Annotated in this window: 212 protein-coding genes and 4 tRNA genes (2 of these 216 cut by a window edge); 120 read left to right on the top strand and 96 right to left on the bottom strand. The window is 64.1% G+C overall.

Going from position 1 to position 222,508, the window contains the following annotated elements; genetic code table 11:
* A protein-coding gene (locus tag ACEN9P_RS16975) for a cbb3-type cytochrome c oxidase subunit I (protein WP_495622191.1) crosses the window boundary here: on the bottom strand, positions 1-1,442 show its 5' portion. It extends 223 nt beyond the left edge of the window; only the first 1,442 of its 1,665 coding nucleotides appear in the window; the start codon lies at positions 1,440-1,442; its stop codon lies beyond the left edge, outside the window.
* A gap of 325 nt (positions 1,443-1,767) precedes the next feature.
* Between ACEN9P_RS16975 and ACEN9P_RS16980 the strand changes: the two genes are divergently transcribed.
* Complete coding sequence (locus tag ACEN9P_RS16980) at positions 1,768-3,030, top strand: NRAMP family divalent metal transporter (RefSeq protein ID WP_495619899.1); 1,263 nt, start codon at positions 1,768-1,770, stop codon at positions 3,028-3,030.
* A 32-nt stretch (positions 3,031-3,062) separates the two neighbouring features.
* On the opposite strand, the gene ACEN9P_RS16985 is transcribed toward ACEN9P_RS16980, so the two are convergent.
* The 4 genes from ACEN9P_RS16985 to ACEN9P_RS17000 are packed head-to-tail and all read right to left on the bottom strand — an operon-like array spanning position 3,063 to position 8,324.
* On the bottom strand, positions 3,063-3,482 hold the full coding sequence (locus ACEN9P_RS16985; protein ID WP_477663548.1) for an acyl-CoA thioesterase: 420 nt from the start codon (positions 3,480-3,482) through the stop codon (positions 3,063-3,065).
* An 8-nt stretch (positions 3,483-3,490) separates the two neighbouring features.
* Positions 3,491-4,501: a Bug family tripartite tricarboxylate transporter substrate binding protein gene (locus tag ACEN9P_RS16990; protein WP_477700942.1), complete on the bottom strand. Its 1,011-nt coding sequence runs from the start codon at positions 4,499-4,501 to the stop codon at positions 3,491-3,493.
* 35 nt (positions 4,502-4,536) lie between these two features.
* Positions 4,537-6,156: an indolepyruvate oxidoreductase subunit beta family protein gene (locus ACEN9P_RS16995; protein ID WP_495619900.1), complete on the bottom strand. Its 1,620-nt coding sequence runs from the start codon at positions 6,154-6,156 to the stop codon at positions 4,537-4,539.
* 2 nt (positions 6,157-6,158) lie between these two features.
* Positions 6,159-8,324, bottom strand: coding sequence for a thiamine pyrophosphate-dependent enzyme (locus ACEN9P_RS17000; RefSeq protein ID WP_495619901.1), 2,166 nt, complete (start codon positions 8,322-8,324; stop codon positions 6,159-6,161).
* A gap of 98 nt (positions 8,325-8,422) precedes the next feature.
* Here ACEN9P_RS17000 and ACEN9P_RS17005 point away from each other — a divergent pair, with 98 nt between their 5' ends.
* A complete protein-coding gene (locus ACEN9P_RS17005; RefSeq protein ID WP_477663544.1) occupies positions 8,423-9,325 on the top strand; it encodes a LysR family transcriptional regulator in 903 nt (300 codons plus the stop codon).
* Positions 9,326-9,363: 38 nt separating this feature from the next.
* Here ACEN9P_RS17005 and soxR read toward each other — a convergent pair whose 3' ends face one another.
* Entirely contained in the window at positions 9,364-9,837 is a 474-nt protein-coding gene (gene soxR / locus ACEN9P_RS17010; protein ID WP_477663543.1) for a redox-sensitive transcriptional activator SoxR, read from the bottom strand.
* A 101-nt stretch (positions 9,838-9,938) separates the two neighbouring features.
* Here soxR and ACEN9P_RS17015 point away from each other — a divergent pair, with 101 nt between their 5' ends.
* Positions 9,939-10,283, top strand: a complete 345-nt coding sequence (locus ACEN9P_RS17015) for an antibiotic biosynthesis monooxygenase (protein WP_495619902.1) — start codon at positions 9,939-9,941, stop codon at positions 10,281-10,283.
* A 120-nt stretch (positions 10,284-10,403) separates the two neighbouring features.
* On the opposite strand, the gene ACEN9P_RS17020 is transcribed toward ACEN9P_RS17015, so the two are convergent.
* The 3 genes from ACEN9P_RS17020 to xdhA all read right to left on the bottom strand — a co-directional run bounded on the left by ACEN9P_RS17020 (position 10,404) and on the right by xdhA (position 14,768).
* Complete coding sequence (locus ACEN9P_RS17020; RefSeq protein ID WP_495619903.1) at positions 10,404-10,700, bottom strand: hypothetical protein; 297 nt, start codon at positions 10,698-10,700, stop codon at positions 10,404-10,406.
* 172 nt (positions 10,701-10,872) lie between these two features.
* Entirely contained in the window at positions 10,873-13,224 is a 2,352-nt protein-coding gene (gene xdhB, locus ACEN9P_RS17025) for a xanthine dehydrogenase molybdopterin binding subunit (protein ID WP_495622192.1), read from the bottom strand.
* 77 nt (positions 13,225-13,301) lie between these two features.
* On the bottom strand, positions 13,302-14,768 hold the full coding sequence (xdhA, locus tag ACEN9P_RS17030; protein ID WP_495619904.1) for a xanthine dehydrogenase small subunit: 1,467 nt from the start codon (positions 14,766-14,768) through the stop codon (positions 13,302-13,304).
* 69 nt (positions 14,769-14,837) lie between these two features.
* Here xdhA and ACEN9P_RS17035 point away from each other — a divergent pair, with 69 nt between their 5' ends.
* The 6 genes from ACEN9P_RS17035 to ACEN9P_RS17060 all read left to right on the top strand — a co-directional run bounded on the left by ACEN9P_RS17035 (position 14,838) and on the right by ACEN9P_RS17060 (position 21,813).
* Entirely contained in the window at positions 14,838-15,770 is a 933-nt protein-coding gene (locus tag ACEN9P_RS17035) for a LysR family transcriptional regulator (RefSeq protein WP_477664802.1), read from the top strand.
* 83 nt (positions 15,771-15,853) lie between these two features.
* On the top strand, positions 15,854-17,413 hold the full coding sequence (locus ACEN9P_RS17040) for an ABC transporter ATP-binding protein (RefSeq protein ID WP_495619905.1): 1,560 nt from the start codon (positions 15,854-15,856) through the stop codon (positions 17,411-17,413).
* Positions 17,400-18,512, top strand: a complete 1,113-nt coding sequence (locus ACEN9P_RS17045) for an ABC transporter permease (RefSeq protein WP_477664804.1) — start codon at positions 17,400-17,402, stop codon at positions 18,510-18,512. Before ACEN9P_RS17040 ends, ACEN9P_RS17045 begins: the two co-directional genes overlap by 14 nt.
* Positions 18,512-19,432, top strand: a complete 921-nt coding sequence (locus tag ACEN9P_RS17050; protein ID WP_477664805.1) for an ABC transporter permease — start codon at positions 18,512-18,514, stop codon at positions 19,430-19,432. The genes ACEN9P_RS17045 and ACEN9P_RS17050 overlap by 1 nt, the downstream gene beginning before the upstream one ends.
* A 91-nt stretch (positions 19,433-19,523) precedes the next feature.
* Positions 19,524-20,681 carry a BMP family ABC transporter substrate-binding protein gene (locus ACEN9P_RS17055; RefSeq protein WP_477664806.1) on the top strand — a complete coding sequence of 386 codons (1,158 nt, stop codon included), beginning with the start codon at positions 19,524-19,526 and terminating at the stop codon, positions 20,679-20,681.
* An 88-nt stretch (positions 20,682-20,769) separates the two neighbouring features.
* Positions 20,770-21,813, top strand: a complete 1,044-nt coding sequence (locus ACEN9P_RS17060; protein WP_495619906.1) for an adenosine deaminase — start codon at positions 20,770-20,772, stop codon at positions 21,811-21,813.
* Here the strand turns inward: ACEN9P_RS17060 and ACEN9P_RS17065 are convergent.
* Positions 21,771-23,087: an MFS transporter gene (locus ACEN9P_RS17065; protein WP_477664808.1), complete on the bottom strand. Its 1,317-nt coding sequence runs from the start codon at positions 23,085-23,087 to the stop codon at positions 21,771-21,773. The two genes, ACEN9P_RS17060 and ACEN9P_RS17065, sit on opposite strands and share 43 nt — an antisense overlap.
* A gap of 116 nt (positions 23,088-23,203) precedes the next feature.
* Between ACEN9P_RS17065 and ACEN9P_RS17070 the strand changes: the two genes are divergently transcribed.
* Both ACEN9P_RS17070 and ACEN9P_RS17075 read left to right on the top strand, forming a co-directional pair.
* Positions 23,204-24,178 (top strand): LysR substrate-binding domain-containing protein, encoded by a 975-nt coding sequence (locus ACEN9P_RS17070; RefSeq protein ID WP_477700944.1) that lies wholly within the window; start codon positions 23,204-23,206, stop codon positions 24,176-24,178.
* Positions 24,179-24,281: 103 nt separating this feature from the next.
* The gene (locus ACEN9P_RS17075; protein ID WP_495619907.1) at positions 24,282-25,571 is read left to right on the top strand and encodes a YbfB/YjiJ family MFS transporter; all 1,290 of its coding nucleotides are present in this window, start codon (positions 24,282-24,284) and stop codon (positions 25,569-25,571) included.
* A gap of 11 nt (positions 25,572-25,582) precedes the next feature.
* Here the strand turns inward: ACEN9P_RS17075 and ACEN9P_RS17080 are convergent, their stop codons facing one another.
* Positions 25,583-25,987, bottom strand: a complete 405-nt coding sequence (locus tag ACEN9P_RS17080; RefSeq protein WP_495619908.1) for a tautomerase family protein — start codon at positions 25,985-25,987, stop codon at positions 25,583-25,585.
* Positions 25,988-26,117: 130 nt separating this feature from the next.
* Between ACEN9P_RS17080 and ACEN9P_RS17085 the strand changes: the two genes are divergently transcribed.
* The 6 genes from ACEN9P_RS17085 to ACEN9P_RS17110 all read left to right on the top strand — a co-directional run bounded on the left by ACEN9P_RS17085 (position 26,118) and on the right by ACEN9P_RS17110 (position 30,951).
* A complete protein-coding gene (locus ACEN9P_RS17085) occupies positions 26,118-27,002 on the top strand; it encodes a LysR substrate-binding domain-containing protein (protein WP_495619909.1) in 885 nt (294 codons plus the stop codon).
* 269 nt (positions 27,003-27,271) lie between these two features.
* The gene (gene queE / locus ACEN9P_RS17090) at positions 27,272-27,907 is read left to right on the top strand and encodes a 7-carboxy-7-deazaguanine synthase (protein WP_495619910.1); all 636 of its coding nucleotides are present in this window, start codon (positions 27,272-27,274) and stop codon (positions 27,905-27,907) included.
* A gap of 23 nt (positions 27,908-27,930) precedes the next feature.
* A complete protein-coding gene (locus ACEN9P_RS17095) occupies positions 27,931-28,293 on the top strand; it encodes a 6-pyruvoyl trahydropterin synthase family protein (RefSeq protein ID WP_477713129.1) in 363 nt (120 codons plus the stop codon).
* A 57-nt stretch (positions 28,294-28,350) separates the two neighbouring features.
* The gene (gene guaD, locus ACEN9P_RS17100; RefSeq protein ID WP_495619911.1) at positions 28,351-29,634 is read left to right on the top strand and encodes a guanine deaminase; all 1,284 of its coding nucleotides are present in this window, start codon (positions 28,351-28,353) and stop codon (positions 29,632-29,634) included.
* Positions 29,635-29,705: 71 nt separating this feature from the next.
* Positions 29,706-30,278: a dCTP deaminase gene (gene dcd / locus ACEN9P_RS17105; protein WP_007866203.1), complete on the top strand. Its 573-nt coding sequence runs from the start codon at positions 29,706-29,708 to the stop codon at positions 30,276-30,278.
* A gap of 193 nt (positions 30,279-30,471) precedes the next feature.
* Entirely contained in the window at positions 30,472-30,951 is a 480-nt protein-coding gene (locus ACEN9P_RS17110) for a hypothetical protein (RefSeq protein ID WP_495619912.1), read from the top strand.
* Between the two features lie 101 nt (positions 30,952-31,052).
* Here the strand turns inward: ACEN9P_RS17110 and ACEN9P_RS17115 are convergent, their stop codons facing one another.
* Positions 31,053-31,475: a universal stress protein gene (locus ACEN9P_RS17115; RefSeq protein WP_495619913.1), complete on the bottom strand. Its 423-nt coding sequence runs from the start codon at positions 31,473-31,475 to the stop codon at positions 31,053-31,055.
* Positions 31,476-31,829: 354 nt separating this feature from the next.
* Between ACEN9P_RS17115 and ACEN9P_RS17120 the strand changes: the two genes are divergently transcribed.
* Together ACEN9P_RS17120 and ACEN9P_RS17125 are read left to right on the top strand one after the other, a co-directional pair.
* Positions 31,830-32,276, top strand: coding sequence for a hypothetical protein (locus ACEN9P_RS17120; protein WP_477663931.1), 447 nt, complete (start codon positions 31,830-31,832; stop codon positions 32,274-32,276).
* A gap of 4 nt (positions 32,277-32,280) precedes the next feature.
* Positions 32,281-32,814, top strand: a complete 534-nt coding sequence (locus ACEN9P_RS17125; RefSeq protein WP_477663932.1) for a YajG family lipoprotein — start codon at positions 32,281-32,283, stop codon at positions 32,812-32,814.
* Between the two features lie 56 nt (positions 32,815-32,870).
* Here ACEN9P_RS17125 and ACEN9P_RS17130 read toward each other — a convergent pair whose 3' ends face one another.
* Positions 32,871-33,788 carry a delta(1)-pyrroline-2-carboxylate reductase family protein gene (locus tag ACEN9P_RS17130; protein ID WP_495619914.1) on the bottom strand — a complete coding sequence of 306 codons (918 nt, stop codon included), beginning with the start codon at positions 33,786-33,788 and terminating at the stop codon, positions 32,871-32,873.
* A 157-nt stretch (positions 33,789-33,945) separates the two neighbouring features.
* Between ACEN9P_RS17130 and ACEN9P_RS17135 the strand changes: the two genes are divergently transcribed.
* Positions 33,946-34,332: a hypothetical protein gene (locus tag ACEN9P_RS17135; protein ID WP_495619915.1), complete on the top strand. Its 387-nt coding sequence runs from the start codon at positions 33,946-33,948 to the stop codon at positions 34,330-34,332.
* A gap of 60 nt (positions 34,333-34,392) precedes the next feature.
* Entirely contained in the window at positions 34,393-34,656 is a 264-nt protein-coding gene (locus ACEN9P_RS17140) for a hypothetical protein (RefSeq protein ID WP_495619916.1), read from the top strand.
* On the opposite strand, the gene pcp is transcribed toward ACEN9P_RS17140, so the two are convergent.
* Complete coding sequence (pcp, locus tag ACEN9P_RS17145) at positions 34,649-35,332, bottom strand: pyroglutamyl-peptidase I (protein WP_495619917.1); 684 nt, start codon at positions 35,330-35,332, stop codon at positions 34,649-34,651. The genes ACEN9P_RS17140 and pcp overlap by 8 nt on opposite strands.
* A 44-nt stretch (positions 35,333-35,376) precedes the next feature.
* Between pcp and ACEN9P_RS17150 the strand changes: the two genes are divergently transcribed.
* Positions 35,377-36,228, top strand: coding sequence for a 2-keto-4-pentenoate hydratase (locus ACEN9P_RS17150; protein ID WP_495619918.1), 852 nt, complete (start codon positions 35,377-35,379; stop codon positions 36,226-36,228).
* Positions 36,229-36,236: 8 nt separating this feature from the next.
* Here ACEN9P_RS17150 and ACEN9P_RS17155 read toward each other — a convergent pair whose 3' ends face one another.
* On the bottom strand, positions 36,237-36,971 hold the full coding sequence (locus ACEN9P_RS17155; RefSeq protein ID WP_495619919.1) for a DUF4136 domain-containing protein: 735 nt from the start codon (positions 36,969-36,971) through the stop codon (positions 36,237-36,239).
* 161 nt (positions 36,972-37,132) lie between these two features.
* Here ACEN9P_RS17155 and ypfJ point away from each other — a divergent pair, with 161 nt between their 5' ends.
* The 3 genes from ypfJ (at position 37,133) to ACEN9P_RS17170 (ending at position 40,836) form a co-directional block, all read left to right on the top strand.
* On the top strand, positions 37,133-38,014 hold the full coding sequence (gene ypfJ / locus ACEN9P_RS17160) for a KPN_02809 family neutral zinc metallopeptidase (RefSeq protein ID WP_495619920.1): 882 nt from the start codon (positions 37,133-37,135) through the stop codon (positions 38,012-38,014).
* 342 nt (positions 38,015-38,356) lie between these two features.
* Complete coding sequence (locus ACEN9P_RS17165) at positions 38,357-39,808, top strand: DEAD/DEAH box helicase (RefSeq protein WP_495619921.1); 1,452 nt, start codon at positions 38,357-38,359, stop codon at positions 39,806-39,808.
* A gap of 98 nt (positions 39,809-39,906) precedes the next feature.
* Entirely contained in the window at positions 39,907-40,836 is a 930-nt protein-coding gene (locus ACEN9P_RS17170; RefSeq protein ID WP_495619922.1) for a YihY/virulence factor BrkB family protein, read from the top strand.
* Here the strand turns inward: ACEN9P_RS17170 and ACEN9P_RS17175 are convergent.
* A complete protein-coding gene (locus tag ACEN9P_RS17175; RefSeq protein WP_495619923.1) occupies positions 40,828-41,691 on the bottom strand; it encodes a symmetrical bis(5'-nucleosyl)-tetraphosphatase in 864 nt (287 codons plus the stop codon). The genes ACEN9P_RS17170 and ACEN9P_RS17175 overlap by 9 nt on opposite strands.
* A gap of 23 nt (positions 41,692-41,714) precedes the next feature.
* Here ACEN9P_RS17175 and ACEN9P_RS17180 point away from each other — a divergent pair, with 23 nt between their 5' ends.
* Together ACEN9P_RS17180 and ACEN9P_RS17185 are read left to right on the top strand one after the other, a co-directional pair.
* A complete protein-coding gene (locus ACEN9P_RS17180; protein ID WP_477663942.1) occupies positions 41,715-43,073 on the top strand; it encodes a hemolysin family protein in 1,359 nt (452 codons plus the stop codon).
* Positions 43,074-43,246: 173 nt separating this feature from the next.
* A complete protein-coding gene (locus tag ACEN9P_RS17185) occupies positions 43,247-44,131 on the top strand; it encodes a DUF2726 domain-containing protein (protein WP_477663943.1) in 885 nt (294 codons plus the stop codon).
* A gap of 28 nt (positions 44,132-44,159) precedes the next feature.
* Here the strand turns inward: ACEN9P_RS17185 and ACEN9P_RS17190 are convergent, their stop codons facing one another.
* The 8 genes from ACEN9P_RS17190 to ACEN9P_RS17225 form a co-directional block, all read right to left on the bottom strand.
* Positions 44,160-45,050, bottom strand: coding sequence for a transporter substrate-binding domain-containing protein (locus tag ACEN9P_RS17190; protein WP_495619924.1), 891 nt, complete (start codon positions 45,048-45,050; stop codon positions 44,160-44,162).
* A gap of 214 nt (positions 45,051-45,264) precedes the next feature.
* The gene (locus tag ACEN9P_RS17195) at positions 45,265-45,606 is read right to left on the bottom strand and encodes a hypothetical protein (protein WP_495619925.1); all 342 of its coding nucleotides are present in this window, start codon (positions 45,604-45,606) and stop codon (positions 45,265-45,267) included.
* A gap of 52 nt (positions 45,607-45,658) precedes the next feature.
* Positions 45,659-46,120: a FecR family protein gene (locus ACEN9P_RS17200; RefSeq protein WP_495619926.1), complete on the bottom strand. Its 462-nt coding sequence runs from the start codon at positions 46,118-46,120 to the stop codon at positions 45,659-45,661.
* A 10-nt stretch (positions 46,121-46,130) separates the two neighbouring features.
* Positions 46,131-48,443: a two-partner secretion domain-containing protein gene (locus ACEN9P_RS17205; RefSeq protein ID WP_495619927.1), complete on the bottom strand. Its 2,313-nt coding sequence runs from the start codon at positions 48,441-48,443 to the stop codon at positions 46,131-46,133.
* Positions 48,444-48,466: 23 nt separating this feature from the next.
* The gene (locus tag ACEN9P_RS17210; RefSeq protein WP_495619928.1) at positions 48,467-50,131 is read right to left on the bottom strand and encodes a ShlB/FhaC/HecB family hemolysin secretion/activation protein; all 1,665 of its coding nucleotides are present in this window, start codon (positions 50,129-50,131) and stop codon (positions 48,467-48,469) included.
* A 308-nt stretch (positions 50,132-50,439) separates the two neighbouring features.
* Entirely contained in the window at positions 50,440-51,828 is a 1,389-nt protein-coding gene (locus ACEN9P_RS17215) for a hypothetical protein (RefSeq protein ID WP_495619929.1), read from the bottom strand.
* Between the two features lie 2 nt (positions 51,829-51,830).
* Positions 51,831-52,982, bottom strand: a complete 1,152-nt coding sequence (locus ACEN9P_RS17220; protein ID WP_495619930.1) for an ATP-binding domain-containing protein — start codon at positions 52,980-52,982, stop codon at positions 51,831-51,833.
* The gene (locus ACEN9P_RS17225) at positions 52,979-54,397 is read right to left on the bottom strand and encodes a protein kinase domain-containing protein (protein WP_495619931.1); all 1,419 of its coding nucleotides are present in this window, start codon (positions 54,395-54,397) and stop codon (positions 52,979-52,981) included. The genes ACEN9P_RS17220 and ACEN9P_RS17225 overlap by 4 nt, the downstream gene beginning before the upstream one ends.
* 119 nt (positions 54,398-54,516) lie before the next feature.
* Here ACEN9P_RS17225 and ACEN9P_RS17230 point away from each other — a divergent pair.
* The 6 genes from ACEN9P_RS17230 to ACEN9P_RS17255 all read left to right on the top strand — a co-directional run bounded on the left by ACEN9P_RS17230 (position 54,517) and on the right by ACEN9P_RS17255 (position 64,070).
* Positions 54,517-54,592 (top strand) — tRNA-Thr (locus ACEN9P_RS17230).
* Positions 54,593-54,856: 264 nt separating this feature from the next.
* Positions 54,857-58,420: a type I restriction-modification system endonuclease gene (gene hsdR, locus ACEN9P_RS17235; protein ID WP_495619932.1), complete on the top strand. Its 3,564-nt coding sequence runs from the start codon at positions 54,857-54,859 to the stop codon at positions 58,418-58,420.
* 40 nt (positions 58,421-58,460) lie between these two features.
* The gene (locus tag ACEN9P_RS17240; protein WP_495619933.1) at positions 58,461-59,921 is read left to right on the top strand and encodes a class I SAM-dependent DNA methyltransferase; all 1,461 of its coding nucleotides are present in this window, start codon (positions 58,461-58,463) and stop codon (positions 59,919-59,921) included.
* Between the two features lie 425 nt (positions 59,922-60,346).
* A complete protein-coding gene (locus tag ACEN9P_RS17245; RefSeq protein WP_495619934.1) occupies positions 60,347-61,312 on the top strand; it encodes a restriction endonuclease subunit S in 966 nt (321 codons plus the stop codon).
* Positions 61,309-62,982: an AAA family ATPase gene (locus tag ACEN9P_RS17250; protein WP_495619935.1), complete on the top strand. Its 1,674-nt coding sequence runs from the start codon at positions 61,309-61,311 to the stop codon at positions 62,980-62,982. Before ACEN9P_RS17245 ends, ACEN9P_RS17250 begins: the two co-directional genes overlap by 4 nt.
* Positions 62,982-64,070: a hypothetical protein gene (locus ACEN9P_RS17255; RefSeq protein WP_495619936.1), complete on the top strand. Its 1,089-nt coding sequence runs from the start codon at positions 62,982-62,984 to the stop codon at positions 64,068-64,070. The genes ACEN9P_RS17250 and ACEN9P_RS17255 overlap by 1 nt, the downstream gene beginning before the upstream one ends.
* 218 nt (positions 64,071-64,288) lie before the next feature.
* Here ACEN9P_RS17255 and ACEN9P_RS17260 read toward each other — a convergent pair whose 3' ends face one another.
* The gene (locus ACEN9P_RS17260; protein ID WP_495622193.1) at positions 64,289-64,486 is read right to left on the bottom strand and encodes a hypothetical protein; all 198 of its coding nucleotides are present in this window, start codon (positions 64,484-64,486) and stop codon (positions 64,289-64,291) included.
* Between ACEN9P_RS17260 and ACEN9P_RS17265 the strand changes: the two genes are divergently transcribed.
* A complete protein-coding gene (locus tag ACEN9P_RS17265) occupies positions 64,409-64,687 on the top strand; it encodes a hypothetical protein (RefSeq protein WP_495622229.1) in 279 nt (92 codons plus the stop codon). The two genes, ACEN9P_RS17260 and ACEN9P_RS17265, sit on opposite strands and share 78 nt — an antisense overlap.
* A gap of 141 nt (positions 64,688-64,828) precedes the next feature.
* On the opposite strand, the gene ACEN9P_RS17270 is transcribed toward ACEN9P_RS17265, so the two are convergent.
* Positions 64,829-65,140 carry a hypothetical protein gene (locus ACEN9P_RS17270; RefSeq protein ID WP_495619937.1) on the bottom strand — a complete coding sequence of 104 codons (312 nt, stop codon included), beginning with the start codon at positions 65,138-65,140 and terminating at the stop codon, positions 64,829-64,831.
* 118 nt (positions 65,141-65,258) lie between these two features.
* Between ACEN9P_RS17270 and ACEN9P_RS17275 the strand changes: the two genes are divergently transcribed.
* From ACEN9P_RS17275 to ACEN9P_RS17300, 6 genes are all read left to right on the top strand, one after another.
* The gene (locus ACEN9P_RS17275; RefSeq protein WP_495619938.1) at positions 65,259-65,540 is read left to right on the top strand and encodes a YHYH domain-containing protein; all 282 of its coding nucleotides are present in this window, start codon (positions 65,259-65,261) and stop codon (positions 65,538-65,540) included.
* Between the two features lie 24 nt (positions 65,541-65,564).
* Positions 65,565-65,924 carry a DUF6232 family protein gene (locus tag ACEN9P_RS17280; protein ID WP_495619939.1) on the top strand — a complete coding sequence of 120 codons (360 nt, stop codon included), beginning with the start codon at positions 65,565-65,567 and terminating at the stop codon, positions 65,922-65,924.
* 678 nt (positions 65,925-66,602) lie between these two features.
* On the top strand, positions 66,603-66,938 hold the full coding sequence (locus tag ACEN9P_RS17285) for a hypothetical protein (protein ID WP_495619940.1): 336 nt from the start codon (positions 66,603-66,605) through the stop codon (positions 66,936-66,938).
* A gap of 3 nt (positions 66,939-66,941) precedes the next feature.
* Positions 66,942-67,121, top strand: coding sequence for a hypothetical protein (locus ACEN9P_RS17290; protein ID WP_495619941.1), 180 nt, complete (start codon positions 66,942-66,944; stop codon positions 67,119-67,121).
* Between the two features lie 446 nt (positions 67,122-67,567).
* Positions 67,568-68,830 (top strand): hypothetical protein, encoded by a 1,263-nt coding sequence (locus ACEN9P_RS17295; RefSeq protein WP_495619942.1) that lies wholly within the window; start codon positions 67,568-67,570, stop codon positions 68,828-68,830.
* Positions 68,827-69,042, top strand: coding sequence for a hypothetical protein (locus tag ACEN9P_RS17300; RefSeq protein ID WP_495619943.1), 216 nt, complete (start codon positions 68,827-68,829; stop codon positions 69,040-69,042). Before ACEN9P_RS17295 ends, ACEN9P_RS17300 begins: the two co-directional genes overlap by 4 nt.
* Positions 69,043-69,094: 52 nt before the next feature.
* Here ACEN9P_RS17300 and ACEN9P_RS17305 read toward each other — a convergent pair whose 3' ends face one another.
* Positions 69,095-69,307 carry a helix-turn-helix domain-containing protein gene (locus tag ACEN9P_RS17305; RefSeq protein WP_495619944.1) on the bottom strand — a complete coding sequence of 71 codons (213 nt, stop codon included), beginning with the start codon at positions 69,305-69,307 and terminating at the stop codon, positions 69,095-69,097.
* A gap of 102 nt (positions 69,308-69,409) precedes the next feature.
* Here ACEN9P_RS17305 and ACEN9P_RS17310 point away from each other — a divergent pair, with 102 nt between their 5' ends.
* Both ACEN9P_RS17310 and hyoA read left to right on the top strand, forming a co-directional pair.
* A complete protein-coding gene (locus ACEN9P_RS17310; RefSeq protein WP_495619945.1) occupies positions 69,410-70,222 on the top strand; it encodes a lysozyme inhibitor LprI family protein in 813 nt (270 codons plus the stop codon).
* Positions 70,223-70,380: 158 nt separating this feature from the next.
* Positions 70,381-74,838 (top strand): NACHT domain-containing antiphage protein HyoA, encoded by a 4,458-nt coding sequence (hyoA, locus tag ACEN9P_RS17315; RefSeq protein WP_495619946.1) that lies wholly within the window; start codon positions 70,381-70,383, stop codon positions 74,836-74,838.
* 81 nt (positions 74,839-74,919) lie between these two features.
* On the opposite strand, the gene ACEN9P_RS17320 is transcribed toward hyoA, so the two are convergent.
* Positions 74,920-76,554, bottom strand: a complete 1,635-nt coding sequence (locus tag ACEN9P_RS17320; RefSeq protein WP_495619947.1) for a VgrG-related protein — start codon at positions 76,552-76,554, stop codon at positions 74,920-74,922.
* A 300-nt stretch (positions 76,555-76,854) separates the two neighbouring features.
* Between ACEN9P_RS17320 and ACEN9P_RS17325 the strand changes: the two genes are divergently transcribed.
* On the top strand, positions 76,855-77,235 hold the full coding sequence (locus tag ACEN9P_RS17325; RefSeq protein ID WP_495619948.1) for a hypothetical protein: 381 nt from the start codon (positions 76,855-76,857) through the stop codon (positions 77,233-77,235).
* 26 nt (positions 77,236-77,261) lie between these two features.
* Here the strand turns inward: ACEN9P_RS17325 and ACEN9P_RS17330 are convergent, their stop codons facing one another.
* The 17 genes from ACEN9P_RS17330 to ACEN9P_RS17410 all read right to left on the bottom strand — a co-directional run bounded on the left by ACEN9P_RS17330 (position 77,262) and on the right by ACEN9P_RS17410 (position 92,694).
* Positions 77,262-77,756: a hypothetical protein gene (locus ACEN9P_RS17330; RefSeq protein WP_495619949.1), complete on the bottom strand. Its 495-nt coding sequence runs from the start codon at positions 77,754-77,756 to the stop codon at positions 77,262-77,264.
* Positions 77,753-78,715, bottom strand: coding sequence for a hypothetical protein (locus tag ACEN9P_RS17335; RefSeq protein WP_495619950.1), 963 nt, complete (start codon positions 78,713-78,715; stop codon positions 77,753-77,755). Before ACEN9P_RS17335 ends, ACEN9P_RS17330 begins: the two co-directional genes overlap by 4 nt.
* A complete protein-coding gene (locus ACEN9P_RS17340; protein ID WP_495619951.1) occupies positions 78,712-79,083 on the bottom strand; it encodes a hypothetical protein in 372 nt (123 codons plus the stop codon). The genes ACEN9P_RS17335 and ACEN9P_RS17340 overlap by 4 nt, the downstream gene beginning before the upstream one ends.
* Positions 79,080-79,940 (bottom strand): hypothetical protein, encoded by an 861-nt coding sequence (locus tag ACEN9P_RS17345; RefSeq protein WP_495619952.1) that lies wholly within the window; start codon positions 79,938-79,940, stop codon positions 79,080-79,082. Before ACEN9P_RS17345 ends, ACEN9P_RS17340 begins: the two co-directional genes overlap by 4 nt.
* Entirely contained in the window at positions 79,937-80,176 is a 240-nt protein-coding gene (locus ACEN9P_RS17350) for a helix-turn-helix domain-containing protein (protein WP_495619953.1), read from the bottom strand. The genes ACEN9P_RS17345 and ACEN9P_RS17350 overlap by 4 nt, the downstream gene beginning before the upstream one ends.
* Before the next feature lie 157 nt (positions 80,177-80,333).
* A complete protein-coding gene (locus ACEN9P_RS17355; RefSeq protein WP_495619954.1) occupies positions 80,334-81,164 on the bottom strand; it encodes a helix-turn-helix domain-containing protein in 831 nt (276 codons plus the stop codon).
* Positions 81,154-82,122, bottom strand: coding sequence for a hypothetical protein (locus tag ACEN9P_RS17360; protein WP_495619955.1), 969 nt, complete (start codon positions 82,120-82,122; stop codon positions 81,154-81,156). Before ACEN9P_RS17360 ends, ACEN9P_RS17355 begins: the two co-directional genes overlap by 11 nt.
* Positions 82,123-82,275: 153 nt before the next feature.
* Positions 82,276-82,542 carry a hypothetical protein gene (locus ACEN9P_RS17365; protein WP_495619956.1) on the bottom strand — a complete coding sequence of 89 codons (267 nt, stop codon included), beginning with the start codon at positions 82,540-82,542 and terminating at the stop codon, positions 82,276-82,278.
* A gap of 104 nt (positions 82,543-82,646) precedes the next feature.
* Positions 82,647-83,306: a hypothetical protein gene (locus tag ACEN9P_RS17370; protein ID WP_495619957.1), complete on the bottom strand. Its 660-nt coding sequence runs from the start codon at positions 83,304-83,306 to the stop codon at positions 82,647-82,649.
* Positions 83,307-83,313: 7 nt separating this feature from the next.
* Positions 83,314-83,733, bottom strand: a complete 420-nt coding sequence (locus tag ACEN9P_RS17375; protein WP_495619958.1) for a hypothetical protein — start codon at positions 83,731-83,733, stop codon at positions 83,314-83,316.
* Positions 83,734-83,852: 119 nt separating this feature from the next.
* Positions 83,853-84,119 (bottom strand): hypothetical protein, encoded by a 267-nt coding sequence (locus tag ACEN9P_RS17380; RefSeq protein WP_495619959.1) that lies wholly within the window; start codon positions 84,117-84,119, stop codon positions 83,853-83,855.
* Between the two features lie 49 nt (positions 84,120-84,168).
* Positions 84,169-85,488, bottom strand: a complete 1,320-nt coding sequence (locus ACEN9P_RS17385; RefSeq protein WP_495619960.1) for a tyrosine-type recombinase/integrase — start codon at positions 85,486-85,488, stop codon at positions 84,169-84,171.
* A gap of 325 nt (positions 85,489-85,813) precedes the next feature.
* Positions 85,814-86,821 (bottom strand): class 1 fructose-bisphosphatase, encoded by a 1,008-nt coding sequence (locus ACEN9P_RS17390; protein WP_477663950.1) that lies wholly within the window; start codon positions 86,819-86,821, stop codon positions 85,814-85,816.
* Positions 86,822-86,895: 74 nt separating this feature from the next.
* Complete coding sequence (locus ACEN9P_RS17395) at positions 86,896-87,753, bottom strand: tetratricopeptide repeat protein (RefSeq protein WP_495619961.1); 858 nt, start codon at positions 87,751-87,753, stop codon at positions 86,896-86,898.
* Between the two features lie 17 nt (positions 87,754-87,770).
* On the bottom strand, positions 87,771-90,494 hold the full coding sequence (gene pepN / locus ACEN9P_RS17400; protein WP_495619962.1) for an aminopeptidase N: 2,724 nt from the start codon (positions 90,492-90,494) through the stop codon (positions 87,771-87,773).
* A gap of 83 nt (positions 90,495-90,577) precedes the next feature.
* Positions 90,578-91,682 (bottom strand): peptide chain release factor 2 gene (gene prfB / locus ACEN9P_RS17405; RefSeq protein WP_139200916.1). Its coding sequence is split into 2 segments (ribosomal slippage): positions 90,578-91,600 and positions 91,602-91,682, totalling 1,104 coding nucleotides; the frame shifts between segments, so codons are not numbered across the junction.
* A 73-nt stretch (positions 91,683-91,755) separates the two neighbouring features.
* A complete protein-coding gene (locus ACEN9P_RS17410; protein ID WP_495619963.1) occupies positions 91,756-92,694 on the bottom strand; it encodes an alpha/beta fold hydrolase in 939 nt (312 codons plus the stop codon).
* Between the two features lie 8 nt (positions 92,695-92,702).
* Between ACEN9P_RS17410 and ACEN9P_RS17415 the strand changes: the two genes are divergently transcribed.
* Positions 92,703-94,472, top strand: coding sequence for an acetate--CoA ligase (locus ACEN9P_RS17415; RefSeq protein ID WP_495619964.1), 1,770 nt, complete (start codon positions 92,703-92,705; stop codon positions 94,470-94,472).
* Positions 94,473-94,524: 52 nt separating this feature from the next.
* Here ACEN9P_RS17415 and ACEN9P_RS17420 read toward each other — a convergent pair whose 3' ends face one another.
* Positions 94,525-95,190 carry a YiaD family glycine zipper/OmpA-like lipoprotein gene (locus ACEN9P_RS17420; RefSeq protein WP_477663955.1) on the bottom strand — a complete coding sequence of 222 codons (666 nt, stop codon included), beginning with the start codon at positions 95,188-95,190 and terminating at the stop codon, positions 94,525-94,527.
* A gap of 272 nt (positions 95,191-95,462) precedes the next feature.
* On the opposite strand from ACEN9P_RS17420, the gene ACEN9P_RS17425 reads away from it, so the two are divergent.
* The 3 genes from ACEN9P_RS17425 to plsY are packed head-to-tail and all read left to right on the top strand — an operon-like array spanning position 95,463 to position 97,749.
* Positions 95,463-96,524, top strand: coding sequence for an aldo/keto reductase (locus tag ACEN9P_RS17425; protein WP_495619965.1), 1,062 nt, complete (start codon positions 95,463-95,465; stop codon positions 96,522-96,524).
* A gap of 25 nt (positions 96,525-96,549) precedes the next feature.
* On the top strand, positions 96,550-97,068 hold the full coding sequence (locus ACEN9P_RS17430; RefSeq protein WP_495619966.1) for an aminoacyl-tRNA deacylase: 519 nt from the start codon (positions 96,550-96,552) through the stop codon (positions 97,066-97,068).
* Between the two features lie 48 nt (positions 97,069-97,116).
* Entirely contained in the window at positions 97,117-97,749 is a 633-nt protein-coding gene (gene plsY, locus ACEN9P_RS17435; RefSeq protein WP_495619967.1) for a glycerol-3-phosphate 1-O-acyltransferase PlsY, read from the top strand.
* A gap of 18 nt (positions 97,750-97,767) precedes the next feature.
* Here the strand turns inward: plsY and ACEN9P_RS17440 are convergent, their stop codons facing one another.
* Both ACEN9P_RS17440 and ACEN9P_RS17445 read right to left on the bottom strand, forming a co-directional pair.
* The gene (locus ACEN9P_RS17440) at positions 97,768-98,439 is read right to left on the bottom strand and encodes a retropepsin-like aspartic protease family protein (RefSeq protein WP_477663959.1); all 672 of its coding nucleotides are present in this window, start codon (positions 98,437-98,439) and stop codon (positions 97,768-97,770) included.
* A gap of 2 nt (positions 98,440-98,441) precedes the next feature.
* Positions 98,442-98,927 carry a YajQ family cyclic di-GMP-binding protein gene (locus ACEN9P_RS17445; protein WP_007866093.1) on the bottom strand — a complete coding sequence of 162 codons (486 nt, stop codon included), beginning with the start codon at positions 98,925-98,927 and terminating at the stop codon, positions 98,442-98,444.
* Between the two features lie 69 nt (positions 98,928-98,996).
* On the opposite strand from ACEN9P_RS17445, the gene murB reads away from it, so the two are divergent.
* Both murB and ACEN9P_RS17455 read left to right on the top strand, forming a co-directional pair.
* The gene (gene murB, locus ACEN9P_RS17450) at positions 98,997-100,061 is read left to right on the top strand and encodes a UDP-N-acetylmuramate dehydrogenase (protein ID WP_074575705.1); all 1,065 of its coding nucleotides are present in this window, start codon (positions 98,997-98,999) and stop codon (positions 100,059-100,061) included.
* 1 nt (position 100,062) lies between these two features.
* Positions 100,063-100,932 carry a glycine-rich domain-containing protein gene (locus ACEN9P_RS17455; protein WP_495619968.1) on the top strand — a complete coding sequence of 290 codons (870 nt, stop codon included), beginning with the start codon at positions 100,063-100,065 and terminating at the stop codon, positions 100,930-100,932.
* 29 nt (positions 100,933-100,961) lie between these two features.
* Here ACEN9P_RS17455 and ACEN9P_RS17460 read toward each other — a convergent pair whose 3' ends face one another.
* The 5 genes from ACEN9P_RS17460 to ppnP all read right to left on the bottom strand — a co-directional run bounded on the left by ACEN9P_RS17460 (position 100,962) and on the right by ppnP (position 106,310).
* Positions 100,962-102,110, bottom strand: coding sequence for a hypothetical protein (locus ACEN9P_RS17460; RefSeq protein WP_495619969.1), 1,149 nt, complete (start codon positions 102,108-102,110; stop codon positions 100,962-100,964).
* Positions 102,111-102,367: 257 nt separating this feature from the next.
* Positions 102,368-103,537, bottom strand: coding sequence for a DUF58 domain-containing protein (locus ACEN9P_RS17465; RefSeq protein WP_477663963.1), 1,170 nt, complete (start codon positions 103,535-103,537; stop codon positions 102,368-102,370).
* 9 nt (positions 103,538-103,546) lie between these two features.
* Positions 103,547-104,509 carry an AAA family ATPase gene (locus ACEN9P_RS17470; protein ID WP_495619970.1) on the bottom strand — a complete coding sequence of 321 codons (963 nt, stop codon included), beginning with the start codon at positions 104,507-104,509 and terminating at the stop codon, positions 103,547-103,549.
* 108 nt (positions 104,510-104,617) lie between these two features.
* Complete coding sequence (gene argG, locus ACEN9P_RS17475; protein ID WP_495619971.1) at positions 104,618-105,955, bottom strand: argininosuccinate synthase; 1,338 nt, start codon at positions 105,953-105,955, stop codon at positions 104,618-104,620.
* A 28-nt stretch (positions 105,956-105,983) separates the two neighbouring features.
* Positions 105,984-106,310, bottom strand: a complete 327-nt coding sequence (gene ppnP / locus ACEN9P_RS17480) for a pyrimidine/purine nucleoside phosphorylase (RefSeq protein WP_074575699.1) — start codon at positions 106,308-106,310, stop codon at positions 105,984-105,986.
* 173 nt (positions 106,311-106,483) lie between these two features.
* Between ppnP and ACEN9P_RS17485 the strand changes: the two genes are divergently transcribed.
* A complete protein-coding gene (locus ACEN9P_RS17485; protein ID WP_495619972.1) occupies positions 106,484-107,059 on the top strand; it encodes an RNA polymerase sigma factor in 576 nt (191 codons plus the stop codon).
* Positions 107,056-107,829 carry an anti-sigma factor gene (locus ACEN9P_RS17490; RefSeq protein ID WP_495619973.1) on the top strand — a complete coding sequence of 258 codons (774 nt, stop codon included), beginning with the start codon at positions 107,056-107,058 and terminating at the stop codon, positions 107,827-107,829. The genes ACEN9P_RS17485 and ACEN9P_RS17490 overlap by 4 nt, the downstream gene beginning before the upstream one ends.
* 91 nt (positions 107,830-107,920) lie before the next feature.
* Here the strand turns inward: ACEN9P_RS17490 and ACEN9P_RS17495 are convergent, their stop codons facing one another.
* Together ACEN9P_RS17495 and ACEN9P_RS17500 are read right to left on the bottom strand one after the other, a co-directional pair.
* Positions 107,921-108,616, bottom strand: a complete 696-nt coding sequence (locus ACEN9P_RS17495) for a glycine zipper 2TM domain-containing protein (RefSeq protein WP_477712941.1) — start codon at positions 108,614-108,616, stop codon at positions 107,921-107,923.
* 227 nt (positions 108,617-108,843) lie between these two features.
* Entirely contained in the window at positions 108,844-109,188 is a 345-nt protein-coding gene (locus tag ACEN9P_RS17500) for an ArsC family reductase (protein WP_495619974.1), read from the bottom strand.
* 169 nt (positions 109,189-109,357) lie between these two features.
* On the opposite strand from ACEN9P_RS17500, the gene pip reads away from it, so the two are divergent.
* The 23 genes from pip to ACEN9P_RS17615 all read left to right on the top strand — a co-directional run bounded on the left by pip (position 109,358) and on the right by ACEN9P_RS17615 (position 137,004).
* A complete protein-coding gene (pip, locus tag ACEN9P_RS17505) occupies positions 109,358-110,290 on the top strand; it encodes a prolyl aminopeptidase (RefSeq protein ID WP_495622194.1) in 933 nt (310 codons plus the stop codon).
* Between the two features lie 136 nt (positions 110,291-110,426).
* On the top strand, positions 110,427-111,737 hold the full coding sequence (gene folC, locus ACEN9P_RS17510; protein WP_495619975.1) for a bifunctional tetrahydrofolate synthase/dihydrofolate synthase: 1,311 nt from the start codon (positions 110,427-110,429) through the stop codon (positions 111,735-111,737).
* A 69-nt stretch (positions 111,738-111,806) separates the two neighbouring features.
* Entirely contained in the window at positions 111,807-112,613 is an 807-nt protein-coding gene (locus ACEN9P_RS17515) for an SPOR domain-containing protein (protein WP_495619976.1), read from the top strand.
* A gap of 6 nt (positions 112,614-112,619) precedes the next feature.
* Positions 112,620-113,105, top strand: coding sequence for a CvpA family protein (locus ACEN9P_RS17520; RefSeq protein WP_495619977.1), 486 nt, complete (start codon positions 112,620-112,622; stop codon positions 113,103-113,105).
* A 34-nt stretch (positions 113,106-113,139) separates the two neighbouring features.
* Positions 113,140-114,660: an amidophosphoribosyltransferase gene (gene purF, locus ACEN9P_RS17525; protein ID WP_413327776.1), complete on the top strand. Its 1,521-nt coding sequence runs from the start codon at positions 113,140-113,142 to the stop codon at positions 114,658-114,660.
* Positions 114,661-114,662: 2 nt separating this feature from the next.
* Entirely contained in the window at positions 114,663-115,880 is a 1,218-nt protein-coding gene (locus ACEN9P_RS17530) for an O-succinylhomoserine sulfhydrylase (RefSeq protein WP_477660619.1), read from the top strand.
* An 8-nt stretch (positions 115,881-115,888) separates the two neighbouring features.
* The gene (gene gltX / locus ACEN9P_RS17535) at positions 115,889-117,283 is read left to right on the top strand and encodes a glutamate--tRNA ligase (protein WP_477660620.1); all 1,395 of its coding nucleotides are present in this window, start codon (positions 115,889-115,891) and stop codon (positions 117,281-117,283) included.
* A gap of 78 nt (positions 117,284-117,361) precedes the next feature.
* A tRNA-Ala gene (locus tag ACEN9P_RS17540) sits at positions 117,362-117,437 on the top strand.
* A gap of 78 nt (positions 117,438-117,515) precedes the next feature.
* A tRNA-Glu gene (locus ACEN9P_RS17545) sits at positions 117,516-117,591 on the top strand.
* Between the two features lie 103 nt (positions 117,592-117,694).
* Positions 117,695-117,771: transfer RNA gene (locus ACEN9P_RS17550), tRNA-Asp, on the top strand.
* Between the two features lie 239 nt (positions 117,772-118,010).
* Positions 118,011-118,568: a sigma-70 family RNA polymerase sigma factor gene (locus ACEN9P_RS17555; protein WP_495619978.1), complete on the top strand. Its 558-nt coding sequence runs from the start codon at positions 118,011-118,013 to the stop codon at positions 118,566-118,568.
* Positions 118,569-118,649: 81 nt separating this feature from the next.
* Positions 118,650-119,717, top strand: coding sequence for a FecR family protein (locus ACEN9P_RS17560; protein WP_495619979.1), 1,068 nt, complete (start codon positions 118,650-118,652; stop codon positions 119,715-119,717).
* A 123-nt stretch (positions 119,718-119,840) separates the two neighbouring features.
* Positions 119,841-122,237 (top strand): TonB-dependent siderophore receptor, encoded by a 2,397-nt coding sequence (locus ACEN9P_RS17565; protein ID WP_495619980.1) that lies wholly within the window; start codon positions 119,841-119,843, stop codon positions 122,235-122,237.
* Between the two features lie 117 nt (positions 122,238-122,354).
* The gene (locus ACEN9P_RS17570; protein WP_495619981.1) at positions 122,355-123,668 is read left to right on the top strand and encodes a lysine N(6)-hydroxylase/L-ornithine N(5)-oxygenase family protein; all 1,314 of its coding nucleotides are present in this window, start codon (positions 122,355-122,357) and stop codon (positions 123,666-123,668) included.
* A 17-nt stretch (positions 123,669-123,685) separates the two neighbouring features.
* Positions 123,686-124,915, top strand: a complete 1,230-nt coding sequence (locus ACEN9P_RS17575; protein ID WP_495619982.1) for an MFS transporter — start codon at positions 123,686-123,688, stop codon at positions 124,913-124,915.
* Positions 124,905-125,519, top strand: coding sequence for a GNAT family N-acetyltransferase (locus tag ACEN9P_RS17580; RefSeq protein WP_495619983.1), 615 nt, complete (start codon positions 124,905-124,907; stop codon positions 125,517-125,519). The genes ACEN9P_RS17575 and ACEN9P_RS17580 overlap by 11 nt, the downstream gene beginning before the upstream one ends.
* On the top strand, positions 125,516-127,399 hold the full coding sequence (locus ACEN9P_RS17585; RefSeq protein WP_495619984.1) for an IucA/IucC family protein: 1,884 nt from the start codon (positions 125,516-125,518) through the stop codon (positions 127,397-127,399). Before ACEN9P_RS17580 ends, ACEN9P_RS17585 begins: the two co-directional genes overlap by 4 nt.
* Positions 127,396-128,220: a siderophore ferric iron reductase gene (locus tag ACEN9P_RS17590; protein WP_495619985.1), complete on the top strand. Its 825-nt coding sequence runs from the start codon at positions 127,396-127,398 to the stop codon at positions 128,218-128,220. The genes ACEN9P_RS17585 and ACEN9P_RS17590 overlap by 4 nt, the downstream gene beginning before the upstream one ends.
* A 72-nt stretch (positions 128,221-128,292) precedes the next feature.
* Positions 128,293-129,447: an aromatic ring-hydroxylating oxygenase subunit alpha gene (locus ACEN9P_RS17595; protein WP_495619986.1), complete on the top strand. Its 1,155-nt coding sequence runs from the start codon at positions 128,293-128,295 to the stop codon at positions 129,445-129,447.
* A gap of 46 nt (positions 129,448-129,493) precedes the next feature.
* Positions 129,494-130,153 (top strand): DUF1345 domain-containing protein, encoded by a 660-nt coding sequence (locus ACEN9P_RS17600; protein WP_477660630.1) that lies wholly within the window; start codon positions 129,494-129,496, stop codon positions 130,151-130,153.
* 523 nt (positions 130,154-130,676) lie between these two features.
* The gene (locus tag ACEN9P_RS17605) at positions 130,677-134,000 is read left to right on the top strand and encodes a LamG-like jellyroll fold domain-containing protein (RefSeq protein ID WP_495619987.1); all 3,324 of its coding nucleotides are present in this window, start codon (positions 130,677-130,679) and stop codon (positions 133,998-134,000) included.
* Positions 133,997-136,675 carry an Ig-like domain repeat protein gene (locus tag ACEN9P_RS17610; RefSeq protein WP_495619988.1) on the top strand — a complete coding sequence of 893 codons (2,679 nt, stop codon included), beginning with the start codon at positions 133,997-133,999 and terminating at the stop codon, positions 136,673-136,675. The genes ACEN9P_RS17605 and ACEN9P_RS17610 overlap by 4 nt, the downstream gene beginning before the upstream one ends.
* Positions 136,672-137,004 carry a hypothetical protein gene (locus tag ACEN9P_RS17615; protein WP_495619989.1) on the top strand — a complete coding sequence of 111 codons (333 nt, stop codon included), beginning with the start codon at positions 136,672-136,674 and terminating at the stop codon, positions 137,002-137,004. The genes ACEN9P_RS17610 and ACEN9P_RS17615 overlap by 4 nt, the downstream gene beginning before the upstream one ends.
* 111 nt (positions 137,005-137,115) lie before the next feature.
* Here ACEN9P_RS17615 and ACEN9P_RS17620 read toward each other — a convergent pair whose 3' ends face one another.
* The 8 genes from ACEN9P_RS17620 to ACEN9P_RS17655 form a co-directional block, all read right to left on the bottom strand.
* Positions 137,116-137,490 (bottom strand): VOC family protein, encoded by a 375-nt coding sequence (locus tag ACEN9P_RS17620; RefSeq protein WP_495619990.1) that lies wholly within the window; start codon positions 137,488-137,490, stop codon positions 137,116-137,118.
* A gap of 56 nt (positions 137,491-137,546) precedes the next feature.
* Positions 137,547-138,077: a DMP19 family protein gene (locus tag ACEN9P_RS17625; protein WP_495619991.1), complete on the bottom strand. Its 531-nt coding sequence runs from the start codon at positions 138,075-138,077 to the stop codon at positions 137,547-137,549.
* A gap of 15 nt (positions 138,078-138,092) precedes the next feature.
* A complete protein-coding gene (locus ACEN9P_RS17630; RefSeq protein ID WP_477660635.1) occupies positions 138,093-138,500 on the bottom strand; it encodes a hypothetical protein in 408 nt (135 codons plus the stop codon).
* Between the two features lie 49 nt (positions 138,501-138,549).
* Positions 138,550-139,731 carry a serine hydrolase domain-containing protein gene (locus ACEN9P_RS17635; RefSeq protein ID WP_495619992.1) on the bottom strand — a complete coding sequence of 394 codons (1,182 nt, stop codon included), beginning with the start codon at positions 139,729-139,731 and terminating at the stop codon, positions 138,550-138,552.
* A 129-nt stretch (positions 139,732-139,860) separates the two neighbouring features.
* A complete protein-coding gene (locus tag ACEN9P_RS17640) occupies positions 139,861-140,031 on the bottom strand; it encodes a hypothetical protein (RefSeq protein WP_175456055.1) in 171 nt (56 codons plus the stop codon).
* Complete coding sequence (locus ACEN9P_RS17645; RefSeq protein WP_495619993.1) at positions 140,028-140,981, bottom strand: DMT family transporter; 954 nt, start codon at positions 140,979-140,981, stop codon at positions 140,028-140,030. Before ACEN9P_RS17645 ends, ACEN9P_RS17640 begins: the two co-directional genes overlap by 4 nt.
* A complete protein-coding gene (locus ACEN9P_RS17650) occupies positions 140,978-141,499 on the bottom strand; it encodes a methylated-DNA--[protein]-cysteine S-methyltransferase (RefSeq protein WP_495619994.1) in 522 nt (173 codons plus the stop codon). The genes ACEN9P_RS17645 and ACEN9P_RS17650 overlap by 4 nt, the downstream gene beginning before the upstream one ends.
* Before the next feature lie 195 nt (positions 141,500-141,694).
* Positions 141,695-143,203 carry a DNA-3-methyladenine glycosylase 2 family protein gene (locus ACEN9P_RS17655; RefSeq protein WP_495619995.1) on the bottom strand — a complete coding sequence of 503 codons (1,509 nt, stop codon included), beginning with the start codon at positions 143,201-143,203 and terminating at the stop codon, positions 141,695-141,697.
* 237 nt (positions 143,204-143,440) lie between these two features.
* Here ACEN9P_RS17655 and ACEN9P_RS17660 point away from each other — a divergent pair, with 237 nt between their 5' ends.
* The 3 genes from ACEN9P_RS17660 to ACEN9P_RS17670 all read left to right on the top strand — a co-directional run bounded on the left by ACEN9P_RS17660 (position 143,441) and on the right by ACEN9P_RS17670 (position 147,426).
* Positions 143,441-144,826, top strand: coding sequence for a phosphomannomutase/phosphoglucomutase (locus ACEN9P_RS17660; protein WP_495619996.1), 1,386 nt, complete (start codon positions 143,441-143,443; stop codon positions 144,824-144,826).
* A 258-nt stretch (positions 144,827-145,084) separates the two neighbouring features.
* Positions 145,085-146,101 carry a lipopolysaccharide heptosyltransferase I gene (waaC, locus tag ACEN9P_RS17665; protein ID WP_495619997.1) on the top strand — a complete coding sequence of 339 codons (1,017 nt, stop codon included), beginning with the start codon at positions 145,085-145,087 and terminating at the stop codon, positions 146,099-146,101.
* Positions 146,098-147,426, top strand: coding sequence for a 3-deoxy-D-manno-octulosonic acid transferase (locus tag ACEN9P_RS17670; RefSeq protein ID WP_477660642.1), 1,329 nt, complete (start codon positions 146,098-146,100; stop codon positions 147,424-147,426). Before waaC ends, ACEN9P_RS17670 begins: the two co-directional genes overlap by 4 nt.
* A gap of 177 nt (positions 147,427-147,603) precedes the next feature.
* Here ACEN9P_RS17670 and ACEN9P_RS17675 read toward each other — a convergent pair whose 3' ends face one another.
* The 9 genes from ACEN9P_RS17675 to ACEN9P_RS17715 form a co-directional block, all read right to left on the bottom strand.
* Positions 147,604-148,620 (bottom strand): cupin-like domain-containing protein, encoded by a 1,017-nt coding sequence (locus tag ACEN9P_RS17675; protein ID WP_477660643.1) that lies wholly within the window; start codon positions 148,618-148,620, stop codon positions 147,604-147,606.
* Between the two features lie 51 nt (positions 148,621-148,671).
* Positions 148,672-150,030 (bottom strand): TolC family outer membrane protein, encoded by a 1,359-nt coding sequence (locus ACEN9P_RS17680; protein ID WP_477660644.1) that lies wholly within the window; start codon positions 150,028-150,030, stop codon positions 148,672-148,674.
* A 45-nt stretch (positions 150,031-150,075) separates the two neighbouring features.
* Positions 150,076-150,432: a rhodanese-like domain-containing protein gene (locus ACEN9P_RS17685; RefSeq protein WP_007865951.1), complete on the bottom strand. Its 357-nt coding sequence runs from the start codon at positions 150,430-150,432 to the stop codon at positions 150,076-150,078.
* 51 nt (positions 150,433-150,483) lie between these two features.
* Positions 150,484-151,173, bottom strand: coding sequence for a protein-L-isoaspartate O-methyltransferase family protein (locus ACEN9P_RS17690; protein ID WP_495619998.1), 690 nt, complete (start codon positions 151,171-151,173; stop codon positions 150,484-150,486).
* A gap of 74 nt (positions 151,174-151,247) precedes the next feature.
* Positions 151,248-154,496 (bottom strand): efflux RND transporter permease subunit, encoded by a 3,249-nt coding sequence (locus ACEN9P_RS17695; RefSeq protein WP_495619999.1) that lies wholly within the window; start codon positions 154,494-154,496, stop codon positions 151,248-151,250.
* A 12-nt stretch (positions 154,497-154,508) separates the two neighbouring features.
* Complete coding sequence (locus ACEN9P_RS17700) at positions 154,509-155,714, bottom strand: efflux RND transporter periplasmic adaptor subunit (protein ID WP_495620000.1); 1,206 nt, start codon at positions 155,712-155,714, stop codon at positions 154,509-154,511.
* Positions 155,711-156,403: a TetR/AcrR family transcriptional regulator gene (locus ACEN9P_RS17705; protein WP_495620001.1), complete on the bottom strand. Its 693-nt coding sequence runs from the start codon at positions 156,401-156,403 to the stop codon at positions 155,711-155,713. Before ACEN9P_RS17705 ends, ACEN9P_RS17700 begins: the two co-directional genes overlap by 4 nt.
* A gap of 158 nt (positions 156,404-156,561) precedes the next feature.
* Complete coding sequence (locus tag ACEN9P_RS17710; RefSeq protein ID WP_495620002.1) at positions 156,562-157,341, bottom strand: YdcF family protein; 780 nt, start codon at positions 157,339-157,341, stop codon at positions 156,562-156,564.
* 28 nt (positions 157,342-157,369) lie between these two features.
* On the bottom strand, positions 157,370-158,566 hold the full coding sequence (locus tag ACEN9P_RS17715) for an acyl-CoA dehydrogenase (protein ID WP_477712979.1): 1,197 nt from the start codon (positions 158,564-158,566) through the stop codon (positions 157,370-157,372).
* A 147-nt stretch (positions 158,567-158,713) separates the two neighbouring features.
* Between ACEN9P_RS17715 and ACEN9P_RS17720 the strand changes: the two genes are divergently transcribed.
* From ACEN9P_RS17720 to msrA, 3 genes are all read left to right on the top strand, one after another.
* Complete coding sequence (locus ACEN9P_RS17720) at positions 158,714-159,607, top strand: LysR family transcriptional regulator (protein ID WP_495620003.1); 894 nt, start codon at positions 158,714-158,716, stop codon at positions 159,605-159,607.
* A gap of 135 nt (positions 159,608-159,742) precedes the next feature.
* A complete protein-coding gene (locus ACEN9P_RS17725) occupies positions 159,743-159,991 on the top strand; it encodes a hypothetical protein (RefSeq protein WP_495620004.1) in 249 nt (82 codons plus the stop codon).
* A 104-nt stretch (positions 159,992-160,095) separates the two neighbouring features.
* Positions 160,096-160,638, top strand: a complete 543-nt coding sequence (gene msrA / locus ACEN9P_RS17730) for a peptide-methionine (S)-S-oxide reductase MsrA (protein WP_477660651.1) — start codon at positions 160,096-160,098, stop codon at positions 160,636-160,638.
* 41 nt (positions 160,639-160,679) lie between these two features.
* Here the strand turns inward: msrA and ACEN9P_RS17735 are convergent, their stop codons facing one another.
* Positions 160,680-161,651 (bottom strand): M14 family metallopeptidase, encoded by a 972-nt coding sequence (locus ACEN9P_RS17735; RefSeq protein ID WP_495620005.1) that lies wholly within the window; start codon positions 161,649-161,651, stop codon positions 160,680-160,682.
* A gap of 170 nt (positions 161,652-161,821) precedes the next feature.
* Between ACEN9P_RS17735 and ACEN9P_RS17740 the strand changes: the two genes are divergently transcribed.
* The 12 genes from ACEN9P_RS17740 to ACEN9P_RS17795 all read left to right on the top strand — a co-directional run bounded on the left by ACEN9P_RS17740 (position 161,822) and on the right by ACEN9P_RS17795 (position 171,550).
* Positions 161,822-162,205, top strand: coding sequence for a hypothetical protein (locus tag ACEN9P_RS17740; protein WP_495620006.1), 384 nt, complete (start codon positions 161,822-161,824; stop codon positions 162,203-162,205).
* A gap of 104 nt (positions 162,206-162,309) precedes the next feature.
* Positions 162,310-162,813, top strand: a complete 504-nt coding sequence (locus ACEN9P_RS17745) for a Fur family transcriptional regulator (protein WP_495620007.1) — start codon at positions 162,310-162,312, stop codon at positions 162,811-162,813.
* Positions 162,810-163,466: an ABC transporter ATP-binding protein gene (locus ACEN9P_RS17750; RefSeq protein ID WP_495620008.1), complete on the top strand. Its 657-nt coding sequence runs from the start codon at positions 162,810-162,812 to the stop codon at positions 163,464-163,466. The genes ACEN9P_RS17745 and ACEN9P_RS17750 overlap by 4 nt, the downstream gene beginning before the upstream one ends.
* Positions 163,463-164,665: an ABC transporter permease gene (locus ACEN9P_RS17755; protein ID WP_495620009.1), complete on the top strand. Its 1,203-nt coding sequence runs from the start codon at positions 163,463-163,465 to the stop codon at positions 164,663-164,665. The genes ACEN9P_RS17750 and ACEN9P_RS17755 overlap by 4 nt, the downstream gene beginning before the upstream one ends.
* Positions 164,666-164,670: 5 nt before the next feature.
* Complete coding sequence (locus ACEN9P_RS17760) at positions 164,671-164,955, top strand: hypothetical protein (RefSeq protein ID WP_074575648.1); 285 nt, start codon at positions 164,671-164,673, stop codon at positions 164,953-164,955.
* A 52-nt stretch (positions 164,956-165,007) separates the two neighbouring features.
* The gene (locus tag ACEN9P_RS17765; protein WP_495620010.1) at positions 165,008-165,580 is read left to right on the top strand and encodes a DUF3299 domain-containing protein; all 573 of its coding nucleotides are present in this window, start codon (positions 165,008-165,010) and stop codon (positions 165,578-165,580) included.
* A complete protein-coding gene (locus ACEN9P_RS17770; protein WP_495620011.1) occupies positions 165,561-165,989 on the top strand; it encodes a hypothetical protein in 429 nt (142 codons plus the stop codon). Before ACEN9P_RS17765 ends, ACEN9P_RS17770 begins: the two co-directional genes overlap by 20 nt.
* An 87-nt stretch (positions 165,990-166,076) precedes the next feature.
* Positions 166,077-168,173: a TonB-dependent receptor gene (locus ACEN9P_RS17775; RefSeq protein WP_495620012.1), complete on the top strand. Its 2,097-nt coding sequence runs from the start codon at positions 166,077-166,079 to the stop codon at positions 168,171-168,173.
* Positions 168,174-168,233: 60 nt separating this feature from the next.
* The gene (locus ACEN9P_RS17780; RefSeq protein ID WP_495620013.1) at positions 168,234-169,196 is read left to right on the top strand and encodes an AEC family transporter; all 963 of its coding nucleotides are present in this window, start codon (positions 168,234-168,236) and stop codon (positions 169,194-169,196) included.
* A 21-nt stretch (positions 169,197-169,217) separates the two neighbouring features.
* Positions 169,218-169,580, top strand: a complete 363-nt coding sequence (locus ACEN9P_RS17785) for a DMT family protein (RefSeq protein ID WP_477660662.1) — start codon at positions 169,218-169,220, stop codon at positions 169,578-169,580.
* A 155-nt stretch (positions 169,581-169,735) separates the two neighbouring features.
* The gene (locus ACEN9P_RS17790; RefSeq protein ID WP_477660663.1) at positions 169,736-170,383 is read left to right on the top strand and encodes a DUF47 domain-containing protein; all 648 of its coding nucleotides are present in this window, start codon (positions 169,736-169,738) and stop codon (positions 170,381-170,383) included.
* A 129-nt stretch (positions 170,384-170,512) separates the two neighbouring features.
* Positions 170,513-171,550, top strand: coding sequence for an inorganic phosphate transporter (locus ACEN9P_RS17795; RefSeq protein WP_477660664.1), 1,038 nt, complete (start codon positions 170,513-170,515; stop codon positions 171,548-171,550).
* Positions 171,551-171,685: 135 nt separating this feature from the next.
* Here the strand turns inward: ACEN9P_RS17795 and ACEN9P_RS17800 are convergent, their stop codons facing one another.
* Together ACEN9P_RS17800 and ACEN9P_RS17805 are read right to left on the bottom strand one after the other, a co-directional pair.
* Positions 171,686-172,162 (bottom strand): TM2 domain-containing protein, encoded by a 477-nt coding sequence (locus tag ACEN9P_RS17800; protein ID WP_477660665.1) that lies wholly within the window; start codon positions 172,160-172,162, stop codon positions 171,686-171,688.
* A gap of 7 nt (positions 172,163-172,169) precedes the next feature.
* The gene (locus ACEN9P_RS17805; protein WP_495620014.1) at positions 172,170-172,706 is read right to left on the bottom strand and encodes a GNAT family N-acetyltransferase; all 537 of its coding nucleotides are present in this window, start codon (positions 172,704-172,706) and stop codon (positions 172,170-172,172) included.
* Positions 172,707-172,902: 196 nt separating this feature from the next.
* On the opposite strand from ACEN9P_RS17805, the gene rpsP reads away from it, so the two are divergent.
* From rpsP to ACEN9P_RS17835, 6 genes are all read left to right on the top strand, one after another.
* Positions 172,903-173,154 carry a 30S ribosomal protein S16 gene (gene rpsP, locus ACEN9P_RS17810; RefSeq protein ID WP_007865872.1) on the top strand — a complete coding sequence of 84 codons (252 nt, stop codon included), beginning with the start codon at positions 172,903-172,905 and terminating at the stop codon, positions 173,152-173,154.
* A gap of 29 nt (positions 173,155-173,183) precedes the next feature.
* Positions 173,184-173,792 carry a ribosome maturation factor RimM gene (rimM, locus tag ACEN9P_RS17815; protein WP_477660667.1) on the top strand — a complete coding sequence of 203 codons (609 nt, stop codon included), beginning with the start codon at positions 173,184-173,186 and terminating at the stop codon, positions 173,790-173,792.
* A gap of 86 nt (positions 173,793-173,878) precedes the next feature.
* Positions 173,879-174,658, top strand: coding sequence for a tRNA (guanosine(37)-N1)-methyltransferase TrmD (gene trmD / locus ACEN9P_RS17820; protein WP_495620015.1), 780 nt, complete (start codon positions 173,879-173,881; stop codon positions 174,656-174,658).
* A 143-nt stretch (positions 174,659-174,801) separates the two neighbouring features.
* Positions 174,802-175,158, top strand: coding sequence for a 50S ribosomal protein L19 (gene rplS / locus ACEN9P_RS17825; RefSeq protein WP_074575637.1), 357 nt, complete (start codon positions 174,802-174,804; stop codon positions 175,156-175,158).
* A 130-nt stretch (positions 175,159-175,288) separates the two neighbouring features.
* Entirely contained in the window at positions 175,289-175,996 is a 708-nt protein-coding gene (locus ACEN9P_RS17830) for a CoA pyrophosphatase (protein WP_495620016.1), read from the top strand.
* Between the two features lie 151 nt (positions 175,997-176,147).
* On the top strand, positions 176,148-177,176 hold the full coding sequence (locus ACEN9P_RS17835; protein WP_495620017.1) for a CobD/CbiB family protein: 1,029 nt from the start codon (positions 176,148-176,150) through the stop codon (positions 177,174-177,176).
* 31 nt (positions 177,177-177,207) lie between these two features.
* Here ACEN9P_RS17835 and rsgA read toward each other — a convergent pair whose 3' ends face one another.
* Genes rsgA through ACEN9P_RS17850 form a run of 3 tightly spaced genes read right to left on the bottom strand, consistent with a single transcriptional unit; the run spans position 177,208 to position 179,794 of the window.
* Positions 177,208-178,191, bottom strand: coding sequence for a ribosome small subunit-dependent GTPase A (rsgA, locus tag ACEN9P_RS17840; protein ID WP_495620018.1), 984 nt, complete (start codon positions 178,189-178,191; stop codon positions 177,208-177,210).
* The gene (locus ACEN9P_RS17845; RefSeq protein WP_477660672.1) at positions 178,188-178,508 is read right to left on the bottom strand and encodes a 4a-hydroxytetrahydrobiopterin dehydratase; all 321 of its coding nucleotides are present in this window, start codon (positions 178,506-178,508) and stop codon (positions 178,188-178,190) included. The genes rsgA and ACEN9P_RS17845 overlap by 4 nt, the downstream gene beginning before the upstream one ends.
* Positions 178,505-179,794, bottom strand: coding sequence for a M48 family metallopeptidase (locus ACEN9P_RS17850; protein WP_495620019.1), 1,290 nt, complete (start codon positions 179,792-179,794; stop codon positions 178,505-178,507). The genes ACEN9P_RS17845 and ACEN9P_RS17850 overlap by 4 nt, the downstream gene beginning before the upstream one ends.
* Before the next feature lie 35 nt (positions 179,795-179,829).
* Here ACEN9P_RS17850 and orn point away from each other — a divergent pair, with 35 nt between their 5' ends.
* From orn to ACEN9P_RS17865, 3 genes are all read left to right on the top strand, one after another.
* Positions 179,830-180,393 (top strand): oligoribonuclease, encoded by a 564-nt coding sequence (gene orn / locus ACEN9P_RS17855; RefSeq protein ID WP_477660674.1) that lies wholly within the window; start codon positions 179,830-179,832, stop codon positions 180,391-180,393.
* Between the two features lie 357 nt (positions 180,394-180,750).
* A complete protein-coding gene (locus tag ACEN9P_RS17860) occupies positions 180,751-182,640 on the top strand; it encodes a DEAD/DEAH box helicase (RefSeq protein ID WP_495620020.1) in 1,890 nt (629 codons plus the stop codon).
* A 387-nt stretch (positions 182,641-183,027) separates the two neighbouring features.
* Positions 183,028-183,939 (top strand): proline dehydrogenase family protein, encoded by a 912-nt coding sequence (locus tag ACEN9P_RS17865; protein ID WP_495620021.1) that lies wholly within the window; start codon positions 183,028-183,030, stop codon positions 183,937-183,939.
* A 5-nt stretch (positions 183,940-183,944) separates the two neighbouring features.
* Here the strand turns inward: ACEN9P_RS17865 and ACEN9P_RS17870 are convergent, their stop codons facing one another.
* The 4 genes from ACEN9P_RS17870 to ACEN9P_RS17885 all read right to left on the bottom strand — a co-directional run bounded on the left by ACEN9P_RS17870 (position 183,945) and on the right by ACEN9P_RS17885 (position 187,897).
* Positions 183,945-184,841 carry an NAD(P)-dependent oxidoreductase gene (locus ACEN9P_RS17870; RefSeq protein WP_495620022.1) on the bottom strand — a complete coding sequence of 299 codons (897 nt, stop codon included), beginning with the start codon at positions 184,839-184,841 and terminating at the stop codon, positions 183,945-183,947.
* A gap of 92 nt (positions 184,842-184,933) precedes the next feature.
* Entirely contained in the window at positions 184,934-186,292 is a 1,359-nt protein-coding gene (locus tag ACEN9P_RS17875) for an NAD(P)H-dependent oxidoreductase (protein WP_495620023.1), read from the bottom strand.
* Positions 186,293-186,296: 4 nt separating this feature from the next.
* Positions 186,297-187,178: a phytanoyl-CoA dioxygenase family protein gene (locus ACEN9P_RS17880; RefSeq protein WP_495620024.1), complete on the bottom strand. Its 882-nt coding sequence runs from the start codon at positions 187,176-187,178 to the stop codon at positions 186,297-186,299.
* Positions 187,179-187,210: 32 nt separating this feature from the next.
* Positions 187,211-187,897, bottom strand: a complete 687-nt coding sequence (locus ACEN9P_RS17885) for a GntR family transcriptional regulator (protein WP_495620025.1) — start codon at positions 187,895-187,897, stop codon at positions 187,211-187,213.
* Positions 187,898-188,032: 135 nt separating this feature from the next.
* Between ACEN9P_RS17885 and ACEN9P_RS17890 the strand changes: the two genes are divergently transcribed.
* Positions 188,033-188,926: an alpha/beta hydrolase gene (locus tag ACEN9P_RS17890; protein WP_477660681.1), complete on the top strand. Its 894-nt coding sequence runs from the start codon at positions 188,033-188,035 to the stop codon at positions 188,924-188,926.
* An 8-nt stretch (positions 188,927-188,934) separates the two neighbouring features.
* Here the strand turns inward: ACEN9P_RS17890 and ACEN9P_RS17895 are convergent, their stop codons facing one another.
* From ACEN9P_RS17895 to ACEN9P_RS17905, 3 genes are all read right to left on the bottom strand, one after another.
* Positions 188,935-189,912 carry a GMP reductase gene (locus tag ACEN9P_RS17895; protein WP_477660682.1) on the bottom strand — a complete coding sequence of 326 codons (978 nt, stop codon included), beginning with the start codon at positions 189,910-189,912 and terminating at the stop codon, positions 188,935-188,937.
* Between the two features lie 202 nt (positions 189,913-190,114).
* A complete protein-coding gene (locus ACEN9P_RS17900) occupies positions 190,115-193,117 on the bottom strand; it encodes a DUF2135 domain-containing protein (protein ID WP_495620026.1) in 3,003 nt (1,000 codons plus the stop codon).
* Positions 193,118-193,194: 77 nt separating this feature from the next.
* A complete protein-coding gene (locus ACEN9P_RS17905) occupies positions 193,195-193,920 on the bottom strand; it encodes a hypothetical protein (RefSeq protein WP_477660684.1) in 726 nt (241 codons plus the stop codon).
* Between the two features lie 21 nt (positions 193,921-193,941).
* On the opposite strand from ACEN9P_RS17905, the gene ACEN9P_RS17910 reads away from it, so the two are divergent.
* Complete coding sequence (locus tag ACEN9P_RS17910) at positions 193,942-196,371, top strand: UvrD-helicase domain-containing protein (RefSeq protein ID WP_477700960.1); 2,430 nt, start codon at positions 193,942-193,944, stop codon at positions 196,369-196,371.
* 3 nt (positions 196,372-196,374) lie between these two features.
* Here the strand turns inward: ACEN9P_RS17910 and ACEN9P_RS17915 are convergent, their stop codons facing one another.
* The 4 genes from ACEN9P_RS17915 to ACEN9P_RS17930 all read right to left on the bottom strand — a co-directional run bounded on the left by ACEN9P_RS17915 (position 196,375) and on the right by ACEN9P_RS17930 (position 199,459).
* Positions 196,375-197,145 (bottom strand): FecR family protein, encoded by a 771-nt coding sequence (locus ACEN9P_RS17915; RefSeq protein ID WP_495620027.1) that lies wholly within the window; start codon positions 197,143-197,145, stop codon positions 196,375-196,377.
* A 32-nt stretch (positions 197,146-197,177) separates the two neighbouring features.
* Positions 197,178-198,002: a BPSS1780 family membrane protein gene (locus ACEN9P_RS17920; RefSeq protein WP_477660687.1), complete on the bottom strand. Its 825-nt coding sequence runs from the start codon at positions 198,000-198,002 to the stop codon at positions 197,178-197,180.
* A 104-nt stretch (positions 198,003-198,106) separates the two neighbouring features.
* Positions 198,107-199,057: a homoserine kinase gene (locus ACEN9P_RS17925; RefSeq protein ID WP_477660688.1), complete on the bottom strand. Its 951-nt coding sequence runs from the start codon at positions 199,055-199,057 to the stop codon at positions 198,107-198,109.
* A 54-nt stretch (positions 199,058-199,111) separates the two neighbouring features.
* The gene (locus ACEN9P_RS17930) at positions 199,112-199,459 is read right to left on the bottom strand and encodes a hypothetical protein (protein WP_477660689.1); all 348 of its coding nucleotides are present in this window, start codon (positions 199,457-199,459) and stop codon (positions 199,112-199,114) included.
* A 157-nt stretch (positions 199,460-199,616) separates the two neighbouring features.
* On the opposite strand from ACEN9P_RS17930, the gene polA reads away from it, so the two are divergent.
* From polA to ACEN9P_RS17945, 3 genes are all read left to right on the top strand, one after another.
* Complete coding sequence (polA, locus tag ACEN9P_RS17935; RefSeq protein WP_477660690.1) at positions 199,617-202,448, top strand: DNA polymerase I; 2,832 nt, start codon at positions 199,617-199,619, stop codon at positions 202,446-202,448.
* A complete protein-coding gene (locus ACEN9P_RS17940) occupies positions 202,448-203,113 on the top strand; it encodes a hypothetical protein (protein WP_495620028.1) in 666 nt (221 codons plus the stop codon). The genes polA and ACEN9P_RS17940 overlap by 1 nt, the downstream gene beginning before the upstream one ends.
* 211 nt (positions 203,114-203,324) lie before the next feature.
* Complete coding sequence (locus ACEN9P_RS17945) at positions 203,325-204,236, top strand: M28 family peptidase (RefSeq protein WP_495620029.1); 912 nt, start codon at positions 203,325-203,327, stop codon at positions 204,234-204,236.
* Here ACEN9P_RS17945 and ACEN9P_RS17950 read toward each other — a convergent pair.
* The 4 genes from ACEN9P_RS17950 to ACEN9P_RS17965 all read right to left on the bottom strand — a co-directional run bounded on the left by ACEN9P_RS17950 (position 204,199) and on the right by ACEN9P_RS17965 (position 206,727).
* Positions 204,199-205,062 carry a fatty acid desaturase family protein gene (locus ACEN9P_RS17950; RefSeq protein ID WP_495620030.1) on the bottom strand — a complete coding sequence of 288 codons (864 nt, stop codon included), beginning with the start codon at positions 205,060-205,062 and terminating at the stop codon, positions 204,199-204,201. The two genes, ACEN9P_RS17945 and ACEN9P_RS17950, sit on opposite strands and share 38 nt — an antisense overlap.
* A gap of 46 nt (positions 205,063-205,108) precedes the next feature.
* A complete protein-coding gene (locus ACEN9P_RS17955; protein WP_477660694.1) occupies positions 205,109-205,528 on the bottom strand; it encodes a hypothetical protein in 420 nt (139 codons plus the stop codon).
* Positions 205,529-205,564: 36 nt separating this feature from the next.
* The gene (locus ACEN9P_RS17960) at positions 205,565-206,089 is read right to left on the bottom strand and encodes a thiol-disulfide oxidoreductase DCC family protein (RefSeq protein WP_495620031.1); all 525 of its coding nucleotides are present in this window, start codon (positions 206,087-206,089) and stop codon (positions 205,565-205,567) included.
* A 65-nt stretch (positions 206,090-206,154) separates the two neighbouring features.
* Positions 206,155-206,727 carry a GbsR/MarR family transcriptional regulator gene (locus ACEN9P_RS17965; RefSeq protein ID WP_477660696.1) on the bottom strand — a complete coding sequence of 191 codons (573 nt, stop codon included), beginning with the start codon at positions 206,725-206,727 and terminating at the stop codon, positions 206,155-206,157.
* Between the two features lie 97 nt (positions 206,728-206,824).
* Here ACEN9P_RS17965 and ACEN9P_RS17970 point away from each other — a divergent pair, with 97 nt between their 5' ends.
* The 9 genes from ACEN9P_RS17970 to ACEN9P_RS18010 all read left to right on the top strand — a co-directional run bounded on the left by ACEN9P_RS17970 (position 206,825) and on the right by ACEN9P_RS18010 (position 213,757).
* Positions 206,825-207,730, top strand: coding sequence for a helix-turn-helix transcriptional regulator (locus tag ACEN9P_RS17970; protein WP_495620032.1), 906 nt, complete (start codon positions 206,825-206,827; stop codon positions 207,728-207,730).
* Positions 207,731-207,885: 155 nt separating this feature from the next.
* Positions 207,886-208,686, top strand: a complete 801-nt coding sequence (locus ACEN9P_RS17975) for a fumarylacetoacetate hydrolase family protein (protein ID WP_495620033.1) — start codon at positions 207,886-207,888, stop codon at positions 208,684-208,686.
* Positions 208,687-208,818: 132 nt separating this feature from the next.
* The gene (locus tag ACEN9P_RS17980) at positions 208,819-209,730 is read left to right on the top strand and encodes a dienelactone hydrolase family protein (protein WP_477660699.1); all 912 of its coding nucleotides are present in this window, start codon (positions 208,819-208,821) and stop codon (positions 209,728-209,730) included.
* 223 nt (positions 209,731-209,953) lie between these two features.
* Positions 209,954-210,796, top strand: coding sequence for a ZIP family metal transporter (locus tag ACEN9P_RS17985; protein ID WP_477660700.1), 843 nt, complete (start codon positions 209,954-209,956; stop codon positions 210,794-210,796).
* A gap of 139 nt (positions 210,797-210,935) precedes the next feature.
* Positions 210,936-211,160: a hypothetical protein gene (locus ACEN9P_RS17990; protein ID WP_495620034.1), complete on the top strand. Its 225-nt coding sequence runs from the start codon at positions 210,936-210,938 to the stop codon at positions 211,158-211,160.
* Between the two features lie 241 nt (positions 211,161-211,401).
* Positions 211,402-211,623, top strand: coding sequence for a hypothetical protein (locus tag ACEN9P_RS17995; protein ID WP_477660702.1), 222 nt, complete (start codon positions 211,402-211,404; stop codon positions 211,621-211,623).
* 72 nt (positions 211,624-211,695) lie between these two features.
* On the top strand, positions 211,696-212,946 hold the full coding sequence (locus ACEN9P_RS18000) for an FAD-dependent oxidoreductase (protein WP_495620035.1): 1,251 nt from the start codon (positions 211,696-211,698) through the stop codon (positions 212,944-212,946).
* Between the two features lie 172 nt (positions 212,947-213,118).
* Positions 213,119-213,298, top strand: coding sequence for a hypothetical protein (locus tag ACEN9P_RS18005; protein WP_007865760.1), 180 nt, complete (start codon positions 213,119-213,121; stop codon positions 213,296-213,298).
* A gap of 189 nt (positions 213,299-213,487) precedes the next feature.
* Positions 213,488-213,757, top strand: a complete 270-nt coding sequence (locus ACEN9P_RS18010) for a hypothetical protein (protein ID WP_495620036.1) — start codon at positions 213,488-213,490, stop codon at positions 213,755-213,757.
* An 89-nt stretch (positions 213,758-213,846) separates the two neighbouring features.
* Here ACEN9P_RS18010 and ACEN9P_RS18015 read toward each other — a convergent pair whose 3' ends face one another.
* From ACEN9P_RS18015 to ACEN9P_RS18025, 3 genes are all read right to left on the bottom strand, one after another.
* Entirely contained in the window at positions 213,847-214,746 is a 900-nt protein-coding gene (locus ACEN9P_RS18015; protein ID WP_495620037.1) for a sulfurtransferase, read from the bottom strand.
* A gap of 10 nt (positions 214,747-214,756) precedes the next feature.
* The gene (locus tag ACEN9P_RS18020; protein ID WP_495620038.1) at positions 214,757-215,719 is read right to left on the bottom strand and encodes a DMT family transporter; all 963 of its coding nucleotides are present in this window, start codon (positions 215,717-215,719) and stop codon (positions 214,757-214,759) included.
* Between the two features lie 99 nt (positions 215,720-215,818).
* Complete coding sequence (locus tag ACEN9P_RS18025) at positions 215,819-216,937, bottom strand: aromatic ring-hydroxylating oxygenase subunit alpha (RefSeq protein ID WP_477660707.1); 1,119 nt, start codon at positions 216,935-216,937, stop codon at positions 215,819-215,821.
* 282 nt (positions 216,938-217,219) lie between these two features.
* Here ACEN9P_RS18025 and ACEN9P_RS18030 point away from each other — a divergent pair, with 282 nt between their 5' ends.
* The 5 genes from ACEN9P_RS18030 to ACEN9P_RS18050 all read left to right on the top strand — a co-directional run.
* Complete coding sequence (locus ACEN9P_RS18030) at positions 217,220-217,477, top strand: exodeoxyribonuclease VII small subunit (protein ID WP_495620039.1); 258 nt, start codon at positions 217,220-217,222, stop codon at positions 217,475-217,477.
* Between the two features lie 56 nt (positions 217,478-217,533).
* Complete coding sequence (locus ACEN9P_RS18035; protein WP_477660709.1) at positions 217,534-218,454, top strand: polyprenyl synthetase family protein; 921 nt, start codon at positions 217,534-217,536, stop codon at positions 218,452-218,454.
* Between the two features lie 55 nt (positions 218,455-218,509).
* Positions 218,510-220,420 (top strand): 1-deoxy-D-xylulose-5-phosphate synthase, encoded by a 1,911-nt coding sequence (gene dxs, locus ACEN9P_RS18040; protein WP_495620040.1) that lies wholly within the window; start codon positions 218,510-218,512, stop codon positions 220,418-220,420.
* 257 nt (positions 220,421-220,677) lie between these two features.
* The gene (locus tag ACEN9P_RS18045) at positions 220,678-221,757 is read left to right on the top strand and encodes a TRAP transporter substrate-binding protein (protein ID WP_495620041.1); all 1,080 of its coding nucleotides are present in this window, start codon (positions 220,678-220,680) and stop codon (positions 221,755-221,757) included.
* A gap of 265 nt (positions 221,758-222,022) precedes the next feature.
* Positions 222,023-222,508 carry the start of a TRAP transporter substrate-binding protein gene (locus ACEN9P_RS18050; protein ID WP_413327673.1) on the top strand. The gene runs 594 nt beyond the window's last position, so the window shows 486 of its 1,080 coding nt (coding positions 1-486); the start codon lies at positions 222,023-222,025; its stop codon lies beyond the right edge, outside the window.

Below are 222,508 nucleotides of genomic sequence, written 5' to 3' on the forward strand. Positions count from 1 at the left end.
GCCACACCCTGGAGCCAGCCGCCTATGGTGAGCCCGATGAAATAAATCATCGCCCCCACGGCCGCCAGCCAGAAATGCAGGGTGATCAGTTTGGGATAAGGCCACTCCCAGTTCAGCACCCGGGGCATCATGAAATAGATGGCGCCGAACAGCACCATGGTGACGAAGGCATAGGCGCCCAGGTGGGCGTGGGCCACCGTGAAATGGGTGAAGTGGGTAATCTGGTTGACGCTGCGCAGCGCCTCCAGCGAGCCCTGCAGCGAGGACGCCAGGTACATCAGCCCGCCGAACATCATGAAGCGCAGCGTGGGCGAATAGCGCGCCAGGTGCATGCGCCCCCGCAGCGTGGCGCCCATGTTGATGCTGAAGGCGATCACCGGAATCACCATCATGACGCTTTGCACGATGGACAGCGTGATCAGCCAGCCCGGCACCGGCCCGCCTATGAGGTGGTGGCCGCCCACCTGCCCGTAGAAAAACGCCAGCGTCCAGAAGCCGAGCAGCGAGAGGTTGTAGGAGCGTATCGGCCGGCCTATGACCTTGGGCAGGAAGTAATAGATGGCGCCCACGCTGACCGGCGTGAACCACAGGCCCAGCACGTTGTGGCCGTACCACCAGTTGGTGGTGGCCTGCTGCACCCCGGTGTGCACACCGGGCATCTTGCCGACCAGGAAGAGCAGCGCGATCCACAGCAGCGCCGCCGTCATATACCAGACGCTGACGTAGAGGTGTGAAACCTTGCGGTTGACCAGCGTGTACAGCACCGGCAGTATCACCAGGGCAAAGCCGGCGAACATGAAGATCGCGATCTGCCACGGAATTTCCAGGTATTCCATGCCGTCGTTCCAGCCGGTGGCGATGGCGCCTATGCCGCCGGCGATGCCCATGTTGATGAGCGCGCCGCCCAGCATGACCCAGATGGCGCCGTACAGCCGGGTGCGCAGCAGGCGCGGCAGCAGCCACACGATCATCCCCAGCGCGGCATTGGTGATCCAGCCGTAGAGCACGCCGGTCAGGTGCACCGTGCGTATGCGGCCGAAGGTCAGCCAGGCATAGTCGGTGAGCCAGTCGGGTTCGTGCAGCTTGATGGACGAGATCAAACCCGCCGCCGAGCCCACCACCAGCCACATGCAGGCAAAGGTGATGAACATGAACACCGGGAAGGCGGTGGAGCGGTCGGAGCTGATGCGGTCGAGCAGCTCGGCGGCGTCCGCAGCGTGCGCCTGGAGGCCGCCTTCCTTCGCCGCCTGCTGCATGGACGCCTGGGCGGCGCCCTGCAGGGCCGGGTCGTCCACCTGGCCGACTTCGCCGTGCGCGAAGATCACCGAGGCGGCGGTCGGGTTCTCCACCAGCAGCCCCTTGCGCAGCGACCAGATGAATACGAACAGGCCGATGATGGAGAGCAGGAAGGCGCCCAGCAGGCTGAAGACGGCGCTGTCCATCATGCGGCCCCTTCTGTCTGTGCGGCCTGCCCGCTGTTCCGGGGGGAAACTGTCATGAATCATTCCTCCGCTATGTGTGTTGAAGGGAAGCTTGCGCCTGGCGACAGCCTTTTTTGGGCCCTTGGGCCGAGGCCGGCAGTGGCCGCGTGCGGAGCGCCCATCCTACGCCTTTGGCTCCTCGCAGGCCAGCCTGCAAAGCCGGGAATGCGCCGTCTGCTATGAATTTTGTAGCTTTTTTGCGTTCGATGCGGCGGGCATGGGCGCGCGCCTGAGTTTTTTGTACGAATTAAGTTTCGCCTCATGAAGCCGTGTTAGCCTCGCCCGCATGTTGAACCGCATCCCCTCCTTCCTGCGCCATGTCGGGCCCGGCGTTGTCACCGGCGCCGCCGACGACGACCCATCCGGCATCGCCACTTACACGCAGGCGGGGGCGCAGTTCGGCACCGGGCTGCTCTGGACGGTGTTTTTATCGCTGCCCTTCATGATCGCCATCCAGTTGGTGAGCGCTCGCATAGGGCGGGTCACCGGCAAGGGCGTGGCGGCCAACCTGAGGGAGCACACGCCGCGGGCCTTTCTGATGGCCATGGTGTTTTTGCTGGTGGTCGCCAACACCATCAACATCGCGGCCGACATCGCCGCCATGGGCGAGGCGCTGCAACTGGCCGTGGGCGGCGGCGACCACTTCCATGCGGTGGCTTTCGGCGTCATCACGGTGCTGCTGCAGGTTTTTGTGCCCTACCGCAAGCTCGCGCCCATCCTCAAGTGGCTGACGCTGTTCCTGTTCGCCTATGTGATCGCCGTGTTCCTGGTGCAGGTGCAGTGGGCCCAGGTGCTGCACGACCTGGTGATTCCCAAGCTGCAATGGACCTCGGGCTACTGGATGATGATCGTCGCGCTGCTGGGCACCACGATCTCGCCCTACCTGTTTTTCTGGCAGGCCTCGCAGGAAGTCGAAGAGCTGCGGCTGAAGGGCGGCGGCCCTGGATCGGAAAAGGAAGTGCGCCGCGACCTGCGCCGCGTCAAGCGCGACACCTACATCGGCATGTTTTTCTCCAACGCCATCGCCTTCTTCATCATGGTGCTGGGTGGGGCGGTGCTGTATGCGGCGGGCATCCATGACGTGACCTCGGCCGCGCAGGCGGCGCAGGCCTTGCGGCCGCTGGCCGGCGACTTTGCCTTCGCGCTGTTTGCCGGCGGCATCATCGCCACCGGCCTGCTGGCTGTGCCGGTGCTGGCCTCGTCGGCCGCCTACGCGGTGGCCGAAGCCTTCGGCTGGCCCGAAGGCCTGGAGCGCCACTGGTACGAGGCCAAGCGCTTTTACGCCATCATCGTCATCGCCACGGTGGTCGGCACCGGCATGGACTTCACCAGCATAGACCCGATGAAAGCGTTGTACTGGAGCGCCGTGATCAACGGCGTGGTGGCCGTGCCCATCATGGCCGGCCTGATGCTGCTGGCCGGCCGCAAATCGGTGATGGGCAAGTTCACCTCGGGCTTGAAGACCACCTGGTTCGGCTGGGGCGGCGTGGTGGTGATGGGCTTTGCCGTGCTGATGATGTTCCGGGATGTGGTTTTGCAGATGCTTTAGAGCGCAATGCGGACCGGTGCGGGCATCCGTTGTCAGCCGCAGAGGCTCCTGATTTCCGGCGGTATCGGCACAGCCCGTATGCCGGCGGCGCCATCCTCGCGCCGCGCGGCGAAAATCCGCACCTCCTCGCATTCCATGACCAGCTGTTCAGCGCGCATCACGCGGTAACGCTGCACAAAACTTTTGTTCCTCCATTCGGCAATGCTGGTGTGGACGGCCAGCGTGTCGCCGTAGGTGGCGGCGCAGACAAAACGCGAACGCGTGTCCACCAGCGGCGTGCCTATCACGCCCAGCGTTTTTTCGGTTTCCTGCCACGAGGGCACGCCGCATTGCACAAAAAAGTGGCGCGAGGCGGCGTCTATCCAGCGAAAGAAGTTGGGAAACCACACAATGCCGGCGGGATCGCAGTCGCCAAACTCCACGCGCACGGTGTGGGTGATCTGTTTGCTCATGTGTGAATCTAGTCGCCTTTTATATTGCGTGCCCGGATCAAAGCGCCGAAGCGCGTGCCGTCGATGGCGGCCCGGCTGCCGAAATCCGCCGGCGACATGGGCGCCGGCACACCGCCAATCGCCGAGATGCGGTCGCGAACCGCCTGGGTGCCGAGGATTTTGTTGATCTCGCGGTTCAGCCGGTTGACCACCTCGGCCGGCGTGCCGGCCGGTGCGTAGAAGCCGAACCAGGTGTCGGCATCAAAACCCTTGAGGCCGGCCTCCTCGAGCGTGGGCACGTCGGGGAAGAGAGGCGAACGTTTGGCGCTGCCCACGGCCAGCAGCTTGAGCTTGCCGGCTTTCACATGCTGCAGGCCTATGCCCGGATCGAACATGAAATCGAGCTGCCCGCCCAGCAGGTCCTGCATGGCCGGGGCCGCGCCGCGGTAGGGCACGTGCACGGCGTAGAGGTTGGCCTGGGCCTTCATCATTTCGGCCGCGAGATGGGGCGAGCTGCCGTTGCCCGGCGAGCCGAAAGACAGCTTGCCGGGGTTTGCCTTGAGGTAGGCCAGGAACTCCTTGATGTTGTTGGCCGGAAGCGCCGGCTTGACCTCCAGAAACACCAGCACGCGCGCCGCGGCTGCCACGGGCGTGAGGTCCTTGGCCGGGTCGAACGCCATCTTGGGGTAAAGGTGCGGATTGACGGAGACCATGCCGCCCGAACTCATCAGCAGCGTGTAGCCGTCGGCCGGGGCTTTGGCGACCACCTCGCCGCCTATATTGCCGTTGGCGCCCGCGCGGTTTTCGATGACCACCGGCTGGCCCAGGACATCGGCCAGCGGCACGCCGATGGCGCGCGCCAGCTGGTCGGCAGCGCCGCCCGGCGGGAAGTTGACGATGAGGCGGACCGGTTTGGCCGGCCACGCATGCGCGGCCGGCGCTGAGGCGGTTTGCGCCTGGACGGCGGGAAACCATATGCTGCCGGCGGCCAGCGCCAGCATGGGTAATGCGCGCAGGCCGGGTGGGAAGGGAAGTTTCATGGGGTGTCTCCTTTTTTAGTTTGAACGGGGGTGCTTCAAATCGCCTTGGCGGCGCGAGATTTGCGGTGCGGGTTGTCCACCCACCGGATCGGTTGCGCCTTGACGGGGCGGGCCGGCGCGCCATGCTGCGCCAACGCCTGGTCCAGCGCCTTGCCGGCTTCGTCCTCCAGGGCCGCGGCGCGCGCCTGGGCAATGGCGGCGGCACGCAAGTCGTGCGAGGCAAAGGGCGCACCGGCGGCCAGGTGTTCCAGCACATGCATGAGGTTGTCCTTGCCGCGCTCGTTGGTGCTGCCGTAGCCCTTGATCAGGCGGCCGCACAGCGCGATCTCGTGGCCCAGCTGCCAGTGTTGGCGGGTGCCTTCCACGACACCCGCCAGCCATTGCTCTATCAATGCCTGCTCTTCGGCAAAACGGCTGCCGCGCACGCGCAGCCATTTCAGGCCGGCCAGCAGGCGCAGCGACAGCATGCCGAGGACGGAATGCGTGCCCACCTTCAGGGGCATGGCCCAAGGCGCTTTGCCCCTGGCCACGCGCGAGCGGTCCCAGCGGGTCACGCGCGCCGCCAGGCCCCGGGGCAGCAAGGCGGCGAACTCCGCCGCGCCGGGCTTGAAGTGGTCGTAGACCCGCAGCAGGTCGGCCGCGCCCGCCCCGGCCTCGCCGCTGACGCGCCGCCAGCGGCCGGCGCTGCTTTTCAGGTCGGCCACGCGCACGATGTCGTCAAACGCCATCCACAGCGCCAGCCAGCGCGCCATCTCGCGCGTGGTGGCGTAGCTATTCGCGGCGGCGGGGTCGGCCAGCTGTTCGGCCGCCAGCACTTGTTGCAGGCGCCGCACATAGAGGTCGGCGTAGCCGCGGTCCTGGTACTCCAGCATGCGTGCATGGCCCAGGGCCAGCATCTCATGCACCGGCTGCGGAAAGAGGCGGGCCAGGTCGGCTTCCAGCCCATTGCCGGGGAATGCCTGCAGCGGCTGTTCGGGCTGCCGTCCCGGCAGCAGACTGGAGACCAGCGCGGTCTGCGCCTGTTGGGTATTGATTTGCGTGAACGCGCGATCAAAGCCGCGCAGGCTGGCCTCGGCGCCTTTGCCGCCGTGGCGGATCACGGTTTCATAGGCCTCGCGCGCAAAGGGCAGCAGGCCGCTGCCGGCAATCGCGCCCAGCATCACGGCGCTGACCACCGTGCCGCAGTCCTTGGCGATCCGGCCCATGTCCAGCACCTGGCTGGCCCGGCTTTGCGCCGCAATGGCCTGCAGCAGCGGCGCGTCCGCGGTGCGGCCGTCGCCGGGCACCACACGTTCGGCCGTGGTCAGCGTGCGGCTGCTGGAAGTGATGACCAGGGTGCGCTGCGGCGAGCTCATGCCGTTGCCGACCTGGCGCGCGGTTTCCAGCAACTCGGATGACACCAGCCCGTCGAGCGCGCCCGGCACGGGGTTCAGGCTGAACACCGGGCGCCTGCCTTGCAGCTCGGCCAGCGGCACCGGAAACACCTCCAGGTAATAGGTGGTGGCGCCGGTGCGCTGCGCCACGCCGGGGATGGAGGTGCTTTGCGCCGCGTAGCCGCTGGCCTGCGCGATGTCGACCAGCCATTCGGTCAGCACGCCGCCGCCTTCGCCGCCCAGGGCGCAGATCAGCAAGGTGATGGGTTTTTGGTGATTCATGGTCATGCTGTCTGCATTGCGCGCACCAGCACGGCGCGCACACCGTCCAGCAGGCGTTCGTGCCACTTGGGGTTCTGGATGACTTCAGCCCGGTAGAACGAGGGGCACAGGGTGGCGGCATGCGCATTGGCGCCGCACAGGCCGCAGCCGACGCAGCCGTCGATCACCGTGGCCACCGGGTCCACCTTGAGCGGGTCGGGGTTGTCTTTCAGTGTCAGTGTCGGGCAGCCCGAGAGCCGGATGCAGGCGTGGTCGCCGTTGCAGACGTCTTCGTCCACGCCGTACTTCACGCGCACCACACGCTTGCCCTTCTTCAGCAGGCCGGCCAGCCAGGGCTTGATGCGGCGCTGGCGCTCGAGCTGGCATTCGCCCTCGGCGATGATGACTTTCAGGCCGTTGAAGTCGGTGGTGAAGGCCTCGTTGAGCGTCTGGCGCATTTCCTCGACGTGGTAGGTGTGCACCGTGCGCAGCCATTGGACGCCCAGGCCCTGCAGGGTTTTTTCGATGGTGGTGTTGGTGCCGGTCAGGCTTTGCAGCTTGTCGGCCGCGTTGAACTTGGCGTCCATGTCCGGCGTGGAGATGATGTCCTGCGTGCCGGTGGCCGAGGTGTAGCCGTTCTTGAAGATCAGCAGCACCGCGTCGTCGCCGTTGAACAGCGCCGACTGCACGCCGGTCAGCAGGCCGTTGTGCCAGAAGCCGCCGTCCCCCATGATGGACAGCGTGCGCCGCGCCATCATCGGCGACACGCCGGCGCGGCTGGCCAGGCTCATGCCGTAGCCCAGGATGGAGTGGCCGAAAGAAAAGGGCGCAAAAGTGCCGAAAGCATGGCAGCCGATGTCAGCCGCGATGTGCACCGGCCCCACGTCCTGCTGCGCGAGCTTGAGCGCGGAAAACACCGGCCGCTCCGGGCAGCCTATGCAAAAGCCGGGCGGGCGCGCCGGCAGGGGCTGGTTCAGCTGCGCCTCGATCTGCCGGCCCACGGCCTCGCGGCGACCGGCATTGCCTTGCAGCCAGCCGGCGGCCGCTGCGGTGTCCACGTCGGGGGCGTAGCGCGCGACAAACGCCGCCAGGCCGGCGGCCACAACCTCCACCGAATATTCACCGCCCGAGGGCAGCATGTCCTTGCCGTGCAAACGCGTGCTGATGTCGCGCCGGCGCAAAAAGGTGGCAATCTCCTGCTCGATGTACTCGGGCTGGCCTTCCTCGACCACCAGCACCGCATCTTTGCCCAGCGCGAATTCCGCCACCTGCTCGGGCACCAGCGGGTAGGTGACGTTGAGCACCAGGATGGGAATACCGGTTTGGCCGAAGGCATCGCACAGGCCGAACTGCTGCAGCGACCGGACCAGCGTGTTGTAGATGCCGCCCTGCACGATGAGGCCGAGGTTTTTGCGGGGGCCGTCCATCAGTTCGTTGAGCCGCTGCTCCACGATGTAGCGGCGGGCGGCCGGGATGCGCTCCTGGGTTTTGAGTTTTTCATGCCGGAAGGTGACAGGCGGGTGGGCCAGCTTTGCGTAGTCGAAGGCGGCGGGTTCCGCCATCAGCTGCCGGGTCGATATCGCGGGCGGGCGGTTGTCCTTGCAGGCAAAGCTGCCGCGCACGTGGCAGGCGCGTATGCGCAGCTCCAGGATGGCCGGCATGTTCGAGGCTTCCGACAGGCGAAAGCCGTGCTCCACCATCTCCACCATTTTTTCCAGGTCCGGGCGCGGGTCCAGCAGGCACATCGAGGACTTCAGCGCATAGGCATGGCTGCGCTCCTGGATCACGCTGGCGCCTTCGCCGTAGTCTTCACCAACCACGATGAGCGCGCCGCCCAGCACGCCGGGCGAGGAAAGGTTGGACAGCGCGTCGGCGGCGACGTTGGTGCCGACGATGGACTTCCAGGTCACCGCGCCGCGCAGCGGGTAGTGGATGGAGGCGCCCAGCATGGCCGCCGCCGAGGCCTCGTTGGAGCAGGCCTCCACATGCACGCCCAGCTCGTCCATATAAGGTTTGGCCTGCACCATGACGTCCAGCAGGTGCGACACAGGCGCGCCCTGGTAGCCGCCCACATAGGCCACGCCGGACTGCAGCAGCGCCTTGGTGATCGCGAGAATGCCCTCGCCGCGGAAGGTCTCGCCCGCGCCCATGCGCAGCGACTCGATCTCCTTGCTGAATGAAACTTCCACGCGTGTCTCCTTATGCCTTGTTGTCGTGGGAAGCCTGGAGTTTGGGCCCCGGGAAATCATTCATCAATAAAATAAGAAAACTATCTAGTATTCATTTAATGCATATCAAAGACATAGACCTGAACCTGCTGAGGCTGTTCGACGCGGTCTACCGTACCCGTAACGTCAGCCGCGCGGCCGAGCTGCTGGACCTGACGCAGCCCGCCGCCAGCCAGGGCCTGACGCGCCTGCGGCTGCTGATCAAGGACCCGCTGTTCGTGCGCGCCGGCGGCGGCGTGCAGCCCACGCCCAAGGCCGACCGGCTGGCCGACGCGGTGCGCAGCGCGCTGGCCACGCTGGAGCAGGCGCTCAATGAATCGGCGCAGTTTGAGCCCTTGCAGTCACGCAAGGTGTTCCGTATCCACATGAGTGATATCGGCGAGGGCCGCTTCCTGCCGGACCTGATGGTGGCGCTGCGCCGGCAGGCACCCGGCGTGCGCATAGAGACCTCACCCGTGGCCCGCGGCGAGATTGCCGCCTCGCTGGACAGCGGACGCATCGACTTTGCCTTTGGCTTCCTGCCCACGGTCAAGGACACCCAGCGCGTGCAGCTGCTCAAGGACCGTTATGTGGTGCTGCTGCGCGCGGGCCACCCCTTTGCCGGCACGCGGCGCGGCGGCCAGGCGCTGCTGGACGCCCTGCGCCAGCTGGAGTTTGTGGCGGTGCGCACCCACTCCGACACGCTGCGCATCCTGCAGATGCTGCAGCTCGAAGACCGGCTGCGCCTGACGACGGAACACTTCATGGTGCTGCCCTCCATCGTCAAGGCCACCGACCTCGCGGTGGTCATGCCGCGCAACATCGCCAGGATATTCGCGGCAACGGACAACTACGAGATCATCGAGCCGCCGTTCCCCCTGCGCGACTTCACGGTGTCGCTGCACTGGAGCAAACGGTTTGAGTCGGATCCCGGCAACCGGTGGATGCGGCAGACCATCGTGGCGCTGTTCTCCGAAAGCTGAGCCGGCGCGGGGCGGCTCAGTCTGCGGCCTTTAGTTCTTTAGGCCTTTAGCTTCACCCACAAGCGCTGCGGCCCCGCACCCTGTTCGCCCAGCTTGTCATACGGGTTGCGCAGCCGGCATTTGTCAATCGAGAGGCAGCCGCAGCCTATGCAGTCGTCCAGCGTGTCGCGCAGCTTCTTGAGCTGCGCCATGCGTTCATCGAGGTCGGCGCGCCAGGCGGCCGACAGGCGTTCCCAGTCCGCGCGGCTGGGTGCGGCCTTCGCGGGCAGGCTGGACAGGGCCGCCTCGATGTCGGCCAGCGCAATGCCCACCCGCTGCGCCACACGCACAAAAGCCACACGCCGCAGCATCTCGCGCGCATAACGGCGCTGGTTGCCTTCGGTGCGGGTGCTGCTGATCAGCCCCTTGGTTTCATAAAAATGCAGGGTTGACACCGCCACGCCGCTGCGGCGCGCCATGTCGCCGACCGAGAGCGTGGGGAAGATGCCGGCCTGTTCCAGTTCCGTGCCCATGGCTTTCCTTGGAAAAAGTGCTTGACCTCAACTTTACTTGAGGTTTCAGACTCCTGTTTTTGCGGGCCAACCCGGCCCGTTTTTTCAAAGGAGTTGTTTCCATGTCCGGCGATTCATCCAGCCCCGCTTCCTCTTCTGCCTCCGTGTTCCGCGTCGACAAGTTTGTCGTGCCCTCGCAGTCCATCTCCGCTTTTGTCGAGCGCATCCACCAGGTCCAGCGCATGCTGGGGGAGCAGCCCGGCTGCCTGCAAAAACACGTGCTGACCCAGACCGGCGACAGCAGCGAGTTCGATGTGGTGACCGTGGTGGAGTGGGCCAGCGCCGATGCGGTAGCCGCCGCCCAGGCCGTGATGCAAAAGCGGCTCGCGAGCGAGGGCTTTGACATCCAGGCATTCAGGAAAAAGCTGGGTGTTCGCGGCGATTCGGGGATGTATCGGGAGGCTTGATTTTCTCTCTCGGATCAGGCGGTAAAACGCTGCTGCAGCTGTGGCGCCGCAGGCTACCGCTGTGCTTAGCCAGGCCTGGGCGAAGCGCTGGCAACGGCGCGCCGATGAACCCAGGCACGGTCATTTTTTTGAGAAAGGAACAAATGCGTGCGCAGTCGTTGGCGCGGCTCCTTGAGGGACGTAGGAACTGGTCGCACTGATGCGTATGCCTGAGCTTGCGCCTTCCTGGGCCCATCGAAACTCACAGCCTTCGTGGCCCTGGCGCAGCCAGGCTTCCTTGTCTTTTGGGATACGCACGGTAGAGTTGCTCCCGTTCTTGTTGCCGCTTTCGGGTACCAGGTAGAAGGTCGTATCCGGTTGTTGGACGCCGGGGGACGTGATGCCCATAAACCCACGCGCAGCCGGATCGAATTTCACGACTGCTTCGCCTGTGTCGGACAGCGAGGTGCTACGAACCCAGCAGAGGGAGGGAGAGCCTTGCGCCTCTGCGCCTGACATGGTGAACCCCAGAACGCATAACAATAGAGCGGATTGCCACATGCGTTACCCTCTTGCACGACTTGATTTTGATCTGTCCAGGAGCATGAGCTTACGTCGATAATTTTGTCGAGTTGCCATAGCCGATGGCCTTCAGTACATTTTCCGCCGTAGCCGGCGCATCCATCACCACAAGCTGATCCCTTGGCTTCACGGCCCCCACCGCATCCCGCATCGCCTCATACACACTGATCGCCAGCATCAGCGGCGGTTCACCCACGGCCTTGCTGCCAAAGACGTTGTCTTCGCGGTTGGCTTCGGGCCACAAGGCTATCTTGAAGTGTTCGGGCACGTCGCCGGTCGCGGGGATTTTGTAGGTGCTGGGTGCGTGGGTGGTGAGCAGGCCTTTGTCGTTCCACACCAGTTGTTCGGTCGTGAGCCAGCCCATGCCCTGGATAAAACCGCCTTCGATCTGGCCTATGTCTATGGCCGGGTTGATGCTGGTGCCCACGTCGTGCAGGATGTCGACCTTGAGAACCCGGCTTTCGCCGGTCAGCGTGTCGATGGCGACCTCGGTGCAGGCCGCGCCGTAAGCGAAGTAATAGAAAGGCCGGCCGGTCAGCGTGGCCTTGTCGTAGTGGATTTTGGGCGTGCGGTAAAAGCCGTCGCTCCACAGCTGTATGCGGTTGGCATAAGCCAGTTTCACGACTTCGGTGAAGGGCCGCGCGCCTGCCGGCGTGATGACCTCGCCGCCTTCAAACTGCACGGCGCCCGCGCCGCAGCGGTCCAGGCCGGCGACGAATTGCGCGAGGTTGTCGCGCACATTGCGGGCCGCGTATTGCGCGGCGCGCGCATTGAGGTCGGTGCCGGCCGAGGCGGCGGTGGCCGAGGCGTTGGGGACCTTGCTGGTGTCGCTGGCCGTGGCCAGCACCTGGGCCAGGGGCACGCCGAGTTCGTCGGCCACGATTTGCGCGACCTTGGTGTTCAGGCCCTGGCCCATTTCGGTGCCACCGTGATTCACCTGCACGCTGCCGTCGGTATAGACATGCACCAGCGCGCCGGCCTGATTGAAGAGCGTGGCGGTGAAGGAGATGCCGAATTTGACGGGGGTGAGGGCGATGCCGCGCTGGATGACTTCGCTTTTGGCATTCCAGGCAGCGATGGCCTGGCGGCGCTGGCGGTAGTGCGAGGTCTGTTCCAGCTTGGCCAGCAGCGGTTCAAGGATGTTGTCCTCGACCTTCATCTGGTAGTGCGTCACATCACGCTCGCCGATGCCGTAGAGGTTGCGCCTGCGCACGTCCAGCGGGTCCAGGCCCAGGGTGCGCGCGATGTCGCCCATGATGGTTTCGATGACGATCATGCCCTGCGGGCCGCCGAAGCCGCGGAAGGCGGTGTTGCTCTGGGTGTTGGTTTTGCAGCGGTAGGAGGCGATCTCCACGTCTTCGAGGAAATAGGCGTTGTCGGCATGGAAGACCGCGCGGTCGGCCACCGGGCCTGAAAGATCGGCGCTGAAGCCGCAGTTCACGGCCATCATGAGCTTGAGGCCGGTGAGCCGGCCGCTGTCGTCAAAACCGACGTCGTAGTCATAGGCAAAGGGATGGCGCTTGCCGGTGACCATAAAGTCGTCGTCGCGGTCCAGCCGCAGCTTGACGGGGCCGTTTAGCTTGTGGGCGGCAATCGCGGCCCAGACGGCCATCTGGCCCGACTGGGTTTCCTTGCCGCCAAAGCCGCCGCCCATGCGCCGGCACTCCACGCGCACCGCATGGTTGGCAATGCCCAGCGCATGCGAGACCCAGTGCTGGATCTCGCCGGGGTGCTGGGTGCTGGAATACACCAGCCATTGCTGCTGCTCCTGCGGCACGACGTAGGCGACCTGGCCCTCGAGGTAGAAGTGTTCCTGGCCGCCAACTTCGAGTGTGCCCTTTAGCCTGTGCGCGGCTTTTTTGAGGGCGGCGGCCGCATCGCCGCGTTTCACGAATACCGGCGGCAGCACATAACTTTGGGCCTTGAGCGCATCCTGCACTTTGAGCAGTGCCGGCAAGGGTTCTATATGGCACACCACCTTGCGCGCGGCGCGGCGCGCCTGCATCACGGTGTCGGCCACCACCACGCCTATGACCTGGCCTATGTGCTGCACGGTATCTTGCGCGAACACCGGTTCGTCGTGCGAAAAATTGCCCAGTACGGGGTCGCCGGGAATGTCGCGCGCGAGGATCACGTCGCGCACACCGGGCATAGCCAGGGCGATGGTGGTGTCCACACCCAGCAGCTTGCCGTGCGCCACCGTCGACAAGATGGGTGCGGCATGCAGCGTGCCGCGCAGCTCGGGAATGTCGTCGACATAGGTGGCGGCGCCGGCCACCTGCGCGCGCGCGCTTTCATGCGGCGTGGAGCGGCCGGCCGCGCGCGCGCCGGCGGGCTGGCGAGCCAGCGACTGCTTTTGGGGTGGGTCGGCGGGCGGCATGCTGTCGGCACGCGCATTGGCCGCGCGCACCGCGGGGTCGGCTACCACGTCGCGGCTTACGGACATGTCCTTGGCATTCATGCGGCCTCCTCCAGCCGGAAGGAGGCCAGGTTGATCTGCTGCAGGCCCTGGCTTTCGAGCCAGTAGCGCTGCAGCAAATTGCCCAGCACCTCGCTGCGGTAGGCGGCCGAGGCCCGCATGTCGGAGATGGGCGAGAACTCGGCGCGCAAGGCGGCCATGGCCTGGCGCACGGTGGCCTGGCTCCAGGGCTGGCCTTGGAGCGCGGCCTCGGTCTGCACCGCGCGCACGGGCGTGGCGGCGACGCCGCCCGCGCCAATTGAGGCGGCGATGACCTGGCCGTTTTCAATTTGCAAATTGATCGCCAGACAGACGGCGGAGATGTCGTCGTCGTAGCGTTTGGAGATTTTGTAGACCTTCATCGCTTCCCCGGGCTGCGGCCTGGGCACCTTGATCCAGGCCAGCACCTCATCCGGGGCCATCACATGCTTGCGGTAGCCGGTGTAGAGCTTCTCCAGCGGCATCTCGCGGTGGCCGCGCACGCTCATCAGCACGACGTTCGCGTTCAAGGCGATGAGCAAGGGCATGGAGTCGCCGATGGGTGAACCGTTGGCGACATTGCCGCCCAGGGTGCCCGAGTTGCGCACCGGCAGGCCGGCAAAGCGGGCCGCGAAGTTGTGCAGCTGCGGGCGGTCCTTCACCAGCGCCGCATAGGCGTCGGCCAGCGTCACGGCCGCGCCCAGGGCGATGTGATGCGGGTAGTGTTCAACACGCCGCAGCTCTTCCACCTTGGTGACATCGATCACCTGGCCGAATTCCCTATGCATCTTGGTGACCCAGAGGCCGACGTCGGTGCAGCCGGCGACCAGCTGGGCGCCGGGCCGGTCGGCGCGGGCCTGCAGCAGGACGGCCAGGGTGCGCGGGGCCAGGTAGGCTGTTTCGGCCACGCCGGGCTCCGAGCGCAGGGACTGGAGCTTGCGCAGCAGCGCGGTTTCATCAACCTTCACGGGCGGCAGCGTGGCCATGGCCTGGGCGGCATCCAGGATGGGCCGGTAGCCGGTGCAGCGGCAGAGATTGCCCGAGAGTTCTTCCTGGGCGAGCTCGCGGCTGATGGGCTCGCCCTTGCAGATATGGTTCTGGTACATGCCGAACAGGCTCATGACAAAGCCCGGGGTGCAGAAGCCGCATTGAGAGCCATGCTGGTCGATCATGGCTTGTTGGGCCGGATGCAAGGCGCCGTCTTGCGCCAGGTCCTCAACTGTCCACAAGGCCATGCCGTCAATAGAATGCGCCAGCCGAATGCAGCTGTTGATGGCGCGGTACTGGACTTTCCCGCCGGCCGCCTCGCCCAGCACCACGGTGCAGGCGCCGCAGTCGCCTTCGCCGCAGCCTTCCTTGGTGCCGGTGCAGGCCAGGTCCTCGCGCAGCAAGTCCAGCAGGGTGCGGCTGGGTGGTACATTGCTGACGGAAACAACTTCGCCCCGCCTGATGAAGCGGATGGGTCTGGAAGAAAGTGGAACAGCCATGCTTCAGGTTAAACACTCGCGCCGTGCCCGGCATATCAAAGCCCATATCAAGCGCATGGGTGAAAAGGTATGAAAGACCAGGCGCTTTTCGACAAGATAGACCTCCATCTCATCAGGGTCTTGAACACCGTGCTTACTGAACGCAGCGTATCACGCGCCGCCATCCGATTGGGTATGTACCAGCCCGCTGTCAGCGCGGCGCTCAAGCGCCTGCGGGTGTTGGCCGGCGACCCCATCCTGGTGCGCTCGGGCGCGGGCATGGTGCCCACCGATGCCGGCCTGCGCATGATCGAGCCCTCGGCCAGCATTTTGCGCGCGGCCGGCATGCTGTTCAGCGACGCCCGCGGCTTCGACCCGGCCACGGCCGACACCACCTTCCGCCTGGCGGCCAGCGACTACCTGGACCCGCTTTTTTTGCCGCAGCTGGTCGCGCAGATCAAGGCGCAGGCGCCGCGCTGCCGCATCGAGATCCAGCCGCTGTCGGCCGACTCCGACTACCGCGCGCAGCTGGCCCAGGGCCAGGCCGACATCGTGATCGGCAACTGGGCCGCGCCGCCCGACGACCTGCACATGGCGCGCCTGTTCGGCGACGAGGTGGTGTGCCTGGTGGCCAAGGACCACCCCGCGGTGCGCCGCGGCTGGGACACCGCGAGCTGGCTGGAAGCCGAACACATCGCGCCTTCGGCGCTGCACCCGGGCGCCAAGGGCGTGATCGACGAGCACCTGGACACGCTGGGCCTGGCGCGCAACATCACGGTGCGCTGCCCGCACTTCGGCCTGATGCCGTCCATGGTGGCATCAAGCTTGCTGGTGATGACCACGGGCCGCCAGTATTGCGAACGTTTTGCCGGCATCCTGCCGGTCGCCATACTGCCCAGCCCGGTGGAGTTTCCCCGCATGATGTATTACCAGCTCTGGCATGAACGCACGCATGCCTCGAATGCCGCGAAATGGCTGCGCGAGAGGGTCAAGTCCGTGGCCTCCATGCTGCGAAAAGAATGACTTTGCGTGACGGCCGGGCATGTGCCGCCGGCCTGGCTCCCTAGAATACCGACCACCCCAAAAAAACGGACACCACGAGACAAATGAGCACAGCGCAGCCCCCCACCGACAGCCCCTCCGGGCCGCAAGCGCGGCTGCGGCTGGAGGGCATCAGCAAAAGTTATCCCGGCGTGCTGGCCAACAGCGGCATCTCGCTGACCGTGCGGCCCGGCGAGATCCACGCCGTGCTGGGCGAAAACGGGGCCGGCAAATCCACGCTGATGAAAATCATCTACGGCGCCGTCAGGCCCGACGCCGGCACCGTGGCCATGGACGGCCAGCTGGTGACGGTGCGCAACCCGCACGAGGCGCGGGCCCTGGGCATCAGCATGGTGTTCCAGCATTTCAGCCTGTTCGACACGCTCACCGTGGCCGAAAACGTCTGGCTGGGGCTGGACAAACACCTGAGCCTGGCCGAGGTCTCGGCCCGCATCGTGCAGACCACCCAGGCCTACGGCCTGCAGCTGGACCCGACACGGCCGGTGCATACGCTCAGCGTGGGCGAGCGCCAGCGCGTGGAAATCGTGCGCGCGCTGCTCACGAATCCCCGGCTGCTGATCCTCGACGAGCCGACCTCGGTGCTGACGCCGCAGGCCGTCGAAAACCTGTTTGTCACCCTGCGCCAGCTGGCCGCGCAGGGCTGCAGCATTTTGTACATCAGCCACAAGCTGCATGAAATCCGGGCGCTGTGCACCGCCTGCACGGTGCTGCGCGGCGGCAAGGTCTCGGGCGAATGCGACCCACGCCAGGAATCGAATGCCTCGCTGAGCCGCCTCATGATTGGCGCCGAGCCGCCCGCGCTGGAGCACCGCGAGCTGCACGCCGGCGCCGTGGTGCTGGACGTCAAGCGGCTGGACTTGCCCAAGGAAGAACAGTTCGGCGTGGACCTGCACCAGGTGGCGCTGCAGGTGCGCGCCGGCGAGGTGGTCGGCATTGCCGGCGTCTCGGGCAACGGCCAGAAGGAGCTGCTGTACGCGCTCTCGGGCGAAGACACCCGCGCCGCCGGCGGTGCGATTGTGGTCAAGGGCCAGGCGGTGGGCAAGCTGGGACCGCACCGGCGCCGCGCGCTGGGCCTGCATTTTGTGCCCGAGGAACGCCTGGGCCGCGGCGCCGTGCCTTCGCTTTCGCTGGCGCGCAACCTGCTGCTCACGCGCAAGGAGTCCGTCGCCGGCAACGGCTGGCTGAACCGCGGCGCGCTGCAGGCGCAGGCCGAGCGCATCATCGCCGCCTACAAGGTCAAGTCGGGCGGGCCGCAGGCCGTGGCCAAGTCGCTGTCGGGCGGCAACCTGCAGAAATTCATCATGGGCCGCGAGATCGATGCCCAGCCCACGCTGCTCATCGTCTCGCAGCCGACCTGGGGCGTGGACGTGGGCGCGGCCACGCAGATACGCGGCGAGCTGCTCAAGCTGCGCGATGCCGGCTGCGCGGTGCTGGTCGTCAGCGAAGAGCTTGAAGAGCTGTTCGACATCTGCGACCGGCTTTATGTGATGGCCAAGGGCCAGCTTTCGCCTTCGCTGCCGCGCGCCGACGCCACGGTGGAACGCGTGGGGCAGTGGATGAGCGGGCTGTGGTCGCAGACGGAGGTGGCCCATGGCGCAGCTTGAAGTCCGCCCCCAGCCGTCCGCCTTCTGGAGCTACGCCTCGCCGCTGCTGGCCCTGCTGATCACCGTGCTGATAGGCGTGGCGCTGTTCGCGGCCCTGGGCAAGGACCCGGTCAAGGGCCTGCAGGTGTTTTTCTGGGAACCGATCAAGTCGCCGTATGCCATCGGCGAGCTGCTGGTCAAGGCCACGCCGCTGCTCATCATCGCGCTGGGGCTGGCCGTGTGCTTCCGCTCCAATGTCTGGAACATAGGCGCCGAAGGCCAGTTCGTCATGGGCGCCATCGCAGCCGGCGGTATCGCGCTGCTCGCGGAGAAAACCACAGGCCCCTGGATTGTTCCGGCCATCCTGCTGGCCGGCATCGCGGGCGGCATGGCCTGGGCCGGCCTCACGGCCCTGCTGCGCGACCGCTTCAACGCCAACGAGATCCTGGTGAGCCTGATGCTGGTCTATGTGGCCGACATGGTGCTCAACTTCCTGGTCTTCGGCCCCTGGAAGGACCCCAACGGCTACAACTTCCCGCAGACCAAGACCTTTGAGGCCGTGACGCAGATCCCGCGGCTCATGCAGGGCTCGCGCGTGAACATCGGCATCCTGCTCGCGCTGCTGGGTGTGGCCGGGCTGTGGCTGTTTTTGTTCCGCACCTATGCGGGCTTCCGGCATGAGGTCAGCGGCCTGGCGCCCGCGGCCGCGCGCTACGCCGGTTTTTCGTCGCGCCGCGCGCTGTGGCTGGCCTTGCTGACTTCGGGCGCCGCCGCCGGTTTGGCCGGCGCGCTGGAGGTGGCCGGCCCCATAGGCCAGCTCACGCCCTATGTGCCGGCGGGCTACGGTTTTGCCGCCATCATCGTCGCCTTTGTGGGGCGGCTGCACCCGGTGGGCGTGGTGTTCTCGGCCATCCTGATGAGCATGTTTTATATAGGCGGCGAGCTCGCGCAGTCGCGCCTGGGCCTGCCCAAGTCCATCACCGGCGTGTTCCAGGGCCTGCTGTTGTTCAGCCTGCTGGCCTGCGACACCCTGATCGCCTACCGCCTGAGGCTGGCCAAGCCCATCACCATGCCGGTGGCCACGCCGCCGTCTTCCGAAGTCCTGAAAGGAGCCGAGTGATGGATTCCACCGCGCTGCTGATCGCCGCGACGCTGAGCGCCGGCACCGTGCTGGCCATCGCGGCCCTGGGCCTGCTCATCAATGAAAAAGCCGGCATCGTCAACCTGGGTGCCGAGGGCATGATGCTGTGCGCCGCGATCGCCGGTTTTGCCACGGTGGTGCACACCGGCAACAGCTGGCTGGGCTTTGCGGCCGGCATGGCGGCGGGCGCCTTCCTGGCGGCTGTTTTCGGCGTGCTGGTGATCTGGCTCAACACCAACCAGTACGCGACCGGCCTGGCGCTGAGCCTGTTCGGCGCGGGTTTTTCGGCCTTTGCCGGCATCAAGTACGTGCAGGAAAAACTGCCCGAGCAGCCGCATTACCCGATTCCCTTCCTGGCCGACGTCCCGCTGCTGGGCCCGGCGCTGTTCCGCCAGCATCCCATGGTCTATATCGCGATGGCGCTGACGGCCGGGCTGGTCTGGTTTTTGTACCGCACGCGCGCCGGCCTGGTGCTGCGCTCGGTCGGCGAAAGCCCCGAATCGGCGCATGCGCTGGGTTACCCGGTGCGGCGCATACGGCTGGCGGCCGTGGTGGCCGGCGGCGCGCTCTGCGGCCTGGCCGGCGCCTATGTGTCGGTGGCCTACACGCCGCTGTGGGTCGAGGGCATGATCGCCGGCAAGGGCTGGATCGCACTGGCGCTCACCACCTTCGCCACCTGGCGCCCGGCACGGGTGTTGCTTGGGGCTTACCTGTTCGGCGGGGTGACCATGCTGCAATTCCACCTGCAAAGCCTGGGCGTGAATGTGCCCACGCAGTTTTTGAGCATGCTGCCCTACCTGGCCACCATCGTGGTGCTGGTGCTGATCTCGCGCAACCCGCTGTGGATTCGCGTCAACATGCCCAGCTCCATCGGCAAGCCGTTTTACCCCGGGGCCTGAGGACCTGTCCCGGGTTTCCGCCGCATAATTGCATTTTTTCCGTGCACCCTGTTTTACTTTCTTCACCTTCCTTCCACGAAAGCGAGATGACATGACTGACCTGCAAAAACGTTCCCTGCTCAAGCTGGCGGCCCTGTCCGCGGTGGCTGCGGCGGCCCTGGTGGGTTGCGGCAAAAAGGAAGAGGCGGCACCGGCAGCCCCGGCGGCCGCACCTGCTGCTGCGGCGCCCGCCGCCAAGGCCGAGCCCCTGAAGGTGGCGTTTGCCTATGTCGGCCCGGTGGGCGACGGCGGCTGGACCTATGCCCACGACAACGGCCGCAAGGCGGTGCAGCAGGCCTACGGCGACAAGGTCGTCACCAGCTTTGTCGAAAAAGTGCCCGAGTCGGCCGACGCCGAACGTGTGATCCGCGACATGGCGGCCCAGGGCAACAAGCTGATTTTCGGCACAACCTTCGGCTATATGGAGCCCATGCTCAAGGTTGCCGGCGACACCAAGGACGTCAAGTTCGAGCACGCCACCGGCTACAAGCAGGCCGACAACATGCGCACCTATGACAGCCGCACCTACGAAGGCGCTTACATGGCCGGCGTGATCGCCGGCAAGATGAGCAAGTCCGGCACGCTGGGCGTGGTCGGCTCGGTGCCGATTCCCGAAGTGGTGCGCAACATCAACAGCTTCACGCTGGGCGCGCAGTCGGTCAACCCCAAGGTCAAGACCAAGGTGGTGTGGGTCAACGAGTGGTTCAACCCGCCCAAGGAGACCGAAGCCGCCACCGCGCTGATCAACGGCGGCGCCGACGTGCTGTTCCAGAACACCGACTCCTCCGCCGTGCTGCAGACCGCCGAAAAAATGGGCAAACGCGCTTTCGGCTGGGATTCCGACATGACCGCCTACGGCCCCAAGGCCCACCTGGCCTCGGCCGTGATCAACTGGGGCCCTTACTACGTGAAGGCCGTCGGTGAGGCGCTTGAAGGCAAATGGAAGGGCAACACCGCCTCCTGGTGGGGCGTCAAGGAAGGCGCGATCGACATCGTCTCGATTGCCGCCGACGTGCCCGACGACACCAAAAAGCGCATCGACGAAGTCAAGGCCGGCCTGAAGGACGGCAGCTTCTCGATCTGGAAGGGCCCCATCACCGACAACACCGGCAAGGAACTGCTGGCCAAAGACGTGGTGGCCGACGACAAATTCCTGGGCGGCCTGAAGACTTACGTCAAGGGCGTCGAGGGCAAGGTGCCCGGCAACTGATGCGTCTTTCACCCCCTCTCCTCCGGGAGAGGGGATGGATCCGGATTCGGCTGCCTTCAGGCAGCCTTTTGTTTTTCAGGGAGCCGATATGTCTTTTTCCGTCAAACCCGTGGCCGCGGACCGCCTGCCCGAGCTGCTCAGGCGCATGCCCAAGGCCGAGCTGCACATGCACATCGAGGGCTCGCTGGAGCCCGAGCTGATCTTCGCGCTGGCCAGCCGCAACAATGTCTCGATTCCCTACGCCAGCGTCGAAGAGCTGCGCAGTGCCTACGCCTTCACCAACCTGCAGAGCTTTCTCGACATCTATTACGCCGGCGCCAGCGTTCTGATCACCGAGCAGGATTTCTACGACATGGCCCAGGCCTACCTGCGCAAGGCTGCGGTCGACAATGTGCTGCACACCGAGATGTTCTTCGACCCGCAGACGCACACCGCGCGCGGCGTCAGCATGGCCACCGTCGTCAATGGACTGCACCGCGCCTGCTTGGATGCACAGGCTGAATTCGGCGTCAGCGCCTCGCTGATCCTGTGCTTTTTGCGCCACCTGAGCGAGGAAGACGCGTTTGAAACGCTGGAGCAGGCCTTGCCGTTCCGGGACAAATTTATCGGCATAGGCCTGGATTCAGGCGAGGTCGGCAACCCGCCCGAGAAATTCGCACGCGTCTTCGCGCGCTGCCGCGAGCTGGGCTTTCACCTGGTCGCCCATGCGGGCGAGGAGGGCCCGCCCGAATATGTCTGGACGGCACTCGATGTGCTCAAGGTCGAACGCGTGGACCACGGCGTGCGTTCCAGCCGTGATGCCTCGCTGATGCGGCGGTTGGCGCAAGACCGTGTTCCGCTCACGGTGTGCCCGCTGTCCAACCTCAAGCTCTGCGTGTTCCCCGACCTGGCCAGCCACAACCTGCGCGAACTGCTGGACGCCGGCCTGGCGGCCACCGTCAACTCGGACGACCCGGCCTACTTCGGCGGCTATATGAACGAGAACTTCACGCAGACCTTCGCGGCCACCGGCATGGATGCGCGCCATGCCTACACGCTGGCGCGCAACAGCTTCGAGGCGAGTTTTATCGATGCCTCGGCCAAGGCGCGTTATGTGGACCGCCTCAACGAAAGCTTCGAGCGCTTCAACTGAATGCCGGCTGCCCGCGGTGCGGCCGTTGCCAGCAGCGGCAGCGCCAGCCATGCGCACAGGCCGGCCACGCCCCAGACCACGGCCCAGCCCTGCCAGGCCAGCAGGTAGGGAATGCTCAGCGGCGTGACAAAGCAGACCGCGAACACGCTGGTGTTGGCCATGCCCAGCGCCGTGCCTGCACGCCGCGCGCCGGCCAGTGTGGCAAGTTCGGTATAGGCCACGCCGTGCCAGGCCGATACACAAATCCCGCAGGCCGCCAGCAGCGCCGCCAGCGCGATGCCCACGGCGGCCGGCACCGCGGGCTGCAGCCCGGCCCAGGCCGCCAGGGCGGACAGCGCGCAGAACAGGGCAATGCTCAGCAAGGTGCAGGCGCGTAAATAGGCGCGGCGGTTCTGGTGCCTGTCGGTCCAGTGGCCGCTCCAGACGCGCATGCCCATCGCGCCCACCTGCACGCTGACCATGGCGGTGGTGATGGCGGCCACGCCCCAGTGCGCGAAGTCGTGCAGGAAGACCGTGCCGAAGGACAGCACCGCGAATTGCGGTGCGCACAGAATGCCTATGCCCGCCACGATGCGCCAGACGCGCGCGTCGCGCAGCGGGCCGGCGGTGGCGTCTGCGGCAGGCGCCGATGCAGCGGCCGGCGGGGCGACGGCGGCCGTGGAAGGCGGCGGCTCGTGCAGCCACAGCCATGCCAGGGCGGCCGTGGCCGCGCAGAGCAGCGCGAGCAAAGCGTAGATCACCGCGAAGCCCGCGTGCAGCGCCAGTCCCGGCAGCAGCAGCGCGCCCAGGCCGCCGCCCAGCGGCACGGCGGTCTGGCGGATGCTCATGGCCAGGCCGCGCTCGCCGCTGCGGAACCAGGACATGATGGCGCGTCCGCTCGCGCCGTTGACGCTGCCGCCCAGCAGGCCCACCAGCAACAGGCCGGCGGCCAGCAAGGGCAGGCCCGGTATGTGGCCGGGCGTGGGCGCCGCGAACAGCGCCATCGCGGCCAGCGCCGCGGCCGTCGCGCCCAGGCCCAGCAGCAGCACCGGCCGGTCGCCCCAGCGGTCGGCCAGGAGGCCCCAGGGCAGCTCGCTGACCGCGATGCCCAGGCCCATGAGGCCCAGCACCAGGCCCAGCGAGCTGTTGTCGAGCTGGTAGCCCGAACGCATGAAGACCGCCGTCATGGGCAGGCCGCTGAACGCCACGGAAAAACTGGCGTTGGCGGCCACGCCGACGCCCAGCACTTTCCAGCGATGCTGCGGGCCGGGAGCGGGATGGATCAGGGATGGCATAAAGGGCTTTCCAGGGCGGGGGGAAATGAGAGAAGACGGCGCCAGTGTAGAAAGCTAGAATCGTTCTGAAAATCAGAAAATATTGAACAAACAATCCCAATAAACAGGATGATTTCATGGCCCAGCCCCTGTTCGAACCCGACGTGCTGCGCACCTTCGCCACCGGCATCGCGCTGGGCAGCTATGCCAAGGCCGCCGACCGGCTGGGGCGCTCCACTTCCGCCGTGAGCGCGCAGCTCAAGAAGCTGGAGGCGCAGGCCGATACGCCGCTGTTTCGCAAGGCCGGCCGCGGCCTGGCGCTGACCGATGCGGGCGAAACCCTGCTGGCCTACGCGCACCGCCTGCTGGACCTCAATGAAGAAGCCGCCGCCGCTCTGCGCGGCGCCGACCTGCAGGGCTGGGTGCGCCTGGGCCTGCAGGAGGATTTCGGCGAAACCTTGCTGCCCGGCGTGCTGGGCCGTTTTGCGCGCGCCCATCCCAAGGTGCGCATCGAGGCCTGCGTGGCGCGCAGCGCCGAGCTGCGCGAGCGGCTGGCCCTGCGCCAGCTGGACCTGGCCCTGGTCTGGGACGCCGGCGAGCGATCGCCGCTGCCGCACGGCGAGCAACTGCTGGATTTGCCACTGCAGTGGCTGGGCGCCGCGGCGCAGGGTGAGGACCTTCCGGCCTGGGCCCGCGCGCTGCAGGCCGGCGGGCGGGACGGCGCCTGGCGCGGCGAGGCCTTGCCGCTGGTGCTGCTCGACGCGCCCTGCCCGCTGCGCGACATCGCCACGGGCGCGCTCGAGCAGGCCGGCATCCCGTGGCGGCATGCCTTCACCAGCGCCAGCCTGGCGGCGCTCTGGGCCGCGGCTGCCGCCGGCCTGGGGCTCACGCTGCGCACCGCGATCGGCGTGCCCGGCAGTTTGCGGGCGCTGGCGCCGGCGGCGCACGGCCTGCCCAGGCTGCCGCGCATCGCGCTGTCGCTGTACCGCGCGGCGGCCGAGCCTGAAGCGCCGGTGGCGCAGCTCGCCATGCTGCTGCGGCAGGCGGTGCAGCAGCAGCCCGCGGCCTTGCCCGCCGTGCACGCAAGGCGCGCGGCTGGTGTTCGCCGCTGAAGATGGCCGCGCGGTCATGCGCGGGGGTATTCGACCGGCGCCCGCCTTGGGGCGGGGCGCAAACGTATGATTCCCGACTGAACCATCCAGCAAGGACCCGGGCATGCCCCCAACGCCGCAGCAGCAACAAGACTCACCCCCCGCGCCGCACGGCGCCTGGCCCATCGCACTGGCCGGGCTGGTGGCACTGGCCGTGGCCATGGGCATAGGGCGTTTTGCCTTCACGCCGCTCTTGCCCATGATGCTCAGCGACGGCGTGGTTGACCTGCCCACGGCCAGCTGGCTGGCCAGCGCCAACTACTTCGGCTACATGCTGGGCGCGATTCTCTGTACCTTGCAGCCCTGGCTGTGGGCGCGCTTCAAGGGGCTGCCTTCGCTGGCTTACTCCTCGCTGGTGCGTGCCGGGCTGCTCGCCACCGGTGTGCTGACCCTGGCCATGGGCTGGCACTTCCCGGCCGCGTGGCCGCTGCTGCGTTTTGCGGCCGGTGTGACCAGCGCGGTGGTGTTTGTGTTCACTTCGGGCTGGTGCCTCTCTCAACTGGCCAGGCGCGGCGTGCCCGCGATGGGCGGCATTATTTATGTGGGGCCGGGCGCCGGCATTGTGCTCAGCGGCCTGTTCGCCACCGGCATGGTGGCCTGGCACTGGACCGCCGCCACGGGCTGGATGCTGTTCGGCGCACTGTCCTTTGTGCTGGCGGCCCTGGTCTGGCATGTGCTGCGCGGCGGCGACGAGCGCCTTATCCCGCTGGCGCCGCGCGCCGCCGCCTTGCCCGGTGCGGCCCCACACCACGGCCAGGCCGAAATGACTTTGCTGACGCTGGCCTACGGCCTGGCGGGTTTTGGCTACATCATCACCGCCACTTTTTTGCCGGTGATCGCGCGCGCGGCGCTGCCGGGCTCGGCCTGGCTGGACATGTTCTGGCCCATCTTCGGCCTGGGCGTGATGCTGGGCGCGCTGCTGGCCACGCGCCTGCCGCCGGGCAAGGACTTCCGCCTGCTGCTGGCGGGCTGTTATTTCCTGCAGGCCCTGGGCATCGCGGCCAGCCTCTGGAGCCCCAGCCTCGCGGGCTTTGCCATTGGCAGCCTGATGCTGGGCATCCCGTTTACCGCCATCACCTTTTTTGCGATGCAGGAAGTGCGCCGCCTGAAACCCGCGACGGCCGCGAGTTTTATGGGCCTCTTGACCGCCACCTATGGCGTGGGCCAGATCCTGGGCCCGCCGCTGGTGGCGGTGCTGCTGCGCCACACGCCCAATGCGGGCGCGGGCTTTACGCTGTCGCTGGAGATCGCCGCCGCCACCTTGCTGGTGGGCGCCGGCCTCTACCTGTGGATGGCCAGGGCCTACCCGGTGCTGCCGGCGCTGCCGTCCGGCCAGACCGTTGCGGGCAAGTAGGGCGCCTGGCTTCAGCCCGGGCCGGGCTGCTGCACCAGCGCCATGGCGAACTTGCCGCCGCCCACCGACCAGTCCGAGTAGTCGTTCTCGTGCATGAAGATAAACACATCGTCGGGCGCCACGCCGGCGTTGGCTTTTAAGTTGCGCGCAATGGCCGCGTAAAGCGCGCGTTTCATCGCATCGCTGCGGCCGCGCCGCAGCGTGATCTCCACGACCACCGGCCTATCCGAGCGTGCCATGCCGTTGAAGCTCGGGTCGAAGAAAAACTGCCCCGCGCCATAGTCGTTCACCATGTTGAAGAGCTCGTCCTCGGGCATGCCTATGCTGTCGACCAGGGCCTGGTGTATGCCCATGACGATACCTTGCCGGTGTTCGGGGCTGGTGCTCTGGTGGACGTTGGTGCGGATAAAGGGCATGTGATTTTTCCTCAATTGAAGTTGTTGCGGGCGAGCTGCCTGTTTTGCCAGGGTGCTGCGAATTCTGCCGAGCAAGGCTCACCCGGAAAAACGATTTCTTGGCGCATCCTATGTGCAATAAACTCACATCATGAAGCGCCGCCTTCCACCCCTGAATGCCTTGCGCGCCTTTGAGGCTGCCGCCCGGCTGGGCCGCATGACGGCCGCCGCCGAGGAGCTGTCGGTCACGCCGGGCGCCATCAGCCGGCAGGTGCGGCAGCTGGAGCAGTCGCTGGGCGTGGTGCTGTTCGAGGGCGCCAAAAACAAGCCGCAGCTGACGGCCGCCGGTGCCTCGCTGTGGCCGGCGCTGTCCGCCGCGCTGGACCAGATGGAGGCGGCGGTGCGCGAGGTGCGCAACGGCGAAGCCGGGACGCTGGACGTGTGCTGTTTCAGCACCTTCACCGTCAAATGGCTGATTCCGCGCCTGTACGGCTTCAACGCCCTGCAGCCCGACACCGAGGTCCGCCTCAGCGCGGCCGAGCATGCGCCGGACCTGGACCGCGACCGTTACGACCTCGTCATCACGGTCGCCGAGCGTGACAGCCAGCCCTCGGCCACCTTGCTGCCGCTGTTTGTGGAGCGCCTGGGGCCGGTCATGGCGCCCGCGCTGGCGGCCCGGGCGGCCCTGCGCCAGCCCCAGGACCTGGCCGGCCTGCCGCTGCTGCATACGACGACGCGGCCCGACGCCTGGCGCATGTGGTGCGCCTCGCGAGGCCTTGACCTGGCGGTGCAGGCCGGCCCGGCCTTTGAGCACTATTACTTCACGCTGGAGGCCGCGGTGGGCGGGCTGGGCGTCTGCATCGCGCCCTGGCACCTGGTGATGGACGACCTGCGCGCCGGCCGCCTGGTGGCGCCGCTGGGCTTTGAGGAAAGCGCCTACCAGTACGTGGCCAGGCGCCGCGCTGGGCCGCATGCGCGGCTGGACAGCTTTTGCGGCTGGCTGCAGCAGCAGGCGCGCGAAATGCCCGTGCCCTGAGGCTTTGAGGCCGTAATCCGCCCGCAAATCCCCTGAAATCCCGCCGTCCGGCCTGAACCGGTAAAATCAGGGCTTCAGCGTGCTGTCCCGGCGCGCCAGCATCTGTTTATCTCCGGGGCCATGTAGAGGACCACCATGTATAAAAACCTCGCGACCCCCGGTCTTTCGGCTTGTGTGGGCGCATGTTTTATTTCCCCTGTTCAACTTCCTGTTTCGCTGCGGCTGATGCCCGCGGCGGGCTGCGGCCGTGGCCGCGCGAAAGCCGCGCCATGAGCTACCAGGTCAAGGAAATTTTCTACACGCTGCAGGGCGAGGGCGCCAATGCCGGCCGGCCCGCGGTGTTCTGCCGCTTTGCCGGCTGCAACCTCTGGTCCGGCCGCGAGCAGGACCGCGCCACGGCCGTTTGCCAGTTTTGCGACACCGATTTTGTGGGCACCAACGGCACCCTGGGCGGCAAGTTCGCCGATGCCGACGCACTCGCGAAGCAGATCGAAGCGCAGTGGCCGGCCGGTGACAGCGCCCACCGCTTTGTGGTCATGACGGGCGGCGAGCCGCTGCTGCAGGTCGATGCCGAATTGATTGCGGCGCTGCATGCGCGCGGTTTCCAGATCGCGGTCGAGACCAACGGCAGCATCGCGGCGCCCGAGGGCATAGACTGGATTTGCGTGAGCCCCAAGGCCGGCGCCCCCTGGGTGCAGCGCGCGGGCCAGGAGCTCAAGCTGGTCTGGCCCCAGCCAAGCTTTGACCTGGCCGAGCTCGAAGCCGCCGACTTCACGCACCGCTACCTGCAGCCCATGGACAACCCGCAGCGGCAGCAAAACACCGAAACCTGCATACAGCTGTGCATGGAGCGCCCGGCCTGGCGGCTCAGCCTGCAGACCCACAAGATCACGGGCATCCGATGAAACAAGCCTCCCCACGTCCCCCCATGCGCTGCGAGATCAGCCAGACTTTTTACTTTGACGCGGCCCACACGCTCAAGCGCGCCATCGAGGCCGAAGGCAGCAAGCGCGTGCACGGCCATACCTACAACGCCGAGGTGTTTGTGGCCGGCGAACCCGATGCGGCCACCGGCATGGTCATGGACCTGGGCCTGGTGCGGCGCGAAATCGCCGTGCTGCGCGAGGAGCTGGACCACCACCTGCTCGACGACGTGAAAGAGCTGGGCCCGCCCACACTCGAAAACCTCTGCCAGTTCATCTTCCGCAAGCTGGATGCCCGCCTGCCGGGGCTGACCTCCGTGCGCGTCTGGCGCGCCTCGCTGGGCGACGGCTGCCGCGTGAGCCGCTGATACCCTTTATCGGGATTTGCATATCGTGGCGCGCACCTGCTGGGGTAACCTAGCCTCATGAAAGCCTACCGCGCCGCCCTCTTGTATTTCACCGGCCCCGCCCAGCCCGCCTACGAGGCCGACGGCCTGCTGGTGGTCGGCCCCGACGCGCAAGGCCGCCAGCGGGTGCAGGCCGTGGGCAGCTACCAGGCGCTGGCGCCGCGTTTTGCCGAGCTGCCCACCGAACACCTGCCGGGCCGCCTCATCGCGCCGGGTTTTGTGGACATGCACATCCATTACCCGCAGCTCGACGTGATCGGCTCGCCGGCCGAAGGCCTGCTGCCCTGGCTGGAAAACTACACCTTCCCCGAAGAAAGCCGCTTTGCCGCTCCGGCGCACAGCGCGCAGGCCGCCGGCTTTTTTATGGACGAGCTGCTGCGCAACGGCGTGACCACCGCGCTGGCTTTTGCCACCTCGCATCCCGCGTCCGTCAACGCGCTGTTCGGCGAAGCGCAAAAGCGCAGCCTGCGCCTGATGACCGGTAAATGCCTGATGGACCAGAACTCGCCCGAGGGCGTGCGCGACGAGACCGCGCAAAGCCTCATCGATACCGAAACCCTGATCCAGCGCTGGCACGGCGTGGACCGGCTCGGTTATGCCATCACGCCGCGTTTTGTGCCCAGCTGCAGCGAAGCCCAACTGCGCGGCGCCGGCGAGCTGGCCGCGAAATACCCCGACGTCTGGATACAGTCCCACGTCGCCGAGAACAAGGACGAGATCGCCTGGGTGCGGCAGCTCTACCCGAAGGCGCGCAGCTATTTGAGCGTCTATGAGCAGTTCGGCCTGCTGCGCCCGCGCGCCGTCTATGCCCACTGCATACACATAGACGACGAGGACCGCGCGCTGATGCGCGCCACCGGCACGGCCGCGGCCGTCAGCCCGACCAGCAACCTCTTCCTGGGCAGCGGCTTTTTTGACTACGAAGGCGCCGAGCGCATAGGCTTTCCCTACGGCCTGGCCAGCGACGTGGGCGGCGGCACCTCCTTCAGCCCCTTCCACACCATGCTGGCCGCCTATTACGTGGGCCGCGAAGGGCAGACCAAGCCGGGCCTGTCGCTCTCGCCGCAGCAGCTGTGGTGGCAGCACACGGCGGGCGCGGCGCGCGCGCTGGGCCTGGAAGGCGTGGTCGGCAACCTGCAGCCCGGCTGCGAGGCCGATTTTGTGGTCCTCAACCCGCAGGCCACGCCGCTGCTGGCGCGCAAGACCGCGCTGGCCGCCAACCTGGGCGAGCTGCTGTTCGCGCTGATCGTGCTGGGCGACGACCGGGTGATTGAGCGGACCGTGATTTCGCAGGCCTTATAGGCCGTGCCCTCTCCCGGGGAGGGGCGCGTCAACCTTGCCTACAATCGGGGCACAGTGAGGAGTTTCCCCGAATGAGCATCAAGAGCGACAAATGGATACGCCGCATGTCCGAGCAGCACGGCATGATCGAGCCTTTCGAACCCGGCCAGATCCGGCAACGTGACGGCCACAAGATCATCAGCTACGGCACCAGCAGCTACGGCTACGACATCCGCTGCGCGCCCGAGTTCAAGGTCTTCACCAACATCCACAGCACGGTGGTCGATCCCAAGAACTTCGACGAAAAGAGTTTTGTCGACTTCCACGGCGACAGCTGCATCATCCCGCCCAACAGCTTCGCGCTGGCGCGCACCGTCGAATACTTCCGCATCCCGCGCAACGTGCTGACCATCTGCCTGGGCAAAAGCACTTATGCGCGCTGCGGCATCATCGTCAACGTCACGCCCTTTGAGCCCGAATGGGAAGGCTATGTGACGCTGGAGTTCTCCAACACCACGCCGCTGCCCGCCAAGATCTACGCGGGCGAAGGCTGCGCCCAGGTGCTGTTCTTCGAGAGCGACAAGGACGACGTCTGCGAGGTCTCGTACAAGGACCGCGGCGGCAAGTACCAGGGGCAGGTTGGGGTGACGCTGCCGAAGGCTTGATGCCCTTCCTGGTGATGCGCCTGCCCGCATTCGCAGATTGATGCGGATCCGGAGGATTGACCTTGTACGGGCGATTCTTGCTCCGCAACCAGAATCAAAAACGGTGCACCCTTTGTCCGCGGAAAGACAAAGTTGACCGGAACAGGCATCTACCCCACCTACGATTTGCGAACCAAAAAAAGGGAGGTTCCAAATGTCTGTTCGCTTGTATTCCAGTTCCATTGTTTTCGCTTGCGTGGCCTTGACCGGTTGCGCATCCATTACCAACGACACCACCACGCCGGTCCGGGTTGAAACTTTTAATGCCGCAGGCGCGGAGATCAAGGGCGTTGAGTGCACTCTCGAAAACGACTATGGCCAGCAAACCATCAGGACGCCGGTTACGGCCAATGTGCGCCGCTCCTCCAAAGACCTGCAAGTCACCTGCGTCAAGACGGGTGAGGCCGATGGCCGCGGCATCGCGATCTCGCGCGCCAATGCAGGCATGGCCGGCAACATCCTGTTTGGGGGCGGTATAGGCGCCATCATCGACCACAACAAAGGCACGGCCTATACATATCCGCAATGGGTTCAAGTTGTCATGGGGAAGCTGCTGACCTTTGACCGCAGGTCCGACGTCGAGGGGCGACCGAATAAGGGTGCCGAAGTGCCGATGTCTGCCGCCGCCAAGTAAATTGGTGTGTCGGGCCAGCGTTGTGCGCGCGGCTAGGTTTCAGCTCGCTAGGCAGCTGGTTTTGAACAGCATCGGCCTGGCGGGCTTCTTCATGCCTTTGGCTATTTGACCAGCAGCACCGGGATATCACTTTCCGTGACCACGCGCTGGGCCACGCTGCCGATCAGCGCGCGGCTCAGCAAACCCTGGCCGTGCGTGCCCATGACGATGAGGTGGGCCTTCTCGCGTTTGGCGGCGCGCAGGATTTCGGTGGTGGGCGTGCCGACCACGGCAACGGTCCTGAAGGACAGCTTGTGGCGCTTGAGGAAGCGTTCTATGGGCGCCAGCACCTTTTGCGACTCCTCAGCGTGATAGGCCTTGACGTTGGCCGATCCCAGCATGCTTTTGACGCGGCCCGGCACGGGCGCCTGCACATTGAGCACCACCACCTCGCCCTCGGCGCCGGCCAGGTCTTCATGGTTGACCAGGAAGGCCAGGGCTTTTTTGGTGTACTTGCTGCCGTCGGCAGCGAACAGGATCTTCATGGTGTTACCTCCGGTGTGGACGGGCCAGCGTAACACCCGCACCGGCATTCGGGTGTAGGTGGGCACCTGCTTGCATCTCGCTGCCCCGGCAAACCCCCTGATGCCCTTGCGCTGCGGCGCCCACCGCTTCCGTTCCTTTATCTTGATCGGCCCAAAGACGCAAGGGTCATAAAAACACACACATGGCCTCTTTAGTGTAGAAACATCGTGTTACATTCACGGCCACGAGGGATACCCAATAAGCACGAAAAAAGGGAGGCAAAAAATGTCTGTTCATTCATCAGGGACGCTTGCCAGGGCGCGGCCTTTCCAGCGACCCGCGCCCTCAGGTCGCGATTTTCCGGTAGCCCGGGCGTGATGCGCCTGACAGCCGGCTGGGTGCTGGGGCTCAGCTTTGTACTGGGCGGTTGCGCCTCGATTACCAGTGGTACCAGCCAACGCATTGCGGTGACGGCGGTGTGTGAGGGCGACATCGTGCCCGCCGCGTCCTGCACGCTGAGCAACGACAAGGGAAGCTGGCAGCTCACCACACCCGATTCCGCGCTGATCCGGAAATCCTATGGCGAGCTTGCCGTCGCCTGCAGCAAGGCCCAGTCGAAAGGCGTTGCGAAGTTCGTTTCCAAGAACAACAACGGTGCCTGGGGCAATATCCTCGCGGGCGGCCTGATCGGTTACGCGGTCGATTCAGGCAACGGAGCAGGTTTCAATTACCCCGAAGAAGTGGCGGTCGTGCTTGGCAGCCCCTGTCCGCCGCCGTCAGTTTCAACAGCACCAGTTTCAACAACGCCAACGAAGGAGTGAGGATATGAGGTTTCTGAAATTATTGGGCGCGGCCATCGGCGCCGCCGTGGTTCTGCAGCTCACCGGCTGCGCCAGTTCAGCCACGCCGCAGGCCATGACGGTAAAGCCGGGCAGCGTCGCGACGGTCAACCCCAAGCTCAAGGGCTCGGTCAAGCTGGGCGAAGTGACGGGCGGCAAGGCCACCAACCCGATGTGGACCTCGCAGGTGGACGGCGCCAGTTTCAAGAAGGCCTTGGAGGACAGCCTGGCCATCAGCGGTTACCTCGCCACCGATCCGGCGCAGGCCAAGTACGCCGTATCGGCAAACCTGGCGGAACTGGACCAGCCCCTCATGGGATTCACCCTGGATGTGAAGTCCAATATCACCTACAAGGTGGCGGGCCAGGGTGTGGCGCGCGACTATCCCGTCAAGGCCACCGGCAGCGCCACTGTGTCGGACGCCTTTGTGGCCGTGGAGCGGCTGCGCCTGTCCAACGAACGCTCCATTCTTGAGAACATCAAGGAGTTCCTCAACCAGCTGGCGAAATTCAGCGATTGAGAATGAAAGGCCTGTTGGGCGCCGCGAGCTTGTAGTGCCGGCGACCCGGGGGCCGTTCAGGCCAGCGCCGTGCGCGCCGCAGCCAAATCCCAGCCCGCCCAGCCGCAGCTTTTGAAGAGCACCGGCCCGGCGGGTTTTTTCATGTCCTGGCGTACCACCTCGCCCAGGCTGGCGAAGCGGGCCACGTCCAGGCCCGCCTGCAGCAGGTCGCCGGCTTCGTGCACGGCATCAGGGGTGTCGACCAGCACGCTGCCCTGGGCCGCGACGTACTGGCACAGCGCGGCGCTGAGCTCCACCATGGACGGCGTGTAGGCGCCCACGGCGCTGATAAAACCGTCGTCGCGCGGCAGGGCGCTGAGCACCACGCCGCCGGCCGGCGTGCAGGTGGCGGCCAGCGGGCAGTCGGCCAGGGCGGCATCGGCGTCGGGCACCACGCGGCCGTTCAGGCCCAGCGACTGCGCATGCTGCGCCAGGGCCTGGGCGCTGGCGTGGCTGCGCGAAGTGATGCGGAAGTCGCGCACGCCCAGGCCCTGGGCAAAGGCTTCAAGGTGCGCCACACCCTGCACGCCGGCGCCGACGATCAGCATGGGCCCGCGGGTGTTGGGCGCCAGCCGCTGCGCGGCCAGCAGCGAGACGGCGGCGGTGCGCCTGGCGGTGACGGTGGGGCCGTCCAGCATCAGCCGGCGCCGGCCGGTGGCCACGTCGAACACCACCACGTCGCCCTGGATGGCGGGCAGGCCGCTGCCGGCGTTGGCGGGGGTCAGGGTGATGAGCTTGGCGATCGCGGTGCGGGCGTCCAGCGCCGGCATCACAAAGAGGCTACCGCCGCCTGGCAGGGCCTGCACCACCCGCTGCGGGACCTGGACCGACTCGTCCTTGAGCAGGCGTATGAGTTCGGTGACCAGCAGCGGGTAGGGTAGCCGCGCGGCGGTCTGTCCGGCGTCCAGCGAGGTGGGATACGGGTGGAGCGTCATGCCTGCGATGGTAAGCGGGATGGCCCGAGAAGTGGTGGATGGGCCGCCGCGCCGGTGAGTTTCACGAGAGGTTTTTATCCTACAGCGGGACGGGCAAGGCGCCGAATGGACTATTGCAGGCCCGCCCTAGCATGGTGTAACCAACGGGGAGGTTGCCATGTTTTCTGTGCATTTGAGGAAATTCGATGAACTGCCATACAAGACGCTGCTGATGGTCGCGGCGGGCCTGGTGATCCTGTGCCAGCTGGCCGCCCTGGCCGTTGTGGCGGATTCGCAGGTCGCTAAGGCCAGGTTGCGTGACGAGCAGCGGCGCGCCGAGCTGGTGGTGATCGCGCATTGCATGGAAACCAGCGCGGGCGCCGCGCGCCATAGCTGCATCCAGCAGGCGCGCGTCATCCCAGGCGCATCACCGTCGCCCGCGCCCGACGGCACGCCCAAGGCGCCGGCTTTTGCCGAAGCCTCCGGCGCCGCGGGCAGCCTGATGCCGGCCCACCCGGCGCGCTCGCCTCAGGGGTTGATGGCCGCGTCGTTTGCCATTCGTTAAGGCCTGTTAACAAGCCCTGCCTGTCAGGCCCGCGTAGGGCCCGCGCGGTTAGCATGGGTGATGCCACCGTCACGTCCTCTTTCTCGCCTCTATCAGCCGCGCAACCCGCTGTTCTGGCTGATGCTCACGCTCAACGGCCTGTCGCCGCTGCTGGCCTGGGTGGTGCACAACCACCCCTTGACCGCCTGGGCCACGCTGCTGCTCACCGGTTTTGCGCTCGGCAACGCCATCCTCGGCACTTTTTTGCTGTGGCGATTGCTGCGCGACGAACCCGCCGTGCCCGCGCGGGATTCCGGCACGCGGGACGACACCTTGGCTAGCTGACGGCCCCCGCGCCCTTGGCAATGTCGCGCGGCGTGGCCAGCGCGGTCGCCACGGCCAGCCGCAGCCCGCGCACGATCTCGTCCAGCGGCATGCTGGGCGCGCCCTGTTCGGGCAGGTAGGGCACATGGACAAAACCGCCGCGCGTGCGCTTGAAGCCGCGTTTGGTGGCCAGCGCGTGCATGAGCGCATAAAACACGTGGTTGCAGACAAAGGTGCCCGCCGTCTGCGAGACCTCGGCCGCCACACCCGCCGCCTGCAGCGCCTGCAGCATGGCCTTGATGGGCAGGCTGCTGAAATAGGCCGCCGGCCCGCCGGCCACCACCGGTGTGTCCACGGGCTGCGCGCCCAGGTTGTCGGGGATGCGTGCGTCGTTGACGTTGATGGCGATGCGTTCCAGCGAGATCGCGCCGCGCCCGCCGGCCTGGCCCACGCAGGCCACCAGCGCGGGCTTGTGCAACTGGAGCAGCCGGGTGAGTTCGTCCATCGATGCCTGGAACACGGTAGGCAACTGCGCCGCCACCACTGAGTGGCCGCCTATGCGCTTGCCGTGCAGCGCCTTCACCGCCAGCCAGCTGGGGTTCAGGGGCTGGCTGCTGTGGCCGGTATCGCCAAAGGGGTCAAAGCCGGTCAGCAGCACGCGGGGAAGGGAGGCGGTGAGTGTGGAGGAAGAGGGCATGCGGCCATTGTGAGCGAAGGCGGCTTTTTGGCTACCATGGCCCGATGAACAACACCCCCTCGCACCCGGACATTGCCGCGCTGGTCGCCGACCTGGCCCGCGCCCGCCTTGAAGCCCGGCCGCTGCCCTGGCCCGCTGCCGTGCCGGCCGATGTGCCGCTGGCCTACGCCACCGCGCTGGCCGTGCGCGCCGCGCGAAGCGCCCAGGGCGATGCTCCGGTCGGCTACAAGATCGGCTTTACCAACCGCACGATCTGGCCGCGTTATGGGGTCTACGGGCCCATCTGGGGCACGGTGTGGCGCAGCAGCCTGGTGCGGATTGATGCCGCCGCGCCCAATGAGGGCGTGCTCTCGCTCAAGGGCCTGTGCGAGCCGCGCATAGAGCCCGAGGTGGTGTTCGGTTTGCGCGAGGCACCGCCGCCCGACTGCACGGCCGCGCAGCTGGTGGCGGCGATTGCTTGGGTGGCGCATGGCTATGAAATCGTGCACACGCATTTCCCGGGCTGGAAGTTCAGCGCCGCGCAGGCCGTGGCCGACGGCGGCCTGCACGGCCGGCTGCTGGTGGGCCATACGGTGGCTTTGCCCGCCGCGACGGAGCCCGAGGCACTGATCGAAGCGCTGGCCGGCCTGCGGCTCAAGCTCTATGCCGACGGCGTGCTCAAGGACCAGGGCCTGGGCGCCAATGTGCTGGACGGCCCGGTGCAGGCCTTGCTGCATTTTGTGCGCGAGCTGCGCGCCACGCCGGGCGCACCGGCCTTGCGGGCGGGCGATGTCATCACCACCGGCACGCTGACCGATGCCTGGCCGGTGCAAGCGGGGCAGACCTGGCATACCGAGGTGGAAGCGGCCGGGCCGCTGGCCGGCTCGCTCAAGGGGCTGGCGGTTCGATTTGAATAAGCGAACAACTATTTTTTGATCACGGCACCGGTTTCGCTGTCGAACTTCACCACGCGCACCTGGCCGTTCTGGCCCGGGAAGTCGTCGAACACCGCGCGAACCAGGTAGGGCACGACCAGCGGCAGGTCGCCGCTGCCGCCTTCGTAAATGGCGCGTGATTCAAATACCGTGCGCGGCGGCTTGCCGGGCGGCGTGCCCTTGGTGTCGAGCAGGCGCAGGCGCAGGCTGTTGGTGTAAATCGTCACGTTGACCGGCCGGTCGCCCACATAGCGCGGCCCGAAGGGGTCGGGCACCCAGCCGCCGCCGTAAAGGCGCCCCGCGGCGTCGCGGTAGGGCGGCAGGAACACCATGTTGTCCTGGTAAACCGGCTGCAGCCAGGTTTTTTCCTCGCTGCGGCTGCTGGCCGCCACGTCGACCTGCAGGCGGCCGGCCTGGCCTTCGGGCGCGCGCTTGAGGCCGCGTTTTTCGAGTTCGGCCTGCACATAGCCTTCATACGTGGCCTGCTCCAGCTGCCGCGTGGTTTCCATGGGCGTGATGTAGCTGAAGGTGCTGCCCGCCGCGTCGGCGGGCCACTGGTTGAAACTGGTCACGCGGGTGGTGATGGGGCTGGCGCAGGCCGTGAGCAGCATGGCCAGCAGCAGCGCCAGGGCCAGGCGCGGCGAGCGGAACAACAGGAACAACACGGCGCCGGTGCTGCGCTGCGGGCCGGGGCCTGTGGGCGAGGAAAGGGCAAAAGTGTTCATGGGAAATGGATACACCGGGGTTCAATTTTGTTCCGCGGCGGGTGCGCCGCTCAAGTAAAGTCGGCGCATGCGCTGACACGCGCCCGGGGCATTGCGGCGGTGCGTGCCCTGCGGACGCCAACAAGTATTGCACGGTAAGTGCATTGGACAAGGGGAAGATCATGAAATGGGAAGGCAATCGCGAATCCGACAACGTCGAAGACCGCCGAGATGACGGCGGCGGGGGTGGCGGCGGCTTCGGTTTTGGCGGCCGCAGCATAGGCATAGGCACCATCGTGGTGGCCCTGGTTGGCGGCTGGATCTTCGGCATCAACCCGCTGACCATCCTGGGGTTGCTCAGCGGCGGCGGGCCGCCGGCCCAGGTGCAGCAGCAGGGGCCGGCCCACAAGCCGCCGGCCGACGACCGCATGGCGAAGTTTGTCTCCACCGTGCTGGCCGACACCGAGGACGTCTGGACCGACGTGTTTGCCAAGGGCGGCGCCACTTACAAAAAACCCCGGCTGGTGCTGTTCCGCGGCGCCACGCCCACGGCCTGTGGCCAGGGCCAGGCGGCCATGGGGCCGTTTTATTGCCCGGGCGACCAGAAGGTCTACATCGACCTCGGTTTTTACGAAACCCTGCGCAACCGCCTGGGCGCGCCCGGCGACTTCGCCCAGGCCTATGTGATCGCCCACGAGGTGGGCCACCATGTGCAGAACCTGCTGGGCATCAGCGCCAAGATGGACCAGATGCGCGGCCGCGTCAGCAAGACCGAATACAACGCGCTCAGCGTGCGGCTGGAGCTGCAGGCCGACTGTTTTGCCGGGGTCTGGGCGCACAACGCGCAGAACGCCCGCCAGATCCTGGAGCAGGGCGACGTAGAGGAAGCCATGAATGCGGCCGCCAAAATCGGCGACGACGCCCTGCAACGCGCCGGCGGCGGCGCGGTGGTGCCCGAAAGCTTCACCCACGGCACCAGCGCCCAGCGCCAGCGCTGGTTCGACACCGGCTTTAAAACCGGCAGCGTCAAGGCCTGCGACACCTTTAGCGCCCGGAATTTATAGCCTGTCTGGCCATACTCATTGACTGGCGGGGATGGCGGGCTATAAGATTGATAGCAATATGGGGCCGGAGGCAGCCCGGGCGCCGGGCCTGCGGCAGGCCCTGAAACCGCTAATCCCCAGCAAAACCAGCCAATCGGCCCAAAGTGCGACAATACGGGGCTGAGGAAGCCCTGCACAAGCCCTGCCGCGCGGTCGAGATCGCGCGGACCCGGGCGGTCTGCGGTGTTACCTTTCCCGCCAACGGCTGTGCTGTTGGCCGCACGCGCGCCCAGGCAACCCCATCCCCCGATACGCGCGCTACCACCGACAGAGATACCCGCAAGCGTTAAGCAGAGCTTTCTTATGACATCCTCTTTTTCGAATCTTTCGCTGGCCGAACCGCTGGCCCGCGCCGTCGCCGAAATGGGCTACGAGACCATGACCCCCATCCAGGAGCAGGCCATTCCGGTCGTCTTGCAGGGCAAGGACGTCATGGGCGCCGCGCAGACCGGCACCGGCAAGACCGCCGCTTTTTCGCTGCCGCTGCTGCAGCGCATGATGAAACACGAAAACCCCTCGACCTCGCCCGCGCGCCACCCGGTGCGCGCGCTGGTGCTGCTGCCCACGCGCGAACTCGCGGTGCAGGTGGCCCAGCAGGTCGAGCTCTACGCCAAGTACACCAACCTGCGCAGCACCGTGGTGTTCGGCGGCATGGACATGAAGCCGCAGACGGCCGAGCTCAAAAAAGGCGTGGAAGTGCTGGTGGCCACCCCGGGCCGCCTGCTGGACCACATCGAAGCCAAGAACGCGGTGCTCAACCAGGTCGAGTACGTGGTGCTGGACGAAGCCGACCGCATGCTGGACATCGGCTTTTTGCCCGACCTGCAGCGCATCCTGAGCTACCTGCCCAAGCAGCGCATCACCTTGCTGTTCTCGGCCACCTTCTCGCCCGAAATCAAACGCCTGGCCTCCAGCTACCTGCAGGACCCGGTCACCATCGAGGTGGCGCGCTCCAATGCCACGGCCTCCACCGTCGAGCAGCATTTCTACAGCGTGGGCGCCGACGACAAGCGCCGTGCACTGCACCAGATCCTCAAAGAGCGCGGCATGAAGCAGGCCTTTGTGTTCGTCAACAGCAAGCTGGGCTGCGCGCGCCTGGCCCGTTCGCTGGAGCGCGAGGGCCTGAAGACCGCCGCGCTGCACGGCGACAAAAGCCAGGACGAGCGCCTCAAGGCCCTGGAAGCCTTCAAGAAGGGTGAAGTCGACCTGCTGGTCTGCACCGACGTGGCCGCCCGCGGCCTGGACATCAAGGACGTGCCGGCGGTGTTCAACTTCGACGTGCCCTTCAACGCCGAAGACTATGTGCACCGCATAGGCCGCACCGGCCGCGCCGGCGCCTCGGGCCTGGCCGTGAGTTTTGTGGCCAGCAGCGACAACCGCCTGGTGGCCGACATCGAGAAGCTGATCAAGACCAAGATCGAGCTGGAACCCCTCGAGTTCGAGGAAGACCGCCCGCGCATCAAGGAGCAGGGCCGCATCAACGACGGCCGTCGCATGTACCGCGAAGGCGAGGACGGCGCCAGCCCGCGCGAGGCACGCCAGCCGCGCGAGCGCCGCGAATACACGCCGCACCGCCAGGCGGCCGCGCCGCGCGACCCCTTCTTCGACCAGCCCTATGAGCCGAAGGTCGCGCCCGACGCCCAGCCCGCTTGGGAAGCCGCCGCCAAGGCCGCCCCCGCGCGCAGCGGCGTGTCGGCCAATATCAAGCCCAAGAAAAAAGTCGCGGCGCTGTTCAAGACCCAGCCCACGGTCTGAACCGCGGCCTGAAAGCCGCCCCGCCGTCGGTCCAAGCCTACGGCCGCTAGAGGGGCTGTCCGGTGCGGGCCGCGCGGCCCGCCTTTTACGCTGTCCCCATGATGGCGAATTCCGACCCCGACCTGAAGCCCCCTCCGCCGGCGGCTTCCGGGTTTGCCGCGCTCTCCCATCAGCTCCTGAAAATCTTCCGCCCCTTGTGGCGCGCCGTCGACCACTGGATTGACGCCGGCGGCATGCGCATGAGCGCGGCCATGTCTTTTTACGGCATCCTGAGCCTGGCGCCGTTGCTGGTCCTGCTGGTCGCCGTGCTGGGCTGGTGGCTGGACCGTGCCTATCTCGAAACCAGCCTGGTCGACCAGATCCGCAGCGTCATAGGGGCGCAGGGCGCCCAGGTGGTGCAGCAGGCGCTGTCCAGCGCCCAGGTGCCTTCCGAGGGCATCACGGCTTCGCTGTTTGCCTTTGCGCTGCTCCTGTCGGGGGCGACGGGCGTGTTCGCGGAGTTGCAGGATGCGTTTGAGCGCCTGTGGCGGCAAGGCAGCGGCGAAGTGCCGCAGCAGAAGTGGTGGCACGGCGCTTCCGTGCGCCTGCGCGGGGTGGCCTACATCCTGGCGTTCGGTTTCCTGCTGCTGGTCTCGCTGGCGATTTCGACCTTTTTAAGCCTGCTGTCGGGCTGGGCGGGCAGCTACCTGCCGGTCGAAAAACTCGCCTGGGTGCTCAACGAACTCGTGTCTTTCGGTTTTTGTGTCGCACTGTTTGTGGCCCTCATGAAAATGAGTGTCGGCCCCAAACCCGCTTTACGCTATCTGGTGATGGGGTCAGCCGCGGGGGCCATCCTCTTTGCGGTCGGCAAGCACCTGATGGCCTTTTATCTCTCGACCGCCGCCGTGGTGTCGGCTTATGGCGCGGCCGGCTCGCTGGTGGTGATCCTGATGTGGATCTACTTTTCATCGGCCGTGCTGCTGCTGTCCGCCAGCGTGGCGCGCGCCTGGGCCGACGAAGCCTGCCGGGGCCGGCCCATCTCAGCCTGATTTACCGGCCTTGCCGGGTTTTTGCGCCTGTTCGCAGGGCACGGCGATCAGTTCAAACGTTCCGGCTTCCACTCCCAGTTTGGCTGCCGTGAGGCAGCCGCCCCAGACGCAGCCGGTGTCCAGCGGCAGGGTGTTGTTGCGCAGGCGCGGCGCGGCGCCGTCCTTGGCCAGGGTGGACCAATGGCCGAAGGCCAGCGGCGTGCCGGCGGTCTTGCGCCCGGGCACCTCAAACCACGGCAGGTAGCCGGCGGGCGCGCCATCGGCGCCTTCGGTGCTGGCGAACTCCATCACGCCTTCGGGCGTGCAAAAGCGCAGGCGCGTGAGTGCGTTCACCACCACGCGCAGCCGGTCGGCGCCCTGCAGGTTGTCGCTCCAGCGCTCCGGCGTGTTGCCGTACATGGCACCGAAAAAATCCTTGAGCTCGCTGCCGCGCAGCACCTGCTCCACCTCGGCCGCCAGCGCCAGGGTTTGCGCCACCGTCCACTGCGGCAGCACGCCCGCGTGCACCATCAGCCAACCGTGGCGCTGCAGCGCCATGGCGCGGTGCCGCAGCCAGTCCAGCAGCGTGCCGGCGTCACCGGCCTGCAGGATCTCCTGCATGGTGTCGTGGCGGCCCGGCTTGCGCGCGCCCTGCCACAGCGCGAGCAAATGCAGGTCGTGGTTGCCCAGCAGGCACTGCGCGGCGTCGCCCAGGGCGGCCAGGCGGCGCAGCACCTTGAGCGACTCGGGGCCGCGGTTGACCAGGTCGCCGAGGATATAGAGGGTGTCGCGGCTGGGCGAAAAATCCAGCTTCTCGAGCAGCCGCCCCAGGGGGGCGTCGCAACCCTGCAGGTCGCCGATACAGTACATTGACATGTGTTTATTTTGCGCTAGGCCTCATGGATTTCTTGCTGATTGCTTTTTTGACGCTGCTCAACGGCGTATTTGCCATGTCGGAAATGGCCCTCGCTTCCAGCCGCAAGGCCAGGCTCACGGCCATGGGGGAGTCCGGTGACAAGGGGGCTCAGTCCGCGCTGGGCCTGCTGGACAACCCCACGCAGTTTCTCTCCTCGGTGCAGGTGGGCATCACCTCCATAGGCATGCTCAACGGCATCATCGGCGAGGCGGCCTTCAGTGACGGCCTGGCGGCCTGGATACAGACTTTCGGCGCGCCGCAGCGCGCCTCCCAGATCACCGCCACCGCGCTGGTGGTGACCGTCATCACCTTCATCACCATTGTGTTCGGCGAACTGGTGCCCAAGCGCATAGGCCAGCTGTACCCGGAAACCGTCGCGCGCCTGGTGTCGCGGCCCATGATGTGGGTGGCCACGGGCTTCAAGCCCTTTGTCCGGCTGCTGTCCATCAGCACGCTGGCGGTGCTCAAGCTGCTGCGCATCGACAACACCGCCGGCCGCGCCGTGACCGAGGAAGAAATCGCCGCCAGCCTGGAAGAGGGCGTGGACGCCGGCCTGATCGAGGAGCACGAGCACCAGATGGTGCAGAACGTGTTCCTGCTCGACGACCGGCTGCTGACCTCGCTGATGCTGCCGCGCTCCGACATCGAGTGGCTGGACGCCTCCGACACCGTGGCCCAGGCCATCGCCAAGGCCGGCGCCACCGGCCATTCCTGGTACCCGGTGTGCCGCGGCAGCCTGGACGACGTGGTGGGTGTGGTCAACGTGGCCAAACTGCTCGCGCTGCGCGGCCAGATTCAGCCCGCCGCCTCTTCCGGCCTCGGCCAGGAACAAGGCCCGGGCGCCGTGCCCTCGGTGGCCGACCGCATAGGCGCTTACGCGGTGCCGGCGGTCTTTGTGCCGGAAACCCTGACCGGCATGGAGCTGCTGGAGCAGTTCCGCGCGCGATCCACCCGCATGGTGTTTGTGGTCGACGAATACGGCGTGGTGCAGGGCCTGATGACGCCCATGGACATGCTGGAAGCCATCACCGGCGAGCTGCAGCCCGGCGCCCAGGTGGACGCCTGGGCCACCGAACGCGAGGACGGCAGCTGGCTGATCGACGGCGTCATGCCCGTGGCCGAACTCAAGGCCAGGCTGGACATCAAGGAACTGCCCGAAGAGGGCAAGGGCCGCTACAACACGGTGGCCGGCCTGCTGCAAAGCGTCTCGGGCCGGCTGCTCAAAACCGCCGAGATCGTCGAATGCGCGGGCTGGCGCTTCGAAGTGCTGGACCTGGACGGCAAGCGCATCGACAAGGTGCTGGCCAGCTTGCTGCCGGAAGCCGACTCGCCTGAGTTGTAATCCTTCGTTTCAAATGCTGTTGCGGCTTCGCTGCTTTTAGGCGCTGTTGCGTGACATAAGTCACTACTTACCGCAGGCTGACGAGGGGTGAGACGCCGCAACAACACCCAGGTACGTAAATGGTTGTAACTTCAAGGGTGCTGTGTTTAAACTGAAAAAAAGTTAAGGCACACATGTTTGATGTTTTTGTGTTGGCACTGACGGCGACGGCGGTGTCAGGGATGGCAACAGGGGCGGCTTGCCACCACGGCTGGCTGGCGCGCGCCGCCCGCAAAAAAAGGCGTATTCCCGCGCAGTGGCACCTTCAGCCCAGGCCTTTGCTGCTCGATGCCGAACAGGAAGTCTGGCACTGGCTGCAACGCGCATTTTTCGACCACCATGTGGTGGTCAAGGTCCCGGTCATCCGTTTTGTCTCGCCGCGCAACGAGGCCGAAGGCCAGCGCTCCTTCGAGCTGCTCAAAAACGTCTATTGCAGCTTCACGGTCTGCGCCGCCGACGGCACCGTCATCGGCTGCCTGGACGTGCCCGGCCCGCATGGCCTGAGGGCCAGCAGCCGCGACCTCAAGCGAAAACTCTTCGCCGAATGCGGCATCGCCTATGCCGTGGTGCGCGCCGGCAACCTTCCCACGCTGGAAGACGTGCGCGCCGCCTTCCTCGGTGAAATCGATTTGTCCGACGACGAAGCGCCGTCCTCGCCGGCCGTGCTCGGCGAGCCGCCCATGGCCTTGCCGCTGGAGGCCGAGGCCGACGCCCTGGCCACCGTGCCCGACACCATGCGCGCGGCCGACGGCGGCGCCCTGGTCGCCGAAGTGCCGCCCGCGGAACAGGCGCAGCAGCGGAACCCCGCGGCGAACCAGGTGGATCTGGCCGCCATAGCCGCGGCCCGCAGCAGCCTGCGCGCCAAGCTGGAGCGCAACCGCAAGATACGTTTTACCAACTTCGACCCGCTGAGCACCGGCTCCGGCATTGTTCACGACAACGTCGATCACCAGTTTGCGGTGGCCTGGGAAGACTCCTTCATCACGCCCGAGGACGCCCCGCCGCCTGCCGGCGCCTGAGCCACCCGGGTGGGTCCGGCGCTCCCGCTCAGTTCGCCTTGGCAGTATCAAACAGCGTTTTCATCTCCGCCGGCATGGCCGTGAACAGCGGCTTGCCGCCGGGCTTGGCCGGCTTTAAAAACCACTGCTCGTACCAGCCCTGGGCGGCGCCGCTGCGCATGGACTCCTTGATGGAGGCATTGACCAGCGCGCCCATGGCGGCATCGCCCTTGCGGTAGCCAATGGCGATGGTCTCCACCGACAGGCGTTCCGGCAGTATGGTGTAGTTGCCCGCGTCGGGCAGGCTCGCAAGCTGGGCCGCCAGCATCACGCCGTCGCGCGCATAACCGGCCGCCCAGCCCAGCTGCAGCTGCCCCAGCGCGGCGTCGGGGTTCACGGCCTTGGCGTGTTGCCAGGTCAGCGAATGCGATTGCGCATAGCGGTCCAGGGCCGGCACAACGGTGCTGCCGTCTATGCCCACAATGCTTTTGCCCTTGAGCTGCTCCAGCGTGCTGATCATGTCCTTGTTGCGCACGGCGACCTGGATGGCATCGACAAAAATCGGCGTCGAAAAATCCATGCGCGCGCGGCGCTCGGGCGTGTCGGTCACGTTCTCGCACAGCAGGTCCACGCTGCCCTCGGCCAGCAGGCGCACGCGCACGTCCACTTCGGTCGCGATGTAGCGCACCGGCAGGTTTTTGTTGCCGGCGGCCTGGCGCAGGCTCTCAATCATGGGCTTGCAGAAATCAATGCTGTAGCCCATGGGCTTTTCCGGTGTCTGGTGAAACGAGAAAGGCGCCGCAAGTGCGCGGTAGCCCACATTGATCTGGCCGCGGCTCTTGATTTTTTCCAGCGTCGCCTGGGCGGATGCCCCTTGCGGCAGGGCGACGGCCAGCAGGGCCACGGCGGCGGGCAACAGCGCTTGAAATGGTGTCTTCATCAGAACCTCCCGTTGTTCGGTCCCATTCTTAGGCAAAGGCCCTGAATACGCAACGCTGCCAGGGCAGGGCTTCCCCGGGTACGACCAAGGTACTCATTGTTCGCCGCCGCTGCGTGATGGCGTCAAAAAGCCCCTGGTTCGCAAGAACAGGGGCTTTCCAGGGGGCCGCGAAGATAAACCGGGCTCCAGCCTTGCCGGGCGCGGTATCCGGGGTTTAGCGCACGATGCAATCCACTGCGGGCCTGGCACCGGTCGACGAGCCGGTGGGCGAGGTCGGCTGGTTGAACGCCGGCGGCAGCGCGAATGGGAGCCCCGGGTTTTTCGGCACCATGGCAGGCACCTGCATAGGCGAGGCGGTGTAGCCAAACTGGCCCGCCGAGAAATTCGTGGTGCCGGCCGGGTTGGTGACCTTGATCAAACCGTCCAGCACGGCCACATACAGCCCCGGCGCGCGCGCGCCGGTGGGCGAGGGTATGGCCGGAGTGTTCTGCGCCAGGGCCGCGGTGGAGGCCAGCGCGGCCAGCAAGGCCAGCAAGATCGACGTGAATTTTTTCATGGGGTTTCCTGCGATGTGGGTTGTCGAAGAAGTTGCTCGGGCGGCCTTATAGCTACCTGAGCGAAACCTCCATGCTGGCGCTGCCCTGCAGATTGCCCGCAGGCGTGGTGATCACGGTGGCGTCCTGGCTGCGTTTGCCCAATGCGCCGGCCGTGCTGCTGAAGCCGCCTTGCGTCAATTCCAGTTCGACTTTGTCGAGTTCGGGCTTGCCCGCGTCGTAGCGGTAGCGCGTCAGCAGCAGCAGGGACTCGGGCTGCAGCACCATGGCCGCGCCATCCACAAACTCCAGGCGGCCAAAGGTATTGCGCCCGGTGCTGATGGTGTCGCCCTGGCGCAGCGGCGAGTTCTCGGCCAGCACCCGGCTGCGGCCCTCGGCGCTTTTGGCCACCATCAGGCCCGAGACCTTGGTGACGGTACCCACCACCTGGGCCTGCGCCAGCGGGGCCAGCAGCATCAGCGCGATCGCCATCGCACATGCGGGAAGCGGGAGAGTAAAAAGTGTTGGCAGTTTCATGTCATGCACCTCAGTTGCAGAAGGTTTTTGGCGGTGGCGTCGCGGCTTTGGCGATCAGCCCATCGTCTTTGGTGCTCGCCTTTTCTTCCTTGGCATCGCTCTTTTTCGCGTCATTGCCGGACGCCGACGAAGTTCCCGCGCTGCCGGCCGCCGGGATGGAGACCGGCATGGAGGCGACCTGCTCGGGGGTGGATTCGCTTGGCGGCGGGGTAAAAAACAGTGCTGCGCCGGTAGCGAGCGGTCTGACGCTGGAGTCCAAGGCCGTGGTGACGGCCGTGGTGGCAGGCTGGATTGCGACCGCGACGGGGATGGCGGCCGACAGCACCTGGCAGAGCACTGAATTCGGCGCGATCGAGCAGATGTTCGCGGAGGAAGCGGTTGCCGTGATGCGGGCAACGGTAGTGCCTGTTCCGGGGTAGCTAAGGGCCAGGCTTGCCGTGCCGTTGCCGGAGGTGATGTTGGGTGCGTCGACCGTACTGAAACTGCCGCTGCCCGAACCCGTTGCCGTCAGAAAGTTGTAGGTCGAATCGGCAGGCGGCACAAAGCCGTTGAGCCCGCGAACGTTGAGCCTGCCGTTCAGGCTGGCGGTGTTGCTGATGGCGAGCCTGTCAAAGCTGTCGGTGCCCGCCAGTCTGATATTCAGCACCCCGGTGCTGCCCTGCGTGTACTTGCCCTGGACAAACAGCGTGCCGGCGGACCCTGCGCTGCCCGGTGACACGGTGCCGTTGTTCAGCAGCGTCCCGGTGCCGCCCAGCGCCAGGGTGCCGGCACCGGCCAGCGTGCCGCCGGCCTGCACATTGACGCCCGAGGCGTTGATGGCCGAGCCGCCCGTCAGCGTTGTCGTGCCGCCCGCGATATTGAGTGTGCCGTTGCCAATGCCCCCGCTTTGCGACACGGTGAGCGCGCCGCCGTTCAAGGCAAGGTCGGCATTGAGCTGCACCGCGTGGTTGTCGGCCGGGTAGTTGTTGAGGTAGTTGCTGTTCAGGTTCAGGGCCAGCTTGTTTGAGCTGCTGGTGATGGGCGCGTTGATGACGATGTTGTTGTTGGCGTTCAGCGTCAGCGCCGCATCGCCCCCGGCGCTCTTGGTGATGGCGGCCGACACCGTGATGTCGCCGTGCACCATGTCCATGGCGGGGTTGCCTGTGCCCGTGGTGATGCTCACGTTCGTGCCGGCATCGAGCTGGGCAACAATGGTTGCCGCGTTGATACGGGCACCGGTCTCATTGGATGTGATGGCATTGGTGCCCATGACGCCGGCATCCGGCCCGGCGGCCACGATCTCGATGCTGAACGGGTCTATATGCCACTCGCCGCCCTGGCCGACCGTTGGCACGTTCACCACGTCGAGTGAACGATGGCCCGAGGTGTCCACATAACCGCCGCGGCCAGCACTGCCCGTGGCCGACACCTGGCCGTCTAGGGAGGCTGCGTTCCCGGCGATCAGCACCACATTGCCGCCCGTCGTGCCGTTGGCGCTGATGCTGGAGCTGGCTGAGGTCCTGACGTCGCCCGAAGCGCGCAGGAAAATCCGGCCCCCCTCGCGCACCGCGCTGGAGGCGCTGATCGTGCCGCTGTTGCTCACCAGGCCCGCGGCCAGGCCTATGCGCCCGGCTTCGGCCGTGATCTGTCCCAGGTTTCTGGCTTCGCCCGGCGTGCCGGTGATGGCAATGCTGACGCCCGGCGTCGCGGTGTCCACCAGCTGCACGGTTTGCCCTGCCGCCAGCAGTACCTCGCCCTGGGGCGCATTCAGGCTGCCGGTGTTGGCGACATTGGCGCCCACCAGGTAGATGCTGCCGCCGCTGGCCGCGTTGATGGTGCCGGCGTTGCGCACATCACCCGGCGTGCCCGTGCCCTTGAAGTTCATGCGGCCGGCCAGGAAATCGCTGTCGCTCACATTCAGCGAACTGGCGATGAAACGCGCCACGTCAATGCGCGCGCCCGGGCCCACCATGATGCCGGCCTGGTTGATCAGCCATAGGGCGCCGTCGGCCCGGATGCCGCCAAGAATCTGGGAAGGGTCGCCGCCGTTGACCCTGGCCAGCAGGGCTGCCGAGCTGTTCAGCTGGCGCAGGTCTACCTGCGCGGCCGAGCCCACATTGAAGCTCGAAAAATTGGCGATGGCCTGCTGGCTGGTCTGGTTGATGGTCAGCGTGTTGCCGCTCTGCGCGAAGCTCGCGCTGCCGGATGTGACATTCCAGCCCGTGGGCAGGGCGTTGGCCGGCAAGCCTTGTGCAAAGGCCTGCGTGGCGCAGGCCAGCAACAGGGCGCTGGCCAGCAGCGAGAGGCGAAGGGGGCTGGAATGCAAGTGCGTGGACATGGGCATGGTGGTCTACCTTGTGTTCTTCTTCAGAACGCCAGCGAGGCGCTCAGGTGGGCATTCCAGTCGCCCCGTTTTTCCGTGAGGGAGCTGCCCGCGTTGTTCACGCGCGCCAGGTCCACATTCAGGCTGAAATCGCGGCTCATCACATAACGCAGGCCCGCGCCCACGCTGGACACCGTGACGCTGCCGGGCAGGCCGCTGCTGCCCACCTTGTTGTTGCTGCCGTGGCCCGCGTCAATGAAAAACACGCCGCGCAACTGGCCGGGCAGCCCGACACGGCCGGAGAGTTCCGGCGTATAGAGCTCGGCATTGGCCACGATGCCGCTGTCGGCCGTCACCGCCCGCTCCTGGAAGCCGCGCACCGTCGTCGAGCCGGCCAGGCCGAACTGCTCGCCCGCGAGCAGCGGTGTGTCGGTGTACTGGGCGCTGCCGGCCAGGCGCAGCTGCCAGCCGCTGGCCAAAGACTTGAACAGCGAGGCGCTGGCGCGCGCGGCCATGAAATCGTCACGCGTGCTGCGGTTGCCAGGCGTCAGGTAAGAGTAGCGGTCCGTGCGGCCGTCGATATTCGTGTAGCGCTCGCCGCTGGGAATATTGCGCGACAGGCCGACGCTGTAGCCCGACACCTGTTCGGCACCCTCGGTCTGGCTGCTGTAGGTGATGCTCAGCGGCGTGGTCTTGTAGGGCACACAGGAGGCAATCGGCGGTGTGGGCGGCGCGATGCTGACCGTGACCCCGCCCACTTCGCAGCGCGAATCGACGAGCTTGTGGTCCAGGCCCAGCACCAGCTTGGCCGTGCTTTCGCCGCTGCGGCCGAGGAAGTGGTTCCAGCGCAGGCCGTACACATCGCCCTTGCCCGTAAAGCCCAGCAGGCCGCCCAGCACCGGCGAGCTGGCGGGCGAGTTGACGCTCGATTTACCGTAAATAAAGTCCACGCTGTCGCCATACGCATACAGCGGGACACGGTAGCCCACCGAATAGACATTCAGGTTCACGCCCGAAGGGCTGTCGGGCGAGGTGGTGTAGGCCAGCGTGCCCACATGGTCGCGGTTAAACAGGTTGGCATGCTGCACGGCCACGCCGGTGCGCCAGCGCCCGCTCGACGGCGAACCCGTGTTGTCCAGCGTGGTGATGATGCGCAGCGGCTTGTGGTCGTCGACCAGCACCTTGGCGTCTATGGTGCCCGGCTTGTCGCCCTCGGCCAAGGTGACGCCGACCTGCTTGGCCGGGCTTTCATTGGCCAGCTGTATCGATTCGGAAATCGCGCCCAGGCTGGGCGAGCGGCCCACCTGCAGCCGCACCAGGCTGGCGCGGATATTGGCCTCGTCGAAATGCTGGTTGCCCGTCACCGTGATCGAGGAAATCACCGTTTCCCGCACCAGTAGTTTCACCGCACCGCCGGCCAGTTCCTGCTCGGGCACCGACACCAGCACCGTGCTGTAGCCGGCCTTGCGATAGGCCTGCTGCAAGGCCTCGACTGCAAGCTGGATATCGGCGAAACCGCGCTGCGGCCCGGCGAGAGGACCCACCAGGCGATCCACTTCCGCCGCGGGCAGCAGGGTGTTGCCCTCGACCTGGAAACGCGTGATCTCAAAACGCTCATCGGCCGCGAGAGCCGTTGTGGCAGCGGCCATGGCCAGCGCGCCGGTCAGGCCGCAACGGGCCAGGTAAGTGATCAATCGGCTTCGACTCATTTGTTCTCATCCACGGGGACCGGTGGGCTGAACAAATGGCTTGGAAATTGGAGCTCTCAAAGGGCTGTGTTCAGGGCTTGGTTGATCGTAACAGGACGTAAGCTAAAGCGTGCATGCGGCTTGGAGCTTTTACATCGGAAGAATTCGCTTTGTTGTCACTTCGCTGCGGTTTTGCAGAAATTCTGTCTTGGCAGGTATTTGAGTGGCGCGCGCAAAAAGCCTTCGTGAGGGAGGTTTTCTCTTTCGGGCCCTGGCTGACATCAAGTGACATCAGGGCACAAATTGGTACTGGCTTGGGCGTTGACGCGCTATTTCTTTCTCGTGCGGCGCGTCGAAGGATAGGGGTCCTCTGGTTGGTGTAAGTCGGGCAATTCTTTGACAAGCATTGCTAGATCAGCTGCTAGTCGTGAGAGCCTCACCTTGGCAGATATCGGGTATTCGCGGTCCTCGAGGCCAAATTCCTGCTGCTGAGGGTACGCTCCGAAACGATCTCTTCTTTTGGCTTGAAAGGTAAATGTTGCTATCACAAACGGCACCAATTCCACTTGGATCTCATTGGCGTGCCCGAGCTTGGCTGCCACGCTGTCCAGGCCAACTCGTTCGAGTATTTTTAGTTCGGCAAATGCAATGTCCGAAGACGGCGCGGAAAGCTTTTCTTCGACTCTCTCAATGTCTCTCAATACTCGAAACCCAAGGCCACCCTGGAGGGCCATGACTTCTCGTGGCGACTGCAAAGTGGCATACAGACCGTACCATGCCAGGAGCGCTGAATTTTGGGAGCTACGCAGAACGTCGAAATGTTCCAAAGAGCCTGGAGCTACTCGGGTCGCGATGAAGGCGCATGCCGCAGCAATCTCGTCATCCGCGGCCGTTGTACCTGACCCCGCACCTGATGGTGAAACGTTCCGAAGTGCATGTTGCAGATAACTACCGCGCTCCTCCCGCGTTGCCGAAAGAATCGATTCAATAGGGACAACTCGATCAATACTCCTCGCCAGAACTCTCCAAGCCGCTTCTTGAGCAGCCTGATTGCTGTGAAGCAACGCGTACGCCATTGCGCCGGAAGCGCTTTCGGGGCGTAATCCCATGCTGACTTGAGTGACAACACTCAGAACATTGATGAGACCTTCGACAGTTCGTTCTGCCGATTCAGTCGCATCAATAGAGTTGATCATTCCATACGTGTCCAGCCACCGTCTCGGCAGTTCCATAAATGCGTCGGGGCCGCTTCGCGCCGTCATCGCTCGCCCCCAAGCATAGGAAAGCGTGCGCTTGCAAATCATAGGAGTCAATTGCCTAATGCCCAGTCGGCCGTCACCGTGAAGGAGTGATTCCACCAGTGCTAACGTAGTCAGCGCTGGTAATACAGCGTCGTTGAACGGCAGCATGTCCACATCAAAGTGTTGCCGAGCCTCTTCCCTCGTCAAAAATCTGCAGAAGGCGGATATAGGGGAAGGTGTTTGTGGGGCCGCCACGACCGCAGATAGCACTTCTGACAATCCACCATCCGGCACAATGACTAAACTAGGCATCGTGAAACGCTCGAGGGGATTCTGTTCCCAGTAAAGATTTAGGTTGGAATCCTCGCCGAAGCTAAACCCAATGGTTGATGCGCTATGCACGCGACTTTCAAGCATCTTTGGTGAGCCGAGGCATAACTCAAAGAATTCGCGTCGGGATAATTGTGCGGACCACATGTTTAAGCCTTGCCGAAAATGCGTTTCCTTGTAACCGGCTCTTTTGGGGGCGACGCCCCAAGAATTGCTGATTCGAGGTAGCCGGGTATCGATTTATGCCAATAGATTGTGAGCGCCGTTTTGGTTCTTGTTATGCCAGTGTAAATGAGGCGTTTTTGTGCGCCGCCCATCCGGTGTAAATAGTCAAGACCTGCAATATGTACGGCGCGAAACTCCAAGCCCTTAGCCGCCGTCAGCGTAGAAAGCCAGACTGGTCGAGTTGAGTCAAACCCTTTTGAGTTTGCTCTTGTTATTGAATCGCCTAGCCCAGCCTTGGCTAGGCCGCTAAAGATCGCATCCAGTTCCTCATTTCGTGGACAGAGCACGCCAATGAGGTCATCGGGATAAGCGAATCGTTGGTCTTTAATTTGCACCGCCATTGCTGCAGCTTGCTCATCCAAAGTCAGCCCTGATTTAGGCAAAAATGTCGACGGATAGTCCGCTTCCTTGTAGTTAGTATGCTGCTGAAGCGGAACATATCCAGGAACGCCTTTGAAAATTCCGTCAGCCACTCGACAAATGGCCAAGCCATTTCGAAAGTGAAATTTCAAAACGTGAAGATGGTCAGTGGAATTTTTCAGTGCCTCGCTGCAGTCGTCAACGTTGTAAATACGTTGCCTGGAATCCGCAGTTGCAACGAGGACCTCCGTAAGGCTCTTTATTAGAGTAATCTCAAGCGGCGTGTAATCCTGCGCTTCATCGAGAAGTAAAGCTTCAAATTGAGTTCCCACTCGTCCTGCTTTGAGAAGTGCGTCTAGACGCTTGGCACGCTCCGCGCGTGCTTCATCTATGTCGAGGTCATCGGTCTCAAAACCTTCCCCCTCTGCTCTCAAAATGTCGGTAAATAACCTCGTATGAGTAATGATCTTGTCGTTCGGAAACTCATACTGAAGGCCTCCTATTTGGATGAACTGCTTTAGTAGTGAACCAAAAACTACGATGTGCAGATTGGGGCGCTCCCCTAAATAAAGCTGATTGGCTCGGAGAAGCAAGAGATTGGTTTTGCCGCTTCCCGGTGGACCTTGTATTAGAAGACTGTCGTCTTGATCAATGTCTAGAAGCTTTGCCTGTTCTGGGACAAGATCATCCTCATCTTTCCACCATGTATCAGTCATAGTGTTTCCTCCGTGCCAATCAGTCGTAACACACCGTGCTTCGGTGGTACGTATCCTTGTTCCAACAGCGTATAGGCCTGCTCGAGGGCTAGCAGAAATTGAGCTTCAAAGTTCGGACTATCCAAGATTATCTGTAACTCACCAGACTGGAAGTGCGTCGTCGGAGGCATTTGCCGAGGATCTATTTCCTGGGTGGAGAGAGCTGCGGAAACTTCTCCGCGAAAAATATGTGCACCACCGTTTTCGTCAATGAGTGTAAGAGTGAGCATTAGTGTCAACTTAAAGGGCAATCCCTTGCCTTCATCTTGCTCAAAGTGCACGCAGGTTGTGCAAATTCCTTTTTCGATGTTCTTAATTGATTTTGTTGCCCGCAGTGGAAAACTTTGCAGGTCGTTCATAAGTGCGGCGATGCGAGACTCGAGACGATTGCATACGTCGTCCAATACTTTACGAGTCATCCGACGAACTTCGCCTGCCGGCTTACCTTCGACAGCTGTAGCCTGAAAATACCTCTGTCGTTGCTTAATACGGTCGCGAGAGGCTGCTGCGTTCGCGGTGTCAGCAATCCCGGTGTTCTGAAATCTGGGCCAGCTCACCAGTTCAAGCCGAGTGGTTGGGCTTTTAATCAAGCAATGATTGGCTAAAGCCACGTAGCGGGCATTCTCGGCATGTATCTTGGGTGTTTCGCTCTTGACAGCCTCCACCAATCTAGAAAATGGCTCGGAAAAATCATCAAACAAGACCTGATGCATGAGCATGTCATGCAAGACGGCGCCTAACTGATAGAACGTTAGGGCTCGCCAACCATCAAGAGTGTCCTCCTCTGCCCGTAGTAAAAATTCGGGTGAGCTATATCTGAGAGTTCCAATAAAGAAGCGTTGATCAATATCCGTTAAGTTGGATATGCCTATAGGTCGGAGAACACCCAAGTCGAGCAAAATGGCTCGTGAAAAATCGTCTGTTATCGCGATATTTTCCGGTTTGATATCCCGATGTGCCAGATTTCTATCTTCTAGAAAGCGCGCTGCTGAAGCAATTTGCTCGATCAATATGGGAATTGAGTCATCCGGGATGGCCTTAAGTACCTCATGAAGGTTTTTGTATGGGAGACGCTCCATCACAACGAAGAGGTGACCGGTAACTTCGCACTCTCCTCCGTCAAAAATATGAACCAGATTAGGATGGTCTGCGCCGATGAGGCTTTTTTCACGCAGTATCCGTTCGAGTTGTGCCGGCTTGCCGTAGCGTTCCACAAGTTCTGGGTGGAACACCTTTATGGCTGCTTCAATCCCACCCTTGGTTGCGGGCATAACGACCGCTGACTTCCCTTTGCCGTAGAACCCGTCAATTTTCCAACCTCCCACTTCGACGTGTTGGAGTGACTTGACCAGCAACTCAGCTTGTGCGGAATCCATTTCTCCTCCTGCGCGGCTTTCGCCATCTATTTTCAAAGTGTACCGACGGATAGCGGCCTTGGTGCATGGCTAAATGACCCTGTGAGAATTCATTAAAACCTGTTAGAATCATTGGCTTAGCCGGTGTAGCTCAGTCGGTAGAGCAGCTCATTCGTAATGAGAAGGTCGGGTGTTCGATTCATCTCTCCGGCACCATATTATGAAAAGCCTGGATGCTATTTAAACGATAGCATCCAGGCTTTTTTGTTTCCGATGTAACGGCGGATGTAAGAGCCTTTCGAGATCCGCTCGGCCGGCACGCAATATAGGGCTTACCACCTTCGCCTCTACGGTTCAGGGGTTCACGTGCTGGCACTGCCCTGGCTCGGACTCCCAAAAGCATGCTGGGCCGAGTACATGGTGTGCACCGCGGAACCGCGTTGGGCAGGCAAGGACGTCAATTGAGCGCAGAATAAAGGGATGGAGCAATTCCCGGTGAAGGTAAAGGAACTGGCAAGGGATAAGGGGAACACGAAAGCAATGGCGAGAAACATCGCGCAAGAGATCAGCAATTTCGGCTTCTTGGCCGAGCACAGTCCGTTGCTAGCAGATCTTGGATCGACCGCGGAGCGGCTCTATCCGTTCGATCCAGCCAGTTGCGTGCTAAAGCTTCGGTTGCTGGCGGAGAGCATCACGCAGGAAGTAGCTTCCCGCATAGGGTTGCGTCTGCTGCAGCCTACCCAGGCCGAACTGCTGCACGCAGTGGACCGGCGGCTAAGCCTAGATCCGCAGGTTCGCCAGATGTTCCACCTGCTGCGCCAGCGGGGTAATGAAGCTGCGCACCAGGCAGACCACCGCATCGGCTACCGTGAGGGACTGGACGCGCTGAAGGTGGCGCGTGAAGTGGCCCTGTGGTTCCATAGAAGCTTCGGTATCAACCCCGATTTCAAGCCCGGCCCCTTCATCCTGCCGGACGACCCCAGCCAGCAGTTGCTCACGCTGCAGCAGCAGGTGGCCGACCTCACCCAGCACTTGCAACAAGCCCAAACAGAACAGGCAGCTAAAGCCCAGATGACCGAACTTCTGGCCGCCCAGGCCGCGCAGGAGCGAATGCTAGCCGAACGGGCCGACGAAGAGCGCACCGTCTACGAGAGCCTGGCCCAGGAGGCCAGCACGCGCTACGCCACCCTCAAGGCCGAATTTGACGCCCACCTGCAGGTCACCAACGCCCAGTCTGATACAGCCAGCTCTCAAGATATTAAGGCCTTCGCGCAGCGAGCCACCCAGGCCGCACAGAAGGTAGCCATGGACGAAGCATCCACCCGGCTGCTCATCGATCAGATGCTCAAGAGCGCGGGCTGGGAGGCCGACACGCACAAACTTACCCATGCCAAGGGCGCCCGTCCGGAACGCAATCGCAATCTGGCGATTGCCGAATGGCCCACTGCTGGCAAGCAGAGCGCCGACTACCTTCTCTTCGCAGGCCTCACACCCGTCGCTGCGGTCGAAGCCAAGCGCCTCAACGTCAACGTGGCGGGCAAGATTGGTCAGGCCGAGCGCTACGCCCGCGGCTCGCACATCGAGCCTGAACACGAAGCCGCCTGGCTGACCGAGGGGCGGCAAGGGCCCTGGCCCGATGGGCAGGGCGGCGTTTTTCACCTGCCCTTCGCATACTCCTGCAACGGGCGCCCGTTGGTCAAGCAGAGTCCTGAGGCCAGCGGCACCTGGTTCCGTGACCTGCGCCACCACGGCAACTTGGCCAAGCCGCTGCAAGGCTTCCACTCGCCCGAGGGCTTGCTCGACCAGCTCCGCCGCAACAAGGCCGAGGCCGAAGCCAAGCTGCAGAGAGAAAGCTATGCCTACCTGGGTCTCCGCGACTACCAGCAAAAGGCCATCAGCGCGGTTGAAGCAGCTTTAGCCGCCGGTCAGAACAACTGCCTGCTGGCCATGGCCACCGGCACTGGCAAGACGCGCACCATCATCGGTCTCATCTACCGCCTGCTAAAAGCCGAGCGCTTCCGCCGCATCCTGTTCCTAGTGGACCGCACCGCACTCGGCGATCAGGCCATTGACGTCTTCAACGAAGCGCCACTGGAGCAAAGTCAGCCGCTGTCCAAAATCTACAACATCGCTGAGTTGGGCGACATGGCCGCCGAAGCCGAAACCCGCGTGCAGGTGGCCACCGTGCAGGCTATGGTCAAACGCATTTTCGGCAGCGACAACGCCCCCCCGCTGGATGCCTTCGACTGCATCATCGTGGATGAAGCCCACCGCGGCTACACGTTGGACCAAGACATGACCGAAGGCGAACTCACCCTACGTGACCAGGCTCAGTATCTTTCCACCTACCGGCGCGCACTCGACTACTTCGACGCCGTCAAAGTAGGTTTGACTGCCACTCCCGCACGCCACACCACCGACATCTTTGGTCGCCCGGTCTACACCTATTCCTACCGCGAAGCCGTGGCCGACGACTGGCTCATCGACCATGAGCCCCCCATCCGCTACCAAACCCTGCTGAGCCAGCACGGCATCCATTTCGACAGCGGCCAGCAGGTCGAGGCCATCGACCTCGGCACCGGCGAAATCGAAACCGCCGAACTGGACGACGAACTGCACTTCGAGCTAGAGAGCTTCAATAAGCGGGTCATCAACGAATCCTTCAATCGGGTGATCTGCGAACAGCTCGTCCAGGAGCTGGACCCCATGGGTGAAGAAAAGACCATGATCTTTTGCGCTACCGACGCGCACGCCGACATGGTCAAGCGGCTGCTCAACGAAGCCTTCAAGGCCGTGCACGGCGACCACTACAACCAGGCTGCGGTGGAGAAGATCACAGGCGCGTCCGACAAGGTCGACCAACTCATCCGGCGCTACAAGAACGAGCGCTTTCCAACCATCGCCATCACTGTGGACCTGCTGACCACCGGCATCGACGTGCCGCCCATCTGTCACTTAGTGTTCATGCGCCGGGTCCGCTCCCGCATCCTGTACGAGCAAATGATTGGCCGCGCCACCCGCCGCTGCGATGAAATCGGCAAGACCGTCTTCAAGATTTACGACCCGGTGGACCTTTACGCCTCGCTGAGATCCGTCAACACCATGCAGCCGCTCGTGAAGGATCCTAAGGTCACGCTGGAACAATTGCTGGACGAGCTGAACAACCCTGCCGCACACGAAGCCGAAGGCAGCGCCCCAGGTCGCAGTCACGCGCACGACGTGCTCGACCAATTCAACCAGAAGCTCATGCGCGTGCTGCGCGACGCCGCGCACAAGGCCGAGAAAAAGCCTGAACTCAAAGAGAAGCTCGACCAGCTTGAACGGCAATGGGGCATGCCGCCGCAGCAATTGCACCGACACCTGCACCAGCTCGGGCAGGAAGGTGGTCCACAGGCCGCAGCTGAATTTTTGCGCCACAACACACGACTGCTTATGCAACTGGCCGAGGTTAAGCAACTCGTGGGCACGGCCTACATGCCGGTCATCTCGACGCATGCCGACGAGCTGAAAGAGCGCAGTCAGAGCTGGGGCGAGTACACCAAACCCGAGGACTATCTCGATAGCTTCAGCCACTTCGTGCGAGAGCAGGTCAACCAATCCGTCGCTATGGCCACGGTGGTCAACCGCCCCAAGGACCTCACCCGCGAACAACTTAAGGAAGTTCGAATGCTTCTTGACGGTGCTGGCTATTCGGAAGCCAGCCTCAAGGCCGCTTGGCGCAACCACAGCAATCAGGATATAGCTGCTGGCGTTATCGCCTACATCCGCCAGGCTGCGTTGGGGGAGGCCCTGCTCCCCTATGATCAACGCGTGGCCCAGGCTATGCAAAAGATCTACGCTAAAAACTCTTGGAACCCGGTGCAACGCAAGTGGCTAGACCGACTTGCCAAACAACTCACGCACGAACTCGTCATCGACCATGCCTTTGTCAACTACGCCTTCGCAAACGATGGCGGTGCCAAACAACTCGACATGCTCCTTGGGGGCCAGCTTGAAGGCGTGATCAATGCGCTGGCTGACGGCCTGTGGCCGCGGGCCGCATGACAATTCAACGTATCAAACTCTACAGCAATCCAATATCTCAATGACTACCCAAGACATCGTCCAGAAGCTCTGGAATCTCTGCGACGTACTGCGCGACGACGGCATCAACTACAGCGATTACGTCACCGAACTAGTGCTTCTGCTCTTCATCAAGATGGAGCACGAGAACACCGAAAGTGGCTTGCTGCAGAACCACAAACTGCCGCCTTATGCACGCTGGCCAGAGCTGCGAGACAAGAGCGGCCTGAACCTGCTGCGCAACTACCGCGAAACGCTGCTGAAGCTTTCCACGAGCGACGACAAGCTGATTGCCGCCATCTACTCCGACGCACAGACCAGCCTGAAAGAGCCGCGGCACCTGGAGCAACTGGTCAAGAGCCTGGACGGCATCGACTGGTTCAGCGCGCGGCAGGACGGACTGGGCGACTTGTACGAAGGCTTGCTGGAGAAGAACGCCAGCGAAACCAAGAGCGGCGCCGGCCAGTACTTCACGCCACGCCCGCTGATCGACGCCATAGTCAAGGTTGTACGGCCCCGACCCGGTGAAACCGTGCAAGACCCAGCCGCAGGCACCGCTGGTTTTTTGATTGCTGCAGACCGCTATATCAAGGACCATACAAACGATCTGTACGACCTTCCCGCGCGCCAGATCAAGTTCCAGCGCAACCAGGCATTCCTGGGCATGGAACTGGTGCCCGGCACGCGGCGTTTGGCGCTGATGAACTGCCTGCTTCACGGCATGGAAGGTGACGATGAAGGCGTGGTGCACGTGGGCAACACGCTGGGAAGTGCCGGCAGCGCGCTGCCCAAGAGCCATATCATCCTGAGCAACCCGCCTTTCGGCACCGCCAAGGGCGGCGGGGGCCCCACGCGCGACGACCTCACCTTTGCCACCGGCAACAAGCAGTTGGCCTTCTTGCAGCACATCGTGCGCCACTTGCGTGACGGTGGTCGTGCGGCCGTGGTGCTGCCCGACAACGTACTGTTCGAAGGCGGCGTAGGCGCCGAAATTCGTCGCGACCTGATGGACAAGTGCCGGCTGCACACGCTGCTGCGCCTGCCCACAGGCATCTTCTACGCCCAGGGCGTCAAGACCAATGTGCTGTTTTTCGAAAAGGTAAGCCAGGCCGCAACCGGTAGCACGCAAGAGGTTTGGGTGTACGACATGCGCGCTAACGCGCCGAAGTTCGGCAAACGCACACCGCTGACCGACGCGCACTTCACCGACTTCATCGTCGCGTATGGCGACGACCCCAACGGCAGGGCCGCACGCAGCGACATGGGCGCGCAAGGTCGCCTGCGCCGCTTCAGCCGCGACTGGATTGCGAAGGAAAGAGGCGACAGCCTGGATATCGCCTGGCTCAAGGACGACAGCGCCGAAGATGCGGCCGACTTGCCAGAACCGACCGTGCTGGTGCGCGAGGCGGTGGAGGAGCTGAACGGCTCGCTGGCGGAACTGGAGGCGATCTTGGCGGTGTTGGGTGAGGAAACTAAACTGTGAGTAAGCTGCCCAAGAGTTGGTCTGAAGCACCGATCCGTGCACTTATGAAGTCACTTCCGGATGGGAAGCTCGTGCACCAAGGATGGAGCCCTCAATGCGAGTCTGGTCCAGCTCGTATAGCTAGCGACTGGGGCGCGCTGAAGACGACCGCAATTCAGGACGGTGCGTACCTTCCCGAGTACAACAAGCGACTCCCAGACTCACTGGAAGCCAAGGAGCGACTTGAAGTTCAGCCCGGTGATCTGCTCATGACATGTGCAGGACCACGTGTTCGTTGCGGGGTTGCATGCTTGGTCAGAGAGACGCCCGCCAGGCGATTCATCTCCGGAAAGATGTACCGTTTCAGAGCTAACGAGGGTTTGATAGAACCGCGGCTGCTTGAAGCCTTCTTGCGTACCCCGGAAACGAAGGCGCAGATTGACGCCATGAAGACTGGTATCAGCGAAAGCGGCATGAACATCACGCACGAGAGGTTCTCTCAACTGGTTGTTCCCTTAGCTCCAAGGCCTGAACAGAAACGCATCGCAGATAAGCTCGACGCAGCCCTTACGCGCGTAGACGCCGTCAACGCCAGCTTGGCTCGCGTTGCCCGCCTCATCAGACGAATACGCCAGTCCGTCCTTACTGCTGCCACCTCGGGGCAATTAACAGAGGATTGGCGGACAGCCAATGCAAACTCATCTTCATGGGACGATTGCCAGATCGGTGACCTCCTCCAAGAGAAGCCTCGCAACGGCTACTCGCCAAAGGCTGTAGATCACGAAACGGCAGTTCGCTCGCTGACACTCTCGGCGACAACGACTGGGCGCTTCCGGCCTGAATTCTTCAAGTTCGTTCCTGAAGACATCTCAACGGACTCGCATTTGTGGATAGCAAAGGGCGACATATTGATCCAGCGCGCCAATTCCCTCGAGTATGTTGGTATCAGTGCAATCGTCAACGTTGAACTTAGTGGGTACATCTACCCTGACCTGATGATGAAGTGCCGAGCGAACGAGCGCACATCGCCAGCCTTCCTTCATATGTTGCTCAGTTCGGAAGACGTGCGGCAGTACTTTCGTAGCAATGCAACGGGCACTGCGGGGAACATGCCCAAGATCAATCAACAAACGGTCGTTTCTGCCCCTTGTCGCCTACCCCAAAAAGGCGAGCAAGCCGAAATCGTCCGCCGAGTCGTCGCCATATTCGCCCTCGTCGATCGCCTCGAAGCCCGTCTGCAAACTGCCCAAACAGCCACTGAACGCATAACCCCGGCCTTCCTGGCCAAGGCCTTCCGCGGCGAACTGGTGCCACAGGACCCGAACGACGAACCGGCCACCGAATTGCTTCGCCGTTTGCAGGCAGATCTACCTGCGAGCAAGTCCACGCGGGCCATAGGGGCTGCCGCGTGAGATTGCTGTCGATCGAACTCTTCGGCGAATACAAGGGGTTGAAAGATCAAGCGTTTGACTTCTCAGCTGCCGGTGGCGACGTTGCTGTATTGATTGGCATGAATGGCTCAGGCAAGTCCCAGGTGATGGAACTCATCGCCGAGGTTTTCGCCTATTTGGAGCGGAAGCAACGCTCGGACTTTCGCGTCAGAGAACCTTTAGGGTATGAATTCCGAGTCGATTACCAGCTGGCGTCGGCCCTCTTTCAAGGAAGCCGCCGCTATGTGATCGACTCGCGCGATGGACTCCAGGTTGAAGTCTACGAATCGGCACGCGATCCTGCAGCAGATCCGCAAACCCCTCCAGACGCGTGGCATCCAGTCCAGGGCGTCGCTGGGTTGAACGACGTGCTGCTACCGCGGCTCGTGGGATACGCCTCTGGCCTTTCCGAGAATCTGCAACGTTCCTTCATGAGGAACGCACTTCAGTTTCATGACGTCATCCGCGTGCGATCCCGACTCAAGGAAGAGCTCGCTCGGCCTGATGTGGACGAACGCGCAACGATTGAGATCAACCAAAGGTATCTGGACCGGCACGGTGGGATATTCAGCGCGGAGCGCGACGCAGATGGTCCTGAGCTGTTCCGTCTGAGGGAGGCCGACACCGTTGCACCAAGGAGTTTGTTTCTCGACTACGACTGCGCGGCCTTGCTCATCGCGATGTTGGGCATGCTACCTGCAGGCGACCGCAATGCCATCTGGAGAGAGATTCCGTTTCGCCATCCAGCGCGCGCCATCATTCGTTTTGATCTGCGAGGGCAGGCCACTGCCGGCGACAACGCTCGCGACATCCAACGGCTGATTGAGCTGGCTGGCCCCGACAGGCTCGCGCCACTTTCGGCCAGGGCATCGGAGGAGCAGTTCGATCTCTTCCAGTTGGACTACCTGGCCGGTGACATTGAACTAGACTTCACCGACCCGCAGGTCGTCGGCCGCCTCAGTGACAGTGGGCGTGATCCAAGCCAGTGGTTCTCAGCGCTCTACAAGCTACAGCTCTTGGGTGTTGGGGGGTGGACGGGCGCCATCAGGAAGTCATTGCGACGGGATGGCTTCCAGGGGCATGTGAAGAAGCCTCTCAAGGGGAAGCTGCCACTTTCGGTTCAAGCACTTTGGATGTCCGACGGACAAAACCAGGCAGCGCTCGATGACCTGAGCGATGGCGAGGTTCAACTGCTGCTCACGCTTGGCGCGGTCCGGCTGTTTGGGGACAGCGAAACCCTGTTTCTTTTTGACGAACCCGAGACCCATCTGAATCCAAGCTGGCGAACGCACTTTCACTTGGACTTTGAGCGGGCGAACGAGGCACATGGTTCTGCACAGGCCTTGGTGTCATCGCACTCCCCGTTTCTGGTTTCGTCTCTGCCGCGCCAAGCGATCTTTCACTTCAAGAAGGTCGATCGGATGACGTCGATGAACACGCCGGACAGCGAGACGTTCGGTGCCTCGTTCGAACTACTGATCAAGAGGCACTTTGACTTGAAGGCGGCGATCTCTGAAACGGCCATCCAGGAGATCAGGGGGAAGCTGGCAGACAACAGTCTGAGCAAGGAAGCCAAGCTCGCATGGCTGGAAGGTTCGGTGGGCGACTCGGTCGAGCGTTCATACCTGATCAACAAACTGAGGGCCGAATAGTGCTGTTTGCCATCCGGCCTGCCCTGACTCAGCCCAAGGTGTTTGACGGTTTGAACCGTTTGCTTCGTGAGGTGATGCTGGCCGCGCTAGAAGCGAGGGCCGTCGACCCCGACGTGCTTCCTGTTGGGTTGCATGCAGCCGTCGATGGCAATCAGGCGACCCGGGACGCTGTCACGAGATTGCGGGAGGCGTTGGTCGGTCTAGACCAGGCACGCAAGACCGCCTTCAGAAGCGACCTCCTGCTCAACACGGAGCCTTGCAACTTCTTGACCGATCGCACCTTGGCAATGCCGACCATTCCCGAGGGGGTCTTCTCCCAGCTAAAGACACTTTCGGTTCACCTGTACGAGCGGAGCGCAAAGCTCGTGGGCGTGGAGGCGGCGTGCGGCGAGTGCATCGACGATCACTGCGCACGTTTTCGCGCGGCCGCAGCACCGGGAAATGGCAATGTCTGCTGCGTCTGCGGCACAGAATACTTGGCGCAGATGCGGGCGGGTATCGATGACAACGAACAGTGGCGTGGCCCATACGACCACTTGCTAGCGAAAGACCACTACCCGCTGTTCGGTGTCCATCCGGGGAACCTGCTTCCGATTTGCCATACGTGCAATTCCAAGGCCAAGTTGACGAAGGACTTGCTCTACAAGAATGGCCAGCGACGACTGAGCTTCTCGCCATGGACTGAGTGCGCCTTGCCAGCGGAGATTCAGGTCACGATCGATGACACCGACGTGTTCCCGCGGGTCGTGGTCGAACTTCAAGGCGGCACGGCGGATCGAAAGGAAAAGCTGGACACCTGGAATGAGGTTTACGAGATCAAGGTCCGCGTCGAAGGCGAGTTCCTTGCGCTGCGCGAGAAGGTCGCCGAAGATGTCACGTCGGGTAGCGAAGCCGACTTTATGGCGGATCTCGAACAGCGGGCACTGGCCAAGATGAGCGCTTGCAGGGTGAGTCCCTTCAACTACTGGCGAGCTCGGGTTTATCGCTCGGTGGGCACCATGGACCAAGCAAGCCGAGAGGCCCTCCGACTTGCGGTTCAGCAAGCCACTCCATCAGCCCACGACATAGAGACCCTGTTCTACAACTGACACTTCACTGTCTGCCGGATTCTTTCCGGTGGCCCGGTACGAAATTGGGGGCTCGGTACCCGGTCAGTCATGTCAGCCCGCGAGCGAAAAAACTACGATCGAGTCACCCCCGCCCCATCCCAGGGACTTTGTGGCGGACTAAATGTGCCACTGTGTGAGTCAAAGTTCGCGTGCCGCGGTGACCGGATCTTTGTGACCGTAGTCAGCTATCTCCGCAATTACTGGCCATCCAGGCGCGCTATGGTTAAGCCGGTTGGATGCCATTTACCCCCTGCCATGTAGTCGCCCACTTGGGCTCTATAAGTGAGAGGGTCAGGTGCCTCATGCTGTCGGCTGGCATGGCGCTGCTGATTGCACCACGCGCAGGCCGCGACTACGTTCTTAGAAGTATCGGGGCCGCCGTTGGCCTGCGGTATGAGATGTTCTGCCGTACACCGAAGATGCTTGGCGAGCCGGAACGTAATGCCCAGTTCCTTGGCATGCTGCCTACCGCCTCGTTCCCACATGAGAAGCCGGCAATAGAAGCATTGGCCGTTTTGTTTAAGAAACGCCTGTCGGCGAAGTTGAATAAGACGTTTGTGCCTTTTAGGGTTCACTGGGAAATCCACTTGGTTTAACAAGCAATTTCCCGGTGACGCTTCGCACGTCAGTCGGGCACCGGCGGTTATCCGTATCGGCGATGCCTAGGCTTAGCCTAGGGCGGTCAGGGGCTGCGTATCCTGAACAGGGTTAAGTCTACGAAGTTCGGGGCGCCCTGTCTATCCTCGCAATTGCTTCCTGGCCCACTTCCCGAAGTACATCAAGTAGGCGCCGGTGGCCAACACGACGGCCACTACCATCCAATCCCCGGTTGTCTCTGGAGTCAGCATGCGCAACCACCAAGGGAAGCCGGCCAGTACATCGGGGGCCTCCAGGCCATGGCGGTCGAAGACCCGAGTGATTCTTCGGCCAACTTGGCTTACGCGCAGCCCTTGTAACGCCATGAAGCCACCTAAGCCATACAAACCTTTGCCAAGAGTCGTAGCTATCCACGGCCGGCTCATAAATCCCATCAGCAATGTCTCGTACATGCGGTGCTCCCATTCTTCTCATGGTGCCATAGGACTTCGAAGGGAAAACCCTTCCTCCAATCGGAGGAGGCGGGCAGCATCAGCACATGTCACTATGCGTAACAACGCTGGAGACATCATGAAACTGTCCTGTGCGCTCGTGCTGCTTTTGGCATGCGAGTTTGCTACTGCTCACTCGGGCGGCACGGATGCGCAGGGCTGTCACACGAACCGCAAGACTGGCGACTATCACTGTCACGGCGGGAAGAAGACGGCAGCAGTTGCGCCGGCAACTCCAACGGTTCCGGCCGCGGCTCCAGTCACCCCGGCGAAGGGCGGCGGACCTACTTGCCATGTCGGCCCGCGCGGCGGGACGTACACGATTACCAAGAGCGGCCGGAAGAACTATGCAGGTTGCTGAGTTCAATACAACTGGAGGGGTCACATGGATGAGAAGCAATTCTTTAGCTACGAAGATGTAAAGGTCACGAACGCTCGATTCGTGAACGGTAATCAGACCTACGCGATGAGCAACATTACTTCCGTCAAGTCGTTTGTGCAGAAGCCCAGCCGGCTCGGAGGAATTATTGTCCTGCTGGTCGGCCTCGCGATTGCGATGAATACACCCCTCGTGGGCTTGCTGATTGCGGGAGTTGCTGCGGTGTACCTGTTTCAGCAGAAGACGAAGTACCACATCATGCTCGCCACGGCGGGCGGCGAAGTAAGTGCACTTACAACTCACCAGTTTGACTATCTACAAAAAGTCGTTGCAGCTTTAAACGAGGCCATTGTTTATCGCGGCTGACTAGCGCCGCCCACGCGGCTCGTGGAACCACAGGAGGGGAAATGAAAAAATTAATCGCTGTCTGCATTTGCCTGGTTTCAGCCTTCGGCGCTTCTGCTCAGACGGTATCGACGAGCCACCCCGCTTTAGCTGCCACTGGCGGTCGCTTCGTATTTGGGCAAGTATCTGATTACCAGCGGGACAAATATCTGTTGGATACGCAGACGGGGCGAATGGGGAACATCGTCTGCGTTGGCCCAGAGAAGGACGGGCAGTGTCCCAGAGGATTGCAACCAGTGGTTTTTGTTGACACCAAGGGGGAGCCTACATTTTCTCCGCCTGTGCCTTCGCGCTAGCTGCAGATTGGCGAGCGTCGACATTTGGTAACGGTCAAGGCCTAATAATGCTTCCGAAGGCGATTCAGACGCGATGCAATTCATGTCTCGAATCGAGATTAGCCGGTTGCCGCCATAGCATTAAGCTGGTCGGTAGCAAGGTCATACTTCGATGTAGGGGGTGTGGCGGCGGCTGGGCAATTGACGCCAACTCGCTTCCTATGAATGCGCCGCCTGAGATACTTATCCAATCGATCAACAACTTAGTCGTCAACCATATCGCAGACCTAATTCCACCTGATCCGGGAATTCTCGACGAGGAACCGGTCTAGCGTCCAGCCGCAGGCGCCTCAAGAAAACGACAATGGTTACTCACCCTATTCATGTAAAGCGCGACGGCTACAAGGGGTCAAACCCCGGTAAGCGCGCAAAAGCCTATGAGACGAATCGCATCGCGTTCGAACTAGAGCAGTACATCAATAATTTGCTGGCCGCTCAGGAACAACCGATCCAAGTTTATTTCTATCACACGATCGCTGACGCCACTCGAACCCCGGTGGGGGTTGTCAGCAAACTCTGTATGGCAATTGATGGCGGCAGCAGTGGCTTTACAGCTATCAAGTCAGGCATGACTTATGAGCAAGCTGCGGCCAAGATGGCTGGCACTAAAGAAAGTCCGAAAAAAAGCCCCAAGGAATAAGTAGTGAAAGAAATCCGCCTCTGCTGGGCCGAGCATGTCGTTCACCATGAAGACCAGGTTAAGGACGGTGGCTTATGGACTCCAGCCACGAAAGAAGCGCGCCGGGACTATCAGATTGTTGCCGAAACGGCCAATGAGATTTATGGGCCCGGATCGCACTGGGTGGAAGAGAGGGAGGCGTGAGGTGCGCTGTACTTGATAACGATTCTTCAGTTTGCGCGCGCTTCTGTGCAGGTATGGAGGTTAAGTCATGACGAAAGTTGAAGACCCTGTGGCACGTCTAATCGCCTTTTATGCGGGAGATCCTGAGTCTCTTGCGCAGGCGCTGCGCGAGCATCTCGAGAGAGGGGACTTTCTCTTTTGGAATAGGCTAAGGGCTAGGTGGGCGTTGTATGCCGCACTACATGAAATACGTCGAGCTGCACGTCATACTCCCGAAGGCGTAGCACTGCGGCAAGCTCGAGCGGCGGAACATACCGCATTCGCCGCATACAGCGCTTTAGTAATTTCTCTTGCCGCGCTTTGGGTGTCGTGGCTCGCATACCAAAAGCCATGAGTTGCTTGGGCTTTATGAATTGAACTTTTTATTATTCAATAGCGGTTGAGATACCATTCCTAGATTCGGGGGCATGATGACCAGCGAGGTAGTACTGCTAAATAAAGATGCAATCGTGATTGCTGCGGACAGTGCAGTGACGGTCGGGCGCGAGCCACATCCTCGCTACTCGAAGTCAGCCAATAAAATATTCGACGCTTCAGTTCACGGCAATCTCGCTATGGCGATCTTTTCTGGCGCGGAGATAGATGGTGTACCCTGGGAATTAGCCATTAAGCAGTTTCGGGCGGCAGACAGTGCCAAACTTCAGCGCGCTAATGTAAGCGACTATGTTCCTGCCGCAATTCAGTTTTTGCAAGGGAACCCATTGTTGTTCCCAGCTCAATGGCTTGAAGAGAAGCTGATAACGAAATTAGCCGTCGCTGGCCTTCAAATCGTTGATGACGTGAAGCGGTTGTATCCCGATATCGAGAATGCTGAACGACCCCAACAAGAAGCCGCGCAAGATTGGGCAATTGCTGTAAATGGTTCGCGGCAAGAGTTAGCGGGAATCGAACTCGCAGGCGGTCTTTCCGAGGATAACTATCAAGCCGTTCGAGCCCGTATCGGCACTTTGGCTCCAAGAGTCTACGAATTCCTCTCTCACGGGCTGCACCGACTGGTCACGCCAGAGGACTTTTGTGATCTTGCAGTTGAATATACTTTTAGAGCGCCGCACTATGTTTTTAGCTCCACGGGGGTAATTTTTGCCGGCTATGGTGCAACTCAAATATTCCCCGCGTTTCACTCAATAACCGTCTACGGTCATATTGGCACTGAGATTTGCTATACCAGCGGTAGTGAGCACGTGATGGATCATTCCAAAGGGGCTTGGATTCAACCATTCGCCAAGGTTTCCATGATCCAACGGTTCACCGATGGTTTCGATTACAAACAACAAAATCTCCTTCGCGAGTCAATAATAAATTCGATGTCTACGCTTAGCGCACGTCTTACGGAGCAAGGAGTGGCAATAGACGCAAACATTTCCGTACCTATCATGAAAGAGATTGCTGATGAGTCAGTGTCAAATTGGCAGCAAGATAATTACAAGGAGAATTTTCATCCGCTTCGACGCGTGCTCAATAGTTTGAGCGTGCAAGAAATGGCTGAACTAGCAGAAACGCTTTTAGTCCTAGAATCGCTACGCGAACGGGTAACGTCACCCTCTGAAACCGTTGGTGGTCCGGTAGACGTGGCTGCGATCACGAAAGCGGACGGCTTGGTTTGGATACGCCGTAAGCATTATTTTGAACCCAAGCTGAACCTTAGATACCTCGAAAGGATCAGATCATGATTTTCCGATCAAGCCGTAAAGCCGAACCTTCAAACTCAGTTTGGTCGACTATTGCAATTGAACGAGCAGAATCGCCTGAGCGTTCGATTGATGGCCTTCGAGAGGACAAGTTCAGAGAGTTCCAGGAAGATCGAAAACTGGCGGCAGTTAAGGCTGACAAAGAGGAAATTTCGCGCGAACTTACAGCAAGCGGCATACTTCGCCAGAAGTAGGTGGGGAACTCCTACCTGACATCACACCTCGACTTTGCACCTCATCGCCGAGCTAGAGGTTAGTGAAAATCTCCCCAATTGGCGTTTTCAGTGCCGTCGCTAACGTCTGAATGGCGTCCAGCGATGGATTGGCCCCGCCTGTCTCTATGCGCGACATGTAAGTGCGTGCAAACCCACATTTCTCCGCAAACTCCTCCTGCGACAACCCCGTGGCGCGTCGAAGGTCGCGAATGCGGTGACCAAATCTGATTCGAAGAGATTTCATTAGCCTGCAAGATTGCAGGCATGTGCTCTAATAGTGAACACACTAATCGTGACATATAGTTGACTTCCTTGTCGACGAAATCCACCCTTCGAGAGGAACACCATGGGTAAGGCTGGCGGCATTATTGGACTCATTGGCGGCATTTTTGCCGTGATAGCCGCGTTGGTCACGCTAGTTGCGGGAGGTGTCGGCGCTGCTTTTCAGGCTGACAAAGCGCAGTCGGTTGTCAACTTCGGCTGGTATGGGCTTGGGGTGGCGTTCTTGGTCATTGTGGCTGGCGCTGTGGCGATCTTCAAACCCAGCGTTGGCGCATTTGGTTTGCTGCTGCTGTCGCTGATTGGCGCCATTGCAGGCGGAACTGCTGTCGCGATTTGTCTGGTGCTGGCGCTGCTTGGCGGGGTACTGGCCGCTTCCGGGTCGAAGGATGCAACAGGCAAGCGCACTTGGTGGCAGTGGGCGGGATTACCGCTTGGCCTAGCAATCGCGATTGCGATATCAATGCAAATGGCGAGTCCTGGCGCAGAGATTGCAGAAATCGCCCCGGTATCTCTCACCGCGCCGGCCGCGACACCCCCACCTATCACCGCGGCTCTTGAGCCCGTCGTTGGGACCGCCAAAGCACCGACGAGCGTTGAAAAACCCGACGAGACTCTTCCGCAACACATCGCGGCCAGCGAGTACGAATCGGCGGACAAAGCATTGAACGAAGCCTACAAAGCAGCTATGGCCCGACTCGATTCCGACGCAAAGGCGGCGCTGCGCACATCTCAGCGCGCTTGGATAAAGAAACGTGACCTTGAATGCACCCCCGATCCTGCGGCGGGCGTCGGTCCGGGAAGTGCCGGCGCTCTCGACTCTCTTGCTTGCCAAACGACAATGACCGTGAAGCGTACAAGCGAGATTCACGCGCTCTAGTGCCTCCCCGACCGCGGTCTTACGTGAAGATTGGGTAGCAGGCCCTCCTATCTCATCAGTATCGACCGACATTTAGCGAAACTTCGGATTTGAGCCGAATTCCAGTCAAATTTCTGGCCCGGGTTGCAGGTAGCAGTCCCTCCGCTATCCTTGTGCCCATGCACATCGAATTGCACCGTACCTTCCGGGAGCTTCTACTGAAAGAGCACGGCGACGACGCGCGTTCGCTGTACCCAGGCCACGCCACTTTGAGCCTACCTGAGCTCCTTGAAGATCTTCGTGTAGTCATCCTCTCGGAAGGTGGTACCGGGAAGACCGAAGAAATCCGCGAAGCTGCTCTCCGGCTACGAGCTGAGGGCAAGGCTGCTTTCTTCCTCCGTCTTGAGCATGTGGCCAATGATTTCGACTCGGCTTTCGAGGTAGGCGACCTGCAGGAATTTCAGGCATGGCTGGCGTCGCCCGAGCCTGGGTGGCTATTGCTCGACTCTATCGACGAGTCGCGGCTGCGCTCACCGCTCGACTTTGAAGCAGCCATGCGCAAAGTCAGCGCGAGGCTCTCTCAGGCGAAGCAGCGCACTCACCTGCTGGTCACGGGGCGGACGGCTGCCTGGCGCCCAAAGACCGACTTGGACTTATGCAGCGGTCTATTCCCCGTCGCCGACGAGCGCACGGCCGGATCAGAGGACGCGAAGGGTGGGAAAACGAGCGCGACAGGAGCGCCCGCAAAATCTCATTTTAAGATTGTCACGCTTCAGGATCTCTCTCCCGGTCAGATTAAGCTGTTTGCCATTGCGAAAGGCATCAGCGACACGCAAGCATTCCTGGATGGTATTGTGCGAGCCGACGCATGGTCTTTCACAGCCCGCCCTCAAGATCTCATCGAGCTAACCGAGTACTGGCTGGACAACGACTGCATCGGATCACGGCTTGAGCTGATGAGGAACAGCGTCAAGCGCCGGCTGCAGGAAACTAGCCAGGAACGCGCGGAAGCGCATCCCTTGACCAACGACAAGGCGCTGGAGGGCGCTCAAATCATTGCCGCTGCACTGGTGCTGACACATGTCCAGAATATCAGCGTACCCGACGGCAACAAAGGCACGCAAGGCCTGGATCTTCGGGAGTTGTTGAACGGCTGGTCTCCCACAGACGTCAGCACGCTGCTGCAGCGGCCGCTGTTTGAGCCTGACATTTACAGCACTGTCCGCTTTCACCACCGGTCGGTGAAGGAATACTTGGCCGCGCAGTGGTTCCTCAAGCTCCTCGGCCAAGAGGTGTCGCGCCGCAGGGTCGAGGAACTCTTTTTTAGGACGCAGTACGGCCTTGACGTCGTCGTTCCATCAATGCGGCCCCTGCTGCCATGGCTCGCCATGGCTGACAATCGTATCCTGGCCAAGGTGCGTCGCATCGCGCCGGAAATCGTGTTCGAAGGGGGCGACCCGGTGCAGTTGCCGGCGGACGTGCGCAGCGAGATGCTTCAGCAGGTCTGTGATCAGCTTGCTAGCGGTGCGTCTAGGCGGTCGATGGCCGATTTCTCGGCTATTCAGCGCTTCGCAGCGTCCGATCTGACCGACACCCTGCGAAGGCTTGTTAAGAAGTACCGGGCCAACGAGGACATCGTCTTTTTCCTCATGCGCATGGTCTGGCAAGGTCGTCTGGGTGGTGCACGGGCGGAAGTGATGGAGATTGCGCGCTCTCCGAGCGCCGGTCATGCTTCTCGAATCGCTGCTTTTCGAGCCATCGCAGAGGTGGGGGGGCCGGATGATATGGCCTCGATTCGCGAGGGCTTCGCCAAGGAGGGCATGGAGCTAAACCGCAAGTGCATGGCGGAGCTCGTCAGCCACATCGCGCATCCAGACGGGCAGACCCTGAATTGGATGCTGGACTGCATTCCGCGGCTGGCAAAGTACAACCAATACGAAGGCACCGGGCTATCCGAAGAACTGGCCTCTTTTTTTGAGCGAGCAGACGTCGCCTTGGTCGCCAGCGCCATCGATCGGCTGCATGCTCTGTTGGTAAAACCGCCTGTGATCGAGAGGCTATATTGCGAAATCTCTCAGCGATACCAATGGCTCCGCCAGTGCGTCGGTGTCGCCGTCCGCCGTTTGATCAATGCGCGTGATTCCGCATCGTTGAAGCCTAGTTCTCTCGCGGTGCTTCATGCGCTACAGCGTGACGAGCCATACAGCGTGAGTGCATTTGATATGAAGAAGCTGGGTCTGGCCCAACTCGTCCAGAATTGGCCTACGCTTAAGTGGGCCTTGTTTTGGCACGTCGTCGAACGTCAACGAAAAAGCAAATCTAAGACGGGCGAACGGGTCGTCGACGCATTAATGCCCTTGGTTATGGCGACCTACGTCTCGTTTGACGGCAGTGACTTCGATGGCGCCGTTCAGGCGATCGTCGAGCGCCCGCTACCCGACGACCGCGAAGTTGCATTGACGCTGGCTTTTAGGCTTTACCAGCAGGATCGCCATCCTCAACACGCCGCAAAGCTAAAAAGATCCGTTAGAGCTGACGTACAGCTCAAGGCTCGCCTGGCTGGGCTAATGAAGCCACCTAAAAAAGACGCTGCGTTGAAGCTAATGGAACGCGAGAATGCGCGTTGGAGCCGTAAGGCGAAGGCTGAAAACGCGCGGATGGAGAAGGCTCGGCTGGAGGCGCCCGCAAAGCTGGAGGCGCAATTGGACACGCTGCGCAATCCGGGCTTCAAGAGTCCGTCGGCGGTTTCACAATCTCAGTACTACCTTTTCGACCGTATGCGGGCGCTGGATGAGAACAAAGGCTCCCGATGGACCAATTCAGACTGGCGCGGGCTCGAACGCGAGTTCGGCACCAAGACGCCGCTCGCCTTTCGGGATGGTATTGTTCGCTTCTGGCGGAGGTACTCGCCCAAGCTGGCGTCTGAGGGCGCGCCCCTAAACACCACCCCCCTCGCCGACCTTTTTGGTTTGTCCGGCCTAACTATCGAGGCTACAGAAGACCCCAAACTGTTCTGGAATCTTAGCCCCGCTGAGGCTACAGTGGCCTTTCGCTATGCGATGAAGGAGCTGAACGGGTTTCCCAATTGGTTCCACGCACTGTCGATCGCTCATCCCGACGTGGTCAAGTCGATGGCCCTCCAGGAAATCATCTACGAGTTGGAGGTCGACCAAGCAGACAATCTCAGTCAATATCTCCTTGCCGACTTGAGCCGCGTTGGTGACTGGTTATGGGACATGATCGCCCCGGACATCGTAAAGTTGTTGCGGACACATCCGCCCAAGAGTATTTCACGGTTGGAACACATGGTGGACATCGTCTTGGCGTCCAAGGTACCCGATGCCACAGTGGCAGCGCTCTCGGCCGAAAAACTGACTTCAGTTGATGATCCAAATCAACTCGCGCTGTGGGCTGCTACCTGGACGGGTGTCGACCCTGACCCGGCCATCGATGCGGTGGAGTCGCATTTGGCCAGCCTAAGCGACGCGAAGAAGCGCACCGTGTTCGCCATGAGCTATGTGACACACTTGCTTGGCAGCCGACACTCGTCATCGCGCGTTCGGTCCGCATTCCGCACACCAGCGGTTCTGAGGCGACTCTACATCCTCGTCCATGAGCATGTTCGGTCTCGCGAAGACATCGACCGCTCCAACAGGGGCGTGTACTCGCCAGGCTTGCGCGACAACGCGCAAGACGCTCGGGAGCGTCTGGTTTCCATTCTGAGCGACATCCCGGGCCGCGATGCGTATCTGGCGCTCAAGGTCATCTCAGAGCGTCATCCTGACCCCAGCGTGCGGCCTTGGTTCACTTTGCGAGCCAGGTCTAAAGCTGAGGCCGACAGTGAACGAACTTTTTGGACCGCTGGGCAGGTCAGCCAGTTCGACAAGGAATATGAGCGTACTCCTGCTAATCATCGTGAACTGTTTGATCTGGCGGTACTGCGGTTGCTGGATCTCAAGCACGAGCTGGAGGATGGCAACGAGAGCATCGCGACGCTGGTTCGCAATGCGGTGCCGGAAACAGTACTGCGTAACTGGATTGGTGTGTGGTGCACCGATCGATCACGCGGTCGATACCTAATCCCTCAAGAGTTGGAATTGCCTGATGCAAAGCGGCCGGACCTTTGGTGGACTTGCACCGGGTTCAATGGGCCCGTGCCGACGGAGTTGAAGATCGCAGACAACTGGGCAGGGCCAAAGCTATTCGAGCGCCTAGAAAGGCAGCTCGCAGGCGATTACCTCCGCGACGACGCATCCAGCCGAGGGGTATATCTACTGTTCTGGCGAGGTGTGCAGAGGCGTTGGCAGCTGCCGGACGGGAAGTGGGTCAACTTTGACGGGCTGGTGGACGCCCTGCAGGGTCATTGGGTGTTAGTGGCCAACGCACACCCGCGCGTTGAAGAAATAAAGGTGATTGGCATCGACCTGACGAAGCGCACAGGAACCCTGATGCAGGCGAAAAAGCCTAATAAGAAGCCACTTTCAGTTAAGAAGGCCCCGGTGGCGAAGACAAGTCCACTGAGGCCGAAAGCGAAGGTTTCCTCTACAAAGAAGGCTGTGAAGAATGCAGGGCAGCCCGTAACAGACAACCGAGTTTCAGGTAAAAAGAAATCGACAAACCTCGATAGCGCTGCTTAACCGAAGTTATTCTTGACGAGAAACTGGCACTCTTTGCCAGGGCCCCGTAACTTGCAAGCCAGGAGCTCCTGGTCCTTTGTACTACTTGGCCCCAATTCCACCGGTGACGATATGCGCGATCGCGCGATCGCCAACATTCTGACCAGTTTGCTCCGGCATGGTGACGTTGAGCAATCCCCGCCCGCCCCCAGCGACGTTATTGAGCCTTGTTGGAGGGGGAGGCAGGTCGGGCAATGGAGGGATTGTCACAGGCGCCGCCGACGGCATGCCAGCTTGCACTAGTGGCGGAATATTTGGCACGGCTGCAATAGTTCCATGACGATAGCTGGACTGCAATCCCCCGGCATCGAGCTTGAGCAATGCATTCTTTTCGCTTTCCGCGCGCGCCAACGTACCCGCACGCACGTTCGCGCTCGACTTCTTGAAGAGCGCATCGTTGTTCGCAACCTTGTATTCCTGAGTCTGCGAAATAAACTCGGCATCACTGATCTTGCTCGGGTCCTTGCCCTTAAGTGCGCGTTGAATCAGCTTTGAGTCGCCGCCGAACTGTACCGCCGTAGACCACACCGCATCCTTAACCCCTGCTCCCCTCCCGCTAATGTCAAGACCCTCTTTTTTCAGTCCGGCCACCATCGGGTCATAGTGGGTGCGCTTGATGAAATCATGCTGCGCGCCGCCGAATGTCGGGTCGTTCTTGGCGATCTCTTTCCACTTCGCATTGAACTCATGCGAGCCCGGCTTGAGCCCGAGGAACTGATCGCCGTAGGGCGACTGCGCGAGGAACTTCTGCAGCGTGCCCATTTTTGAAGACAGCTGATAGGTGCCGTAGCTGGCGCCGCCGTTGTCGCCCTTCCCGGTTGATACCGTGCCGGCGCCGCCCTTACCCGATTCGTACATCTTGGAGGTCTGCCCAAGCACCCAGCCGGTCGCGGAGCCGGCCATGCCGCCGGCCATGCGCGCCGCCTGCGCCACCGGGCCGGCGGGCGTGGCCACGCCGCTGACGTCGCCGCCACGCGCCTCTTTGTAGCCGGCGCTCGCCTGAGTTGCGACCTCTTTCACCGTGTCGGCCGCCTTGCCGTAGGCCTTGCCGACGATTGGCAGGCTGCGCAGCGCCGAGTCGATGCCCGACAGGACGCCGCCGATCTTCTCGGGGAAGCTCATAAACGAGGCAATGGCGCCGGTGAAGGCGTCAGTCGCGGTCTTCCACGCACCCTCGATACCGTTGGTGACGGAATCCCACGCGCCCATTGCCGTGTCTCGGATCGAATCGAACGCGTCGAAGACCTTGGTCATGATCCCGCTGGAATCAAGCCACTCGTAAATTTTCTTACCGACCCACTGGCTCAGCTCAAACGAACCCCACAGCGCAGCGATCGGCAGGAGGATGCGGGTGAACAGGCCCATGAGCATCGCTGGCACGCCGCGGAGCATGGCGCCGAAGCCGCCAAAAGCGCCGCTCAGCAGGCTACCGCCGCCGCCAGAAGCACCCGCGGCGCCCGGCTTGGCGCCGATCGGGCTCGTCAAAGCCTTGAGGAACCGGTTGTACCAGCGCTCCTTTTTGCGCTCGGCATTGCGGCCGAACAGGGAGAACAGGCCGCGGCCCAGCGGACCTACCACGTCGGTGATTTCCTTTGCAGCATTGATTGTGGGGTCCACGTTGTCCGATGCATTCAGCGACGCGGTCAGTTTGCCGATCGTGTCACTGAGCCGGCTCATGGCGCCGCCGCTGCTTGGCGCGCCGCCACTACCGCCGCCCGAGCCGGTACCTAAGCCACCGCCGCGCTTCTGGGCCGCCACAAAGCGGCCATTGGCCGCGCGCTGCGCTGTTGAAAGGCTTGGCGTGCTGCTCCGGCCACCCGGGGTGCTTACGCGCGCCGCTGGGGCCAGCGCACGTCCGCCAGACCCACCGGAGCGGCCAGCTGGTGCGACGACAGCTCGGGGACCATAGGGCCCCCGCGGTCCACGTGCGCTGGGCTGGCTCAGACGCGCTGAAGTAGCGGCCTGGGCGCTGACCGCATGAGTGATCGCTTTGACGTCCGCGCGAATTGCACGCCAGATTGTCATTCCCTGCTCTTGGGACTTAAGCAGACCGCGATTGCTCTTGATCACCTCGCCGACGAGAAAACCTTGCGCGTCGCTTGGAAACATGGCCATTATTTTTTACTTTCCAAGTTGAATGCGGCTTACGATGGCCTGCAAGAATGGGTCAGGTCGCTGGTGCTGTGCTGGCTTTGGGGGTTCAACGGTTACCGTGGGCTCCACGGAATGCGGCACCGGCGGATCAACGCGCTGGGGAGCTATTGGCCTCTTTGCCGCGGCCGTTTCACGAATAACCCGTGCTGCGGTAATGCCGTCGAGGTATTGGGCAATTTGGGATGCGCGAAAAGACAGGGCTGACTGCTCGCACAGGTACTTTGAGTTGCTCATGGCTTCGCTTCCTCGTCTTCAAAAATCTGTATCACTAAGGCTTGGCCGGACTGGAGCACGTCAAGCGCCTCATTGCGCACCGCATTCGGCCCGAGGTCTGGCGCGGCCGGATCGTGCAAATCCGAGTGAGTGAGCCAAATACGGAACAAGATGCTCACGCCTGGCTCCTCAGTAGCCACGGACAAGTACTGGCCGATACAAGGGATCGGTGCACCTTCAGCTTGCTCAAACGCCACACGCATACAGAGCGTCGGCAATTCACCCGGCTCGATGGCGCCGGCCGCGACGGCGAGATTGATCGCGTCGGCGTCCACGATGGTGAATTGAGTGGCGCCCAGGAAAACAGTTGCTGGCTCGGCAGCGTCAGCCGCCCCCCACGTTTCAGGATCGTCGTTGTCAAAAGGCTGGCCGTGAGCGCCCAGTGCGAGGCGGTCGAAAAGCTCCGCTGCAAGTGGCAGCGCGGCGTCATTGGGCTGGAGGTTGTCGTTCATAGAGATGCACCCTTGTGGGGTTGATTCAGAAGGTTCTGGAGCGCTCGCACTATCGCGGCACTATTGATGTCGGTGCGACCTTCGAGGGCCTTCAGAGCGCGGGCAACATCGGGTTTCGAGGCGAGTTTCGGAAGCGCGGCACTGCGGCCGGCACTCGGTTGGACGATTCGCCGGACCTTCCTGGGCAACATGCGTTCTGCATCGGCCTGCTGGACCGTGAAGACCTTTGGTTTGGCTTTACCGGGCTTGTCGATGCGGTCGCGATCAGCGGCGACCATTACGGCGACGCGTTGGCGCAAGCCGACGCTAAATTGGGTATCGGTCAGAACGCGGGCCAGGTGCTTGCAAGCGGCGCCGTCTAAGGTCGGATTGGTCAACTTAGGCAGGCCATGCTCGGCCCGACCCGAGACCCAGCCCCCAGCGGTCGCCACGAAGCGTAGGAAATACCTGAAATGCTCGCAATCGCACTCGAAGCGCAGGGCCGACTCCTTGCACAGCCACAGCGCCGATTGGGCAGGCGTGCCCGGCCGAGCCAGCGCTGCGGCGTATTGCGTGAACTCTACGTTGACGTGATGACGAGTGACCTTCGACTGAGGGCCGCTGTTTGTCACGAAATGGACTTTCCCGGCTTGCAGGCGCGAAGGCAGGCTGTAACGGATCTGAGCTTTCGCGCGGTCGATGTCTGCCGGCCGCGACAAGCCGAGCGCTTCGCGAGCGGTTAGGCCTTGTCGCGCCCTACTTCCGAGGGTTGCGACGCTCGCGCGAAATGCCGCCAAGTCCTGCGCCGTAATCGGCCGCACCTGCCCACCGAGCGTGGTCGTTAGCATGCGGGCCGGAGACAGGCCGCCCGAGACTTCGGATGGCTGCAGGATCGTCTTGGCCTGGCGACGTGAATCGAGTTCTCTGGAGCGCTGAGCATTCAGCGCCGAGACGGCATTTCCGACGCGGGGCGCGGTCAAGGAAGTCCGCCTTCGGCGATGCCACCTTGAGCTGCCGCGACTGCCAGGAGGCGCATCTGCTCCTTCATGCCGGCATGCTCATTACGGCTGATTTCCTGCTCCCGTTTAATTTCATCGACACGCGCTTCAAGCCAAGTGCGGGGATCGACACCTTGCTCTGCCGAGGCCGTCGCGGCGCCGTTCAAAAAGTGCTCGAAAGCTGCAACATCCACAAGGTGCCGCAGCTGGAATGCGGCAGATTTGGCGAGCGTGCGCAGCTGTTTGCTTGCCCGAACCTCGGCAATCCACGCAACCATTTCGGGGCGTAGTGACTCTTCTGGGCGCGGCAGCGGCACTGAAGAGAAAAAGCGATTTCCGACGGATGTCACGCAGGTTCCTTTTCGGCCTCGTAGCGCGCCTTGATCAGGTCGTCAAAACCGAGTCCAGCAATGCAAGCGGTGTCAAACAGAGGGTCAGCAAGGAACTGCCGAAGAGGCGGCAGGAGCGTTGCTGTAATGGCGTTGATGCGATCACGGGCCAGCTGAATTTGCACTTCTGGGTCTTCAAGATCAGGTCCAAGATTCGAAATTTGCTCCTTCGTCAATCCTGCTGCGATAAGGTTTGCGTACTTTGCGGAGCCAGTGCTGCTCCCCAAAGTAGTCGCGCGTTTGATCGCGTCAATTTTCTGGGAAAGATGGGCGCGTTCGTTAGTCAGCACAGTGACCTTCGCAGACACCGCAAGCCGCAGTGGCGCAAGGCGCTGCATCCGCACCCGATGGCGCCGGTCTTGCACTTCGTGATCTTCCGCTGCAGCCTCAGACTCCTCTTCAACTTGCTTCGCGAGGCGATCGAGCGCGGCCACCATCGCTGCTGCGGTATCGCTAACAGTCGAAATATTCCCGGCGGTCGTGACGATCGTGAGCGCTTCGGCGATTACCGAGCGGTATTCCGTTTTCTCCCGGAGGCGCGCGCGGGCAAACTTCAACCGGCCTGCAGCGCTCTGCACAGCCGTATCCCGGAAAATGACGTCAAGGCGGTCAATCTCGTCAGAAGTGAGTGACGCCTGGCCGCTAAGTGGGCTGCGAATGAAAAGTTGTGTCATTGAGGGTTCCTTAGAAAATAGGGTTGAGAATTTTTCGGTTATTGAATGGCCGAGCGTCTCGGTGTACTTCGCAGCTTCATGATTGGCACCTACACCGCGTAAGCGACGGCCGAGTCCGCGAAGAACGAAGTTGACGTAGCTCATTCCTTGCCTTTAACAGCTGGATCACGGCGTTTGAACGCGACGTAGGCACGCAAATCGGCAGGCTGGTAGCGAACTCGGCCCTCCACCACAACAAAGGCTGGCCCGACGGCAGGGTTTGCCCGACGCCAGCCGCCTGGGGTACTTTCGGCGACGCCAAGAAAGCGGGCAGCTTCCTTTTCGTCAAGAAGTGGTTCAAGTTCGGGGATCACTTGGAGGGAGTGGTTGGTTGAGTTCATTTAAAGCAAGTTTCAGTGAGTCGTGTTCACTTCCGATGGGCTGTTTTCCCGTTTAAACTCAATGGTCCTCGCGCGCGATGAGACCCCACTTATTCAGTCAGAATGGTTCTTGAATACTCCCCGAATCGCGCATAGGAGTTAACGAGGACTTTTGTTACTACCGCCCGAAGACCGCGATCTGGAGGCGCATCCGTTCCGAAAACTCGTCATGGCGGCGAAGCACGTCGCGGGCCTTGAACTGAACTGCTTCCATCCGGCTGACGGCGGCCAGCACAGTCGCGCCACCGCGTGAGTCCTCAAACTGCTCAACGTTCAGGCGGTGGTACTGCTCTACCGCTGCGGTCAACGAGCACGCTGCGTCAAGCAGCTCGCGGTAATTGCTTGCATCCGGCCCCGCCAAGGCTTCGCTGGCTTCAATGCCGTCAGCGATGTTTTCGGCTGTTTTAGTCAGCATCTGATGCACTGCGCGAACACAGGAGTTACGACGTGCCGCTCTGGCGTCACGCTCGGGGTCCGGGGACAAGCCAAAGAGGAAGTCCATTGAAACGCCAAGAGTTGTTGCGGCGGCGAGGATGACGTAAAGAGGCGGCGCCCGCCGACCTTGCTCAAACAAAGACAGCTGGGTTGGATTTTTGTAGCCCATCTTGAGGGCGGCTTCGGTCTGTGTGTAGCCGCTCAACTGGCGCGCGGCGGTAAGGCGGGGCCCGATCGCGGCGAGCGTCAATGCGCGGTCACGGCTCATTTGTACCGACTGGGGGCCCTCCGCGTCGCTGATGCCGGTGTGAGCGGCATCACGGTCCGGAGTCACCGTATCGTTCGCGGCAGCAGCCGGCGGAGCTGCCAACTGATCGAACATGCCAGCGCTTACGCTCGAACTGTCACTGTCGCCGTTATCACTGTCAGTCCCATCGGTGGAGGTGCGTCCAGATTCGGACACATCTTTGCAAAGATCGGCCGGCGAAAAATCCTCATCAGTTTTAGCTTGCATTTTTCATACTTTCTAGCCAAGCCATGCCGGCGGCGTGATTGCTGTCTTCCAGGAGGGTTTGCTTGTTGACCGAGCCGAAGCGGCCGTTGATCCGCTGCTGGCAAGCGGCTTTCATCCAACCGCGAGGATCGATCGGGCGCTCAATGCAGGCTTGCTGCATCACGTCGAAAACGAGGCGCCGGTCGTTGTTGCTGTTTTTGATCAGGCCACCAATGAAGCTTCCCGCGACCGTTTCAGACACGCCAGCTTCGGCAAGCAATGCTCTGCCACCGGCCCAAAGAACCTTTTCGTCAAGCTCGGCGCGCGGCAAGTCGTCATGAAGCGCCGGCAGCGCCGCTGCTTCCGCAATACGTTGCGTGGGCGTCAACGGCATTAGCATCGGTGGACCCACGGGAATGAACTCGCCGGCATCAGCGCTGGCCACGCCAGCCGTACCGATAGGTACGGAAGTAGGCTGTTTCTGTGCTTGTTCCTGTTCTTGGCTTTGAAGGGGCTTGAAAGGGGCTTGCGAAGGGCTTGTTTTTTGGGCTATGTTCTGCCGACCGTCAGTCATGTGAAAGACTTGGCAGTAACGGCTGTAGAACAGCGACAGGAAGGGGTTTTCGGCCACCGCATTAAATTCGCGTTGCACGAATTTGCAGCGGTTGTCTTTTGCTTCAAGTTTTTCGGCAATTTGATACATTGCCATTTCATGGACCCACACGACTTCAGAGCCTTCGTCATAGCTGCAAAACCCCACTTCACAGGCCCCTTGAAGCCCCTTTGAAGCCCCTTCTAAGGTGAGCCCGGTATCGACGGCAATGTATGTTTTGTTGATGTAGTAGAGGCCGATCATGTTGGCGTGCTGGCACGTCATCAGATAGAGGGCGACGATGACGGCTTCGGTGCCGTGCGCCTTGAGTGCGCGCCCGGTCTTCCCGTTCCAGAACTGAGGGGCGATCTTTGAATAATCACGCATGCTCACCGCCCGCCCTGCCAAGCAAGTCACGATGAGATTGGACAGTCCTCCCCCATTGGGGGAAGTCCCCCGTGCGAGGGATCCTGTAACGTTGCGCCATAGACAGGGGCACGGCGAATTCGCCGAGGACGCCAGGGATAACCTTTTTCACAACTACACCCCCAGCACGCGGCGCAAGTCCGCGACGGGCCAAGCCAAGCGGCCGTTGATGCGCATGGGACGAACGATGCCCGTGTCCATGCACGCATGCGCGCGAAGCGTCTGAGGGCGCCGATTGAGGTAGTACGCGGCGGCCTCAGTCGTGACCGTTGGGCTTGTGATTTCGCCCAGCGGAGGGAAGGTAGCCCGCCGCGTCTCGCGGTTCACCTTTGGGATGTTGTCTGCCGCCGGAATCGGCAACAGGGTGTTTTCGGCTTGCAAGATGGTTTCTCCAGAACACCGATCAACGTCGGTGCATGGAGTCCTATTCTTGTCAGATATCGGCAGGTAGGCACCTGCCGTTTTCCTGCCGTTCGCCTTCTGTTTTAGGCCTTGACGCTATTGACGCGCCGAATGTGTTTCCACACATCTTCGACGAATGATTGACGTTCTATGCCCTCTGCCATGGCAATCTTGCCGATTCCGCGGGGCATTAACCCGTAGTCGTTGGTTGGCATCTTCAGCTTTGCGTCTATGCATCTCTGGTGGCGACGCGCTTGACGCTCTTCTGGCGTCTCGCGTTTGGCATGTGTAACATCAGGCGCGCTACTCCTCGGCAACGCAGGCGGCGGCGCAGCAGCACCTGGGAATCCAGATGGCAGGCTCAGACCAGCGTCCCGTGCCCACTCGGCCATGCTGTCGAGCGGAACCTTCGTTTCTGGGGTGACGCCGTGTTTGATAGTCAAATAAGCCAAGAGGCCGCGCGCTCCGTCGATCTTGCTACGAGCCTCACCGTCGCCAACCTGGTGAGAAATCGTCCATGCATAGCGTTTGTTGATACCGCACGCCAACGCGACGGCCTCACGCAATGTCACGACGGAGATCGGCGAGAGCACTGACCAGTCAGGGAATAGAAAGTCGACAGTGGCCGTTGCGGTGCGCGCGCGATCCTCAATGACTCGGAGCTTGGCGTGCTCCGGCATCAGGCGATCCACCACCTTCTGTAGGATGGCGGCCTCGTTGATTGGATGGTCTTGTTTGTTCATTGTTTCTTTAGGCAGTCAGACCCCAGACTGCGCGCAGATCTTCACCAGCGCTTGAGTCCGTCGAGTCCAGTGTGAATCCAGCCGTCGCAATGAGCTTGCGGAGTTCCTTGAGACCCTTTTTGTCGGCATCGGGGGCCTTCGCGATGAGGCGATCCGCGAGTTCAACGGCTTGCATCAAAACATCAGCCCCCTTGTTTACGGCACTCTCGATATCCAAAGAATCCGGCCACCGTTTCAAGCGCTTGAGCATGCCGTCGTTGCGCACGCGGTAAACGGCGAGGGTGCCGTTGATGTTCCGCAGCACTACGTACTGATGCTCGTCGTGGACCATCACACCACTGTCGCAAGCAGATGGCTGCAGACTTTCCCCGGCCCGAAAATACGCGGCCATTGCTCGCTTCAAAAGTTCTGCTCCGTCTTGTGACATGTCTACCTCGATTTTGTTTAGAAGTCCGTAGTGTAGTTTGACAAACTATGTTTGTCAAACAGACATTACCCTCACATTCCACTACCGATGTAAATTGCCGAGGCAGCCTCGGCATGGGTTCAATATCCTTGCGCGCCGCGCCGGGCGTCGTCAATCGCAGATCGCGCGAGTGCAAAGTAAGCAGCGTCGATCGCAGCGTCGCCGTATGCCTCTGCAGCTATCGTGAGTAGGACGCACATCTCGCCGCATCCTTCCGGGTACCGGGAAAACAACAGCTCCATTCGAGGGAATACATCGAGGGACAGCAAGTCGACGCGGCCGGCGATCAATTCCAGCAGCCAATATTGATCCGCTTGACGCTCACGAGCCGCAATGAAGGCATTCATGGATGCCTTGAATTCGCCGAATCGGTCGAAACACACTTTGATGGCGGCTTCAGGCTACACGGTGCAATGACACCAACTTGCCGCTGCCTTCTTCCGCACTCGCTTGATCGAACGGCACGTCTGCTTGCCCCAAAATGTGCGCCTCAATTAGCGTGAGGAACGGCCGCAGCGCGTCAACGCTGCGTGGCCTATAACCTTCGGCTGTCGCGGAGGGCTTGTGACCCATTACCTGCGCGATGGCCCCGGCTGGCGCGCCTGCCGCCTCTCCAAGAAGCGAGAACGAACGCCGCAGACCGTGGATGGTCAAGCCGTCGATGCCGGCGCTTCCGAGCGCTTTGGAGTGACTTGCACGCGTGTCGGCGATTCGGCCAGTCTTGCCACTGGAAGCGAAAACAAACTCGTTTATTCGGGGGAGAGTCACGAGGAGCTGTGCCAGGTATGGTGTCAGCGGAATCACGCGGGTCGCGTCCACCTTGTCTGCGATTTCGAGCTTGCGCCAACGGAAATCGATCTCGCTCCATCGGAGTGCTGCAAGTTCCTCTCGACGTGCACCGGTTAACAACAAGGCACGAAGGTAGACCGATGCAGTTCGGTTGCTTAGTTGTTCCACACCGGCCCACCAGCCAGGCAGTTGCGCCGCCTCCAGCGCGTCGGTTCGACGGGTACTGCGGGGCAGCGCCTGAACGATTGAGGCGCCTTTGCCAGCATCACGGTTGACTAGCGCTCTGTATTCGGGCCGTGCCGAGCCCCACCGCAGGAAACCGCGGAACATCATCAGAGCACGGGCAGCTTGGTGCTTGCCGATTTTGGCTTCGCGGTCGTACCAAATCTTCAGCGTGTCCTCACTCACATCGGCCAGCGGCATTGCCAGCAACGGATAAAGTGGGCCGGGCCGCGTTAGACCCTTTCCCCGCTTCTTCTCGATGCCCCCGGGTGAAACCATTGCTTCAAGGTCGGTGCGATATCTGGGCTTCCAAGCATCACGGCGCTTGGGTGCACCTTCGGCCAAGTAAGTCGGCCAGGCATCACCAACCTTAACCGCCTCAAGTCGGTCGGCCTCGCGCTTCGCAACATCCTTCGCGACCGTCTCTGCCTTAATCGCGCGGGGATCACGCCCTTCGTCGATCTGCCGCTGCAGTTCTCGGGCCTTCGCCTGAGCTTCAGGTACACGCCAGGACTCGGCGTCGCCGATCGTGATGCGTAGGCTCTTGCCCTGGTAGAGGCTTTGAAAAATGAAGGCCGGCGTTCCACGCGGCGTCACACGTAGCCCGAGTCCTGGCGCCTTGCTATCCCATAAGAAAGCTTGAGGTTTATCGGAGGGACAGGAGAAGCCGGCAACGCGCGGTGCGGTAAATGCGATTTTTGCCATGGCGTCATTCTCTTACATCGGCAGAGAAAGTAACGCAGGATGTAAGAGTATTTTTGATATCGCGATCAACAAAGAGGTATTTGGAATACTAGGATTTTTGGTCTTCTCCTCTGTGAACCACTCTGAAATCAACCCAAATCAATGAGTATCAACATTCCTATCCTCTCATTCGTAATGAGAAGGTCGGGTGTTCGATTCATCTCTCCGGCACCAAATAATCAATAAATCGACGACAAAATCAAAAAAAGCCGCGTGATCGCGGCTTTTTCGTTTTGGGCTTCAGTTTTACATTCTTGTTACTGGCCAGTCCTCACTCCCTCCTCACTTATAGCCCGGAGTGGTAGGAGGTTACCCGTTCGACCTCATTTTTGGAGCCCAGCATCACGCTGACCCGTTCATGTAGCTTGGTTGGCTGCAAATCCAGGATGCGCTGTTTGCCGTTGGTGGAGGCGCCGCCGGCCTGTTCGATCAGCCAGCTCATGGGGTTGGCTTCGTACATCAGGCGCAGCTTGCCGGCCTTTTCGGGCTCGCGTTTGTCCCAGGGGTACATAAACACGCCGCCGCGAGTCAGGATGCGGTGCACGTCGGCCACCATGGAGGCGATCCAGCGCATATTGAAGTCCTTGCCGCGCGGGCCGTCCTTGCCCTGCAGGCATTCGTCGATGTAGCGTTTCACCGGTGCGTCCCAGTGGCGCATATTGCTCATGTTGATGGCGAACTCTTTGGTGTCCTCGGGAATCCTGACGTTTTCCTCGGTCAGCACAAAAGAGCCTTGCTCGCGGTCCAGCGTGAACATGGCCACGCCGTCGCCCACCGTCAGCACCAGGGTGGTCTGCGGGCCGTAAATGCAGTAGCCGGCCGCGACCTGCTTGTTGCCGGCCTGCAGAAAGTCTTTTTCCTCGACGCCGGCATGGCCTTCAGGCTTTTTGAGCACGCTGAAGATGGTGCCTATGCTGACGTTGACGTCGATGTTGCTGGAGCCGTCCAGGGGGTCGAACAGCAGCAGGTATTCACCCTGCGGATAGCGGTTGGGCACCACGTAGATGCTGTCCATCTCTTCCGAGGCCATGGCCGCCAGGTGGCCGCCCCATTCGTTGGCTTCGATCAGCACCTCGTTGGCGATGATGTCGAGCTTTTTCTGGACCTCACCTTGCACGTTCTCGCTGGAGGCGGTGCCCAGCACGCCGCCCAGCGCGCCTTTGTTGACGGCCTGACTGATGCTTTTGCAGGCGCGCGCCACCACTTCCAGTAGCAGCCGCAGTTGCGACGGGATGTGGCCGTCCATGCGCTGCTGCTCCACAAGGTAGCGGGTCAGGGAGATTTTTTGGGACATGGGGGGCTCCGTTCGATGAAAGGTTGGATCGGTTGGGCGGCGATGTTGTTGCCGGGTATGACCGGGCGAGGTGATCAGCGGGGCTTGCCTTGCTGTTTGCGCTCTTCAAATTCGGCCAGCGTGGCCTGGGCGCTCTCCAGCAGGTACTCGTCGTCCTTGGCGCGCGCAATGTCCACGCGTTGCTGGAAGAAGGCGCGTGCTTCGGCAGTCCGACGTGTTTCGTGCGCGAGCACCCCGAGCTGGAACAAGGCGTCGAGCACGATGTCGGTGTCCTCCAGGGCCCTGCCCAACGCCAGGCGCTGTTGCAGCCAGGTTTTTGCCTCGGCATGTTTGCCCAGCTCGTAGGCATTTTGCGCCAGGTTGTTGATGACGCCGGACAGGCGCTTGTCCGTGCCGAAGCCGAAGGCGGCTTGCGCATCGGTGAGCAGTTGCCGGTTGTGCGCCAGCGCTTCGGCAAAGCGGCCGGCTTCGTGCAGGGCATAGCCGATCTCTTCGCGAATACCCAGCTTCTGCTCGGTGCCCAGCGTGGCGCCTTCATGCGCGGCCCAGTGAGCCGATTGCTGAAGGTGTTCGACGGCGGTGTCGTAGTCCTCGGCCTCCAGGGCCGACTCGCCGATGGCGTAATGCTGTTCGTAGCGCTCGGTGGGCGTGAGGCCGCCCCTGGCGTCGCGCATGGCCAGGGCGCGCAGGCCCAGGGGCAGGCCCTCGGTATGCAGCTGGCGTTTGCGGAACACCACGAACTGCAGCCACAGCAGGTCGGCCATTTCGGCGGAGTCGGCTCCCACGGCTTCGGCCAGGGGCTGCAGAGCGGCCAAGTTGGCCGACATGCGTGAACCGCTGAACATGCCGCTGGTGTCGTACACGGTGTCGCGCAACCGGTTGAACTTCTTCGCAAACCGCTGTGCGGGGGTACCGAATGAGAAGAATGCCATGGCGGTGTCGTCCTCGTTCAGTCGGCCAATGCGCGCGAGACCACTTCGTGCGTGTCCTTGCTCAAATCGGTCTTGGCCGCGACGCGGGCAATCGCCTCGCGTGCCGCGCTGCGGTAGGGTTCTGCCAGCTTGCTCCAGCGGTCCAGGGCGCGCGCCAGGCGGGCGGCGACCTGCGGGTTGATGGCGTCGAGTTCCATCACGCGCTCGCTCCAGAACACATAACCGGCGGCATCGGCGCGGTGGAAGCCGGCCGGGTTGCCCTGGCAGTAGGTGCTGACCACGCTGCGCGCGCGGTTCGGGTTGCGCAGGCTGAAGTCGGCATGCTTCATGAGCTGCTTGACGGCCGGCAACACATTGCCACCGCGGTCGGGCGCGCCGGCCTGCAGGCCGAACCATTTGTCGATGACCAGGGCTTCGTCCTTGAACATGGCGTGGAACAGCGGCAGTGCCTCGCCGGCCAGGGCATGGCCGCTGGAGACCAGCGCGGCCAGCGCGTTGAAGCGGTCGGTCATGTTGCCGGCGTCCTTGAAGCGCTGCAGGGTCTTGCGCGGCCAGCCGGCATCGCCGGTGCTTTGCGCGGCCAGGCACAGATAGGTCAAGGCCATGCCCGCGAGCGCGCGGCGGCCGCTGGAGACAGGGTCGGGTGTGTAGGCGCCGGTGTCGTGGTTGGCTTCGTAGACGGCCTCCCAGTCGGCCGCCAGGGCCGTGGCCAGCTGCAGGCGCATGGCTTCACGCACCGCGTGGATGCGCTGCGGGTCCACCACCTCGAGCTGCTCGGCCAGGTAGGTTTCGGACGGCAATGTGAGCACCAGCTCCTTGAAGGCCGCGTCCAGGCCGGGGTGGCGCAGCACCTGGCGCATGGCGTCCAGGTAGGCCTCGTCCAGCACGGCGGCGGGTGTGGCGTCTGCCGTGATGGCCGCGATGGCGCGGTTGACGGCCAGGCGCTGGCCGGCTTCCCAGCGGTTGAAGGGGTCGCTGTCGTGCGCCAGCAGGTGCAGCAGCTGGGCGTCGCTGTAGTTGAACTCGAGCACCACCGGGGCGCTGAAGCCGCGCAGGATGGAAGGCACGGGCTCGGCGTCTATGCCGGTGAAGGTGAAGGTCTCTTCGGCCTGCGTGAGCACCACGGTGCGCGTGCTGGCGGGGGCCTGGCTTTCACCAGCGAGTTGCAGCGGCAAATCCTGGCCGTCCGCGCCCAGCAGGCCCAGGCCGACCGGGATGACAAAAGGCTGCTTGACGGGCTGGCCCACCGTGGGTGCGCAGCTTTGCGACAGCGTGAGGGTGTAAGTGCGGGCGTCGGCATCGTAGCGGCCTTGCGCGTGCACGCGCGGCGTGCCGGCCTGGCTGTACCAGCGCTTGAACTGGGGCAGCAGGCGCGCCAGGTCCGACATGGGGTTGGCGTCGGCAATCGCCTGCGCAAAATCGTCGCAGGTCACGGCCTGGCCGTCATGGCGTTCGAAGTAAAGCGTCATGCCGCGGGCAAAACCTTCGCGGCCCACCAGGGTCTGCATCATGCGCACGACCTCGGCGCCTTTTTCGTAAATGGTGACGGTGTAGAAGTTGCTGATCTCGACATAGCTGTCGGGTCGCACCGGATGCGCCATGGGGCCGGCGTCCTCGGGGAACTGGGCGGTGCGCAGCACGCGCACGTCCTCGATGCGCTTGACGGCGCGGGCCGAGGGGGCGCCGGCCAGGTCCTGGCTGAACTCCTGGTCGCGGAACACCGTGAGGCCTTCCTTCAAGCTCAGCTGGAACCAGTCGCGGCAGGTGACGCGGTTGCCCGTCCAGTTGTGGAAGTACTCGTGGCCGACCACGCTCTCGATGTTGGAGAAATCCACATCGGTGGCGGTGGCCTGGTTGGCCAGCACGTACTTGGTGTTGAAGATGTTCAGGCCCTTGTTTTCCATGGCGCCCATGTTGAAGTCGCTGGTGGCGACGATCATGAAGCGCTCCAGGTCCAGCGGCAGGCCGAAGCGGGCCTCGTCCCAGGCCACCGAATGCATCAGCGAGGCCATGGCGTGCTCGGTCTTGTCGAGATCGCCGGGGCGCACATAGACCTGCAGCGTGTGCTGCTTGCCGGCGCGCGAGGTGATGCGCTGCTCACGGCTGACCAGCTGGCCCGCCACCAGGGCGAACAGGTAGCTGGGCTTTTTGTGCGGGTCCACCCATTTGGCGAAATGCCGCGCGCCGTTGGGGCCGGGTTCCAGCGGGCCCTGGTCCACCAGGTTGCCGTTGGACAGCAGCACCGGGTACTGGGCCTTGTCGGCGCGCAGGGTCACGGTGTAGCTGGCCATCACGTCGGGGCGGTCCAGGAAGTAGGTGATGCGGCGAAAGCCCTCGGCCTCGCACTGGGTGAAGAAGGAGTCGTTGCTGACGTAGAGACCCATCAGCTTGGTGTTCTTGGCCGGGCAGGTGGTGGTGAAGATTTCCAGCTCGAAGGGCTCGTTGCCTTCGGGCAGGTTTTCCAGCACGAGGCGGCTGCCTTCCATCTTGAAGGAGGTGCCCTGGCCGTTGACCAGCACGCGCGCCAGGTTGAGCTCCTCGCCGTCGAGCTTGAGCGGCTGGGGCGGCACATCGGGGTTGCGGCGCAGGCTCATCTTGTTGAGCACACGGGTTTTCGCCGGGTCCAGGTCGAAGCACAGGTCGACGGTGTCTATCCAGTAGGCGGGGGCGATGTAGTCGGCGCGGTTGATGACCACCGTGGGCCCTTGTCCAGATCCACGGTCATCGGGCATTTGCAACATGGCTACTTCCTCAAAACAATCTTAAAAACTCAAACAATCACTCAACAAAAACACCCGGGCGGCCGCGCCGGCCGCCACGGGCATCAAACGCCCTGCTTCAGCGAGGCTTCGATAAAAACGTCCAGGTCGCCGTCCAGCACCTTCTGCGTGGCCGAGACCTCGACGTTGGTGCGCAGGTCCTTGATGCGGCTGTTGTCCAGCACATAGCTGCGGATCTGGTGGCCCCAGCCCACATCGGTCTTGGTGTCTTCCAGCTTTTGCTGGGCTTCCTGCTGCTTGCGCAGCTCGAAGTCGTAGAGCCGCGAACGCAGGCGCTTCCAGGCCACGTCGCGGTTGCTGTGCTGGCTGCGGCCGTCCTGGCACTGGACCACGATGCCGGTCGGGATGTGCGTCAGGCGCACGGCCGAGTCGGTCTTGTTGATGTGCTGGCCGCCGGCGCCGCTGGCGCGGAAGGTGTCGGTGCGCACGTCGGCCGGGTTGATCTCGATCTCGATGGAGTCGTCGATTTCGGGATAAACGAAGACCGAGGCAAACGAGGTGTGGCGCCCGCCCGAGGAGTCGAAGGGCGACTTGCGCACCAGGCGGTGCACGCCGGTTTCGGTGCGCAGCAGGCCGAAGGCGTACTCGCCCTCGATCTTGATGGTCGCGCCCTTGATGCCGGCGGTGTCGCCGGGCGATTCGTCTTCGACCGTGGTCTTGAAGCCCTTGCGCTCGGCGTACTTGAGGTACTGGCGCAGCAGCATGCTGGCCCAGTCGCAGGCCTCGGTGCCGCCGGCGCCGGCCTGGATGTCCAGGAAGCAGGGCAGGGGGTCGGCCGGGTTGTTGAACATCCGGCGGAATTCCATTTTTTCGACCTCGGCCGCGATCTTGGCGGCCTCGCCTTCAATCGTCGCCATGCCGGCGTCGTCGCCTTCGCCCTTGGACATCTCGAAGAGCTCGCTGTTGTCGGAGAGCTCCGAGCTCAGGCGGTCGATGACGTGGACCACGTCTTCCAGCGATTTTTTTTCCTTGCCGAGTTCCTGCGCGCGCTTGGGGTTGTCCCAGACTTTCGGGTCTTCGAGTGCGGCGTTGACTTCGTTCAGCTTGCGTTCTTTGGCAGGGTAGTCAAAGATACCCCCGAAGCTCGTTGACCCGGTTGCTCAGGTCCACGAGCTGGTTGCTGATGAGGTTGATGCGTTCTGCTTCCATGATTCTTCTGTCCTGAATAAGGTGGTAGCCGCAAGAGGGCGGCTGAACCCGTCATTTTCTCATGACACGGGCCTTACTGCTCCAGAAAGCCCTCAATCAGTGTTGCCAGCTGTTCCGGCTGGTCGTGGTGCAGCATGTGGCCGGCGTCCTGGACCACGGCGACTTGGGCCTGGGCCACCTGTTTCAGGCGCTCGTGGTACTCGGCCAGGCTGTATTTGCCCTGCCACCAGGTGGCCAGCGAGTCGTCGGAGGCCTCGACGGCCAGCGTGGGTGCGCTGATGCAGCGGTAAATCGCCAGCGCCTCATCAACGCGGTAAAGCTGGGCGCTGGTGATCTTGTGTGCGGCTTCGCCCAGGATGTTCCATTTCCCCGCCGCATCGGGCCGAGCCCAATGGCCGGCCAGCCAGCCCGCCTTGTCGGCCGACAGCCGCGGGTTGGTTTTCATGAGGCGGCGCGCCACGCCGTCCACGCCGTCATAGGCCTTGAGAGCGAGTTCGCCGCGCCGCAGGCTTTTGAGCTCGTCCATCCATTTGGCATAACGGCCCGGCGCCTGTTCGGGCTTGCTGGGCGGCAGGCCGAAACCTTCGAGGTTGACCAGCCGGCGTATGCGCGCGGGCCGCACGCCGGCATACAGCATGGCGACATTGCCGCCCATGCTGTGGCCGACCAGGTCCACGGCTTGTTCGCCCACATAGTGGTCCAGCAAAAAATCCAGGTCGGCGAGGTAGTCGGCGAACCAGTAGTTGTCGGCGGGGCTGCCGTCCGGGCCCGAGCCTGTGAGCCCAAAGCCGCGCCAGTCGGGCGCGATGATGGTGCGGCCTTGTGTGAAGGCGTCCGACAGGGCGTCCACCATGAACTGGTAGGAGGCGGCCACGTCCATCCAGCCATGGACCAGCACCAGCGGCGGCAGCGCGGGGTTGGTGCCCGAGGGGCTTTCCCACAGACGGACGTGGTAGCTGAGGCCGCGTATAGGGACAAACTCGCTGCGGGAGGAGCGTTTTTCTTTGTACATTGGACCCCATGATAAAGAGACAAGACACAAAGCGCAGTCAAAACAGAGACAAGCCGGCGGCCGGCCAACCCGACCACTACGCGGCCCTGCACGCCGGCTTTCGCTGGCAGGTGGATGAACACTTCAACATTGCCGAGGCCTGCTGCGGCCGCTGGGCGCGCGAGCAACCCCGGACGGCGATACGCGAGCACAAGCCGGGCGCGAAGACGGTGCTGCATAGCTTCCAGGAACTGCAAAAAGCCGCCGATGCGCTGAGCCAGGTGTTGACGGGCCTGGGCGTGCAGCGCGGCGACCGGGTCGCCATCGTGATGCCGCAGCGCCTGGAAACCGCCGTGGCCTATATGGCGGTGTTCCAGATGGGCGCGGTGGCCATGCCGCTGTCCATGCTGTTCGGGCCCGAGGCGCTGGAATACCGGCTGCAGGACAGCGATGCCGTGGTGGCTATCTGCGATGAAAGCTCCATCGCCAGCCTCAAGGCGATTCGCGGCAACTGCCCGGCGCTGCGCACGGTGATCGCCGCCGGCAGTGCCCAGGGCCAGGGCGATATCGGCTATGAAAGCGCGCTCGCGGCACAAAAGGGTGTCTTCACGGCCGCCAAGACCAAGGCCGACGAAGGCGCCATCCTGATCTATACCAGCGGCACCACGGGCCCGCCCAAGGGGGCGCTGCTGCCGCACCGTGCGCTGATCGGCAACCTGCCGGGGTTTGTCTGCAGCCACAACTGGTTTGGCTTCGACGGCAAGACGAACAAAAAATCGGACGCGGTGTTCTGGTCTCCGGCGGACTGGGCGTGGACCGGGGGCTTGATGGATGCTTTGCTGCCCAGCCTGTATTTCGGCCGGCCCATCGTCGCCTTTAACGGGCGCTTCAGCCCCGAGCTGGCCTTCAGCCTGATGGCGGAGCAGGGTGTGACGCACACCTTTTTGTTCCCCACGGCCCTCAAGGCCATGATGAAGGCTTATCCCAAACCCAGGCAACAGTTCAAACTGACGCTGCAGGCCATGATGAGCGCCGGCGAGGCTGTGGGCGATGCGGTGTTTGCCTACTGCCAGGAGCAGCTCGGCGTCACCGTCAATGAAATGTTCGGCCAGACCGAAATCAACTACGTTGTGGGCAACTGCAGCCGCTTCTGGCCCGCCCGGCCCGGCAGCATGGGCAAGGGCTACCCGGGCCACCGCGTGGCGGTGATAGACGACGAGGGTCATGAATGCCCGGTCGGCGTACCGGGCGATGTGTCGGTGAACCGTTATGACGTGCACGGCGATCCCGACCCTATCTTTTTTCTGGGCTACTGGAAAAAAGAGGAAGCCACCCGCAACAAGTTCACCGGCGACTGGTGCCGCACCGGCGACCTGGCGCGCCGCGATGCCGAGGGCTATCTCTGGTACGAGGGCCGCGCCGACGACGTGTTCAAGGCTGCCGGTTACCGCATAGGCCCTGGTGAAATCGAAAACTGCCTGGTCAAGCACGCGGCCGTCGCCAACGCGGCCGTGGTGCCCAAACCCGACCGCGAACGCGGCGCCGTCGTCAAGGCCTATGTGGTGATCGCACCCGACCAGGTCGCGGCCCGCGCGGCGCATCCGGGCGGCGCGGCTGGCTTTGACGAGGAGCTCACAGCCAGGCTGCAGGCCCATGTCAAAACCATGCTGGCGCCTTACGAGTACCCCAAGGAGATCGAGTTCATAGATGCGCTGCCCATGACAACCACGGGCAAGGTGCAGCGGCGCGTGCTGCGGCTGCAGGAGGAGGAAAGATTCAAGGCGCAGTCGCCGGCCTGACGCGGACGTAAAAAAAGCACCCGAAGGTGCTTTTTTATGAGTTACCCAATGTTCAGCGGGCTGCGACCTGCTCTGCCACGTAGATTTCGACGCGGCGATTCTTGTCGCGGCCTTGTTGCGTGCTGTTGTCGGCCACAGGCTCGCGCGAACCGCGGCCGTCGGTCACGATGCGGGTGCGGGCCACGCCGCGGCTGACCAGGTAGTCGCGGGCCGAATCGGCGCGGTCTATGGACAGCGGGTTGTTGATGGCGTCCGAGCCGGTGTTGTCGGTGTGGCCGATGATGGTGACCGTCGTGACCGGGTTCTGGTTCAGGCTGGTCGCGAACTGGTTCAGGATGGGCGCGAAGTTGGGCTTGATGGCCGAGCGGCCCACGTCAAACGAGACGTCGCTGGGGATGTCCAGCTTCAGGCGGTTGTCGGTGGTCTGGCTCACGGCCACGCCGGTGCCCACGGTGGCGCGTTCCATTGCGGCTTTCTGGTCCTGCATTTTCTTGGACCAGATGTAGCCGCCGCCCGCGCCGACCGCACCGCCCAGCACCGCGCCGGTGGCAGCGCCCTTGGAGCCGCCGGTGGCCGCGCCCAGCAGTGCACCCGCCACCGCGCCTATGCCGGCGCCTTTGGCTGTGTCGGACTGGGTTTCCGTCATGTTGGCACAGCCGGACAGTGTGACGGCCGCCAGGACGGCGCAGCTCAGGGAAGTGATGGTCAGTTTGTTCATGGAAATTCTCCTCGGGAAAAATTGGACGATGTCGTTATGAAAGTGTGCTTTTGAATTCAGTTCAGGATTCAGCCACGGGGGGATTAAATCGCCGGTCTGTGAATACTAGGCCGGCAATTGGTGAGCAGTTGTAAGACAAGGGCCCGAATCGGGGCCGCCAGCACGCCCTGTTCAGAGCCCTTAAACTAGCCGCTTTGTGAACTTCGTCACACTCGCTTCTCATTGGCGCAACAACGCTTTTCGTCGTCTTTTCTCCTCAACCCGCAAATCCCATGAATAAAGTTCAACTCGGCTCCAGCGACCTGCATGTGACCCCTGTTTGCCTGGGCACCATGACCTTTGGCGAACAGGTCGATGAAAAAACCTCGCACGCCATCCTGGACCGCTCGCTGGCGCGCGGCGTCAACTTCCTGGACACGGCCGAGATGTATTCGGTGCCGGCGCGCGCCGAGACTTTCGGCTCCACCGAGACCATCATCGGCAACTGGTTCGCCAAAAACCCGTCAGCACGCGCCAAGGTGGTGGTGGCCAGCAAGGTGGCCGGCCCCTCGCGCGGCATGCCCTGGGTGCGCGAAGGCAGCGGCATGACGGCCAAGGACATCGTGGCTTCGTGCGACGCCAGCCTCAAGCGCCTGCAGATGGATGTGATCGATCTTTACCAGATCCACTGGCCCGAGCGCCATGTGCCGGCCTTCGGCGCGCTGTATTACAACCCCGCGCAGGAACGCTCCGCCACGCCCATCCACGAGCAGCTGCAGGCGCTGGCCGGCCTGGTCAAGGCGGGCAAGGTGCGTGCCATAGGCCTGTCCAACGAAACGCCTTATGGCGTGCATGAGTTTGTGCGCTTGGCCGAGCAGCACGGCCTGCCGCGCGTGGCCTCGGTGCAAAACCCCTACTGCCTGGTCAACCGCACCGTGGAAAACGGCCTGGACGAAAGCATGCACCGGCTGGGCGTTTCGCTGCTGGCCTATTCGCCGCTGGGCTTCGGCCTGCTGACGGGCAAGTACGACGAATCGGGCTTTGAAGGCGCGAATGCGCCCAAGGAGGCGCGCATCGCCAAATTCGAGTCCACGCGCAAGCAGCGCTGGGGCCGCCCCGAGGCACTGGCCGCCGCGCGGCGCTACAACGCGCTGGCGCGCGCCAACGGCCTGACGCCTACGCAGATGGCGCTGGCCTTTTGCTACACCAAGTGGCAGGTGGCCAGCACCATCATTGGCGTGACCTCGGTCGCGCAGCTTGATGAAGACCTGGATGTCTGGGGCACCACGTTGACGCCAGAAATTCTGGCCGAGATCGACAAGATTCGTTGGGAAACGCGCGACCCGGCACTGTAAGCCGGGACTTGCCGCGCGCTGCACCATGGCCAAGAAGGACGGCAAGCACATCAGCGAGACGCCAGCCACTCAATTGCTAAGGGCCAGCAAGGTGGCCTTCACCGAGCACCCCTATGAGTACCTGGAGCACGGCGGCGCCCAGCACAGTGCCGAGGTGCTGGGCTTTGATCCCTTCACCGTCGTCAAGACCCTGGTCATGCAAGACCAGGACGCCAGGCCGCTGCTGGTGCTGATGCACGGCAACCGCAAGGTCTCGACCAAAAACCTGGCGCGGCAGATAGGCGCCAAGTCGGTCGAGCCCTGCAAGCCCGAGGTTGCCAACCGGCACAGCGGCTACCTGGTGGGCGGCACCTCGCCCTTCGGCACGCGCAAGGCCATGCCGGTCTATATCGAGGAAAGCATCCTGGCTTTGCCTAGAATCGCCATCAACGGCGGGCGGCGCGGCTACCTGGTGGGGATTGACCCGCAGGTTTGCGTCACATTGCTCGGTGCAAAATCGGTGAATTGTGCGCTGAGTTTGGACAACGCCGCCGGCTACGGCTGAACGCCGGCCTGGGAAGGGCCGGTCGCCCACAAACATAAAGAGGGACACATGGTTTACGCATATTCAATAGTCGCCACGCTGCTGGCCTACCTGCTCGGCTCGCTGTCCTTCGCGGTCATCGTCAGCAAGCTCATGGGCCTGAGCGACCCCAGAAGCTACGGCAGCAAAAACCCGGGCGCCACCAATGTGCTGCGCTCGGGCAGCAAGCCGGCCGCCATCGCGACCCTGCTGCTGGACGGCCTCAAGGGCTGGCTGCCGGTGGTGCTGGTGAAATGGTTTGGCGCCGACTACGGCCTGGGCGACGGCACGATGGCCGCCGTCGGCTTCGCGGCTTTCCTCGGGCATCTGTACCCGGTGTTCTTCCAGTTCAAGGGCGGCAAGGGCGTGGCAACGGCGGCGGGCGTGTTGCTGGGCGTGAGCTGGGTGCTGGGCCTGGCCACGCTGGCGACCTGGGTGATCATTGCCTTTTTCTCGCGCTACTCCTCGCTGGCCTCCCTGGTTTCCGCGGCCTTCGCGCCCCTGTATTACCTCTTCGGCGACCGGGAGGCCTGGTATGTCGACAAGGCCATGCTGCTGGTGATGTTCGCGATCAGTGCGCTGCTGGTGTACCGCCACCGTGAGAACATCAGCAAGCTGCTCAAGGGCACGGAGTCGAAGCTGGGAAGCGCCAAAAAGGCCTGAGCGGTTCCAAAGAGCCACTCAAAAACGCCGCGTTAAAACCATTTCCTCATTGGTGCGGTTCATCTGGAAGCGCGTGAGGAAGCTGTTGCCCAGCAGGATAAAAGGCATCTCGCGCGCCGCCACCACGGCCGGCACGTTAAACACCTCCACATCCCCCACACGCACCGAGGCGAGCGAGGTCTGCCAGCCGAGGATGGTGCCGTTGGCCGTGGTCAGCTGTACGGGCCGGCCTGATTTGTAGTCAATCCCCATGCGCTCGGCATCGGCCAGCGACATGGACACGGCGCTGGCGCCGGTATCGACCAGGAACTGGGCCATCTTTCCGTTGATCTGGCCCTGCGTCATGAAGTGGCCGCCGCTGCCCGCCGTCAGCACGATGCGGGTGCCTTGCCCGGCCTGTGTGCCCGGGCCGCCGCCGGCGCCCACGCTCATGGGCGCTTCGCCGATGCGCAGCGCATGGCGCTTGCCGCCCAGCTCCACCACCGCCTGGTCGCCCGTGGTGGAAACCACCTTGACGCCCTGGTGGGTTTCCCCGGGGGCTACCGTCTTGGGCGGGCCGCCGTCCACAATCAGCAAGGCCTTGTTGCCCAGCATGCCGGCCAGGCCCACAGTCTGGGCTTGCGCGGCGCCGTGCAGCAGCGCGAGTGCCGCCAGCAACGGTGCCACGGCCGTGGCAAGCGTGGGGGTCATGTTCAGTCTCTGAAATTGTTAAAGCTCAGCGGAAAGTCGCTGATTTCTGCGCGGATCATGGCCATGGCCGTCTGCAGGTCGTCGCGCTTGGCGCCGGTCACGCGCACCGCGTCGCCCTGGATGGAGGCCTGCACCTTGACCTTGCTGCCCTTGATGAGCTGCTGGATTTTTTTGGCCTGCTCGGCCTCAATGCCGTTGCGCACCTTGGACACCTGCTTGACCTTGTCGCCGCCGATTTTTTCGGCCTTGCCGATATCGAGGAAGCGGATGTCCACGCCGGCCTTGGTCAGCTTGTTGCGCAGGATGTCGTTGATCTGGTCGAGCTGGAAGTCGCTGTCGCCGATCAGCGTGATGTCCTTGTCCTTGAGCTCTATGGAGGCGGAGGTGCCCTTGAAGTCGAAGCGCGTGGCGATTTCCTTGCCGGTGTTTTCCACGGCGTTTTTGACCTTGACCAGATCGGCTTCAAGAACGGTGTCGAAAGAGGGCATGGTGCAAGTCTTTATGAGGGGGACGGTAAGGGAGTAAGGGGGAGGCGTCGGGGTGAGACAATCCCCCGGATGTTAGTCGAGAAAAACGTTCCGCTCCAGCATTCCAACAGCTTTGGCATCGTGGCCAAGGCCCTGAGCCTGGTCCGGGTGGCCGATGAAGCCGATATTGCCGCCGTGCTGCGGGATACGGCCCTGAAGGCCGCCCCCAAGTTCGTGCTGGGCGGCGGCAGCAACATCGTGCTGACCGGCGACGTCAAGCCGCTGGTGCTCAAGGTCGAGATCATGGGCAAACGGCTGCTGCGCGAAGACGCCAAGTCCTGGATCATCGAGGCCGGCGCCGGTGAAAACTGGCACGACCTGGTCAGCTGGACCTTAAAAAACGGCTACCCCGGCCTGGAAAACCTGGCATTAATTCCCGGCACGGTGGGCGCGTCGCCGGTGCAGAACATAGGCGCCTACGGCGTGGAGCTGCAGGACCGCTTTGAATCGCTGGACGCCATCGACCTGACGACAGGCCAGGCTTTTTCCCTCAATGCCGCGCAATGCGCCTTCGGCTACCGCGATTCGGTGTTCAAGCACAGCAGCGCGGCCCCCGCCCCGGGCGGCCACGGCTTCGGGCTGGAAGGCAAAGCCGTCATCACCCGGGTGCGCCTGGCCCTGCCCAAAGCCTGGAAGCCCGTGCTGGGTTATGCCGACATCGAGAAAAAGATGCAGCAGCTGGGTGTGCAGGCGCCGGATGCGATGCAGATTTACGAGTGGATTTGCGAGATCCGCAAGGCCAAACTGCCCGACCCCAAGGTGATTGGCAACGCCGGCAGCTTTTTCAAGAACCCCACGGTCTCGCCCGAGCAGTGCGCCGACATCATCCAGCGCGAACCCAAGATTGTTCATTACCACCTGGCCGACGGCGCGGTGAAGCTGGCCGCGGGCTGGCTGATAGACGCCTGCGGCTGGAAGGGCAAATCCATAGGCAATGCCGGCGTCTACGAAAAACAGGCGCTGGTGCTGGTCAATCGCGGCGGCACGGCCGACCCGGTGACGGGCGGCGAGGTCATGACGCTGGCCAAGGCCATCCAGACCAGTGTGTATGAACGCTTCGGCATCCTGCTGGAGCCCGAACCGGTGGTGGTCTGACATGGCACGTTTAGGAAAAGTGTATCGGGGCCCGGAGGTATCGCCCTTGCGCCGGCTGGTGCTGCGGCATTCGCGTTCCACCGCGGCCATGCTGGCCTTCGTCTGGGTTGGCTTGATGCTGGGCGCGATATTGACGGGTTGGCGTCCGCCGGGCTGGGGCATGAGCGCGATTTTCGTTTCGTTCGCCTTCATGCTGACCGCCGGCATCTGGGCGGCCCGCGAGCGCAGCCGGCTGGTCCGCGAAGCGCCGCTGCCCCGCTTCCTCAGGCGCAAGCTGATGGACGCCTATCCGCACCTGAGCCTGCGCGATACCGAACTCGTGGAACGCGGCCTGCGCCAGTTTTTCATCGCCTGCCAGCGCAGCAACAAGCGTTTTGTCGCCATGCCCTCGCAGGTGGTGGACAGCATGTGGCACGAGTTCATCCTGCACACCTCGGCCTACCGCGAGTGGTGCGACCTGGTGATAGGGCGCTTCATCGACCATGTGCCGGCCGAGGTGCTGGGCCGCAAGGCTTCGACCAACGACGGCCTGCGCCGTGCCTGGTTCTGGGCCTGCCGCGACGAATCCATCAACCCCAAGCAGCCCAGCCGGCTGCCGCTGCTGTTCGCACTCGATGCCAAGTTCGCGATTCCCGGCGGCTTTGTCTACATGGCCGATTGCAAGGGCGTGCGCCGCGAGGATGGGCAGGGCGGGGTCCACACCTACTGCGGTGAAAGCTTTTCAGACGGCAGCTACAGCGGCGATGCCGACGGCTTTGGCGGCAGCCAGTCCTCGAGCAATAGCGATTCCAGCAGCAGCGGGGATTCTTCGGATGGCAGCAGCGGGTGTAGTTCGGGTTGTGGCTCGGGGTGCGGTGGGGGCGGGGATTAGCGCGCAGGCATCCCTCGCGGGCGTTCGCCTCAAGGCTTTCTGAGCTCGGGCGCGTAACCTTTGACGACCTGGGTAGCTGCGCTGACTGCCCGGCGCATGTTTCTGGCCCTGGCGTGTGTGGCCGGGGCGGCGCCAAAACGGGTCTCGCAATAGAGCTCCACCGCGTAGCCCAACCAGCGGCGTACCAGTTCCGGCTGGCCCGGCGCGGCTGCGACGTATTCCCGCACTGACTGGCCGGACAGGCTTTGATGGCCGGCCTCCCTCAAGCAGAGCTTGATGGCCTGCGCCGACAGGCGCATCGACAACATGGGACGGACAGGGGCCAGCAGCCAGGCGGCGAAATGCAGCAGCTCAATGCCCAGCCAGTAACGCCAGCGATAGATCAGCCAGGCCAGCAACAACGCCAGCAACAACGCCACCAGCGAAGCGATGGCATCCGCTGCTTTTTCGATCATGGAGGGACTGCCGCCCGAACCGGACTTGCCGGGCCGGGTTTGCGGCTCTCCCGGCATCTCCCCCAGGTCGAGCAGTTTTTCGAGAAGGTCTTTTTGCCATTGCGGCATGGCCGGGTCCTTGAGTGCCGGACGCATTTTCTTCAGCATCTCCTGCCAGCGACTCTGCCAGCTCTGGCTTCTTGCCGTGTCATGGCCTTCGCCTGCCATGCCGCCCGGGGCGTCTCCTGGACCGACGGTTTTGCCTGCGCCTTGCCTCTGTCCCGTTCCGGCTTCGCCCGGGGGCTTGCCGGCGGGCTGGCCCAGCAGGCCTGAAGCATCGCCCGCGGGAGGGATAAAGCCGAAACCGAGCACCGGCGGGCGCGGCACGAAGAAAAACAGCAGTGCGGCGATCAGCGCCGTGGCCGCGACAAAGCCCAGGTTCATGCCCAGCCGCGTCGCGTGTCCGATGGCCCTGGACGGCGCGTAGTCCCAGGTCAAGGCCAGCCCGGCGAATATCCAGGCCGGGCCCAGGTAGAGCCACAGAGTCCAGTCGGCCGCGTGATGGGTCGCTGCCATGAAGCTCACGGTGAAACAGGTTGTCAGGCACAGATAGAGATCACGCCGGGTATGCATGAAAGGTGCGCGCGCGGCCATGACCAGCAGCAGCAGCACGCAGACCCAGCGCAGCATCGAGTACATGAAAAGCGCGGGAAAAATGGCCAGCACCACGGCAACGGCCGTCATCACCCTGCTGAGACCTTTGCCCGCGGGAGCGGCCCTGCCAGGTATCAAGGAGCCGCCCGTAAAACCCAGTGCGGCCCAGGCGACCCAAAACAGGCTTTCAGCCTGGAAATGGCCATATCGCCTGTCCAGGTAGGAAAAGCCGACAGCCACGCATAAATAACAAAGCCCGGTGAAAACGACAATCAGGCGACTGGAGAGCCCGTCCTGCGCGGTTCGCACCGTTGCGACGGCGGCTGTTGAGGTTGGCAGTGCCGGCATCAGCGTTGCCCCGGGTACTGTGAAATGACCTGGAAACCGGCTTGCGCCAGCGCTTGGGCCAAGGCCGGTGCAAGTGCCAGGTCGCCGGTCGCTTGCGCTGGGTGGGTCGCGATGTACACGGTCACTGGGCAGCGTCCGAGTTCGACGGCTGAGAACTCGCGCAGCAACAACGAAGCCGCCCAGCGCGGGCTGACGACTACCAGCAGCTGGGAACCTTCCGAGAGGCGGCCTCGAAGCCGGCCCAGCGCTTCGCGAAGCGGCAGGCTGTCGGGCATCGCGCCGGCAAGCGCGCGGTGGATGGCTCGGGTATCCCGTAGCGGTTCGGCCTGCTGCGGCAGATAGACCCGCAGGCGCGCACCCGCTTCCCCAGCCGCTTCGCACAGGCCGGCAACCACGCGCAGAGCTTGTTCAGCAGGGGCGTCGGGGCGCGCCAGTTCGTTGCTGGAGGGAATATCCGTCACCACATGCAGTAACGGCGAGCCGCTTTGTTGAAATTGCTGGATCACCAGCTCGCCGGAGCGTGCGGAAGCCCGCCAGTTGACGCGCCCGAGGGGCTCGCCGGCCACATAGTGGCGCAGGTTGCCGAGTTCGAACGATTGCCCCAGGCGGCGCGTAACCTGGTTGCCAACGGGGTCGTGCGCGGCGCTCAGGTCCGCGGGCAAGAACACCTGCTCGGCCTTGGGCAGCACCAGCACAGCGACGCCCTGCAGGGCAATGGTGCGACGGGCAATCACCAGCCCCAGCGGGAAGCCGCTGGCCAGCACCACCTTGGCCAGGCGGTAGTCGCCGCGGCATGGAAAGATGATCTGGTGGCCCAGCGCGCTTCGCTGGCGCGCGCGTATGAGCGCTAGCGTATGGCTCAGCACGATGGTTCTCGGGCCCCATTGCCAGTGCGTTTCCACGTCCACCATAAAAGCCGGCCACCATGCCCGGCGCTCGACCAGTAGTTGCACGTCGCAGGCTTGGCCCTCGACGGCTTCCGAGCTGCCGCTCGCGAACACCTGCATGGACCGCAGCGACAGCCAGGGCAGGAGCAGTCCCAGGGCGCTCAGCGTGGCGAGAAACAGGAACATGCCGAACACCGTCGGGTCGTGCCGGTTTAGCGCCGATAGCAGCAGCACGCCGCTCAATGCCAGCAATACGCGTGATTTGCTGAGCCAGCGTTCCATGGTGGCTTCTTATTGCGGCGTTCGCAGGGAGGCCAGGATTTCCTGGATCAGCGCGGCTGGGGGCTTGGCCTGTGCGCCCTGCGTTTGCACGATGATGCGGTGCGCCAGCACAGGTACGGCCAGTTCCCGCACGATGGCCGGATCGACGTAGGCCAGGCCCCGTATGCAGCTCAGCGCGCGCGCCATGCGGGCCAGCCCCAGCGTTCCGCGCGGACTGGCGCCGAAGCGGATGCCGGGATGCTTGCGTGTGGCCGCCACGATGGCGGTGATGTACTGCGAGATCTCCGGAGAAATCAGTGTGTTTTTGGCATTGGCCACCAAGTGGGCGAATTCCACCGGCCGGCAAACTGCCGCGAGGTGGGAAATCGGATGCTCGAACTGCTGGGTGGCTATCAGGCTGGTTTCCACTTCGGGGCTGGGGTAGCCCAGCGACAGGCGAATCAGGAAGCGGTCGAGCTGTGCTTCGGGCAGCGGATAGGTGCCCGCCATGTCGATCGGGTTCTGCGTGGCCAGCACCAGGAAGGGCTCGGGCAGGCGCAGCGTCTGGCCGTCCAGGGTGATCTGCCCCTCTTCCATGCATTCCAGCAAGGCCGACTGCGCGCGCGGATTGGCGCGATTGATCTCATCGGCGAGCACCACATTGGAAAATGCCGGCCCCGGCCGCAGGGCGAAACTGCCGTCCTTGGGGTTGTAGACAGGGCCCCCGACGATATCCGAGGGCATCAGGTCGGCTGTGAACTGGATGCGGCGAAACTCCAGCCCGATGGAAATGGCCAGGGCTCTGGCGAGCATGGTCTTGCCCAGGCCCGGGACATCTTCAATCAGCAGGTGGCCGCCGGCAATGGCCGCGGCCAGCGCGAGCTCCACGCCCTGATGCTTGCCCTGCAGCACCTTCTCGATGTTCCGCACGATGCGCTGCGCAAACCGGGCGGCGTCCGGTGCCGTCCAGCGCTCGATGGTTATTTGATCCATGGTCTACTCCCTTGACGCGGCAGTGTAGCCCAGTGCCTGGCGGAACCTGCGCCGCACGCGCGCGCGAAAAAGCCGCCCTAAGGCGGCTTTGTTGCGGAGTCGTCGGGCTTATTCGCCGGTTTTCCCCAGCTGCGGGATGGCCGCGCCGGGCTCCAGCGACAGCAGGCCTGAGCGCGTGTAAATCCCCAGCTTGTCGCGGGTGTCCACGATGTCCAGATTGCGCATGGTCAGCTGTCCAATGCGGTCGGCCGGCGAGAAGGGCGCGTCCTCGACCTTTTCCATGCTCAGGCGCTCGGGTTTGTAGGTCAGGTTGCTCGAGACTGTGTTCAGGATGGAATAGTCGTTGCCGCGGCGCAGCTCCACCGTGACCTCGCCGGTGATGGCGCTGGCCACCCAGCGCTGGGCGGTTTCGCGCAGCATGATGGCCTGCGGGTCGAACCAGCGGCCCTGGTAGAGCAGGCGGCCCAGCTTGCGGCCGTTGTCGCGGTATTGTTCGATGGTGTCTTCGTTGTGGATGCCGGTGACCAGGCGCTCGTAGGCGATGAAGAGCAGCGCCAGGCCGGGGGCTTCGTAAATGCCGCGGCTCTTGGCTTCGATGATGCGGTTTTCGATCTGGTCGCTCATGCCCAGGCCGTGGCGCCCGCCTATGCGGTTGGCTTCCAGGATCAGCTCGACCATGCTGGGGAAGGTCTTGCCGTTCAGCGCCACGGGCCGGCCTTCTTCAAAGCGCACCGTGACTTCCTCGCGCTTGACCTCGACCTCGTCTTTCCAGAAGGCCACGCCCATGATGGGGTTGACGATCTTCATGCCGGTCGCGAGCTCTTCCAGGTCCTTGGCTTCGTGCGTGGCGCCCAGCATGTTGGAGTCGGTGGAATAGGCTTTTTCGGCCGACATCTTGTAGCCGAAGCCGGCCTTGGTCATAAAGGCCGACATTTCGGCGCGGCCGCCGAGTTCGTCGATAAAGAGCTGGTCCAGCCAGGGCTTGTAGATTTTCAGGCTCGGGTTGGTCAGCAGGCCGTAGCGGTAAAAGCGCTCGATGTCGTTGCCCTTGAAGGTGCTGCCGTCGCCCCAGATGTTGACGTCGTCGTCTTTCATGGCCGACACCAGCATGGTGCCGGTCACGGCACGGCCCAGGGGCGTGGTGTTGAAGTAGGTCACGCCCGCGGTGGTGATGTGGAAGGCGCCGCTTTGCAGGGCGGCAATGCCTTCGGCGGCCAGCTGGCTGCGGCAGTCGATCAGGCGGGCTTTTTCGGCGCCGTACTGCATGGCCTTGCGCGGGATTTCGTCGTAATCGGGCTCGTCGGGCTGGCCCAGGTTGGCGGTGTAGGCGTAGGGAATCGCGCCCTTGAGCTTCATCCAGTGCAAGGCGGCGCTGGTGTCGAGTCCGCCCGAAAAGGCGATGCCGACTTTCTGGCCGGCGGGGAGGTTCTGGAGTATGGTGGCCATGGGGGTTTCCTGGAAGGCGTGGGACGGATCAGCCGAAGTGGCAGATGTAGTGGTAAGCCGCTTCGCCGGCGGCGACGCGGATCTCGAACTTGGCGTTGCCGGGGACGCTGAATTTTTCACCGGCCGAGGATTTGACCCAGCTGTCGCTGCCGGCCAGCTTGTATTCGCAGGCGCCGGCCACGCATTCCATGACTTCGGGCGCGCCGGTGTTGAAGGTAAGGGTGGCCGGCAGGATCACGCCCACCGATTTTTTGCTGCCGTCGGCGAAGGTGATGCCGTGGCTCACGCATTTGCCGTCAAAGTACACATTGGCCTGAGTGCTGACGCTGACGTTGTCGATTTTTTCGGTGGGCATGAGGAGGGCTGAAAAGGTGGAAAGAGGCGAGAAAAGGCGAGGAAAGCGCCGCGCATCGCGGTCCGCCGCCAAAAACCCCTGATTTTAGGTCACGGCGGGCCTTGGGGCCTGCCGGCCTTGAATCCACCCGGCCCTCTATCGCGTACCCCCATGAATAACCCAGAATGTTGTCCATGAAAGCAGAAAGCCCGGATCTTCAATTGATTGCGCTGATAGACCGTGTGGCCGGGGCCGATGAAAAAGCCCTGCGGGAGCTCTACGACCTGAGCTCGTCCAAGCTGTACGGGGTCGCGGTGCGTGTGGTGGGCAAGCGCGAATGGGCCGAAGACGTGCTGCAGGAGGCGTTTTTGACCATCTGGCGCATTGCCGGCGACTACAAGGCCAGCCTTTCGCCGCCCATGGCCTGGCTGGGGCTGATTGTCAGAAGCCGTGGCCTGGATTTTTTGCGCCGCCGCGCTTCCGACCGGGCCGACCTGATGCAGGAGCTGGACGATGTGCTCTCCGACACCGTGGCGGGCGACTCGCCCAACCCCATGGACACCACCCAGGCCAGCGAACAGGCCTGGGCCCTGCACCAGTGCCTGGGCCGGCTGGAGCAAAAGCAGCGTGAAGTGGTGAGCCTGGCCTATTTGCGCGACCTGAGCCACAGCGAGCTGGCCGAGCAGTTAAAACTTCCTTTGGGTACCGTGAAAACATGGATACGCCGGGGACTTGAGCAACTGCGCGGCTGCATGGCGAGGTTTGCATGAACATCCAGAACAACCCCGCCCTGATGGAGCAGCTCGCGGCCAGCTATGCGCTGGGCACTTTGCGTGGCGGCGCGCGCCGTCGTTTTGAGGCGCTGGCGCGCGACAACGCCACCTTGCGCGCCGCGGCACTGGTCTGGCAAAGCCGGCTGGCTTCCGTGGCCGAACTGCAGCCGCAGGCGGCGCCCAGCCCGGCCGTCTGGACGCGCATTGAAAACCTCGTCAGGGCCGACAAGGAGGCGCGCGCCATGCAGGCCGGGCGCGGCACCGCGCCGGCGGCGGGCGGCTGGTGGGCCAGCCTGGGCTTGTGGCGCGGCGCGAGTGCCGCAGGCGCGCTGGCGGCGGTGCTGGCCGTCGTGGTCGGGCTCAACGTGAATTCGCGGCTCAGCGGGCAGGTCGGCGAGCTGTCGGCCAGATTGACGGCCACGCCGGAGATTGAGTACGTGGCCGTGCTGACCGACGACAAGGCCGCGGCCTCGCTGCTGGTGACTTTTGACCCGAAAAACAAGACGCTGGTGCTCAAGCGCGTGGGCGGCTTTCAGGAACAAGCCGACAAATCGCTGGAGCTGTGGGCCCTGCCGCCCGGTGCGGCGCCCAAATCGCTGGGTGTGCTCAATGCCGACCCGGTGGTTCGCCTGGCTGCCGTGGGTACCGACATGCGGCAGGTGCCGACACTGGCGATCACACTGGAGCCCAAGGGCGGCGTGCCGCCGGGCAGCGGGCCGACCGGGCCGGTGCTGTTCAAGGGCGCGCTCCTGGAAACGCCGAAGTAACGGTCATTTGGTCATTCCAGGCGGGCAGCAAAAAGGGGCGTTGATAACGCCCCTTTTTTGATTCAGCCGGAACCGGCGGCTCTAACGGGTTTTAGCGCCAGTGGTGGTGGCCGTAGCCCCGGCTGTAGCCGAAGTTCAGCGACAGGCCTATGGGGGCGTAATAAGGCGCGTAGTAGGGCCGGGGGTAGTAGGCCGGATAGACCACGGGCTGCACATAGGCCGGCTGCACGTAAACGGGTTCCGGCGCCGGCTGCACATAGGCCTGGGGCTGCTGGGGCGCGGACTGGAAGGTTTGCGGTGCGGGCGCCATGGCGCCGACCGGCGTCACCTGCAGGCGCACGTACTGGCCGGGGTCATTGGCCATCTGGGTGCTGTACTGCGTGCCCTGGTATTCATAGACCACGTTGTAGTGGCTGGGGCGGTTTTCGTAATAGGTCTGCGTCGTGCATTGCTGCATGTTCTGGACCTGGGTGTTGTTGCCCTCGATGCGGTCGCCGATCATGGCGCCGCCGACCAGGCCTATCACCGTGGCCACCGCACGGCCGCCGCCGTTGCCGATGGCATTGCCGGCTGCGCCGCCGGCCAGCGCGCCCATCAAGGCGCCCGCACCGGAATTGGGGCTTTGCGTGACGACCGGCTGGTTGGTGCACACCTGGCGCGGCACGGCGACCTGCTGCACCACCGGCGTGCTGGAGATCACCCGCGCCAGGATGTCCATGGCGGAGGCGGGCACGGCGGCAAGGCCTGCGGCCGCGGCGATGGTGGAAAGGACGAGTGCTTTTTTCATGTTTGAACCCCTTTTCAGCAAATCGCTGAAGTTGCGCCGCCGGAGGATGCTGCCCGTGGTGTGGGCGACGGCTCTGGCGGCTGGAACGATTTTAGTAAGTCAGAGCCGTTTTGGGGCCTGGAGTTCGGTAAATCGGCTGTAAAGCTCACCGAAGCATGTAAAGCGTGGCCAAACTGGCCCAAAAACGTGAAAAAACACCTGTTTGTGTGGCGCGCAAGGCGTGCTGGTTAAATCCGCGCCGCCCAGCCTGCGGCATCAAAACCGACCGTGATGCCCTTGCCCCAGTCCACCACGGGCCGTTTGATGACGCTGGGATTGGCCAGCATCAGGGCCTGGGCGCCGGCGCTGTCGGCCGCACCGGCTTGCGCCGCCGCGTCCAGCTTGCGCCAGGTCGTGCCTTTGCGGTTCAGCAGCGTTTCCCAGCCGGCGGCCTGGGCCCAGCGCTGGAGCTGCTCGGGCGGCACGCCCTGTTTTTTGAAATCGTGGAACTGGTATTCGACGCCGTTCTCAGCTAGCCAGGTCCTGGCTTTCTTGACCGTGTCGCAATTCGGGATGCCGTAAAGAATGATCATGCAAAGATTCTGGCAGATGCGGGAAGACGGTGCGCCAGCAGGCCCATTGCAGGGCTGGAATAATCAAACAGCGCCGGGCCGTCCGGCAACCCCTGTTTGCTCCCACCATTTCACGGATCCCTCATTCATGACCGCTGCTTCGGCCACGCCTGTTTCATCTCCCGCCGTGCTGTACCCGCCCATAGAGCCTTTTTGCACCGGCGTCCTGGAAACCGGCGACGGCCATTCCATTTACTGGGAGCTGTGCGGCAATCCCAAGGGCAAGCCGGCGGTGTTCCTGCACGGCGGCCCGGGCGCCGGCTGCTCGCCCGAGCACCGCCGCCTGTTCGACCCCGAGCGCTACTGCGTGCTGCTGTTCGACCAGCGCGGCTGCGGCCGATCGCGCCCGGCCGCCTCGCTGGACAACAACACGACCTGGCACCTGGTGGCCGACATCGAGCGGCTGCGCAGCCTGCTGGGCGTGGATCGCTGGCTGGTCTTCGGCGGTTCCTGGGGCAGCACGCTGGCGCTGGCTTATGCCGAGGCGCACCCGGCCCGGGTGTCGGAGCTCATACTGCGCGGCATCTTCGCGCTGCGGCGCGCCGAGGTGCTGTGGTACTACCAGGAGGGCGCCTCCTGGCTGTTTCCCGACCTGTGGGAGGCTTTTCTCGCGCCCATCCCCGAGGCCGAGCGCGGCGACCTGATGGCCGCCTACCGCAAACGCCTGGTCGGCAGCGACAGGGCTGCGCAACTGGCGGCCGCCCGCGCCTGGAGCCTCTGGGAAGGCCAGACCATCACGCTGCTGCCGGACCCGGCCTTCACCGCGCTGCACGGCGGCGACGATTTCGCGCTGGCGTTCGCGCGCATCGAAAACCATTATTTTGTGCATGCCGGCTGGCTGGAGGAGGGCCAGCTGATACGCGACGCGCACAAGCTGGCCGGCATTCCCGGCGTGATCGTGCAGGGCCGCTACGACGTGGCCACACCGGCCAAAACCGCCTGGGACCTGCACCGCGCCTGGCCCGAGGCGGATTTCCAGCTGGTCGCTGACGCCGGCCATGCCTTTAACGAACCTGGCATCCTGCAAAGGCTGGTCGCCGCCACAGATCGCTTCGCCAAATAAGCTCGAACACCCCCGTTGACGCTCACTGCGTGTAGCGTCCTCCCCCCTTGCAGGGGGCGGCGCCTGCGACCGGCTAAGCCGGACCGCGGCCCCTGCTAAACAAGGAAAAGGGCGGTTTGCGACAATGGGAGGCTGTATGCAAAACCTCAACACTCTCGACGACTGGCTGGCCTACTGCGAGCACCTGCACCCCGTGGGCATAGACATGGGCCTGACGCGCATCAGCGCCGTCGCCCAACGCATGGGCCTGGCCTTTGACTGCCCCATCATCACCGTGGCCGGCACCAACGGCAAGGGCTCGACCTGCGCCATGCTCGAAGCCATCCTGCTGCAGGCCGGCTACCGCACCGGCGTCTTCACCTCGCCCCACCTGGTGCATTTTGAAGAGCGCTGCCGCGTGCGCGGCGACATCGTGAAGGCGGCCGAGCTGGTCGCCCAGTTCGCACGCGTCGAGGCGGCCCGTACGCAGGGCGGTGAAGCAATCTCATTGACCTATTTTGAATTCACCACCCTGGCCATCCTGCAGCTGCTGGCCGACGCGAAACTCGATGTGGTGATCCTGGAAGTCGGCCTGGGCGGGCGGCTGGACGCCGTCAACATGCTGGACGCCGACTGCGCGGTGATCACCAGCATAGACCTGGACCATATGGAATACCTGGGCCCCGACCGCGAAAGCATAGGCCGCGAAAAAGCCGGCATCATGCGCGCCGGCAAGCCGGTCATCGTGAGCGACCCCATGCCGCCGCAAAGCATTGTTGACCACGCCGCCAAAACAGGCGCTGACTTGTGGCGCTTCGGCACCGACTTCAATTTCTCGGGCGACAAGCAGCAATGGGGCTGGGCCGGGCGTGGGCGCAGGTATGCCGGTCTGGCTTACCCGGCGCTGCGCGGCGCCAACCAGCTGGTCAATGCCTCGGGTGTGCTCGCGGCGCTGACGGCTTTGCGCGACCGCCTGCCGATAACGGCCCAGGCGGTGCGCAACGGCCTGTCCATGGTCGAGCTGCCCGGCCGCTTCCAGATCGTGCCCGGCCAGCCCACACTGGTGCTGGACGTGGCGCACAACCCGCATTCGGTGGCCGCGCTGGCCGAAAACCTCGACGCCATGGGTTTTTACCCCTGCACCCATGCGGTGTTCGGGGCCATGGCCGACAAGGACCTAGCCCCCATGCTGGCGCGTGTTTCGCCGCTGATCGACAAGTGGTATTTCACCGATTTGCCGACGCCGCGGGCCGCCACGGCGGCCGATTTGCAGGCCCGCTGGACGGCTGCCAACACCCGGCCCGACGCCACCGCCGGCAGCTACGCCTCCCCTGAAGCGGCGCTGCAGGCGGCGGTCAAGGCCGCAACCCCCGCTGATAGAATTGTCGTGTTCGGCTCGTTCTACACGGTGGGCGGCATTTTGAAGGACGGCGTGCCGCGTCTTTCGGCCCCGCACCTGGCCCCCTGAAGCGGTTTTTGGAGGGCTTTCAGCCCACGTTCACCGCTAACGTCACCCTTATCGGATTCAAGCCACACCATGCCGTTTTTCAACTTCCGCCGGGGCGGCGCCAACACTGCCCCCAATGCCGGGCCAGCCGCTCAACCGGAAAGCGTGGAAGTGATGCGCAAGCGCGCCAAGCACCGGCTGATCGGCTCGGCTGTGCTGGTGCTCATAGGCGTGGTGGGCTTTCCGCTGCTGTTTGACACCCAGCCCCGGCCCATCCCGGTCGACATCCCCATCGAAATTCCCGGCAAGGCCCCGGTCAAGCCGCTGGCCGTGCCGGCTGCGGCTACCGCCGCGGCCCCCGCGCCGGCGGCAGCGCCTGCTCCCACTCCCGCTGCGCCCGCTGAAAAGGTGGCCGCCGCCGCCAGCCTGGCGCCCAAGGAAGAAATCCTGCCATCCAAGCCCGCCGCCGCTGCGTCCGCACCGGCCGTCGCCAAGCCCGAGCCCAAACCCGAGCCCAAACCCGAGGCCAAGCCGGCGCCCAAGCCTGAGCCCAAACCGGCCGCCAAGCCCGAACCCAAGCCCGTCGCCAATGCCGACGCCGCCCGCGCCAGCGCCTTGCTCAACGGCACCACGCCGCCGGCCGCCAAACCGGCCGCCGCCGAGGCCGAAGGCCGGCTGGTGGTGCAGGTGGGCGCTTTTGCCGACGTCGCCAAGGCGCGCGAGGCGCGCCTGAAACTCGAAAAAGCCGGGCTGAAAACCTATACGCAGGTCGCGGAAACCAAGGACGGCAAGCGCATACGGGTCCGTGTGGGCCCATTTGCCACCAAGGCCGAGGCGGAAAAAGCGGCCGGAAAAATCAAGGGCCTTGATTTGCCGGCCGCCATCCTGACCTTGTAATGATCCGTGGCGGCTGTTGACTGGATTTTTGGGGGGGTGCTGGTTTTTTCCATGCTGCTGGGCGCATGGCGCGGTTTGGTGTACGAGGTCTTGTCGGTGCTGGGCTGGGTGGTGTCGTTTTTTGTGGCGCAATGGTTTGCGCCCGACCTGGCCGCCCGATTGCCCGTGCAGTCGGCCGCCGACCCGGTGCGTTATGCGGCGGCCTTTGTGCTGATCTTCATCGCCGCGGTGTTCGCGGCGGGGCTGCTGGCGTTTTTGATCAAGAAGCTGGTGGCGGCGGTCGGCCTGGCGCCCGTGGACCGTGTGCTGGGCGCCGCGTTCGGCGTGCTGCGTGGCGTGGTGTTGTTGCTGGCCGCGACCGTGGTGATCGACATGACGGCGCTGAAAACCAGCGACTGGTGGCGGGAATCGAAGGGCGCGCCGGTGCTGGCGGCCGCGCTCAAAGCCTTGAAGCCGGTGTTGCCCGAACAGTTTGCGAAATATTTAACCTAACTTTGAAGAGTCAACTCATCATGATCGGAACACCATGTGCGGGATAGTCGGCGTCGTCAGCAAAGCCCCCGTCAACCAGCTCATCTATGACGGCCTGCTGCTGCTGCAGCACCGCGGCCAGGATGCGGCGGGCATCGTCACGCAGCAGGGGCGCAAGTTCTACATGCACAAGGCCAAGGGCATGGTGCGCGACGTGTTCCGCACCCGCAACATGCGGGCGCTGCCGGGCACGGTGGGCCTGGGCCAGGTGCGCTACCCGACGGCCGGCAACGCCTACAGCGAGGACGAAGCCCAACCCTTTTATGTCAACGCGCCCTTCGGCCTGGTGCTGTCGCACAACGGCAACCTGACCAACGCGGCCGAGCTCAAGGCCGAGCTCTTCAACACCGACCACCGCCACATCAACACCGACAGCGACTCCGAAGTGCTGCTCAACGTGCTGGCGCACGAGCTCGAAAAAACCACGCGCGGCCTGCCGCTCAAGCCCGTCGACGTGTTCGCCGCGGTGCGCGGCGTGCACAAGCGCGTCAAGGGCTCCTACGCCGTCGTCGCGCTGATCGCCGGCCACGGCCTGCTGGCCTTCCGCGATCCCTTCGGCATCCGCCCGCTGTGCATAGGGCGCGGGCAGAACGAGGGCGGCGACACCGTCATGGTGGCCAGCGAATCGGTGGCACTGGAAGGCACCTCGCACCAGTTCGAGCGCGACATCGCGCCGGGCGAGGCCGTCTATGTGGACATGGAAGGCGTGGTGCATGCCGAGCAGTGCGCGCCCAATGCCAAGCTCAACCCCTGCATTTTTGAATTCGTCTACCTGGCGCGTCCCGACTCGGTGCTGGACGGCATCTCGGTCTACCAGGCCCGCCTGAACCTGGGCGAGACGCTGGCCAAGCGCGTGGTCTCCACCGTGCCGCCCAGCGAGATCGATGTGATCATCCCGATTCCCGAATCCAGCCGCCCCAGCGCCACGCAGCTGGCGCACCTGCTGGGCATTCCCTACCGCGAAGGCTTCGTCAAGAACCGCTACGTGGGCCGCACCTTCATCATGCCGGGGCAGGGCGTGCGCAAAAAATCCGTGCGCCAGAAGCTCAACGTGATCGCCAGCGAGTTCAAGGGCCGCAACGTGTTGCTGGTCGACGACTCCATCGTGCGCGGCACCACCAGCCGCGAGATCGTGCAGATGGCGCGCGACGCCGGCGCGCGCAAGGTGTATCTCGCCAGCGCTGCGCCGCCCGTGCGCTTTCCCAATGTCTACGGCATCGACATGCCCACGCCGGGCGAACTCGTGGCCCACGGCCGCAGCATTGAGGAGATCCGTGAGGTCATAGGCTGCGACGCGCTGATCTACCAGGACGTGGACGGCATGAAACGCGCCATAGGCTCGCTCAACGCCAAGCTCGACGGCTTTGACGCCTCCTGCTTCGACGGCGTCTACATCACGGGCGACGTCACGGCCGAAACCATTGCCGCGATGAACTCGCAGCGTGCTGATGCCGCCGCGGAAGAAGGCGACGTGGACGCCTCGCGCCTGGCGCTGCCCAACCCGCAAGAAGCCTGAGCATGACCAGCAAAAGAAAACTGCCCGACAACCTGCACCGCGACACGCTGGCCGTGCGCGTGGCGCTGGAGCCCAGCCAGCACGGCGAAAACTCCGAGGCGCTGTACCTGACCAGCGGCTTTGTGCAGCCCGATGCCGAGACCTCGGCGCGGCGTTTTGCCGACCCGACCGAAGGCTATACCTACGGCCGCACCTCCAACCCCACGGTCACGAGTTTTGAGCGCCGCCTCGCCGCGCTCGAAGGCACGGAAGCGGCCATAGGCGCCTCCACCGGCATGGGCGCCATCCTCATGATGTGCATGGGCCTGCTCAAGGCCGGCGACCACGTGATCTGCTCGCGCTCCATGTTCGGCTCGACCATCGCCCTGATAGGCCGTGAGTTCGGCAAGTTCGGCGTGGAAACCACCTTTGTCTCGCAGACCGACCTCAGCGAGTGGAAGGCCGCCCTGCGCCCCGGCACCAAGCTGCTGTTCGCCGAAACGCCGACGAATCCGCTGACTGAAGTGTGCGACATCCGCGCGCTGGCCGACCTGGCGCACAGCGTGGGCGCTTTGCTTGCGGTCGACAACTGCTTTTGCTCGCCCGCCCTGCAACGCCCTGTTGAATTCGGCGCCGACCTGATCATGCATTCCGGCACCAAGTACCTGGACGGCCAGGGCCGCGTGATGGCGGGCGCCCTGTGCGGCCCGTCCAAGCTCATCGTCGACGTGTTCGGCCCGATTGTGCGCACCGCCGGCATGACGCTGGCGCCCTTTAACGCCTGGGTCGTGCTCAAGGGGCTGGAGACGCTGGGCATACGCATGCAGGCCCAGAGCGCCAACGCGCTGGCCGTCGCGCAGTGGCTGGAAACCCAGCCCGCCGTCAAGCGCGTCTATTACCCGGGCCTGGCCTCGCACCCGCAGCACGCGCTGGCCATGCGCCAGCAATCGGGGCTGGGCGGCGCGGTGCTGTCCTTCGATGTGCGCGGCGACACGCCCGAAGCGGCGCGCGCCAACGCCTTCCAGGTCATCAACAGCACGCAGGTGCTCAGCATCGCCACCAACCTGGGCGACACCAAGACCATCATCAGCCACTCGGCCACCACCTCGCACGGGCGCCTCAGCGAAGAGCAGCGCCAGGCCGCCGGCATAGGCCAGGGCCTGCTGCGCGTGGCCGTCGGGCTGGACCACGTGGACGACATCAAGGCCGACCTTTCCCGCGGCCTGGACCGCATCGCATGACAGCTCCCATGACGCAAAAGACCCGCACCCGCTTCGCCCCTTCACCGACCGGCTTCATCCACCTCGGCAACATCCGCTCCGCGCTGTACCCGTGGGCCTTTGCCCGCGCCACCGGCGGCGACTTCATCCTGCGCATCGAAGACACCGACGTGGAGCGCTCCAGCCAGCAGGCCGTCGACGTGATCATCGAAGGCATGCGCTGGCTGGGCCTGAACCACGACGAGGGCCCCTTCTTCCAGATGCAGCGCATGGACCGCTACAAGGCCGTGCTCGCGCAGATGCGCGCGGACGGCCTGGTCTACCCCTGCTACATGAGCGTGGCCGAACTCGACGCCCTGCGCGAAAAGCAGATGGCCGCCAAGGAAAAACCGCGCTACGACGGCACCTGGCGTCCCGCGCCCGGCAAGACCCTGCCGCCCGTGCCCGAAGGCGTGCAGCCGGTGCTGCGCTTCATGAACCCGCAGGGCGGCAGCGTGGTCTGGGACGACAAGGTCAAGGGCCGCATCGAGATCAGCAACGACGAACTCGACGACCTGGTCATCGCGCGCCCCGACGGCACGCCGACCTACAACTTCTGCGTGGTGGTCGACGACATCGACATGGGCATGACCCATGTGATACGCGGCGACGACCACGTCAACAACACGCCGCGCCAGATCAACATCTTCAGGGCCCTGGGCAAGGAGCCGCCGGTCTACGCCCATTTGCCGACCGTGCTCAACGAGCAGGGCGAAAAACTCAGCAAGCGCAACGGCGCCAAGCCGGTCACGCAGTACGCCGCCGAAGGCTACCTGCCCGACGCCATGGTCAACTACCTGGCCCGCCTGGGCTGGAGCCACGGCGACGATGAAATCTTCAGCCGCGAGCAGTTCATTGCCTGGTTCAACCTGGACCACCTGGGCAAGAGCGCCGCGCAGTTCGACGAAGCCAAGCTGCGCTGGGTCAATGCCCAGCACCTCAAGGCCATGCCTGATGACAAGCTCGCCGAGGCGGTCGTTCCCTTTCTCGCGGCGCAGGGCGTCACGGGCCAGGACGCGGCCTGGATCGCGCGCGGCTGCGGCCTGTTCAAGGACCGCTGCAGCACGCTGGTGGAACTGGCTGGCTGGCTGCAGCGCCTGGTCACCGGCGGCCAGCCCGGCGCCGAAGACCTGGCCACGCATGTGACCGAGGCTGTGCGCCCCGCACTGGCCAAACTCGCCGACGCCCTGGGCAGCGCCGAGTGGAGCAAGGCCGCGATTTCCGCGGCCATCAAGCAGGTGCTGGCCGACACGGGCCTGAAGATGCCGCAGCTCGCCATGCCGGTGCGCGTGCTGGTGCTGGGCACGCCGCAAACCCCTTCGCTGGACGCGATTCTGGAGCTCATGAAACGCGAAGATGTGGTGTCCCGGCTCAAGCTTGTTTGAAGATTTGAAAAAGCCCGAATTTTCGGGCTATAATTCAAGGCTCGACACAATTGCAGGGCAACTTGCAATTGGCTTGAAGGGGGTATAGCTCAGCTGGGAGAGCGCTTGCATGGCATGCAAGAGGTCAGCGGTTCGATCCCGCTTACCTCCACCAAAGTTTGTCGCGAAGAATTTGAGAGTTTGTACGGTCCTTGTGTCACAGCAGGGCCCGTTCCGGAAGTTCCAAGGTTTTGACCCCATCGTCTAGAGGCCTAGGACATCACCCTTTCACGGTGAGTACCGGGGTTCGAATCCCCGTGGGGTCGCCAGCATTCATCACGCCTCCCGCGTGATGCCCAAGGCGCAAGTTGACAACCGCCGTCCCGCAAGGGCAGGCGACTTGGCTCGAAAGAGCGAATGTTGTCACTACCAGGAGTGGTAGTTCAGTTGGTTAGAATACCGGCCTGTCACGCCGGGGGTCGCGGGTTCGAGTCCCGTCCACTCCGCCAGATCCGAAAAGGGCCTGCAAGATTTCTTGCAGGCCCTTTTTCTTTGGCTGTCGCCTTGTGCATGTCCGCATGCCCGGCTGGTATCAAAGGTAACGGTGCTCCCCCAGCGTGGAGCCCGCGGCGCGATTCGGTCATAATGAGAATAATTCCCATCTACGACGCGCGCGCCTGGTCAGCCACCGCCACATCTCGTCTGCCGCTTGGAGGGGTTCGTCTTTCCCCATGGCATTGACCGACCTGTGCTTGAGCGCTATTACCAAGAACTGCTGAACTTCTGTTCCCGCACGTTGCGCAACCGCGATGCCGCGGCCGATATCGTGCAGGAGAGTTACGCGCGCGTGCTGGCGGTGCAGCATTCGGGCCAGGCCGTGCCCGAGCCGCGCGCGCTGCTCTACCGCACGGTGCGCAACCTGCAGGTCGACCAGTACCGCCGCAGCGAGGTGCGCGGCGAGGCGCTGCAGCCGGATGCCGAGGCCTCTGCGGCCGAGCTCGACAATCTCGCGGCGCCGCAGGCCTGCGAGCCCGACGCGGCCGCTTCTTCGGCGCAGGGCGTGGACGCCCTGCTGGCCACCATAGACGCTTTGCCTCTGCGCTGCCGCGAGGCTTTTATCCTGCACAAGTTCGACGGCCTGCCGCATTCTGAAGTGGCCGAGCTGATGGGCATATCGCGAAAAATGGTCGAGCAGCACATCAAGCTGGCCCTGGACGCCTGCAGGCGCTGCCGCGATGCGCTGGATGGAACGCCCGCCGCGGCCCCGCTACCGGAACTGAGAAGAAGAAAACCCGCCCGCGAATGAGCCTTTGCCAACATTCCTGTTTCCCAGGCCTAGGGTTTTGGCGGGCTCGTGCGTCTACATCCAGGAGCCGATAAGCACGCCATGAATACCCCGCCGCCAGCCCAACCGCCAGCCGCACCGTCCACAGAAACCGACGAGGCGGCGCTGGACTGGTTCGTCCGGCGTTCCGGCGGGCCATTCGATGCGGAGGACGAGGCCGGCTTCCAGGCCTGGTTTGCGGAGGACAGCGTCCACCGCGCGGCCTTCGCGCGCCACCAGGACGACTGGCGCGCGCTCGACGCATTGCCTGAGGAGGGCCTCCGCACACTGAGGCGGAACCTCGCCGACGACAAGGCAGCCGCCGCCCATGCGGCACCGCGTCGGCGCACCTGGTGGCGTGAACTCGCCGGCTGGACACCGCAAGCCGCGCTGGCCGCCGTGGCGCTCATGGTGTCCTGCGGCGGCTACCTGGCCTGGAACCTCTGGCAGCAGCAAGCGTTGTACACGCAGAGTTTCGCCACCGCGCGCGGCCAGCAGCTCGAAGTGACCTTGCCCGAGGGCAGCCGCCTGCGGCTGGACACGCTGAGCACCGCCGAGGTGGCGATTTACCGCGGGCGCCGCGAGGTCCGCCTGCCGCAGGGCCAGGCCATGTTCCAGGTCGCGGGCGATGCGGGGCGTCCCTTCGACGTGCTGGCCGGCCCTTTGCGCATCACGGTGGTCGGCACGCGCTTTTCGGTGCGCTACACGCCGGGCGTGCCGGGCCGGGCGGGCGTGCAGGTCGCCGTGGAAGAAGGGCGGGTGCGCGTGGCGCAAGCCGGGCGTTCCAGCGTGAACGAGGCGGCCGTCGAACTTGTCGCCGGCCAGCAGATCGCCAGCGACATGGCGGGGCTGCTGGGTGCAGTCTCCGCCGTTTCCGCCGCGGGCATCGCGCCCTGGCGTGAAAGCCGCGTGAGTTTTGACGACACGCCGCTGGCCCAGGCCCTGGCCGAGTTCGAGCGTTACGGCCCGGCGCACCTGAGCGTGGGGGACCCGGCCGTCGCCGCGCTGCGCGTGACCGGCACCTTCGACCCGCGCCGGCCGGGCAACTTCGCCCGCATCCTGCCGCAGGTTTTGCCGGTCCGGTTGCGCGAGCAGGGCGACGAAGCCGAGATCGTTTCCACCGGTCATTGATCCCGGCTAATCCTGGCTAATTTCGCGCCGCAAAAAAAATTGCGCACGACCTAGGGTTTCCCAAAGCCCATGCGTCTACTTGAGAAGGATTCTTATTTACCCCTTCTTCGGAGATTTGCACGCATGCCTCGTTCCCGCTTCCACCTGCCCCCTTTGGCCCTGGCTTTGGCCCTGGGCAGCACGGTGGTTTATTCCCAAGGCTCTCAAGGCACGGCCACGCCCCTGCAGATCAGCATGGCGGCGCAGCCCCTGGCCCAGGCGCTCAACACCCTGGCGCGGCAGGCCGGGCTGGAACTCATGGTGCAGCCCGCGCTGGTCGCCGGCAAGACGGCGCCCGCTGTCTCCGGCCGGCTGACGCCGCAAGAGGCGCTGGACCGCCTGCTGGCCGGCAGCGGCCTGGCGGCGGCCATAGACGGCAACGTGTTTGTCGTGAAGCCGGCTTCAGCCGCAGCGGTGGCGCCCGGCGCGCAGACCTTGCGCGTGGTGACCGTGACGGCCGGCGCCGAGCAGGAAACGGCGACCAGCGGCGGCAATGGTTATGTCGCCAAACGCAGCGCCGCGGGCTCCAAGACCGACACGCCCATCCTCGAGACGCCGCAGTCCATCTCGGTGATCACCAAACAGCAGCTCGAAGACCAGAAGCCGCGCAGCGTTCCCGAGGCGCTGAACTACTCGCCCGGCGTTTTCACCGGCCTGGTGGGTTCCTCCAACCGCTACGACTACGTGGCCCTGCGCGGCTTCAAGGACAGCAGTGTGGACAGCACCCTGCTCGACGGCCTGCGCATGCTGAGCGACCAGGGCAGCTACACCTCCATGCAGGTTGACCCCTATTTCCTCGAGCGCATCGACGTGGTGCGCGGCCCGGCCTCGGTGCTTTACGGCCGCGCCTCGCCGGGCGGCCTGGTGGCGCTGACCAGCATGACGCCGCAGTACCAGCCCTACCGCGAAGTGCAGCTCACCCTGGGCAACCGCAACCGCCGCGAAGCCGCCGTAGACCTCTCCGGCCCCATCGACAAGGACGGCGTGATGGCTTTTCGCCTGACGGCGCTGTCGCGCTCACTCGATTCGCAGTTCAACACCGTCAAGGAAGAGCGCCAGGCGCTGGCCGCGTCCCTGGCGATCAACCCCTCCACCGACACACGCCTGCTGCTGCAGGCCTACCTGCAGGACGACCCCAATGGCAGCTACCACAGCGGCGTTCCCGCCGACGCCAGCCTCAATGCGGGCCACAACGGCCAGCTGATCTCGCGCTATTTCTTTGACGGCGACCCCAGCGTCGAAAAATACCAGCGCAAGCAGAGCTTCCTTGGCTACCAGTTTGAACATGCCTTTAACGACAGCTGGAAGTTCCGCCAGAACTTCCGCCACGTGCGGGCCGACACCACGCTGCGCCAGATCTACGGCTACGGCTGGGCCGGCGCCAATGAGCTGACGCGCTATTACTCGGGCGCCAACGAATCAACCCGCGGCAACACCATCGACAACCAGCTCGAAGGCCATTACCAGACGGGCGCGCTCAAGCACACCGTGCTGGCTGGGCTGGACTACCAGAAGCGCCGCGTCAGCGGCAACTGGGAATCGGGCAGCGCGCTGCCCATCAATGTCTTCACCCCGAGCTACGGCGCCCCGGGCCTGGCCGGCGTGACCAGCGACCCGATAGACCGCAAGCTCGAACAGACCGGCCTTTACCTGCAAAACCAGACCGAGCTGGACCGCTGGCGCTTTACCCTGGGCGGCCGCATGGACTGGGCCAAGGCCTCCAACCAGTACGGCACCGGCAACCCGGCCCAGTGGAGCGGCTCCAAGTTCACCAAGCGGGCGGGCGTCGTCTACCTGTTCGACAACGGCGTCGCGCCCTATGTGGGTTATTCCGACGGCTTCAACCCCAGCTTGCGCAACGACCGGCAGGGCAACAACCTGGCGCCCGCCGAGACCAAGCAACTCGAGGTCGGCATCCGCTACCAGCCCAAGGACTCCAATACCCTGCTGTCGGCGGCGGTCTACGAGCTGTCGCAAAAAAATGTCGCCACGCGACCGGTGGGCGCCAGCTACTTCGAGCCCACCGGCAAGGTGCGCTCGCGCGGCCTGGAGCTGGAAGCCCGCTCGCAGCTGAGCCGCAGCGTGTCGATGATCGCGAGCTACAGCTACACCGACATGAAGTTCACCGAGTCCTCGGACGGCTTTACCGGCAACACGCCCTACCAGGCGCCGCGCCACATGGCCGCGCTCTGGGGCGACTGGAACTTCGCGCCGGGCTACACCGCGGGTGGGGGTGTGCGTTACGTGGGCTCCAGCTGGGTTGACAACGCCAACAGCATGAAGGTACCGCCCTACACCCTGGTGGACCTGATGCTGCGCGTCGACCTGGCCCAGCTGAACCCTTCGTTCAAGGGTGCCAACCTGCGCCTTGCCGTGAACAACCTTTTCGACAAGAGCTATGTGGCCTCCTGCCTGAGCCAGCAGTACTGCTACTGGGGCGACGCGCGCAGCGCCACCGCGACCGTGACCTACCAGTGGTAGGGCAGTGGTAAAGCACTGTTAGGAAAAGCGGCCGGTGCAGCAACCGGCCGCGGGAATTCTTTTCGACCAACGTGGCGCGCCGCCCCGGCGTGCCAGTCCATCAGGGAGTTGAGTGCCATGAACAAGAATATCTATGACTTTGTTGCGATAGGGCTGGGGCCTTTTAACCTGAGCCTGGCCTGCCTGGCCGAGCCCATCGCCGGCCTGAACGCAGTTTTCCTGGAACGCAACGCGGAGTTCAACTGGCATCCCGGGATGCTGATCGACAACACCACGCTGCAAAACCCCTTCCTGGCCGACCTGGTCAGCCTGGCGGACCCGACGAGCCACTTCAGCTTCCTCAACTACTGCAAGGAAGAGGGGAAGATTTACTCCTACTACTTCCGCGAAAGTTTTTACCTGACGCGCGCCGAGTACAACGCCTACTGCCGCTGGGCCGCGGCGCGGCTGGGCAAGGCGCGCTTTGAGCACGAGGTGCAGGAGATCGTGCACGACGCCGAGGCCGGCTGTTATGTGGTCACCGGCGTGCAGGGGCCGCAGCGCGAGCCCTTCATCATGCGCTGCCGCAAGCTGGTGCTGGGCGTGGGCTCCAAGCCCATGTTCCCCCAGTGCTGCGCGCCGGACGGCCACCGCTACCTGCACACCGCCGACTACATCAGCCGCAAGGCCGAACTGCAGACAAAAAGCTCCATCACCATCGTCGGCAGCGGCCAGAGCGCGGCCGAGGTCTACCACGACTTGCTGAAAGAAGCCGAGGCGCACGATTACAGCCTGACCTGGATCACCCGCTCCTCGCGCTTCTTCCAGATGGAAACCACCAAGCTCACGCTGGAGATGTTCTCGCCGGACTACATCGACTATTTCTACAACCTCGACGACCGCAAGAAGGAGCGCGTCATCCGCGCGCAGGACAGCCTGTACAAGGGCGTCAATGCCAGCCTGATCAACCAGATCTACGACCTCCTGGACGACAGGCGCAAGCAGGGTCCGCTGCGCACCCACCTGATCACCAACTGCGAATTGCAGGGCTGCCGCTACGACACGGCCGAAGGCTGCTACGAGATCGAATTCCGCCAGCTCGACTGCGAGGCGCGTTATGCGCACCGCAGCGAAGGCCTGGTCTTCGCCACCGGCTACCGTGAGAACATCCCGCCCTTTGTCGACGGCATACGCCATCGGCTGCGCTGGGACGAGCAGGGGCGCTACCGGCTGGCGCGCAACTATGCCGCCGATTTCAACGGCAGCGAGATTTTTGTGCAGAACGCCGGCCAGCACACCCACGGCATGACCAACCAGGACCTGGGGATGAGCTGCTACCGCAACTCCTACATCCTGCGCGAACTGACCGGCGTCGAGCACTACAAGATAGAGCGGCGCGTTGCGATCCAGGATTTCAGCATCCCGTCCACCGCGGACTTTGTCCTGCTCTGAGGCTTGAGGCGTACAGCATGAAGCTCAGATTCCACATCATCACCATGACGGTGCTGGCCGTCATCAGCGACGCCATCCTGATTCCGTTTTACCCGCAGTTCTTCAGCGCGCGTTACGGCATAGACAGCCCCGTGCATGTAGGCGCTTACGTGGCGGCGATTTCCATCGCCGTGATGTGCACGCTACCCTTCTGGGCGCGCGTGGCGCGCCGCGTCGAGCCGCTGCACCTGTTGGTTTACACACAGTTCGCCGCCGGCACCTTCAGCCTGCTGAGCGACTGGGCGCCCACCGTGGAGATCTACTGGGTGCTGTCCATGCTGATGTTCATGTGCAAAAGCAGCTATTTGCTGATGTACCCCTACATGATGCGGCTGACCCCCAAGGAAGAGCACGCGGCCACCATAGGCATTCTCTCGGTGGTGGTGCATTTCGGCGCCATCTTCGGGGCGGTGGTGGGCGGCTTTGTGCTGCAGACCTGGGGGCCGCGCGCCAGCATTTTTGCCATGGCGGCCGGCGACTACTTCCAGATGGCGGTCTGCTTCTACCTGATACGCAGCGGCAAGATCATCCGCGTCAACAGCGGTGCCCAGGCGCTGGCCGAGGCCACCGAAGCGCGCCGCGTCGGCCTGCTGGCCCGCCTGCCCATCCTGAAGCTGGCGCTGGTGATGCTGATGTTCGACTTCAGCGCCTACCTGATACGCCCCTTCTTTGCGCTCTACTGGCAGAAGATCACCGGCAACGACAGCGAGCTGCTGTCCGGCATGGCCTTTGCCATCCCCGGTGTGGTGGCCATCGCCGCGCTGCGCCTGCATGCCTGGCTGCGCGCGCGCGGCGGCGAACTGCCCGACCACACGCTGGGCAACCTGCTGCTGGGCGCCGCCGGCCTGCTGCTGCACGCCGCGCCCGATCCGCTGCTGGTGGTGCTGGGGCGTGTGCTCTATGGCTGGGCCTTTTTCCAGATCATCGTCAAGCTGGAAGTCAACCTGTTCCGCCTGTCCACGCCCCAGCGTTATGCCCAGGACTACAGCATCACCAACTTCTTCCAGAACATGGGCGTGCTGCTGTCCTCCTTCGCGGCGGGCGCCATCGTCAATCGCTACGGCCTGCATCTGCCCTTTCTGCTGGCGGCCGGCGGCTTTGTGCTCACCGCGCTGCTGGACCGTCTGATCCTTAAAGTGCCCAGCGCCGGGCACCTGGCCGAAGGCGGCAATGCCAACCCCCTGAAGGAGCCTGTCCATGCCAATTGACATGATTGATACGCTGCACCGCCGCGCCGACGCCGAGATCCGGCCTTACCGCGACGAAGCCGGTTTTGTGTTCCGCCCGCTGCGCATACCGCAGGACATCCCCACGCTGCACCGCTGGTTCATCCAGGAGCGCGCTGCCTTCTGGCTGATGCAGGACAAGAGCGAGGCGGAGGTCCGCGAGGCCTACCAGCGCATGCTGGATTCCGGAACGGCTACGCCCTACATAGGCTGGGAGGGAGGCCGGCCGGCTTTCCTGGCCGAATGCTACGACCCCGCGCAGGACCGCATCCGGGCCTTTTACGAGGTACGCCCCGGCGACCTGGGCATGCACATCTTTATCGCGCCGCCCGAACGGCGCATCGCCGGCTATTCGCGCAGCGTGTTCCATGCGCTGATGCGCTTTATGTTCGCGCACCTGGGCGCACGGCGCATCGTCGTCGAGCCCGATGCCAGCAATCACAAGGTCCATGCCTTGAACCGGTCGGCGGGCTTTGCCTACGACCGCGATGTGGTCTTCCCCGAGAAGATCGCCAGCCTCGCCTTCTGCACACGGCGGGATTTTGAACAGGCTACGGCCGCCACCCTAGAGGAAGTCCATTCATGAACGTCACCATCGCCCATCAGACCGCGCACGACCCGGCCGGATTCGCCGCCCACCTGACGCCCGAGGCCTGGGCCCAGGCCAACCGCCTGCTGCTGCGCAAGGCCATCGCCGAATACGCCCACGAGCTCATCGTCGAACCCGAGCAGTTGCGCCCGCGTGAAGGCGGCTTCGCGCTCTACCAGTTGTTCTCGGACGACGGCGCCGCCTGCTACCAGTTCGAGGCCAGGCGCCTGGCGCTGCGCCACTGGTTTATCAAGCCCGACTCCATCCACAAATACCTCAAGGGCGCCGAGCAGCCGCTGGACGCGCTGCAGTTCATCATCGAATGCCGCCAGCGGCTGGGCATACGCGATGAGCTGCTGCCGATTTACCTCGACGAGATCAGCAGCACCTTGTTCGGCAGCGCCTACAAGCGCACGAAGGCCGATGCCCCCAGCAGCGCCCAGCTGGCCGACGCCACCGACTTCCAGACGATTGAAGTCGCCATGACCGAAGGCCACCCGGGTTTTGTCGCCAACAATGGCCGCCTGGGTTTCACCGCGGCCGACTACCAGGCCTACGCGCCCGAGGCCGGCTCGCAGATCCGCGTGATCTGGCTGGCCGTGCACAAGGACCATGCGGCTTTCTCCAGCATCTCCACGCTCAGCTATGAACAGCTGCTGGCCGAGGAACTCGGGCAGGAGACCGTGGACGGCTTTACCCGCGAGGTCGCCGCGCTGGGTGTCGACCCGGCCGACTACCACTTCATGCCGGCCCATCCCTGGCAGTGGTTCAACAAGCTGTCCATCGCCTTCGCCGGCTATGTGGCCCAGCGCAAGATCATCTGCCTGGCCTACGGCCGCGACAGCTACATCGCCCAGCAGTCCATACGCACTTTCTTCAACACCAGCGACCGCAGCAAGCGTTACGTCAAGACCTCGCTGTCCATCCTGAACATGGGCTTTATGCGCGGCCTGTCGCCGTATTACATGTCGGGCACACCGGCCATCAACGAATTCATCAAGAAGCTGGTGGATGGCGATGCCTTCCTGCGCGCCAACGGCTTCACCATCCTGCGCGAAGTCGCGTCCATAGGCTTTCGCAACCATTACTACGAGGCTGCGATACCGGTGGACACGCCGTACAAAAAAATGTTCTCGGCGCTGTGGCGCGAAAGCCCGCTGCCGCTGCTCAAGCCCGGCGAGCGCCTGATGACCATGGCCGCGCTGCTGCACGTCGACAAGGACGGCCATGCGCTGCTGCCCGAGCTGATACGCCGCTCCGGCCTCGCTACCCAAGCCTGGCTCAAGAGCTACCTGAAGGCCTACCTCACGCCGCTGCTGCACTGCTTCTACAAACACGACCTCACCTTTATGCCGCATGGCGAGAACCTGATCCTGGTGCTCGACAAGCATGTGCCGGTGCGCGCCATCATGAAAGACATCGCCGAGGAGTGCGCCATCCTCAACATCGAAGCCAAGGCGCTGCTGCCCGAGCGCGTGGACCGCCTGGCGGTCGACGTGCCCGATCACTTCAAGCTGCTCGGCATTTTCATCGACGTGTTTGACGGCGTGCTGCGCCACATCAACCAGGTTCTCGTCGAAAACGCCTGTTGCAGCGAAGACGACTTCTGGCGCGCGGTGGCCGACTGTGTCTGCGACTACGAGGAGGCCCATCCCGAGATGGCCGCCAAATTCGCGCACTACGACATGTTTGTGCCCGAGTTCCTGCATTCCTGCCTGAACCGCCTGCAGCTGGGCAACAACGTGCAGATGGTCAACCTGGCCGATCCCGCGTCCAGCCTCAAGATCGCCGGCAATCTGGTGAATCCGATTGCCGGCATGCGCCGCCGCGCCTTGGCCCGGCCTGTGGCGGAAGCCGCGGTGGAAAGCGTCGCATGAGTTTTGACATGCGGCCAGGGGACTCGGTGCACGAGGCTGCACCGATGCCGGCATGGGCCAACGCGCCCGATGCCGACCTTGCCCGCGTGTTGCAACTGGCGGCGAGCTTGGCACCCGCGCTGCGCGGCGAACAGGGCGGGGCGGCGGCGCCCGGCGCGCTGCGCTATGACGGCTCGGCCGTGGCAGCAGAACCCTTGGAGGCGCTGTGCCATCACTGGGCGCAGGCCTACCCCGAAGCCGGCGCCCACTATGTGGCGCTGCGTTGCTGGGGGCTGGCAATCTGGCAGCCGGTTTACCTCGGTGTGATCGCCGCCCACCTTGACAGCCATGTACCTCAACTTGCCGGCCTCACGCAGCCCGTGGTGGACGGATTCCCCAGCGGTTTCCAATTGCCGGCGCATGCGCCCATGAAAGCCGAGTCGCTGGCTTCGCGCATGCGGCTGGCGGCCGGGGAGTTGCGCAGCTTGTGTGATGCCACGCGCACGGCCCTCATGCCGCTGGTGGCCCTGCATGGCCGCGCCGCCGACCGGCTGCAGGCCGAGTGTGTGCTGGGCGCTCTGCTGCTGGTGCATCGCAGCAGCCCCGGTCTTTTTGAGGACGCCAAGGTCGCCGCGCTGGGAGAGGCGTGGCTGGCGCAGCTGGGCATCAGCGGGGGCTGCGGCATGTTTGCCTACCGCGCACGTGACGGGACGCCCGCGCTGGCGCTGGACCGCAAGGTCTGCTGCCATTACTTTCGCCGCCATGACGGCGAGAAATGCAGCACCTGTCCCAAGCTCCCGCTCGACAAGCGTATCGCCCGATTGCAGGCCGATCCTTTGTAGTCCGGGCCATTGATTTTGCGATGCGGCCTGCCTTTGAAGGCCGGCGCGCGTTGCCACGCCCTGGAGAATTCCATGAACGATATCGCACGCCTGGTGCATCTCATGCCGGCGGCTCCGCAGCTGCCCGTCAGCGCTTACTTCGACGAAGCCCTGTTCGCGCAAGAACAGGCCTTGATCTTCAACAAGGCCGCCCGCTACATAGGCCATGAAAAAGCCGTGCCCCAGGTCGGCGACTGGCACCGGCTCGCGCAGGAAGACGGCGGTCGCGTGCTGGTGCGCAACCCGCAGGGCGTGGAACTGCTGTCCAACGTCTGCCGGCACCGCCAGGCGCTGATCCTGGGCGGCGAGACCGGCAACGTCAGCGGGCCGGCCAACCCCAAGGGCAATCTTGCGGCGGCCGGCGGGCACATTGTCTGCCCCTTGCACCGCTGGACTTACAACAGCAGCGGCGAGCTGCTGGGCGCGCCGCAGTTCGAGCAAAAACCCTGCAAAAACCTGCAGCGCTTTCCCCTGCGCAACTGCCACGGCCTGCTGTTCGAAGGCCCGCGCGACCCGGCGCGGGACATGGCGCCGCTGTTTGAAAGGCCGGAATTCGATTTTTCGGACTATGTGCTGGCCCACGTCGAGGTGCACCCCTGCCACTACAACTGGAAGACTTTTATCGAGGTCTACCTGGAGGACTACCACGTCGCGCCCTTCCACCCAGGCCTGGGCAGCTTTGTGAGTTGCGACCAGCTGAGCTGGGACTTTGCCGACTGGTACAGCATGCAGCGCGTCGGCGTGCACGAGTCCTTGAGCACGCCCGGCTCCGACATCTACAGCACATGGCATGAGCGCCTGCTGCAATACCGCACCGGCACGCCGCCCGATTTCGGCGCGGTCTGGGTCACCTACTTTCCCACCCACATGATCGAGCTCTACCCGCATGTGCTGGTGCTGTCCACGCTCTACCCCAAAGGGCCGCAGGAGACGGTCAACGTGGTCGAGTTTTATTACCCCGAAGAGATCGCCGCCTTCGAGCCGGAATTCATGGAAGCGCATCGCGCCGCCTACATGGAAACCGCCAGGGAAGACGATGAGATCGGCGAGCGCATGGACGCGGGCCGGCGCGCGCTGCTGGCGCGCGGCGTCTCGGACACCGGGCCCTACCAGTCGCCGCTGGAAGACGGCATGCGGCATTTCCACGAGTGGTACCGACGCACCATGGGGGCAGACTGCCCGGCTTGACGCCGCGGGCTTGAAGCCGGAGGGCTGCCGGCCCCACAATGCAGCCATGCGCAAACATTTCTCCGAAACCACGGGCCCGCAGCGGCTCACCCTGGGCCTGGTGACCGGATTGATCGTGGCGGCATTGCCGCTGCCCCTGGGCTGGCAGTTCTGCGGCCTGCTGGGCTGGTGCGCCGGCGTCAGCGTTTACCTGGGCCTGGCCTGGTGGCTGTGCGTGCGCTTTGACGCCCAACGCACACGCGAACGCGCACAGGCGCAGGACGAGCCCAGCGTCGTGCTGTTCTTGCTGATGCTGCTGGCCACCATGGCCTGCGTCGCGGCCATCACGCTCGTGATGCAGCAGGCCAAAAACCTCTCGGGCATGGAGCGCACTTTCCAGATCGTGCTCTCCGTCGCGGCGCTGGCCGCCTCCTGGCTGTTCATGCAAACGATTTACGCGTTTCGTTATGCGCACCGCTATTACCAGGAAGAAAAGCTCAAGGAGCCCGACGGCCCCGGCCTGCAGTTCCCCGGCGGGCTGGACCCGGATTACTTCGACTTCCTGTACTACGCCCACGTGGTTGGCATGACCTCGCAGGTCTCCGACGTGCAGGTCACCTCGCGCGAGATGCGCCGGCTCACGCTGGTGCACAGCGTGCTGTCCTTTGGCTTCAATATGCTGATCCTGGCGCTCAGCATCAATGTGGTGGCGGGGGCGTTGCAGTAAAGCTGCCGCGAGACACCTGGTCGTTTACGGGCGGTCAGGTTTTGCTGCACCTTCGCTTGCCCCTCTCCGTCCGTCTCTCCAATCCGGGTCGGGTTGCCGCCAACCGAGGTGAAGCGTCAAGAGCTCTACGGCGCTAGATGTGTACGCCATTCGGATTACTTTCCGCGCGATCTTGTGCCGGTCGACATTTACCAGAAGCACGTGAAATTGATAAGAGCGAAATCTAGCGGCGAAGAATTTCGTTGTCTATACGCACACTTAGGATTTTTTACTGCAGATGGAGGATGACAGGTGCGATGCCGGTCACTAGACTTCGGGCTCATTTGCGCGGGTGGCGCGCGACAACAAAAAATCAGCGAGGGATTCCGTGGGATTTTTTCAATGGCTTGCGCCGGGTGCGGTGCGGGTGGGGTGTTTGCGGCTGTGTGATATGGCCGGTCGTCAGCCGCTGCTCTCTGTTGGTGACAGCAAGACTGTCCGTCCAATTTCTCTCGTGCGAAGTATCAAAAAAGAAAAGGCAAGCATGAAACCGCACATACTGATTCTCCTGATCGTGTCACGCGCCGTGGCCGCGCTCACCCTATTGATGGGCGTAAGCGCTCAGGCATCATTTCCCGCCACATCTGACCCCAACGTCTGCACTGTTGCGCCATGCTTTACCTACAGGTACACCTACGTCGCTTATGACAATACGCCGTTGACGACGGGCGAACACCCTACGAGGCTAGCTGCCTGTGTGGCCGCTGCCGCTATGTTTACCATCAGTAATTCACATTCGCCGTTTGTTCAGGGGTATACACAGCGTAACCCGCGTCTTGTTGGTGATGACTGTCTTGATGACGGCTATGACGCTCAAGGTGTCTTCATTATGATCAATCATCGCGGGGCTGGCACACAAACAGCCGTCGCTCCGTCGGCCCCTGTCTATAGGTGTCCCGACCCTGTCACGGCAACAGTGTCCGGCTCCACCTGCACCTGCAAAACCGGCTATCTGGAAAATGCCGCAAAAAAGGACTGCACCCCAGGCGGCGTAGGCGGCACGGTGGTGAACGTTCTGAACACCTCCAAGCCTCCTCTTGTGTGCAGTGCCGACCTCAAGGTGGGTAAACCTATTTCGCCCTTGGTGGGAGCGGAAACCTATACCGTGCAGACAGGCGTGTCGCTGGGCGGCCAGCCTCTCGTTCTGACTTACGACAACCGCAAGGTGTTTACCGCGGCGTCAGCCGGCCTCACACCGATGACTTTGGGCAGCGTGCCCGCGCTGGGCGGTTTATGGGAAAGCAGCCTGCATCGCAACATCAAGCTCGGTACCGGCGGCTTTGGCGCCCAGTTGTTCCGCGGGAACGGCCGGGTGGTAAACTTCAACTTCAACCCCCAGACCAATGTGTTTGACGCCACGGCCGACGTCAGCGACAAACTGCAGGTCATCCCGGGCGGTTACCGCTACACCCAGGTGGCCGCACGGACCTTTGAAGAGTACAACGCCGCCGGCCAGCTAGTCTCGATGGCTGATGCAGCCGGAAACACCTGGAGCTTTCGCTACAGCCTGGCCGCTGGCCCAGGCGCTCCCGCTGCCGGCTATCTGCTGGAGGTGACGGACAACACCTTGCGCAGCATTAAATTTGAATACACCCTTCCGGCCGGTGGCGCGGCAGCCACCGACGGGTTGCTGTCAAGGATTGTCGACACCACGGGCCGCAACATCACCGCCGCCTACACGGGCGGCAACCTGGTTTCACTGAACTGGCAGGACGGCAAGACGCGCCGGTTGCTCTACGAGAACACCAGTTTGACCTGGGCGCTGACCGGCGTGATGGACGAGAACAACGCCCGTTATGCGACCTTTGCTTATGACAACCAGGGCCGTGCCATCTCCACCGAGATCGGCGCCGGGGTGAACAAATACACGGCCAGCTACGGCACGCCGCCCCAAACCGCGATGACGCAGACCTATGACCCGGTCACCCAGATCACTACCCGCGTGCATGACTGGGTGGCGCCCTCGGGCGTGGTGCTAACTTTGCCGAACGGGCAGACCAGCAGCGTCACTTCCTCCACTGTGCAGGGCATGCCTGCCCTGGGCGGCATGAGCCAGCCTGCTGGCTCGGGCTGCGCGGCATCCAGCAACGCCCTGAGCTACGACGCCAACGGCAACCTGGCCAGCCAGGACGACTTCAGCGGCCAGCGCAGTTGCTTTGCTTATGACGCAAGCAATCGGGAGATCGTGCGGGTCGAGGGACTGGCAAATACCGTGGCTTGCGGCAGCGTCCTTCCCGGCGGGTCAACCCTGCCCACCGGAAGCAGAAAGATTGAAACGAACTGGCATGCGAACTGGCAACTGCCCGTCAAGGTGAGCGAGCCTTTGCTGCGCACCACCACGGTGTACCACGGCCAGCCCGATCCGTTTAATGGCAACGTAGTCGCCAACTGCACCACCGCGGCTGCTTTGCCCAGTGGCCAAGCTATGCCCTTGGTGTGCAAGCACGTCGTGCAAGCGACCGCGGATGCCGATGGTGCGCTAGGCCTTGCCGCCGCCATCGATACCAGCGTGGCTGCGCGCATCTCCAGCTTTAGCTATGACGCCATGGGCCGGGTGCTCTCCAGCACCGATCCGATGAACCGTGTGACCACCTATGTTTACTACAGCACATCAGCGGGCTTTTCTGATCCCAACGCCAGTTCAGATCCGTCTTTTGCTTCAGTGAGTCTTCTTCTACATGGCGATGGTGCCAATGGGTCGGCCACTATTGCCGACAGCAGCCCGAATCCCAAAACCGTGACGGTGGTGGGCGGTGCGAGCATAGGGACCGCGCAGAGCAAATTCGGCGGCTCTTCGCTGTTCTTTGACGGCATTGATGCGTCCAATACCTCGCTCACGCTGGCCGACAGCCCGGAGTTTCATTTCCCCGGGGCTTACACCGTAGAGTTCTGGGTACGGCCGTCAAGCTTCAAGGCCATCAATACTTGGTTGTTCGGACAAATCCTTCAGACCGGACTCGCGCCGGTCCGGATTGATATCGCGTCATCTACCGGACTCATCAACGTTCTTGGTTCGTTGGACAACACGAACTGGCTGTTCACCACCGGTTTTACGAGCACGACGGCCTTGCAGATCGGCACCTGGAGCCATGTGGCGCTGGCGGACGACGGTACCAATGCAAGACTCTTCGTTAACGGTGTGCTGCAGGCCACGCGTGCAACTTGGCTCAAGGCGGATTCAGCCACTGCGCTCCGCATTGGCGGGGGCTATGCATCAGGCGATCGCGAGTTCGATGGCTATTTGGACGATGTTCGTGTCACCAAGGGCGTGGCCCGTTACACAGCCAGTTTCACGCCGCCCACGAAGGCCTTCCCCAACGTCGCTTCCGTCGTCGTCGACCCCAACGAAGTGGGCCACAGTGCGGGCGACCTGCAGACCATCACCAATCCGGCGGGCCACGTGACCCAGTTCACGCTGTATGACAGGGCAGGGCGCGTGCGCCAGATGACCGATCCCAAGGGAGTCGTAACCAATATTACTTACACGCCAAGAGGCTGGATAAACAGTGTGGCAGCCACCCCGCCAGGCGGTACGGCCAGAACGACCACGTACACCTATGACAACGCCGGCCAACTGACGGGTGCGACCCTGCCCGACGGCACAACCCTGGGCTATAGCTACGACGCGGCCCACCGCCTGACCGGTGTGACCGACGCCAAAGGCAACACCGTCACCTACACCCTGGACAACGTGGGCAACAAGATCGGCGAGCAGGTCAAGGACTCGTCCAACAACCTGCAAAGAAATATCACCCGCGTCTATGACGCCTTGAACCGCGTCCAGCAAGTTACGGGAGCGAGCAATTGAAAACACAACAAACAAAGCGCATCGATAAAACCTTCACTGCATGGTTGGCCGGCCTCGCCTTGCTGGCGGCCATGGCACCTGCCTGGGCCGCGACACCGACCACAACCAGCTTGAGCAGCAGCGCCGGCACCGCGCCGGCAGGCCAGAGTATCACGCTGACTGCAACGGTCACAGGTGCCAGCCCGACGGGTAGTGTCACCTTCAAGGATGGCGGCACCACGGTGGGCAGCAGCGCCTTGAGCGGTGGTGTGGCAACACTCGCCACCAATTCCCTGACCCTGGGCAGCCATACCCTGAGCGCCGAGTACGCGGGCGACACCAACAACGACCCTTCGACTTCAGTGGCGGTCGTGGTCGCCATCAACACCGGCACCCTGACCTGGCAGTACGGCTACGACGCCATGGGCAGGCCTACCACGGTGCTGGACCCCAACGGCCTGGCCAGCTACACCTACTACGACAGCCTGGGCCGCCCCATCCAGACCCAGCAGCCGGCCAATATCGGCAGCGCCACCCCGACCACCACCGGCTTTGCCTACAACGCCGCCGACGGCCTGACCCAGGTCACCGACCCGCGCAACCTGGCCACGACCTACAGCCCCAACGGCCTCGGTGATGTCACAGCCCAGACCAGCCCGGACACCGGCGCCAGCCAGCACACCTATGACGCCAAAGGCAATGTGCTGAGCAAAACCGATGCCCGCAGCAAGTTGACCCAGTACACCTACGACAACCTGGACCGTCTTAAAACCATCAGCTATGCCACGGGCACGGGAACGACCTTTGAATACGACGGCGGAGCCACCCCGACACCAGCGACGGTAGGCGAACTTACCAAAATCACCGATGCCAGCGGCCAGGTGACTTACAGCTACGACAGCATGGGTCGCAAGACCGGCAAGACCCAGGTCACGGGGGCAAGGACGTTTACCGTTGGCTATACCTGGGGTGACAGCGGAAGTGCCTTGGACAAGCTGACCGGGATCACCTATCCGAGTGGAACCCGGGTTAACTACAGCTATGACGCGCAAGGTGTGGTTTCGGGCATCACGGTCAACCCGCCGAACAGCAACGGTGTGGGCACCAACACCGGATCCACTCTTCCGCTGCTGAATGCCATCACCACCAATGCAGAAGGCAAGATGACCGGCTGGACCTGGGCCAGCACCAAAACGCAGGCCATCAGCTATGACGCCAATGGGCAGATCAGTGCTTACAACCTGGGTGACCCGACAGCAACCGGTATCCGCCGCACCGTTCTTCGTGACGCCGCGGGGCGCATTACGGGTTATACCCACGTCAGCAATGGAAGCCCTGTTCCCGCGCTGGACCAAAGCTTTGGGTATGACAACCTGAACCGCCTGATCAGTGCCACCCTGGGCGCTACGGCGATCCAGTACAGCTATGACGCCACGGGCAACCGGACTGCCAAGGTCATTAGCGGAATGAACTACCCCAACACCATTTCCGCCACCAGCAACAAGCTGACCCAGACGCAGGACGTGGGGGGCACGGCCACTGTCGTGCACGATGCGGCCGGCAATATCACGAGTGACGGGACTAATACTTATACCTATAGCGACCGGGGACGCATGGCCACGATGGCGAATGCCGGTGGTACCGTCACTTATAGCTATAACGCGTTGGAGATGCGGGTTGGCAAGACTGGGCCGACGGCGCTGGTGCCGACAGGGGCTAGCTACTACGTCTATGACGAAGAAGGCAAGCTGCTGGGTGAATACGATGCCAGCGGAATTCCGGTTTACGAGACCATTTACTTGAGTGGCCCGGTAGGGGTGATCAAGCAGACGGGCACAGCCGGCGCCAGCAACATCGCAATCAACCTGTACAACGTTTCCACGGACCAGCTTGGTGCCCCGCGGATCATTACCCGCCAGAGCGATGAAGCGATTGCCTGGCGCTGGGATTCGGCTGAAGCCTTTGGAGCTACAGCGCCGGACCAGAACCCGACTAGCTTGGGAGTTTTCAACTTTAACCAGCGCCTGCCTGGCCAGGTGTTTGATGCTGAGAGCGGCCTGTTCCAGAACTGGAATCGGGAGTACCACCCGCGGATTGGCCGCTACATGCAGTCTGATCCGATTGGGCTTGAGGGCGGAATCAATTCATTTGCTTATGTGGAAGGGGATCCTCTGAGCAATACGGATGAAACCGGTGAGTTTGCTAATTTCGCAATTGGCGCCGTGACGGGCGTCATCACAGGCTACGCAATTGCAAAACTTTCCGATGATGAATGCTACGGCGTGCGGGATGCATTGCAAGATGCCGCGCTAGGCGCGGTCGGTGCTGGCGTTGTTAGTAAACTAAATAAACTCTATCGGATTGCAAAGTTGCGAAGTATCGCAAACTCTAGGGGGCTTGAAAATGTTGGACAAAAGGGTTACACGGAAACTTGGAAGAATGGAAAAAACACATTGGAAAAGCTAGACATCAAGCACGAAGCAGGCAAGAGTGCTGAGTTGCAAGCTGGAAGCAAGGTCCCCAGGTTCTCGTATCGCATAGATGCTGGAAAATTTTGGAACCCCTTTACTAATGAAGTGGGCCCTAAGGGCGCGCTCTCACATATTCCTCTGGAGCCAGTTATCCCACTTGCAGCTGCTGCTTCGGGTGCGGTGGCCGGTGGCGTAACCCAAGCGGCTTGTGGATGCGGAAAATGAATAAACAACCAAGCGGTCTGATACAGGTTTTGCTTGATCCAGAAGCGGAATTTGGCGATCGACATGATGCTGCTATGGATTTGGCGGCGTTTGATGACGAGATTGTTGAGCAAGCACTGGCACGTATTGCGTGTGATGAGAACTCAGATGATGATCTTGCGGACTCGTGCGGTGAGTCATTGGCGGAGATATGGTGCCGCAAAAGCCTCGTAAATCAACAAGTGCTGATGGAGCTAATTCCCGTAAGCTTGCGGATAGCTTTAGCTACGCTTCAATCATGCTCTCCTGAGCTTGCAGCGCAGGCGGAAGCGGCGCTGCGAATGAAGTAGAAAGATTAACTACTTTTTAGTATGTTGAATTGCTGAAGTCTGACCCGGATTTGGAGTGAACCCCTCGGGCTGGGCAAGGTAGGCGCTGCCACGCTAATTTCAATGAAAGGCTCAGATATCGGGCTCGTGGCAAACCACCTCGATGTTGTGCCCGTCAGGGTCAATGACAAAAGCCGCATAGTAGTTCGCGTGGTAGTGGGGGCGCAGGCCGGGTGCGCCATTGTCCTTACCGCCTGCCTCCAGCGCCGCGCGATAGAAATCCTCGACCTGCCGGCGATTGCTGGCGATAAACGCGAGGTGAAGATGCGCCGGTTTCTCCTCGGTCTGGAACAGGCACAAAGAAGCCTTGGCCTTTGAGCTCAGCTCAACGCCATAGGCCGGCGGCCCCTCTGAGACAACCGCCACGCCGAGTGGCTCAAGTGCCTTGAGGAAGAAGGCCTTGCTCGCCGCATAGTCGCTGACGCCGAATTTGACATGGTCAAACATGGGTTCTCCTGAGGTGTAGGGGCCTGAGCGAAGCCTGGTGTTGCCCGATGGGTGGTTCAGGGCTGATGCGTTTCCTGCCAAAGCTGCGGATTACTGCGAAAGAAGCGCAGCAGCTCCTCGAACTTGGCTTCATCATCCGCATACGGATTCGGAACCGACTTGTATGCTCGCTCGGCAGCCTCTTCATCGGCAGGTGCTTTCCGAACCGATACCAATGCCTTGGCAAGGGCTTGCGCTTCGGAATGCATGCCGATCCGCTCATAGGCGTCCACCGCGCGTTGAAGAAGATCCTCGCCCGCGTTGGTCAGTGCGGTCCAGCCGTTGAACTCATAGTCGTCTTCCAGCCAGAAGATCGGAAATGCAAGTTGAAAGGCGACAGGCCATTCGGCAATCCTGCCCTGCGCCTCTTCGCTGATATGCAGGGGCATATAGCCAAGGATTTCCAGGAACAGCTCGTCGTCGGCGACCGTCCAGAAGTCGAGGGGGATGGGATCGCTGTGGGCGCGGTCCGGGTAGAAGCGGTGCATATAGTCCTGCAGGGCGCGCAGGGACGGCTCAAGCACGGACGGCGGCGCGTAGGGCGGCATTGGTGGGCCCTGGCCTTACATCACCAGGCAAAAATGGAACTGGTCCGCCTCCTGCTCGGCCTCGGATACCTTGGCCAGGCAGTCTTCCAGTTCCTCGATGAGTTCGGGGCGCAGCTTTTCCTTGATGCCTTTGACTTCGCCTGATTTCAAACGCTCGATGATTTTGGTGAGCGAGGGCAAGGCATCGGCGGGCGCAAACCACTTTTCGTTTTCGGCAATCCACGATTCGGGGAGATCGTCCTCGGAAAAGTTGTACTGCATGTCGGTGGTGTCGATGAAGTCCGACAGCGCACGCACACCCAGGCTTTTGGCGAGTTCATCGAGTGCTTCAGAAGCCTTGCAAAACAGCGAGTGGTCGTAGTCGTCGCCTGAATCATCGGTGCCGACCCTGGACTTTCTGCGGACCCAAATTGTGTCGCTCATGCTTTCCTCCGTAGTGTGGGGCTGTCAAACCACGCCAATATATCCCGATCTACTTCGCCGGGCTCACATAACGCGCATAGAGGTTGCCGGCCAGCTTCTGCATCACATCGTCGGTATTCGGCGTCGCCACATTGGCCATGACGACGATGGCCGCGTCGCGTTCGGTGTCCACCCAGATATAGGCCTTGTTCATATTGTTGGAGCCGCCATGGAAAGCGACGGGGTAGGGCGTCCAGGCCATTTGGGTGGAGCCCCAGCCCAGCGCGTACTGCGCCGCGCCCGACACCGTGGTGGAGGCGGTCGAGGCGGCCGACATGGAGACCACGGGCGTCACGAGTTTTTTCATGGTTTCGGGCTTGACCAGGAAGGGCGCGCGTTTGCCTTGCCCCGCCATCCAGCTGCCCCACTGCACAAAATCCAGCACCGACATGTGGGCGGTGCCGGCCGGGCTGATGACCAGCGGGTTGTCGGCTTCGGGGCCGCCGATCATGGCCTTGAGCTTGCCGTCGACCACGGCATGGCCCAGCGGCGCGTCTATGCGGCCCAGCGTGGCTTGCGGGCCTATGCCGGCGCTCGTGAGCTTGAGCGGCGTGAACACGCGCTCCGTGATCAGCTCTTCCCAGGATTTTTCGCCCACACGCTCAATCATGGCGCCGGCCAGGGTGTAGCCGAGGTTGGAATAGGCAAAGGACGCGCCGGGCTCCCGGGCCAGTGGTTTGGTGACGGTCTGCTGGACCATCCAGTAGCGCTGGTCGTTGAGGTTACCCGGCTGGAACACCACCTTGGCCAGCAGCGCGTCAAAGTCCGCGTTGTCCGAAGGCAGGCCGCTGGTGTGCGACAGCAGCTGGGTCAGCGTGACGCGTTTGACACCGGCATCCATGCCGGCGGCGAGTTCGGGAAAGACCTGCTCAAACGTGCTGTCCCAGCGCAGCTTGCCGGCCTCCACCATCATGGCGGCCAGCAGGGAGGTCATGGCCTTGGTGTCCGAACCTATATGAAAACGGTCCTGGTGCGTGACGGGGATGGTGGTGCCTACACGGCGCGTGCCGCCTGTGCCCACGGCCATGAGCTGGCCCTTGCTGACCACCGCGGCGGCCAGTGCGGGAAAGCCGGCTTCCTTGGCTTGCGCGCTGACCATCGCATCGAGCGAGTCCTGGGCTTGTGCGCTGCCCAGGCAGGCCAGCAGGCAGAGGCCCGTGAGCAGGGCACGCAGGCCTGTTGTTGAAGCCATGGAAGTGGTAGCGCGTCCGGTCTGGCTGGAAGCATGAAACTGCAGCATGTGAGTCGCCCTTGTTGTGTGAACCAGGTTGATGGAGCCCCGATTCTCACCCAGCTCGGGCGACACGCGCATGACGGCGTATTACAGCTGAAACAGCTGCTTCTTGAGCGCCATCTTTTCTTTCTTGCGCAGGCTTGCTTCGGACTTGCGGTGCGAACCGGCCTTGCGCTGCGCCGCTGCCGCCACCAAGGGGTTACGCGGCTTGGGCGCGGCCAGCTTGATCTTGAGCTTGGTCTTGCGAGCCGACGTCATGCCTTCTGCTGCTGAGGTTTGCGGCCCAGCTTGAGCAAGCCGGTCGAGAGCGCCGTGCCAATCACAATCACCACGGCGCAGACCACCATCCAGGCCGTCACATGCTCGCCGAGGAAGATCACGCCATAGATCACGGCGAACACCGGCACCAGGAAGGTGACCGAGAGTGCGCGCGGCGGGCCGGCGTTTTCAATCAGGCGGAAGAACAGGATGTAGGCCAGGCCGGTGCAGACCACGCCCACGGCCAGCAGTGCCAGCCAGGCGTGTGCGCCCGGCATCTGCGCGGGCCACAGCCACGCGGCGGGCAGGGCCAGGCCCAGGGTCGCGCCTATCTGGCTGCCGGCCGCCGTGACCAGCGGCGGCATGCCCGAGAGGTAGCGTTTGGTGTAGCTGGCCGAGATGCCGTAGCAAAGGCAGGCAAACAGGCAGGCCAGCACGGCCCAGCCCGGCGCCACGCCCGAGGCATCGGGCTTGAAGGTGGCTTTGTCCCAGGCCAGCATGGCGACGCCGGCAAAACCAACGATGAGGCCCAGGATGCGCGAGCCATTGGGCTTGTCCTTGAGCCACAGCCAGGCGATCAGCGCGCCGAACATGGGCACGGTGGCATTGAGGATGGCCGACAGGCCCGTGGTGATGGACAGCAGCGCGAAGGAAAAACACGCAAAGGGAATGCCCGAGTTGAGCACGCCGATGAAAAAAATCTTTTTCCAGTTCTGCTTCAACTCGGGCAGCAGGCCGCGCAGCCACACGATGGGCAGCAGGAACAGCGCGGCGATGGCCACGCGCACGGCAGCGGTCGGCAGCGGGCCGAACTCCACCGTGCTGATGCGCATGAACAGAAAGGACGAGCCCCAGATGGCGGCCAGCATCACAAAATCGGCGACCCAGCTCTTGGGTCGGGCGGCCACCGCGCCCACGGGCGCGGCGATGCCGGAAGGACTGGAACTCACAGCATGTTCTCCTGAAGTGCGCCTTCGAGTTTCAACAAGGCGGTTTTGCGGTGCAGCCCGCCAGCATAACCCGTGAGCGAACCGTCGGCGCCCAGCACACGATGGCAGGGCACGATGACGCTGACCGGGTTGCGGCCTACCGCGGCGCCCACGGCGCGCACCGCCTCGGGTTTGCCTATGCGCTGGCTCACCTGGCCGTAGCTCAGGGTGCCGCCCTGCGGGATGGCCAGCAAGGCCTGCCACACCGACTGCTGGAAGGCCGTGCCGTGGCCCAGGTCCAGCGGCAGGTCAAATTCCGTGCGCGTGCCGGCATAGTATTCCGTCAGCTGCGTGATGGTTTGCCTGAGCACCGGGTGCCCCGGGTCTTCGCGCCACACATAGGGTTTCACCAGCTGCGGCGGCAAATGCCGCTGGCCGGCAAACCACACGCCGGCCAGGCCTTTGTCGGTGGCGGCGATGATCATTTCCCCCAGGGGGCTGTGAAAGGTCGTCTGGACGATGGAGTTGTCGAATTTCATCTTGTTCACCTTTTGAATGGTTTCGAGTGTCTGCCTTATCAGGTCTTTTTGAGTCCTAATGAGGTGGCTTGGGCTTCCCTTGTCTTCCGCGGCAAAGACCGGCTCGATCATCCACCGGCGATGTTCGCGCCGGGGCGCTGAACCGTCCAATGAAATCGAGGCGCCGCATTCATTCCGCTCACGCATGAATCGCCGTCAGCCGGGGCGCTCCAGCGTGCCGCTCCAGGCGCGTATCACGGCATAGCTGCGCCAGGGTTTCCAGGCCGCTGAAGCGAGTTCCGCTTCGCGGGCCGGGTTCTTTCGGCCCTGCACGTCCAGGGCCTTGTGCAGTGCCACGTCGCCCGCCGGAAAGGCATCGGGCCAGCGCAGTGCGCGCATGGCGATGTACTGCGCGGTCCAGTCGCCTATGCCGGGCAGTTCCTTGAGCGTGGCCAGTGTGGCGTTCACGTCGGCGCCGCTGTGCAGCTGCAGGCGCTTGTCGGCCACCGCCTGGGCAATGCCCACAATCGCGGCCTGGCGCTGCTTGACGATGCCCAGCTGTCCCAGCGCGTCGCCGCTGGCGGCCGCCAGCACGGCGGGGGCGGGGAAGAGCCGCGTCAGCTGGGGCCAAGGCGTTTCCACCGCTTCGCCGAAACGGTCCACCATGCGCTGGGCCAGGGTGCGTGCGGCAGCCACGGTGATCTGCTGGCCCAGCACGGCGCGCACCGCGAGTTCATAGCCGCACAGTGCGCCCGGCACACGCAGGCCGTCGCCGTCGGGGAAGGCCGCATGCAGCACGCCGTTGATGGCCGTCGGGTCGGCGTCCAGGTCAAAGGTGGTGCGCACGCGGCGTATCACCAGCGGCAGCACTTCGCGCAGCGAGTCGCTCACGCGCAGCACCAGGCGCGAACGCTCTTGCTCAAAACTCGCCAGCAGCCAGCCCGTGTGGTGCTTGCCGCCCGATTCGATGCTCAAGGTCCGGCCCAGGCAGGGCATGTCCGCCTCCGCATCGATGAACTCAATGGCGCTGATGCAGCGTTTGCTGAAAAAAGCCAGCATGGCCTGCACATCGTAGGGTGGGCGGTAGCCCAGCCGTATGGTGGAGCCTTCGCCGACCTTGCCGCTGCGCTCGGGCCCCTGGCGCCGCAGCTGCGTGGGGTTGAGTTTGTAGTGTTCGACAAAAGCCGCGTTGAAGCGGCGAACGCTGGCAAAGCCGCTGATCAGCGCGATCTGCGTGATCGGCAGGTCGGTGTCGGCCAGCAGCTGTTTGGCGGTGTGCAGCCTGTGTGTCTGCAAATACTGCATGGGCGAGACGCCGAACTGCGCCTCGAAGATGCGCCGCACATGGCGGTCGCTCACGCCCAGGCGTGTCGCGAGTTTGTCGACCGAGGGGGCTTCGCCGGCCCAGACCTCGGGCTCGTCGAGCAGGCGCGCCGCCTGGTGGGCCAGGATGTAGGAAGCATCCTGGATGGACCACACCACCGAATGCGGTGCCAGCTCGGGCCGGCAGCGCAGGCAGGGGCGAAAGCCGGCGTTCTCGGCCTGGGCCGCATGGTGGAAGAAACGGCAGTTCTCGCGCTTGGGCGTTTTCACGCTGCAGACCGGCCGGCAATAAATGCCGGTGGAGGTCACGCCGGTGAAAAAGCTGCCGTCAAAACGCGCATCGCGCGCCTTCAGGGCGAGGTAGCGGTCGTTGTCGGCCAGAGGGGTGTTGTCGCGGTCCATGGAAGAAATGATACGCCGCGGGCTGGTTTTGACTGGCCGTTTTCGGACATGTCCCTGGGGCCGCCGTGGCCCTGCTTTTTGGCGGTTTTCAGCGGGCTTTCGGCGTTTTGGGGAAGCCCCGCAATAGTCTGAACGGACTGGCCGGAAACGGCTGCCGCCTACAGGAAGCGGCGGGGTCGCCACCTACAATGAATCCGCTTGCGAACCCATTCCCGCACCCTCCAGGAACCGCCCCCGATGCAAATCAACCCGTCCATCTTCAAGGCCTATGACATACGTGGCGTCGTGCCGTCCACCATCCATGAAACGATGGCCGAGGCCCTGGGCAAGGCTTTTGGCATGGCGGCGCTGGCCGAGGGCGAAAAAGCCGTGGCCGTGGGCCGCGACGGCCGGCTCAGCGGGCCTTCGCTGAGCGCGGCGCTGATGCGCGGCCTGGCCGCCACCGGCATTGACGTGATCGATGTGGGCATGGTGACCACGCCCATGCTCTACTTCGCCGCCAGCACGCTGGCCGGCTCCGGCATACAGGTCACCGGCAGCCACAACCCCAAGGACTACAACGGCTTCAAGATGGTGCTGGCCGGCCGCGCGATCTACGGCGAGGACATCCAGGCGCTGCGCCGCGTCATTGAAGGTGAAGACTGGGTGCTGCCCGCGCAGGGCGGCAGCATACGCCAGGTCGACGTGGGCACGGCCTACCGCGATCGCATCGTCTCGGGCATCAAGCTGGAACGCCCGATGAAGATCGTTGTCGATTCGGGCAACGGCATTGCCGGCGCTTCGGCCCCCGCGATCTTTCGCGCGCTGGGCTGCGAAGTCACCGAGCTCTTCAGCGAAGTGGACGGCAACTTTCCCAACCACCACCCGGACCCGAGCAAGCCCGAGAACCTGCAGGACCTGATCAAGGCCCTGCAAAGCGGCGATGCTGAACTGGGCCTGGCCTTTGACGGCGACGGCGACCGGCTGGGCATCGTCACCAAGGACGGCCAGAACATCTACCCCGACCGGCAGATGATGCTGTTCGCGCGCGACGTGCTCTCGCGCGAGCCGGGCGCCACGATTTTGTTCGACGTGAAATGCTCGCAGCGCCTGGCGCCCGAGATCGAGGCCGCCGGCGGCGTGCCCATGATGTACAAGACCGGCCATTCGCTGATCAAGGCCAGGATGAAGGAAGTCGGCTCGCCGCTGGGCGGCGAGATGAGCGGCCACATCTTCTTCAAGGAGCGCTGGTACGGTTTTGACGACGGCACCTATGCCGGCGCCCGCCTGCTCGAGATTTTGAGCCGCGTACCCGACGCCGGCATCGTGCTCAATGCCTTGCCCACCAGCTTCAGCACGCCCGAACTCAATGTGGCCTGCAAGGAAGGCGAGCCGCATACCGTGGTGGAGGCTTTGATCAAATCGGCCAAGTTTGCGGCGCCGGCGAAGATTTCCACGATTGATGGGGTCCGCGTGGATTGGCCCGACGGCTTTGGCCTGATACGCGCGTCCAACACTACACCGGTGCTGGTGCTGCGCTTTGAGGGCCATACCCAGCAGGCCATGGAGCGCATAGAGGCCGATATGCTGGCCTTGCTACGCAGCGTCAAACCCGACGCCAGCCTGGCGGCCGCGGCGCATTAAATACGCCCACCCCCGTCCAGGCTCACTTCGTGTAGCCTGTTCCCCCCTTCCAGGGGGCGGCGCCTGGGGCCGGCGAAGCCGGACCCTCGGCCCCCACTGGTGGGTACCCCGCTAGTTACGCCCTGAACTCTTCATGCTAGCCGGGGCCGCGGAACCGGCTTTGCCGGGCCGCAGGCGCAGCGGCCCCCTCGGGGGGCAGCGACCCACACGCAGTGGGGGAGCGTGGGGCCATGTCCTGGGGCCATAGAATGGCCTCTCATGAAAATTCTCCTGGTCAAGCTGTCCTCTCTCGGTGACGTGGTGCATACCCTGCCGGTGGTCCAGGACATACGCGCGGCCTTGCCGGATGCGCAAATTGACTGGGTGGTGGAGAAGTCCTTCGCCTCCTTGCTGGCGCGCAGCGAAGGCCTGCACCGTGTGATTCCCTGCGAGATACGGCGCTGGCGCAAATCCTTCTGGACGGCCGCCACGCGCCAGGCCTGGCGTGCCTTCAAGCACGACTTGCAGCAAGAGGCCTATGACGCCGTGATCGACCTGCAAGGCCTGACCAAGTCCGCCCTGGTGGCGCGGCTGGCCCGGCTGGCGCCAGGCGGCAAACGTTATGCCCTGGCCAACCAGACCGACGGCTCGGGCTATGAAGCGCCCACGCGCTGGGTGGCCGATGTGGCGATTGCGGTGGAGCCGCACATCCATGCGGTGCGGCGTTCGCGTGAACTTGCCGCGCGTGCGCTGGGCTACCGCTTTGCGGCCGCCGCTGATTTTGGCTTGAAAGTGGCTGCGGCACCCGCAAAGACCCATGAGCACTTCCCCAAGGGCCGTATCGCCTTCATCCACGGCACTTCGCGCGCCGACAAGGAATGGCCCTTGAGCCACTGGGTCGCACTGGGCCAGCGCCTGAACACGGCCGGCTACCAGTTGATGCTGCCGCACGGCGATGCCGCGGAGCGGGCCGCCAGCGAGGCGATGGCCGCGGCGCTGAACGGTGCGGCGGCGGGGTCGGCCCTGGTGCCACCCGCGCTGGCGCTGGACGCGCTGGCCGAAGAACTCGCGCAATGCACGGGCGTGATCGGCGTGGACAGCGGTGTGAGCCATATCGCCGTCGCGCTGGACCTGCCGCATGTGCAGATCTACAACTTCGACACCGCCTGGCGCACCGGGCCTGATGCGCTGGGCCACGGCGGCCGGCAAGTCAGCGTGTTCGCGCAGCCCGCGCCGGGTGTCGAAGCCGTCTGGCAGGCCTGGCTGGCCTGTAGCACGGCCGGGGCCGCCGCATGAGCACGCTGGCCCTGAAACTTTATTCGCTGCTGATGTTCTGCGGGCAGCCGCTGCTGCGCCGCAAGCTGGCGCGCCGCGCCAAGCAGGAGCCCGGTTACCTGGAGGCGGTCGAAGAGCGCTTCGGCCGCTACACGCAGCCGGCCGAAGCCCGTTCCGAACTGGTCTGGGTGCATGCGGTCTCGCTGGGCGAGACCCGCGCGGCGGCCGTGTTGCTCAAGGCCTTGCGTGAACGCCACCCAGGCCTGCGCATCCTGCTCACGCACGGCACGGCCACCGGGCGTGCCGAGGGCGTGGCCTTGCTGCAGCCCGGCGACGTGCAGGTCTGGCAGCCCTGGGACAGCCCAGGCGTGGTCGCGCGGTTTTTTGAACACTTCAAGCCGCGCCTGGGCCTGCTGATGGAAACCGAAATCTGGCCCAACCTGGTGGCCGCCGCGAAAGCGCGCGCCATGCCGCTGGCGCTGGTCAACGGGAGGCTGTCCGAAAAATCGCTGAAGCAGGCGCTCAGGATGTCGCCGCTCTCGGTACCGGCCTATGCCGCGCTGTCGGCGGTGTACGCGCAGACGGACGACGACGCGCGCCGCTTTCGCCAGGCCGGCGCGGCGGTCAGCGGCGTGTTCGGCAACCTCAAGTTTGATGCCTCGCTGGACGACGCCCAGCAGGAAAAAGGCAAGGCCTGGCGCCGCGCGCTGGCACTGCCGGTGATGATGTTCGCGAGCTCGCGCGAGGGCGAGGAGGAGCAGTTCCTGCAACAGATCAGCGCCATGGCCCAGTCCGAACATGCGCCGGCGGAGGACGCCCCGCCGCAGGAGACCGGAAGCCGCTTCAGGATTTTGCTGGTGCCGCGCCACCCGCAGCGCTTTAACGAGGTGGAGGCGCTGGTGCGCCAGCGCGGCCTGCGTGTGTCGCGCCGATCCGGCTGGGATGACGCGGCAGGAGGCCCGACCGGCGAGGCGCTGCAGGCCGATGTGTGGCTCGGTGATTCGCTGGGCGAGATGGCTCTCTATTACGCGATGAGTGACGTCGCCTTGCTGGGCGGCAGCTTCGCGCCCCTGGGCGGCCAGAACCTGATCGAGGCCGCGGCCTGCGGCTGCCCGGTCGTCATGGGTCCGCATACCTTTAACTTCACCGAAGCCGCCGAACTCGCCGTGGATGCCGGCGCGGCGCGCCGCGTGGTCGACATGGAGCAGGGCGTGCGCACCGCGCGCAAGTGGATGGACAGGCCCGACGCGCATGCCGCGGCGGTGGCTGCGGGGCTGGCCTTTGCCGACCGCAATCGTGGTGCCACAGCCAGGACCTTGGCTGCGCTGCAGGTTTTTCTGCCTTAACCAGGCAGGGGCCGGGGGACTGGCTTTGCCAGACCGCAGGCGCAGCGGCCCCCGAGGGGCTGGAGCCCGCGGCTCCAAGCCTGCCTGCGCAGGCTTGGACGGGCGACAGAGGCGAAGCGTCTCGCGAGCCGCGGCCTGCAAGGCCTCGGGAGCACACGAAGTGAGCGACCGTGGGGGCTACACCTTTTGGTGGCAGGTGCAATTGTTCCGGGCGTAGAGGCCCAGATGGTGCGCCCAGTCGCGCAGCGTGGCCCAGGCGCCGCCGGTGGCGACTTCCCAGGGCGTGAGGCCGAACATGCCCAGGCTGATGGAAGGCTCCACCGAGACCACCGAGTGCCAGGTGCGCTTGGGAATGAACAGCGCGTCGCCGGCTTCCACGCGGGCATGGTAGCCGTGGGCTTTTTCGAAGGAGGCGAGTTCGCGGACCTGTTCGGGCAGGCGCGAGACGTTGATGTCGCTGAGCGTGGCGCCCCAGTCGTACTTGGCCGCCGGGCACATGTGCTGGCGCTGGTCGGGCGAGAAAAGAATGAATTCCTTGACGCCCTGTAGCTGCACAAACCAGTTGTGCGGGAAATCGTTGTGCAGGCCGGTCACGGTGTTGGCCGGGCCCATGAAGACGTATTCCCAGGTCATGCGGCCGGGCCACAGGCTCTTGATGAGCAGGTCGCGGCGCAGCTCGGGGTATTTCTCGAGGATGTCCCACTGCGCCAGGTACAAGGTCGTCGGCTTGAACGACTGCATGTGGGCCCAGTTCAGGTGAAAGCGCTCGCCGGGTTTGTAGCCGTCGCGCACCGGCTTGGGCAAGAGGCCGGCCATGGGGTCGGGCGTGCGCTGCGCGGCCTTGCCGAGTTCCCGCAGGTAGGGCGCGACCGGCAGGAAAGGGCGCCCCTTGGTCACGCCTTGCTCGACCAGGCCGTCGGTGAACTTGACGGGAACCTCGGCGCCTTTGCCGGCGCAGACGTCGGCGAGGAATTCAAACGACCATTTTTTCCAGGCTGGCCAGTGGTGGATGCCGCCCTTGACCAGCACGGGTTTGTCAAACGGCTGCCGGCGGCCCGTGCGCTGGAGTTCTTCCCAGGTGGTTTCCTCGATCAGCTCAAAGCTGGGGCCCTTGGGAACGTGGACCGGCGCATCGTGCACGCGTTCGGCTTCGATGGGCAGGGGAATCGCGTTGTTGTCGACAGGCATCAGCATGGAAATTCTGGTCCCGGCGCGGGGGCCTTTGTTGGAGTGGTTGGCCGGAGTTTACCGGGCCAGCAGCGCGTTGATCTTCTGCAGGTCTTCCGGCGTCAGCGTGCCGTTGGCCTGGCGCAGCTTGAGGTCGCCCAGCAGCACGTCGTAGCGCGCCTTGGCCAGGTCGCGCTTGGTCTGGAACAGCTGGCTTTGCGAGTTGAGCACGTCGATGTTGATGCGCACGCCGACCTGGTAGCCCAGCTTGTTGGCGTCCAGCGCGCTCTGGCTTGAGAGCTCGGCCGCCTCCAGCGCCTTGACCTGGCCCTGGCCCGACTGCACGCCGAAGTAGGCGGTGCGTGTGGCCTGCGCCACGGTGCGCCGCGCGCCTTCGAGGTCGCTTTTGGCCTTGTCGCGCAGCGACAGGGTTTCGCGCACGCGGTTCTGCGTGGAAAAGCCCGCGAACAGCGGCACGTTGAGCAGCACGCCGACCGTCGTGGTGTTGGTGCGGAAGGCAAAGGGCGGAATGGTGGTGGCCGTGCCCGAGGGGTTGCGCGTGACGTTGTAGCTGGCCGTGGCGTCCAGCGTGGGCTTGTGGCCGGCTTCGGCCTTGTTCACCTCCAGCTCGGCGATCTCCACATTGCTTTGCGCCTGGCGGATGCTGGGGTGCACGAGTTCGGACTGCGACACCCAGGTGTCGACGTCGGCCGGCGTGATGGTCGGCAGGCCGACCGGGCTGCTCAGCGGCTTGGGCTGGGTTTCGGTCTTGCCGACCAGGGTGTCCAGCGCGATTTTTTTGACGCGCAGGTCGTTTTCGGCGGCGAGCTCCTGGGCGATCACCAGGTCGTAGCGGGCCTGCGCTTCGCGGGTGTCGGTGATGGTGGAGGTGCCGACCTCGAAGTTGCGTTTGGCCGAGGCGAGCTGCTCGGCCACCGCGGCTTTCTGGGCCCGCACAAAGGTCAGGGTGTCCTGCGCGGCCAGCACGTCGAAGTAGGCCTGGCTGGTGCGCACGATCAGGTCCTGGTCGGCGGTTTCCAGCTGGGCCTTGGCCAGGTCCACCTGCCGGGACGCCTGCTGGTAGGTGGCCCAGTTGGCCGGGCGGTACAGCGGCTGCGAGAGATTGAGCGTGGCGTTTTGTGTGTTGAAGCTGCGGTCTATCACCGGGGCCGTGTTTTCAAACGCGGTGCGCGACACGCCGGCCGAGATGCCCGCCGTCGGCAGGATGCCGGCCTTGGCCTGGTCGGCCTTGGCGAGGTTGGCGTCGTACTGCAGCTTGGCCGACTGGTAAGAAGCGTCGAAGGCGCGGGCCGATTCATACAGCTCGACGAGACTCTGGGCTCGCGCCAGGGGGGCCATGGCCAGCAGTGCCACGGCGGCCGCAATCGACAGGGGCAACATCACCGGGCGGGCCGGCGGTTTCTTGGGCGTGGTCATTTAAGAGTCCTGAAGAAATGAATGGATCGGCGAATAAAAACGGGATCAGTACACCGGCACGGAGCGGTCCACCTGCTGCGACCAGGCATTGATGCCGCCTTGCAGGTTGACGACTTCGGTGAAGCCGCTTTGCGTCAGGTAGTTGGCCACCTGCAGGCTGCGCATGCCGTGGTGGCACAGGCAGGCGATAGGCTGGCCGGCGCCGGCCTCCTGTAGCTCGGGCAGGCGAGCCGGAATTTCGCGCATCGGGATATGCACCAGCCGGAAGCCGTCTTCCTTGACCGAGGCGGTCTGCAGTTCCCAGGGCTCGCGCACGTCGAGCACCACGGGCAGGGCGGGCGCGCCCGCGCCGGCGTTGTCGCGCCAGGCGCTGAAGTCGGCGGGATTGAGCTGGGGAACCATGGGTGGCGCTTTCAGGTGTGTCGTGATCGGGTGTTACCGCCGGCTTCAGATTCAGAAGCTGAAGGCCGAGGGTTCGGGGAAGTTCAGCAGGCGCGGCGCCACGGTGTCCCAGGCCTGGGTGGTGCGCCAGGCGTCTTCGGCCACGCGCGTGACCAGGGTGGCGCGCATCACGGGCTCAAAGCCCACGATGGCGCTCAGGCGCCCGCCGACCTTGAGCAGGGACAGCAGCGAGGCCGGCACCTCGGCGACCGAGCCGCTGAGCACGATGACGTCGAAGGGGCCGCGCAGCGGGTCGTTGCCGGCAACGGCCTGCGCCAGCTTGGCGGCACCGTCGCCGGTGCGCACCTCGGCGTTGTAGACGCCGGCGCGCTGCAGGTTGTCGCGCGCCATCTGCGCCAGCGTGGGGTCGATTTCAAGCGTGATCACCTGCTGCGCGCGGTGCGCCAGCAGGGCGGCCATGTAGCCGGAGCCGGCGCCGATTTCCAGCACTTTTTCGTGCTTCTGCACGGCCAGTTCCTGCAGGATGCGGGCCTCGACCTTGGGCGCCAGCATGCATTGGCTGGGGTTGGCCTGGGTCGGCAGCGGGATTTCCATGTCGACAAAGGCCAGGGCCTTGTGGGCCGCCGGCACGAAGTCTTCGCGCTTGACCACGGCGAGCAGGGAAAGGACCTGGTTGTCCAGCACTTCCCAGGGGCGGATTTGCTGCTCAATCATGTTGAATCGGGCTTGTTCGTAGTTCATGGCGGACCTGTGGTTGGGCGAAATTGGGGAGGAAAGGGAAGTGAAGAGGGGGTTCACGAGATAAACCTTTGATTTTAGCGGCCGGCCATGACAGGCGCGGGTTGGGCGGGCGGTGTTTCAGGGGGGGCGGCGTGCCGGGTTTTGGGGCCGAACTTGCGCTTGAACCACTGGCCCAGGTCGTCCAGGTAGCAATAGGTTACGGGCACCACCACCAGGGTCAGCAGCGAGGAGGTGATCACGCCGCCTATGACGGCCTGGCCCATGGGGGCGCGCTGCTCGGAGCCTTCGGTCAGGGCAAAGGCCAGCGGCACCATGCCGAAGATCATGGCCAGTGTGGTCATCAGGATGGGGCGCAGCCGGACCTTGGCCGCATGCAGCAGGGCCTCGCCGCGCTCCATGCCGGGCACGCGGTGGCCGTCCACGTCCAGCCGGTCGGCGCGCATGCGGATCGCGAAGTCGACCAGCAGGATGGCGTTCTTGGTGACCAGGCCCATCAGCATCACCACGCCGATGATGGAGAACATCGACAGCGTGGAGCGGAACAGCAGCAGCGCCAGCACCACGCCGATCAGGGTCAGCGGCAGCGAGGTCATCAGCGCCATGGGCTGCAAAAAGCTCTTGAACTGGCTGGCCAGGATCATGTAGATGAACAGAATGGCCATGACCAGCGCGGAGACCGCGTAGCCGAAGGACTCGGCCATGTTTTTGGTGGAGCCGCTGAACTGGTAGCGGTAGCCGGGCGGGAAGCTGAAGTCGTCGAGCACGGCCTTGATGTCGTTGGAGACCTCGCCGGCCGAGCGCTTGTAGACGTTGGCGTTGATGGCGACCTCGCGCGCCATGTCGCGGCGGTTGATCTGGTTGGGCCCGGTGGATTCCTTCACGGTCGCCACCTGGTTGAGCCGCACCACGCGCGAGGAGCCGTCGGCATTGCTGCCCATGGTGCTGCTCATGAAGGGCAGGCGCTCCAGGTCCTGCGGCGCGGTGCGGGCGCCGGGCGCCAGGCGCACATTGACGTCGTAGGTCTGGTCGTCGGGCGCGCGCCAGTTGCCCACCGTCTGGCCGGCCACCAGGGTGCGCAGCGAGGCGGCGATCTGCGACACCGACAGGCCCAGGTCGGAGGCGGCGTCGCGCCGCACGTCGACCTCGATCACCGGCTTGTCGGCCTTGACGCTGGAGTCCAGGTCCACCAGGCCGGGGATGCCCCGTATCTTGTCGCTGATGGCGCGTGTGAGCCGTTCAAGTTCCTTGAGGTCGCTACCCTGCAGGGAAAACTCCACCTGCTTGTTGCCGCCCACCGAATCGAGCAGGCCGACGTGCGTGACCGTGATGCCGGGCACCAGCTTGAGCCGATCGCGCAGCACGCCCGACATCTCGTCGACGCTGCGCGTGCGTGCCTTGCGGTCCACCAGGCGCACATAGACGCTGGCGTACATCTTGCCCTGGGCATTGCCGGTGTTGAGCGTGGCCAGCGTGTATTTCACTTCCGGGAACTCGCGCACGATGGCCTCGACCTGGCGCGCCTTGGCCTCGGTGTTTTCCAGCGAGGAGCCCACCGGTGTGTAGAAATTCAGCGTGGTCTCGGAGAAGTCGGCCTTGGGCACGAACTCGGTGCCCAGCAGCGGCACCATGAAGATGCTGGTGACAAAAATCAGCACCGCCAGCGCCAGCGTGGCCAGCTTGTGGCCCAGCGACCAACGCAGTATGCCCTGGTAGCTGTCGCTCAGGGATTCGGTGGCGCGGTCGAACCAGCCGGTGACGCGGCCTATGGTCTTGTCGTAGAAGGTGACGGGCGCGCCCTGCCGGCCGTGCGCTTCAATCGCCGGGTCGTGCCAGACGCTGGAGAGCATGGGGTCCAGCGTGAAGCTCACAAACATGGAGATCAGCACCGCCGCCACGATGGTCACGCCGAACTCGTGGAAGAACTTGCCGATGATGCCGCCCATAAAACCGATGGGCAGGAACACGGCCACGATGGAGAACGTCGTGGCCAGCACGGCCAGGCCGATTTCCTGGGTGCCGTCCAGCGAGGCCTGGTAGGGAGCCTTGCCCATCTGCACATGGCGAACGATGTTCTCGCGCACCACGATGGCGTCGTCGATCAGCAGGCCCACGCACAGCGACAGCGCCATCAGCGTGATCATGTTGATGGTGAAGCCGAACAAATTCATGAACAGGAAGGTGCCGATGATGGAGATCGGCAGCGTCAGCCCGGTGATCACCGTGGAGCGCCAGGAATTGAGAAACAGGAAAACGATGAGCACCGTCAGCAGCGCGCCTTCGATCAGCGTGCGGCGCACGTTCTCGACGGCCACGCGTATCGGGCGCGAGCCGTCGGTGATGAGTTCCAGCCGCGCGCCAGGCGGCAGCAGCGGCTGCAGCTCGGCCACGGCCTTGTTCAGGCCGTCGACCACGGCAATGGTGTTTTCGTCCTGGGCTTTTTGCACCGTCAGCAGCAGGGTGCGCTGGCCGTTGTAGAGCGCCAGGCTGTCGAGTTCCTGCGCGCCGTCGGCGATGCGGGCCACCTGGTCGACGGTGACCGCCGCGGCTGCCCCGCTGCCGGTATTCTTGCGCGCCACGATGATCTTGCCGAAGTCTTCGGGCCGCTTCATGCGCGCGTCTATCTTGACGACGCGCTCCTGCTGCAGCGAACGGATGGCGCCCACCGGCAGGTCCTGGTTTTCGTTGCGCACGGCGTTGACCACCTGGTCGGCGGTGATGCCCAGCGATTCCATGGCCTGCGGATTGAGGTAGACGTTGATCTCGCGCTTGGTGCCGCCCACCAGGGTGACCGAGCCCGCGCCGCGCACGTTCTCCAGGCGTTTTTTCAGCACCTGGTCGGCCCAGTTGGTCAGCTCCACCGCATCCATGGCCTTGCCCTTGCCGGACTGCGGCAGCACGGCCACCGACCAGATGGCGCGGCTGGCCGGGTCGAAGCGCAGCACGCGCGGCTCCTTGACCTCGTCGCGGAAGCTCGGCCGGATGGACGCGATTTTTTCGCGCACGTCCTCGGCGGCGCGGCGCCCGTCGATATAGAGCTGGAACTCCATGATGACGACGGACTGGCCTTCATAGCTGCGCGAGGTCAGCGCGTTGATGCCGGCGATGGAGTTGACGCCTTCTTCTATCTTCTTGGTGACTTCGCTTTCAACGATTTCGGGCGAGGCGCCCGGGTATTCGGCGGTGATCACCACCACCGGGAAGTCGATGTTGGGAAACTGGTCGACCTGCATGCGCTGGTAGGAGAACAGCCCCAGCACCACGATGGCCAGCATGACCATGGTGGCGAACACGGGATTCTTGAGGCTGACCTGCGTGAACCACATGCGCGTGAAGCCTCAGGGCGCCGGTTTGGCGGGCGCGCTGGCGGCGGGCTGCGCGGAGGGCAGCTGCGTGAAGCGCACCTTGGTGCCTTCGCGCAGCGCGCCGATTTCGCCGCGCACGACGAGCGCGCCTTCTTCCAGGCCTTTGACGGCAACCACGCTGTCGCCGCCGGCGGCACCGCGCGCACCCAGCTCGACGGTCTTGTGCACCACCACGCCGTTTTCCACGGCCTGCACATAGGGCGCGGGCTTGTCGGTGCGCACGGCGCTGACGGGCAGCGCCAGCAGCGAGGCGCGCGCCGTGCCCAGCGTGCCCTGGGCGAACAGGCCCTGGCGCAGCGGCGGGGTGCCGGCTTCGCCGGTAGCTCCGGTAACGCCCGGGTTGTCGATGTTCAGGTAGGCCAGCACGCTGCGGCTGCCGGCCTGCGCGCTGGGGTTGATGCGCGCGACCACGGCCGTCACGGGCTGGCGGCTGCCTTCAATCTGCAGCTGGGCGCTCTGGCCCACGCGCACTTCCATGGAGTCGGTGGCGCTCAGCGTGGCCTCGAGTTCGAGCCGGCTCAGGTCGACGATTTCGACGATTTTGGTGTCTATGCCCACACGCTCGCCGGGCTGCGCCAGGCGCTGCGACACCTGGCCGGAGATGGGCGCCTTCAGCACCGTGTCGTCCAGCGATTTGGCGGCTACGTCGGTCGCGGCCAGCGCGGCCTTGTAGGTGGACTGCGCGGCGTTGAGGTTGGCCAGCGAGGTGTCCAGCGCGGTCTTGGAAATAAAGCCCTGGTCGACCAGCGCCTTGTTGTTGTCGTACTGGCGCTGCACCACGTCGACCTGGGCCTTGGCGGATTCGGCCTGCTCGCGGGCCTGGCGTACGCGCGACTGGTATTCGGCGGCGTCTATGCGCGCGATCACCTGGCCGGCCTTGACCACATCGCCCTCGCGCACCGCCAGCCCCTGCAGCTCGCCGGCGACCCGGGCCTTGATGACGGCGGAGTTGACGGCCTTGAGCGAGCCGGAGACGGGCAGGCCCTGCACGAGTTCGCGCACCTGGGCCTTGACGACGTCGGTGGCGGCCAGCTCCACCAGGCCCATGTCCTTGCTGGCCGCGCTGCCGGCGGCCAGCGCCTGCTGCTGGGCCTTGCGCGCGCCCAGCGCGCGCAGCACACCGCCCGCGATGAGCAGCACGATGAGGCCGGCGACCGCCCACTTGGCCCAGCGCTTCATGCGGCCTTCCTGTTGGCCACGGCGGAAACGGCCGGCGCGGAAATGCCGTTCAGGATGGTTTCCACCTGGAAGGCGATGTATTTTTGGGGATCCAGGTCAATCTCGCTGCTTAAACACACGCCGCCGGAGTGCCTGGACAGGATCAGGAAAATCATGGGGGCGATCACGACGTAGACGGCGTAGTCCAGGTCCATGGGACGGAACTCGCCGCGGTCCACGCCGCGCTGCAGGATGCTGCGGATCAGGCCGTGGCCGGGCATGATGACTTCCTGCTGGTAGAAGGCCGCGATGTCGGGGAAGTTCTTGGCCTCGCTCATCATCAGCTTGGTCAGGCCCGAGGCGCGCGTCAGGCCCACCCGTTCCCACCAGCTGTTCATGCAGTAGGCCAGCAATTCGGAGGTGGTGCCTTCAAAGGTTTCCAGCTCGGCGCGCCACTCGGTGAAGCGGCCCGAGATGTTCTCGCGCACCACGGCCTTGAACAGCTCTTCCTTGCTCTGGAAATAAAGGAACAGCGTGCCCTTGGAGACGCCGGCGCGGGCGGCGACTTCCTCGGCGCGGGTGGCGGCAAAGCCTTTTTCCACAAAAAGGTCCAATGCGGCATCCAGGAGCTCGCCCGGCCGTGCTTCCTTGCGGCGCTCGCGCTTGGCGGCGACCGCGGTGTTGTCGTGGAAAAGTTTGGAAAGAGACATGGTTACTGACTGACTGGTTAGTAATATATCTGCTTACTTTCCGACCGTCAACCCAATGCATTAAGTGTCGCCGGGGTGCCTGGACTCAAAGGTAAACCCGCGGTAAAGCCTTGGTGGACGCTGCTTTGGCGCCACAGGGGATGCAGCGGGGGCGGGCTTTATGCCGGCAGAAAATGCCCAACAGCCAGCCCCAGCCACTCGCGCAGCACCTGGCGCGAGGCCTGCAGGCCCTGGGCTGAGGGCAGCCATTCGAGCAGCTCGCTTTGCGCCGGCAGCACATAGCCCATGGGGGCAGGCGTGACGGCCAGGCCGGCCTGTTCAAAGGCCAGTACCGCGCGTGGCATGTGCCAGGCATGGGTCACCAGCGCGATGCGCTGGACACCGGCCTGGCGCAGCAGCGGCGCCATCAGGCGCGCATTGCCCGCGGTGTCGCGCGACTGGGATTCGCGCCAGCGCAGCACCAGGCCGTAGTCCTGCTGCAGCACGCGGGCGGCGATTTCGGCCTCCGATTCGGTTTGGGTGCTGTGGGCCGCCCAGCCCAGGCCGCCGGTAAAAGCCAGCGGCAAGCCGGACTGACGGGCCAGCCAGGCGCCGTAGCGCAGCCGCGCGGCGGTGGCCGCGCTCGGCTGGCTGTGGCCGTATTCGGGCGCTACCGGCAGCACGTCGCCGCCCAGGATGACGATGGCCTGCACTTTCCGGGCCTTGAGCTCGGCCAGGTCCAGCGGCGCGAATTGCGGCAAGGCCGTGCGCGCCAGCCATACCGCCGTGCCGTGGCAACTGAGCAGCGCCAGCAGCAGCACGGAAATGGTCGCCAGCGCGAGCCCGCTTCTTTTTTTGTTGCACCCGGCCAGCAGCAGGCCCAGCAAGGCCAGCAGCAGCGGAGAGACCGGCGGCAGCGCCAGGGCGGCCAGCACGGGCTTGAGCGCGCCTGGGTCCATGGCCGGCTACAGAAAGAAAAAGCGCTTCTTAATAGAAGGCCTGCAGGCCGGTCTGCGCGCGGCCCAGGATCAGGGCATGCACATCGTGCGTGCCTTCATAGGTGTTGACGGTTTCCAGGTTGATCATGTGGCGGATCACGTGGTATTCGTCATGGATGCCGTTGCCGCCGTGCATGTCGCGTGCCATGCGGGCGATGTCCAGCGACTTGCCGCAGCTGTTGCGCTTGATCAGCGAAATCATTTCGGGCACGGCCTTGTCTTCGTCCATGAGCCGGCCCACCCGCAGGCAGGCCTGCAGGCCCAGCGTGATTTCGGTCTGCATGTCGGCCAGCTTTTTCTGGATCAGCTGGTTTTGCGCCAGCGGGCGGCCGAACTGCTGGCGGTCCAGGGTGTACTGGCGGGCGCGGAACCAGCAGTCCTCGGCCGCGCCCAGGGCGCCCCAGGCGATGCCGTAACGCGCCTTGTTGAGGCAGCCGAAGGGGCCCTTCAAGCCGCTCACGTTGGGCAGCAGGTTGGCTTCGGGCACAAACACGTCGTCCATGACGATCTCGCCGGTGATCGACGCGCGCAAGCTCATCTTGCCTTCGATCTTGGGTGCGGTCAGGCCCTTCATGCCTTTTTCCAGCACAAAGCCGCGGATGCTTTCCTGGCCGCCGACCTTGCCGTCCGGGTCCTGCAGCTTGGCCCAGACAATGAAGACGTCGGCGATGGGGCTGTTGGTGATCCACATCTTGGCGCCCTTGAGGATGAAGCCGCCGTCGACAGGCTTGGCGCGCGTCAGCATGCTGGCCGGGTCTGAGCCGTGGTTGGGCTCGGTCAGGCCGAAGCAGCCCACCCATTCGCCGGTGGCCAGCTTGGGCAGGTATTTCTGCTTCTGCGCTTCGCTGCCGTAGGCGTTGATGGGGTGCATGACCAGCGAACTCTGCACGCTGATGGCGCTACGGTAGCCGCTGTCCACGCGTTCGACCTCGCGCGCCACCAGGCCGTAGCTCACGTAGTTGAGGCCGGCGCAGCCATAGCCTTCAATCGTGGAGCCCAGGAAACCCATGGCGCCTGCCTCATTCATGATCTCGCGATCAAACTTCTCGTGGCGCGCCGCCATCAGCACGCGGGGCTGCAGCTTTTCCTGGCAGAAGGCGTGCGCCGCGTCGGCGATGGCGCGTTCGTCCTCGCTGAGCTGCTCCATGAAGAAGAACGGGTCTTGCCAGTTGAAGGTGGTTTTCATGGTGTGTGTCTCCGGAAAAGGGGAAATGGCTTGGTTTGCAGTGTAGGGGGCGCGGCTCGGGGCACCGGCGGCCATGCGTGATTGTTTGACAAGCATGAATAGTTGTCTAATATCAATTATTGATTCAACGATATAAAAAACATATTCATGGAATTCCGCCACCTCCGTTATTTCCTGGTCCTGGCCGAGGAGCTGCACTTCGGCCGCGCGGCCCGGCGCCTGTCGATTTCGCAGCCGCCGCTGTCGCTCAATATCCAGCAGCTGGAAGCCTCCATAGGCGCGAAGCTGTTCACCCGCAGCAGCAAGCAGGTCAGCCTGACGGCCGCGGGCCAGGCCTTTGTGCCGGCGGCGCGCGCCCTGCTGGACCAGGCCGCGCAGGCGGCCGGCCATGCGCGCGATGTGGGCCAGGGCATGGCCGGCAGCCTGGCCATAGGCTTTTCGGGCACCATGCTTTACAGCGGCCTGCCCGCCATCCTGGAGCGTTTCCAGGCCGGGCACCCTTTGCTGCGGCTCACGCTCAAGGAGCTCAGCTCCAGCGAGCAACTGGTGGAGCTGGCGCACGACCGGCTGGACCTGGGTTTTGTGCACACCACGCGCGTGCCGCCCGAGCTGTCGCAAATCCTGGTGTCCAGCCAGGCTTTGGTCTGCTGCCTGCCCGCCGGCCATGCGCTGGCGCGCAGGCGCTCGCTGTCGCTTTCGGCCTTGCAGGGCCAGCCCTTTGCGGTGGTGTCGCGCGCGGTCTCGCCCGATTACCACGAGCGCATCCTGGCGATCTGCACCGAAGCCGGCTTTTACCCCGAGATGCGCTACGAACTGCGGCATTGGCTCAGCGTGGTCTCGCTGGTGTCGCAAGGCATGGGCGTGGCCCTGGTGCCGGCCGCGCTGCGCCAGTCGGCCATGGCCGGCGCGGCCTTTGTGCCGCTGGATGCGGCCACCACGCCTTACGACACGCATTGCCTGTGGAAAACCGCGCGCGACCACCAGGCGCTGGCGGCTTTTGTCAAAGCAGTGCGCGCGATGGCGCCGGCCGCCTCCCGGTGAAAGACCTTGCGGAAAGTATGTCCACCGCTGGGGGCTCAAAACTGCGACCATGGGGCAGTTCATAGTCCTCAGGAGAACGGCATCAACCCGTATATCTGGTGTGTGGTGGGCGCTCTCTTCGGCGGCGCTGCCTGCTTGCTCGCGGGCACCCGCGAAAAAATCCTTATCCTCGAAAACCTCGGTGTCGGCGTGTTCGGCGCCTATATAGGCGGCGACTTCGTGGCCGCCATCCTGAGCCGCGGCAAGACCAACGACACGGTGTTCAGCATGGGTTCGCTGGGCCTGGCCGTTGCCGGTGCCGTCACGGCGCTGGTGCTGCTGCGGCTGATGCGCCGCGCCGTCGGCCCCATGCACCGCAGCAAGGGCCCGCGCCGCCGCGATTGAGCCCCAGCCGGGCAAGGGCAAGCGCGGCGGCCACGGCGCTTGCGCGGCCCGCGGCGTAAGATTTCCGCTCATTTCACGACCAACGGTTTTCAGCGGAGATAGCCATGTCCTCATCCCTTCAAACCATCACCCTGGGCGGCGGCTGCTTCTGGTGCACAGAGGCGGTCTACGTCAAGGTGCGCGGCGTCACCGACGTCGAATCGGGCTACAGCAACGGCCAGGCCGCGCGGCCCAGCTATGAGGAAGTCTGCACCGGCCGCACCGGCAGCAACGAGGTGGTCAAGCTGACTTACGATCCGGACCAGATCACGCTCAAGGAAATCCTCGAGATCTTTTTTGTGATCCACGATCCGACCAGCCTGAACCGCCAGGGCAATGACGCCGGCACGCAGTACCGCAGCGGCATCTATTACTCGACGCCCGAGCAGAAGGAAGTCATAGACGACTTCATACGCCAGGCCAGCCAGGACAAGCTTTTCGGCAAGCCCATCGTCACCGAGGTGCTACCGGTCGAGAACTACTGGCCGGCCGAGGCCTACCACCAGGACTATTTCGAGAACAACCCCAACCAGGGTTATTGCGCCTTTGTGGTCGGCCCCAAGGTCGAGAAATTCCGCAAGACTTTTGCCTCGCGGGTGAAGGACTGAAGCTGGCGCTGTCTATCTGCGGATAAGGTTGTTCAGGGTTCTTACACGCGCCGCTGCGCGAAGTAAAACCACTCCTGGCCGACCTCGCTGCGCGGGTTCGGAAACACCACAAAGCCGTCGGCCGGCGCGGTGACGGCTTCGCCGCCGTGCCGCCTGCCTATGGCTTCGCCGGCCTTCACCGCGTCAAAGCTGCGCCATTCGCGGGTGAAGCTGTCGCCCTCGTGCTCGCGGTCCATGACATCGACCAGGCGCAGGATTTCGCGTTCCATGGGAACCGGCGCGGCGGGCTGCGCCACCAGGCCCAGCAAGCCCAGGGTCTGCAGGATCGCGTAACGCGCGACCAGCACCGCCTGCGGGTCGTCGTGCTGGCCGCATTCCAGCGTCACGCCATAGCCGCCGCGCGAGCGCATGTACTCGGTCGTTCCCACGCCGTAGTTCGGGTCGGTCACCAGGCTTTGGGCGCGGCTGGCCCCGCCTGCTTCAGCCGCCGCCGTGCGCCGCTTCACGCCGCGCGCATAGGTCTCCAGCCAGCCTTCGACGATGCGGTGCGGCCCGGTGTGCAGCGCCAGCTGCATTTCTTCGGCCGCATGGGAGAAGGGCTCCAGCGCGCCGTGGTTGTTTTGCGGGCCGATCATCACAAAGGGCGCGCCGCCCGTGTGGAAGGAGTGCAGGTCCAGCAGCACGTCATGCGCATCCAGCATCGGGCACAGCACATTGGCGATGCGGTCCTCGAAGTCCTGCGGAATCGCGCTGGGCGCCATGTTGCGGTTGAGGTTGCGCTCGCCCATGCGCTGCTTGAGGCTGTAGGCCAGCGGGTTGGTCACCGGCACAAAGGTCACGGTGCCGCGTTCTATGGCCAGCGCGCCGCCGTCGATTTCCTCGAGCAGCTGCGTGATGGCGCGCGTGCCGCAGGTCTCGTTGCCGTGCACGGCGCCGGTGACCAGCAGCCGTGGGCCGGGGGCCAGGCCGTGGTAGGTGTGGGCGCGCAGGTGGGTGGGGTGTTTGGGGGGCATGGCTGTTACCGTGAGGTGAATGGGTGGAGCGCCGGGCATGGCGCGTTCATAGGAGCTTATAGCGCAGCGCCGGCTTGTGCCGCTGTTGGCGGTATACATTAGCTTCCATCGTGGTCGGGCATCGCGCGATGCGGCACAACAATCCGGCGAAAAGCAATCTTAAAAAACGCATGCACGCTGTTTGCAAAACCCTGTTCCTGGCGCTGCTCATCAGCCTGGCCCTGTTTGTCCTGGCCTTTGGCACGCCGGTCGTGAGCATGTTCACCTCGGCCAAGGTATTGCAATGGGTGGGCTGCTCATCGGCCGGTTTTGACAACCCGGCCATACGCTGCGGTTACGGTGGCGGCGGTGCGGTCAGTGAGCGCTTCGGCCCGCTGAGCTACTGGTTCACCACCTTGCTGGCGTCGTATTTCCTGCTCAAGCATTTCTGGGATGTGATGTTGGGCTGGCTGGTCTTGATCGCGCTGTTCGGCGGGCTGGCCACGGCCAGTGGCAAGGGCAAGCCCGCGGCGAAACGGGCTGTGGCTTGGCCTGATACGCGGCCTGAAAGCTGAGTCCATTTCGGCTGCTTTACACAAAGCAGGGCTTGGAAAGGGTGTAATTGCGGTAATAATGCAACTCGATTGCGTTAATTGAAATCCGCAGCAGTTCACATCCCATGACCGTCCGCCTGTCCGACCCCATAGACACCCTGCTGTCCGCCCACGGCCTGCGCCGCACCGCGGCGGCACGGCGGGTGCTGGGCTGGCTGCTGGCGCATCCCGACACCAGTTACACCCATGCGCAGTTGCAGGCGGCGCTGGCCGGCGACGCCGAAGTAGCCCTGGACCGCGTCACCTTGTACCGCCTGATAGACCGGCTTACGCAGGTGGGGCTGCTGCTGTGCCGGGTCGATGCCAAACGTGTGCGGCGCTACCAGGCCATGCCCAGCAGCGTGCATGCGATCCCGCACTTTGAATGCCAGAGCTGCCACCGCGACAGCCCACTGGACGGCGCGTTCTCGGGGGCTTTAAAAGCCAATGCCAACGACCTGGAGCGCGCCGCGCAGACCGCGCTGCAGGCGCTCAAGGCCCTGGGCTACCAGGGCATGAGCATGGACTTCGCGGTGCGCGGCGTGTGCGCCGACTGCGCGAGCACCGCACCGGGCACGGCCTCTTCATGATCAGCACGCGCGAGCTTGTTTACCGCTACGCGGGCGGCCCCGAACTGCGCTTCGAGGACGTGGACGTGGCGCAGGGCGGCGTGCTGCTGCTGCGCGGCGCGTCGGGTTCGGGCAAGTCGACCTGGCTGGCGCTGGCCGCCGGTTTGCTGGCGCCTGCCGGGGGCGAGATCACGGTGGCGGGCCAGGCCATGAAGGCGCTGGGCAAGGTCGCGGGCGATGCCTGGCGGGCCGCCACCATAGGCTTTCTGCCGCAAAAACTGCATTTGAGCGCGGCGCTCACGGTGCACGGCAACCTGGCCATGGCGCAGTGGGCCGCGGGTCGGCCGGCCGACGAGGCCCGCATCGCCGAAGCGTTGGCCGCGCTGGATGTGCAGGCGCTGGCGCAGCGCAAGCCGGCGCAGCTGTCGGGCGGCCAGGCGCAGCGCGTGGCGTTGGCGCGCGCGGTGCTGCTCAAGCCCCAGGTGATCCTCGCAGACGAGCCCACGGCCAGCCTGGACGACGAGGCTGCCGCGGCCTCACTGGACTTGCTGCGGGCCACGGCGCGGCGGCAGGGCGCGTCGCTGGTGATTGCCACGCATGACGCCCGCGTGGCCGAATTTTTCAAAGACGAAAAAGGCCTCAAGGCCTTGCAGCTGGGGCGCCGCCAGCCATGAAGACCATTGTTTTCGCCTGGCGCTACCTGTGGTCGCGTCCGCTGGCCGCGGCGCTCAACCTGCTGCTGCTCACGCTGGGGCTGGCATCCATCACCTTCCTGCTGCTGGTCGGCCACCAGATCAACCAGGCTTTTGACCGCGACCTGGCCGGCATCGACGTGGTGGTGGGCGCCAAGGGCAGCCCCATGCAGCTGATTCTTTCGGGGGTTTTCCACCTCGACGTGCCGACCGGCAACGTGCCGCTGGCAGCGGTGAAGGAACTCGAAAAACACCCGCAGGTCGCCAAGATCATTCCGATCAGCCTGGGCGACAGCTTCCGCGGCTTTCGCATCGTGGGTACCACGCCCGACTACATCAGCCACTACGACGCGCAGCTGGCGCAGGGCACGCTGTGGGCCAAGCCCATGCAGGCGGTGATAGGCGCGCAGGTGGCGCGGCAGACCGGCCTGAAAGTGGGCGACAGCTTCACCGGCACGCACGGCCTGGGCGGCGGGGGCGAGGAGCACAAGCTCAGCCCCTATGTGGTGTCCGGCGTGCTGGCGCCCAGCCGCACGGTGCTGGACCGCCTGGTGCTGACGGCCACCGAATCGGTCTGGCAGGTGCATGAGACCGACACCGCGCTGGACGACGACGACCGCAAGGTGCTGGAGGAAGACCGCGAAATCACGCTGGCGCTGATCCAGTACAAAACGCCGCTGGCGGCGGTGACCTTCCCGCGCTACATCAATAGCAGCACCGAGATGCAGGCCGCCGCGCCGGCGCTGGAGATCACGCGTCTGCTGAGCATGGTGGGCGTGGGTACCGACGTGCTGCGCGCGCTGGCCGGCGTGCTGCTGCTCACGGCGGGCCTGAGCGTGTTCATCGCGCTCTGGGGCGCGGTGCGCGAGCGCCGGGCCGACCTGGCGCTGCTGCGCATGCTGGGCGCGCCGCCGGGCAAGGTGGCCGGCCTGCTGCTGTGCGAAGCCTTGTGGCTGGCCTTGCTGGCCACGGTGCTGGGCGTGCTGGCGGGCCAGGGGCTGACAGCCTTGCTGGGCTGGGCGCTTCAGCTCGAAAAATCCGTGTTGATCGGCGCCGTGTCCTGGCCGGTCGAACTGGTAAGCGTGCCGGTATTGGCCCTGGGGGTGGCGCTCGCGTCCGCGCTGCTGCCCGCCTGGGAGGCCTACCGGGTCAGTGTGTTTGAACTTCTCCAATCAAGGTAACTTTTATGCCAAGCCTTCGTTTTGTCCAGCAATTCCTCAAGTTCTCGCCCGTCCTGGGCGGCGTGGCCGCGCTGGCCCTGAGCGCCACTTTTTCGCTGGCTCATGCTCAGCACAGCGACAAGGAAACCAAGGAAGACATCCAGCGCCACCGCGCCATGGCCGCCGCCCACGAAGCCGCGGCCAAGTGCCTGGAGTCGGGTAAAAAAGACGAGGTTTGCGAAAAAGAACTGCAAGCCGCTTGCAAAGGGCTGGCCGTCGGCAAATACTGCGGCATGAAACACGTTCACTGAGCCCGGCGAACCGCCCAGGCCTGAACCGCTGCCACCCCTGCAGGAGTCCCGCATGAACCCCATCCTTCGCAATTGCCTGAGCCACGCTTTCGCGCTGGCCTGCGGTTTGTCCCTCACGGCGGCGGGCTTGCAGGCGCAAACCCTGTCTTCGCCGGTGGCGGGCGGCGCCAAGCCGGCTGCTGCCGCGGGCCCGGGTTTTGACCTGCCGGTGGGCCAGGGTGCGGGCGTGCATGGCGCCAACAGCCCGTTTCCGCCGCTGGCGGCCCGCGGCGACGTGGTGCCCTGGTCGGTGCTGACGGCGGTGAAAACCAAAAACGAGAAAAACCGCATCCTGCCGGTCTTCACCCTGGACCAGATGGCGCTGAACCAGAAAACCCAGCGCATCCAGGGTTTCATGATGCCGCTGGACCCGGGCGAAAAACAAAAACATTTCCTGCTGTCCTCGGTGCCGTTGACCTGCGCCTTCTGCCTGCCGGGCGGACCCGAGAGCATGGTCGAGGTCAAGACCAAGACGCCGGTCAAATACAGCATGGAGCCGGTGGTGGTGGAAGGGCGTTTCCTGGTCCTGAACGACGACGCCTACGGCCTCTACTACCGCATCACGGATGCCACCAGCGTCAAATAAGCGCCGGGGTTCCAGTTCCGCCGGCGCCCTGGTCTGGCTGCTGGCCGCCTCGCTTTTACTCGCGCAATTGCTGGGGCTGATGCACGGCGTGGTGCACGGCCCGCAGGCGCACATTCATTCCCATTCGTATGTGCATCAAGACGGCCATCACCAGGAACACTCCGCTCTTGCGCACGTCGAAGAAGAGGAGGAGGGTGGCGGATGGCTGGCCTCGCTGTTTTCCTCGCATGACGGCGATTCGGACTGCCGCCTGTTCGACCAGGCCAGCCACGGCCAAGCGGCGCCTGCGCTGCCCATGCTGAGCCTGCCACTGGTGCTCTCCAACGCAGTTTTTGATATCTCCCGCGGCGAAGCGCTCGCCCGCTGGGCGGCGCTGTTTGACGCGCGCGGCCCGCCTTTCCCTCGCTGAAATCCCCCTCCCGTTTGCTTCGCGCCGGCCGCCCGGCTGGGCGCAGCTTTGCCTTTTGCTTTTGTTTTCCTGATTCAGCGAGTCACCATGAAACCACCTTTTATCAGCCGCGCGCTCTGCGCCGCGGCAACGCTTTCTTGCGGCCTGGCGAGTGCCCAAACCACCGCCCCCGCACCAGCCACCGCTCCCAGCCTCAAGGAAGTCACCGTTACCGGCAACCCTCTGGGCACGGCCGAGCTGATCGCGCCGGCCGCGCAGTACTCGGGCACCGGGCTGCTGCTGCGCAGCAAGACCACGCTGGGCGAAACGCTGGACGGCGTGCCCGGCGTCAGCAGCACCTACTTCGGGCCCAACGCCAGCCGGCCCATCATCCGCGGCCTGGACGGCGACCGCATCCGCATCCTGGGCAACGGCGGCGCCACGCTGGATGCCTCCAGCCTGAGCTATGACCATGCCGTCACCAGCGACCCGATCAGCATCGAACGCGTCGAGGTGCTGCGCGGCCCAGGCGCCTTGCTCTACGGCGGCAGCGCCGTGGGCGGCGTGGTCAATGTGATCGACAACCGCATCCCGCGCGAGCCGCTGTTCGATGAAAAAGGCGGCGTGGGCGGCAAGGTCGACCTGGGCCTGGCCAGCGGCAACCGCGAAAAAAGCAGCGGTGTGCTGCTCGAAGGCGGCAACAACCGTTATGCGCTGCATGTGGATGTGTTCAACCGCGAGACCGGCGATGTGAAGGTACCCACCGACCTGGCCTGCGGCAAGGGTGGCGTGAACACCATCACCAACCGTATTTGCAATTCAGACAGCAAGGTGCATGGCGGCGCGGCCGGCGGCTCGGTGTTTTTTGACCATGGCTACCTGGGCGCGTCGGTCAGCACCTACCGCAGCAACTACGGCACCGTGGCCGAAGACGACGTGACGATTGACATGAAGTCGAACCGTGTGGCGCTGGAAGGCGAGCTGCGCGACCTGGGCGGTTTTATCCGCAGTGTGAAAGGCCAGCTGAGCCACACCGACTACCAGCACACCGAGTTTGAAGGCCCCAACCCGGGCACGGTGTTCAAGAACAAGGGCAGTGATGTGCGGCTGGAGGCGCGCCATGCGCGGATCGGAAACCTCGAAGGCCTGGTCGGCTTCCAGTCCGAGAACAACCGTTTTTCGGCCGACGGCGCCGAGGCCTTTGCGCCCTACAGCAAAACCGCGCAGAACGCCGTGTTCGCTTATGAGGAGTACGCCACGAGCTGGGGCAAGCTGAGTTTTGGCGGGCGGCTGGAGTCGGTGAAAGTGGAGTCGCTGGGCAACCCGCTGGTGGCGCGTTTCGCGCCTTTGACGCGCGACTTCACGCCGCACAGCTACGCGCTGGGCGCCTTGTGGAATGCGGCGCCGGGCTGGCAGCTGACCAGCAACCTGGCCTACACCGAACGCGCGCCCAAGGACTATGAACTCTTCGCCCAGGGCCCGCACGTGGCGACCAGGGCCTGGGAAACCGGCGACCCCACCCTGGGCAAGGAAAAATCGACCAGCCTGGACCTGGGCGCCAGCTGGAAGTCGGGCGCCAACAGCTTCAGCGCCAATGCCTATGTGCACCGCTTCAAGAACTACATAGGCCTGCTGGCCACGGGCAACCGCTACGGGCAGGAAGACGGCGCGCTGAACCCGGCCGACCTGGACGGCGACGGCGTGGACGACAGCAACCCGGACAACCCGTTGCTGCCGGAGTTCGCCTACACCGGCGTGCGTGCGCGTTTTGTGGGCCTGGAAGCGAGCGGCAACATCCGCCTGCTCGAAGGCGCGTCCAGCGTGGACCTGGCCCTGCGCGGCGATGTGGTGCGCGCCACCAACCTCAGCAACGGCCAGCCGCTGCCGCGCATCGCGCCGGCGCGTGTGGGCGCCAGCCTCATCTGGGCCAGCGGGCCCTGGGGCAGCAGCATAGGCTTTGACCATTCCATGGCGCAAAACCGCGTGGCCGACGGCCAGCGCGCGACCCCGGCCTATACGCTGTGGAACCTGGCCGCTACCTACCGCATGAGGGCCGGCGCCAGCAACATCCTCTGGTATGCCAAGGTCGACAACCTGACCAACCAGCTGGCCTACAGCGCGGCTTCGGTGCTGACGACCACGGCGTTCCCGAAGGCGCCGCTGCCAGGGCGCAGCCTGAAAGTGGGAATGCAGCTGGCGTTTTAAGAGGGCACCGGGAGCAGGATCCGGGCATGGTGCAACGGCGTGCAAGCTAAGATTGCGCCAATGAACCAGCTTGTCTTTGAGTCCCTGTTCCCGGTTGTGCTGTTGATTGCCGCGGGCTTTTTCGCCGGCCGGGCGCAGTGGATCAGGGCCAATGCCATCAAGGACCTGTCCAACCTGATTTTTCTGCTGCTCACGCCGGCGCTGCTGTTTCGCACCATGAGCCGGGTGCGTGTCGAGCAGCTTGATTTCAAGCCGGTGCTGGCCTACTTTCTGGCCGTCATCGTGCTCTTCGGCGGGACCCTGCTGGTGCAGGGCTTTAACCGCCGCGCGGCGGTGCTGGCGCTGGCCAACACCTTTTCCAACACCGTGATGATTGGCATCGCGCTGATAGGCCTGATGTACGGGCCCCAGGGGCTGGTGACGCTGTTCACGCTGGTATCCGTGCACTCGCTGGTGCTGCTGACCAGCGCCACGGTGGTGCTGGAGCTCGCGGTGGCCCATGAACAAAAGCTGGGCACCAGCGACGAAGTGACCAGCGCGCCGCGCCACCCGGTGGCCACCGTGATGATGGCCGTGAAAAACGCGCTGCTGCACCCGGTGCCGCTGCCCATCATCGCCGGCCTGCTGTTCGCGCAGACCGGTTTCACAATTCCCGCCGTCGTCGACAAACCGCTGGAACTCATGGCCAACGCCTTTGGCCCGCTGGCGCTGGTGCTGGTCGGCGTGACCCTGGCCAACACCCGCGTGGGCGAGCACTGGCGCCAGGCGCTGGCACTGGCCGGGGTGAAGAATCTGCTGCACCCCTTGCTGGTATTCGGCCTGTGCCGCCTGCTGGGCGTGGGCGGCGTGCCCATGTCGGTGATGGTGGTGGCCTCGGCCCTGCCGATAGGCGCCAATGTGTTTTTGTTCTCCCAGCGCTACAAGGTCGCCGAAGAGCTGATCACCGCCAGTGTGGTGGTGTCCACCGCGCTGGCCCTGGTCACGCTGACCGTGGTGTTGATTTTGGTCGGCCATTTCGGCTGACGCCTGTCCCGGAGTCCCCTGATGCAATTCCTCCAGTCATTGCCCGTCTCGGCGCAGACCATAGGCCTGCTGCTGCTGTCCAACGTCTTCATGACCTTCGCCTGGTACGGCCACCTGAAAAACCTCGCGGCCTCGCCCTGGTACACCGCAGCCCTGATCAGCTGGGGCATCGCGCTGTTTGAATACCTGCTGCAGGTGCCCGGCAACCGCATAGGCTTCACCCAGTTCAGCGTGGGCCAGCTCAAGATCATGCAGGAGGTCATCACCCTCAGCGTGTTCGTGCCCTTCGCGGTGTTCTACTTGAACGAGCCGCTCAAGCTCGACTATCTTTGGGCAGCGCTGTGCATGGTGGGCGCCGTCTACTTCATCTTCCGCAGCGCTTAACCGGACAACTCTTAAGCAAGCAGGGGCCGCGGAACCGGCTTTGCCGGGCCGCAGGCGCAGCGGCCCCCTCGGGGGGAAGAGAGTTACACGCAGTGAACGAACGTGGGGGCGTTACACTTTCGTCATATTTTTGACTTACTTCCTGAGGAATAGACATGCTGTTTGGCAAATTGCTGCCGCGCGAAGGCAATTTTTTCGAGATGTTCAACCAGCATGCCGAACGCATCGTGGAGGCGGCGCATGCTTTTTCCAAGCTGGTCGCCAACTACAGCGACGTGGAAAAGCGCGAAGCCTTTAACCGGGAAGTCGACCACGCCGAGCGCGCCGCCGACCGCATCACGCATGAAGTCAACCGCGCGCTGCACAGGACCTTCATCACGCCGATAGACCGCGAGCAGATCCACAAGCTCATCAACACCATGGACGACGTCGCCGACCTGATCCAGGACTCGGCCGAAACCATGGCACTGTACGACGTGCGCCACATGACGGATGACATCGTGCGGCTGACCGACCTCAGCGTCAAATGCTGCGAACGCCTGCAGGATGCCGTGGCGCTGATCGAAAAAGTCAGCGATGCCGCGACGGCCGAAGCCGCGCTCAAGACCTGCGAGGAAATCGACAAGCTCGAATCCGACGCCGACCGCGTGATGCGCTCGGCCATGAGCCGGCTGTTCCGCGAGGAGCCCGACGTGCGCGAGGTCATCAAGCTCAAGGCGGTGTACGAACTGCTCGAAACCATCACCGACAAGTGCGAGGATGTGGCCAACCTGATCGAGGGCATCGTCCTCGAGAACTCCTGAAGATGGCAGCCCCCACGCTCCTCGCTTCGCGTAGTTCGCTGCCCCCCGAGGGGGCTGACCTTGCTTGGGGCGGCCCGGCGCTGCGGTCCGGCGCATTCGTTTCCCTAGCCAAAACTCATTGAGATAAATATGCAAACCGTACAGGCCGCCCTGTGGGTGGTGTTCCTGCTGGTCTTTCTGGCCATCGCCTTCGACTTCATGAACGGCTTTCATGACGCGGCCAACTCGATTGCCACGGTGGTGTCCACCGGCGTGCTCAAGCCGGGGCAGGCGGTGCTGTTCGCCGCCTTCTTCAACTTCCTCGCCTACTTCATCTTCCACCTGAGCGTGGCGGCGACCATAGGCAAGGGCATCGTCGCGCCCGGGGTGGTCGACACCCATGTGGTGTTCGGCGCGCTGATGGGGGCCATCACCTGGAACATCGTCACCTGGTTTTACGGCATCCCCAGCAGCTCCTCGCATGCGCTGATAGGCGGCATCGTCGGGGCCGTGATCGCCAAGGCCGGCGCCAGCGCGCTGATCGCCTCGGGCGTGTTCAAGGTGGTGGCCTTTATTTTCGTGTCGCCCCTGCTGGGGTTTTTGCTGGGTTCGCTGATGATGGTGGCGGTGGCCTGGGTTTTCCGCCGCGCCACGCCCTCGCGTGCCGACCGGTGGTTCCGCCGGCTGCAGCTGGTGTCCGCGGGCGCCTACAGCCTGGGCCACGGCGGCAACGACGCGCAGAAAACCGCCGGCATCATCTGGTTGCTGCTGATCGCCGCGACTACCAGCAATGTGCAGGGCCTGCCGGTCTGGATGATGGCGACCACCGAGCACCTGCCGGTCTGGGTGGTCATCGTCTGCTACATCGCCATCGGCTTCGGCACCATGTTCGGCGGCTGGCGCATCGTCAAAACCATGGGCCAGAAAATCACCAAGCTCAAGCCCGTGGGCGGCTTTTGCGCCGAAACCGGCGGTGCGCTGACGCTATTCCTGGCGACGGCGCTGGGCATTCCGGTTTCCACCACCCACACCATCACCGGCGCCATCGTGGGCGTGGGCTCCACGCAGCGCGCTTCGGCCGTGCGCTGGGGTGTGGCCGGCAACATCGTCTGGGCCTGGATTTTCACGATTCCTGCCTCGGCCTTCGTGGCTGCGATCGCGTACTGGGTCAGTCTTCAGGTGTTCTGATCAAACGAACACACCTGGCGAGAGAGGGGCGCTTAACCAAGCAGGGGCCGCGGAACTGGCTTCGCCAGGCCGCAGGCGCATCGGCCCCCTCGGGGGGCAGCGCATTACACGCAGTGAAAAGCGTGGGGGCCCTATCTACTGGCTGATTTTCTTCGCTTCTTCGACCTGGTACTCGAAGTAACGCTGGAAGCTGAAGACGATGCTGGACATCAGTGAAATCGTGCCGAACAGCAGGGCGAACACCACCGCGCCTATGGTCAGCCAGTTGGTGTTGCCGGCTTTGGTGTCCGGCGCGGCTGCGTTGTGCAGCGCGTTCCATTTGTCGGTCGGCATCAGGCCGTAATAAATCGCGGTCAGCGCCGTGCCGGCCAGGGTGAAACCCAGCAGGGGAATCAGCACCCAGGCCAGTTGGTCGTCCTGGCCGTACATCCGCACACGCTCCACGCCCCACCAGCCCAGCGCCGCGACGATGGGATGCAGCCAGGCCCAGACGTCGCCCAGGCCGAACAGGTAAAGGCGGTGGATGCCGAACTGGCCGCCTATGAAGGCCAGCCAGGCGGCGAGGGTTTTGTTTTTCGGGGCTTTTGGGGAGGACGCTGTGGCGGTTTGCATGCGGCGATTATGCGGCGGGCGGCTCGGGTGGCGGCTGGGTGTCGCCGGCGCCCAGCACTTTTTCCATGATGACGATGTCGCGCCAGGCGCCGAATTTCCAGCCGCAGGAGCGGACGGTGCCGACTTCGGTGAAGCCGAGCGCGCGGTGCACGCCCACCGAGCCGGCATTGGCCGAGTCGCCTATCACGGCCATGGCCTTGCGTATGCCCACGGCTTCAAACCGCGCCAGCAGTTCGGCCAGCAGGGCGCGGCCCAGGCCTTTGCGGTGCAGCCCGGGTGCCAGGTAGATCGAATCCTCCACTGAAAAACGGTAGGCCGGGCGCGGCTTGAACCAGTTGCCGTAGGCGAAGCCGGCGATTTCGCCGTCCTGCTCGGCGACCAGGTAGGGCAGGCCCTTGGACAGCACGTCGGCCCGGCGGGCCGCCTTGGGGGCGGGGCGGGGCGGCTCGGTTTCAAAGGTTCCCGTGCCGTGCAGCACGTGGTGGCCGTAAATGGCGGTGATGGCGGGAAGGTCCTGGTCGCGGCTGGGGCGTATGAGGGGCATGGGGACGGCGCTTGGTTGTGGAGCGGCGGGAGAAGGATGGGGAAAAGGGCGAATTTCCGGTAAAACCGTCCGGCAGGCTATAATCTCAGGCTTTGCAGCAATTCGCTGGCCGGGTGGCCATGTCGTGTGTCTCAAGCGCTGCAGAACATTGGGGTAACTACTTTACCGGTAAGCCCCACCACCCGAAGGATAAATCATGGTCGTCATTCGACTTGCACGCGGCGGTTCCAAGCACCGTCCTTTTTTCAATATTGTTGTGGCTGACAAGCGCGTCCGCCGCGACGGCCGGTTCATCGAGCGCATCGGTTTTTACAACCCGATCGCCACCGGTGGCGAAGAAGGCCTGCGCATTGCGCAAGACCGCCTGACCCACTGGATCGGCGTGGGCGCACAGCCGTCCCCGACCGTGCTGCGCCTGGTCAAGCAAGGCGCCGCCAAGGCCGCCTGAAATCCCCGAAGCTTTTAACCCAAGTTTCGATGCAGCCCGGCCTCTCGCCGTCCGCGGGCTTGACACCTTCAAGCTTGCCGGACGACGCCGTTGAAGTCGGGCGCATCCTGGATGCCTGGGGCGTCAAGGGCTGGGTGAAAATCCTGCCGCACAGCTCTGATCCGGAAGCGCTTTTCGCGGCCAAATCCTGGTTTTTGCAGGCGCCCGACGCCAAATTCCGTCCGGGTTTCACCGTGTTTTCCGGCACCGTCACGCTCAGCGTGGACGAGGCCAAGGTTCACTCCGACTCCGTGGTCGCCAAGTTCGCCGGCCTGGACGACCGCAATGCCGCCGAGGCCTTGCGTGGCGCCCGCATCTTTTTGCCACGCAGCAGCTTTCCCGCCGCCTCCAAGGACGAGTACTACTGGGTCGATTTGATCGGCCTGAAAGTGGTCAACCGCGAAGGTGTAGACCTGGGCCTGGTGCGCGACCTGATGGCCACCGGCCCGCATTCCGTGCTGTGCGTCGAGTACTCCGTCCAGCAGGAGGGCGGCAGCAGCGGCACCGCCGAACGCATGATTCCCTTTGTCTCGGTCTACGTCGACACCGTCGATATCGCGGGCAAATGCATCACCGTGGACTGGCAGCCCGACTACTGAGGCCTGCCGCTTTTTCCGCGGTCTATTTCGGGGCCTTTCCCGGTTCATTTCCCCCCGGCGCCCGGCTCGCGCAAAATAGCCTTCCCATGCGCTTTGACCTGATCACCCTGTTTCCCGAGCTTTTTGCGCCTTTCCTGGCCAGCGGCGTCACGCGCCGTGCTTATGAGTCGGGCCTGGTGCAGGTCAAGCTCTGGAACCCCCGCGATTTTGCGGACGGCAATTACCGCCGGGTCGACGACCGGCCTTTTGGCGGCGGCCCGGGCATGGTGATGATGGCCGAGCCGCTCACGCTGTGCCTCGAAGCCATCCAGGCCGACCGCGCCGCCGCCGGCGCGCCCAAGGTGCCGACGGTGCTGTTTTCCCCCGTGGGCAAGGTGCTTGACCATGCCGGTGTCGAAAGCTGGTCGGCCGGCGCCGGCGCCGTGCTGGTGTGCGGGCGCTACGAGGGGCTGGACCAGCGCTTTATCCAGGCGCATGTGGACCTGCAGATCAGCCTGGGCGACTTTGTGCTGTCGGGCGGTGAAATTGCCGCCATGGCCTTGCTGGACGCGGTGGCCCGCCTGCAGCCCGGCGTGCTCAACGACGAGGGCAGCCACCAGCTGGACAGCTTCAATCCGGCGCTGGACGGGCTGCTCGACTGTCCCCACTACACGCGGCCCGAGAGCTGGCGCGGCCAGCCTGTGCCGGCCACCCTGATGTCGGGAAACCACGCCCATATCGAGCGTTGGCGGCGTGAGCGGCGGCTGGCTTTGACGCAACACGAACGCCCTGAATTGGTGCAAAAAGCGCGTGAGCGTGGGCATTTGAGCGAAAGCGACGAGGCTTTTCTGGCCGATCTGCTTGAAAACCCCGACAAGGATGCTTGAGAAAAGCCCCGGCTTGCTATAATCAAAGGCTTTTCGATCCTCTGGCGGCCACTGCAACCATCTGAATCATCTTCGGGTGAATCCATGGATTTGCGGTCTTTAGCGTAGCGCGTGCATGAACGAAAAAGTTAGATGGAAAAATCATGAATCTGATCCAGACCCTCGAGCAGGAAGAAATTTCCCGCCTCAACAAGACCATCCCCGCATACGCCCCTGGCGACACCGTCATCGTGAGCGTGAACGTGGTTGAAGGCAACCGCAAGCGTGTGCAGGCTTTTGAAGGCGTGGTGATTGCCAAGCGCAATCGCGGCCTGAACTCCAGCTTCATCGTCCGCAAGATCTCCAATGGCGAAGGCGTCGAGCGCACCTTCCAGGTGTACAGCCCGCTGATCGCCAAGATTGAAGTCAAGCGCCGCGGTGATGTGCGTCGCGCCAAGCTGTACTACCTGCGTAGCCGCAGCGGCAAATCCGCACGTATCAAGGAAAAGCTGGGCGCCTGATCTGCCGGTCCGGCCCGGCCGGACCCAGGGCAGCCCCAACAGCCCCTTTAAAAAAGCCGCTCACCGAGCGGCTTTTTTTATGTCCTGGGGCCCCAAGCCAACAACCCACAGCCCCACGCCGACGCGCTCCATGAACTCCTACAAGCCGCTGCCCAAGTTTGACCCGCGCAGCATCCCGGTACTGGGCATTGACGACCACCTGGCGGGCGTGCCGCTGGAGCGGCTGTCGCCGCAGGCCCTGCGCGAGCGCTTCCGGCATCCGCCGGTCTGGACACCCGAGCACAGCGTCGAGAAAAAATTCACCGACCGCACGCCGGCATTGGCGGCCGTCCTGGTGCCGCTGGTCATGCGCGATGAGGTGACTTTGCTGCTGACCGAGCGCACCACCAACCTCTCCACGCATTCCGGCCAGGTGGCCCTGCCGGGCGGCCGCACCGACGACACCGACCGCGACGCGGTCGACACCGCCTTGCGCGAAGCCCAGGAGGAAATCGGCCTGCCGCGCGGCCATGTGGAGGTGCTGGGCACCTTGCCCACCTACGTCACGGGAACGGCCTTCATCATCACGCCGGTGGTGGCGCTCGTGAAACCCGGCTTCGCGCTGCAACCCAACCCCGGCGAGGTCGCCGACGTGTTCGAGGTGCCATTGGGCTACCTGATGAACCCCGCCCACCACCGCCGCCACGAGATGGAGTTCGACGGCGTTATCCGGCAATGGCTGTCGATGCCCTACTCCGATCCTTCCAGCGAAGCGGACAGCGGCGAAGCCCGCGAACGCTACATCTGGGGCGCCACCGCCGGCATGCTGCGCAACCTCTACCGCTTCTTGAGCGCCTGAGGCCACACCCGCCCGTAGAGAGGAGCCGGGTTGTCTTCAGGCCAGCAGGGGCCGCGGAACCGGCTTCGCCGGGCCGCAGGCGCAGCGGCCCCCTCGGGGGGCAGGGAGCGACACGCAGTGCGCGACCGTGGGGGCCGGATATGATTCACGCATGAGCTTTCTCGCCGTTTTGTTTGCACTCATCATCGAACAGGCCCGGCCGCTGGCCCGCGGCAACTGGGTTCATGCAGGCTTTCGCGGATGGGCGCGCTGGACCAACCGCAGCCTGGACGCAGGCAAACCCCAGCACGGCTGGATCGCCTGGACGGTCGCCGTCCTCGTGCCGGCGCTGGTCACCATGCTGATCCACTGGCTGCTCTGGAGCATCAACGTCGTGCTGGCCTTTGCCTGGAGCGTGGCGATTCTTTATGTCACGCTGGGTTTTCGCCAGTTCAGCCACTACTTCACCGACATACGCGACGCGCTCGACGACGGCGACGAGGCCACGGCGCGCGAGCTGCTCGCGCAGTGGCGCCAGGTGGACGCCAGCGAACTGCCGCGCAGCGAAATCGTGCGCCACGTCATCGAGTATTCGGTGCTGGCCGCCCACCGCCATGTATTCGGCGTGCTGGCCTGGTTTTCAGTGCTGGCCGCGCTGGGCCTGGGCCCCGCGGGCGCGGTGCTTTACCGCATGAGCGAATTCGTCTCGCGCTACTGGGCTTACAAGCGCAAAACCGCCGCCGCGGCGGGCGAGGGCGCCAGCATGGCGCTGCAGCTGGCCGCCAGCCGCGCCTGGGGCGTGATCGACTATGTGCCGGCGCGCGTCACTTCGCTGGGTTTTGCGGTGGTCGGCAGTTTTGAGGACGCCATCGACGCCTGGCGCAACTACACGCAGCGCTTTGCGGCCAATGCGCCGGCCGCCGCCGAAAACCGCAACGACGGCATCATCCTGGCCGCCACCTCCGGCGCCGTCAACGTGCGCCTGGGCGGCGAGGCGCTCAAGGCCACGTTCTCGCCGAACACCTCCCAGGGTTTCCAGGCCGGCGGGCTGGACTCGGAAGACAGCATCGCCACCGAGGCCACGCCGGGCCGGGAACCCGAAATCGCGCACCTGCGCAGCATCGTGGGGCTGGTGTGGCGCTCCGTGGTGCTCTGGATGGTGCTGCTGGCCTTGTTGACGCTGGCCCGACTGTTGGGTTGAGCGGCGCGGCGGCCCATCGGGCCGCCGGGTTTTAATAACGGCTCTGCGAAAGCTCCGCGAACAGCTCGCTGTACAGCCGGTAACGGTTGGCGCTGATGCTGCTGGGGTGGTCGCTTGCATTTACCTTGGCAATCACTCCGCAGCCCGGCTCATGCAGGTGGGTGCAGTTATAAAACTTGCAGTCCTGCGCATGAAGCCTGAGGTCCGGCATGTAGCCGGCCAGGCGCATGGGCTCTATGTGGTGCAGGCCGAATTCCTGGAAGCCCGGCGAATCGATCAGCGCCGTGGCGCGCGTGTTGCCGTCCCCGGTTTCCACCCAGTACAGCGTGGTGCTGGTGGTGGTGTGCTTGCCCGAATTCAGCGCCTGCGAGATCTCCGCCGTCAGCACACGCGCATCGGGCACCAGCAGGTTGGTCAGGCTGCTTTTGCCGGCGCCCGAGGGGCCCAGCACCAGGGTTTTTTTGCCGCGCAGCAGCTCGACCAGTTCATGCAATTCCGTGGCCTGGGTATTCGCCGGCCTCGATGCTTCGACCTTGGGCTTGATCGCCAGCGAAAGCATGCGGTAGCCCATGGTGCGGTAGGGCGCCAGCTTCGCCCAGGCGCGCGTGAAAGGCTCGCCCAGGTCGCTTTTGTTCAGCGCGATGACGGGGGTGATGCCTTCGGCTTCGGCGGCGATCAGCGCGCGGGTCAGCTGGCTTTCCGAAAATTCAGGCTCTGCCGCGATCAGGATCAGCACCTGGTCCAGGTTGGCCGCGAAGGACTTGGTGCGCATCTCGTCCTGCCGGTAAAACAGGTTGCGGCGCTCCTCGATTTTTTCGATGGTACCTTCGTCCTCCGAAGCCAGCCAGCGGATGCGGTCGCCGACCACGGCCTGGCTTTTTTTGCCGCGCGGGTGGCAGATCAGGCGTTCGCCGGTTTCGGTTTCCACCAGCACATGGCGGCCGAAGCCGGCCACCACCAGCCCCGGCTGCGTTCCCGCGATGGGGGCCGCGGCGGGGCGCCGGGGTTTGCTCAAGCGAGCAGGGCGTCTGCCTTGGACGCGCAGAAGAAGTCGCTGACGGAGATGCCGTCCACATCGTGGGTGTTGAAGCGCACCGTGCACTTGCCGTAGCTCACCGCGAGGTCGGGATGGTGGTCCTCGGCGTTGGCGATAAAGGCCAGCGCGTTCACGAAGGCAATGGTCTCATAGTAGTTCTTGAAGCTGTAGGTTTTTTCCAGCGAGCCGTCGATCAGGCGCCAGCCCAGGGCCTGCTCGCCGTTGAGTTTGCTCAGCTGCGTGACGATTTCGGTGGCGCTCAGGGCGCGCCGGTTCTGGTGGATGGGGTTGCTCATGTCGCGGCACTTTCAAGGGAAGGGGTCATGCGGCCCAGCCGCTCGGAGGCGGGAGGGTGCGAGTAATAGAACTTCACGAACACCGGGTCGGGTGTCAGCGTGCTGGCGTTGTCCTTGTAGAGCTTGAGCAGCGCGCTCTGCAAATCCCTGCCGTCGGTCTGGGCCACGGCATAGGCGTCGGCCTCGAACTCGTGCTTGCGCGAGAACTGCGCGAACACCGGCGAGATGAAAAAACTGAAAAGCGGCACCACCAGCAGGAACAGCAGCAGGGCCAGCGCGTCGTTGGCGCCGTTGAGATTCGGCCGCACGCCCAGGCCGGTATAGAACCACACCTGCGACGACAGCCAGCCCAGCAGCGCGAAGCCGGCCAGGCTCATGGCGAACATCGAGACGATGCGCTTGATGATGTGCTTGTGCTTGAAATGGCCCAGCTCGTGCGCGAGCACGGCATCGACCTCGCCGGGGTTCAGCTGCTTGAGCAGGGTGTCGTAAAACACCACGCGCTTGGCCGCGCCGAAACCCGTGAAATAGGCGTTGGCATGGGCCGAGCGCTTGCTGCCGTCCATCACGAACAGGCCCTTGGCCGCGAAGCCGCAGCGCTGCATCAGGGCCGTCACGCGCGCCTTCAGTGTTTCATCCTCCAGCGGCTTGAACTTGTTGAACAGCGGCGCGATCACGGTGGGGTAGAGCACCAGCACCAGCAGGTTAAAACCCATCCAGGCGCCCCAGGCCCAGAGCCACCACAGGCGCCCCGCGCTGCCCATCAGCCACAGGATCAGCGCCACGATGGGCAGGCCTATGACCAGGCCCACCAGCGTGGATTTCACCAGGTCGGCCAGCCAGAGCCTGAAGCTCATCTTGTTGAAGCCGAAGCGCTCCTCGATGCGGAAGGTGCTGTAGAGGGTAAAGGGCAGGTCCAGCAGGCCGCTGACGAGGCCGAAGGCGGCCAGCAGGGCCAGCTGCGGCGCCAGCGCGCCCCAGGCTGCCAGGCCGGAGCCGGCCAGCGCCTGGTTCAGCGTGTCGATTCCGCCCAGCAGCGTCCAGCCCAGCAGCACGGCGGAGGCGAAGGCCGTCTCCAGCAAGCCGAAGCGCGCCTTGGCGATGGTGTAGTCAGCCGCTTTCTGGTGGGCTTCAAGGGAGATGGTGCCGGCAAAGGCCGCGGGCACGGCGCCGCGGTGGCGCGCCACGTGGCGGATCTGCCGCGAAGCCAGGTAGAACTTCGTGAGCAGGCCCAGCACCAGCAAGGCCGAGAATACCCCGGTGAAAACAAGCGAATAGTCGGTCATAGCGGGCAGTTTAGGCGATCAGCGAGAATCTCGGCATGCCCGAAATTGAAACCACACTCAAAAAATCAGACCAGAACCTTGTCTGGCTGGACTGCGAAATGACCGGGCTGGACCCGGAAAAAGAGCGCCTCATCGAAATCGCCGTGATCGTGACCGGCCCGCAGCTCACACCGCGCATCGAAGGCCCGGTCCTGGCGATCCACCAGACCGACGAATTGCTGGACCAGATGGATGCCTGGAACAAGGGCACCCACGGCCGCAGCGGCCTGATCGACAAAGTCAAGGCCAGCACCGTGGATGAGGCCGACGCCGAGGCGCAGATACTGGCCTTCCTGGCCCAGTACGTGCCCAAGGGCAGTTCGCCCCTGTGCGGCAACACCATCAGCCAGGACAGGCGTTTCCTGGTCAAGTACATGCCCAAGCTGGAAGCCTTTTTGCACTACCGCAACGTCGACGTCAGCACCTTCAAGGAACTGGCCAAGCGCTGGCGGCCCGAGGTCTATAGCGCTTTCAAGAAGCGCCAGAGCCATACGGCGCTGGCCGATGTGCACGAATCCATCGACGAGCTGGAGCACTACCGGGAACACTTCCTGAAGTGATTCTTTGGCTGGTTTCGTCAGGCTGGGTAAGCGAAAGCTGCTCCTGAAATGAGAGCGCCTGGAGGGTCCGACAGCCTTTAATCCAGCGGGGGACTGGTAGAAACCCGTAAAGCACGCTATAATCGTGGGCTTGCAGTTGCACAGGGTGCGCTGCATTTGTACATCTACCTCACACTTTTGGACTCCAACAACGGAGTCACCGCTTCGGGCACAGCGTCAAGTTTGCCGCCCGGGCTGCATATTCGTTTGATGGTTGATGTTTTATTAACCATGAACGAAGCCTTCCGCATCGCGGGAGGTGAAGTTTCCTGTTCCCTCGCCAAAAGCGCTGCGAACAGGTGATTAGTGAGAAAAAACATGACTGACTCTTTTGAGGCTCGTGGCGACTTTTTGCCTGAAGCCATTGCCAACGACAACAACGACACCGCTTTCAACGCCGTTCCGGATTTTTCCGACGCACCTGAGGCCTCCACTTCGCTCGACGCAGTCGTGGCCGAACCCAACGGTTTTGTAGCGCTTGGCCTGGCCAAGGAACTGCTGCAGGCCGTCGCCGACATGGGTTTTACCAAGCCCACCGCGGTTCAGATGGCGACCATCCCCAAGGCCATGCAGGCCCTGGATGCCGATCCCAAGGCCGCCAAGTTCACCGACCTGCTGGTCTCCAGCCAGACCGGCAGCGGCAAGACCGCCGCTTTCCTGCTGCCCGTGCTGCACACCCTGCTCAAGCAGCAGGAAGAAGCCGAGCGCTTTGAGCGCGCCGAGTTCGAACGCCTGAGCGCTGAAGCCGTCGCCCGCGGCGAAGCGCCGCTGAAAAAGCCCAAGCGCAAGGACCCGACCAGCCCCCGCAACTTCAAGGCCGCCACGCCCGGCGCGCTGATCCTGTGCCCCACGCGCGAGCTGGCCCAGCAGGTCTGCGCCGACGCGATCGACCTGGTCCGCCATTGCCGCGGCTTGCGCATCGCCAACGTCGTTGGCGGCATCCCTTACCAGCTGCAAATCGCCAAGCTGCAGAACGCCAACCTCGTGGTCGCCACGCCCGGCCGCCTGCTTGACCTGCAGCGCAGCATGCAGATCAAGCTGGACCAGGTGCAGTTCCTCGTTGTCGACGAAGCCGACCGCATGCTGGACCTCGGCTTTGCCGACGACCTGACCGAAGTCAACCAGCTCACGATAGAGCGCAAGCAGACCATGATGTTCAGCGCCACCTTCGCGCCGCGCATCATGCAGCTGGCCACCCGCGTCATGCGCACGCCGCAGCGCGTCGAGATCGATTCTCCGCACGAAAAGCACACCTCCATCACGCAATCGCTGCTGTGGGCCGACAACATGACCCACAAGCGCAAGCTGCTGGACCACCTGCTGCGCGACACCACCATCAACCAGGCCATCGTGTTTGCGAGCACCCAGGTTGAGTGCGACGGCCTGGCCAACGACCTGGTCCAGGAAGGCTTCAGCGCCGTGGCGCTGCACGGCGCGCTGAGCCAGGGCCTGCGCAACCGCCGCCTGATGGCTTTCCGCGACGGCCGCGTGCAGGTGCTGGTGGCGACCGACGTGGCCGCCCGCGGCCTGGATGTGCCCACCATCACCCACGTGATCAACTACGGCCTGCCCATGAAGGCCGAAGACTATGTGCACCGCATCGGCCGCACCGGCCGTGCCGGCCGCGAAGGCAAGGCCGTCACCATCGCCGAGTTCCGTGATCGCCGCAAGATCCAGGACATCGAGCACTACATGCAGCAGAACCTCAAGCCCAGCGTGATCGCCGGCCTGGAGCCGCAGCAGCGTTTCGCACCCACCTCCGATCGCCCGCGCGGCAATTTCGGCGGTGACCGCGGCGGCCGCAGCTTCGGCGGCGGTGATCGCGGCGGCTTTGCCGGCCGCAAGCCGGCCGGTGGCTTCAGCAACGGCGGCTTTGCCGGCTTCGGCAACAACCGCTTCGAGCGCGACGACCGCGGCTCCTTCCAGGGCCGTCCTCCCGCACCGCAGGGCAACGGCTATGCCGACCGCTCCGGTTTCAACGACCGCGGCCCGCGCCGCCAGGACGACCGCGGCGGCTTCGGCGGCGGCCACAACGCCGGCTTCGCTCAGCGTGATGACCGCAATTTCGGCGCGCGCAACGAAGGCTTCGCACCGCGCCCCGACTTTGCCAACCGCAAGCCTGGTTTTGCCAAGCCCGCCGGCAAGGTGTTTGTGCCCCGTGATGCGGCCAAGAAGGGCGGCAAGTTCTCCAAGCCCGTGCGCGACTGATCTTTAGCGTCGTCACCACGGCAAACAAAAAAAGCCGCTGCAGGCATTGTCTGCAGCGGCTTTTTCTTTTCCGCATCGCGTACCTGGGCCGCGCCCGGGTCGGCCAGTGCGGCCGCCCAGACGCTATGATGCGATGGCGGTGCCGGCAGTCCGGCGCCCCTCCAAAAAACATAGACATGTACGCAGCCGCCTGGCCCCCTCTTTCAAAGAACTGAAATCTTGCTTCTGCCAGCGCCCGGGCATTTGTCCTGACGTACCGCAGAAGTATTGCCCGCATCCCGCTGGATAGCTTCCCGGCCGGTGTGCTCGATCACGACCGCCCTTTCGATTGACGACGATCCACGTCGTGCCCGCGGTCTTGTCCATTTCATTTCTTTGGAAACTGTCATGTCCTTGTTCAATACCTTGATGGCTTCGGCCATTGCCCTGGCGCCGCGCGCGCTGGTTCGTAAAATCTCACGCCGTTATATCGCCGGTGACACTGTGGCCGATGCAATTGAGCGCGTTGCAGCGCTCAATGCCGCCGGCTTTGCCGCGACGGTCGACGTCCTGGGTGAAGCCACCGAATCACTGCCTCAAGCCGACGCTACGACCCGTGAATACCTCAAAGTGCTCGAAGCGATCGCGCATGAGGGCTTGCGCGCCAATATCTCGGTGAAACCCACCGCGCTTGGCCTGTTGCTCGGTGAAGCGCACTGCGAGCGCAAGTTCGAGTGCCTGCTTGACGCCGCCAAGGCTCATTCCATCTTTGTGCGCATGGATATGGAGGATGCGAGCTGCACGCAGCGTGAAATCGATCTGCTGCTGCGCTTGAAGAGCCGCGGATACGGCAATGCCGGCCTCGTGTTGCAGGCCTATCTCAAGCGCACCGCCGCGGACATCGATTCCTTGCTCGGTGCGCGTGAAAACCTGCGTATCTGCAAAGGGATTTATGTCGAGGATCGCGAGCATCTTGTGGAGGGCGCCTGGCAAGACCGGCGCGCGATCAATCCGCACTTCCTGCGGCATGTCGCGTCTTGTTTCGACAGCGGCACTTTTGTCGGTGTCGCGACCCACGACGAGGAGCTCGTCGACCAGGTAATCGCATTGGCGCAGCACCGGCAGATGGCCCGCACGGCGTTTGAATTCCAGATGCTGCTCGGCGTGCAGGAAGGCCTGCGCGATCGCCTGCTCGCCGAAGGCTACGCCGTCCGCATCTACGTGCCTTACGGCAGGGACTGGTACGCCTACAGCATGCGAAGGATCAAGGAAAATCCCCGCATCGCCGGCTACCTGCTGCGCGCGCTGTTGACCCGCTGACGGGGTCAGCTCATGCCGTTGCGGCTGGCCAGCTCGACAAACAGCGCCGACTGGTCCAGCTCGGTCAGGCCGTTCTCCACGCCTTCGGCATAAAGCCGCTCGAACAGTGCCGTGATGGGCGCCTCAAAACCGATCTCCTGCGCTGTGGCCAGCGCATTGCGCATGTCCTTGAGCTGGATGTCCATGCGCGCGCGCGGCGCGAAATCGCGCTCCAGCATGCGCTGGCCGTGCACTTGCAGCACGCGGCTGCCGGCAAAGCCGCCGGTGATGGCTTCCTTGACTTTTGCCATGTCGGCCCCGCCGCGCGAGGTGAACAGCAGCGCTTCGGCCACCGCGCCTATCGTGATGCCCACAATCATCTGGTTGGCCAGCTTGGTGAGCTGGCCGCTGCCGTGCGGCCCCACGTGGGTCGCGCGGCCGAAGTGTTGGAGCACCGGCAAGGCCCTGGCGAAATCTTCCGCCTTGCCGCCGGCCATGATGGCCAGCGTGCCGGTTTCCGCGCCGCCGGGGCCGCCCGACACGGGTGCATCGAGATGCGAAATGCCCAGCGCACCCAGGCGCGCCGCATGGTCGCGCGCTTCGCGCGGCTGGATGGACGCCATGTCGAGAAACAGGGCCCCCGGTTTCATCGCGGCGGCCACGCCTTGCGCGAACAGGACCTCCTCGACCACCGGGCCGTTTTCGAGCATGCTGATGACGATGTCGGCGTTCGCCACCGCGGCGGCGGCGCGCGCGTGGACGGCGGCGCCCAGCGCCGCCAGCGGGCCGGCCTTGGCCGGGGTGCGGTTCCACACCTGCGGCGTGCAGCCGGCCGCGCAAAGCCGCCCGGCCATGGGAAGCCCCATGATGCCCGTGCCCAGGAAGGCAATGCGGGGAAGGGGCGTGTCGCTGGCGGTGGTCATTCGTGTCCTCACAATGGCTTTCAGCCATCATGAGGCCGGCTGCGCGAGAAGGCTGTCAGCGAGCTTTCTAGGCAGCGTTTCCAGATGTATTTTTACGCGGCTTTTTTCAGGGCCGGCGCGAACATGGCTTCCATTTCCTGCCGTACTTTGAACGCGGGCGTGGAGGTGTCCATGGCCACATCGTCCCAGCTCAGGCTCTGGCCCTTTTTGACCGCGCGCACCACCTTGACCTGGTGCGCCAGGCCCAGCGGCAGGCCGCCCATCTTCATCGAGGTGCCGGCCGGCAGCAGCTTGCCCCAGACGGTATAGCCGCCTTCGCCGTCCAGCATGTCGCCGGGCTGCAGGTCGCGCTTGGCCGTGGCTACCACGTCGGCGTTCCAGCAAGTCGCCACGCCGGTCGGCTCGCCGCGCAGCGCGACGCTGGCGACCGAGACGCCGACCTCCAGGCCTATCAGGTGCCAGCGTTTGTACAGCGTGAAATAGCGACCGCTCGGGTCGGTGTGCGCGTTGTATTCCTCAAAGCAGTTCTTGATGTAGTCGGTCTCGGCCTCCACCGTGACCCAGACGCCCATGCGGATGTCATAGGGAATCTTGCGGCCGTTGGCCTCCAGCGAAGAGATGACTTCCACCATGCCCTTGCGCTCCAGCACGCCGCCCTCGCTGATGGGGCGTGTGACGTAGGGAATGTCCTCCACGCTGGCCGGCGGGTAGAGCAGGCCGTTGCTGGGCACCGTCAGGCCCGTGGCGTTGGCCACAGCGGTGGATTCGATGGAAGGCTTGGAGCCGTCAAGGAAACTGTTGAACATCTTCGGGTTCAGCCCGCCGCGCGCGGCCTGCTCGGGCGTGAGGCCGTAGTTGCCCCATACCGTCTCGGGCGTGGATTCGCAAAAATGCGGCAACCACTTGTGGCCGCGGCCCGCCGCCACCACCGGGAAGCCGCAGGTGCGCGCCCAGTCCACCAGGTCGCAGATCAATGCCGGCTGGTCGCCGAAGGCCAGCGAATACACCACGCCGGCCTCCGCCGCCTTGCGCGCCAGCAGCGGGCCGCAAAAGGCGTCGGCCTCCACGGTGACGTTGACCACATGCTTGCCGTGCGCAAAAGCCTGCAGGCAATGCTCCACCGCGGCAATCGGGTTGCCCGTGCATTCCACAATGATGTCGATCAGCGGGTGCGTGACCACCGCCTGCCAGTCGTCGGTGACCCAGGTCGTGCCGGCCTTGATCGCCGCCTGCGCCGAGGCGGCCTGGGCCATCTCGGGTTTCCAGCCCACGCGCGCGAGGTTGGTGCGCGCCGCGTCTGGCGAGAGGTCGGCAATCGCCACCAGGTGCACACCCGGCGTGCGCGGGATCTGCGCGAGGTACATGGAGCCGAACTTGCCCGCGCCTATCAGGCCTATGCGCACCGGTTTGCCCTCAGCCGCGCGTTGCTGGAGTTTGCTGTAAAGGTTCATGGCCTCAGGCCGCCTTGCGCTCGGGCGCGATTTCTTCCATCGAGGTTTGCAGCGCCGTGGCCGGCACGCCGTCCTTCCAGGGCAGGTCCACCGGGTAGTCCTTGAGCAGGCAGTCGTCGGGCAGGCAGCTGATGGGGGTGAAGTCGCGGTGGGCGATGTACTCGGGGCGCTTGTGGCGGCGTATGTGGTTGCTGACGGCGCACAGGCTCAGGTAGACGCTGACCCGGTTAAAGGGCGAGAGGTTGCTGCCCGAGGCATGCACCAGGCAGGAGTGGAACAAGATCATGGAGCCGGCCGGGCCCTTGGGGCTGACGATGCCGCCTTGCTTGCCGCCGGCGCGCTGCACCAGCTGGCGTATCAGCTCGTTGTCCACCGTCCACAGCGGGTAGCTGGTGGTGGTGAGGTCGTGTTTCGCATCGACCACGCCTTTTTTGTGGCTGCCGGGGATGAACATCAGCGGGCCGTTGTGCTCGGTCACCTCGTCCAGGAAGATGGCCACGTTCATCGCGCGCTCGGTCGGCATCATGTCGTCGTTCAGCCAGGTGCCGTAGTCCTGGTGCCATTGCCAGACGTCGCCTTCAAACGCCATCTTGCCGTTGATCTTGAACTGGTGCATGTAGAGCTGCTCGCCCAGCAGGTCTTCCACCGGCTCCACCATGCGCGGGTGCCGCGCCAGGCGCGCAAAGGGCTCGCTGTACATATGCGCCGCGAAGTTGGTGCGCACCGCGTCCTTGCCCTTTTCGCGGATGTTGTAGTTCTCGTGCCGGCTGTAGAGCTCGGGCACGGCGTCATTGAGCACCTGGATTTCCTCAGGCGTGAACAGGCCGGGGAAAAACAGGTAGCCGTCGCGGTCGAATTGGGTAAGTTGTTCGGGGCTCAGTCTCATCGCATGTCTCCTTCGGTAGTTGTTCGTGCGCTTCAGGGGGCGGTGGACGCGGCGGGCCGGGCCAGGGCGCTGGACAGCAGCCTGGCCAGGTTGTGGCCTGCTTCCTCGCCGTGCTCGCGTATCAGGGCCTCGGCCGTGTCGGCGTCGCCGGCGGCGATGGCTTGGGCGATGGCTTCATGTTCGTCCCAGATCGATTCGCGCATGGTCGACAGCTGCAGCACCGCGCCCATGGCGCGGCGTATGTGGTGCCAGTGCAGCTGCGCGCTCTGGGCGATCAGCGGGTTGCCCGAGGCTTCATAAATCGCCGCGTGAAAGCGAGCGTCGGCCGCCATCATGGCCTTGACGTCGCTGCCGCGCGCGGCTTCGCGGCCCTGGCTGACAAGCTGCGGGTCTAGCCGGGCATGCGCCTGCGCGGCCAGGCGGGCGGCTAGCGCATCGAGCGCGCTGCGCACCTGGTAAATCTGCACCAGCCAGGCTACATCCAGCGGCGCGACCAGCACGCCGCGGCCCGGCGCGTCCAGCACAAAGCCGTCTTTTTTCAGCAGGCGCAAGGCTTGCAGCACCGGCTGGCGCGAGACCGCGAGTTGGGCGGCGATCTCTTCCTGCGTGATGCGCGCGCCCGGCGCCAGCGAGCCCTCACTGATGGCGTCCAGCAGGTTGCGGTAGACCTGGTCGACCAGGTCGGGGGTGGATTCGATTTTGATCAGCTGGGATGGCATATTTGTACTCTGTATACAGAATACGCTGATCTTGGAGCCGGTGATTTCGGGTTTACCCGGGGTCGTCGATAGGCTGGCCGGGCTGTGCCAAGATGGCGGCCACTGGCTGATTTGCCATTTTTCAGGAGAACAACAATGAACCCCTTCGATCCCGCCTGGCTGGACCGCATGTACAACAATCGCGCGCTGGTGCCCGAGCACCCGGCCTACTTCGCGCGCTGGGCCGCCGACTCGCAGGCCGTGCGCAAGCGCCTGCCCTGCCAGGTTGACGTGCCTTACGGCAACCATGCGGGTGAAATGCTGGATGTGTTTCCGGCCGGCGGTTTCGGCATCCACGGCGCCAAGCCGGGCAAGGGTGCGCCGGTGATGGTGTTCATCCACGGCGGCTACTGGCGGGCCCTGGACAAGTCCGACCACTCCTTCATCGTGCCGCCCTTCACCGAGGCCGGCGCCTGTGTCGTGGTGCCCAACTACGCCCTGTGCCCCGCGGTGACGATTCCCGAGATCACGATGCAGATGGTCAAGGCCTTGGCCTGGACCTGGCGCCACATCGCCCGCTACGGCGGCGACCCCAGCCGCATCACGGTGGCCGGGCACTCGGCCGGCGGACACCTCGCAGCCATGCTGCTGCTGTGCGACTGGAAGGCCTATGCCGGCGACCTGCCGGCGGACCTGGTGAAAAATGCGCTGTCGATTTCAGGCCTTTACGACCTGGAGCCCATGCGCCACGCGCCCTTCGTGAAAGATTCGCTCAAGCTCACGCCCGAGCAGGTCGCCAAGGCCAGCCCGGCCCTGCTGCCGGCGCCGCGCCGCGGCACGCTCTACAGCGTGGCGGGGGCTGACGAAAGCGCCGAGTTCCTGCGGCAAAACCTGCTGATCCAGCAGGCCTGGGGCGAGCGCATCGTGCCGGTGTGCGAATCGCATTTGCGCCGCAACCACTTCAGCGCGCTGGACGCGCTGGCGGAGACGGACCACCGCCTGCACGGCCTGGCGCTGGATTTGCTGGGGCTTTCCGCCAAGCCTGCGTAAGCAGGCCCTTACATCAGCAGGTGTTCGCCCGCGTTGTCGCCGCCCAGCGTGACGTAGTTGACCTTGCGGATGTCCAGCAACTTGGTGCCGCCGGCATAGCTGATGGAGCTCTGGATGTCTTCTTCCATCTCGCGCAGCGTGTCGGCCAGTGTGCCCTTGACCGGCTCCAGGATGCGCTTGCCCTCGACGTGCTTGTACTCGCCCTTGTTGAAGTCCGAGGCGCTGCCGTAGTACTCCTTGAAGAGCTTGCCGTCGACCTCCACGGTCTTGCCCGGGCTTTCTTCCAGGCCCGCGAGCATGGAGCCAATCATCACCATGGTTGCGCCAAAGCGCACCGACTTGGCGATGTCGCCGTGCTCGCGTATGCCGCCGTCGGCAATGATGGGCTTGGTCGCCACGCGCGCGCACCACTTGAGCGCCGACAGCTGCCAGCCGCCGGTGCCGAAGCCGGTTTTCATCTTGGTGATGCAGACCTTGCCCGGGCCTATGCCGACCTTGGTCGCGTCGGCGCCCCAGTTCTCGAGGTCTATCACGGCTTCGGGCGTGCCCACGTTGCCGGCGATCACAAAGGATGCCGGCAGCTTCTGCTTGAGGTAGGCGATCATCTTCTGCACCGTGTCGGCATGGCCGTGCGCGATATCGATGGTGATGTATTCGGGCACCAGGCCCTCGGCGGCAAGGCGGTCCACCGTGTCGTAGTCGGGCTTTTTCACGCCCAGCGAAATGGAGGCATAGGCGCCGCGCGCCTTCATGTCTTTCACGAACTGGACGTTGTCCAGGTCGAAGCGGTGCATCACGTAGAAGTAGCCGTTCTTCGCCATCCAGGCGCAAATCTCCTCGTTGACCACCGTCTTCATATTGGCCGGCACCACCGGGATGCGGAAGCTGCGCCCGCCCAGCGTCGCGCTGGCGTCGCATTCTGAACGGCTTTCCACGCGGCATTTGCGCGGCAGCAGCAGGATGTTGTCGTAGTCGAAGATTTCCATGATTCCCAAGCTCCTTAAAAACTGTTGAAGAAACAGAAGGCGCTTGGACTGGACCGGCTTTCGCTGCCTGGGCGGCAACAAAAAACCGGGCGCAATTGCTTGGGCCCGGTGATTGATTCTATGCGCCTCCTATGCGGGCCGCACCCGCCAAGGCGGTATAGCCTTTATATGCGAAGTGGCATCTCGCTTGGCGGTAACGGTGTCAGCGCACCTCAACCTCGGCCACACGCACCGTCTCCTGGCCGCGCGTGAGCCGCAAGGTGGTCCATTCGTCGCGCGCCTGCGGCGTGCCGAAGCCGGTGGTCACACGCACCATCACCGTGGTGCCGGCCGACAGCACCTGCTGGCGATGGCCGAAAAACTGGGCTTCCACACCATACTTGCCGGGTTTGGCCGTCTTGAGCGAGAACTCCTCGGGGCCGTAGCCGCCCGTTGCGTCGGGGCTCATGGCGCCGCCCTGGTAGCTCAGCCGGTTGGCGTAGCTGGCCCTCTCGCCGTTCGGGTCGCTCACCCACATGTCGATGTCGGTGTCGTCGGTATCCCAGGCCATCACCACACGCAAGGCCAGCGGCAGGTTGCGGCGCAGGCGAGTGTCCACACGGCTGAGGTCCAGCGCGGGCTGGCCGCCGGCGTTTGCCTGGGCGGCAATCGCGTTGAGTTCGGCCAGCGCGATCATGTTGATGCCGGCGAAGCGGCCGTTCCAGGGCTGCGACACCACTTCCCACAAGGCATTGACGGCGCGCTGCGGCTGGCCGCTCTCGGCCAGCGCCAGGCCCAGGTCGCGCCAGGACTGCGGCTCGTTGGGTGCCAGTTCGCTGATGCGTTCGAACACCGGAACGGCCAGGTCGTTGCGGCGCGCCTGCACCAGGCGGTAGGCGTAAAGGCGCAGCAGCTGGCGGTTTTCCAGGTTCATCTCCGCGAGGTTGGAGAGCACGCGCAGGCCCAGCTCGGGCAGGCCGCGCTCAAAAAACACACCGGCCGCATCCATGTAAAAGGAACTGCTGCTGAGGTAGGCGGCGCGCTCGTCGAGGTAGACGCGGTAGAGATCGTCCTTGCCGGCATTCTGCAGGCGCTTCATATAGGGCGCGTCGGGCGTCCAGGCCTGCAGCGCGATGGTGGCGGCGGGCACGGCTGCAGCCTGTTTGGCGCGGCGCAGGTCGGCGGTGTCGGCACGTGCTTCGGCGGCCATGGCGGGTGCGGCCGATGGGGCCGGTGTAGCGGGAGCTGCCGCCGCGGGCGCGGCGGGCGCCGGCATCGGTGTGGGCCTGGCGTGCTCGCGTGAACGTGCCGCACCGGCCAGGCTACCCACAGCGCCCTGGCTGATTTGCATCTCGGCCTTGGGCTCGGCACGCTTGGGCGTGTCCTTGGGAAAGTCTTTGTCCCACCAGCGCTGCTTCTCATCAAACTGCCGCACCATGGCTTCGATGTGCGCCTGCCGTGTCTGCGTCGCCTGCGCGAGTTGCTGCTGGCCCAGCCGCGCGACTTCGTCTGCCAGTTCGGGCGGGGCGGGCAGGTTGTAGCGCGCGTAGTCGGAGGCCAGTTCCAGCACGATCAGCGAGCTGTTGGGCCCCACGATGCCGTGCGCCGCCGCGATGCGCTGGAGTTCGCCGCTGTGAAGGCCGGGGTTTTCGGCCAGCTCGGCGCTGCGCCACTGGGCCCATTGCTGGCCGGGCCAGTGGCCGCTGACCGGCTTGGCATTGACTTGCAAGGCCAGCGTGCGCCGGCGCCCGTCCGGGTGCGCGAGTGTGATGTCGACGCGGGCGCTGCTGTCCAGCAGCTCGCCGGCCACCGCGATGCGGCCCTGGCTCACGCGTGTTGTCGGCGCCACCAGCTGCCGCGCCGACAGGCTGTCCAGCTTCGCGATGCGCCAGCCCTGCATCAGCATGGCCTGCGCGCCTTCGTCGGGCGATTGCAGGGCGGCATCCACGAGTGTGCCGCCGGTGCGGTCGGCCAGCCGGGCCAGCCGCGCCATGTCGGCGGAAGCTGCGCCGTTGATCACCATCACGGGTGCCGTGTGGGTGTAGCGAATGGTTTTTTTGCCGTCCGTCATCAGGCCGTCGGTCACCATCAGGGTGGTGTCCACGTCGGCGGGAATCGGCAGCTCGTCGAAATTGCTGGAGCCGTCGAAAGGCTCCGCGCGCAGCATGTCGGCCAGTTCCTCAAAGCGGCCCGGCGCCACGGTGAAGCTGCGCACGGCTTCGGCCTTGTTGCGCACCACCAGCAGGCTGAGCTTCACGGGTTGGCCGAGCTTGCGGAAATAGGCCTCCAGCACCGGCAGCACCCGGGCCTGCGAGGCGGCCGAAGCCGAGGCATCCCACACCAGCGCGATGTGCGACGGCGCGGGCCGCCTCACCGGTTCGTCGCGCAGGTCAAGCTGCCCGGCAAAAAAAGTCTTGCCGGCGGTCTCGCCCACCATGACTTGCGGCTTGCCCGTGCGGCGCAGCGCAAGTTGCAGCCAGCCAGCCGGGCCTTGCGGCGCCTGCCACTGGTTTTTCTGCAGGGCCAGCTCCATGCCGGTGGTGCCGGCGTTCAGGCCGGTGGCGGCAGGCGCCTGCAGCAGTTGCACATCCTGGCGGGCCGCGCCGTGGGCGCGAACACTGACTTGCAACTGCCCGACGGTGGAGGCGAAGGCCAGCGGCACCCTGAGCACGCCGGCATCGCCCCGGCGCGCCAGGGTTTCGGTGATGCTGAGCACCACGCGCCGCTCCCCCATGGCCGGGATCGGGTAGACGCGCAGCTTGTACTGGTTGCCGGCCGCGGCTTCCAGCAGCCCCGGGTCCACGCGCCGGCGGCGTATGTCTTCAAAGATTTCCTGGCCCTTGGCCTTGGGCACGGGTACCGCGTCGCGCAGCCGGCCGTTGACGTCCAGCGCGAAGCCGGTCACCACCTGGCCTTCCTGCAGCGGGAACTGCAGCTCGCCTTCGAGCACGCGGGGGTTGGGGTTGAAGAGGCGCAGCTCGACACGGGTGCGGGCCTGGTCGCCGAAGACGTCGACCTCCACCAAAGCCGCGCGCAGCTGTATGGGCTGGCCCATATTGTGGTTAACGGAGATGGCCGGCGGCCGCCAGTCGGGCGGCGGCATGAACTTGATGTCCTGGGGAGGCTGCGCGACCGGGCTGAGGGCCAGCGCCTGGAGGCTGAAACAGGCCGCGGCTGCGGCCTGGAGGAAACGGATGATGCTGTGTGCGGTGTAGCCGTGTGGCATTGAAATCCCCTTGTTGTTGGCGATGCACCCTGAAACGGGGCGTGCGGCAGAAAGGGGTTAAGCGGCGCGAATTATTTTCAAGAGGTACAGCGCGACTGCGCGGCGGCCAGCACCCGGCCCTTGTCATCCTCCACCCAGCCCAGTACCCGCATGCGTTCGGGATTGGCGCCTTGCGCGATGCTCATGGAGCGCGCATCGAAGAAACGATTCGGTGCGCCCTTGGCCGGCGGCTTGCGGCCGTCCCAGGGCACCTGGATCACATTCCTGACCAGGTTGCGCTCCACCGCCGAGCCTTCGGTGCCCGCAGGCAGGGTTTCGACCAGGGCCAGCCAGGCCGTCCACTGCCGGCCTTTGGCGGCCGCGGGGATGGGTTTGAGCTCAATCGAGGTGCCCAGGTAGCCGCTGAGCGGCAGGCCGTGGGCCACGCGCAGGGTCGCGCCCTGCAGCCCGCGCACCGGCAGGGTGCTGGCCAGGGTTTGCGTGGGCGGGCTCTGGCGCAGTGCCGCCAGGCGGTCCAGCGCCTCGCGGGCAGCCACGGCGGACAGCGGTGCGTCGTCGCCCTTGTCGCCGGGCAGCACCCAGTCCAGCGCGAGCTGGCCGGCGTTGGCCTTGGGCGTGGCGGGGTCGGCCCAGCAGCTCTCGCAATTGGCGTTGATGAAACGCTCCAGGAGCTGCGCGGGCCGGGGCTGGCCGTCGCTGGCGCAAAAGGACTGGGCCCGTGCCTGGCCGGCCGCCAGTGCCGCCAGGAGGGCGATTACCGCTGTGAAGGGCAGGGCCGAAGGGCGGGGAACAAATGGTTTCATCGGGGCTTTCTACAATGAGGGATGTTCTCAGAAGTCGCGCCAACCTCCCCACTCTTACAAAATCTTAACCCGGAGCAACTGGCCGCGGTCACCTTGCCCCCCACGCATGCCCTGATTCTCGCGGGGGCGGGCTCCGGCAAGACCCGGGTTTTGACGACGCGCATCGCCTGGCTGCTGCAGACCGGCCAGGTCTCGCCGGGCGGCATCCTGGCCGTGACCTTCACCAACAAGGCCGCCAAGGAAATGCTGGCCCGCCTGTCGGCCATGCTGCCGGTCAATGTGCGCGGCATGTGGATAGGCACCTTCCACGGCCTGTGCAACCGCTTTTTGCGCGCCCACTACAAGCTGGCCAACCTGCCGCAAAGCTTCCAGATCCTGGACACGCAGGACCAGCTCTCGGCCATCAAGCGCCTGTGCAAGCAGTTCAACATCGACGACGAGCGTTTCCCGCCCAAGGAACTGATGTGGTTCATCGCCGGCAACAAGGAAGACGGCCTGCGCGCCAAGGACGTGCAGGTGCGCGACGAAGAGGGCCGCAAAAAGGTCGAGATCTACGCGCTTTATGAAGAGCAGTGCCAGCGCGAAGGCGTGGTCGATTTCGGCGAGCTCATGCTGCGCAGCTACGAGCTGCTGCAGGGCAACGCGGCGGTGCGCGAGCACTACCAGCGGCGCTTTCGTCACATCCTGATCGACGAGTTCCAGGACACCAACAAGCTGCAGTACGCCTGGATCAAGATGCTGGCGGGGCAGGGGGATGCCGCCCAGGGCGGCCAGGCCATGCCCGGCGGCTCGGTGATCGCGGTGGGCGACGACGACCAGAGCATTTACGCCTTTCGCGGCGCGCGCGTGGGCAACATGGCCGACTTCGTGCGCGAGTTCGAGGTGCAGCACCAGATCAAGCTGGAGCGCAATTACCGCAGCTTCGGCAACATCCTCGACTCGGCCAACGAGCTGATCAGCCACAACAGCAAGCGCCTGGGCAAAAACCTGCGCACCGAGGCCGGCCCCGGCGAGCCGGTGCGCGTGTATGAATCGGCCAGCGATTTCGCCGAGGCGCAGTGGTTTGTCGATGAGGTCAAGCAGCTGGTGCGCGATGGCGTGGAGCGCAAGGAGATCGCGTTGCTTTACCGCAGCAATGCGCAGAGCCGGGTGATGGAGACCGCGCTTTTTAATGCCGGCGTGCCTTACCGCGTCTACGGCGGGCTGCGCTTTTTCGAGCGCGCCGAAATCAAGCATGCGCTCGCTTACCTGCGCCTGCTGGAGAACCCACGCGACGACACCAGCTTCATGCGCGTCGTCAACTTCCCGCCGCGCGGCATAGGCGCGCGCAGCATAGAGCAGCTGCAGGACACCGCGCGCGCCGCGGGCTGCTCGCTTTACGACGGCGTGAGCGCCGTGCCGGGCAAGGCCGGCGCCAACCTGGGCGCTTTCGCCGCCAAGATCGACGTGTTGCGCGAGCAGACCACGGGCCTGAGCCTGCGCGAGATCATCGAGCTGGTGCTGCAGCACAGCGGCCTGGAAGAACACTACAAAACTGAAAAAGAAGGCCAGGACCGGCTGGAGAATCTGGCCGAACTGGTCAATGCCGCCGAGTCCTTCGTGAGCCAGGAAGGTTTCGGCCGCGACGCGGTGGCGCTGCCGGTCGACGAACTGGGCGCGCGGCTCACGCAGTCGCCGGCCAGCCAGGGGCTGGATGCATCGGCTCCGCAGCTTAATGAGCCCTTGCCCGAGGCCCTGGCGCCCGACACCGAAACCGGCGAAACGCTGTCGCCGCTGGCCGCCTTCTTGACGCATGCGGCGCTGGAATCCGGAGACAACCAGGCGCAGGCCGGCCAGGACGCGGTGCAGCTCATGACGGTGCATTCCTCCAAGGGGCTGGAGTTCGACTGTGTCTTCATCACCGGCCTGGAAGACGGCATCTTCCCGCACGAAAATTCCATGAGCGACCGCGACGGGCTGGAGGAAGAGCGCCGCCTGATGTATGTCGCCATCACGCGCGCGCGCAAACGGCTCTACCTGAGTCACTCGCAGACCCGCATGCTGCACGGCCAGACGCGCTACAACCTCAAGAGCCGCTTTTTTGACGAGCTACCCGAAGCCGCGCTCAAATGGATCACGCCCAAGAACCAGGGTTTTGCCTCGGGCATGGGCGGCTCAGGTGCCTGGGGCGGCAGCGGCCAGGCGGGCGGCGGGCGCAAGGACTGGGCCAGCAGCGTGTTTTCGTCCAAGGCCGGCGCTTCCGAACGTTTTGCCAACCCGCCGGTGCCGCCGCAAAAGGCCGCGCCCTCGCACGGGCTCAAGGCCGGCATGGAAGTGTTTCACGCCAAGTTCGGCGAAGGCAAGGTGATGATGCTCGAAGGCAGCGGGGACGATGCGCGCGCGCAGATCAATTTCACGCGTCACGGCGTGAAGTGGCTGGCGCTCAGTGTCGCCAAACTGACTGTGGTCTAGCGCCTATCTCGTTGGCGGGACGACGGGCATCTGCGCCGGGTGCATCTGGCCGGGCTGCGGGTCCATGTAACCGCGGCCGTCCTTCACGCCTTTTTTGCCGGCGATCTGCCAGGCGGTCCGCTGGTCGACCAGGCCGGCCAGGAACTCCAGTTCCTCGTCGCTGTGGTTGATGGCATTGGCGGGACTCAGCCGGCGGCCGTCCCTGGGTGCCACCTCGCCCCAGAAGGCCTGGTGGTAGTTGGACTGCGAGAGTACTTTTTCGCCGTTCGACTCCATGTCGACCGTGCCGTAGCAGTTGCAGAAATAGCTGCGATTGTCCTGGTTGGCGAACACCTCGGCATACACGCCGGTGCCGCGTATGCCGGCCGTGAGGGTGGGCATGACGATGGAGCGGCTGCTGCCCTTGCCCCAGACGCTGACCACGGCGCCGGTGATCATGCGCAGCAGGCTCACGCTGTTGAGCGAGCTGCCTCGCTCCACCGTGATCATCGAGTTCTCGCGCACCTGGAAGGCCGAGTTGCCGATGACAAACATCAGGTTGGAGCCCGGCCCGGTCTGTATCTGGTCGCCGGTCATGATGATCTGGCCGTTTTGCAGCCGGCCGCCGTTGAGCAGGGCGTCGCCCCGGAGTTCGACGATATTGCTGCGCTGCTGGGCCATGGCGGCGGGCAAGCCGCCCATGGCGACCCAGGCCGCGGCGGCCTTGAGCGTGTCACGTCTTTGAAACCACAAAATCTCTTTTTCGCTACGGCCTTGCAACTGGTGCTGGGTCATGAAGAATCTCCGGTGGGATAACGGTGGGGTCGTCAGGATTTGTCGTCAATGTTATGGGCGTCCTCAGCGCTCCCCGTCGAATCGTCGGGTGGCGTGGCCACGAAGCTATCACGAAACGTGAAGTAAATCGAGGTGGAAAACATGGCTGCCATCAGCAGCGCCAGCGGCATCATGGCCGCGGCCATCAGGGTGGCGCTGCCCGTCAGGCCGGTGATGATGCTCAGCACAATGCCCATGCCCAGGAACACGGCGAACCAGCCCAGGCCGTACATCAGGAAGGCGCCCGCGTTGCGGATGCAGGCGACAAAGCTGAAAAACAGGCTTTTGACCGGTGAAATGCCGTGCCAGTGGACCAGTGCCGGCGCATGCCAGAACAGCAGCGAGACCGGCAGGTAAAGCAGCATGGTGACCAGCATGGTCAGCTGGAACTGCGGCGCCAGCATGGCTTCGCGGCCGGCTTCGGCGGTTGCGGGCGCGGCGGCCGGCACGGGCGGCGCATCCACCAGGAAGGGCACCACCATCACGATCAGCAGGCAGGCCGCGGCATACAGGGCGCCCAGCACCAGCATGGCGCGCATGCGCTGGCGGCCCGCGCGGAAAGCGCTGACCAGCACCGTGGGCATGGGAAATTTACCCTTGAGGGCTTCCTGCGTGGCGGCCATCAGGCCCAGCGTGGCGGCCGGCACGATCATGAAGGCGAGGATCAGCCCCAGCACCGGCAACAGCGACAGCAGCGTCCCCACCGCCATATAGAGGAAAAACAGGCCCGACATGGCCAGCGGCTGCTGCAAAAAGGTTTTGACGCCCAGCTTGACCCAGGTGATGCCGGTGCTCGCGGGAACGATGTTGAGTTTCATGGTCTTCGGGACTTCGGGAAAGGGTTGCCAGGGCGGAACCGGGCGGGGATTGCAGGGGCAGTGTGCCTCAAACCGGCGGGCGCTGCCCGCCGCGCCCGCGGGACTTAAAGAAGGTAAGGCTGCGCAAGCCGCTGGCGCAGCACACGCTCGAAGTGGCTGGGGTCGTGCGCCTTGAGCACGGCGGCTTCGCGCGGCAAATGCAAATCCCACAGCCGGGACAGCCAAAAGCGCAGGGCGCCGGCGCGCTGCATGGCCGGCAGCAACTGGCGTTCCTGCGCGGTCAGCGGGCGCACCGCCTGGTAGGCCGCCAGAAAGGCCGCGGAGCGTTCGTCATCCTTGGCGCCGGTGGCCAGGTCTATGCACCAGTCGTTGAGGCAGACCGCAATGTCGAACAAAAAGGTGTCGCAGCCGGCGAAATAAAAGTCAAAAAAGCCGGTGAGCTTGCCGTCCTCGAACATCACGTTGTCGCGGAACAGGTCGGCATGCACGACGCCGTTGGGCAGGCTGCGGCAGGCCGAAGAAGCCGCCACATGGTTCTGGTAAGCCAGCTCGCCCAGGATCAGGCTGCTTTGTTCGGGCGTCAGGTGGGGCAGCACCACGGGCACTGTTTCGTTCCACCATTCCAGGCCGCGCAGGTTGGGTTGGCGGCGCGGGTAGTCCAGGCCGGCCAGGTGCATGCGCGCCAGCGCCTCGCCCACGCCGGCGCAGTGCGCCGCCGTGGGCGCGAGTTCGCTGTGGCCGCGCAGCTTGCTGACCACCGATGCAGGTTTGCCCTTGAGCTCATGGAGGATGTTGCCTTTGGTGTCGCCTGCCGGGTCGGGCACAGGGATGCCGTGCGCCGCCAGGTGCTGCATCAGGTGCAGGTAAAAGGGCAATTGCTCGAAGCTCAGGCGCTCGAACAGGGTCAGCACATACTGGCCCTGGTCGGTGTCCACAAAGTAGTTGGTGTTTTCGATGCCGCCCGCGGCACCCTTGATATTCTGCAGCTGCCCCAGATTCAGGGCGTTCAAGAACGCTGCAGCCTCGTCAAACGAGACTTCGGTGTATACGGCCATGCCTGAAACTGAACCCTGGAATTCTTGGAGTTGTGTGTCTGGAGAGGGTGGAAATCAGAACTTCAGCACGTTCCACACGCGGCTGCCGTTGGTGTCGTTGCTGGTTGACCCCGGTGCGCTACCGCGTGCGCCTTCGGCGGGTTTGACTTCATAGGCCGCGCCGCCGGTTTTGGGTTGCACGGTGATCTGCTGGGTTTCGCCGCCCACGCGAAGCTCGTCGATGCGGGTGCCGGCATCTTCGGTGCGTATGCGCTTGATGGCCTGGTCGGGGCGTCCCGAGGGGGCCGGCGCCGCCTCTGCCTTGGCGGGCGGCGCGGTGTTTTGCGCGGGTGCCTGGGCCATGGCCGCGGCCAGCGGCAGCGCTGCGGCTGCAGCGATAAGGAGGCGGAAAGCGTGGTTCATGCCTGCATTGTAGGCCTGCGGCGGCTGGGCGACAAAGCCCCGCCCTGTCGTAATAAAGAGGCTGGCCGTGTAGGCAAAAACCGCTTGCCGGGGATGGTTCGGGGCGCCAGCGGCGTACCCGGCGGGGCCGGGCCGATATCCCCGACAATCAGGCCCCATGAGTACCGACAAAAAAACGCTGCTGCTGGTGGACGGCTCCAGCTACCTGTATCGCGCCTTTCACGCCATGCCCGACCTGCGCGCCAACCCGGGCGACCCGGCCAGCCCGGCCACGGGTGCCATACGCGGCATGGTCAACATGATGCAGAAGCTGCGCAAGGATGTGCGCGCCGACTTCGCCGCCTGCGTGTTCGACGCCAAGGGGCCGACATTTCGCGACGCGCTCTATCCTGACTACAAGGCTCAGCGCTCGCCCATGCCCGACGACTTGCGCAGCCAGGTCGAGCCCATCCACGAGGTGGTGCGCCTCCTGGGCTGGAAGGTGCTGGACGTTCCCGGCGTGGAAGCCGACGACGTGATAGGCACGCTGGCCTGCCTGGCGTCCAGCCAGGGCATTGAGGTGATTATTTCCAGCGGCGACAAGGACTTGAGCCAGCTGGTCGACGAAAACATCACCGTCATCGACACCATGAACGACAGGCGCCGGGACGTGGCCGGGGTCGAGGCCGAGTTTGGCGTGCCGCCGCGGCTGATGGTTGACTATCAGGCCCTGGTTGGCGATGCGGTCGACAATGTGCCGGGCGTGCCCAAGGTCGGCCCGAAGACTGCTGTCAAGTGGCTGCTCGAATACGGCTCGCTGGACGCGCTGGTGGCGCGCGCCGGCGAGATCAAGGGCGTGGTCGGCGAGAACCTGCGCCAGTCGCTGGACTGGCTGCCCAAGGGCCGGGAACTGCTGACCATCAAGAAAGACTGCGAGCTGGACGACTACATCGCCGGCCTGCCGGCCCTGGATGCGATTGCCATGGGCGGGCAGCAGACCGAAGCCCTGAAAGCCTTCTACGAAAAATACGGTTTCAAGGGCCTGGTCAAGCAGATCGACACCGAAAGCATGCCCGCTGAATTGCCCGCCGGACCCGAAGGCCGGCACAAACCCGCGCCGGCGGGTGGTTCGGGCGGCCGCTCGGATTCGCCGGGCCTGTTTGACGAAGCGCCCCTGACCGACACACCGCCGGCCCAGCGCACCAGCAACCTCAACTACGACACGGTGCTCACCTGGGAGGATTTCGACCGCTGGCTGGCGAAGATCGAGGCGGCCGAACTCGTCGCGCTGGACACCGAAACCACCTCGCTCGATGAAATGCTGGCGGAAATCGTCGGCCTGAGCTTTAGCGTCAAGCCCGGCGAGGCGGCCTATATCCCGCTCACGCACGACTATCCCGACGCGCCCGCGCAGCTGCCTCGCGACGAGGTGCTGGCCCGCCTCAAGCCCTGGCTGGAAAACCCGGCCAAACCCAAGCTGGGCCAGCACGTCAAATACGACCGCCATGTGTTCGCCAACCACGGCATCGAGGTGCAAGGCTATGCGCACGACACCATGCTGCAAAGCTATGTGCTGGAAGTGACCAAGCCGCACGGCCTGGCCAGCCTGGCCGAGCGGCACGTGGGCCGCAGCGGCATCAACTACGAAGACCTGTGCGGCAAGGGCGCGCACCAGATCAAGTTCAACCAGGTCGACATCGCCAAGGCCGCCGAATATTCCTGCGAAGACTCCGACCAGACGCTGGACGTGCACCGCGTGCTGTGGCCGCGGATCCAGGCCAATAACAAGCTGCGCTTCATTTACGAGCTGGAAATGCAGAGCAGCGAAACGCTGTACCGCATCGAACGCAACGGCGTGATGATTGACGCGCCCACGCTGGCCGCGCAAAGCCATGAGCTGGGCCAGCGCATCATCCAGCTTGAAGCCGAGGCCTATGAGATCGCCGGCCAGCCCTTCAACCTGGGAAGCCCCAAGCAGTTGGGCGAGATCTTTTTCGACAAGCTCGGCATGCCGGTCATCAAGAAGACCCCCAGCGGCGCGCGCAGCACCGATGAAGAGGTGCTCGAAAAACTCGCCGAAGACTATCCGCTGCCCGCCAAGCTGCTCGAGCATCGCTCGCTCAGCAAGCTCAAAGGCACTTACACCGACAAGCTCGCGCAGCTGGCGCTACCCCGCACCGGCCGGGTGCACACGCACTATGCGCAGGCTGTGGCGGTCACGGGGCGGCTGTCGAGCAACGACCCCAACCTGCAGAACATCCCGATCCGCACGGCGGAAGGCCGGCGCGTGCGCGAGGCCTTCATCGCACCCCCCGGCAGCGTGATCGCCAGCGCCGACTACTCGCAGATCGAGCTGCGCATCATGGCCCACATCAGCGGCGACGAAGCGCTGCTCAGCGCTTTCACCAACGGTCTGGACGTGCACCGTGCCACGGCCGCCGAAGTCTTCGGCGTGGCGCTGGAGCAGGTCAGCAGCGAACAGCGCCGCTATGCCAAAGTCATCAACTTCGGGCTGATCTACGGCATGAGCAGCTTCGGCCTGGCGCGCAACCTGGGCATAGAGACCAAGGCCGCGGCGGCCTATATCGACAAATATTTCCAGCGCTACCCCGGCGTCAAGAACTACATGGACGAGACGGTGGCGTTTGCCCAGAAACACCACTATGTCGAAACCGTATTCGGCCGGCAGCTGTATCTGGCTGAAATCACCGGCGGCAACGGCCCGCGCAAAAAGGCCGCCGAACGCCAGGCCATCAACGCGCCCATGCAGGGCACGGCGGCCGACCTGATCAAGCTCAGCATGAACAAGGTGCAGCAAGTGCTCGACGAAGAGAAACGCGCCACCAAAATGATCATGCAGGTGCATGACGAATTGGTGTTCGAGGTGCCCGAGGCCGAAGTCGAATGGGTGCGCACCGAGATACCGCGCCTGATGGCCGGTGTGGCGGACCTGAAGGTGCCGCTGCTCGCCGAGATCGGCGTCGGGCCTAACTGGGACAAGGCGCATTGATGGCGCGATCCTTTGTTGCGGCCAGGCATTGTGTCCGGGCCGGCGCAGCGATGGCCCTGCTGGGCCTGGCGCTGGTGCTCTTTGACCTCGTGTATTTACCTCTGTGGGGCGGTGATCTCGTAGCACATTCGGGCCCCAGGGATTCGCGCGCCGTACCGGTGACAAGCTTGCCCGGCGGCGAGCAATTCGCGCATCACCAGAAGAGCAAGACGGGCGAGGTTCCCCTGGTTCTGCCGCTGGACATCCAGCCCCGCGACGGGCCGATTGCCGTCGTGACCCGGGACTGGTCCTGGCAGTTCGACACGCGCTTCGGGCCGGGTCTGATGGAGCTCACCCCCGAGCGCCTGACTTATGCCATGGGGAAGCGCGAACGCTTGCGGCGCAGCAAAAAAGGCGGGCCGGTCGACCCAAGCCTGAATCTGGGCAGCCACTATGTGCAGCAGGGCCTCTACGACCTGCAAGATGGCAAAGCCTACTACCTTCTGTTGCCCCTCAGCGCGGGCAAGCAGGGCGACTATTACGAGGTCTGGGTGCGGCGGCAGGCCGCCGAGGAGCCAGGCAGGTACCTGCTCTGGGGCTTTGTGCTGTTTGCCGTGGGCCTTGGATTGGCATTCGCAGCGGCGCACTGGTCACGCCGTGGTGCACCGTTCCGGAAGCCACGTTGAACAACGCCTTGCACCACCTGATGTGTCGCTGTTACCTGAAATCGGTGTTGGGCCGAACTGGGACAAGGCACATTAATGTGTCCCCGGTCCCTTTGCCGTGGGCCGACCTATGAGAAGAACCCGGAAAATTTTCGCCCTCTTTACCGCTCTGGCTGTGCTGGCGGCCGGTGCCGCGGCAGGCTACGCCTGGTACAGACTGACCCAGCCTTTTGTGACCGCCAGTGAAATGGCGGCGCCGGCTGGGAAAACCGCGTCCGCTGCCGGGCTGGAGCGACTGGTCCGCAAACTTTCCACCGATTTTGCGGATCGCACTTTTGACAATGAAAGCCGGCTGGAGGGGGCCGCCGTGTACCTGGAGTCGCAGCTTGCCCGGCTGGGCCTCAAGGTCGAGAGCCAGCACTTCACTGCCGAGGGCCGGCCTTACCGAAACCTGGTCGTGAAGCTGGGCCCTGATACACCTGAAGTGATGGTGGTAGGCGCTCATTACGACGTGGCCGGCGAGCAGCCGGGCGCGGACGACAACGCCAGTGGTGTGGCGGGGCTGCTTGAGCTCGCACGGCTGCTCAAGGGCCAGTCGTTTCGCCAGCGGGTGGAACTGGTGGTCTACACCAACGAAGAGCCTCCCTTCTTCCGCACGCCCTACATGGGCAGCGCCGTTCACGCCCGGTCACTTGCCGAGTCCGGCAAGCGCGCCTCGCTCATGCTGTCGCTGGAGTGCATCGGCTACTTCAGCGACGAACCAGGAAGCCAGGACCATCCCGTGCGGCTCCTGAATGCCATTTACCCGACTACGGGGAATTTCATTTCTTTAGTGGGCTTTTACGAGGACGGCGATGTCTCGCGCCAGGTGAAGACCGCCATGAAGTCGGCCTCGGACCTGCCGGTGTATTCCATCAATGCGCCGAGTTTCGTGGTGGGCGTCGATTTTTCGGACCATCTCAATTATTGGAATGAAGGCTTTGTGGGAATGATGGTCACCGACACGGCCTTTTACAGGAACAAGGCCTATCACACGCCGCGGGATACGGCGGACAGGCTGGACTACGGGCGTATGGCAAAAGTCGTCGATGGCGTGCGCGCGGTTGTCATGCAGCATGCTGCGCCTGCCGCGCCGCCGCGCTAGTTTTCGGCAGCTCCAGCACTCGGATCTGGGTCCATCGTGGGTCGGCCGCATCCAGCCGGCTTGCCAGCATGGGCAAATGGTTGGCCGGCACGGCGGGATAGAGGTGGTGCTCGACGTGGTAGAGCAGGTTCACGGTCAGGCGGTTGACCCAGGCACGCCGTTCGGTGCGCGCGAACACGCCGCCGGCGTCGCAACCATGGTGCACGCTCCACACCGCGAAAAATCCGACCAGGGCGTTGGAGCCCATCATCGCCACCACGTGGTAGCGCAGCCAGGCCTGCTCGGTCGCGATGGCGGCCAGCCAGGTCGCGGCGATCAATGACAGCTCCATCCATACCCAGCGCCGCGTGCGCGGGCTGCCGTCGCGCAGTGCCTGCGCGTGGGTGCGCAGGCTGAACAGCGGCCCCAGCAGCAGGGCGCGCCAGCCCGCTTGCCGTGCCCAGCCGCCTTCTTCGTCGCCTTCGCCCAGCGGGTTGCGGTGGTGCGCCAGGTGGGTGTGGCGTATGGCGTGGGTGGAGCACAGCATACCCAGGGTCAGCATCAACAGCACGGCATCCAGCCAGCGGCGCGGCACGCCTATGCTGGCGTGGTAGCTGTCATGGGCCTGGCGCAGCGCGGTCAGGAAGAAGGCTGCCGACAGCGGCATCGCCAGCCAATACAGGTCTTGCTGCGCGGCCCACAGCGAGCCAGCCAGCCAGGGCGCGGAAAGGCCCAGGTTCAGCGCCACCTGGCGGGGGCGCAAGGCCACGAGGTCGTCCCAGCGGACTTGGGTGGGCCTGGGCCTTGCGCTGGCGGCTGCACGGCTTGTGTTGATATCCAGAGACATGGCTTGGCCTCCTCGTGCGATCCGGTCTTGCGGTGCGCGCTCGCTTTCAGAGAGTGCCGCCGGCGGCGGCAGGCGGTGTGGCTGGCGCGACGGCTCGGGCACTCTGCACATGGGCGGCCAGTTCCCTGGCCGCGATCCATTGGCGCACCTGCGTCCAGACATTGCGCGAGATGATGGCCACGGTGGCGAACACGCCCGCCATCACCAGCCACAGCGAGCGCCGCATCGCATCGATCGCGCTGTTGCGGTCGGTGAATTCGCCGAAGCTCAGCATCAGCAGCAGGGTCCCCGACACGGCCAGCAGGTAGGCGCAGCGTATCCAGAACTCCGCGCCACCGTCCGCGTCGCACAGCATGCGCAGCACCTTGTAGAGGATGGGCTTGAGGTAGCTGATCGCCACAATGGGGCCGACCACCGCGACCAGCAGCGAGACAAAAAACAGGGTGGCATCGAGATGCGCTTCCATGATGGGTGTTTCCTTTCTTGGTTTGAAGAACTTTGTTTAACGCGAGCAACTGGCGGAATCGCAACGGGCGGCGGCCGAGCGTTCGGCCGCGCGCCGCACGGCACCTTCAAACATCAGCCGCACCATCCCGCGCGGAATCCGGTGGCGGTTGCGCGCCAGCACCGGGTAGCCCCATTCCGCGAACGGGCGCAGCAGCGGCAAACGCATCGCGGCGCTGACCCAGCCCAGGCCGACCGCCTCATAGGCCAGGCGGAACACTTCCACGCCCTTGAGTACGCGGCTGTCGGCCCTGCGTGCGTGGATCAGCTCCAGCAGGTCCTGCATCGTGGTGCCCGCGGGTGGCCCCGAAAAGTCCGGTGCCGAGACGTCGGCAAAGCGCAAATAGCCTTCGGTGTTGCGCAGCATCAGATTGCTCATTTCGGCATTGCAAAGCGGGCAGGCCGATTCGTAGTACAGGGTCAGCGGATAGATGGCCGGGTCCATGCTGGCTTTGAGGCTGTCGTAGCGGGCATTGCCCGCATTGCCCGTATCGAGGCGGGCGGTGTTGTGGTTTGCAGTCATTTTCTCTCCTTTATAAATTTCAGTACAAACAGAAATCAATGGTCAAAAAAAAGCCGACCGGCCTTTCAGAAGGTGGGCGGCAGCAACTCCGAAGGGTCCATGGGCTTGGCATCGTTGTCGCCGCGCACGAACTTCTGCACGCTGGCACCCATGCGCAGCACTTTTTCAAGCGTGTTGGGCGACAGGCGCAGCATCTCGTCGGCCCACAGGCCCAGCGATTCCATCAGCCTCAGGGTTTCACGCACGCGGTCCTGGGCGTCGGCGGGCTCGGCCTCAAAACCCTGGTCCTTGACGAGTTCGCGCAGCATGCGCACCGTCGGGTCGTATTCGCGCTCCTTGCGCTCGCGCACCACGGTGCGGAACAGCTCCCAGACGTCCAGCGAGGTTTCGTAATAGTCGCGCCTGTCGCCCAGAACGTGGGTGGCGCGTATCAGGTTCCAGTTCAGCAACTCCTTAAGGCTGGTGCTGACATTGGAGCGCGCCACGGCCAGGGTGTCGGCGATATCCTCGGCATGTAGCGGGCGGCCATGGAAGAAGAGCAGGGCGTGGATTTGCGAAACGGTGCGGTTCACGCCCCAGGCGGTGCCCATTTCTCCCCAATGGACGACAAATTTGCGGGCGACGGGGCTGAGTTCCATGGCTCTGACTATACGTTGTCTGAAATTTCTGTCAATACAGAAATTAAAGATGCGGAAAAGAAACAACAGGGTGAGCCCAAGCCCGAGAATACGGCGCATGACAGACATCAAGACCTACGGCATGTCCGAGCGGGCCGACCACCTGGACTTCGACATCCGGTCCCAGCTGGTGCGGCCGCCTCTTGTGCGCCCGCACCGGCACGAGTATTTCCAGATCCAGATCAGCCTGCAGGGCGACACCGAGCAGAACGTGGCCGGCACGGTGCGACCTTTCCGCCGTGGCTATTTGAGTTTTATCCTGCCTTACCGCGTGCATGTGATCCCGCATCCCGAGGGCTCGCGCTACGTCATCATCAATATGTCGCAGCAGTTTTTGCGGCCCGGCCTGGACGTGGACCCGCTGGACCTGGAAGACGTGCCCTTGAGCCGCGCGCCCGAATTGGCGCCCTTTTTGTTCCAGGAATACGCCGATTTTTATTTTTCCGAGGACGAGTTTCCCGAGATCGAGGCGCTGCTGGAAAAACTCGCGTCTGAGAACGCGCACCGCCGTTTCGGCTCCATCGAGATGATCCGCGGCCTGATGCTCCAGCTCATAGGCCTGGTCTGCCGGAAATATGAAGCCGACCTGCTGCGCTTTTCGGCCAGCCAGGCGCAACAGGGCAGCCGGCGCGCCAGCCTGCAGCGCGCGGTGCGCTACATCCGCGAGCACCTGGCCGGCGAAGTCACCCTGGCCGACGCGGCGGCGGCCGCCTTTCTCTCGCCCAATTACCTGGCCCACCTTTTAAAGAAGGAAACCGGCAAGACCTTCACCGACCTGGTGACCGAGCGGCGGCTGGAATTTGCCCAGGAGCAACTCGCGCACAGCGGCCAGCGCATCGCGAGCATCGCCCATGCCTCGGGTTTTGCCGACGAGGCTTATTTCGCGCGGCGCTTCCGCCAGCGCTTCGGCCAGACGCCCAAGGCTTACCGCGACAGCGTACGGGCCAAAATTTCCGGCGCTTGAGCCGCCGTATCTGCTGCACCGCAGCAGCACTGCATTGAATCGTCCGGTAAATGCGTAATTGCGTCCGCCTGGGCAAGCCGTGTCCGCCCTAAGCTTTAAGGTTGGAGAAAAATGCCGACAACAAGCTCCAGCTTTTATCAATCCAGGAGACACCCATGACACAACCAGACATGAGCAAACGCGGAATTCTGCAAACAGGCGCCCTGATGGCGACAGGCGCGGTCGTCGGCTGCGCCACGCCCGGCACGGCGGCCAATGCGCCGGCCACGCCCTTCGCGGTGGCCGGAACCTACATCCCCATCGCGGGCAGCACCGAGATGTTCCCGGTGCGCCGCATCTACTGCATAGGCCGCAATTACGCGGCCCATGCGATCGAGATGGGCTCGGACCCGAGCCGCGAGCCGCCTTTCTTTTTCCAGAAGCCGACCGACGCCATCCAGGTGGTGCCGCCCGGAAAGGTCGCCGACCATCCCTATCCCACGCTGACCAAGAACTACCACTACGAAGTCGAATTGGTGGCGGCGCTGGCCAAGGGCGGGCGCAACATCCCCATGGACAGGGCGCTGGACCTGGTCTACGGCTACGCGCTGGGCCTGGACATGACGCGGCGTGATTTGCAGCGCGGCATGGGCGACCAGAAAAAACCCTGGGAAATCGGCAAGAGCTTTGACATGTCGGCCCCCATAGGCCCCATCCACAAGGTGGCGCAGACCGGCCACTACACCAAGGGTGCGATCTGGCTCAAGGTCAACGGCCAGCTCAAGCAGAACGCCACGCTCAACCACATGATCTGGTCGGTGGCCGAGCAGATCTCCAAGCTGTCCGAGGCCTTTGAGCTCTTCCCCGGCGACCTCATTTATTCAGGCACGCCCGAAAACGTCGGCCCGGTGGTCAAGGGCGACGTCATCGAATGCCACATCGACGGCCTGCCGGAGCTCAGCGTCAAGATCGTCTAAGCCAAGGGCGAAGTGTGGAAAGGGGCGGGGCAAGGGAAAACACCATGCCATCGCCCCGCGGTGGCAAGAACTTCCGGGGCCGCATAGACTCCGATAGCTTGCCTTCCAACAACTACTTCTGAGGAAACCGCCATGCTTGAACACGACCAGAAAAAAGACTTCGATGCCTTGCTGCCTGGGCGGAGCACTGAAGCCGGCGCCAGCCGCCGCACCGCGCTCAAAACGGCTCTGGGTGTCGGTTATGCCGCCACCGCCATGCCCATCATGGCGCAGACCGCGATCAAGACCTCCTCCGAAGGCCTGAAGACCGGCGAGACCACCTACGAGGTCAACGGCTTCAAGGTGCCCGCCTTCTTCGCGGCGCCCGCCGGCAGGACCAACCTGCCGGTGGTGCTGGTGATCCAGGAGATCTTCGGTGTGCACGAATACATCGCCGACACCGCGCGGCGCTTCGCCAAGGCCGGCTACCTGGCCATCGCCCCCGAGCTTTACGCGCGCCAGGGCGACCCCAGCAAATACAACGAAATGGCCAAGCTGATGGCCGAGGTCGTCTCCAAGGTGCCTGACGAACAGGTCATGGCCGACCTGGACGGCGCGGTGAAGTGGGCGGGCGCCAACGGCGGCAACACCAAAAAGGTCGGCATCACCGGCTTTTGCTGGGGTGGCCGCATCACCTGGCTGTATGCCGAGCAGAGCAAGAACGTCAAGGCCGGCGTGGCCTGGTACGGCCGCCTGGTCGGCCAGCCCTCGGCGCTCACGCCCAAGCACCCGCTGGACCTCGCGGCAGGCCTGAAGGCGCCGGTGCTCGGTCTCTACGGCGGCCAGGACGGCGGCATCCCGCTGACCACCGTCAACCAGATGAAGGACGCGCTGGCCGAAGCCGGCGCCAAAGGCAACAAGGCGGCAGCCGCCTCCGAATTTGTGGTCTACCCGCAGGCGCCCCACGCCTTCCATGCCGATTACCGGCCCAGCTACCGCAAGGATGCGGCTGAAGACGGCTTCAAGCGCGCACTGGCGTGGTTTAAGAGCCACGGTGTAGTCTGATTCCCCGCTGGCAGGATGTCAGCCGCCTCCCCTGAAAAGGGCTGGCGGCTTTTTTACGCCGCCCCCTCTTGACAGCCTTGATAAGATTAAAAGAACCCCGGCCCGCTGGCATTGAATGCCGCGCCCGGGGTTTTGTCGTCTGTGGTGTAACCTCCGGGTTGCCCCTGCAGGCTTGGGCTGATCAATTTGGGCTTCGGCCCAGTCAATACGGGCATATGTAGCTATGACTTTGCTAGCAATCTTGATGGGAACCCTGGCCGCCGGCATAGGCAGCGTGTGGCTGGCGGCTTTGCTGAGCTTCGGCGTGCTGACCCGCTACACCCAGCACATGCTGAGCCTGGCCGCCGGCGCGCTGCTGGCCACGGCCTTTATGCACCTGCTGCCCGAGGCTTTTGAAAGCCAGGCCGGCGCCAAGGAACTGTTCGCGACCTTGCTGGTGGGGTTGGTGTTCTTTTTTCTGCTCGACAAGGCCGAGCTCTGGCACCACGGCCATGAGCACCACGGCGGCGAGCACCACGGCCCCGAAGCGGCGGCGCATGCGCAGCATGACCATACCGGGCATGTGCATGCCGCGCACAGCCACCACGGCCACGGCCATGGGCATGGTGAAGCCCGCACCGGCGGCTGGGCCGTGCTGGCCGGCGACAGCGTGCATGCCTTCGGCGACGGCATTTTGATCGCCTCGGCCTTTATGGCGGACCTGCGGCTGGGCGTGGTCGCGGCGCTGGCGGTGCTGGTGCACGAGGTGCCCCACCACATGGGCGACCTGGTGGTGCTGCGCCAGACCTCGAACAACCGGCGCGCCGCCCTCATCAAGGTGTCGCTGGCCGGCGCGGTGACGGCATTGGGCGGCGTGGTCGGCTATGCGCTGGTCGACCAGCTCTATGACTACCTGCCGTTTTTCCTGATCATGGCCTCGAGCAGCTTTATCTATGTCGCGCTGGCCGATTTGATCCCGCAGCTGCAAAAACGCGTGACCGCCCGCGAAACCATGGCGCAGATCGCCTGGCTGGCGATTGGCATAGGCCTGGTCACGCTGATCAGCGGGATGGCGCACCACCATTGAGGTTTTTCGGCCTGGCGGCGCTGTAAGGCGGCACTGACACGGACATGGCGTGGCGGCCTACAAACCCCGGCCGGGCAGGGCGGGAAGATGGGGGTGAGTCTTACGTGCCCCCGTTTCCTTGTGCAAAGGCAGGCCCGCCATGAACTTCCATTCAGAACCCACCACGGTTTCCAGCGCCTTCCGCCCGTCGACGGCTTTTGGCACGGGCAGGCCGTCTCGCCGGGTATCGCAGCACAAGCCGCGCATTGTTCGCCGCCCGCGTGCCGCGGCCTACATCGCGTTCTTCATCACGGTCTTCGCCAGCATGGCGGCCGCCGCGACGCTGGCGACCCACGACATTCCGCTCATGCTGCTAGGCCTGTGATGGCGGCCACAAACCCCAACGTTCCGCCGCCCGAGCCGCTACCGCCCCTGGACACGCCGCCGGACCCGGGCGAGGTACAGACCACGCCCATGCCAATGACGGTGATATAGGCGAAAAAATCGCTGCCGGCAATGAAATCGGAACCGGTGTAGTGTCATAAGGCGCACAGGAAATGCGCAACGCAGGCAGGACACCCGTTTCGGGTTTCCCGCAGGGTTTGACTGCTGCAAGGAGAACCGACATGCCGATAGACACCAGCCCCGAAGGCGCCGAGCTGCTGCACCAGCCGGTCGTCAAGCCATTTCCCGAAATCAGCCCCAAAGAGTCCCACCACGCCCACCATGCCCGGCAAGCCATCGAGGACGACGGCCACAACCACGATGAGGGCGACGCCGGCGCCGCATCCGGCGCTTCCCCGGGTACAAGCCTGAAACCGGGCCCGGCCCCTGCGCCGCCGGCTTGAGCGCCTGCTCCGCGCTTGCACCGCGCGGCAAGCTTCTATAAGGTCGGGGGACTTTTCCTCGAGGGAGACACCATGGCCGAAGTTCTCAAGGTCCGCTGCTGCATTGCCGGCGGCGGCCCGGCCGGCATGATGCTGGGCCTGCTGCTGGCACGCGCCGGCGTGGAGGTGCTGGTGCTTGAAAAGCACGCGGATTTCCTGCGCGACTTTCGCGGCGACACCGTGCATCCGTCCACGCTGCAGGTGATCCACGAGCTGGGCCTGCTGGACAAATTCCTGGCACGCCCGCACGAAGAGGTCAGCGAGCTGCGCGCGATCGTCGGCGACACCCAGGTGGTGCTCGCCAGCTTCAAGCGCCTGCGCATACGCTGCCAGTTCATCGCGATGATGCCGCAGTGGGAGTTCCTGGATTTCGTGCGCGACGAGGCCGAGCTTTACCCTGGTTTCCGTTTGCTGCAGAACGCCGAAGTCACGGGGCTGAGCGAGGAGGGCGGCACGGTGACGGGCGTGCATGTCACGACGCCGGAAGGCCCCTTGCAGGTGAGGGCGGACCTGGTCGTAGGCGCCGACGGCCGGCGCTCGACGGTGCGCGCCGCCGCCGGGCTGGTGGTGCGCGACCTGGGCGCGCCCATCGACGTGCTGTGGATGCGGCTGCCCAAGCTGCCGGGAGATCCTTCCACCACGGGCGGGCGCATCACCACCGGCATCTTCCTGGCCATGATTGACCGCGGCAGCTACTGGCAGTGCGCCTATGTGATTCCCAAGGGCGGGATTGAGGCCGTGCGTGCGCGTGGGCTGGAGGCCTTCCGGGCCGACATGGTGAAGGTGGCGCCGCTGTTCGCGGGCCGCATGGACGCGCTGGCAAGCTGGGACGACATCAAGCTGCTGAGCGTGACGGTGGACCGGCTGGAGCGCTGGTACAGGCCCGGCCTGCTGTGCATAGGCGACGCCGCGCATGCCATGTCGCCCGTGGGCGGCGTCGGCATCAACCTGGCGGTGCAGGATGCGGTGGCGGCGGCCAATACGCTGGCGCTGCCGCTGGCCGATGCGCGCGTGGGCACGGCGGCCCTGACGCCATTCCTGGCGCAGGTCGAAAAGCGGCGCCTGCTGCCGACCCGGCTTACGCAGGCGGCGCAGGTGGCCATCCAGAACCGCGTGCTGAGCCCGGTGCTGGCGGCGCGCGGCAGCGAGGCCCCGCCCATGGCGCTACCCTGGCCCTTGAAGCTGATGCGCCGCTGGCCGCTGCTGCAGGCGCTGCCGGCTTATGCGGTGGGTGTGGGCGTGCGGCCCGAGCATGTGCGCTCCCCGGCGCGGCCTCCCGCCTAGATTTGTAGGCCGTTTCCTACGCCATGGGCAGGCATTGCCTACAGCGGCCGTGCCGCGCGGCTTTTAGAGTGAAACCAACAGACTCTGTGCACCCCTTTGTGCGCCCTTGTGGCAGGCGAGCCGGACTTCCGGCGTAGCCGGCCGGGGCCTGCAAGCCGAAGGAGACCTTCCGATGAAAAGCAGCGACACCCTTCATGCCCACAAACCCGAACCCAGCCCTTCCAAAGGCCAGGTGGGTGACAGGCCGGACAACGGCTCCAGGAGCAGCCGCGGCGCCGGTCCCAGCTCGGGGGCGCGGCGCGACAACCCGCACAGGCGCATCCGCCTGACAGGCCACGCCCGCGCCTGCTGAAGCGCGCCTTCCGGTGCATGCCCTCAGCGCGCACCCATCGAAAAATCCCTACAGCCCTGTGGGACACAGTCTCATGGGGCATGGCCGCGAGGCGCGGATAAATTGGTGGCTGGCTGGCGTTCAGCCAACTTCCGCCGATCGACAGATTGATCCTCCTATCCCTTCATCTCTTCATACAAGGAAACAGACATGCACGCATCCAAATTGAAACCCGCTGCCGCAACGGCTCTTGCCCTGGCTGCCCTGCTGGCGTTGGGCGCCTGCGGGAAAAAAGTTGAAGACACCGGCGCGACCTCCTCGACGCCGTCCAGCTCCAGCCCCTCGACTTCTTCCACGCCTTCGACGCCTTCCACCAGCAGCAGCGGCACCAGCCCCACGCCAACGCCGGAGGCCAGCGCTGCTGTCTCGAATTCGGGTTCGGCCGCCCCCGGCACACCGGCCAGCGGCGGCACCAAATAAAGAGAGCCGCCGCCTTCGTGCGGGCTTAAAGAAAAACGCCACCAGGCAGGGCCGGTGGCGTTTTTTGTTGGGGCGCTAACAGGTTGTTCCTAGCCCTGGGCCACCGGGCGCTGTGGGTCGCTGCACCAGTCGCTCCAGCTGCCGGCGTACAGGCCGGTCCTGCCCAGGCCGGCGATTTCCATCGCGACCAGGTTGGGCACGGCGCTGACGCCGCTGCCGCAGTGGTGCACCACGGTGGCCGGGTCGCGGCCGGCCAGCAGGGTTTCAAACTCGGCCTTGAGCTGCGCGGCCGGCTTGAATTTGCCGTCGGGCGCTATGTTCTGGCTGAAGGGCCGGTTCAGCGCGCCGGGGATATGGCCGGCCACCGGGTCCAGCGGCTCCACCTCGCCCTTGAAGCGCGGCGTGGCGCGCGCATCGATCAGGGTCTGGGCCGGCCGCCCCAGTTGTGCGGCCACGGTGTCGGCCGACACCAGCGTGGCCCTGGCCGGCGCGAGCAGGAAGCTGGCCTGGAAATGCGCGGGCTCCTCGCCGCTGTTCACCGTGCCGCCCGCCACCTGCCAGGCCTGCAGGCCGCCGTCGAGCATGGCGACGTTTTCATGGCCGGCCCACTTGAGCATCCACCACAGGCGCCCGCAGTAGTTGGCGCCGTTGCGGTCGTAAACAACGGCCTGCATGTTGTTGGCGAAACCGACGCTGGACAGCCAGGTCGCGAACTTCTCGCGATTCGGCAGCGGGTGGCGCCCGCCCGACGCGGGCGCGTCGGCACCGCTGGCGGTGATGATTCCGTGGGCGCCGGGCACACCGTGTTTGGCGCTCAGCGCGGTGTCCAGGTTGGCGTACACGGCGCCGGGGATGTGCGAGGCCAGGTACTGCTCCTGCCCCAGTCCCGGCTTCATGAGGTCGAAGCTGCAGTCGAAGATACGCAGCGGTTTGGCCGAGGCGACCAGGGCTTGCAGCTGTTCGGCGGAAATCAGGGTGGTGTAGCTCATCTTTCGCTCCTTAATGTTCCTCGGCGGGGGCATTCGGCGCGGCGCGGGCGCGCAGCACCGTGGCCGCAATAGCGCTCACGATGATGAGCACCATGCCGGCCCAGCCGATCAGGGGAATATTGTCGCCAAACAGGATCAGGCTGTAGAGGGCCGCGAACACAATGCCCGAATACTGCAGGTTGGCCACCATCAGCGTGCCGCCGTGGTTTTCCGACATCGAATAGGCCTTGGTCATGGCCAGCTGGCCCAGCGACGCCAGCATGCCTATGGGCGGAAGCCACAGCGCGTGGCGCCAGTTCCAGGGCGTCACGCCCATGACCGCCATGCCCAGCGCGCCGGCCACCGCCGTGCCCACGGCGAAGTAAAACACGGTGCGGGTTTCGGGCTCGCCCATGCGCGAGATCGCCATGACCTGCATATAGGCGAAGGCCGCGCCCAGGCCGGACATCAGGCCCACCAGGCCGGCAAAGGTCTGGTTCTGGTCTATGGCCGGGCGCAGCAGCATGACCACGCCGGCAAAGCTCGCGAGAATGGCCATCACCAGCGGCCCCTGGCTGGAAAACAAGGCCCCCAGGCTGGCCGCGCCACCCTCCGGGGGCGTGTTGGCCGGGGCGCTGGTGTTGGTTTTCGGCGGCGTCCAGGCCATCAGCGCGCCGCCGACCAGGAAGGCCGCGATCCACACGCTGCTCATGTAGTTGAGCGTCATGGCGGTGGCCAGCGGCAAATGCGCAATCGCGTAAAACCAGGCCGACAGCGACATCACGCCGATCACGCTGCGCCAGGCGTGCATGGCCGGGTAGCGGGTGGCCAGCGTGATGCCGCGCGCACGCGCATAGGCCGCCATGAAGAGAATGCCCAGGATGCCGCGGTAGAACACCAGCTCGGCGCTGTTGAAGTGCTCCGACGCGTACTTCACGCAGACCCCCATGGTCGCAAACATGAACGAGGAAAAAATCATCCAGACGGCTTGCATGGTGTGCGGCGGGTTTAAGGGGAGGGAGGGGTGGAATGAAAAATGGCTGCGGCCCCGAAAAAAAGCGGGACTGCAGCCATCATATGCAAGGGCGCGCGGTTAGATCATCTGTGTGGTTTTGCTGGCGCCCATCTCGCGGCGGTACCACTCGTGAAAGTGCTGCATGCCGTCTTCCATGGGGCTTTGGTAAGGGCCGAATTCGTTGTCGCCGCGCAGCAGCAGGGCCTTGCGGCCGGCGTCCATGCGCAGGGCGATTTCGTCGTCCTCCACACAGGTTTCCATGTAGGCGGCCTGCTGGGCCTCGATGAATTCGCGCTCGAAGGCGCAGATTTCCTCGGGGTAGAAGAACTCCACCACGTTGAGCGTCTTGTCCGGCCCCTGCGGATGCAGCGTGCTGACCACCAGCACGTGGGGGTACCACTCGACCATCACGTGCGGGTAGTAGGTGAGCCAGATCGCGCCGTATTTGGGCGGCACGCCCTTGCGGTACTGCAGCACCACGTCGTGCCATTTTTTGTAGGTGTCGGTGCCCGGCTTGCCGAGCTTGTCCGACACGCCCACCGTCTGCACCGAATAGTCGGCCTCGAGCTGCCAGCGCAGGTCGTCGGTGGTGACGAAGCCGCCCAGGCCGGGGTGGAAGGGGCCGACGTGGTAGTCCTCGAGGTAGACTTCGATGAAGGTCTTCCAGTTGTAGTTGCACTCGTGCAGGTGCACCTTGTCGAGCTGGTAGCCCGCAAAATCGAGGTCGGTATGGGTGGCCAGCTGCGCCATCTCGGCCGCGACGTCGCGGCCGTTGTCCTCGAACACCAGGCCGTTCCAGGTCGTGGTCTTGTAGCGGTTCAGGTTCAGGCAGGGATCGATCTCGAAGTGCGGCGCGCCTATGAGCTCGCCCGAGGTGTTGTAGGTCCAGCGGTGCAGCGGGCAGACGATGTTGCTGCCGGTATTGCCGCGGCCCTGCAGCATGGTCGACTGCCGGTGCCGGCAGACGTTGGAGATCAGCTCTATGCCCGAAGCATTGCGCACCAGCGCCCGGCCTTCGCCCTCATGCGGCAGGGCGTAGTAGTCGCCCAGGTTGGGCACCGCCAGTTCATGGCCCAGGTAGCGCGGCCCGTGCGTGAACAGCTTTTGCTGCTCCCGCTGGTACAGGCCCGCATCAAAGTAGCTGGAAATCGGGAGCTGGCTGGTGGCCTGAAGGAGGCGAAGGCTGAGATCAGACATGCAAATTTCGGGTGAACATGCCGCCGCGCGAGGCTTTGGAGGCAGTTGACAAACCAGGGAAGCAGGCTGAGCGTCAGCCCACGGGTGAAAACAAGGCCGGGTTTCCCGCAACGGGGTCACCGTTGTTATCGAGAACTGTTATCAATTGTACCCGCGCGGGGTGAATCCGGGGGCTTTGCGCGCCGCCGCCGGATAATACGAATATTGCATTTGCAAGCCCGGGGTACCGGGCGCCGCAATCCCTTCGCAACGGCCTAAAATCAGGCCTACCTCCAGAGAACCATGGCCAAAAGCGCTTCATCCCCCACCTCTCCCACACCTGCCGCCGCGGCGCTGCCCGCCAGCTATGAGGCGGCCCTGCAGGAACTCGAGGAACTGGTGGACAGCCTGGAGTCCGGCCAGTTGCCGTTGGACCAGCTGCTGACAGGCTACCAGCGCGGCGCGCAGCTGCTGAAGTTCTGCCGCGACAAGCTCGAAGCCGTGGAAACCCAGATCAAGGTGCTCGAAGGCACGGAACTCAAGCCCTGGGTGCAGGAGTAAAGCGGCGCGAAAGCCGCGACCCCGCAACCCTATCCAGACACAAACAGAGATACCGATTGAACGCCCCTGACAAACTGCCCCTGTTCACGCTGAGCGACTGGAGCGCAAGACAGCTTGCCACCGTCGAGAGCGCCTTGTCCCGTTGGGTGGCCTGCCCCACCGATGCGCCCGCGCCCGCCGGCCTGGGCGACGCCATGCGTTATGCCGTGCTCGACGGCGGCAAGCGCCTGCGTCCGCTGCTGGTCATGGCGGCCTGTGAGGCCGTGGGCGGCAACGGCCAGGCCGCCTTGCGCGCCGCCTGCGCAGTCGAGCTGATCCACGCCTATTCGCTGGTGCACGACGACATGCCCTGCATGGACAACGACGTGCTGCGCCGCGGCAAGCCCACGGTGCACGTCAAGTTCGGCCAGGCCCAGGCGCTGCTGGCCGGCGACGCGCTGCAAGCCCTGGCCTTTGAATTCCTGACGCCCGAAGATGGCTCGGTCGACGCCGCCACGCAGGCGCGGCTGTGCCGCATGCTGGCCCAGGCGGCCGGTTTCCAGGGCATGGCCGGCGGCCAGGCGATTGACCTGGCCAGCGTGGGCATGCCCTTGAATTCGCAGCAGCTGCACGAGATGCACCGCCTGAAAACCGGCGCGCTGCTGGAGGCCAGCGTCATGATGGGCGCGGCCTGCGGCACTGTGGCGCCCGCGGCCTGGCAGGCCTTGCGCGACTACGGCGCGGCCGTCGGCCTGGCCTTCCAGGTGGTCGACGATATCCTCGACGTCACCGCCGACTCCGCCACGCTGGGCAAGACCGCCGGCAAGGATGCCGCCCAGGACAAGCCCACCTTTGTTTCGCTGATGGGGCTGGAGGCCTCCAAGGCCTATGCGCAGCAGCTGCTGGCCAGGGCCCTGGCCGGCCTGGACGCCAGCGGGCTGGCCCGCACCGAGGCCTTGCGCGCGCTGGCCGACATGCTGGTCAACCGCCACCATTAAGCAGGACAGACAACCAGGGAAGAGGAACCGGCCTCGCCATAACAACGACACCACGATGTACCCATTGCTCGAAACCATCCACAGCCCCGCCGACCTGCGCAAGCTGCCGCGCAACGGCCTCAAACCCCTGGCCGACGAGCTGCGCGCCTTCGTGCTCGACAGCGTTTCCCAGACCGGCGGGCACCTGAGCTCCAACCTCGGCACCGTGGAGCTCACGGTGGCCCTGCACTACGTCTTCAACACCCCCGAGGACCGCCTGGTCTGGGACGTGGGCCACCAGACCTATCCGCACAAAATCCTCACGGGCCGGCGCGAGCGCATGGGCAGCCTGCGCCAGTTCGGCGGGCTGTCGGGCTTTCCGCGCCGCGACGAAAGCGAGTACGACACCTTCGGCACCGCGCATTCGTCGACCTCGATTTCCGCCGCGCTGGGCATGGCGCTGGCCGCCCAGCAAAAGGGCGAGCACCGCCATGCCGTGGCCATCATCGGCGACGGTGCCATGAGCGCCGGCATGGCTTTCGAGGCCCTGAACAACGCGGGCGTGCACGACCACTGCAAGCTGCTGGTGGTGCTCAACGACAACGACATGAGCATCAGCCCGCCCGTGGGCGCGCTCAACCGCTACCTGGCCCAGCTCATGAGCGGGCGCTTTTACGCGTCGGCCAAGCATGTGGGCAAGCAGGTGCTGCGCGTGGCGCCGCCGCTGCTCGAGCTGGCCAAGCGCCTGGAGTCGCATGCCAAGGGCATGGTCGTGCCGGCCACGCTGTTTGAAAACTTCGGCTTCAACTACATAGGCCCCATAGACGGCCACGACCTCGAGTCGCTGGTGCCCACGCTGGAAAACATCAAGCACCTGATGGACAACAACGGCGGCCCGCAGTTTTTGCACGTGGTCACCAAAAAAGGCCAGGGCTACAAGCTGGCCGAAGCTGACCCCATCGCCTACCACGGCCCCGGCAAGTTCGACCCGGCCATGGGCCTGCAAAAATCCAGCGCGCCGGCCAAGCAGACTTTCACCCAGGTCTTTGGCCAGTGGCTGTGCGACATGGCCGAGCACGACGCCCGACTGGTCGGCATCACGCCGGCCATGCGCGAAGGCTCCGGCATGGTCGAGTTCCACAAACGCTTTCCGGCCCGCTACCACGACGTCGGCATCGCCGAGCAGCATGCGGTGACCTTTGCCGCCGGCATGGCCTGCGAAGGGCTCAAGCCCGTGGTCGCGATCTATTCGACCTTTTTGCAGCGCGGCTACGACCAGCTGATCCACGACGTGGCCCTGCAGAACCTGCCCGTGGTGTTCGCGCTGGACCGCGCCGGCCTGGTCGGCGCCGACGGCGCCACGCATGCGGGCGCCTACGACATCCCCTACCTGCGCTGCATCCCCAACATGAGCGTGGCCTGCCCGGCCGACGAGCGCGAATGCCGCAAGCTGCTGTCCTCCGCCTTCGAGCAAAACCACCCGGTGGCCGTGCGCTACCCGCGCGGCGCCGGCGCCGGTGTGGAGCCGGAAACGGGGCTGGAGTCGCTGCCCTTCGGCAAGGGCGAAATCCGCCGCGAAGGCGCGGGCATCGCCATCCTGGCTTTCGGTACCTTGCTGTACCCGGCCTTGCAGGCCGCCGAAAAGCTGGGCGCCACCGTCGTCAACATGCGCTGGGCCAAGCCGCTGGACACCGAGTTGCTGCTCAAGGTTGCGGCCGGCCATGAAGCCCTGGTCACGGTGGAAGAGGGCGCCATCATGGGCGGCGCCGGCAGCGCCGTCAGCGAAGCCCTGCAAGCCGCAGGCATCAACAAGCCCGTGCTGCACCTGGGCCTCAAGGACGAATTCATCGAACACGGCGACCACGCCAAACTGCTGGCCATGCAAGGCCTCGATGCCGCAGGCATCGAAGCGTCCGTCAACACGCGCTTCGGCCCGATGCTGGGATCAGGCAAACCCGTCAAGCCAGCACTCAAGTCCGTCGCTTAAGCACGTTTTTTTCAACCAAGCAGGGGCCGCGGGACTGGCTTTGCCAGACCGCAGGCGCAGCGCCCCCTCGGGGGGCAGCGCATTACACGAAGTGAAAAGCGTGGGGGCCGACAGGTTCTTGTCAGCTCTTCAAGGGTAAACCCGCCCGGGTGACACCCCCCTGATTTTTAGAATTCCCCAGGACCTGCGCAGGCAGTCTGGCCGGCGCATGCGCGGGCCCCAGGGAATTCTATTTTTCACACTTCGGAGTCAAGTTGATGGATCGTCGTTCACTCATCAAGCACGCGAGCGTTGCCGGCGTGCTGGCCGCGGGCGTCGCGCCCGCCGTTCATGCGCAGGCCGCCGTTCGCTGGCGCCTGGCTTCCAGCTTCCCCAAGTCGCTGGACACGATTTACGGCGGCGCGGAAACCTTCGCCAAACACGTCAAGGCGATCTCGGGCGGCAAGTTCGAAATCTCGGTCCATGCGGCCGGCGAGCTGATGCCCGCCTTCGGCGTGGTCGACGGCGTGCAGCAGGGCTCCATCGAAGCGGCCCACACGGCACCCTACTACTTCTTCGGCAAGGATGAGACCTTCGCCATAGGCGGGGCGATTCCCTTTGGCCTGAACAGCCGCCAGATGAGCGCCTGGACCTTCGAGGGCAACGGCCTGAAGCTGATGCGCGAGTTCTACGCCAAGTACAACATCATCAGCTTCCCCTGCGGCAACACCGGCGCGCAGATGGGCGGCTGGTTCCGCAAGGAAATCAAGTCGCTGGCCGACATGAAAGGCCTCAAATTCCGCGTCGGCGGTTTTGCCGGCAAGGTCATAGAGCGCCTGGGCGGCGTGCCGCAAAACATTCCCGGCGGCGAGATCTACCAGGCCCTGGAAAAAGGCACCATAGACGCGGCCGAATGGATAGGCCCCTATGACGACCAGAAACTGGGCTTCAACAAGGTGGCGCCCAACTACTACTACCCCGGCTGGTGGGAAGGCGGCCTGCAGCTGGACCTTTACATCAACCAGAAGGCCTACGACGCGCTCACGCCCGAGTACAAGGCCATCGTCGAAGTCGCCAGCGCGGCGGCCCACGTCGACATGCAGGCCAAGTACGACGCCAAGAACCCCACGGCCCTCAAACAGCTGGTGGGTGCCGGCGCCAAGCTGCGTCCCTTCCCCGCGGACGTCATGGGCGCGGCTTTCAAAGAGTCCATGAAGCTCTACGAAGAGCTGTCGGCCAGGAACGAAAGCTGGCGCAAGGTCTACGCCGATTATTCGAAATTCCGCGGCGACCAGAACCTGTGGTTCCGTTTCACCGAAGCCACTTTCGACCGCTTCATGCAAAGCCAGAAACTGTAAGCAGGCCTGGCCGGGCTGTTTGCCCGGACGCCAAGCCCCGAGCACGCCTGCCGCGCAGGCCCGTGCCGGAAAAAGCCGCCCATGGGGCGGCTTTTTTTTGTGGAAATCTGTGGCGATCTACGGGTAAGAACGGGGTAACTTTCTGAAAAAGAGTGACAAAGTGTCCATGCTCCGCCGGCGCGTCCGGGACGCTGCAACTATTGCAGTACCCGACCGTGCTACGGACCCCCTACGGACAACTTCAATAACTTCAGGAGAGAGTTTTATGGATCGTCGCTCACTCATCAAAAATGCCGGCATCGCCGGTGTGCTGGCTGCCGGCGTGGCACCAGCGGTTCATGCCCAGGCCGCCGTGCGATGGCGGCTGGCATCGAGCTTCCCGAAATCGCTGGACACCATCTTTGGCGCGGCCGAGGTGTTCGCCAAGGCCGTCAAGAACATGTCCGGCGGCAAGTTCGAAATCTCGGTCCATGCGGCCGGCGAGCTGATGCCCGCTTTTGGCGTGGTCGACGGCGTGCAGCAGGGCTCCATCGAGGCGGCCCACACCGCGCCGTATTATTTCTTCGGCAAGGACGAATGCTTCGCGCTGGGCTGCGCCATCCCCTTCGGCCTGAACAGCCGGCAGATGAGCGCCTGGATGTACGAAGGCAACGGCCTGAAGCTGATGCGCGAGTTCTATGCCAAGTACAACATCGTCAACTTCCCCGGCGGCAACACCGGCGCCCAGATGGGCGGCTGGTACCGCAAGGAA

The sequence above is a fragment of the Polaromonas sp. Polasp52 genome (genome assembly GCF_059491565.1).

Excerpts from the sequence above, each read along its gene's own strand:
- ACEN9P_RS17760 (WP_074575648.1), top strand. The coding sequence starts at position 164,671 with ATGCCAAGCCTTCGTTTTGTCCAGCAATTCCTCAAGTTCTCGCCCGTC.
- ACEN9P_RS17130 (WP_495619914.1), bottom strand. The coding sequence starts at position 33,788 with ATGACGCTCCACCCGTATCCCACCTCGCTGGACGCCGGACAGACCGCC.
- ACEN9P_RS17705 (WP_495620001.1), bottom strand. The coding sequence starts at position 156,403 with ATGTCTCTTTCCAAACTTTTCCACGACAACACCGCGGTCGCCGCCAAG.
- ACEN9P_RS16985 (WP_477663548.1), bottom strand. The coding sequence starts at position 3,482 with ATGAGCAAACAGATCACCCACACCGTGCGCGTGGAGTTTGGCGACTGC.
- ACEN9P_RS17225 (WP_495619931.1), bottom strand. The coding sequence starts at position 54,397 with ATGGATTCCGCACAAGCTGAGTTGCTGGTCAAGTCACTCCAACACGTC.
- ACEN9P_RS17215 (WP_495619929.1), bottom strand. The coding sequence starts at position 51,828 with ATGTGGTCCGCACAATTATCCCGACGCGAATTCTTTGAGTTATGCCTC.
- hsdR (WP_495619932.1), top strand. The coding sequence starts at position 54,857 with ATGGAGCAATTCCCGGTGAAGGTAAAGGAACTGGCAAGGGATAAGGGG.
- ACEN9P_RS17710 (WP_495620002.1), bottom strand. The coding sequence starts at position 157,341 with ATGGACCCAGGCGCGCTCAAGCCCGTGCTGGCCGCCCTGGCGCTGCCG.
- ACEN9P_RS17590 (WP_495619985.1), top strand. The coding sequence starts at position 127,396 with ATGAGTTTTGACATGCGGCCAGGGGACTCGGTGCACGAGGCTGCACCG.
- pcp (WP_495619917.1), bottom strand. The coding sequence starts at position 35,332 with ATGCCCTCTTCCTCCACACTCACCGCCTCCCTTCCCCGCGTGCTGCTG.
- ACEN9P_RS18005 (WP_007865760.1), top strand. The coding sequence starts at position 213,119 with ATGAAAAGCAGCGACACCCTTCATGCCCACAAACCCGAACCCAGCCCT.
- pepN (WP_495619962.1), bottom strand. The coding sequence starts at position 90,494 with ATGTTGCAAATGCCCGATGACCGTGGATCTGGACAAGGGCCCACGGTG.
- ACEN9P_RS17785 (WP_477660662.1), top strand. The coding sequence starts at position 169,218 with ATGCAATTCCTCCAGTCATTGCCCGTCTCGGCGCAGACCATAGGCCTG.
- ACEN9P_RS17765 (WP_495620010.1), top strand. The coding sequence starts at position 165,008 with ATGAACCCCATCCTTCGCAATTGCCTGAGCCACGCTTTCGCGCTGGCC.
- ACEN9P_RS17390 (WP_477663950.1), bottom strand. The coding sequence starts at position 86,821 with ATGTCCCAAAAAATCTCCCTGACCCGCTACCTTGTGGAGCAGCAGCGC.
- hyoA (WP_495619946.1), top strand. The coding sequence starts at position 70,381 with ATGCACATCGAATTGCACCGTACCTTCCGGGAGCTTCTACTGAAAGAG.
- ACEN9P_RS17580 (WP_495619983.1), top strand. The coding sequence starts at position 124,905 with ATGCCAATTGACATGATTGATACGCTGCACCGCCGCGCCGACGCCGAG.
- ACEN9P_RS17465 (WP_477663963.1), bottom strand. The coding sequence starts at position 103,537 with ATGGAACGCTGGCTCAGCAAATCACGCGTATTGCTGGCATTGAGCGGC.
- ACEN9P_RS17560 (WP_495619979.1), top strand. The coding sequence starts at position 118,650 with ATGAATACCCCGCCGCCAGCCCAACCGCCAGCCGCACCGTCCACAGAA.
- ACEN9P_RS17055 (WP_477664806.1), top strand. The coding sequence starts at position 19,524 with ATGACTGACCTGCAAAAACGTTCCCTGCTCAAGCTGGCGGCCCTGTCC.
- ACEN9P_RS17890 (WP_477660681.1), top strand. The coding sequence starts at position 188,033 with ATGAACCCCTTCGATCCCGCCTGGCTGGACCGCATGTACAACAATCGC.
- ACEN9P_RS17670 (WP_477660642.1), top strand. The coding sequence starts at position 146,098 with ATGAGCACGCTGGCCCTGAAACTTTATTCGCTGCTGATGTTCTGCGGG.
- ACEN9P_RS17905 (WP_477660684.1), bottom strand. The coding sequence starts at position 193,920 with ATGAAACCATTTGTTCCCCGCCCTTCGGCCCTGCCCTTCACAGCGGTA.
- trmD (WP_495620015.1), top strand. The coding sequence starts at position 173,879 with ATGCGCTTTGACCTGATCACCCTGTTTCCCGAGCTTTTTGCGCCTTTC.
- ACEN9P_RS17075 (WP_495619907.1), top strand. The coding sequence starts at position 24,282 with ATGCCCCCAACGCCGCAGCAGCAACAAGACTCACCCCCCGCGCCGCAC.
- ACEN9P_RS17720 (WP_495620003.1), top strand. The coding sequence starts at position 158,714 with ATGGAATTCCGCCACCTCCGTTATTTCCTGGTCCTGGCCGAGGAGCTG.
- xdhB (WP_495622192.1), bottom strand. The coding sequence starts at position 13,224 with ATGCCGCCCGCCGACCCACCCCAAAAGCAGTCGCTGGCTCGCCAGCCC.
- ACEN9P_RS17035 (WP_477664802.1), top strand. The coding sequence starts at position 14,838 with ATGAAAGACCAGGCGCTTTTCGACAAGATAGACCTCCATCTCATCAGG.
- ACEN9P_RS17385 (WP_495619960.1), bottom strand. The coding sequence starts at position 85,488 with ATGGCAAAAATCGCATTTACCGCACCGCGCGTTGCCGGCTTCTCCTGT.
- ACEN9P_RS17845 (WP_477660672.1), bottom strand. The coding sequence starts at position 178,508 with ATGAGCAACCCCATCCACCAGAACCGGCGCGCCCTGAGCGCCACCGAA.
- ACEN9P_RS17410 (WP_495619963.1), bottom strand. The coding sequence starts at position 92,694 with ATGTACAAAGAAAAACGCTCCTCCCGCAGCGAGTTTGTCCCTATACGC.
- ACEN9P_RS17865 (WP_495620021.1), top strand. The coding sequence starts at position 183,028 with ATGTCCTTGTTCAATACCTTGATGGCTTCGGCCATTGCCCTGGCGCCG.
- ACEN9P_RS17640 (WP_175456055.1), bottom strand. The coding sequence starts at position 140,031 with ATGACGTCGGCTCGCAAGACCAAGCTCAAGATCAAGCTGGCCGCGCCC.
- ACEN9P_RS17500 (WP_495619974.1), bottom strand. The coding sequence starts at position 109,188 with ATGATCATTCTTTACGGCATCCCGAATTGCGACACGGTCAAGAAAGCC.
- ACEN9P_RS17420 (WP_477663955.1), bottom strand. The coding sequence starts at position 95,190 with ATGAACAAACTGACCATCACTTCCCTGAGCTGCGCCGTCCTGGCGGCC.
- ACEN9P_RS17805 (WP_495620014.1), bottom strand. The coding sequence starts at position 172,706 with ATGCCCCTCATACGCCCCAGCCGCGACCAGGACCTTCCCGCCATCACC.
- ACEN9P_RS17455 (WP_495619968.1), top strand. The coding sequence starts at position 100,063 with ATGGCACGTTTAGGAAAAGTGTATCGGGGCCCGGAGGTATCGCCCTTG.
- ACEN9P_RS17200 (WP_495619926.1), bottom strand. The coding sequence starts at position 46,120 with ATGAAACTGCCAACACTTTTTACTCTCCCGCTTCCCGCATGTGCGATG.
- ACEN9P_RS17695 (WP_495619999.1), bottom strand. The coding sequence starts at position 154,496 with ATGTGGTTCACGCAGGTCAGCCTCAAGAATCCCGTGTTCGCCACCATG.
- ACEN9P_RS17910 (WP_477700960.1), top strand. The coding sequence starts at position 193,942 with ATGTTCTCAGAAGTCGCGCCAACCTCCCCACTCTTACAAAATCTTAAC.
- ACEN9P_RS17600 (WP_477660630.1), top strand. The coding sequence starts at position 129,494 with ATGCGCAAACATTTCTCCGAAACCACGGGCCCGCAGCGGCTCACCCTG.
- ACEN9P_RS17850 (WP_495620019.1), bottom strand. The coding sequence starts at position 179,794 with ATGACCGACTATTCGCTTGTTTTCACCGGGGTATTCTCGGCCTTGCTG.
- ACEN9P_RS17085 (WP_495619909.1), top strand. The coding sequence starts at position 26,118 with ATGAAGCGCCGCCTTCCACCCCTGAATGCCTTGCGCGCCTTTGAGGCT.
- ACEN9P_RS17210 (WP_495619928.1), bottom strand. The coding sequence starts at position 50,131 with ATGAGTCGAAGCCGATTGATCACTTACCTGGCCCGTTGCGGCCTGACC.
- ACEN9P_RS17080 (WP_495619908.1), bottom strand. The coding sequence starts at position 25,987 with ATGCCCTTTATCCGCACCAACGTCCACCAGAGCACCAGCCCCGAACAC.
- ACEN9P_RS17605 (WP_495619987.1), top strand. The coding sequence starts at position 130,677 with ATGAAACCGCACATACTGATTCTCCTGATCGTGTCACGCGCCGTGGCC.
- ACEN9P_RS17065 (WP_477664808.1), bottom strand. The coding sequence starts at position 23,087 with ATGCCATCCCTGATCCATCCCGCTCCCGGCCCGCAGCATCGCTGGAAA.
- ACEN9P_RS17915 (WP_495620027.1), bottom strand. The coding sequence starts at position 197,145 with ATGACCCAGCACCAGTTGCAAGGCCGTAGCGAAAAAGAGATTTTGTGG.
- ACEN9P_RS17930 (WP_477660689.1), bottom strand. The coding sequence starts at position 199,459 with ATGAACCACGCTTTCCGCCTCCTTATCGCTGCAGCCGCAGCGCTGCCG.
- ACEN9P_RS17975 (WP_495620033.1), top strand. The coding sequence starts at position 207,886 with ATGACACAACCAGACATGAGCAAACGCGGAATTCTGCAAACAGGCGCC.
- ACEN9P_RS18045 (WP_495620041.1), top strand. The coding sequence starts at position 220,678 with ATGGATCGTCGTTCACTCATCAAGCACGCGAGCGTTGCCGGCGTGCTG.
- ACEN9P_RS17040 (WP_495619905.1), top strand. The coding sequence starts at position 15,854 with ATGAGCACAGCGCAGCCCCCCACCGACAGCCCCTCCGGGCCGCAAGCG.
- ACEN9P_RS17775 (WP_495620012.1), top strand. The coding sequence starts at position 166,077 with ATGAAACCACCTTTTATCAGCCGCGCGCTCTGCGCCGCGGCAACGCTT.
- ACEN9P_RS17270 (WP_495619937.1), bottom strand. The coding sequence starts at position 65,140 with ATGTACGAGACATTGCTGATGGGATTTATGAGCCGGCCGTGGATAGCT.
- msrA (WP_477660651.1), top strand. The coding sequence starts at position 160,096 with ATGTCCTCATCCCTTCAAACCATCACCCTGGGCGGCGGCTGCTTCTGG.
- rpsP (WP_007865872.1), top strand. The coding sequence starts at position 172,903 with ATGGTCGTCATTCGACTTGCACGCGGCGGTTCCAAGCACCGTCCTTTT.
- ACEN9P_RS17920 (WP_477660687.1), bottom strand. The coding sequence starts at position 198,002 with ATGAAACTCAACATCGTTCCCGCGAGCACCGGCATCACCTGGGTCAAG.
- ACEN9P_RS17185 (WP_477663943.1), top strand. The coding sequence starts at position 43,247 with ATGTTTGATGTTTTTGTGTTGGCACTGACGGCGACGGCGGTGTCAGGG.
- ACEN9P_RS17375 (WP_495619958.1), bottom strand. The coding sequence starts at position 83,733 with ATGTCACAAGACGGAGCAGAACTTTTGAAGCGAGCAATGGCCGCGTAT.
- ACEN9P_RS17310 (WP_495619945.1), top strand. The coding sequence starts at position 69,410 with ATGGGTAAGGCTGGCGGCATTATTGGACTCATTGGCGGCATTTTTGCC.
- ACEN9P_RS17960 (WP_495620031.1), bottom strand. The coding sequence starts at position 206,089 with ATGACTGCAAACCACAACACCGCCCGCCTCGATACGGGCAATGCGGGC.
- ACEN9P_RS17835 (WP_495620017.1), top strand. The coding sequence starts at position 176,148 with ATGAGCTTTCTCGCCGTTTTGTTTGCACTCATCATCGAACAGGCCCGG.
- ACEN9P_RS17900 (WP_495620026.1), bottom strand. The coding sequence starts at position 193,117 with ATGCCACACGGCTACACCGCACACAGCATCATCCGTTTCCTCCAGGCC.
- ACEN9P_RS17060 (WP_495619906.1), top strand. The coding sequence starts at position 20,770 with ATGTCTTTTTCCGTCAAACCCGTGGCCGCGGACCGCCTGCCCGAGCTG.
- ACEN9P_RS17800 (WP_477660665.1), bottom strand. The coding sequence starts at position 172,162 with ATGCAAACCGCCACAGCGTCCTCCCCAAAAGCCCCGAAAAACAAAACC.
- ACEN9P_RS17790 (WP_477660663.1), top strand. The coding sequence starts at position 169,736 with ATGCTGTTTGGCAAATTGCTGCCGCGCGAAGGCAATTTTTTCGAGATG.
- ACEN9P_RS17625 (WP_495619991.1), bottom strand. The coding sequence starts at position 138,077 with ATGCCGCCCTACGCGCCGCCGTCCGTGCTTGAGCCGTCCCTGCGCGCC.
- ACEN9P_RS17190 (WP_495619924.1), bottom strand. The coding sequence starts at position 45,050 with ATGAAGACACCATTTCAAGCGCTGTTGCCCGCCGCCGTGGCCCTGCTG.
- ACEN9P_RS17715 (WP_477712979.1), bottom strand. The coding sequence starts at position 158,566 with ATGAAAACCACCTTCAACTGGCAAGACCCGTTCTTCTTCATGGAGCAG.
- ACEN9P_RS17685 (WP_007865951.1), bottom strand. The coding sequence starts at position 150,432 with ATGGTTCCCCAGCTCAATCCCGCCGACTTCAGCGCCTGGCGCGACAAC.
- ACEN9P_RS18025 (WP_477660707.1), bottom strand. The coding sequence starts at position 216,937 with ATGTCTGATCTCAGCCTTCGCCTCCTTCAGGCCACCAGCCAGCTCCCG.
- ACEN9P_RS17690 (WP_495619998.1), bottom strand. The coding sequence starts at position 151,173 with ATGAACTACGAACAAGCCCGATTCAACATGATTGAGCAGCAAATCCGC.
- ACEN9P_RS17305 (WP_495619944.1), bottom strand. The coding sequence starts at position 69,307 with ATGAAATCTCTTCGAATCAGATTTGGTCACCGCATTCGCGACCTTCGA.
- ACEN9P_RS17170 (WP_495619922.1), top strand. The coding sequence starts at position 39,907 with ATGATGGCGAATTCCGACCCCGACCTGAAGCCCCCTCCGCCGGCGGCT.
- folC (WP_495619975.1), top strand. The coding sequence starts at position 110,427 with ATGCAAAACCTCAACACTCTCGACGACTGGCTGGCCTACTGCGAGCAC.
- ACEN9P_RS17470 (WP_495619970.1), bottom strand. The coding sequence starts at position 104,509 with ATGGATCAAATAACCATCGAGCGCTGGACGGCACCGGACGCCGCCCGG.
- ACEN9P_RS16995 (WP_495619900.1), bottom strand. The coding sequence starts at position 6,156 with ATGAATCACCAAAAACCCATCACCTTGCTGATCTGCGCCCTGGGCGGC.
- ACEN9P_RS17495 (WP_477712941.1), bottom strand. The coding sequence starts at position 108,616 with ATGAAAAAAGCACTCGTCCTTTCCACCATCGCCGCGGCCGCAGGCCTT.
- purF (WP_413327776.1), top strand. The coding sequence starts at position 113,140 with ATGTGCGGGATAGTCGGCGTCGTCAGCAAAGCCCCCGTCAACCAGCTC.
- xdhA (WP_495619904.1), bottom strand. The coding sequence starts at position 14,768 with ATGGCTGTTCCACTTTCTTCCAGACCCATCCGCTTCATCAGGCGGGGC.
- ACEN9P_RS17615 (WP_495619989.1), top strand. The coding sequence starts at position 136,672 with ATGAATAAACAACCAAGCGGTCTGATACAGGTTTTGCTTGATCCAGAA.
- ACEN9P_RS17285 (WP_495619940.1), top strand. The coding sequence starts at position 66,603 with ATGGTTACTCACCCTATTCATGTAAAGCGCGACGGCTACAAGGGGTCA.
- ACEN9P_RS17565 (WP_495619980.1), top strand. The coding sequence starts at position 119,841 with ATGCCTCGTTCCCGCTTCCACCTGCCCCCTTTGGCCCTGGCTTTGGCC.
- ACEN9P_RS17345 (WP_495619952.1), bottom strand. The coding sequence starts at position 79,940 with ATGAGCTACGTCAACTTCGTTCTTCGCGGACTCGGCCGTCGCTTACGC.
- argG (WP_495619971.1), bottom strand. The coding sequence starts at position 105,955 with ATGGCCACCATACTCCAGAACCTCCCCGCCGGCCAGAAAGTCGGCATC.
- ACEN9P_RS17485 (WP_495619972.1), top strand. The coding sequence starts at position 106,484 with ATGAAAGCAGAAAGCCCGGATCTTCAATTGATTGCGCTGATAGACCGT.
- ACEN9P_RS17360 (WP_495619955.1), bottom strand. The coding sequence starts at position 82,122 with ATGCGTGATTATTCAAAGATCGCCCCTCAGTTCTGGAACGGGAAGACC.
- ACEN9P_RS17630 (WP_477660635.1), bottom strand. The coding sequence starts at position 138,500 with ATGAGCGACACAATTTGGGTCCGCAGAAAGTCCAGGGTCGGCACCGAT.
- ACEN9P_RS17320 (WP_495619947.1), bottom strand. The coding sequence starts at position 76,554 with ATGAGCCGGCTCAGTGACACGATCGGCAAACTGACCGCGTCGCTGAAT.
- gltX (WP_477660620.1), top strand. The coding sequence starts at position 115,889 with ATGACGCAAAAGACCCGCACCCGCTTCGCCCCTTCACCGACCGGCTTC.
- ACEN9P_RS17095 (WP_477713129.1), top strand. The coding sequence starts at position 27,931 with ATGCGCTGCGAGATCAGCCAGACTTTTTACTTTGACGCGGCCCACACG.
- ACEN9P_RS17240 (WP_495619933.1), top strand. The coding sequence starts at position 58,461 with ATGACTACCCAAGACATCGTCCAGAAGCTCTGGAATCTCTGCGACGTA.
- ACEN9P_RS16990 (WP_477700942.1), bottom strand. The coding sequence starts at position 4,501 with ATGAAACTTCCCTTCCCACCCGGCCTGCGCGCATTACCCATGCTGGCG.
- ACEN9P_RS17750 (WP_495620008.1), top strand. The coding sequence starts at position 162,810 with ATGATCAGCACGCGCGAGCTTGTTTACCGCTACGCGGGCGGCCCCGAA.
- ACEN9P_RS17735 (WP_495620005.1), bottom strand. The coding sequence starts at position 161,651 with ATGCCCCCCAAACACCCCACCCACCTGCGCGCCCACACCTACCACGGC.
- ACEN9P_RS17330 (WP_495619949.1), bottom strand. The coding sequence starts at position 77,756 with ATGAACGACAACCTCCAGCCCAATGACGCCGCGCTGCCACTTGCAGCG.
- ACEN9P_RS17585 (WP_495619984.1), top strand. The coding sequence starts at position 125,516 with ATGAACGTCACCATCGCCCATCAGACCGCGCACGACCCGGCCGGATTC.
- ACEN9P_RS17515 (WP_495619976.1), top strand. The coding sequence starts at position 111,807 with ATGCCGTTTTTCAACTTCCGCCGGGGCGGCGCCAACACTGCCCCCAAT.
- ACEN9P_RS17880 (WP_495620024.1), bottom strand. The coding sequence starts at position 187,178 with ATGAGACTGAGCCCCGAACAACTTACCCAATTCGACCGCGACGGCTAC.
- ACEN9P_RS17195 (WP_495619925.1), bottom strand. The coding sequence starts at position 45,606 with ATGAAAAAATTCACGTCGATCTTGCTGGCCTTGCTGGCCGCGCTGGCC.
- ACEN9P_RS16980 (WP_495619899.1), top strand. The coding sequence starts at position 1,768 with ATGTTGAACCGCATCCCCTCCTTCCTGCGCCATGTCGGGCCCGGCGTT.
- ACEN9P_RS17325 (WP_495619948.1), top strand. The coding sequence starts at position 76,855 with ATGAGTGATCGCTTTGACGTCCGCGCGAATTGCACGCCAGATTGTCAT.
- guaD (WP_495619911.1), top strand. The coding sequence starts at position 28,351 with ATGAAAGCCTACCGCGCCGCCCTCTTGTATTTCACCGGCCCCGCCCAG.
- ACEN9P_RS17650 (WP_495619994.1), bottom strand. The coding sequence starts at position 141,499 with ATGAAATTCGACAACTCCATCGTCCAGACGACCTTTCACAGCCCCCTG.
- ACEN9P_RS17885 (WP_495620025.1), bottom strand. The coding sequence starts at position 187,897 with ATGCCATCCCAGCTGATCAAAATCGAATCCACCCCCGACCTGGTCGAC.
- ACEN9P_RS17770 (WP_495620011.1), top strand. The coding sequence starts at position 165,561 with ATGCCACCAGCGTCAAATAAGCGCCGGGGTTCCAGTTCCGCCGGCGCC.
- ACEN9P_RS17275 (WP_495619938.1), top strand. The coding sequence starts at position 65,259 with ATGAAACTGTCCTGTGCGCTCGTGCTGCTTTTGGCATGCGAGTTTGCT.
- ACEN9P_RS17875 (WP_495620023.1), bottom strand. The coding sequence starts at position 186,292 with ATGAACCTTTACAGCAAACTCCAGCAACGCGCGGCTGAGGGCAAACCG.
- ACEN9P_RS17795 (WP_477660664.1), top strand. The coding sequence starts at position 170,513 with ATGCAAACCGTACAGGCCGCCCTGTGGGTGGTGTTCCTGCTGGTCTTT.
- ACEN9P_RS17180 (WP_477663942.1), top strand. The coding sequence starts at position 41,715 with ATGGATTTCTTGCTGATTGCTTTTTTGACGCTGCTCAACGGCGTATTT.
- ACEN9P_RS17050 (WP_477664805.1), top strand. The coding sequence starts at position 18,512 with ATGGATTCCACCGCGCTGCTGATCGCCGCGACGCTGAGCGCCGGCACC.
- waaC (WP_495619997.1), top strand. The coding sequence starts at position 145,085 with ATGAAAATTCTCCTGGTCAAGCTGTCCTCTCTCGGTGACGTGGTGCAT.
- ACEN9P_RS17165 (WP_495619921.1), top strand. The coding sequence starts at position 38,357 with ATGACATCCTCTTTTTCGAATCTTTCGCTGGCCGAACCGCTGGCCCGC.
- ACEN9P_RS17745 (WP_495620007.1), top strand. The coding sequence starts at position 162,310 with ATGACCGTCCGCCTGTCCGACCCCATAGACACCCTGCTGTCCGCCCAC.
- ACEN9P_RS17440 (WP_477663959.1), bottom strand. The coding sequence starts at position 98,439 with ATGACCCCCACGCTTGCCACGGCCGTGGCACCGTTGCTGGCGGCACTC.
- ACEN9P_RS17780 (WP_495620013.1), top strand. The coding sequence starts at position 168,234 with ATGAACCAGCTTGTCTTTGAGTCCCTGTTCCCGGTTGTGCTGTTGATT.
- ACEN9P_RS18030 (WP_495620039.1), top strand. The coding sequence starts at position 217,220 with ATGGCCAAAAGCGCTTCATCCCCCACCTCTCCCACACCTGCCGCCGCG.
- ACEN9P_RS17350 (WP_495619953.1), bottom strand. The coding sequence starts at position 80,176 with ATGAACTCAACCAACCACTCCCTCCAAGTGATCCCCGAACTTGAACCA.
- ACEN9P_RS17675 (WP_477660643.1), bottom strand. The coding sequence starts at position 148,620 with ATGCTGATGCCTGTCGACAACAACGCGATTCCCCTGCCCATCGAAGCC.
- ACEN9P_RS17980 (WP_477660699.1), top strand. The coding sequence starts at position 208,819 with ATGCTTGAACACGACCAGAAAAAAGACTTCGATGCCTTGCTGCCTGGG.
- ACEN9P_RS18015 (WP_495620037.1), bottom strand. The coding sequence starts at position 214,746 with ATGAGCTACACCACCCTGATTTCCGCCGAACAGCTGCAAGCCCTGGTC.
- ACEN9P_RS17655 (WP_495619995.1), bottom strand. The coding sequence starts at position 143,203 with ATGGACCGCGACAACACCCCTCTGGCCGACAACGACCGCTACCTCGCC.
- ACEN9P_RS17430 (WP_495619966.1), top strand. The coding sequence starts at position 96,550 with ATGGCCAAGAAGGACGGCAAGCACATCAGCGAGACGCCAGCCACTCAA.
- dcd (WP_007866203.1), top strand. The coding sequence starts at position 29,706 with ATGAGCATCAAGAGCGACAAATGGATACGCCGCATGTCCGAGCAGCAC.
- ACEN9P_RS17740 (WP_495620006.1), top strand. The coding sequence starts at position 161,822 with ATGCACGCTGTTTGCAAAACCCTGTTCCTGGCGCTGCTCATCAGCCTG.
- ACEN9P_RS17140 (WP_495619916.1), top strand. The coding sequence starts at position 34,393 with ATGCCACCGTCACGTCCTCTTTCTCGCCTCTATCAGCCGCGCAACCCG.
- ACEN9P_RS17955 (WP_477660694.1), bottom strand. The coding sequence starts at position 205,528 with ATGGAAGCGCATCTCGATGCCACCCTGTTTTTTGTCTCGCTGCTGGTC.
- ACEN9P_RS17595 (WP_495619986.1), top strand. The coding sequence starts at position 128,293 with ATGAACGATATCGCACGCCTGGTGCATCTCATGCCGGCGGCTCCGCAG.
- ACEN9P_RS17125 (WP_477663932.1), top strand. The coding sequence starts at position 32,281 with ATGAGGTTTCTGAAATTATTGGGCGCGGCCATCGGCGCCGCCGTGGTT.
- rplS (WP_074575637.1), top strand. The coding sequence starts at position 174,802 with ATGAATCTGATCCAGACCCTCGAGCAGGAAGAAATTTCCCGCCTCAAC.
- ACEN9P_RS17660 (WP_495619996.1), top strand. The coding sequence starts at position 143,441 with ATGCAAATCAACCCGTCCATCTTCAAGGCCTATGACATACGTGGCGTC.
- ACEN9P_RS17970 (WP_495620032.1), top strand. The coding sequence starts at position 206,825 with ATGACAGACATCAAGACCTACGGCATGTCCGAGCGGGCCGACCACCTG.
- ACEN9P_RS17490 (WP_495619973.1), top strand. The coding sequence starts at position 107,056 with ATGAACATCCAGAACAACCCCGCCCTGATGGAGCAGCTCGCGGCCAGC.
- ACEN9P_RS17415 (WP_495619964.1), top strand. The coding sequence starts at position 92,703 with ATGATAAAGAGACAAGACACAAAGCGCAGTCAAAACAGAGACAAGCCG.
- soxR (WP_477663543.1), bottom strand. The coding sequence starts at position 9,837 with ATGGGCACGGAACTGGAACAGGCCGGCATCTTCCCCACGCTCTCGGTC.
- ACEN9P_RS17070 (WP_477700944.1), top strand. The coding sequence starts at position 23,204 with ATGGCCCAGCCCCTGTTCGAACCCGACGTGCTGCGCACCTTCGCCACC.
- ACEN9P_RS17870 (WP_495620022.1), bottom strand. The coding sequence starts at position 184,841 with ATGACCACCGCCAGCGACACGCCCCTTCCCCGCATTGCCTTCCTGGGC.
- ACEN9P_RS17530 (WP_477660619.1), top strand. The coding sequence starts at position 114,663 with ATGACCAGCAAAAGAAAACTGCCCGACAACCTGCACCGCGACACGCTG.
- ACEN9P_RS17680 (WP_477660644.1), bottom strand. The coding sequence starts at position 150,030 with ATGACCACGCCCAAGAAACCGCCGGCCCGCCCGGTGATGTTGCCCCTG.
- ACEN9P_RS17220 (WP_495619930.1), bottom strand. The coding sequence starts at position 52,982 with ATGACTGATACATGGTGGAAAGATGAGGATGATCTTGTCCCAGAACAG.
- ACEN9P_RS17620 (WP_495619990.1), bottom strand. The coding sequence starts at position 137,490 with ATGTTTGACCATGTCAAATTCGGCGTCAGCGACTATGCGGCGAGCAAG.
- dxs (WP_495620040.1), top strand. The coding sequence starts at position 218,510 with ATGTACCCATTGCTCGAAACCATCCACAGCCCCGCCGACCTGCGCAAG.
- queE (WP_495619910.1), top strand. The coding sequence starts at position 27,272 with ATGAGCTACCAGGTCAAGGAAATTTTCTACACGCTGCAGGGCGAGGGC.
- ACEN9P_RS17155 (WP_495619919.1), bottom strand. The coding sequence starts at position 36,971 with ATGAACACTTTTGCCCTTTCCTCGCCCACAGGCCCCGGCCCGCAGCGC.
- ACEN9P_RS17700 (WP_495620000.1), bottom strand. The coding sequence starts at position 155,714 with ATGAAGCGCTGGGCCAAGTGGGCGGTCGCCGGCCTCATCGTGCTGCTC.
- ACEN9P_RS17990 (WP_495620034.1), top strand. The coding sequence starts at position 210,936 with ATGAACTTCCATTCAGAACCCACCACGGTTTCCAGCGCCTTCCGCCCG.
- ACEN9P_RS17755 (WP_495620009.1), top strand. The coding sequence starts at position 163,463 with ATGAAGACCATTGTTTTCGCCTGGCGCTACCTGTGGTCGCGTCCGCTG.
- polA (WP_477660690.1), top strand. The coding sequence starts at position 199,617 with ATGAGTACCGACAAAAAAACGCTGCTGCTGGTGGACGGCTCCAGCTAC.
- ypfJ (WP_495619920.1), top strand. The coding sequence starts at position 37,133 with ATGAAATGGGAAGGCAATCGCGAATCCGACAACGTCGAAGACCGCCGA.
- ACEN9P_RS17115 (WP_495619913.1), bottom strand. The coding sequence starts at position 31,475 with ATGAAGATCCTGTTCGCTGCCGACGGCAGCAAGTACACCAAAAAAGCC.
- ACEN9P_RS17425 (WP_495619965.1), top strand. The coding sequence starts at position 95,463 with ATGAATAAAGTTCAACTCGGCTCCAGCGACCTGCATGTGACCCCTGTT.
- ACEN9P_RS17045 (WP_477664804.1), top strand. The coding sequence starts at position 17,400 with ATGGCGCAGCTTGAAGTCCGCCCCCAGCCGTCCGCCTTCTGGAGCTAC.
- ACEN9P_RS17460 (WP_495619969.1), bottom strand. The coding sequence starts at position 102,110 with ATGACGGCCGTTGCCGTGGTGCTGGCCATTTTTCCCGCGCTTTTCATG.
- ACEN9P_RS17940 (WP_495620028.1), top strand. The coding sequence starts at position 202,448 with ATGGCGCGATCCTTTGTTGCGGCCAGGCATTGTGTCCGGGCCGGCGCA.
- ACEN9P_RS17635 (WP_495619992.1), bottom strand. The coding sequence starts at position 139,731 with ATGGCTTCAACAACAGGCCTGCGTGCCCTGCTCACGGGCCTCTGCCTG.
- ACEN9P_RS17575 (WP_495619982.1), top strand. The coding sequence starts at position 123,686 with ATGAAGCTCAGATTCCACATCATCACCATGACGGTGCTGGCCGTCATC.
- ACEN9P_RS17570 (WP_495619981.1), top strand. The coding sequence starts at position 122,355 with ATGAACAAGAATATCTATGACTTTGTTGCGATAGGGCTGGGGCCTTTT.
- murB (WP_074575705.1), top strand. The coding sequence starts at position 98,997 with ATGTTAGTCGAGAAAAACGTTCCGCTCCAGCATTCCAACAGCTTTGGC.
- ACEN9P_RS17950 (WP_495620030.1), bottom strand. The coding sequence starts at position 205,062 with ATGTCTCTGGATATCAACACAAGCCGTGCAGCCGCCAGCGCAAGGCCC.
- ACEN9P_RS17205 (WP_495619927.1), bottom strand. The coding sequence starts at position 48,443 with ATGCCCATGTCCACGCACTTGCATTCCAGCCCCCTTCGCCTCTCGCTG.
- ACEN9P_RS17895 (WP_477660682.1), bottom strand. The coding sequence starts at position 189,912 with ATGGAAATCTTCGACTACGACAACATCCTGCTGCTGCCGCGCAAATGC.
- ACEN9P_RS17860 (WP_495620020.1), top strand. The coding sequence starts at position 180,751 with ATGACTGACTCTTTTGAGGCTCGTGGCGACTTTTTGCCTGAAGCCATT.
- ACEN9P_RS17280 (WP_495619939.1), top strand. The coding sequence starts at position 65,565 with ATGGATGAGAAGCAATTCTTTAGCTACGAAGATGTAAAGGTCACGAAC.
- ACEN9P_RS17445 (WP_007866093.1), bottom strand. The coding sequence starts at position 98,927 with ATGCCCTCTTTCGACACCGTTCTTGAAGCCGATCTGGTCAAGGTCAAA.
- ACEN9P_RS17355 (WP_495619954.1), bottom strand. The coding sequence starts at position 81,164 with ATGCAAGCTAAAACTGATGAGGATTTTTCGCCGGCCGATCTTTGCAAA.
- ACEN9P_RS17380 (WP_495619959.1), bottom strand. The coding sequence starts at position 84,119 with ATGAATGCCTTCATTGCGGCTCGTGAGCGTCAAGCGGATCAATATTGG.
- ACEN9P_RS17995 (WP_477660702.1), top strand. The coding sequence starts at position 211,402 with ATGCCGATAGACACCAGCCCCGAAGGCGCCGAGCTGCTGCACCAGCCG.
- ACEN9P_RS18020 (WP_495620038.1), bottom strand. The coding sequence starts at position 215,719 with ATGCAAGCCGTCTGGATGATTTTTTCCTCGTTCATGTTTGCGACCATG.
- ACEN9P_RS17005 (WP_477663544.1), top strand. The coding sequence starts at position 8,423 with ATGCATATCAAAGACATAGACCTGAACCTGCTGAGGCTGTTCGACGCG.
- ACEN9P_RS18000 (WP_495620035.1), top strand. The coding sequence starts at position 211,696 with ATGGCCGAAGTTCTCAAGGTCCGCTGCTGCATTGCCGGCGGCGGCCCG.
- rimM (WP_477660667.1), top strand. The coding sequence starts at position 173,184 with ATGCAGCCCGGCCTCTCGCCGTCCGCGGGCTTGACACCTTCAAGCTTG.
- ACEN9P_RS18010 (WP_495620036.1), top strand. The coding sequence starts at position 213,488 with ATGCACGCATCCAAATTGAAACCCGCTGCCGCAACGGCTCTTGCCCTG.
- ACEN9P_RS17395 (WP_495619961.1), bottom strand. The coding sequence starts at position 87,753 with ATGGCATTCTTCTCATTCGGTACCCCCGCACAGCGGTTTGCGAAGAAG.
- ACEN9P_RS17985 (WP_477660700.1), top strand. The coding sequence starts at position 209,954 with ATGACTTTGCTAGCAATCTTGATGGGAACCCTGGCCGCCGGCATAGGC.
- ACEN9P_RS17110 (WP_495619912.1), top strand. The coding sequence starts at position 30,472 with ATGTCTGTTCGCTTGTATTCCAGTTCCATTGTTTTCGCTTGCGTGGCC.
- ACEN9P_RS17370 (WP_495619957.1), bottom strand. The coding sequence starts at position 83,306 with ATGAACAAACAAGACCATCCAATCAACGAGGCCGCCATCCTACAGAAG.
- plsY (WP_495619967.1), top strand. The coding sequence starts at position 97,117 with ATGGTTTACGCATATTCAATAGTCGCCACGCTGCTGGCCTACCTGCTC.
- ACEN9P_RS17015 (WP_495619902.1), top strand. The coding sequence starts at position 9,939 with ATGTCCGGCGATTCATCCAGCCCCGCTTCCTCTTCTGCCTCCGTGTTC.
- ACEN9P_RS17925 (WP_477660688.1), bottom strand. The coding sequence starts at position 199,057 with ATGGCCGTATACACCGAAGTCTCGTTTGACGAGGCTGCAGCGTTCTTG.
- ACEN9P_RS17245 (WP_495619934.1), top strand. The coding sequence starts at position 60,347 with ATGAAGACTGGTATCAGCGAAAGCGGCATGAACATCACGCACGAGAGG.
- orn (WP_477660674.1), top strand. The coding sequence starts at position 179,830 with ATGCCCGAAATTGAAACCACACTCAAAAAATCAGACCAGAACCTTGTC.
- ACEN9P_RS17965 (WP_477660696.1), bottom strand. The coding sequence starts at position 206,727 with ATGGAACTCAGCCCCGTCGCCCGCAAATTTGTCGTCCATTGGGGAGAA.
- ACEN9P_RS17300 (WP_495619943.1), top strand. The coding sequence starts at position 68,827 with ATGATTTTCCGATCAAGCCGTAAAGCCGAACCTTCAAACTCAGTTTGG.
- ppnP (WP_074575699.1), bottom strand. The coding sequence starts at position 106,310 with ATGCCCACCGAAAAAATCGACAACGTCAGCGTCAGCACTCAGGCCAAT.
- ACEN9P_RS17265 (WP_495622229.1), top strand. The coding sequence starts at position 64,409 with ATGGCGCTGCTGATTGCACCACGCGCAGGCCGCGACTACGTTCTTAGA.
- ACEN9P_RS17830 (WP_495620016.1), top strand. The coding sequence starts at position 175,289 with ATGAACTCCTACAAGCCGCTGCCCAAGTTTGACCCGCGCAGCATCCCG.
- ACEN9P_RS17175 (WP_495619923.1), bottom strand. The coding sequence starts at position 41,691 with ATGTCAATGTACTGTATCGGCGACCTGCAGGGTTGCGACGCCCCCCTG.
- ACEN9P_RS17295 (WP_495619942.1), top strand. The coding sequence starts at position 67,568 with ATGATGACCAGCGAGGTAGTACTGCTAAATAAAGATGCAATCGTGATT.
- ACEN9P_RS17135 (WP_495619915.1), top strand. The coding sequence starts at position 33,946 with ATGTTTTCTGTGCATTTGAGGAAATTCGATGAACTGCCATACAAGACG.
- ACEN9P_RS17150 (WP_495619918.1), top strand. The coding sequence starts at position 35,377 with ATGAACAACACCCCCTCGCACCCGGACATTGCCGCGCTGGTCGCCGAC.